Origin of the sequence: Lysinibacillus sp. AR18-8, assembly GCF_001705465.1 — a bacterium.
In the GTDB taxonomy this organism is placed as follows: domain Bacteria; phylum Bacillota; class Bacilli; order Bacillales_A; family Planococcaceae; genus Lysinibacillus; species Lysinibacillus capsici.
In genome coordinates, this window is sequence record NZ_MDGU01000004.1 from 1 (window position 1) to 230,686 (window position 230,686).

The 230,686-nt window shown below is 36.6% G+C and carries 248 protein-coding genes, 3 riboswitches and 2 other annotated features; of the genes, 48 read left to right on the plus strand and 200 right to left on the minus strand.

What is annotated here, in order from left to right; genetic code table 11:
* Positions 1–1,252 precede the first annotated feature (1,252 nt).
* The 3 genes from BFM98_RS01390 to BFM98_RS01400 form a co-directional block, all read right to left on the minus strand.
* On the minus strand, positions 1,253–1,696 hold the full coding sequence (locus BFM98_RS01390) for a hypothetical protein (protein WP_175400693.1): 444 nt from the start codon (positions 1,694–1,696) through the stop codon (positions 1,253–1,255).
* A 151-nt stretch (positions 1,697–1,847) separates the two neighbouring features.
* Entirely contained in the window at positions 1,848–2,582 is a 735-nt protein-coding gene (locus BFM98_RS01395; RefSeq protein ID WP_066036331.1) for a hypothetical protein, read from the minus strand.
* 294 nt (positions 2,583–2,876) lie between these two features.
* Positions 2,877–3,470 carry a recombinase family protein gene (locus BFM98_RS01400; RefSeq protein ID WP_066036332.1) on the minus strand — a complete coding sequence of 198 codons (594 nt, stop codon included), beginning with the start codon at positions 3,468–3,470 and terminating at the stop codon, positions 2,877–2,879.
* 161 nt (positions 3,471–3,631) lie between these two features.
* Between BFM98_RS01400 and BFM98_RS01405 the strand changes: the two genes are divergently transcribed.
* Positions 3,632–4,372: an AbiU2 domain-containing protein gene (locus tag BFM98_RS01405; protein WP_066036333.1), complete on the plus strand. Its 741-nt coding sequence runs from the start codon at positions 3,632–3,634 to the stop codon at positions 4,370–4,372.
* A gap of 365 nt (positions 4,373–4,737) precedes the next feature.
* The gene (locus BFM98_RS01410) at positions 4,738–5,460 is read left to right on the plus strand and encodes a hypothetical protein (protein WP_066036334.1); all 723 of its coding nucleotides are present in this window, start codon (positions 4,738–4,740) and stop codon (positions 5,458–5,460) included.
* A 505-nt stretch (positions 5,461–5,965) separates the two neighbouring features.
* Here the strand turns inward: BFM98_RS01410 and BFM98_RS01415 are convergent.
* The 16 genes from BFM98_RS01415 to BFM98_RS01485 form a co-directional block, all read right to left on the minus strand.
* Positions 5,966–6,931 carry a hypothetical protein gene (locus BFM98_RS01415; protein WP_066036335.1) on the minus strand — a complete coding sequence of 322 codons (966 nt, stop codon included), beginning with the start codon at positions 6,929–6,931 and terminating at the stop codon, positions 5,966–5,968.
* A gap of 521 nt (positions 6,932–7,452) precedes the next feature.
* A complete protein-coding gene (locus tag BFM98_RS01420; protein WP_066036336.1) occupies positions 7,453–8,547 on the minus strand; it encodes a hypothetical protein in 1,095 nt (364 codons plus the stop codon).
* Positions 8,548–8,845: 298 nt separating this feature from the next.
* A complete protein-coding gene (locus BFM98_RS01425) occupies positions 8,846–9,895 on the minus strand; it encodes a tyrosine-type recombinase/integrase (protein ID WP_066036337.1) in 1,050 nt (349 codons plus the stop codon).
* 104 nt (positions 9,896–9,999) lie between these two features.
* A complete protein-coding gene (gene accC, locus BFM98_RS01430; RefSeq protein ID WP_066036338.1) occupies positions 10,000–11,364 on the minus strand; it encodes an acetyl-CoA carboxylase biotin carboxylase subunit in 1,365 nt (454 codons plus the stop codon).
* Between the two features lie 14 nt (positions 11,365–11,378).
* On the minus strand, positions 11,379–11,885 hold the full coding sequence (gene accB / locus BFM98_RS01435; protein WP_004231133.1) for an acetyl-CoA carboxylase biotin carboxyl carrier protein: 507 nt from the start codon (positions 11,883–11,885) through the stop codon (positions 11,379–11,381).
* A gap of 200 nt (positions 11,886–12,085) precedes the next feature.
* Positions 12,086–12,640 carry a SpoIIIAH-like family protein gene (locus tag BFM98_RS01440; RefSeq protein WP_066036339.1) on the minus strand — a complete coding sequence of 185 codons (555 nt, stop codon included), beginning with the start codon at positions 12,638–12,640 and terminating at the stop codon, positions 12,086–12,088.
* On the minus strand, positions 12,641–13,060 hold the full coding sequence (locus BFM98_RS01445) for a hypothetical protein (protein WP_066036340.1): 420 nt from the start codon (positions 13,058–13,060) through the stop codon (positions 12,641–12,643).
* A 62-nt stretch (positions 13,061–13,122) separates the two neighbouring features.
* Positions 13,123–13,266, minus strand: a complete 144-nt coding sequence (locus tag BFM98_RS23760) for a hypothetical protein (protein WP_004231124.1) — start codon at positions 13,264–13,266, stop codon at positions 13,123–13,125.
* 1 nt (position 13,267) lies between these two features.
* Positions 13,268–14,179 (minus strand): stage III sporulation protein AE, encoded by a 912-nt coding sequence (locus BFM98_RS01450; protein ID WP_004231121.1) that lies wholly within the window; start codon positions 14,177–14,179, stop codon positions 13,268–13,270.
* A 12-nt stretch (positions 14,180–14,191) separates the two neighbouring features.
* Entirely contained in the window at positions 14,192–14,569 is a 378-nt protein-coding gene (locus BFM98_RS01455) for a hypothetical protein (protein WP_016994741.1), read from the minus strand.
* A gap of 5 nt (positions 14,570–14,574) precedes the next feature.
* Positions 14,575–14,784: a hypothetical protein gene (locus BFM98_RS01460; protein WP_012295089.1), complete on the minus strand. Its 210-nt coding sequence runs from the start codon at positions 14,782–14,784 to the stop codon at positions 14,575–14,577.
* A gap of 90 nt (positions 14,785–14,874) precedes the next feature.
* Complete coding sequence (locus BFM98_RS01465) at positions 14,875–15,882, minus strand: NAD(P)H-dependent flavin oxidoreductase (RefSeq protein WP_066036341.1); 1,008 nt, start codon at positions 15,880–15,882, stop codon at positions 14,875–14,877.
* 194 nt (positions 15,883–16,076) lie between these two features.
* Entirely contained in the window at positions 16,077–16,634 is a 558-nt protein-coding gene (efp, locus tag BFM98_RS01470; RefSeq protein ID WP_004231115.1) for an elongation factor P, read from the minus strand.
* A gap of 17 nt (positions 16,635–16,651) precedes the next feature.
* On the minus strand, positions 16,652–17,713 hold the full coding sequence (locus BFM98_RS01475; protein ID WP_081010950.1) for a M24 family metallopeptidase: 1,062 nt from the start codon (positions 17,711–17,713) through the stop codon (positions 16,652–16,654).
* Between the two features lie 2 nt (positions 17,714–17,715).
* On the minus strand, positions 17,716–18,150 hold the full coding sequence (aroQ, locus tag BFM98_RS01480) for a type II 3-dehydroquinate dehydratase (RefSeq protein WP_004231111.1): 435 nt from the start codon (positions 18,148–18,150) through the stop codon (positions 17,716–17,718).
* Positions 18,151–18,272: 122 nt separating this feature from the next.
* Positions 18,273–18,698: a hypothetical protein gene (locus BFM98_RS01485; protein ID WP_048392286.1), complete on the minus strand. Its 426-nt coding sequence runs from the start codon at positions 18,696–18,698 to the stop codon at positions 18,273–18,275.
* 112 nt (positions 18,699–18,810) lie between these two features.
* Between BFM98_RS01485 and BFM98_RS01490 the strand changes: the two genes are divergently transcribed.
* Positions 18,811–19,782 (plus strand): DUF1385 domain-containing protein, encoded by a 972-nt coding sequence (locus BFM98_RS01490; protein ID WP_048392285.1) that lies wholly within the window; start codon positions 18,811–18,813, stop codon positions 19,780–19,782.
* A 36-nt stretch (positions 19,783–19,818) separates the two neighbouring features.
* On the opposite strand, the gene BFM98_RS01495 is transcribed toward BFM98_RS01490, so the two are convergent.
* The 11 genes from BFM98_RS01495 to BFM98_RS01535 all read right to left on the minus strand — a co-directional run bounded on the left by BFM98_RS01495 (position 19,819) and on the right by BFM98_RS01535 (position 29,705).
* The gene (locus BFM98_RS01495; RefSeq protein WP_066036342.1) at positions 19,819–20,553 is read right to left on the minus strand and encodes an ABC transporter permease; all 735 of its coding nucleotides are present in this window, start codon (positions 20,551–20,553) and stop codon (positions 19,819–19,821) included.
* Positions 20,550–21,272, minus strand: coding sequence for an ABC transporter ATP-binding protein (locus BFM98_RS01500; protein ID WP_066036343.1), 723 nt, complete (start codon positions 21,270–21,272; stop codon positions 20,550–20,552). Before BFM98_RS01500 ends, BFM98_RS01495 begins: the two co-directional genes overlap by 4 nt.
* On the minus strand, positions 21,265–21,732 hold the full coding sequence (locus BFM98_RS01505; RefSeq protein WP_048392282.1) for a DUF3021 domain-containing protein: 468 nt from the start codon (positions 21,730–21,732) through the stop codon (positions 21,265–21,267). The genes BFM98_RS01500 and BFM98_RS01505 overlap by 8 nt, the downstream gene beginning before the upstream one ends.
* Before the next feature lie 10 nt (positions 21,733–21,742).
* Positions 21,743–22,225, minus strand: a complete 483-nt coding sequence (locus BFM98_RS01510; RefSeq protein ID WP_254659972.1) for a LytTR family DNA-binding domain-containing protein — start codon at positions 22,223–22,225, stop codon at positions 21,743–21,745.
* A gap of 414 nt (positions 22,226–22,639) precedes the next feature.
* Positions 22,640–23,566, minus strand: a complete 927-nt coding sequence (locus BFM98_RS01515) for an alpha/beta hydrolase fold domain-containing protein (protein WP_048392280.1) — start codon at positions 23,564–23,566, stop codon at positions 22,640–22,642.
* A 195-nt stretch (positions 23,567–23,761) separates the two neighbouring features.
* A complete protein-coding gene (locus tag BFM98_RS23235; RefSeq protein ID WP_254659973.1) occupies positions 23,762–24,049 on the minus strand; it encodes a hypothetical protein in 288 nt (95 codons plus the stop codon).
* Between the two features lie 504 nt (positions 24,050–24,553).
* Positions 24,554–24,688 (minus strand): hypothetical protein, encoded by a 135-nt coding sequence (locus BFM98_RS24365; RefSeq protein ID WP_256389902.1) that lies wholly within the window; start codon positions 24,686–24,688, stop codon positions 24,554–24,556.
* 13 nt (positions 24,689–24,701) lie between these two features.
* Positions 24,702–25,178 carry a hypothetical protein gene (locus tag BFM98_RS01520; RefSeq protein WP_066036344.1) on the minus strand — a complete coding sequence of 159 codons (477 nt, stop codon included), beginning with the start codon at positions 25,176–25,178 and terminating at the stop codon, positions 24,702–24,704.
* Complete coding sequence (locus tag BFM98_RS01525) at positions 25,175–25,981, minus strand: Nif3-like dinuclear metal center hexameric protein (RefSeq protein WP_083225193.1); 807 nt, start codon at positions 25,979–25,981, stop codon at positions 25,175–25,177. Before BFM98_RS01525 ends, BFM98_RS01520 begins: the two co-directional genes overlap by 4 nt.
* A gap of 122 nt (positions 25,982–26,103) precedes the next feature.
* On the minus strand, positions 26,104–28,674 hold the full coding sequence (locus BFM98_RS01530) for a vitamin B12-dependent ribonucleotide reductase (RefSeq protein ID WP_066036346.1): 2,571 nt from the start codon (positions 28,672–28,674) through the stop codon (positions 26,104–26,106).
* Between the two features lie 200 nt (positions 28,675–28,874).
* Positions 28,875–29,705 (minus strand): lipoate--protein ligase family protein, encoded by an 831-nt coding sequence (locus BFM98_RS01535; RefSeq protein ID WP_048392686.1) that lies wholly within the window; start codon positions 29,703–29,705, stop codon positions 28,875–28,877.
* Between the two features lie 212 nt (positions 29,706–29,917).
* Between BFM98_RS01535 and BFM98_RS01540 the strand changes: the two genes are divergently transcribed.
* Together BFM98_RS01540 and BFM98_RS01545 are read left to right on the plus strand one after the other, a co-directional pair.
* On the plus strand, positions 29,918–30,304 hold the full coding sequence (locus BFM98_RS01540) for a rhodanese-like domain-containing protein (RefSeq protein ID WP_004231073.1): 387 nt from the start codon (positions 29,918–29,920) through the stop codon (positions 30,302–30,304).
* A 524-nt stretch (positions 30,305–30,828) separates the two neighbouring features.
* A riboswitch (glycine riboswitch) is annotated at positions 30,829–30,905 on the plus strand.
* Between the two features lie 152 nt (positions 30,906–31,057).
* Positions 31,058–32,395 carry an amino acid permease gene (locus BFM98_RS01545; RefSeq protein ID WP_066036347.1) on the plus strand — a complete coding sequence of 446 codons (1,338 nt, stop codon included), beginning with the start codon at positions 31,058–31,060 and terminating at the stop codon, positions 32,393–32,395.
* A 34-nt stretch (positions 32,396–32,429) separates the two neighbouring features.
* Here the strand turns inward: BFM98_RS01545 and BFM98_RS01550 are convergent, their stop codons facing one another.
* The 25 genes from BFM98_RS01550 to BFM98_RS24500 all read right to left on the minus strand — a co-directional run bounded on the left by BFM98_RS01550 (position 32,430) and on the right by BFM98_RS24500 (position 59,356).
* On the minus strand, positions 32,430–33,395 hold the full coding sequence (locus tag BFM98_RS01550; RefSeq protein WP_048392274.1) for a glutaminase: 966 nt from the start codon (positions 33,393–33,395) through the stop codon (positions 32,430–32,432).
* Between the two features lie 69 nt (positions 33,396–33,464).
* Positions 33,465–34,880 carry a M20 family metallopeptidase gene (locus tag BFM98_RS01555; RefSeq protein ID WP_066036348.1) on the minus strand — a complete coding sequence of 472 codons (1,416 nt, stop codon included), beginning with the start codon at positions 34,878–34,880 and terminating at the stop codon, positions 33,465–33,467.
* 19 nt (positions 34,881–34,899) lie between these two features.
* Positions 34,900–36,120: an MFS transporter gene (locus tag BFM98_RS01560; protein WP_054549150.1), complete on the minus strand. Its 1,221-nt coding sequence runs from the start codon at positions 36,118–36,120 to the stop codon at positions 34,900–34,902.
* A gap of 300 nt (positions 36,121–36,420) precedes the next feature.
* Positions 36,421–37,722 carry a hypothetical protein gene (locus BFM98_RS01565; RefSeq protein ID WP_066036349.1) on the minus strand — a complete coding sequence of 434 codons (1,302 nt, stop codon included), beginning with the start codon at positions 37,720–37,722 and terminating at the stop codon, positions 36,421–36,423.
* A 153-nt stretch (positions 37,723–37,875) separates the two neighbouring features.
* Positions 37,876–40,725, minus strand: a complete 2,850-nt coding sequence (locus tag BFM98_RS01570) for a hypothetical protein (RefSeq protein ID WP_066036350.1) — start codon at positions 40,723–40,725, stop codon at positions 37,876–37,878.
* A 264-nt stretch (positions 40,726–40,989) separates the two neighbouring features.
* On the minus strand, positions 40,990–43,326 hold the full coding sequence (locus BFM98_RS01575) for an ATP-binding protein (protein WP_066036351.1): 2,337 nt from the start codon (positions 43,324–43,326) through the stop codon (positions 40,990–40,992).
* On the minus strand, positions 43,317–43,475 hold the full coding sequence (comX, locus tag BFM98_RS01580) for a competence pheromone ComX (protein WP_009370188.1): 159 nt from the start codon (positions 43,473–43,475) through the stop codon (positions 43,317–43,319). Before comX ends, BFM98_RS01575 begins: the two co-directional genes overlap by 10 nt.
* Before the next feature lie 276 nt (positions 43,476–43,751).
* Positions 43,752–44,135 carry an SMI1/KNR4 family protein gene (locus BFM98_RS01585; RefSeq protein ID WP_066036352.1) on the minus strand — a complete coding sequence of 128 codons (384 nt, stop codon included), beginning with the start codon at positions 44,133–44,135 and terminating at the stop codon, positions 43,752–43,754.
* Between the two features lie 29 nt (positions 44,136–44,164).
* A complete protein-coding gene (locus BFM98_RS01590) occupies positions 44,165–45,112 on the minus strand; it encodes an ADP-ribosylglycohydrolase family protein (protein WP_066036353.1) in 948 nt (315 codons plus the stop codon).
* Between the two features lie 32 nt (positions 45,113–45,144).
* Complete coding sequence (locus BFM98_RS01595) at positions 45,145–45,912, minus strand: macro domain-containing protein (RefSeq protein ID WP_066036354.1); 768 nt, start codon at positions 45,910–45,912, stop codon at positions 45,145–45,147.
* 393 nt (positions 45,913–46,305) lie between these two features.
* A complete protein-coding gene (gene gcvPB / locus BFM98_RS01600) occupies positions 46,306–47,769 on the minus strand; it encodes an aminomethyl-transferring glycine dehydrogenase subunit GcvPB (RefSeq protein WP_048392265.1) in 1,464 nt (487 codons plus the stop codon).
* Positions 47,762–49,108 carry an aminomethyl-transferring glycine dehydrogenase subunit GcvPA gene (gene gcvPA / locus BFM98_RS01605; protein WP_004231057.1) on the minus strand — a complete coding sequence of 449 codons (1,347 nt, stop codon included), beginning with the start codon at positions 49,106–49,108 and terminating at the stop codon, positions 47,762–47,764. Before gcvPA ends, gcvPB begins: the two co-directional genes overlap by 8 nt.
* Before the next feature lie 25 nt (positions 49,109–49,133).
* Complete coding sequence (gcvT, locus tag BFM98_RS01610; protein ID WP_066036355.1) at positions 49,134–50,237, minus strand: glycine cleavage system aminomethyltransferase GcvT; 1,104 nt, start codon at positions 50,235–50,237, stop codon at positions 49,134–49,136.
* Between the two features lie 248 nt (positions 50,238–50,485).
* Positions 50,486–50,578: riboswitch (glycine riboswitch) on the minus strand.
* A 144-nt stretch (positions 50,579–50,722) separates the two neighbouring features.
* Positions 50,723–51,238 carry a shikimate kinase gene (locus tag BFM98_RS01615; protein WP_004231053.1) on the minus strand — a complete coding sequence of 172 codons (516 nt, stop codon included), beginning with the start codon at positions 51,236–51,238 and terminating at the stop codon, positions 50,723–50,725.
* 20 nt (positions 51,239–51,258) lie between these two features.
* Complete coding sequence (locus BFM98_RS01620) at positions 51,259–51,420, minus strand: hypothetical protein (RefSeq protein WP_225340350.1); 162 nt, start codon at positions 51,418–51,420, stop codon at positions 51,259–51,261.
* Positions 51,421–51,436: 16 nt separating this feature from the next.
* Positions 51,437–51,862, minus strand: a complete 426-nt coding sequence (gene comGF, locus BFM98_RS01625) for a competence type IV pilus minor pilin ComGF (RefSeq protein ID WP_048392263.1) — start codon at positions 51,860–51,862, stop codon at positions 51,437–51,439.
* Positions 51,855–52,172 carry a hypothetical protein gene (locus BFM98_RS01630; protein WP_054549142.1) on the minus strand — a complete coding sequence of 106 codons (318 nt, stop codon included), beginning with the start codon at positions 52,170–52,172 and terminating at the stop codon, positions 51,855–51,857. Before BFM98_RS01630 ends, comGF begins: the two co-directional genes overlap by 8 nt.
* A complete protein-coding gene (gene comGD / locus BFM98_RS01635) occupies positions 52,165–52,602 on the minus strand; it encodes a competence type IV pilus minor pilin ComGD (RefSeq protein ID WP_066036356.1) in 438 nt (145 codons plus the stop codon). The genes BFM98_RS01630 and comGD overlap by 8 nt, the downstream gene beginning before the upstream one ends.
* Positions 52,602–52,907 (minus strand): competence type IV pilus major pilin ComGC, encoded by a 306-nt coding sequence (locus BFM98_RS01640; protein ID WP_066036357.1) that lies wholly within the window; start codon positions 52,905–52,907, stop codon positions 52,602–52,604. Before BFM98_RS01640 ends, comGD begins: the two co-directional genes overlap by 1 nt.
* A gap of 135 nt (positions 52,908–53,042) precedes the next feature.
* Positions 53,043–53,939, minus strand: a complete 897-nt coding sequence (locus tag BFM98_RS01645; protein WP_066036358.1) for an excalibur calcium-binding domain-containing protein — start codon at positions 53,937–53,939, stop codon at positions 53,043–53,045.
* A 95-nt stretch (positions 53,940–54,034) separates the two neighbouring features.
* Complete coding sequence (locus BFM98_RS01650) at positions 54,035–54,544, minus strand: hypothetical protein (RefSeq protein WP_066036359.1); 510 nt, start codon at positions 54,542–54,544, stop codon at positions 54,035–54,037.
* Entirely contained in the window at positions 54,544–55,959 is a 1,416-nt protein-coding gene (locus BFM98_RS01655) for a hypothetical protein (protein WP_066036360.1), read from the minus strand. Before BFM98_RS01655 ends, BFM98_RS01650 begins: the two co-directional genes overlap by 1 nt.
* Before the next feature lie 584 nt (positions 55,960–56,543).
* Complete coding sequence (locus BFM98_RS01660; RefSeq protein ID WP_066036361.1) at positions 56,544–57,104, minus strand: hypothetical protein; 561 nt, start codon at positions 57,102–57,104, stop codon at positions 56,544–56,546.
* Positions 57,105–57,182: 78 nt separating this feature from the next.
* Complete coding sequence (locus BFM98_RS01665) at positions 57,183–57,704, minus strand: hypothetical protein (RefSeq protein ID WP_066036362.1); 522 nt, start codon at positions 57,702–57,704, stop codon at positions 57,183–57,185.
* Between the two features lie 35 nt (positions 57,705–57,739).
* Complete coding sequence (locus BFM98_RS24500) at positions 57,740–59,356, minus strand: excalibur calcium-binding domain-containing protein (RefSeq protein WP_066036363.1); 1,617 nt, start codon at positions 59,354–59,356, stop codon at positions 57,740–57,742.
* Between the two features lie 103 nt (positions 59,357–59,459).
* Here BFM98_RS24500 and BFM98_RS01675 point away from each other — a divergent pair, with 103 nt between their 5' ends.
* Positions 59,460–60,044, plus strand: a complete 585-nt coding sequence (locus tag BFM98_RS01675; protein WP_066036364.1) for an excalibur calcium-binding domain-containing protein — start codon at positions 59,460–59,462, stop codon at positions 60,042–60,044.
* Between the two features lie 141 nt (positions 60,045–60,185).
* Here BFM98_RS01675 and BFM98_RS01680 read toward each other — a convergent pair whose 3' ends face one another.
* The 5 genes from BFM98_RS01680 to BFM98_RS01700 form a co-directional block, all read right to left on the minus strand.
* Positions 60,186–60,539 carry a YhjD family protein gene (locus BFM98_RS01680; RefSeq protein WP_066036365.1) on the minus strand — a complete coding sequence of 118 codons (354 nt, stop codon included), beginning with the start codon at positions 60,537–60,539 and terminating at the stop codon, positions 60,186–60,188.
* Positions 60,532–60,870, minus strand: a complete 339-nt coding sequence (locus BFM98_RS01685) for a YolD-like family protein (RefSeq protein ID WP_066036366.1) — start codon at positions 60,868–60,870, stop codon at positions 60,532–60,534. The genes BFM98_RS01680 and BFM98_RS01685 overlap by 8 nt, the downstream gene beginning before the upstream one ends.
* Before the next feature lie 10 nt (positions 60,871–60,880).
* Positions 60,881–62,140, minus strand: a complete 1,260-nt coding sequence (locus BFM98_RS01690; RefSeq protein ID WP_066036367.1) for a Y-family DNA polymerase — start codon at positions 62,138–62,140, stop codon at positions 60,881–60,883.
* Positions 62,137–62,358 carry a transcriptional regulator gene (locus BFM98_RS01695; RefSeq protein ID WP_066036368.1) on the minus strand — a complete coding sequence of 74 codons (222 nt, stop codon included), beginning with the start codon at positions 62,356–62,358 and terminating at the stop codon, positions 62,137–62,139. The genes BFM98_RS01690 and BFM98_RS01695 overlap by 4 nt, the downstream gene beginning before the upstream one ends.
* A 141-nt stretch (positions 62,359–62,499) precedes the next feature.
* Positions 62,500–62,721: a hypothetical protein gene (locus BFM98_RS01700; protein WP_066036369.1), complete on the minus strand. Its 222-nt coding sequence runs from the start codon at positions 62,719–62,721 to the stop codon at positions 62,500–62,502.
* A gap of 143 nt (positions 62,722–62,864) precedes the next feature.
* On the opposite strand from BFM98_RS01700, the gene BFM98_RS01705 reads away from it, so the two are divergent.
* Positions 62,865–63,239 carry a hypothetical protein gene (locus BFM98_RS01705; RefSeq protein ID WP_066036370.1) on the plus strand — a complete coding sequence of 125 codons (375 nt, stop codon included), beginning with the start codon at positions 62,865–62,867 and terminating at the stop codon, positions 63,237–63,239.
* Between the two features lie 206 nt (positions 63,240–63,445).
* Here BFM98_RS01705 and BFM98_RS01710 read toward each other — a convergent pair whose 3' ends face one another.
* From BFM98_RS01710 to BFM98_RS01845, 31 genes are all read right to left on the minus strand, one after another.
* Positions 63,446–64,807, minus strand: a complete 1,362-nt coding sequence (locus BFM98_RS01710; protein WP_066036371.1) for an SIR2 family protein — start codon at positions 64,805–64,807, stop codon at positions 63,446–63,448.
* A 199-nt stretch (positions 64,808–65,006) separates the two neighbouring features.
* Complete coding sequence (locus tag BFM98_RS01715; protein WP_066036372.1) at positions 65,007–65,717, minus strand: N-acetylmuramoyl-L-alanine amidase; 711 nt, start codon at positions 65,715–65,717, stop codon at positions 65,007–65,009.
* Positions 65,717–65,974: a phage holin gene (locus BFM98_RS01720; RefSeq protein WP_066036373.1), complete on the minus strand. Its 258-nt coding sequence runs from the start codon at positions 65,972–65,974 to the stop codon at positions 65,717–65,719. The genes BFM98_RS01715 and BFM98_RS01720 overlap by 1 nt, the downstream gene beginning before the upstream one ends.
* 11 nt (positions 65,975–65,985) lie before the next feature.
* Complete coding sequence (locus BFM98_RS01725; RefSeq protein ID WP_066036374.1) at positions 65,986–66,234, minus strand: hypothetical protein; 249 nt, start codon at positions 66,232–66,234, stop codon at positions 65,986–65,988.
* 139 nt (positions 66,235–66,373) lie between these two features.
* Positions 66,374–66,577 (minus strand): hypothetical protein, encoded by a 204-nt coding sequence (locus BFM98_RS01730; RefSeq protein WP_066036375.1) that lies wholly within the window; start codon positions 66,575–66,577, stop codon positions 66,374–66,376.
* Between the two features lie 94 nt (positions 66,578–66,671).
* Positions 66,672–67,061: a GLUG motif-containing protein gene (locus BFM98_RS01735; RefSeq protein WP_066036376.1), complete on the minus strand. Its 390-nt coding sequence runs from the start codon at positions 67,059–67,061 to the stop codon at positions 66,672–66,674.
* An 83-nt stretch (positions 67,062–67,144) separates the two neighbouring features.
* On the minus strand, positions 67,145–67,339 hold the full coding sequence (locus tag BFM98_RS01740; protein WP_066036377.1) for a hypothetical protein: 195 nt from the start codon (positions 67,337–67,339) through the stop codon (positions 67,145–67,147).
* Between the two features lie 25 nt (positions 67,340–67,364).
* A complete protein-coding gene (locus BFM98_RS01745; RefSeq protein WP_139111211.1) occupies positions 67,365–69,194 on the minus strand; it encodes a phage tail protein in 1,830 nt (609 codons plus the stop codon).
* 43 nt (positions 69,195–69,237) lie between these two features.
* On the minus strand, positions 69,238–69,738 hold the full coding sequence (locus tag BFM98_RS01750; protein WP_066036379.1) for a hypothetical protein: 501 nt from the start codon (positions 69,736–69,738) through the stop codon (positions 69,238–69,240).
* 100 nt (positions 69,739–69,838) lie between these two features.
* Positions 69,839–69,997 (minus strand): hypothetical protein, encoded by a 159-nt coding sequence (locus tag BFM98_RS23765; RefSeq protein WP_175400694.1) that lies wholly within the window; start codon positions 69,995–69,997, stop codon positions 69,839–69,841.
* Positions 69,997–70,311, minus strand: a complete 315-nt coding sequence (locus BFM98_RS01755) for a hypothetical protein (protein ID WP_066036380.1) — start codon at positions 70,309–70,311, stop codon at positions 69,997–69,999. The genes BFM98_RS23765 and BFM98_RS01755 overlap by 1 nt, the downstream gene beginning before the upstream one ends.
* Positions 70,312–70,331: 20 nt before the next feature.
* Complete coding sequence (locus BFM98_RS01760) at positions 70,332–72,431, minus strand: collagen-like triple helix repeat-containing protein (RefSeq protein WP_066036381.1); 2,100 nt, start codon at positions 72,429–72,431, stop codon at positions 70,332–70,334.
* An 11-nt stretch (positions 72,432–72,442) separates the two neighbouring features.
* On the minus strand, positions 72,443–73,363 hold the full coding sequence (locus BFM98_RS01765) for a phage tail domain-containing protein (RefSeq protein WP_066036382.1): 921 nt from the start codon (positions 73,361–73,363) through the stop codon (positions 72,443–72,445).
* A gap of 3 nt (positions 73,364–73,366) precedes the next feature.
* On the minus strand, positions 73,367–75,217 hold the full coding sequence (locus BFM98_RS01770) for a hypothetical protein (protein WP_066036383.1): 1,851 nt from the start codon (positions 75,215–75,217) through the stop codon (positions 73,367–73,369).
* Positions 75,218–75,542: 325 nt separating this feature from the next.
* The gene (locus BFM98_RS01775) at positions 75,543–78,251 is read right to left on the minus strand and encodes a phage tail protein (protein WP_066036384.1); all 2,709 of its coding nucleotides are present in this window, start codon (positions 78,249–78,251) and stop codon (positions 75,543–75,545) included.
* Between the two features lie 18 nt (positions 78,252–78,269).
* Positions 78,270–78,491 carry a hypothetical protein gene (locus BFM98_RS01780; RefSeq protein ID WP_066036385.1) on the minus strand — a complete coding sequence of 74 codons (222 nt, stop codon included), beginning with the start codon at positions 78,489–78,491 and terminating at the stop codon, positions 78,270–78,272.
* A 56-nt stretch (positions 78,492–78,547) separates the two neighbouring features.
* Positions 78,548–79,051, minus strand: a complete 504-nt coding sequence (locus BFM98_RS01785; RefSeq protein ID WP_066036386.1) for a tail assembly chaperone — start codon at positions 79,049–79,051, stop codon at positions 78,548–78,550.
* Between the two features lie 65 nt (positions 79,052–79,116).
* Positions 79,117–79,893, minus strand: a complete 777-nt coding sequence (locus tag BFM98_RS23770) for a phage major tail protein, TP901-1 family (protein ID WP_066036387.1) — start codon at positions 79,891–79,893, stop codon at positions 79,117–79,119.
* 10 nt (positions 79,894–79,903) lie between these two features.
* Positions 79,904–80,326: a DUF3168 domain-containing protein gene (locus BFM98_RS01795; protein WP_066036388.1), complete on the minus strand. Its 423-nt coding sequence runs from the start codon at positions 80,324–80,326 to the stop codon at positions 79,904–79,906.
* Positions 80,323–80,748: an HK97-gp10 family putative phage morphogenesis protein gene (locus tag BFM98_RS01800; protein WP_066036389.1), complete on the minus strand. Its 426-nt coding sequence runs from the start codon at positions 80,746–80,748 to the stop codon at positions 80,323–80,325. The genes BFM98_RS01795 and BFM98_RS01800 overlap by 4 nt, the downstream gene beginning before the upstream one ends.
* On the minus strand, positions 80,741–80,878 hold the full coding sequence (locus tag BFM98_RS23775; RefSeq protein ID WP_158651964.1) for a hypothetical protein: 138 nt from the start codon (positions 80,876–80,878) through the stop codon (positions 80,741–80,743). The genes BFM98_RS01800 and BFM98_RS23775 overlap by 8 nt, the downstream gene beginning before the upstream one ends.
* A 15-nt stretch (positions 80,879–80,893) precedes the next feature.
* Positions 80,894–81,214 (minus strand): phage head closure protein, encoded by a 321-nt coding sequence (locus tag BFM98_RS01805; RefSeq protein ID WP_066036390.1) that lies wholly within the window; start codon positions 81,212–81,214, stop codon positions 80,894–80,896.
* Complete coding sequence (locus tag BFM98_RS01810) at positions 81,201–81,527, minus strand: head-tail connector protein (protein ID WP_066036391.1); 327 nt, start codon at positions 81,525–81,527, stop codon at positions 81,201–81,203. Before BFM98_RS01810 ends, BFM98_RS01805 begins: the two co-directional genes overlap by 14 nt.
* A gap of 8 nt (positions 81,528–81,535) precedes the next feature.
* Positions 81,536–81,694 carry a DUF7302 family protein gene (locus tag BFM98_RS23780; protein ID WP_175400695.1) on the minus strand — a complete coding sequence of 53 codons (159 nt, stop codon included), beginning with the start codon at positions 81,692–81,694 and terminating at the stop codon, positions 81,536–81,538.
* A gap of 13 nt (positions 81,695–81,707) precedes the next feature.
* Positions 81,708–82,571, minus strand: coding sequence for a phage major capsid protein (locus tag BFM98_RS01815; protein WP_066036392.1), 864 nt, complete (start codon positions 82,569–82,571; stop codon positions 81,708–81,710).
* A 30-nt stretch (positions 82,572–82,601) separates the two neighbouring features.
* The gene (locus BFM98_RS01820; RefSeq protein ID WP_066036393.1) at positions 82,602–83,279 is read right to left on the minus strand and encodes a DUF4355 domain-containing protein; all 678 of its coding nucleotides are present in this window, start codon (positions 83,277–83,279) and stop codon (positions 82,602–82,604) included.
* 206 nt (positions 83,280–83,485) lie between these two features.
* Complete coding sequence (locus tag BFM98_RS01825) at positions 83,486–83,707, minus strand: hypothetical protein (protein ID WP_066036394.1); 222 nt, start codon at positions 83,705–83,707, stop codon at positions 83,486–83,488.
* A 142-nt stretch (positions 83,708–83,849) separates the two neighbouring features.
* Positions 83,850–84,866: a phage head morphogenesis protein gene (locus tag BFM98_RS01830; protein ID WP_066036395.1), complete on the minus strand. Its 1,017-nt coding sequence runs from the start codon at positions 84,864–84,866 to the stop codon at positions 83,850–83,852.
* The gene (locus tag BFM98_RS01835; protein ID WP_066036396.1) at positions 84,863–86,281 is read right to left on the minus strand and encodes a phage portal protein; all 1,419 of its coding nucleotides are present in this window, start codon (positions 86,279–86,281) and stop codon (positions 84,863–84,865) included. The genes BFM98_RS01830 and BFM98_RS01835 overlap by 4 nt, the downstream gene beginning before the upstream one ends.
* 11 nt (positions 86,282–86,292) lie before the next feature.
* Entirely contained in the window at positions 86,293–87,501 is a 1,209-nt protein-coding gene (locus tag BFM98_RS01840; RefSeq protein WP_066036397.1) for a PBSX family phage terminase large subunit, read from the minus strand.
* The gene (locus BFM98_RS01845) at positions 87,501–88,427 is read right to left on the minus strand and encodes a terminase small subunit (protein ID WP_083225197.1); all 927 of its coding nucleotides are present in this window, start codon (positions 88,425–88,427) and stop codon (positions 87,501–87,503) included. The genes BFM98_RS01840 and BFM98_RS01845 overlap by 1 nt, the downstream gene beginning before the upstream one ends.
* A 242-nt stretch (positions 88,428–88,669) precedes the next feature.
* Here BFM98_RS01845 and BFM98_RS01850 point away from each other — a divergent pair, with 242 nt between their 5' ends.
* On the plus strand, positions 88,670–89,179 hold the full coding sequence (locus BFM98_RS01850; protein ID WP_139111212.1) for a hypothetical protein: 510 nt from the start codon (positions 88,670–88,672) through the stop codon (positions 89,177–89,179).
* Positions 89,180–89,533: 354 nt separating this feature from the next.
* On the opposite strand, the gene BFM98_RS01855 is transcribed toward BFM98_RS01850, so the two are convergent.
* The 17 genes from BFM98_RS01855 to BFM98_RS01940 all read right to left on the minus strand — a co-directional run bounded on the left by BFM98_RS01855 (position 89,534) and on the right by BFM98_RS01940 (position 99,833).
* Positions 89,534–89,761, minus strand: coding sequence for a hypothetical protein (locus BFM98_RS01855; protein ID WP_066036399.1), 228 nt, complete (start codon positions 89,759–89,761; stop codon positions 89,534–89,536).
* 226 nt (positions 89,762–89,987) lie between these two features.
* Positions 89,988–90,191 carry an Acb2/Tad1 domain-containing protein gene (locus BFM98_RS01860; protein WP_066036539.1) on the minus strand — a complete coding sequence of 68 codons (204 nt, stop codon included), beginning with the start codon at positions 90,189–90,191 and terminating at the stop codon, positions 89,988–89,990.
* Positions 90,192–90,528: 337 nt separating this feature from the next.
* Entirely contained in the window at positions 90,529–90,768 is a 240-nt protein-coding gene (locus tag BFM98_RS23240) for a DUF3953 domain-containing protein (RefSeq protein WP_368664801.1), read from the minus strand.
* Positions 90,769–91,369: 601 nt separating this feature from the next.
* Positions 91,370–91,801 (minus strand): helix-turn-helix domain-containing protein, encoded by a 432-nt coding sequence (locus BFM98_RS01865; RefSeq protein WP_066036400.1) that lies wholly within the window; start codon positions 91,799–91,801, stop codon positions 91,370–91,372.
* Between the two features lie 795 nt (positions 91,802–92,596).
* On the minus strand, positions 92,597–93,535 hold the full coding sequence (locus BFM98_RS01875) for a hypothetical protein (RefSeq protein ID WP_066036402.1): 939 nt from the start codon (positions 93,533–93,535) through the stop codon (positions 92,597–92,599).
* A 10-nt stretch (positions 93,536–93,545) separates the two neighbouring features.
* The gene (locus BFM98_RS01880) at positions 93,546–94,175 is read right to left on the minus strand and encodes a hypothetical protein (protein ID WP_066036403.1); all 630 of its coding nucleotides are present in this window, start codon (positions 94,173–94,175) and stop codon (positions 93,546–93,548) included.
* Positions 94,168–94,638 (minus strand): hypothetical protein, encoded by a 471-nt coding sequence (locus BFM98_RS01885; protein ID WP_066036404.1) that lies wholly within the window; start codon positions 94,636–94,638, stop codon positions 94,168–94,170. The genes BFM98_RS01880 and BFM98_RS01885 overlap by 8 nt, the downstream gene beginning before the upstream one ends.
* A gap of 141 nt (positions 94,639–94,779) precedes the next feature.
* Positions 94,780–95,040: a hypothetical protein gene (locus tag BFM98_RS01890; protein ID WP_066036405.1), complete on the minus strand. Its 261-nt coding sequence runs from the start codon at positions 95,038–95,040 to the stop codon at positions 94,780–94,782.
* Between the two features lie 220 nt (positions 95,041–95,260).
* The gene (locus BFM98_RS01895; protein ID WP_066036406.1) at positions 95,261–95,440 is read right to left on the minus strand and encodes a hypothetical protein; all 180 of its coding nucleotides are present in this window, start codon (positions 95,438–95,440) and stop codon (positions 95,261–95,263) included.
* 180 nt (positions 95,441–95,620) lie between these two features.
* Positions 95,621–96,562, minus strand: a complete 942-nt coding sequence (locus BFM98_RS01900) for a DnaD domain-containing protein (protein WP_066036407.1) — start codon at positions 96,560–96,562, stop codon at positions 95,621–95,623.
* Between the two features lie 24 nt (positions 96,563–96,586).
* Positions 96,587–97,324: a PD-(D/E)XK nuclease-like domain-containing protein gene (locus tag BFM98_RS01905; protein ID WP_083225223.1), complete on the minus strand. Its 738-nt coding sequence runs from the start codon at positions 97,322–97,324 to the stop codon at positions 96,587–96,589.
* 16 nt (positions 97,325–97,340) lie between these two features.
* Complete coding sequence (locus BFM98_RS01910; RefSeq protein ID WP_066036408.1) at positions 97,341–98,240, minus strand: hypothetical protein; 900 nt, start codon at positions 98,238–98,240, stop codon at positions 97,341–97,343.
* A 68-nt stretch (positions 98,241–98,308) separates the two neighbouring features.
* Positions 98,309–98,593: a hypothetical protein gene (locus BFM98_RS01915; RefSeq protein ID WP_066036409.1), complete on the minus strand. Its 285-nt coding sequence runs from the start codon at positions 98,591–98,593 to the stop codon at positions 98,309–98,311.
* Positions 98,590–98,874, minus strand: a complete 285-nt coding sequence (locus tag BFM98_RS01920; protein WP_066036410.1) for a hypothetical protein — start codon at positions 98,872–98,874, stop codon at positions 98,590–98,592. The genes BFM98_RS01915 and BFM98_RS01920 overlap by 4 nt, the downstream gene beginning before the upstream one ends.
* Positions 98,875–98,892: 18 nt before the next feature.
* A complete protein-coding gene (locus tag BFM98_RS01925) occupies positions 98,893–99,189 on the minus strand; it encodes a hypothetical protein (protein WP_066036411.1) in 297 nt (98 codons plus the stop codon).
* 243 nt (positions 99,190–99,432) lie between these two features.
* Complete coding sequence (locus BFM98_RS01935; protein WP_066036413.1) at positions 99,433–99,636, minus strand: hypothetical protein; 204 nt, start codon at positions 99,634–99,636, stop codon at positions 99,433–99,435.
* Complete coding sequence (locus BFM98_RS01940; RefSeq protein ID WP_066036414.1) at positions 99,633–99,833, minus strand: helix-turn-helix domain-containing protein; 201 nt, start codon at positions 99,831–99,833, stop codon at positions 99,633–99,635. Before BFM98_RS01940 ends, BFM98_RS01935 begins: the two co-directional genes overlap by 4 nt.
* Positions 99,834–99,932: 99 nt before the next feature.
* Between BFM98_RS01940 and BFM98_RS24370 the strand changes: the two genes are divergently transcribed.
* The gene (locus tag BFM98_RS24370; protein ID WP_256389903.1) at positions 99,933–100,061 is read left to right on the plus strand and encodes a hypothetical protein; all 129 of its coding nucleotides are present in this window, start codon (positions 99,933–99,935) and stop codon (positions 100,059–100,061) included.
* Here BFM98_RS24370 and BFM98_RS01945 read toward each other — a convergent pair.
* The gene (locus BFM98_RS01945) at positions 100,048–100,248 is read right to left on the minus strand and encodes a hypothetical protein (RefSeq protein ID WP_066036415.1); all 201 of its coding nucleotides are present in this window, start codon (positions 100,246–100,248) and stop codon (positions 100,048–100,050) included. The genes BFM98_RS24370 and BFM98_RS01945 overlap by 14 nt on opposite strands.
* Before the next feature lie 143 nt (positions 100,249–100,391).
* Here BFM98_RS01945 and BFM98_RS01950 point away from each other — a divergent pair, with 143 nt between their 5' ends.
* Positions 100,392–100,763 carry a DUF2513 domain-containing protein gene (locus BFM98_RS01950; protein WP_066036416.1) on the plus strand — a complete coding sequence of 124 codons (372 nt, stop codon included), beginning with the start codon at positions 100,392–100,394 and terminating at the stop codon, positions 100,761–100,763.
* On the opposite strand, the gene BFM98_RS01955 is transcribed toward BFM98_RS01950, so the two are convergent.
* Complete coding sequence (locus tag BFM98_RS01955; RefSeq protein WP_139111213.1) at positions 100,749–100,979, minus strand: hypothetical protein; 231 nt, start codon at positions 100,977–100,979, stop codon at positions 100,749–100,751. The two genes, BFM98_RS01950 and BFM98_RS01955, sit on opposite strands and share 15 nt — an antisense overlap.
* 42 nt (positions 100,980–101,021) lie before the next feature.
* A complete protein-coding gene (locus tag BFM98_RS01960) occupies positions 101,022–101,288 on the minus strand; it encodes a helix-turn-helix domain-containing protein (RefSeq protein ID WP_175400696.1) in 267 nt (88 codons plus the stop codon).
* A gap of 166 nt (positions 101,289–101,454) precedes the next feature.
* Here BFM98_RS01960 and BFM98_RS01965 point away from each other — a divergent pair, with 166 nt between their 5' ends.
* Together BFM98_RS01965 and BFM98_RS01970 are read left to right on the plus strand one after the other, a co-directional pair.
* Complete coding sequence (locus BFM98_RS01965; protein ID WP_083225203.1) at positions 101,455–102,111, plus strand: LexA family protein; 657 nt, start codon at positions 101,455–101,457, stop codon at positions 102,109–102,111.
* Positions 102,112–102,199: 88 nt separating this feature from the next.
* Positions 102,200–104,101: a recombinase family protein gene (locus BFM98_RS01970; protein WP_066036418.1), complete on the plus strand. Its 1,902-nt coding sequence runs from the start codon at positions 102,200–102,202 to the stop codon at positions 104,099–104,101.
* A gap of 34 nt (positions 104,102–104,135) precedes the next feature.
* On the opposite strand, the gene BFM98_RS23245 is transcribed toward BFM98_RS01970, so the two are convergent.
* Genes BFM98_RS23245 through comGA form a run of 3 tightly spaced genes read right to left on the minus strand, consistent with a single transcriptional unit; the run spans position 104,136 to position 106,312 of the window.
* Positions 104,136–104,234 carry a prepilin-type N-terminal cleavage/methylation domain-containing protein gene (locus tag BFM98_RS23245; RefSeq protein WP_254659975.1) on the minus strand — a complete coding sequence of 33 codons (99 nt, stop codon included), beginning with the start codon at positions 104,232–104,234 and terminating at the stop codon, positions 104,136–104,138.
* 10 nt (positions 104,235–104,244) lie between these two features.
* Positions 104,245–105,318: a competence type IV pilus assembly protein ComGB gene (gene comGB, locus BFM98_RS01975; RefSeq protein ID WP_048392259.1), complete on the minus strand. Its 1,074-nt coding sequence runs from the start codon at positions 105,316–105,318 to the stop codon at positions 104,245–104,247.
* Positions 105,293–106,312, minus strand: a complete 1,020-nt coding sequence (gene comGA, locus BFM98_RS01980; RefSeq protein ID WP_066036419.1) for a competence type IV pilus ATPase ComGA — start codon at positions 106,310–106,312, stop codon at positions 105,293–105,295. The genes comGB and comGA overlap by 26 nt, the downstream gene beginning before the upstream one ends.
* A 327-nt stretch (positions 106,313–106,639) precedes the next feature.
* Between comGA and BFM98_RS01985 the strand changes: the two genes are divergently transcribed.
* Together BFM98_RS01985 and BFM98_RS01990 are read left to right on the plus strand one after the other, a co-directional pair.
* Complete coding sequence (locus tag BFM98_RS01985; protein ID WP_048392257.1) at positions 106,640–107,350, plus strand: helix-turn-helix transcriptional regulator; 711 nt, start codon at positions 106,640–106,642, stop codon at positions 107,348–107,350.
* 117 nt (positions 107,351–107,467) lie between these two features.
* Positions 107,468–107,710, plus strand: a complete 243-nt coding sequence (locus BFM98_RS01990; RefSeq protein WP_004231035.1) for a DUF2626 family protein — start codon at positions 107,468–107,470, stop codon at positions 107,708–107,710.
* A 75-nt stretch (positions 107,711–107,785) separates the two neighbouring features.
* Here BFM98_RS01990 and BFM98_RS01995 read toward each other — a convergent pair whose 3' ends face one another.
* On the minus strand, positions 107,786–108,430 hold the full coding sequence (locus BFM98_RS01995) for an MBL fold metallo-hydrolase (RefSeq protein ID WP_066036420.1): 645 nt from the start codon (positions 108,428–108,430) through the stop codon (positions 107,786–107,788).
* Positions 108,431–108,599: 169 nt separating this feature from the next.
* Here BFM98_RS01995 and BFM98_RS02000 point away from each other — a divergent pair, with 169 nt between their 5' ends.
* Positions 108,600–108,779: a DUF2759 domain-containing protein gene (locus BFM98_RS02000; RefSeq protein WP_004231029.1), complete on the plus strand. Its 180-nt coding sequence runs from the start codon at positions 108,600–108,602 to the stop codon at positions 108,777–108,779.
* Positions 108,780–108,834: 55 nt separating this feature from the next.
* Here BFM98_RS02000 and tyrS read toward each other — a convergent pair whose 3' ends face one another.
* The 5 genes from tyrS to rpmG all read right to left on the minus strand — a co-directional run bounded on the left by tyrS (position 108,835) and on the right by rpmG (position 113,920).
* Positions 108,835–110,049 (minus strand): tyrosine--tRNA ligase, encoded by a 1,215-nt coding sequence (gene tyrS / locus BFM98_RS02005; RefSeq protein ID WP_066036421.1) that lies wholly within the window; start codon positions 110,047–110,049, stop codon positions 108,835–108,837.
* 140 nt (positions 110,050–110,189) lie between these two features.
* Positions 110,190–110,431, minus strand: a binding site (T-box leader).
* 255 nt (positions 110,432–110,686) lie between these two features.
* Entirely contained in the window at positions 110,687–112,582 is a 1,896-nt protein-coding gene (locus tag BFM98_RS02010) for an LTA synthase family protein (RefSeq protein ID WP_048392681.1), read from the minus strand.
* A gap of 280 nt (positions 112,583–112,862) precedes the next feature.
* Entirely contained in the window at positions 112,863–113,072 is a 210-nt protein-coding gene (locus BFM98_RS02015; RefSeq protein WP_004231021.1) for a YqgQ family protein, read from the minus strand.
* On the minus strand, positions 113,065–113,658 hold the full coding sequence (locus BFM98_RS02020; protein WP_066036422.1) for a 5-formyltetrahydrofolate cyclo-ligase: 594 nt from the start codon (positions 113,656–113,658) through the stop codon (positions 113,065–113,067). Before BFM98_RS02020 ends, BFM98_RS02015 begins: the two co-directional genes overlap by 8 nt.
* A 112-nt stretch (positions 113,659–113,770) precedes the next feature.
* On the minus strand, positions 113,771–113,920 hold the full coding sequence (gene rpmG / locus BFM98_RS23250; RefSeq protein WP_008408521.1) for a 50S ribosomal protein L33: 150 nt from the start codon (positions 113,918–113,920) through the stop codon (positions 113,771–113,773).
* Positions 113,921–114,100: 180 nt separating this feature from the next.
* Here rpmG and BFM98_RS02025 point away from each other — a divergent pair, with 180 nt between their 5' ends.
* Positions 114,101–114,523, plus strand: a complete 423-nt coding sequence (locus BFM98_RS02025; protein ID WP_254659976.1) for a hypothetical protein — start codon at positions 114,101–114,103, stop codon at positions 114,521–114,523.
* 3 nt (positions 114,524–114,526) lie between these two features.
* Entirely contained in the window at positions 114,527–115,009 is a 483-nt protein-coding gene (locus tag BFM98_RS02030) for a hypothetical protein (protein ID WP_048392679.1), read from the plus strand.
* A 46-nt stretch (positions 115,010–115,055) separates the two neighbouring features.
* Here the strand turns inward: BFM98_RS02030 and BFM98_RS02035 are convergent, their stop codons facing one another.
* The 9 genes from BFM98_RS02035 to BFM98_RS02075 all read right to left on the minus strand — a co-directional run bounded on the left by BFM98_RS02035 (position 115,056) and on the right by BFM98_RS02075 (position 123,982).
* On the minus strand, positions 115,056–115,628 hold the full coding sequence (locus BFM98_RS02035) for an anthranilate synthase component II (RefSeq protein ID WP_048392252.1): 573 nt from the start codon (positions 115,626–115,628) through the stop codon (positions 115,056–115,058).
* Positions 115,625–117,010: an anthranilate synthase component I gene (gene trpE / locus BFM98_RS02040; RefSeq protein WP_066036423.1), complete on the minus strand. Its 1,386-nt coding sequence runs from the start codon at positions 117,008–117,010 to the stop codon at positions 115,625–115,627. The genes BFM98_RS02035 and trpE overlap by 4 nt, the downstream gene beginning before the upstream one ends.
* A 138-nt stretch (positions 117,011–117,148) precedes the next feature.
* Positions 117,149–117,359, minus strand: a binding site (T-box leader).
* Between the two features lie 39 nt (positions 117,360–117,398).
* Positions 117,399–118,469: a mechanosensitive ion channel family protein gene (locus BFM98_RS02045; RefSeq protein WP_048392250.1), complete on the minus strand. Its 1,071-nt coding sequence runs from the start codon at positions 118,467–118,469 to the stop codon at positions 117,399–117,401.
* A gap of 77 nt (positions 118,470–118,546) precedes the next feature.
* The gene (locus BFM98_RS02050; protein WP_048392249.1) at positions 118,547–119,419 is read right to left on the minus strand and encodes a vWA domain-containing protein; all 873 of its coding nucleotides are present in this window, start codon (positions 119,417–119,419) and stop codon (positions 118,547–118,549) included.
* Positions 119,420–119,596: 177 nt separating this feature from the next.
* Positions 119,597–120,256 carry a phosphate signaling complex protein PhoU gene (gene phoU, locus BFM98_RS02055; protein WP_048392248.1) on the minus strand — a complete coding sequence of 220 codons (660 nt, stop codon included), beginning with the start codon at positions 120,254–120,256 and terminating at the stop codon, positions 119,597–119,599.
* 13 nt (positions 120,257–120,269) lie between these two features.
* A complete protein-coding gene (pstB, locus tag BFM98_RS02060; RefSeq protein ID WP_048392247.1) occupies positions 120,270–121,103 on the minus strand; it encodes a phosphate ABC transporter ATP-binding protein PstB in 834 nt (277 codons plus the stop codon).
* Positions 121,104–121,115: 12 nt separating this feature from the next.
* The gene (pstA, locus tag BFM98_RS02065) at positions 121,116–121,994 is read right to left on the minus strand and encodes a phosphate ABC transporter permease PstA (RefSeq protein WP_048392246.1); all 879 of its coding nucleotides are present in this window, start codon (positions 121,992–121,994) and stop codon (positions 121,116–121,118) included.
* Between the two features lies 1 nt (position 121,995).
* Positions 121,996–122,943 (minus strand): phosphate ABC transporter permease subunit PstC, encoded by a 948-nt coding sequence (gene pstC / locus BFM98_RS02070; protein WP_066036424.1) that lies wholly within the window; start codon positions 122,941–122,943, stop codon positions 121,996–121,998.
* 64 nt (positions 122,944–123,007) lie between these two features.
* On the minus strand, positions 123,008–123,982 hold the full coding sequence (locus BFM98_RS02075; protein ID WP_004231003.1) for a PstS family phosphate ABC transporter substrate-binding protein: 975 nt from the start codon (positions 123,980–123,982) through the stop codon (positions 123,008–123,010).
* 243 nt (positions 123,983–124,225) lie between these two features.
* Here BFM98_RS02075 and BFM98_RS02080 point away from each other — a divergent pair, with 243 nt between their 5' ends.
* Positions 124,226–124,417 (plus strand): hypothetical protein, encoded by a 192-nt coding sequence (locus tag BFM98_RS02080; protein WP_066036425.1) that lies wholly within the window; start codon positions 124,226–124,228, stop codon positions 124,415–124,417.
* Positions 124,418–124,767: 350 nt separating this feature from the next.
* On the opposite strand, the gene BFM98_RS02085 is transcribed toward BFM98_RS02080, so the two are convergent.
* The 4 genes from BFM98_RS02085 to BFM98_RS02100 form a co-directional block, all read right to left on the minus strand.
* On the minus strand, positions 124,768–126,972 hold the full coding sequence (locus BFM98_RS02085) for a peptidoglycan D,D-transpeptidase FtsI family protein (protein ID WP_048392244.1): 2,205 nt from the start codon (positions 126,970–126,972) through the stop codon (positions 124,768–124,770).
* A gap of 280 nt (positions 126,973–127,252) precedes the next feature.
* The gene (locus BFM98_RS02090; RefSeq protein ID WP_016995356.1) at positions 127,253–127,858 is read right to left on the minus strand and encodes a superoxide dismutase; all 606 of its coding nucleotides are present in this window, start codon (positions 127,856–127,858) and stop codon (positions 127,253–127,255) included.
* Between the two features lie 175 nt (positions 127,859–128,033).
* A complete protein-coding gene (locus tag BFM98_RS02095) occupies positions 128,034–128,513 on the minus strand; it encodes a DUF456 domain-containing protein (protein WP_004230999.1) in 480 nt (159 codons plus the stop codon).
* A gap of 62 nt (positions 128,514–128,575) precedes the next feature.
* A complete protein-coding gene (locus BFM98_RS02100; protein WP_054548525.1) occupies positions 128,576–130,207 on the minus strand; it encodes a Na/Pi cotransporter family protein in 1,632 nt (543 codons plus the stop codon).
* A gap of 194 nt (positions 130,208–130,401) precedes the next feature.
* Between BFM98_RS02100 and BFM98_RS02105 the strand changes: the two genes are divergently transcribed.
* The 4 genes from BFM98_RS02105 to BFM98_RS02120 all read left to right on the plus strand — a co-directional run bounded on the left by BFM98_RS02105 (position 130,402) and on the right by BFM98_RS02120 (position 133,114).
* Positions 130,402–130,920 (plus strand): DUF1189 family protein, encoded by a 519-nt coding sequence (locus BFM98_RS02105; RefSeq protein WP_066036426.1) that lies wholly within the window; start codon positions 130,402–130,404, stop codon positions 130,918–130,920.
* Between the two features lie 52 nt (positions 130,921–130,972).
* Positions 130,973–131,317, plus strand: a complete 345-nt coding sequence (locus BFM98_RS02110; protein ID WP_004230996.1) for a hypothetical protein — start codon at positions 130,973–130,975, stop codon at positions 131,315–131,317.
* 96 nt (positions 131,318–131,413) lie between these two features.
* A complete protein-coding gene (gene ispG, locus BFM98_RS02115) occupies positions 131,414–132,529 on the plus strand; it encodes a flavodoxin-dependent (E)-4-hydroxy-3-methylbut-2-enyl-diphosphate synthase (protein WP_004230987.1) in 1,116 nt (371 codons plus the stop codon).
* Between the two features lie 12 nt (positions 132,530–132,541).
* Positions 132,542–133,114, plus strand: coding sequence for a 5' nucleotidase, NT5C type (locus tag BFM98_RS02120; RefSeq protein ID WP_048392241.1), 573 nt, complete (start codon positions 132,542–132,544; stop codon positions 133,112–133,114).
* Positions 133,115–133,174: 60 nt separating this feature from the next.
* Here BFM98_RS02120 and BFM98_RS02125 read toward each other — a convergent pair whose 3' ends face one another.
* Together BFM98_RS02125 and BFM98_RS24375 are read right to left on the minus strand one after the other, a co-directional pair.
* Positions 133,175–135,262, minus strand: a complete 2,088-nt coding sequence (locus BFM98_RS02125) for a methyl-accepting chemotaxis protein (RefSeq protein WP_066036427.1) — start codon at positions 135,260–135,262, stop codon at positions 133,175–133,177.
* A gap of 756 nt (positions 135,263–136,018) precedes the next feature.
* Entirely contained in the window at positions 136,019–136,150 is a 132-nt protein-coding gene (locus BFM98_RS24375; protein ID WP_256389904.1) for a hypothetical protein, read from the minus strand.
* A gap of 195 nt (positions 136,151–136,345) precedes the next feature.
* On the opposite strand from BFM98_RS24375, the gene BFM98_RS02135 reads away from it, so the two are divergent.
* The 6 genes from BFM98_RS02135 to BFM98_RS02160 all read left to right on the plus strand — a co-directional run bounded on the left by BFM98_RS02135 (position 136,346) and on the right by BFM98_RS02160 (position 140,833).
* Entirely contained in the window at positions 136,346–136,831 is a 486-nt protein-coding gene (locus tag BFM98_RS02135; RefSeq protein ID WP_244205700.1) for a hypothetical protein, read from the plus strand.
* Positions 136,832–137,046: 215 nt separating this feature from the next.
* Entirely contained in the window at positions 137,047–137,388 is a 342-nt protein-coding gene (locus tag BFM98_RS02140) for a MerR family transcriptional regulator (protein ID WP_233732834.1), read from the plus strand.
* Positions 137,389–137,420: 32 nt separating this feature from the next.
* Positions 137,421–138,755 carry a hemolysin family protein gene (locus BFM98_RS02145; RefSeq protein WP_048392236.1) on the plus strand — a complete coding sequence of 445 codons (1,335 nt, stop codon included), beginning with the start codon at positions 137,421–137,423 and terminating at the stop codon, positions 138,753–138,755.
* A gap of 90 nt (positions 138,756–138,845) precedes the next feature.
* The gene (locus BFM98_RS02150) at positions 138,846–139,250 is read left to right on the plus strand and encodes a hypothetical protein (protein WP_004227282.1); all 405 of its coding nucleotides are present in this window, start codon (positions 138,846–138,848) and stop codon (positions 139,248–139,250) included.
* Positions 139,251–139,388: 138 nt separating this feature from the next.
* Positions 139,389–139,838, plus strand: a complete 450-nt coding sequence (locus BFM98_RS02155; protein WP_009370152.1) for a helix-turn-helix transcriptional regulator — start codon at positions 139,389–139,391, stop codon at positions 139,836–139,838.
* Between the two features lie 260 nt (positions 139,839–140,098).
* Positions 140,099–140,833: a metallophosphoesterase gene (locus BFM98_RS02160; protein ID WP_066036430.1), complete on the plus strand. Its 735-nt coding sequence runs from the start codon at positions 140,099–140,101 to the stop codon at positions 140,831–140,833.
* 69 nt (positions 140,834–140,902) lie between these two features.
* Here BFM98_RS02160 and cyoE read toward each other — a convergent pair whose 3' ends face one another.
* The 5 genes from cyoE to BFM98_RS02185 form a co-directional block, all read right to left on the minus strand.
* A complete protein-coding gene (gene cyoE, locus BFM98_RS02165; RefSeq protein WP_066036431.1) occupies positions 140,903–141,853 on the minus strand; it encodes a heme o synthase in 951 nt (316 codons plus the stop codon).
* A 313-nt stretch (positions 141,854–142,166) separates the two neighbouring features.
* On the minus strand, positions 142,167–142,820 hold the full coding sequence (locus BFM98_RS02170; RefSeq protein WP_066036432.1) for an alpha/beta hydrolase: 654 nt from the start codon (positions 142,818–142,820) through the stop codon (positions 142,167–142,169).
* A gap of 37 nt (positions 142,821–142,857) precedes the next feature.
* Positions 142,858–143,415: a hypothetical protein gene (locus tag BFM98_RS02175; RefSeq protein ID WP_066036433.1), complete on the minus strand. Its 558-nt coding sequence runs from the start codon at positions 143,413–143,415 to the stop codon at positions 142,858–142,860.
* Between the two features lie 137 nt (positions 143,416–143,552).
* Complete coding sequence (locus BFM98_RS02180; protein ID WP_054548534.1) at positions 143,553–144,254, minus strand: tetratricopeptide repeat protein; 702 nt, start codon at positions 144,252–144,254, stop codon at positions 143,553–143,555.
* A gap of 104 nt (positions 144,255–144,358) precedes the next feature.
* The gene (locus BFM98_RS02185) at positions 144,359–144,829 is read right to left on the minus strand and encodes a thioredoxin family protein (protein WP_066036434.1); all 471 of its coding nucleotides are present in this window, start codon (positions 144,827–144,829) and stop codon (positions 144,359–144,361) included.
* 195 nt (positions 144,830–145,024) lie between these two features.
* Between BFM98_RS02185 and BFM98_RS02190 the strand changes: the two genes are divergently transcribed.
* Entirely contained in the window at positions 145,025–147,319 is a 2,295-nt protein-coding gene (locus BFM98_RS02190) for a YhgE/Pip domain-containing protein (protein WP_066036435.1), read from the plus strand.
* 79 nt (positions 147,320–147,398) lie between these two features.
* Positions 147,399–147,911: a PCYCGC motif-containing (lipo)protein gene (locus tag BFM98_RS02195; protein ID WP_066036436.1), complete on the plus strand. Its 513-nt coding sequence runs from the start codon at positions 147,399–147,401 to the stop codon at positions 147,909–147,911.
* Positions 147,912–147,943: 32 nt separating this feature from the next.
* Here BFM98_RS02195 and BFM98_RS23255 read toward each other — a convergent pair whose 3' ends face one another.
* The 6 genes from BFM98_RS23255 to BFM98_RS02225 all read right to left on the minus strand — a co-directional run bounded on the left by BFM98_RS23255 (position 147,944) and on the right by BFM98_RS02225 (position 155,396).
* Complete coding sequence (locus BFM98_RS23255; RefSeq protein WP_083225207.1) at positions 147,944–149,986, minus strand: cellulose biosynthesis cyclic di-GMP-binding regulatory protein BcsB; 2,043 nt, start codon at positions 149,984–149,986, stop codon at positions 147,944–147,946.
* Complete coding sequence (locus BFM98_RS02205) at positions 149,986–151,257, minus strand: glycosyltransferase family 2 protein (RefSeq protein WP_048392227.1); 1,272 nt, start codon at positions 151,255–151,257, stop codon at positions 149,986–149,988. The genes BFM98_RS23255 and BFM98_RS02205 overlap by 1 nt, the downstream gene beginning before the upstream one ends.
* On the minus strand, positions 151,250–152,695 hold the full coding sequence (locus BFM98_RS02210; RefSeq protein WP_066036437.1) for a DUF2334 domain-containing protein: 1,446 nt from the start codon (positions 152,693–152,695) through the stop codon (positions 151,250–151,252). The genes BFM98_RS02205 and BFM98_RS02210 overlap by 8 nt, the downstream gene beginning before the upstream one ends.
* Positions 152,685–153,542 (minus strand): diguanylate cyclase domain-containing protein, encoded by an 858-nt coding sequence (locus BFM98_RS02215; RefSeq protein WP_054548536.1) that lies wholly within the window; start codon positions 153,540–153,542, stop codon positions 152,685–152,687. The genes BFM98_RS02210 and BFM98_RS02215 overlap by 11 nt, the downstream gene beginning before the upstream one ends.
* Positions 153,523–154,581 (minus strand): hypothetical protein, encoded by a 1,059-nt coding sequence (locus BFM98_RS02220; protein WP_048392224.1) that lies wholly within the window; start codon positions 154,579–154,581, stop codon positions 153,523–153,525. The genes BFM98_RS02215 and BFM98_RS02220 overlap by 20 nt, the downstream gene beginning before the upstream one ends.
* 275 nt (positions 154,582–154,856) lie before the next feature.
* A complete protein-coding gene (locus tag BFM98_RS02225; RefSeq protein ID WP_066036438.1) occupies positions 154,857–155,396 on the minus strand; it encodes a hydrolase in 540 nt (179 codons plus the stop codon).
* Between the two features lie 390 nt (positions 155,397–155,786).
* On the opposite strand from BFM98_RS02225, the gene serC reads away from it, so the two are divergent.
* Complete coding sequence (gene serC, locus BFM98_RS02230) at positions 155,787–156,875, plus strand: 3-phosphoserine/phosphohydroxythreonine transaminase (protein ID WP_066036439.1); 1,089 nt, start codon at positions 155,787–155,789, stop codon at positions 156,873–156,875.
* A 279-nt stretch (positions 156,876–157,154) separates the two neighbouring features.
* Positions 157,155–157,538 carry a hypothetical protein gene (locus BFM98_RS02235; protein ID WP_048392221.1) on the plus strand — a complete coding sequence of 128 codons (384 nt, stop codon included), beginning with the start codon at positions 157,155–157,157 and terminating at the stop codon, positions 157,536–157,538.
* Positions 157,539–157,601: 63 nt separating this feature from the next.
* Here the strand turns inward: BFM98_RS02235 and BFM98_RS02240 are convergent, their stop codons facing one another.
* Genes BFM98_RS02240 through BFM98_RS02250 form a run of 3 tightly spaced genes read right to left on the minus strand, consistent with a single transcriptional unit; the run spans position 157,602 to position 159,650 of the window.
* Positions 157,602–158,030 (minus strand): Fur family transcriptional regulator, encoded by a 429-nt coding sequence (locus tag BFM98_RS02240; protein WP_048392220.1) that lies wholly within the window; start codon positions 158,028–158,030, stop codon positions 157,602–157,604.
* Positions 158,027–158,890: a metal ABC transporter permease gene (locus BFM98_RS02245; protein ID WP_048392219.1), complete on the minus strand. Its 864-nt coding sequence runs from the start codon at positions 158,888–158,890 to the stop codon at positions 158,027–158,029. Before BFM98_RS02245 ends, BFM98_RS02240 begins: the two co-directional genes overlap by 4 nt.
* A gap of 13 nt (positions 158,891–158,903) precedes the next feature.
* Positions 158,904–159,650 (minus strand): metal ABC transporter ATP-binding protein, encoded by a 747-nt coding sequence (locus BFM98_RS02250; RefSeq protein ID WP_048392218.1) that lies wholly within the window; start codon positions 159,648–159,650, stop codon positions 158,904–158,906.
* 165 nt (positions 159,651–159,815) lie between these two features.
* On the opposite strand from BFM98_RS02250, the gene BFM98_RS02255 reads away from it, so the two are divergent.
* Positions 159,816–160,052 (plus strand): Nif11 family protein, encoded by a 237-nt coding sequence (locus tag BFM98_RS02255; protein ID WP_004227236.1) that lies wholly within the window; start codon positions 159,816–159,818, stop codon positions 160,050–160,052.
* A gap of 44 nt (positions 160,053–160,096) precedes the next feature.
* Here the strand turns inward: BFM98_RS02255 and BFM98_RS02260 are convergent, their stop codons facing one another.
* Positions 160,097–160,990, minus strand: coding sequence for a deoxyribonuclease IV (locus BFM98_RS02260; protein ID WP_048392217.1), 894 nt, complete (start codon positions 160,988–160,990; stop codon positions 160,097–160,099).
* Between the two features lie 12 nt (positions 160,991–161,002).
* A complete protein-coding gene (locus tag BFM98_RS02265) occupies positions 161,003–162,304 on the minus strand; it encodes a DEAD/DEAH box helicase (RefSeq protein ID WP_048392216.1) in 1,302 nt (433 codons plus the stop codon).
* A 293-nt stretch (positions 162,305–162,597) separates the two neighbouring features.
* Here BFM98_RS02265 and BFM98_RS02270 point away from each other — a divergent pair, with 293 nt between their 5' ends.
* Entirely contained in the window at positions 162,598–163,653 is a 1,056-nt protein-coding gene (locus BFM98_RS02270; RefSeq protein WP_048392215.1) for a 2,3-butanediol dehydrogenase, read from the plus strand.
* 50 nt (positions 163,654–163,703) lie between these two features.
* On the opposite strand, the gene kdpC is transcribed toward BFM98_RS02270, so the two are convergent.
* The 3 genes from kdpC to kdpA are packed head-to-tail and all read right to left on the minus strand — an operon-like array spanning position 163,704 to position 168,133.
* Entirely contained in the window at positions 163,704–164,348 is a 645-nt protein-coding gene (gene kdpC, locus BFM98_RS02275) for a potassium-transporting ATPase subunit KdpC (RefSeq protein ID WP_048392214.1), read from the minus strand.
* Positions 164,349–164,359: 11 nt separating this feature from the next.
* A complete protein-coding gene (gene kdpB / locus BFM98_RS02280; RefSeq protein ID WP_054550106.1) occupies positions 164,360–166,423 on the minus strand; it encodes a potassium-transporting ATPase subunit KdpB in 2,064 nt (687 codons plus the stop codon).
* Between the two features lie 15 nt (positions 166,424–166,438).
* Positions 166,439–168,133, minus strand: coding sequence for a potassium-transporting ATPase subunit KdpA (gene kdpA, locus BFM98_RS02285; RefSeq protein ID WP_054550105.1), 1,695 nt, complete (start codon positions 168,131–168,133; stop codon positions 166,439–166,441).
* A 373-nt stretch (positions 168,134–168,506) separates the two neighbouring features.
* Here kdpA and BFM98_RS02290 point away from each other — a divergent pair, with 373 nt between their 5' ends.
* From BFM98_RS02290 to BFM98_RS02305, 4 genes are all read left to right on the plus strand, one after another.
* Positions 168,507–171,212 carry a sensor histidine kinase gene (locus tag BFM98_RS02290; protein WP_066036440.1) on the plus strand — a complete coding sequence of 902 codons (2,706 nt, stop codon included), beginning with the start codon at positions 168,507–168,509 and terminating at the stop codon, positions 171,210–171,212.
* Positions 171,205–171,912, plus strand: a complete 708-nt coding sequence (locus BFM98_RS02295) for a response regulator transcription factor (protein WP_004227221.1) — start codon at positions 171,205–171,207, stop codon at positions 171,910–171,912. The genes BFM98_RS02290 and BFM98_RS02295 overlap by 8 nt, the downstream gene beginning before the upstream one ends.
* Before the next feature lie 161 nt (positions 171,913–172,073).
* On the plus strand, positions 172,074–172,568 hold the full coding sequence (gene vrrA, locus BFM98_RS02300; protein ID WP_004227219.1) for a VrrA/YqfQ family protein: 495 nt from the start codon (positions 172,074–172,076) through the stop codon (positions 172,566–172,568).
* 76 nt (positions 172,569–172,644) lie between these two features.
* The gene (locus BFM98_RS02305; protein WP_048392210.1) at positions 172,645–173,613 is read left to right on the plus strand and encodes a 4-hydroxy-3-methylbut-2-enyl diphosphate reductase; all 969 of its coding nucleotides are present in this window, start codon (positions 172,645–172,647) and stop codon (positions 173,611–173,613) included.
* 47 nt (positions 173,614–173,660) lie between these two features.
* Here the strand turns inward: BFM98_RS02305 and BFM98_RS02310 are convergent, their stop codons facing one another.
* Together BFM98_RS02310 and BFM98_RS02315 are read right to left on the minus strand one after the other, a co-directional pair.
* Positions 173,661–174,362 (minus strand): response regulator, encoded by a 702-nt coding sequence (locus BFM98_RS02310; protein WP_016993520.1) that lies wholly within the window; start codon positions 174,360–174,362, stop codon positions 173,661–173,663.
* 17 nt (positions 174,363–174,379) lie between these two features.
* On the minus strand, positions 174,380–175,960 hold the full coding sequence (locus tag BFM98_RS02315) for an ATP-binding protein (RefSeq protein ID WP_048392208.1): 1,581 nt from the start codon (positions 175,958–175,960) through the stop codon (positions 174,380–174,382).
* A gap of 111 nt (positions 175,961–176,071) precedes the next feature.
* Here BFM98_RS02315 and BFM98_RS02320 point away from each other — a divergent pair, with 111 nt between their 5' ends.
* The 3 genes from BFM98_RS02320 to BFM98_RS02330 all read left to right on the plus strand — a co-directional run bounded on the left by BFM98_RS02320 (position 176,072) and on the right by BFM98_RS02330 (position 179,335).
* Positions 176,072–177,121 carry a TRAP transporter substrate-binding protein gene (locus BFM98_RS02320; RefSeq protein WP_048392207.1) on the plus strand — a complete coding sequence of 350 codons (1,050 nt, stop codon included), beginning with the start codon at positions 176,072–176,074 and terminating at the stop codon, positions 177,119–177,121.
* 263 nt (positions 177,122–177,384) lie between these two features.
* A complete protein-coding gene (locus tag BFM98_RS02325; protein WP_066036441.1) occupies positions 177,385–178,644 on the plus strand; it encodes a dicarboxylate/amino acid:cation symporter in 1,260 nt (419 codons plus the stop codon).
* 154 nt (positions 178,645–178,798) lie between these two features.
* Complete coding sequence (locus BFM98_RS02330; protein ID WP_066036442.1) at positions 178,799–179,335, plus strand: tubby C-terminal domain-like protein; 537 nt, start codon at positions 178,799–178,801, stop codon at positions 179,333–179,335.
* Between the two features lie 73 nt (positions 179,336–179,408).
* Here the strand turns inward: BFM98_RS02330 and BFM98_RS02335 are convergent, their stop codons facing one another.
* Positions 179,409–180,035, minus strand: a complete 627-nt coding sequence (locus tag BFM98_RS02335) for a hypothetical protein (RefSeq protein ID WP_066036443.1) — start codon at positions 180,033–180,035, stop codon at positions 179,409–179,411.
* A gap of 261 nt (positions 180,036–180,296) precedes the next feature.
* Here BFM98_RS02335 and BFM98_RS02340 point away from each other — a divergent pair, with 261 nt between their 5' ends.
* Complete coding sequence (locus tag BFM98_RS02340; RefSeq protein ID WP_054550103.1) at positions 180,297–180,476, plus strand: hypothetical protein; 180 nt, start codon at positions 180,297–180,299, stop codon at positions 180,474–180,476.
* Between the two features lie 65 nt (positions 180,477–180,541).
* Here the strand turns inward: BFM98_RS02340 and BFM98_RS02345 are convergent, their stop codons facing one another.
* The 11 genes from BFM98_RS02345 to ccpN all read right to left on the minus strand — a co-directional run bounded on the left by BFM98_RS02345 (position 180,542) and on the right by ccpN (position 190,172).
* Positions 180,542–181,081 (minus strand): NADPH-dependent FMN reductase, encoded by a 540-nt coding sequence (locus BFM98_RS02345; RefSeq protein ID WP_048392202.1) that lies wholly within the window; start codon positions 181,079–181,081, stop codon positions 180,542–180,544.
* A gap of 214 nt (positions 181,082–181,295) precedes the next feature.
* Positions 181,296–181,544 (minus strand): DUF2164 domain-containing protein, encoded by a 249-nt coding sequence (locus tag BFM98_RS02350; RefSeq protein WP_048392201.1) that lies wholly within the window; start codon positions 181,542–181,544, stop codon positions 181,296–181,298.
* A gap of 112 nt (positions 181,545–181,656) precedes the next feature.
* The gene (locus BFM98_RS02355) at positions 181,657–181,881 is read right to left on the minus strand and encodes a hypothetical protein (RefSeq protein ID WP_048392200.1); all 225 of its coding nucleotides are present in this window, start codon (positions 181,879–181,881) and stop codon (positions 181,657–181,659) included.
* 14 nt (positions 181,882–181,895) lie between these two features.
* Positions 181,896–183,017, minus strand: a complete 1,122-nt coding sequence (locus tag BFM98_RS02360) for a Nif3-like dinuclear metal center hexameric protein (protein WP_048392199.1) — start codon at positions 183,015–183,017, stop codon at positions 181,896–181,898.
* Between the two features lies 1 nt (position 183,018).
* The gene (locus tag BFM98_RS02365) at positions 183,019–183,711 is read right to left on the minus strand and encodes a tRNA (adenine(22)-N(1))-methyltransferase (protein ID WP_048392198.1); all 693 of its coding nucleotides are present in this window, start codon (positions 183,709–183,711) and stop codon (positions 183,019–183,021) included.
* Between the two features lie 164 nt (positions 183,712–183,875).
* A complete protein-coding gene (cccA, locus tag BFM98_RS02370) occupies positions 183,876–184,238 on the minus strand; it encodes a cytochrome c550 (RefSeq protein ID WP_016993532.1) in 363 nt (120 codons plus the stop codon).
* Between the two features lie 462 nt (positions 184,239–184,700).
* A complete protein-coding gene (locus tag BFM98_RS02375; protein ID WP_004227167.1) occupies positions 184,701–185,267 on the minus strand; it encodes a hypothetical protein in 567 nt (188 codons plus the stop codon).
* A gap of 245 nt (positions 185,268–185,512) precedes the next feature.
* Positions 185,513–186,640 carry an RNA polymerase sigma factor RpoD gene (rpoD, locus tag BFM98_RS02380; protein WP_004227165.1) on the minus strand — a complete coding sequence of 376 codons (1,128 nt, stop codon included), beginning with the start codon at positions 186,638–186,640 and terminating at the stop codon, positions 185,513–185,515.
* 32 nt (positions 186,641–186,672) lie between these two features.
* Positions 186,673–188,505 carry a DNA primase gene (dnaG, locus tag BFM98_RS02385; RefSeq protein WP_083225209.1) on the minus strand — a complete coding sequence of 611 codons (1,833 nt, stop codon included), beginning with the start codon at positions 188,503–188,505 and terminating at the stop codon, positions 186,673–186,675.
* Positions 188,506–188,711: 206 nt separating this feature from the next.
* Positions 188,712–189,524 carry a pyruvate, water dikinase regulatory protein gene (locus BFM98_RS02390; RefSeq protein ID WP_066036445.1) on the minus strand — a complete coding sequence of 271 codons (813 nt, stop codon included), beginning with the start codon at positions 189,522–189,524 and terminating at the stop codon, positions 188,712–188,714.
* 15 nt (positions 189,525–189,539) lie between these two features.
* Positions 189,540–190,172, minus strand: coding sequence for a transcriptional regulator CcpN (gene ccpN / locus BFM98_RS02395; protein ID WP_004227151.1), 633 nt, complete (start codon positions 190,170–190,172; stop codon positions 189,540–189,542).
* Positions 190,173–190,599: 427 nt separating this feature from the next.
* Here ccpN and BFM98_RS02400 point away from each other — a divergent pair, with 427 nt between their 5' ends.
* Positions 190,600–191,985, plus strand: coding sequence for a glycine--tRNA ligase (locus tag BFM98_RS02400; RefSeq protein ID WP_004227145.1), 1,386 nt, complete (start codon positions 190,600–190,602; stop codon positions 191,983–191,985).
* A gap of 44 nt (positions 191,986–192,029) precedes the next feature.
* Here BFM98_RS02400 and BFM98_RS02405 read toward each other — a convergent pair whose 3' ends face one another.
* Complete coding sequence (locus BFM98_RS02405; protein ID WP_233732089.1) at positions 192,030–193,760, minus strand: HD-GYP domain-containing protein; 1,731 nt, start codon at positions 193,758–193,760, stop codon at positions 192,030–192,032.
* Positions 193,761–194,586: 826 nt separating this feature from the next.
* On the opposite strand from BFM98_RS02405, the gene BFM98_RS02410 reads away from it, so the two are divergent.
* Positions 194,587–195,987 (plus strand): S-layer homology domain-containing protein, encoded by a 1,401-nt coding sequence (locus BFM98_RS02410; protein ID WP_066036446.1) that lies wholly within the window; start codon positions 194,587–194,589, stop codon positions 195,985–195,987.
* Between the two features lie 24 nt (positions 195,988–196,011).
* On the opposite strand, the gene recO is transcribed toward BFM98_RS02410, so the two are convergent.
* The 13 genes from recO to rpsU form a co-directional block, all read right to left on the minus strand.
* Entirely contained in the window at positions 196,012–196,797 is a 786-nt protein-coding gene (gene recO, locus BFM98_RS02415) for a DNA repair protein RecO (protein WP_048392194.1), read from the minus strand.
* 218 nt (positions 196,798–197,015) lie between these two features.
* Positions 197,016–197,933 carry a GTPase Era gene (gene era, locus BFM98_RS02420; RefSeq protein ID WP_004227129.1) on the minus strand — a complete coding sequence of 306 codons (918 nt, stop codon included), beginning with the start codon at positions 197,931–197,933 and terminating at the stop codon, positions 197,016–197,018.
* Positions 197,920–198,333: a cytidine deaminase gene (locus tag BFM98_RS02425; protein ID WP_081011012.1), complete on the minus strand. Its 414-nt coding sequence runs from the start codon at positions 198,331–198,333 to the stop codon at positions 197,920–197,922. The genes era and BFM98_RS02425 overlap by 14 nt, the downstream gene beginning before the upstream one ends.
* Positions 198,334–198,392: 59 nt before the next feature.
* Positions 198,393–198,743 (minus strand): diacylglycerol kinase family protein, encoded by a 351-nt coding sequence (locus BFM98_RS02430; RefSeq protein ID WP_048392193.1) that lies wholly within the window; start codon positions 198,741–198,743, stop codon positions 198,393–198,395.
* On the minus strand, positions 198,744–199,217 hold the full coding sequence (ybeY, locus tag BFM98_RS02435) for an rRNA maturation RNase YbeY (RefSeq protein ID WP_066036447.1): 474 nt from the start codon (positions 199,215–199,217) through the stop codon (positions 198,744–198,746).
* Between the two features lie 8 nt (positions 199,218–199,225).
* Positions 199,226–201,346 carry an HD family phosphohydrolase gene (locus BFM98_RS02440; protein WP_004227107.1) on the minus strand — a complete coding sequence of 707 codons (2,121 nt, stop codon included), beginning with the start codon at positions 201,344–201,346 and terminating at the stop codon, positions 199,226–199,228.
* 224 nt (positions 201,347–201,570) lie between these two features.
* Positions 201,571–202,527 (minus strand): PhoH family protein, encoded by a 957-nt coding sequence (locus BFM98_RS02445; protein ID WP_016994096.1) that lies wholly within the window; start codon positions 202,525–202,527, stop codon positions 201,571–201,573.
* Positions 202,528–202,529: 2 nt separating this feature from the next.
* The gene (locus BFM98_RS02450) at positions 202,530–203,642 is read right to left on the minus strand and encodes a sporulation protein YqfD (RefSeq protein ID WP_048392191.1); all 1,113 of its coding nucleotides are present in this window, start codon (positions 203,640–203,642) and stop codon (positions 202,530–202,532) included.
* A complete protein-coding gene (locus BFM98_RS02455; RefSeq protein WP_048392190.1) occupies positions 203,632–203,892 on the minus strand; it encodes a hypothetical protein in 261 nt (86 codons plus the stop codon). Before BFM98_RS02455 ends, BFM98_RS02450 begins: the two co-directional genes overlap by 11 nt.
* Positions 203,893–203,946: 54 nt before the next feature.
* On the minus strand, positions 203,947–204,423 hold the full coding sequence (locus BFM98_RS02460; protein ID WP_054550098.1) for a hypothetical protein: 477 nt from the start codon (positions 204,421–204,423) through the stop codon (positions 203,947–203,949).
* A 28-nt stretch (positions 204,424–204,451) separates the two neighbouring features.
* Positions 204,452–205,456 carry a flotillin-like protein FloA gene (gene floA / locus BFM98_RS02465; protein WP_016994103.1) on the minus strand — a complete coding sequence of 335 codons (1,005 nt, stop codon included), beginning with the start codon at positions 205,454–205,456 and terminating at the stop codon, positions 204,452–204,454.
* A gap of 3 nt (positions 205,457–205,459) precedes the next feature.
* Positions 205,460–206,788, minus strand: coding sequence for an NfeD family protein (locus BFM98_RS02470; protein WP_066036448.1), 1,329 nt, complete (start codon positions 206,786–206,788; stop codon positions 205,460–205,462).
* Between the two features lie 312 nt (positions 206,789–207,100).
* Positions 207,101–207,274: a 30S ribosomal protein S21 gene (gene rpsU, locus BFM98_RS02475; RefSeq protein WP_004227078.1), complete on the minus strand. Its 174-nt coding sequence runs from the start codon at positions 207,272–207,274 to the stop codon at positions 207,101–207,103.
* Positions 207,275–207,526: 252 nt separating this feature from the next.
* A riboswitch (cyclic di-AMP (ydaO/yuaA leader) is annotated at positions 207,527–207,668 on the plus strand.
* A 116-nt stretch (positions 207,669–207,784) separates the two neighbouring features.
* On the opposite strand from rpsU, the gene BFM98_RS02480 reads away from it, so the two are divergent.
* Together BFM98_RS02480 and BFM98_RS02485 are read left to right on the plus strand one after the other, a co-directional pair.
* On the plus strand, positions 207,785–209,122 hold the full coding sequence (locus BFM98_RS02480) for a TrkH family potassium uptake protein (protein ID WP_048392187.1): 1,338 nt from the start codon (positions 207,785–207,787) through the stop codon (positions 209,120–209,122).
* 25 nt (positions 209,123–209,147) lie between these two features.
* A complete protein-coding gene (locus BFM98_RS02485) occupies positions 209,148–209,804 on the plus strand; it encodes a potassium channel family protein (RefSeq protein ID WP_004227067.1) in 657 nt (218 codons plus the stop codon).
* 51 nt (positions 209,805–209,855) lie between these two features.
* Here BFM98_RS02485 and BFM98_RS02490 read toward each other — a convergent pair whose 3' ends face one another.
* From BFM98_RS02490 to deoC, 4 genes are all read right to left on the minus strand, one after another.
* On the minus strand, positions 209,856–210,425 hold the full coding sequence (locus BFM98_RS02490) for a manganese catalase family protein (RefSeq protein ID WP_004227065.1): 570 nt from the start codon (positions 210,423–210,425) through the stop codon (positions 209,856–209,858).
* Positions 210,426–210,449: 24 nt separating this feature from the next.
* Entirely contained in the window at positions 210,450–210,713 is a 264-nt protein-coding gene (locus BFM98_RS02495; protein ID WP_016994107.1) for a spore coat protein CotJB, read from the minus strand.
* On the minus strand, positions 210,706–210,933 hold the full coding sequence (locus BFM98_RS02500; protein WP_004227061.1) for a spore coat associated protein CotJA: 228 nt from the start codon (positions 210,931–210,933) through the stop codon (positions 210,706–210,708). The genes BFM98_RS02495 and BFM98_RS02500 overlap by 8 nt, the downstream gene beginning before the upstream one ends.
* Positions 210,934–211,068: 135 nt before the next feature.
* Positions 211,069–211,740, minus strand: a complete 672-nt coding sequence (gene deoC / locus BFM98_RS02505; RefSeq protein ID WP_048392186.1) for a deoxyribose-phosphate aldolase — start codon at positions 211,738–211,740, stop codon at positions 211,069–211,071.
* Between the two features lie 313 nt (positions 211,741–212,053).
* On the opposite strand from deoC, the gene mtaB reads away from it, so the two are divergent.
* Positions 212,054–213,403 carry a tRNA (N(6)-L-threonylcarbamoyladenosine(37)-C(2))-methylthiotransferase MtaB gene (gene mtaB, locus BFM98_RS02510; RefSeq protein ID WP_048392185.1) on the plus strand — a complete coding sequence of 450 codons (1,350 nt, stop codon included), beginning with the start codon at positions 212,054–212,056 and terminating at the stop codon, positions 213,401–213,403.
* A 216-nt stretch (positions 213,404–213,619) separates the two neighbouring features.
* On the opposite strand, the gene BFM98_RS02515 is transcribed toward mtaB, so the two are convergent.
* The 14 genes from BFM98_RS02515 to BFM98_RS02580 form a co-directional block, all read right to left on the minus strand.
* Positions 213,620–214,387, minus strand: coding sequence for a CsxC family protein (locus BFM98_RS02515; protein ID WP_054550096.1), 768 nt, complete (start codon positions 214,385–214,387; stop codon positions 213,620–213,622).
* 129 nt (positions 214,388–214,516) lie between these two features.
* On the minus strand, positions 214,517–215,998 hold the full coding sequence (locus BFM98_RS02520) for a BC_2427 family protein (protein WP_066036449.1): 1,482 nt from the start codon (positions 215,996–215,998) through the stop codon (positions 214,517–214,519).
* Between the two features lie 311 nt (positions 215,999–216,309).
* The gene (locus BFM98_RS02525) at positions 216,310–217,110 is read right to left on the minus strand and encodes a CsxC family protein (protein ID WP_048392182.1); all 801 of its coding nucleotides are present in this window, start codon (positions 217,108–217,110) and stop codon (positions 216,310–216,312) included.
* A 278-nt stretch (positions 217,111–217,388) separates the two neighbouring features.
* Positions 217,389–218,126, minus strand: coding sequence for a 16S rRNA (uracil(1498)-N(3))-methyltransferase (locus BFM98_RS02530; protein WP_066036450.1), 738 nt, complete (start codon positions 218,124–218,126; stop codon positions 217,389–217,391).
* A gap of 81 nt (positions 218,127–218,207) precedes the next feature.
* Positions 218,208–219,149, minus strand: coding sequence for a 50S ribosomal protein L11 methyltransferase (prmA, locus tag BFM98_RS02535; protein WP_004227050.1), 942 nt, complete (start codon positions 219,147–219,149; stop codon positions 218,208–218,210).
* A gap of 21 nt (positions 219,150–219,170) precedes the next feature.
* Entirely contained in the window at positions 219,171–220,289 is a 1,119-nt protein-coding gene (dnaJ, locus tag BFM98_RS02540; RefSeq protein WP_016995416.1) for a molecular chaperone DnaJ, read from the minus strand.
* Between the two features lie 233 nt (positions 220,290–220,522).
* Positions 220,523–222,364: a molecular chaperone DnaK gene (gene dnaK, locus BFM98_RS02545; RefSeq protein WP_048392179.1), complete on the minus strand. Its 1,842-nt coding sequence runs from the start codon at positions 222,362–222,364 to the stop codon at positions 220,523–220,525.
* Positions 222,365–222,439: 75 nt separating this feature from the next.
* Complete coding sequence (gene grpE, locus BFM98_RS02550) at positions 222,440–223,012, minus strand: nucleotide exchange factor GrpE (RefSeq protein ID WP_004227038.1); 573 nt, start codon at positions 223,010–223,012, stop codon at positions 222,440–222,442.
* A gap of 17 nt (positions 223,013–223,029) precedes the next feature.
* A complete protein-coding gene (gene hrcA / locus BFM98_RS02555) occupies positions 223,030–224,058 on the minus strand; it encodes a heat-inducible transcriptional repressor HrcA (RefSeq protein ID WP_004227036.1) in 1,029 nt (342 codons plus the stop codon).
* Between the two features lie 89 nt (positions 224,059–224,147).
* Positions 224,148–225,293, minus strand: coding sequence for a radical SAM family heme chaperone HemW (gene hemW, locus BFM98_RS02560; protein WP_066036451.1), 1,146 nt, complete (start codon positions 225,291–225,293; stop codon positions 224,148–224,150).
* Between the two features lie 172 nt (positions 225,294–225,465).
* Positions 225,466–226,650 (minus strand): chromate efflux transporter, encoded by a 1,185-nt coding sequence (chrA, locus tag BFM98_RS02565; RefSeq protein WP_175400702.1) that lies wholly within the window; start codon positions 226,648–226,650, stop codon positions 225,466–225,468.
* Between the two features lie 64 nt (positions 226,651–226,714).
* Positions 226,715–227,563 carry a DUF4179 domain-containing protein gene (locus BFM98_RS02570; RefSeq protein ID WP_048392177.1) on the minus strand — a complete coding sequence of 283 codons (849 nt, stop codon included), beginning with the start codon at positions 227,561–227,563 and terminating at the stop codon, positions 226,715–226,717.
* A gap of 103 nt (positions 227,564–227,666) precedes the next feature.
* Positions 227,667–228,866 (minus strand): DHH family phosphoesterase, encoded by a 1,200-nt coding sequence (locus tag BFM98_RS02575; protein ID WP_066036452.1) that lies wholly within the window; start codon positions 228,864–228,866, stop codon positions 227,667–227,669.
* A 397-nt stretch (positions 228,867–229,263) separates the two neighbouring features.
* Positions 229,264–229,470, minus strand: a complete 207-nt coding sequence (locus BFM98_RS02580; protein WP_066036453.1) for a helix-turn-helix transcriptional regulator — start codon at positions 229,468–229,470, stop codon at positions 229,264–229,266.
* 424 nt (positions 229,471–229,894) lie between these two features.
* Here BFM98_RS02580 and BFM98_RS24200 point away from each other — a divergent pair, with 424 nt between their 5' ends.
* On the plus strand, positions 229,895–230,647 hold the full coding sequence (locus BFM98_RS24200; protein WP_227744900.1) for a hypothetical protein: 753 nt from the start codon (positions 229,895–229,897) through the stop codon (positions 230,645–230,647).
* Positions 230,648–230,686 lie beyond the last annotated feature (39 nt).

Consider the following 230,686-nt stretch of genomic DNA (forward strand, 5'->3'; position numbering starts at 1 on the left):
GTTTTATGTAGTTCGATTACAATTTTTTTTCACTTTCGTTATCGCCTCATGAGTGTTTTTTTTTTTGGTTTATTGTTTTTTTGTTTTAAATAATCCCGCGACCACCGAGATCTACACGCGTAAGATCGTCGGCAGCGTCAGATGTGTATAAGAGACAGACCTAACTCTTCATTATTGTGAATTATATTACAATTATATTTCTTAAAAAACTCACTCATTTTTTTGCTAAGATATTCATCTGTAATATTTTCTTTAGGATTAACCATTAAAAACTCAATCATAACTTATCTCCTTCAATATAAATTTACTATTAGCACTATCCAATTTATTAATTCTATCCTGTAACATTTCAATAGCACCATGAAATATTTGTAAATAAACTATACCATTTTACATAAAAAAAGGATATAAACATGTAGTTTATATCACTTATTTTTCGGAGGTTACACTAAAGACAATGCAATCTAAAAGGAGAAACTTCGGAAACTATTCTTGATTTATTCACCAATGATTCCAATACTCTTCAAATTCACAAAGTTACTATCGTATCGCTTCATTTCCCTTTTGGTGTGCGTGTAGCAGGTCACTTAGATTCTTCAGTCATCATCATCAAAATATCGGAAAATGCCCCCTACCTGAGCCTCGCCATGTGACACTTGAAACGGCTCTGTGACAAGCTTTCCACCTCCACTAAGCAATATCCAACTCAACCTCTAGGGACAAGATATAAGCTTGCTAGGCTTCTCTCACAAGCCATCCGAAAGCATCAAGACCGCTCAACTAAAAGGTGCAAGCTTATGCCAGCAATTGATTGTTTTAGCTATCATATCGTTTCGTTCGGTAGGTCAATTCGTGTGTGTGGAGCAGGACTGGGTGTGTTGTAATTAATGGAGTGCTGAATATCGCTAATTAGGGGGCTACCTACCGTCACTTGTATATATTTTCCAAATCCTTGTCAGATGCCCTTCCGAGACGTTTTGACGCTCACATGACTTATGTATCGACCTCACCTGTGACTGCTCTGTAACAAACTCCTGCGAGTTCACTTTGTAGCTCGAACACACTCACTGACCTGCAATATCACTTCTAGGTAAAATGTGAATTTTACCTGTAACTTTAAAATTCAACGAGCTGTCATAAACCCCTATGTATTAACTATATTTGATTAATGTTTCTAAAATGGTTGCGGCTAAAAAATCCGATTTCTTAAGATAAAAAAGAAGCACATCTATACGATATGCTCCTATATACACTAATCAATAAAAACAGGTTCTAAATCCACCTTAACTTGATGCTCTGCTAATTTAAAATTATATTGCTCTTTTACAGTTTGAGTAGGTAAAGCTAAAAACTTAAAACTGCAATATTGCTTAATAAATTCTTTAGCATCGCTTTCGGTTGCAACAATACCATTTGAAACTAACGCTATTTTTAAACGTGCTGTTGCTTTCGTCCCCTGTAAATGATTCTGATACAATCGAACACGTTTATTAATAGTACGGCCTACATATAGTAAGCAATCACCATTTGCTCCAATTTCGTATCCAATACTACTAAGATAATCATTTAAAGCATCTAACGCATCATCATTATCATTCAGTATGCTCTGTGTATGAATGAGTATCACATATACACCTGCATCTTCAGTTAAATGTGAGGGTTTAAGCCCTTTGAAACAAACAGAATTGCTATTCACTAAACTTTGAGTAACTTTGTACATTATTATCATCCCCATCCATCATTTAAACAATATTAAGTTAAACAACTATTGTTAAACAAACATTAGCATACTTTAGTATTCAATACAAATAAAAAAGCATATCAATCAAGATACGCTCCTTTTTAATCTATATTTCAGCTATCTTACAATAAAGTCGTTCAGGAAGTTCCCCCCAAAAGCTCTGTAATGCTTCTTTATACTTAATAAGCTCTGAATCGTTAATATTCAATACTTGTTCATTCAATACTGTTCTATGTGATTTCATTAAATTGTAGTCGCTGATTTCCGACTTAAAGAAATCAGGTCTTAACTTTTCTAATGTAGTCGCTGCTCCGCCATCACCATGCTTAATAACATTGGCTAACAACCTCAATTCATTTATATCTGACCAATTCTCTATCTTTTCAATATCATAATCAAAATGTTTAAACCAACTTTTAATATCTCTAATTCCATTTGTACAAAAATCTTTAAACTCAATTTCTTTACCTTTTTCATTACATAGAGTTATTCCTGATTTCTTTATTTCATCATACAAAAATTTTCTAACTTGCTGTTCCCAAAATTGATACATTGTTGAAAACCACATTAATTTACTATTATATCTAACTAATGAAACTGCTTCATAATACTCTAAACCCTTTTCAAATGCAGAATCTACAAAATCAGATTCATCATGTATCTCTGGGTTAAAATACTGTCCTAAATCTTCATAATGACTTCTTGCTATTTTGTCTGCTTCTTCTTCTAGGTTACTAAACACTACAGCAACTTTATTAAAATAAACATCAGCATAATAATCATAAGGTCTTTGAAATCTTTCACGTAGTTGCTTATATAAATACAACTGTGCTGTTGCCATTATTCACACCCACTTTCAAGAAATAAAAAGAGCCGTTCGTAAGTATTAAAATGTAACCCACCACCTGCTCTTTATGGAGAGTTGACCTATTGCTCTCGGACAAGTTCCAAACGTCCCATACGGAAACGCTTATACGGTCTTACCTTGACAGCTTTATGTACCATGCTAACACCTCCCGATTAGTTAAGGTGGTGAGTTGGATATATTTTATAATAATTGGAAATACGAGTATATGATATATTTTTGCTGTAAATAAAACATATTAGCTTTGATACGTCCCTACCTTAATAACTATTAAAATTCCTGTGCCAATTTCTCAGCTTTACGCTTCTTAGATTCACGTTTAAGCGTACTCATACTGATTTTAGTACCTCTGTGGTGCATTTCCTTTTCTACCTGTGCAAATGACATTGTTTCAAGTAGCTTCATTGCTTCATCAAGTTGGTATTGATTGTACTTCTTTGGTCTACCTTCCTTGAAATCCTCCTGTTGTTTTGCGATTGCCTTACCTTCTTGTGTACGCTCAACAATCATGTCACGCTCGAACTCAGCAAAAGCTAAGAAAATATTCTTAATAAGCTTTGAAGCAGGTGTATTGTCCAAAATACCAATGTTTAATATATGTACCTTGATACCACGCTCAACTAATTCATTTACTAGCTTACTACCTTGCCATGCCGAACGGGCAAAACGGTCTAGCTTAGTGACCATTAATGTATCACCTGCTTCAAGAACACTTAGAAGCGCATTGAATTGTGGTCTATCTGTTTTAGTCCCAGTAAATTTTTCTTGATAAATTATACTAGCTCCATTTTGCTCTAGTTGTTGAATTTGAGCTTCAAGGTCTTGACCAATTGTTGATACCCTTGCATATCCATAAACTGTCATTTACACTCCTCATTTCACGTATACTTTTGACCTTTAGTTATGACACCGTTTGATACCTTGATACTACCGCACCGACCTTGCGGTGTCAATACTTAAAAGTTTTGAACCTAAATAACGATTGGTAAAAAATGTTGTATAATGGAATTAGGGAGGAGCGCTATATGTTATCTAATATTAATTATAAAGAAGTTCTTTTAGAAAGTTTCCATGCCGATTATATCCTTAGACACGAAAAAATATTTTATGAAGTAGCACAAATTAATAACGAACTATTACTACTAGAAAAGTTCCATAATATTGAGCCTGTTTTAAAAGAACTTTGGTTGACTGACGAACTAATTGTATTAGCAATAGTATATCGAAGTATGTTCGCACATCTTGCCTTAAAATTTGTAAGAATTACACTTGACCCTAACTCTGAAACATATACCTTATTGAACTTTAAAGATGATGTATTCCGAAGTATAGCCCATAGCGAATATAAGAGCTTTATTAGTCAACAATTAAAGGGGAAACTTGGTAATAAAAATTTAACCGAAAGAGTAATTAAAGCTAGAAACGAATTTTTAGCTCATAAAAACACTGCATTTACGACAACCACCGACTATGATTCTGAGGATTACATTAGTTTCAATGAACTTAAAGATTACATTTTTGAGATGAATGATATTTTTAGTGCATTAACATTCGAAATTAGTAATACTTATGATGAAAACAAATACGCTAAGAACGTTAGGGAATCTTCTATATCTACATACGAAACAAGTATCAATAAGATTTTAAAGAAAGTCCTTAGCAGTTCTGAGGAAATAGTTGATGGGGAGCCTGCTCGCTTTAGTTCACTTAGTCCCACTACAAAAGAACTTCTAAGAGGACTAAAGATTCTCAAACCCTCGACATGATAAACCTACATCTCGTTGTTGATTTCGATAGCGTTTAGAAGTATCGTAAACGCTATCGTCAAGCCTTAATGATTCCCTAACAATCTTCACATTAGTTACATCTGCTAGGGAAAACTACAGATTCCATTACTTGACCTAAAAGTAACGATAACTAGGTCAAAAAGAATGAACAATTCAAGTTGAATAGAAATGGTCAAACATCATCGTATCGTGAAAGATAACAAGGTCACCTTACTGTGGGTATTTCATGTACTCCAACTTTAGCACCCTCTGTTTTACAATATTTGATAAACTATACTTTTTCTTCAAAAATGTTATTATATTAGATAAAGAAATAATATTCACTAAAGGAGTTTGATTGAATTTTGGAAAATCCTGCATTAAAACTTCATTCAATTTTACATGAAATCTGTAGCTATCAGACAAACGCAAACATTCAAGACGCATGTTTTGGGGCATTTAAAATTGAAAATGGCAATTTCATCGAGCTAGCAGTTTGCTTGAACAATCTGCAAAATTTGTTAAATGAGACAAAGATTTTAACTGAGCAACATGAGCAGTTAAATATCTTTACAACTCAGAAATTCTTACAAAGAACTCAAGTAGCTCTTGAGAAAATTAATTTTAAGGACAACTTAGGAACTTTCAAAAGTTATATGAACGATGAGACACTTACCGCACTCTCATATATTGCCCAATCAATTAATTTTAACTATACTTTTTCTAATTCTAATATTAACACTGACACTATCAATGAGTTACAAGTGGATATAGAAGAACTAATAATAAGTATTTCGGAATCAGAACTTCCACCCGAGGCAAAAGCACTCTTGATAAAAAATCTTTACTCTATAAAGTCAGCATTACATCATTACATTCTCTTTGGTGAACAAGAACTTATAAAAACTTTAGAAGAAACCATAGGTTCTATCTTTGTTAATAACGAAACACTTACTGAAGTTAATGGTGACCAAAATGTTTCACGTTTCTTTGGTGTGATTGATAAATTAAACTCTCTATTAGAACTAGGAAGCTCGATTAACGATAAAGTATTACCGTTTGTTAAAGAGTTTATGAAAATTTCATAATTATCATAATCTCAATTCTACAACTAGCTCAATATCAACACTCATTGGTTCTCGTTAAAAGTCTATATGAGTGTTGATATTGTTCTGATACGCTGTATAGTCACCTTCGCTTCACTGAGATTAAATGAGATAGGTAATTGACTACCTTGTCAACGAGCGGTTATGCTAACTGTTGTGATTCCATAGCTAAGCCAACATCAGCACTTACAACCTCGTTAAAAGGTTCTGTAAGTGTTTTTATGTTGTTGCTGTAAGCTAAACAGTAATAAGCCACCTACTTTGTCTAGCACCTCAACACGATGCATGTGTTTAGAACGTAATTTGGGATTTGAGAAAAAGAAAGAACAACAAAAAAGCACACCAATTAATGATGTGCTAATGCAGTATTAATCTACAATTGTAGTTATTCGCACTATATATAATATATGTCTCAATCAATACTATATATATTTTTTTAAGGGTCTGTATAATATATGGTGCAGATAAGTGCAATTGTTGAAAACATCTAAAAAGGAAGTTCAGAAAGAGGTATATCAATTTTAGGGATTTGCGCTTCTCGTTCTTCTCGTTCCCGCTTCTTGATGGCAAGATAATCTTCACGCTTCATGACTTCCATTTTCTTAAATGGTGCAGTTTCATCCAAGAAGAAATGGTATTCATTTGTATAGTAAGTAGTGGCTTTTCTGTCATTATCGTACATACCGACTACAAAATACTCCTGATTAAATTTATGTTCAATCATTCGATAACCTTTTAAGAAGTCCATGTAGTTCACAAGTGTACGTCTAGCAATCCCTGTTTCAGCAGATAACTTAGATAGCGGAACATCATAGCCATCAAACCTGTCATTCTTATGCTTTAGCCAACTGTACAGATAAAACGCTACAACTCCTAAATCTTTGTTTGCCATACAGTACATAAAGACGTTGAAGTCCACTGAATGGGTTTCAGTTACATCATAGAAAGTACCTTCAATTTCTTCTTCCTCTATTTCACCGTCAGCGTTTATGCGCTGTATAACTCGCTTAAATGCTTTGATTGGACGCTTCAAAAAGAACATTTTAGGGATAGGTGGTAGTATATCTTTACCTAATTCAGAGGACATAGAGAATGAAAGTCCTTCATCTGAGCTTTTCTCAAAAGTCCAAGTCACAGGGAAGTCTTTTGTTGATTCAAGGTATCCAATTTCTTCTAGTATACCACCTTTTTTAGTGATGTAGTTCATTGTACGATTACTCTTGTTGTAACCTAAAATCTCCTTGATAACATTCACATCAAGAAGCACCTCAATGTTAAAGTATTTGCAATTACGATACAAGAACTGTGTTAGATAGCAGTAGCTATAAGCAAATGCTACATGTGTGCCATCTGTAATGTTATCCTGTAAGTCACTAAATATTTCATTGGGCAAGAATATATCTGATTCCTTTCCTGTAATGCTTAATACTTTGTTGATTTCTTCAATCTTCATTATAAATCTTCCTTTTCCTAAATTATTATTTAGGTACTCAGAGCCAAAAAAAAAGGTAGACAACACCAATCAGACCTTCTTATTACTAAGAAAAGTCCAAATTAGTATTGTCTACCGCTGCATGTTAGTAGAATGTAATAGGTTTCATATAGTATGAGCTTCAATGGCTCAGTTAATGTTTAAGTTTCATTGTAAATGTAAAGTTTCATATTATAGCTTTAAGTGCCTAGAATCAATATTATACAAGATTAATAACTTTTTGACAACTATTTCCGATAACCTACAACATGGTGATAGATTGGTGCAAAAATGACTGACTATGTTTTAGAAAACTAACTATATAAAAAGCATTACTATTTTTAAAAAGCAATGCTTTTTATACTTAAATTGCAAACTCTTCATTATATTATACTTCTTTTTCTACCTCCTCAACTCATTACCCCATTTATTATCATTACAGTTGTACATTATCATCTTTTAAATATATCACTTAGAAATATTAAATTTTAGTCATATACAAATCATTTTTTTCCCACTGTGAATGTTTTTTCAATTACTTCATATTCTCCATTTTTTAAAATTATATGGTTTACTACTCTATAACTATTATTGAGTATTTCATCTTTAATATCTATATTTATAACTATTTTATTATTTCCTTCTTTTAAATAGTCTTCATATTTAAGTTTATACTTATATTCTGATACCGTTTCTTTTAAAATATAAGCTTCATTAAATTTATTTATTTGATTATCAAGTACTTTCATAAAATTTTTATTTGAACTAGCTCTAGTCTGCTTAACTTCTAAAAACGTAGGAATAAATGCATCTTCATTAAGTATTAAACTATCTGTTAAAACATACTCACCTTTACTATTCTCATGGTAAAAAGCAATATCTATTGCATTTGGAGTATAATATTCACTTTCTATAATCAAAAATTCTTGCTTTTTTATCGATTCAAATTTTACATTTAACTTCACAGGTTGAACATAAAAAAGCACTCCAAAATAGAAAACGAAAAATGAAACGCTTAATAATATACCTAAGTTCTTATTGATATACTTTTTCGCTTTAAAAATATCAATTATTTTAATTCTTTTGGTAAGGATAAAAATAATACAAATCAATAATAGAAATAAAGTCAATGTAATTATAATATAATTTTGTAAATATGCACCTAAAGTTACTACTACTATTAAACCAACTACAGTGGCGTAAATAGCCATTAATTTACAAGTAACAAAAATATTATAATAATATTTATTTGCTTGATTAATCGCTTTCATTTGATGACTTGAATTACTGCCTTCCCCAAAATAATAACTAAAACTGTATAATTCAAAATATACATATTGTAACACTCTAAAGAACACTATTATTAAGTATGAAACAACCAAAACTATTAATATATGCTCCGTTCTAAAGGGAAAGTAAATATATATTTTATCCGAAAAAATGTTTATAAAAATCTCTAGGGTCTTTTTAGCAAAAAAACCAACTGTTCCAAATAAAGTTAAAATTAATACAATTCTCGAAGAGCGTTCAACAATTGTTAAATCATTATGCTCTTTTTTTATATTTCTTATATTTTTTCTTAAGTATTGTTTTCTCAATCCAATTCCCTCCTCTTTAGTTAATTTACGGATATAAACTTAAATAGTTTCTTTTTTGAGTTATATTCTAAAAAAACCTCTCGCATCCCTAACTATTTCTTCAGCATCTATATCCAAATACCTCTTTGTGACAGCTAAGTATCGCTTACAATAAAGGAGAATGATTATTTAGCAAGTTAAGATGACAAGAAAGCTAACTCGAAAAGCATAAGTAAAATCCCAAAGCCTACTGAAATACATTTATTAACACTACTTCTAAATATGGAAATTCACTTGGTATTTGTTCTTAATTTTTGGCTTACAAGTAATCTCTCAACCCTTTCAACACTTCATCTGAACTTAAGCCCAAGTACCTCGTAGTAGTAGAAAGGCTTTTATGGGAAAGTGCCTTGCTAATTAATACTACATCGGCACCCTTTTTTCTCAAATTCGTTGCGAATAGCCTTCTAATAGCGTGGGCGCTTATATTATTCAATTTATACTTTTTAGCATAGTATGAGAGCCTTTTTGTTATTGCACAAGGCTTTGTTTCTACATCAAGCGAATCACCAAACTTGCTTAGGAAAATCACACGATTTCGCTTTTTATAATGATTCCGGATAATATCATTTTGGGCTATTAGGCGCTTTAAATAGATTGCTAAATCATCATCAAAAGGTAACTTCAAAACATCATGATTTTTCATAATATCACCCGTCAATAGCAATGAATTGGTTTTAAAATCTATATGCTTCTCTTCTAATTGGATGAGTGTATTCATACGAATACCTGTTTTGTAAATAGTTAATACAGCTACTGCATCACGAAACTGAATGAAATTAGTCATATCTAGTAACGACAATAAAATTGACAATTGCTTCTCATCAGCAGGAAGTTTGATTTTAGTATCTACTCGTATCCGAACATCTTTCCAAAAGTTTCTCTCTATCCATCCGTTATCGAAAAGTCGATTTAAAACAGCTTTAATGACACGAAGACGGCTTTGTTTCGATACATCTGAAATATCCCCTAAGCTCGCAAGCCAACCAAATATAGACTCCAATTTAATGTCATCTACGTATTCAATTTTCATTGCATCTACTAATCGTTTAAAAGTATAAATATATTCACTGATAGTCGCTTTACGAACGCCCGACAGACGCATTTGCTCTTTCACAATTAACAAAGCACTATTAATTTCTACACCTTTCTTACCTTCATGCAATTCAGCTACATCGATTATTAGCTTTGCTGGAGTAATCAGTATTGTATCTTCCTCTTTAAACGTACCCTCAAAACTTGGTAGCTGTATAGCTTCAGTCACATCCTCTAAATCAAAAATCCCTGTACGCTGACCTTTTCTAGCCAAATTAAAAACCTCCTAACAATTGAATGTTAGAAGGTAATTTTATTGCGATATTTGAAATGCGTTCTATTCCCTATTCTATTCCACAGCGTACTGTTTTCAGCCGATTAAGCTTTGACATTTACACCTAATACGTCGTTCTCTTCCAAGAATTTCGTGTTAAATTGCGCAGATTTGAAAACGTCATTGTTCATTAACGCTTGGTGGAATGGAATCGTTGTATTAATTCCAGGACCAGATACTTCGAATTCACTTAAGGCACGGTTCATTTTCGCAATCGCTTCTTCACGTGTATCCGCATGAACAATTAGTTTTGCTACCATTGAATCGTAATATGGTGGGATTGTATAGCCTGCATAGACAGCAGAATCAATACGTACACCATAGCCACCTGGTGTTATATACGTATCAACAGTTCCTGCTGAAGGCATGAAGTTTTTATAGGCATTTTCTGCGTTAATACGGCATTCAATCGCCCAACCATTTAATTTTATATCATCTTGTGTGAATGGAAGCTTCTCACCAGATGCAATTTTTAATTGTTGTTGTACAAGATCTACACCAGAAATCATTTCTGTTACTGGGTGCTCAACCTGAATACGAGTGTTCATTTCCATGAAGTAGAACTTGTCCTCTTGATAGTCATAGATAAACTCGATTGTGCCAGCACCTTCATAGTTACATGCTTGTGCCGCTTTTACTGCAGCTGCACCCATTTCAGCACGACGCTCAGAGGATAGGGCTGGAGATGGAGCTTCCTCTACTAACTTCTGCATACGACGTTGAACCGTACAGTCACGTTCGCCTAAATGCACCACGTTACCGTAGCCATCTGCTAAAACTTGGATTTCACAGTGACGGAAGTACTCGATAAATTTCTCTAAATATACGCCAGGGTTACCGAATGCTGCAGCAGCCTCTTTTTGCGTAATTTCAATACCTTTTACAAGATCTTCTTCTGTACGTGCTACACGGATTCCTTTACCGCCACCACCAGCAGTTGCTTTGATGATGACAGGGTAACCAATTTTAGCAGCCCATTCTTTACCAGTTTCGATATCTGGTACAATACCAGTACCTGGAACAAGTGGAACGCCTGCTGCTTCCATTGTTGTACGTGCAACGTCCTTGATGCCCATAATTTTAATAGAATCAGATGATGGACCGATAAATTTAATGCCAGCGTTTTCACAAGCTTCAGCAAAATCAGCGTTTTCTGATACGAAGCCATATCCTGGGTGGATGCCATCAGCACCTGTCTTTTCAGCTACGCTAAGTAGCGCTGGGAAGCTAAGATAAGAATCTTTTGATAGCTTCGGTCCGATGCAATAAGCTTCGTCTGCTAACTTCACATGTAATGCGTCAGCATCTGCTTCAGAGTACACAGCAACCGATTGAATGCCTAACTCTTTACAAGCACGAATGATACGCACAGCGATTTCGCCGCGGTTTGCAATTAAAACTTTTTTCATTTGTTTTGCACTCCTTACTCAGCTTTTACAAGGAATAATGGTTGGCCGTACTCTACTAAGTCGCCATCTTTAACTAGAATTTCAACGATTTCCCCTTGCACTTCTGCTTCGATTTCGTTGAATAATTTCATTGCTTCTACGATACATACGATTGTTTCGTCCCCTACTTTGTCACCCACTTTTACGTAAGCAGGAGAATCTGGGTTTGGTGCTTGATAGAAAGTACCGACCATTGGAGATACAATTTTATGTAACGATGGGTCGTTAACTGATGGTGCCGCTGCAGCTGGTGCTGGCGCTTCTTCTTTCGCTGGTGCAGGTGTTACTGCTGGAGCTTCTGCTGGTGCAGATTGTTGTACAACAGGGGCTACTACTTCTTTTTTAGGTGCTACAGTTTCTGTAACAACAACATTATTCTTTTTAAGTTTTACTTTTGCGCCATCTACTTCATACACAAACTCGTCAATAGAAGAAGAATCCACTAATTTGATAATTTCACGAATTTCTTGAATTTTGAACATTTCTAACTCTCCTTATGAATTAAAATCTACTACAATAACTATTCTATATTTTTTCGTATCAATTTGAAATAGTTAAATGAAAATTAAGTAAATATGAACAAAATAAAAGGCTTTCCTTTACTAAGCGAAAGCCTTTTCATGAAGCTGATATATAACAACCTTTTAATAATTAACTAAAAATTTATTTTTTTCTTTATTTTTTAATAATTATTTGCACTGAACTTAACTTGCACATCATTTGCGCCTTCCATCTCTGTTTTTACCAGATAAATAATTTCGTTTGCTTGGGCTTTTGACAATTCCTCTGCCATAACTGTCACCGACACTTTTTCTCCCTCAGCACGAACAAACGCATCAGAGTAGCCTAATGATTTTACGAGCATCTCAAGCATAGCTTCAGCTGATTCACGTTTAATAAGGCCATCCATTTCATTATATGCCTCATTTTTTTCTTCGGCAGAATATTCTTCTGAGGCAATCTTTTGTGTTAACTGTTCACGAAGCTGACTTCTCTCATCACTAACCTGCATACGCATTTCTTCAAATAAGTGACTTGGTGAAGATACTTCTTGTGTTATATCATTTGTTGCCTCCTGACCTGTAACACCTGTGACAGCTGTTTGTTGCAGTGTATCATCTGTAAAAATAGTAAGACCATTGAATTGCTTTGCTGGATCTACCAAATAATACACTGAAATGACTGCTACTAAACTTAATAATGTCATAAACCAAACTGTTCTTCTACGTACGCGCATTTACTTTTCCTCCTTATTTTCCATTGGAACGATAATAATTCGATGAATCGGTAATTGCATCACTTGACTGACGACAGCACGAATTTCATTTTTCACAAAGATATCGGAAGCACCCTCTGACACAACGAGCATTCCCGTCACGTTTTTCGCGCCTTGTTCAGTCCCTCGAAAATATTGGCTGAATAGTTTATTGGCATCCTGATCATCTGTCATCTCTCCATAATAAAAGTAGACTTTAACCTTTCCAACACCTTCCATTGCCTTCAGGGTTTGCTCAAGTTTTTCTTCATTCGTGAGCGGTGAACCTTTGTCGCTTGTTGAATTCGTTTGGTACATAGGTAAAATGATGAAAATTCCCACGGAGGCAGCTATCAAAATTAAAACCATCAATGACGTTGTTTTTTTTCGTGTCTTTTCCACATCACTTGTACATTGCCTCCTTTCATCTTCTCTTTTTCAAGTGTATGTACGCTTGTTTCTTCCTATGAATTGATAAATGGAATCTTTAATAGCAATTGCAAAAATACTAACGTGATGACCAACTTTGTCAGTGAAATTATTTCCTTATCATCCGTTAGAAACACAAAAATCTGACAGACAAACAGCAATGCCAATAAAAGAATCAATCTATCTCCCCCCTGCCATGACTTGTACGAACACAATGAGGAAAAAACAAGAAAACATAAATGAAAAAGCAATTAAAAATGATACAGCACATAAAGTAAATAGTGATTTGCTAACTTGATCTAGTAGTCTACAAATATCATCAAAGGCAATCGGTTCTAAAATAGCAGCGAGCATTTTCAAAGAATAGGCACTAACTACAAGCTGCACAGTTGGGATAAAAGACACCGTAATGACGGCGATAAAGGCGCTAATACTTGTAAGAGAAGATGTAAATTGAGTCATATGCTGAAACATCGAAAAACTATCCACAATAAAAGAACCAACAACTGGAATATTTTCTTCAATTAATTTTTTGACGGGCTCTGCTACAGCCGCATTGACACTAAATGCTGCTACACCGCTTGCGGTCATCAGTAAGACATAGCAAATAACTGAGGCCGACACGATGCTCATAATTGTAAAGCGAATCAATTCAGCTATTCGAGTAAAGGATATTTCCTTTACGATCACACTGCATACATCAAAGACAATGGCCAAAAGCACGCCAGGAATAAGCCACTTACTACTGATAATGGTGAGGACTTGTACAAAAAACAGTAAAAAAGGCTGCCAGGAAGCAATCGCTGTAATACTACTGGATAATAAAAAGCTTGATGTAAGAATCGGATAAAATGCCGTAAATAGATGGGCTAGTCCTTGTGCAATTTCATCAATTAATGTAAAGGAGTTGACAACAACAGGACCGATTGTTGCTAAAACGATAAGAAAAAAAAGTATCCTTGTCCCTTTTTCAAACTCTGGTAATAGCATGTTCACAATCAAAATGATGATGACGTAGCTGCAAAGCATGAGCGTCATCTTGAGCAAGAGAAAGAATGGGTCGATTAAAAACGATAATATTTGCTCCTGCAATGGCTTCGCTCCTTAGTTTAGCCTTTTTAAAATGGCCGACACCTCCTGTAGAACAGCCAGAAATTCTTTAAACCAATACAGCAAAATCACAATTTTCACCGCAGCAAAAACGATGTTCCCGAGCACTTTATAATTATGTTCTGCCAAAAGCAATGCCACCCACTGCCCGACATAGAACATACTTGCACTGATTAAAATAGCCTTCGCATAAGGTAAAAACGCAAGTGTTTCTAATAATTGTTTGGCGAAAGGCAATAAAAGCGTCGAGAACAACATGCCAAAAAGCAAAAAAGAAAACATCACACTGATTAGCGCATGGAGTGGCTGTATAACTTCTTTTATCAGCAATAATAAAAGCAGCATGACAACAGCGACGATGACAATTTCCATTCACATTACCCGGATGAGGTAAGCCATTGGAAGAAGGTTAAAATCTCATTAAAGAATAGACGTAAAAATCGAAGTAATTCTGCTGTCATATATAAGTAAGCAATGAAAAAGAGGAAAAATGAAAACTCCTTCTTCCCTGTTTGATCAAAGAAAACATGAAGAAGCGCAACGACTAGTCCCACTCCAGCAACTCTTAATACGTCTTGTAATTCCATTCCTACGCCCCCTCGTGTACAGCAATATATGTCGCTCTTCAAAAAAAAAGACCTCTATACAGATGTATAGAGATCTTCTACGATAAAAAATTATAATAGTTTGCTCACAATGTTTTTCACCGTATCCGTTTGCTGTATGAGGTGACTATTTTCACCCATCCACATGGATAAATATTCCGCATTACCTTGCTCAGCACTTTCCTTACGAATGGTAGTCGTTAGATAATTTTGTAGTGGATAAGGTGCTACTGTCGCATCCTCCATACGTTTCGTGAATTCATTTGCTAAACCTCTTGCTGGTTTACCAGTAAATGCAAGCGTAATCGTCGTTTGTTGTTCTTTTGATGCCAATACAGCATTTTTATAGAGTGGCGAAATTTCGCATTCATCTGCCACTAGTAAAGCCGTCCCAATTTGAACTGCCTGTGCCCCACTTTCAAGTGCCTTTTGAATATCCTCTTTGGTTACAAGGCCTCCCGCAGCTATAATCGGAATCGCAACTTTTCCCACTACTTGTTGTAGTAAGTCATGCAATGGAATTAATTGCAGAGGGTCAGTAAAAGAGCCTCGATGACCGCCAGCCTCTCCCCCTTGTAATACAACCGCATCCATTCCTGCTTGCTCCACCAGTATGGCTTCCTCTAATGTGGTAGCAGTACCAATCGTATAGACGCCATGATCTTTTAATTGTTTAAGAACAGCTGGAGATGGCAGCCCAAATGTAAATGAACAAACTGCTACCTTTTCTTCAATCACAGCTTGAACCTGTCCTGCAAAAACTTCCTTTGATGTTACGCTCTGTACAGGGGATAATCCTAATTCATCATAAAAAGGTTGCAGTGCCATTCTGGCTTGTTGTAAAACCTCGACATCAATTTTGGGTTCTTCTTGCACAAATAAATTGACCGCAAAGGGCTTTGTCGTTAATTTCTTCACTTCTTGAATAAACTGCTTTGTTTGTTCACCATCTAAGTAACCTGCACCAATTGAACCTAATAGGCCTGCCTCAGCACAAGCCGCCACAAATTTAGGTGATGTCACGCCTGCCATTGGTGCTTGTATAATTGGATATCGCATATCAAATGTTGTTTGTAGCATACCTTTCACTCCTTACTCTGATTGTAAACAATTCTACCAGTAATGACCATCTATCTGATGATAGAAACTTGATAGTACCTCAATAAAAATTAAATAGTGCTTCTATCTATTATCACATTAAATGAACGATTTGACAGTATATGTATAAGAAAAAAATAAAAACCTACTCTTTAATGAAAAGAGTAGGCTGATCATTATGCACGTGAAACGTAAGAACCTTCATCCGTGTTAATGATTAAAACGTCACCTTGGTTAACGAAGAATGGTACTTGTACGATTAGACCTGTTTCAAGAGTAGCAGGTTTTGTACCGCCAGAAGCTGTATCACCTTTGATTCCTGGTTCTGTTTCTGTTACTTCTAATTGAACAGTGTTTGGTAATTCAACACCTAACATTTCACCTTGGTAAGATTGAATATGCACTTCCATGTTTTCTTTTAGGAATTTTAATTCATACTCAATAGCAGATGAAGCTAGTTCAGTTTGCTCATATGATTCCAAGTCCATAAATACATGCTCGTCACCTTGTGCATATAAATATTGCATTTTACGATTATCGATTTGTGCCTTTTCAACTTTTTCACCAGCGCGGAATGTTTTTTCATTCACTGAGCCGTTACGTAGGTTACGTAATTTAGAACGTACGAACGCAGCACCTTTACCTGGTTTTACGTGTTGGAAATCTAACACGCGGTATAATTGGCCATCAACAATAATTGTTAGACCTGTACGGAAATCGTTTACTGAGATCATTTGTGTTCCTCCAAAGTTTATAAAATAATGAGTTCTTTTGACGAATGTGTTAGTAGTTCATTACCCGTTTCTGTGATTAAAATATCATCCTCGATACGGACACCACCGATTCCAGGTAAGTAAACACCTGGTTCAATCGTCACGGCCATACCTGGCTCTAGCACTGTATCAGAACGCATCGATAAGCCAGGGCCTTCATGTACTTCAAGACCAATACCGTGTCCTAAAGAATGACCAAATGCTTCGCCATATCCTTTTTCTTTTAAGTAGTCACGTGCAATCGCGTCCGCTTGAATACCTGTTAATCCAGGACCCACTTTTTCAAGTGCTAACAGTTGAGAAGCAAGGACTGTATTGTACATATCTACCAATTTTTCAGATGGTTCTCCCACAGCCACAGTACGTGTGATATCCGAAATATAGCCATTATAAAGCGCACCAAAGTCTAATGTAACAAAGTCGCCTTTTTCAATCACTTTATTCGTTGCAACGCCGTGTGGTAATGCTGAACGAAGACCAGACGCAACAATCGTGTCAAACGAAGACTGAGTTGCTCCTTGTTTACGCATGAAAAATTCTAATTCATTCGAAACTTCAAGCTCGGTTTTACCAGGCTTGATGAAGCCTAAAATATGTGTAAATGCGTGATCTGCAATTTCACACGCAGCCTTAATAATATTAATCTCTTGTTCCGTCTTAATCAAGCGAATTTTTTCAATTAGCCCAGAAATCGGCACTAAATCTGCTTGAATCTTCGATTTATACAGTTCATAAGTGCCATAGCTTACAGTATCTTTCTCAAAGCCCAATAATTTGATACCCATATTATTTACTTGAGTAGCAATTTCTTCAATAATTGTGGCTTCATGCTTGACAATACGGAAGTCCTGAATTTGTGCAGCAGCCTGCTCTGTATAACGGAAATCTGTAATAAATACAGCATCATTTTGAGACACAATTGCTACGCCTGCTGTCCCTGTAAAACCTGTCATATAGCGACGGTTGTACCCATTCGTAATTAAAATACCATCGATGCTTTGTTCTTGAAGTGCTTTACGTAGCTTTTGTAATTTCAACATAATCAATTCTCCCTCTCGATAAATGTACGTAGTGCCAGTTCATAGCCTTTCGTACCTAGTCCACAAATTTGACCAAGGCAGGCCGGAGCAAGATAGGAATGATGTCGGAAAGCCTCACGTTTGTGGATATTGGAAATATGTACTTCGATAACTGGCACAGAAATACCTGCTATCGCATCATGCAATGCGATGCTTGTATGGGTATATGCACCAGGATTAAAGATAATACCATCATATTTTTCGTCCTCTGCTTCATGCACCCAATCTACTAGTACCCCTTCATGATTGGATTGACGAAATTCAACTGTAGCACCTAAAGAAGCCGCAAGATTTTGAACATTTTCTCGAACATCATCCAATGTTTCATGTCCATAAATATGTGGCTCTCGTTTACCAAGTCGATTTAAGTTCGGTCCATTCAAACATAATAACTTCACGCTTCTATTCGCCTCTTTCTATGTACTTGCCATTTATTTTATCATACACCGTGCATTCAGCAACTAATTTCAACTAGTGGTGCCATAAATATCCCCTAAAACGAAGGGGATATTTTGTACCTTCAACTTTGTTTTTGTGCTGTATGTTCCTTCTGATGGAAATTGGCGGTTTCAAGCAAGAAACGTAATAAACAAATAACGGTCACCATAAAGGGAATCGACAGTTTTTTAAAAGACGTAAGCTGTAATGGTAAATCTAAAGCAATCCATTCCAATGAGATGGTCACCAAAAGACCTAATAAAAGGGAAGAAAAAACAGCTGGGATGATATATACATAGCGCATAGTCATGTATAAAAATAAGCCGATAATAAATAGTAGAAAAATAAAAAAGGTCCATTGAAATAATTTGGAGCTTTCTTCAAACCAATTCCATTTTTTATAAAACCCTATCGGATGCCATTTAATGAGATGGAAATAATGTAAACCTTTTAAGCACAGCGCTAAAACAAGCGCATTGACAAGTGCTGTAATTGTCGCTACTTTCACCCTATACCTCTCCTTTATGCACACTAATTATTTCCTAAAATGTACGATTAGTGTAGCCATATAGAAAATTTACTATGCGTAACGGTAGAGGTTTTTCACTAAATTTAGTACAATGGTACAGTTGAAATATATAAAGAGAGTGGTGTTAGCCTTGAGCAATTCACCTGTATACGGGGGACAAGCACAATTAGAGGGTGTGATGTTCGGAGGAAAGGAACATACTGTTACAGCCATTCGTCGTAACGATGATTCCATTGATTATTATCATTTCAAAAAAGTACAAAAACCTTTGTTACAAAAGCTTAAAAAAATCCCATTTGTACGAGGCGTTGTCGCGCTAATTGAATCCGCTGGCTTAGGTTCTCGTCACATGCAATTTGCTGGGGATCGCTATGATGTGACACCTGGTGAAGAGGAAGATCATAAAGAAGAAGGCTCTAAACTTCAAATGATACTGGGCGTTGCTGTAGTAGGTATTCTTTCCTTTCTATTTGGAAAATTTGCCTTTACATTAATTCCTGTTTTTATAGCTGATTTTTTCTCAAAATGGATTGAAGGAAAAACGGGACAAATTTTACTGGAAAGCGGTATTAAATTATTGTTACTGCTAGCCTATTTATATTTTATCTCGTTAACACCCCTCATTAAACGAGTATTTCAGTACCATGGTGCAGAGCACAAGGTGATAAATTGCTATGAAGCTGGATTAGACATTACCGTAAAAAATGTTCAAGCTCAATCACGCCTACACTATCGTTGCGGCAGTAGCTTCATATTATTCACAGTGTTCGTTGGGATGTTTTTATATTTCTTTGTGCCTACAGATCCACTGTGGCTTCGTATTTTAGATCGTATTCTATTAATTCCTGTTGTTCTGGGGATCTCATTTGAAGTCTTACAAGCGACAAATGCCTGCCGTAATATTCCAGTGTTACGCTTCCTTGGCTACCCTGGCTTATGGCTCCAATTACTAACAACTCGTGAACCGAAGGACGATCAAGTAGAAGTAGCGATTGCTTCCTTTAATATGCTACGCCAAGTAGAGCAGCAACCTGAAATCGCTGCGACATTAAATCATGATTAATAAAAAAGGCAGCCCAACGTCGGAGCTGCCTTTTTTTCATTTTGTACTGCCTTGCATTTTCTGCTTAAACATAAAGATAGCGAGAATTGTCATAATTATTGTATAACCAATGACAACAATAAGTGAATAAAACACATTCGCATACTCTGCATGTAAGATAGCCCTAGCTGCATTGACTGCGTGCATGAAAGGTAAAAGTTGCGCAATCTTTTGAAATGTTCCACCAATCATATCTAATTCGAACCATGTTCCACTTAACCAAGTTGTCACATTAACAAAGATGGCAAATATCCCTCCTACCTGCTTATCTGTAAATAATGTCCCAAATAATAATCCACAACTAATATAGAGTGGTGAAATTATTAGAAGTGCAAGAATCATAAAGTGGATAGACTTATTAAATGGCAACCCTAAAAACATGGCGGTAGCTAAACAAACAAAAATTTGTAGCAGAGCTATTGGTAGTAAAGGTATCATATACCCTAAAATGTAATCAGCGGCAGACAAAGGAGAAACAAAAATCCTCATTAAAAAGGATGAACTTTTATCTTTTCCTAGTAACATTCCTGAAAACAGTGTGAGAAAAGAAAAACTAAATACAATGACGCCCGGTGTTAGGTTATTCATTTCATATAAAGCAAATGGCATATTTTTTTGCATAACAGAAAATAAGCCCAATAAAAGAATTGGTAAGCCTATACCAAATAATAAAGTGATTGGATCACGGACAATCTCTTTATGATTCCTTGTTGCAAACGCAGCTACCCTCACAATAACGCCTCCTCTGTTTTTTCCAAGAATACCTCTTCTAAAGAATGCTTGCCTGTTTCACTGATCAATTGTTGGATCGTGCCTAGTGCACATATTTGCCCATGATGCATAATTCCTACACGATCAGCTAAAGCCTCTATCTCTTCTAAATAATGGGAGGTCAAAATAATCGTGACATGTCCTTTTAAGTGCTTCAATATGTTCCATACATCATTCCTTGCCCGTATGTCCATCCCTAAAGTCGGTTCATCGAGGAACAATACCTTTGGGTTTGACATTAAAGCCATTGCTACACTTAAACGACGCTGGTAGCCGCCAGATAGTGTCTTAGCCTTGTCATGCTGATGTGGTGTCAGTCCGAATAAGGCCATTTTGTCATATACTTGTTGTTGTGCTTTTTCTTTTTCGTAGCCATAAATCTGACTGAATAATAATAGATTTTCATATACCGTTAAATTAGGCGCAACGGCCGTTTCTTGAGGAGAAATATTAATAACTTGTTTTACAGCCTGTGTATTTTGCACAATGCTTTTTCCATCTATTGTGGCATCCCCCTCTGTAGGTGAAAGGAGCCCGCACAACATTTTGATTGTGGTTGTTTTGCCAGCACCATTTTGTCCTAAAAGAGCGAAAAGTTCACCTTGATGGATTTGTAAATTTAATTGATTAACGACTACACGCTCTTTATAAAGCTTTGTTAAATCTCTTATGTTAATCATCCTGCTCTTCACCTCGATTGGTAAGAATCGCATTAATTTTTTCTATGTCACGTTGTGAAAATCTATATTGTAAAACCCATGTCACAATATAAGTTCCGAGAAAGCTGGCTACGAGAGAAAAAATATTAGCCATCGTTTTTGGCATCCATAGTAGCGTTACAATCGGTATCCAAATCATTGCCGTTATGAAAAAGTGGACGAAATATTGCTTCAACATTCCCCAGCTAGCCATTTCAAAAATAAGTGCAGCAAGAGCAAAGGTAATGCCAATAACACCCGTTAATAGAATTTGAGTAATTATTGCACTTATCTCATCTGTAAAGTAAGCTCGAAATTCTGGCACCACCCAAACATATTTTCCTTGCCCTATGCCCATTGATACAAAGAATTGCACAATTTGTCCCATTACTATACCGATTAAAAATCCACCAATAATACGTGTTAAAATGTCTTTTCGCATATTTATCACCTCAGATTCCTAATTGCTTCTTAATTTTGCTTACATAACGCCTTGAAGCGTATGTTTTTGTGCCATTCTTCAATTCAACTCCGATTGTACCTGTTCTACTAATGTCCATATGCTTGATCATGTAGCGATTGACTATTTCAGCATTTGAAATACGGAGAAACATTTGAGGATTGAGCTTTTCCTCCAGCTCATAAAGACGCAAACGTACCGTATAAACACCGTGAATGCTCTGGACACAAACCTTTTTTTGCTCTGTATAAATACGCACGATCTCCTTACTATCGATCAATTCAACACCTTTATGGGAGAAAGCTAATAAAGTGCTTTCTGCTGTCGTAGTAATAATTTGCATAAGATGCTCAATGTCATCAGTCATTTTATCTGTGAGAATGATTACTTTGGGTTCTTTATATGTAGGGTCAATCGATATTTCCACCTTCATATGATCACTGTCCTTTCTACGCCTCACTATAAATTTTTCCATACATGTTGTAAATGGATTATCGACAACTGGTCGTTATCAAGGAATAAGTGGTAATCTATAAGATTCTGGCGAACAATAAAAACACCCTTTAAATAGGCCTATCCAAAGGGGTTAAACGTACAATTTAGCTTACTTAGAATCTTTTTTTACTTACTAGTAGGGCTGTAAAATCACCCACCATATTCGGGAGCTTTTAAAATATTGGGGGTAAGCTCTAATGATTGATTAAATTTTCCCAAATCAATTGCAGTGATTGATTGTTTTGAAACACCAACTAATTTTGACAAATCCTTCTGCGATTTCTGCAATTCACAAATTTTATTTTTCAAACATCTACAGATAAATAAACCTTGCTAAAAATGTACATAGAAAAAAAACGTATTTTGAATGGCTCAAAACACGTTTTTCTGTGAATTATTTACTTAGGATATTGATAATCTTCTGTTGCGCATCCACTGCCTCAGGGATTGGCATCACAACAAACACATGATTCATCTTAGGATAAACAAAGGTATTGATTGCAACGCCTTGTTCTGTTAGCTTTTCATCAAACTGTATTGCATCTGGATATAAGCTTTCGTGGGACCCAATAAAATGAGTTATCTTGCCAACTCCTTGAAAATCGCCATAAATTGGACTAATTATTGGATCCTTTAGAGCTTTATCAGCTGCCCATATTTTTGTTATGACTTCCATTCCTTCACTAGCTAACATGGGATCGTTTTCTTCATATTCCTGAATAAGTGGATTTTCTAAACTCATATCAACACATGCCGACAATAACATAATATCTTGTGGTTGAGGCAGACCGTCTCGCTTCAACAGTTGAATTAGACCAAGTGCTATATTTCCACCTGCTGAATCTCCTATAATGGTTAATTGATTGGAGCTTTCAATAGATACTAGAATCTCTTTATATAAGCTGAGCATCTTTGGGTACGTATCTTGATAGCTAAAATGAGGGACTTTTGGATAGATAGGCGCAATAACTTTTGCATTTAAGGCTTGTGCCATTTTATCCATGAACAACCAGTGTAAATTTAAAGGTTGATTCGTCCAAGCTCCACCATGAATATAAAGAATCACCATTTGTGATGAAGACTTTTGGTCATTTAAAATAAAAACCTGCATATCCTCGAATGTTTGCTCCTTCAAAGCGCTTAAAAGATTGACATCCTCCCCAATCACATAGGGGTGAATATTTTCTGTTCCTCTTTGCTTAATAAATTGTTGAGCATTTTCAATACTAGAAAAGCTCTTTTTATTACTTTGTGAAAACAATAATTTTTCAAATTGCACACTCTCTACAGATCGTTCTCCATTAAAAATTTCTATACTCATGTTTTTCTCTCCTTTTATTGTTCATTCTGTTTCCAAACATGTAATGATTAATAAAGTGATGTGCCAAACCACTAAAACTGAGTATCGACGATGGTAAAATGCATCTTTTTAGCGAACTTTATTTTAATTCCACATTTTGAACAATACTCCTTCCAAAATCTATCATCAAATAAAAAGACCTTCCTGTTGTAATCCCTAAATGTAAAGAGCATTGATTGTGCTGTATATAAAAAGCTGCCATTTTGAAACAAAATGACAGCTTTCATGTTGTTGAAAAAAGATGATGTCAACAACAGAAAAAGTAACTTTGCAAGGTGAGAGGTTGATTTCCGTTCCGCCAGCGTCCTTTCCAGGGGGCGTCCGATGAGCCGCTTCACTCACTTCCGTTCGCTGCAGGGTCTCATCTGTGACGCTAAATCCCCTAGGTGTGACGCTGGCTCCACTCCAATCAACTATTCTGCAAAATGTCTTTACTTTTTTCATAGTAGTAGAGCGATCAAATCGCCCATTATCTATATTCTTAGAGGGTTATTTTCAATGTGGAGATGTGATGCTTGACAACACCACTTCATAAAGAGTAGTGAACACCTTCAATTTACTAAAAAACTTTCGCTAAAAAGGTAACACTTTGGTGGGTTGGAGTGGAAGGCTACTTGACTCCCGTGGGATAGAGAGACAGGCGAGCCACTAAACGGAGCGGTAGCGGAGGAAGCGGCTTGGCGATCGCCCACAGGAAAGCAAGTAGCTTGCAACGGAAATCCATTTCTACCTTTCAATTGACTGTTTTATTTTTCAACACTAAGAAAGCTGCCATTTTGAAACAAAATGACAGCTTTCGATTTGGTATCTATTTCCTCCAATCTACCGCTATATTAATGGAGGTGGATTTGATAATAGCGAGTAACTATACCTATCCCATTTTCTAGCCTCTTCCACTCTATGAATGAGGCTAATCAATTTTGTCTTGCTAAATGTAGATAGTTAAGATTAATCATCCTGAAATAATTCATCTACTTCTTTTGATAAAATTTCTACCTCATCTTCTGAATTTGGAAATAGGGCTTGATTTGCCTTTTCATCTATTGCTTTATGTTTTTGCTTGTCTATTATGTGGAGCTCCATCATACAGAGGTAGCTATACAAAAGCGACACGTATGTATTCCTCGTTCTTTAAACTTTCAAGGTGATGCAATTCAAGGTCATCCATCGTAATACGACGGATTTTTAGTTTTTTATCATAATCCCCTGCCCAGAACCTAATTAATTCAGCACCTTGCTCTGGTTGTATATGTTCCTTCAAATAACTTAAAAAATCTTCTAAAAATTGAGGACCCCAATTTCCCTCGATGCCGTATACAAAGGATTTTTCATTATAAAGCCCTAAGTCATAAGGTGGATTATTCCATTCAAATATATTCAAATTTTCAAAAGCTGATTCATCTGCTGCATGTAAAACTCGTGCATCATCATCCATCAGATGCCACGGCTGTGTTGGTGTACTCTCTGTAATTGGATATAATTTTTTTAATTCTCTTACTGTTATTTCAGCAATTCCTGTACAATCAACTGTTTGTAAAGAACTGTTCGCCACTAGGACAGAATATAACGTCATATGCTTGTCTCCTTAAGCTTTATTCTAATATTCGCTTCATAATGTTCTTCATTTAGTCTCACTACTTCAAGTTCTTTTTTATTGTCATTCAATTTTAATGCTAAACTTTGAATGCCAAAGAATTCTGTGAAGGTATGGCTTCCAATGATAAGATTTATTCCTTTAAACTGAGCATATTGAATTGTATATAAATTACATTCTCCTGTAATGTATACATCACATTTATTTTCAACCGCTTCCTTCAGGCAAGCTGTTGTGCCTCCATTTCCACAGACTAAGCCTACTCGATTCACCATTTTGTCATTGAACTGCCAAAATCTAACGGGTTCGTCAAGTAAAAATTCAAGTTTTGTTACGAAATCTTTAAATTCAATTTCTTTCTCATATTGAGCGATTCTACCGAAGAACAGTCCTTCCCATTCATGGGTTCTTTTAATAATCTCTAAATTCAATTTTTTTAATAAGCTATCATTTGTGCCAAAGTTACAGTCAGCAAGTGGTAAGTGATTATAGTAATGGCTTATACCATACGCTGCTAGTTTTTCAGTGCATGCCTCTTTTAATCCATAGATTTCATCCCATGCATCATGGTGTGTTATCATCATGTCCACTCCATGAATTCTTGCTTCCTCTATCGTTTCAAGCGTTAGGTTAACACAGTATCCTATTTTCTTCACTTCTTTATCTGCATGGTATGTAACCCCAGATTCACTAGCATAGATTTCCTTATTCGTTACATTAAACAGTTCATTAATTCTTTCAACTATTTGTGAAACATCCTTACTTCCATCCTCCCTCAACATCTATTCTCGATTTAACACTTCGTACCCAAATTACTAGGAATTTATTTCCATTTATACAAAAATACCCCTTTAGATTATCTTATCTAAAGGGGTAAAAAGTTACAACTGTTATTAAATTTAATTTATAGACCGCATTTCAACTGTGCGCCACAGTTTGTACATGTATTACAGCCGCCCATTTCTTCGACTGTGCCTTTACGGCATACTGGGCATGTATTCCCAACGTCTGAGCCAATAACAGTTGTTGACTCTAACGCTTGAATCGTATCTACTAATACGACTGGACGTTTTGTATGTTCTTCAACCAATTCCTCTTCAAATGAAAGTTGATCCATATCATTTTCTTCTGCTTTTAGTGTAAGTACTTGTGAATCACGGCTACCGTCAACATAGACCGTACCACCTTTAGCGCCACCTTTATATAGTCGCTCGTACACTTTTTCAACTTGCTGTACTGTATAGCCTTTTGGTGCGTTTACAGTTTTAGAAATAGATGAATCGATCCATTTTTGAATAATACATTGCACATCCGCATGCGCTTCTGGTTTTAGCTCCATTGCTGTAACGAACCATTCTGGAAGCTCTTGCTCATTTACTTCTGGATGATGGTTCAGATATTCTTGGACAATTTCAGCTTTTACTTCAATGAATTTACCTAGACGACCAGAACGATAGTACGTGAAGGAGAAGTATGGCTCAAGACCTGTTGCTACCCCTACCATTGTTCCTGTTGACCCTGTTGGTGCAACCGTTAATAAATGTGAGTTACGGATTCCAGTCGCTAAGATTTGCTCTTTGATATGAGCAGGCATTTTTCGCATAAAGCCTGTCTCTGTAAAGGCTTTACGTAAACGAGCTGTTTCTTCGTCTGTAGCACCTACTAAGAATGGGAAGCTACCACGCTCTTTCGCAAGCTCTGTAGACGCCTCATACGCAGTTTCAGCGATTGTTTTAAAGATTTCATCGACTAACGCATTACCTGCTTCTGAACCGTATTCTTTTTCACAGTAAATCAGCAAATCGGCTAAGCCCATAACGCCTAATCCAACACGACGTTCACCAAGAGCTTGTACACGGTTTTCTTCTAAGAAGTAAGGTGTCGCATCAATCACATTATCCTGCATACGAACACCAACACGAACTGTTTCACGTAGTGCTTCGTAATCAACTGATTGATTTTCTTTATTCGCAAACTGTGCTAAATTCACAGCAGCTAAGTTACACACAGAGTATGGTGCAAGTGGTTGCTCGCCACATGGGTTCGTCGCTACAACACTTTGACCGTATGCCTTTGCATTTGTCATGTCATTGGCGTTGTCAATGAAGAAAATACCTGGCTCTGCCGAGTATGTTGCACATACATTAATTAAATTCCATAACTCTTTTGCTTTAATTGTACGGTATGTGCGGACTTTATAGCCCATTTTCTCCCATTCACGAACATCACCAACTTCATGCCATTTCGTGTTGTAAACGCTCATTTCTTCCTTTGTATATTCTTCAACAGCTGGGAAACGAAGCTCGAAGTCAGCATCTTTTTCAACTGCTTCCATAAATTCTTTTGTTAATGTCACAGAAATGTTGGCACCTGTTAAAAACTCTGGGTTATGAACAGTGTACGTGCCACCATCACGTAATTTATTTTCAGCCTCACGAATGATAGCTGTATCAAATCCACCTAAGCCTTCAATGTTTTTATAATTCACGATGCCTTGATACATCGCTTCTTCTTGCATAGAAAGTGGCTTGAAGTTTAATTTTTCTTTGGCTAGACGGATGATTGTTTCATCCGTTGTATTTTCGATCAGGTAACGCAGAATACGTGGATTTTGCATTTTGGAAATAATAAACTCCACAATATCTGGATGCCAATCTGCTAGCATAATCATTTGTGCGCCACGACGTGATCCACCTTGCTCCACAAGATGTGTCAATTTAGCAATGTCATCTAACCAGGAAACAGAACCAGATGATTTACCGTTTACACCACGAGCTAATGTGTTGCGTGGACGTAATGTTGAACCATTTGTTCCTACACCGCCACCACGGCTCATAATCTCCATTACTTGCTTACGATGATCACTGATACCTTCACGAGAGTCAGCGACAAATGGCATCACGTAACAGTTAAAGAAAGTTACATCTGTTTCAGAACCAGCTCCATAAATCACTCGTCCAGCTGGAATGAATTTCAAGGATACTAATTGCTCATAAAATTTTTCAAACCATTCTTGACGTTTTTCTGGTGTTTTTTCAACAGCGGCAAGGCCCGTTGCATTTCGTTTTGCAATTTGTTCATAAAATATCTCAAGAGGCTTTTCTAACACGTCAATTGAACGCGTAATCACACCCGTTTCTTGCTCTTGCGGATCGTCTAATGCGCTACGATAATCCTCTTCAATCAAAATCTCTGCTGTTTTTGTAGACATGTCCAATTTTTGAATTGTCCCTAAACCACGTGCAGGAAATTTCGGATCAGCTTTTACCGTTAATACAACAAAGTCGCCGGCTTTCAATGTTTTCTTTTCTGTGTCTTTAAACGAATAGCGATCGATCATGACAAGTCTTGATACACCTTTGTGTGTAATATGCATATCAGATGTTACGGGGTGTACCTGCGGGAATTGTTCAATATCTTTGTTTAACTGTTCAAATTGATTGTTTACTTCGGGTTGATGATTTGTGAGTACCATCGTTTAGCCTCCCTTGTTTTCTTCATTACAAAATAAATACACAATATCTTGTGTCGTTAAACACTACATATTGTGTATATGTCTTTAAAAAAGATACTATATATAGTTTTTTAATTCAACTCTTGCTTTTTTTAATAGATTCAGAACTACTTGTTATGACTAGGATTGAACGTTAAAAAATATTTTTTTCATACCATTTTTTACTTTTTAAAGTTCCACTCATCTGAAGCATATTTTTTTTCTTCTAAAGCTTGGACATATTCTAATTGCTCCTCAGAAAGTGTAAATGGTTTTAATTCAATTTGCAACGATTTTGCAAAGCCATCTCTAAAAGCTGTCACACATTGTTCAACTGTCACTGGCTCTTTTACAAGACTGTTGATGGCAACAGCCTTTTCTGGTAGCTTTCTACGCATACGATTCTTCGCTTCTTCACTGGAGAAATTAAATACGGATAATAATTTCTCTTGATCCAAATCTAATAAAATGGCGCCATGCTGTAAAATGACACCCTTTTGACGTGTTTGAGCACTTCCAGCTATTTTTTTCCCTTCTACGACAAGTTCATACCAACTTGGTGCATCAAAGCAAACAGCACTTTTTGGACTCTTCAGGTCCGCTCTTTTCTCCTCTGTATCAGGTACACTAAAATAGGCATCCATACCTAGGTTATGGAAACCTTGCAAAATTCCCTCACTTAACACACGATATGCCTCTGTCACAGATTCTGGCATATTCGGATAGCTTTCCGTCACAATGACACTATAAGTTAGCTCATGTTCATGTAGGACAGCTCGTCCACCAGTTGGTCGACGTACAAAACCTAAGCCTTGTTCACGCACAGCATCTAAATTAATATCTCTCTTAGCTTGTTGAAAATAACCAATGGATAATGTCGCAGGCTCCCACTCGTAGAAACGAATTACTGGTGGAATTAACCCCTCACTATGCCAATCAAGTAAGGCTTCATCTAGTGCCATATTAAAAGAAGGACTACATTTCCCTGAATTTAAAAAATACCAAGTTGTCATATGCTCATCTCCTACAAATATAAAATGATCCATCAGGCCCCACCTGTGGGTCAACTTTAACGAATATTATACTACAGTTCAAATTGCGAACGATTGCTTGTGTAACGAAAAAAGCGAATTCGCTACAACCTAGTTAATTTTATCAAACTCATTGGACTATCGCTAGCGCATCTTTTATAATAATAGAGAAGATAGAAAGGGGTAAGAAAATCTTGGACATACTTATCACAATCGGTGTCGTTTTAGTAGTCACAATTGCATATATCGGAATTAATGCACTACGACTCAAAAAAGCCGTAACCAACCTAACACAAGAGCAATTCATAGAAGGCTATCGTAAAGCCCAGCTGATCGATGTTCGTGAGCAAAAAGAATTTGATGCTGGTCACATTCTTGGTGCACGAAATGTGCCTTCGACAACACTACGTCAACGTTATAAAGAAATCCGCCCAGATTTACCAGTATATCTATACTGTCAAAATACAGGCCGTAGCTCACGTGCTGCACTATTTCTTAAAAAACGTGGGTACAACCAAATTTACCAACTTCAAGGTGGTTTCAAAACTTGGACAGGTAAAATAAAAGCAAAAAAATATTAATGCTCTCATCAAAAAAAGTCGTCTCAAAGTACTATGAGACGGCTTCTTTTTTAAAAAATTCAGAGTTTCTACTATATTATATCTATTTCAAATGATGCTGTACGAGCTTCATGTCATTAAAATAAAAAAGTAAAGCAACAAAACGCATTATAGTCCCCTTTTTTGATACAAAATCTACTTTGAACGAGTTCGCTACTTGAGTCGGGTCCTCATAAAAATGAGCGCTTTGATGTCTTTTTGGAGCGGTTTTCACTTATGTTTGAGCACTTCGAAAGCTACGTTGAGCAATCTTCCAATAAACCACCTCATATTTAAAAACTCCTTCACGAAACACTTTGTATGACCAAAAATACTATTTTTCGTTAGAGATATGCCAGTTACGAACCCTATTCTTCTATTTTTCTGAAAATAGTTAAAATTTATTGTTGAATAATTTTAGAAGCACTGTTAGGATGTATAATATCTTACAATAATAATTGATTATCAAGTTAATAAGCTATGAATGCTATGGATCAAACTATAGCAGGAGCAGTTCTGGAGAGAGCGCACATTGCGTCGCCGAAGGGTTCACTATCTCAGGCAAAAGGACAGAGGAGTAATACAGCTTTTATAAGCGATGCTACACTATTTCATGTAGACATCTGCGAATAAATGGTATTTGTTATTCTGACGTTTTTCCGAGACTAGTGTCACAACTAGTCTCTTTTTATTTTTCCAGTCATAGTTTTTTATGCATCTTTGAGGGGGATTAACGTGGAACAGCAACAATTAAAACGAGATTTAAAAAATCGCCATGTACAGCTTATTGCCATTGGTGGAACAATTGGGACTGGTTTATTTTTAGGCTCTGGAAAAGCTATTGCCTTAGCAGGGCCTTCGATCATCCTAGCCTACTTAATTGTAGGGACAGCGCTATTTTTTGTGATGCGTGCCTTAGGTGAATTGTTACTATCCAATGCAGGCTACACTTCATTTACGGATTTCGCATCCGAATACATAGGGCCTTGGGCAGGTTATATCACAGGTTGGACATACTGGTTCTGTTGGATTATGACGGCGATGGCAGACATTATTGCGGTGGGGGTTTATACACAATATTGGTTTGATATCCCACAATGGGTGCCAGCCATTGGTTGCCTCGTATTGTTATTACTACTAAATCTATTAACTGTTAAGCTTTTTGGTGAGCTAGAATTTTGGTTCGCTATTATTAAAGTTATTACAATTGTAGCACTTATTATTATTGGTCTTATTATGCTAGTAACTGGCTTCCAAACTAGCTCAGGAGCAGTATCAGTTGAAAATCTATGGGCACATGGAGGCATGTTCCCAAATGGTATATACGGCTTTTTAATGGCCTTCCAAATGGTTGTCTTTGCATTTGTTGGTGTGGAATTAGTAGGGGTTTCAGCAGCTGAAACAGCAGATCCTCAAAAAAATATTCCTTCTGCCATTAATAAAATTCCATTTCGCATTTTACTTTTCTATGTAGGGGCATTATTTGTTATTTTATGTATTAACCCATGGTATGAGATGTCTGCTTCAAGCAGCCCCTTTGTCCAAGTGTTTACATTAGCAGGTATACCGATTGCTGCTGGTATTATAAATTTTGTTGTGCTTACTTCAGCGGCTTCAGCAGGTAACAGTGGGTTATTCTCCACAAGTCGGATGCTCTATAATCTTGGTAACAATAAACAGGCATCTCCAGCATTCGCCAAACTCAACAAAAACAGTGTACCAAGTAATGCACTCGTTATTTCTACTATTGTTGTATCAGCTGGTGCTCTGTTAAGTAAGTTGATGCCAGAGAACGCCTTTAGTGTTGTGACGACGATTAGTGCAATTTGTTTTATATGGGTGTGGAGCATTATCATCATTTCGCACATTATCTACAAACGAAAAAAACGTGCTTTACATGAAGCTTCAATCTTCAAAGCACCACTGACACCTTTTATCAACTACGTCGTGCTTGCGTTTTTCGCCTTTTTATTAATGGTGATGTTTATTTCTGAGGCTACGCGTACGGCACTGCTGTTAACACCAATTTGGTTTATCGTTTTATTTATTATTTATAAAATGAAAAAAAGATGACTTCAGACTAAGCGCTGAAATCATCTTCCACTTATTAAAAAATAGTCATATCCCATTCTGTTGCTAGCTGTTTCAGCAACTGTACACCTGCCACACTGTTTCCTATTGGATCAATCGCTGGTCCGTAAATTCCGATACCACAGCCAGTAGGAAACGGCGAGTGTAGGCCTGCATGTCCTGGAACAGCCGCAAGAATCGCACCTGATACACCACTTTTGGCAGGGAGACCAATAAATGCCGCAAACTTCCCTGAGGCATTGTACATACCACACGTTACCATCAAAGCCTTCGCTAATTTTGCCACTTGTTTTGGGAATAGCTGTTTCTTTAACAGTGGGTGATAGCCATCATTCGCAATAACTAGGCCAATCATGGCTAAATCTGATACATTGACTTCAATTGCACATTGCTTCAAATAAACCTCAAGTGCCGCCTCTACTGGACAATCTAAAAACCCTGAATCCATTAAGTAATAGGCCAATGCTCGATTACGATTAGCCGTTTGCCACTCTGACTGGAATACTTCTTCATTGATACTCAATTGCTTGCCTATGATTTGTTCTAAAAATTGTAGAATCTTTGTGACCTTCTCTTGTGGAGAATGACCAGCCAACATGGAGGATACCGTAATAGCCCCAGCATTAATCATCGGGTTAAAGGGTTTACCTGGCTGATGACTTTCTAAGCGAATAATTGAGTTAAAGGTATCTCCTGTTGGCTCAACATCTACTCTTTCTAAAACATATGGTAAGCCTCGATCCATACAGGCTAAAATAAAGGTAATAACCTTGGAAACGCTTTGAAGGGTAAATAGTTCTTCGGTATCTCCCGCTTTGATTTCGTGGCCTTCAGTCCCAACAATCGCAACAGCTAATTGATTAGGATCTTTTTTGGCTAAAGCAGGGATATAATTAGCACATTGCCCTTCTTTGGTAGCTGCACGATACTGTGATACCCACTGTGCTAGAAGATGATGCTGATGATTGGGTTGTGTTGACATGTCGCGTTCTCCTTTCAAAATGAGGCAAAAACAGAGCCTTCATAGTTCTCCTATGAAGACTCTATCCTGTTAGCGCTTAGGTGGCTGTGTTCCCTCTGGAATTAAAGATTGATATGTTTCACCATCTAGACGTTCTTGCCATTCCTTTTTCGCTTTTTCAATGTATAGAGGATTATCCAGCAACGCTAAGGCTGTACAAGCCATAATTTTAGCAGCCTGTAGCATCCCTTTATGCGCTATTGGGGTCACTCCCTGAGACACTACCTGCCATGTATGTAATGGTGTCCCTAATGCCATGCATACAGTTGTACACTGTACGGTTGGTACGTTCCAGCTAACATCTCCAACATCTGTAGAGCCACCCATAATAAATTCAGGTAGCATGCCTGGAACATGATCAGCAATCACTTTTCCTTGTAATAGCTTGGCATCTTCTTTACGCAAGCCCACTAATGAAGCTGCTTGTACTTCTGGTGTAAACGTATTGAAAATAGCCTGCGCATACTGTTCATCCTCTATTGTATAGTCTGGCATACCAATTTCAAGTATTTGTTGATACATCACATCATAAAGTGTTTTATTTGTAATAAGATTCGAAGCAGCACCTTCAAACTCGATGTCCACTGACGTCCCTGTCATCATTGTGGCACCCTTTGCAATGTTCTCAACGCGTTGATAAATTTCCTGTACTTGCTGCTTTTTAGGTGCCCTAACTAGATACGTTACCTCTGCATATGGTTGAACTACATTTGGCGAAGTTCCACCAGAATTAGTAATGGCATAATGCACACGCGCTTCTGGAATGATGTGTTCTCGTAAGTAGTTTACCCCAACATTCATAAGCTCAACAGCATCTAAAGCACTTCGTCCAAGATGTGGTGCAGCTGCGGCATGAGCACTTTTGCCCGTAAACTTAAACGTTGCGGCATAGTTTGCTAGAGAACTACACGTCATCACAGTCGAAAACGTACCTGGATGCCAAGAGATCGCGATATCAACATCATCAAAAAGGCCAGCCTTTGCCATATAAGCTTTACCAGATCCATTCTCCTCTGCAGGGCAACCGTAAAAACGAATTGTTGCTGACTGATGATTTTGCTCTAAATAATCCTTTACAGCAACAGCAGCTGCGAATGCGCCAGTACCTAATAAGTTATGACCACAGCCATGTCCGCTTCCACCATCCACAAGAGGCTCATGTTGTGTCACCCCACCTTTTTGACTCAAGCCTGGAAGCGCATCATATTCACCTAAAAAGGCAATTACAGGCTTGCCAGAACCATAAGTTCCAACAAGCGCTGTTTCAAGACCCGCAACACCGACTTCTGTTTGAAAACCCTCTTTTTCTAGTGCCTGTTTCATATATTCCATCGATTTCTTTTCTTGAAAATGAAGCTCGGGTACAGCCCAAATCGCATCGCTTAATGCTACTGTAGCTTGCTGTTTTGCTTCAATTAACATTGAAATTTTCTCATGATAACTCATATTTGTCCCTCCAATTTCATTATGCTTTTAACAATGTTCCTTTTTGGTCGTTTAGTGTGACAAGCGACACAATACAGATAAGCGCAAAGCCAATTAACATCCAAAAGGCTGCATCAAAGGAGCCATTAAAGGCATCCACCATAAATCCAATTGCCATCGGTGTAACAAACCCTGCTAATTGTCCCCCTGTATTGGCAATTCCCATTGCAGAACCTGTAATAGAAGAAGGTAATTTCTTGAGTACAATAACAGGTAGTAATGTAATGACAAACGCAATAAATATCGAAACGACTGTTTGGTAACCAATAAATAACGTCACTGTTTTGGCAGTAAACATTAAATACAATAAAAGACCAATGACTGCGCAGGAGATGGAGCCTAACACTTTCTCCATACCTTTTGGTAGCTTATCAATGATATAGCCACTACCATATACACCAATTATCGTTGTAATGGCAGGTATTGTTTGCGCCCAACCAATGGACATTAAATCCAAGCCTCGATTTTTTTGAAGATATGTTGGAATCCAAGAAACTAATCCCCAGTTCACTGCATAAATACAAAAATAAGCAATGATTAAATTCCACATTAGGGGTGTTTTCAGTAACTCTTTAAAATTCACTTTGTTCGTAGTATTTTCTGTTCCAGCAGTAGCTGCCTCATCTTGCGGGAGTTGAATGTATTTCCAATATAAAAAGGCAATTATTGCCCCAATTGCCCCAATGATGATAAACATCATGCGCCAGCCAATCGTTCCTAATAAATAAGCAGCTAGCAAAGGGACGATGAGTGAAACAATGCCACCAGAAGTAAGCATGATGGACATCGCTCTACCTCTTTCCTCTTTTGGGAAAATCGTAGCAATAATTTTAGAGCTTGATGGCTGAAAACCACCCTCGCCAATGCCAAATAAAAAACGAATCACAATCATCGCTGTTAAAGACCAAGCAATGGCTGTTAGGCCAGTAAAAATAGACCACGTGATAACAGCCATCAATAAAACTCGTTTTGCGCCAAACTTATCGGCAAGCCAGCCACCCGGTATTTGCATAATGGCATAGCCTAAAAAGAAAGCGCTTAAAATAATACCCGTTGAAGATGCATCCAGTTGCAAATCCCCTGTAATCGAAACTACTGCGTAGTTCATAATATAGCGATCTAAATTCCCTAAAGACCAGCCTAAAAATAAAAGTGCAAGGATGACATTTCTAGATTTCTTCGTTATTTCATTTGTTGTCATTCATATCCCTCCCATATATAGAAATCCTCTCTTTATTGCCACGACTATTCTTGAATATGCTTGCCCCCTTGTCCGTAAATCCCCTTTTATATACCGACATTTTCGTTATATATTCGTATAATAATCAAAGTTCAATAAAAAGACAATATTTTTTTGAAAATTTCTAATAGATAATCGTCTTCGTAAATCCATATTATTTACCTAAATAACCGCTAAATTCATTAATTTATCAGTATTTAAGGCTTCAAAAAGCATAAAAAAATGTCCCACACCATTTATTGGTTTGGGACATTTTTGTTTTTAGACAAGTTGATACATTTTAATAGGTCTGCCTCGAGTATGCTGTAATTCTTCCCCACAAATTCTCGCTAAATCTACATTACATAAATCTGCTACGATTCGTTGGGCATTTCTCTCGCTCATTTGCAGTTGTGTCGCTAAATCCTTTGTCGTAAAATGCTTCCAATGCATTTTTTGTACAAGTGCATGGATTTTCATATAGGTTTTAATACTAATATTCCCTTTTTTTAGTTTTTCTAAGATATAAGGGTCTTCTGCTCGGTAGGAATAGGATAGCTCTTCTACATTCCCTACCGATTCAATAATGGTGCCATCATCCTGTATCATCACGATGTCAATAGCCTCGTTTTCCTTCGTCTGTCTTAGTCCTCGGTGAGCATGTAACTCAGCATTGAACACTGTTTGAGCAAAGCCAATGCCTGCTGTCACCTTCGTCTCCATTTCAATCGACAACTGATACATTTTTTCCTGTAAAAATCGTATTTGCCCTTCAATCGCACCTCTTGTACTAAAGATCGTATATTTACCATTCCCCTCTTCAATAAGAGAGCCATCAATCTGTTCACAGAGCTGTAGTAGATTTTCCTTCGTACGCAATTCTAAATATTGAATACGATAGCCTTGCTTCATGCGCTCTTTTAATGAATCAAAGTCCTTAATTTCAAGCATGACTGCACCAATTTGTGTCTCTTTATAGTAGGACGTTTTGATCTTCTCTGTAAAAAGCTGAACTGTATGATAAATTTCTGTTTTTGTCGGGGAAACCCAATAAGATGGAACGCCTCGTTTCTTCAGCTCTTCATCAACAGAGGGATAACAAGTAATCGCAAAATCAATTTTGCTCGCCTGCCAAAGACTATAATGGAAATCAAATAGCTCTTGTGGATCAATAGCGACATCAAATTCCTTTAAATACATATGATGGACATTATGCTGAATCTCTGCAAGACTTTCTGAAGCCATTTGAGAAGGCGAAGGAATAATATCGATACTAACATTTTCTATAAACTTTTTTTGCTGATAGGATTGCTCTAAAAAACCCCGATAAATAGCCGCTTCGGAAAAAATAATATGGGTCAATTTATCTTTGGATACATTCGTTTGACTGGCAAGCTTATAAGGGATGTAACCAGAAAACAACCAGAAATCGACAGCCTGATTATGTGTCTCCACAAGATGCTTTGTTTCCGTCGCCACTTCATATATATACGGAATAAATTCCATATCCTGTTCGATTTCTCGTGCTAAGGCAATAATTCTTTCAACGGATTGAATGGGACCAACAACACCTATTTTATACATCTTTTGTTCCTACCTTCTTTGTGAAACTACAATCTTTATGTAAAAAATTTCTTCCTTTGTTGTACATAGTATAGCGGACAATCAAATTACTAGACAAATCTTATGTATAAAGAAAAGCCTCGAAAACTATTCGAGGCCATCTGGAAGTAACAATTATTGCTCGGTTGGATACATGTTTGTATAGAGTAACTCTAATCTTTTAGAGAGCTTTCCATAGGCTGTTTGCCATGCTTTACGTGCAACATCATTACTGCTCCCTGTTGGTTCGTATATAGCATGCACCTCTTCAACCTTCTTCAAATCACCCTCTGCTTGCGTGAGCTTCGAATAATTTTTAACAACCTTCTTATCAGCATCACTCAGAGCATCATAGGCTTTACGGATTTCACTTACTTTCTCCTGTAAACCGTTGATATATTCACCTTTTACAAGAAGTGAATTGATGGATTCAATTAATGACAATGCATTTTCATTCGTTTGCTGTTGTCCTTTTTGCTTATCAATGATCAATTGTCTAGTTCCTGCATCAATCAGGCTCACTTGTTTAGATGTAAGCTTTTCATATGCCTTGATCACAGTGCTTGGATTTGAAGCAAAGGATTTCTCATAGGTCTTCATAAAGCTTTCCACTTTTTTCACGTCTGCAAGCGCAGTTTTTAAAATATCATAGTTCGTAATCAGTTTTTTCTCACTTGAACTAAGGCTACTATATTGTGTAGAAAGATTTTTAATACGTTCAATCGTTACGACATAGAGATTATTGGAAACAATTGTGGCAATATCATTATTTAGCTGTGTAATTTTCGATGCATTTTCATCTATATTTTGATTTTTTAATAAAGCTTCATATTGTTCTTTTGCTAAATGCTGCTGATTCGCAGGTAATTTCGCATAAGCTTTTTGCACTGTTTCAATTTTTTTAGCCTTTTTCGCAGCATCTGTTTCTTCTCTAGCAGTCTGTATTTTTTTATAGAATGATTTTACTCCTGTAATATCCTTATTTGCTGCTGTTAATAAATAATAATTTGTCACGTATTTTCTTGCAGCTGAAGACAATTTTTTATAGGATTCAGAAGCTGTATTAACAGCGGTTTCTAATTGATTGAATGAATATTTCATAACATCCGCAAATTTGGCTATATCCGCCTTTAACGCCTCTGCTGCTGCTTTATCAGTAGGCACTTTACCATTGCCATCAACTGAAATCTTTGGCGTGTTTAGTAAAAATTCTTCAGCATTATATACAAGTGATTGCTGTAAATTTGTAAGATTATTATAAGCTTTTAAAGTACTTGTATAGCTTGAATTAAGTTTACTTTCCGTTACACCAGTTGTTGCAGATAATTTTTGATAGGCATCCATATCTTTAATTACTTTCTCAGCTGCTTTTAAATCTTTCTGTAAGGTAACAAGACTATCGTAGCCATTAATTTGTGCTGCGGAGGCTTTTGTTAAGCTCTTATATTCCTTGATCATTTGATTAACATTATTGACATGACTTTGCCATGAACCAGCAGACGGATTGAACGGATAAACATCATCACTAATATAGCTATCTATAACATTATTTAAATTTATAATTTGGCTTTCTTCTGCACGTTCTGCTGTAGTCAAACGCTGCACATACACATCTGGCACTAATTTTAATTGTTTATACGTTAATTTTTCATAGGCTGTACGTATTGATTTAGCAGTCGTCACTTGTTTATTAGGCGTACTATTTGTAGCTAATTTATCAAATGATTTAATGAATTGCTCGACCTTTTTAATATCCGATTTAGCCTCAGACAAAATTGCTTGGTTTTGAACAGCGGCTCGGTAGCTTTGTGATAATTTCTCAATATCTGCTTCGATTGTCTTTACGCTCGCTTGTAAGGAATCAACATCCGAAGCTACATATTTCACAAGTGAATTTTCATAAGATAATAAATTAATAATAGCTTGATTGAGTTTTCTGACTTCTTTTATCTCTTCAAGATCATTTGGCTCGTTTAATAGATTTTTAATGCTCGTATATAGGGTCTCATCTACATCTAAGCTACGCTGTAACAGATCTAGCTTATTATAAGCCTCTTCTAGTTCCTTTATTTCTTTTTCATTACTAGTCTCTATTTTACTCCATTTTTCATTTAACTTAGTTATTAATTCAACATCAGCAAGTGCTCGCTTTAAGACATCATAATTAGACACATTACCTTTAGCTGCCGCTGATAAGGATTGATAGTTTTTTTCTAGTTCCGCAACTTTAGCACTAAATTCTGCTAAACTTGATACATTGTATTTATTATCATTGACCAGTAAAGCTTTAATCTCTTTCGTTAAAGTATCAGTGGGTTGTTTAGAGACTGTGATGGTATCAGATAGTTTAGATTCCGCAAAAGAAAGACCCACTTTTGCTTTGACAGTGACAGCAATATTTTTAATATCCTTTTCAATGGCATCCTTCGGAATCGTATATGTACTACCTGCAGCTCCCTCTATGATAGTAAAGGAGTTATCGCCTAATTTATAAAACCATTGATAACTATATGTAATTTGATCACTTTGCAATTTTGCACCATTCTTATCAGTTACAGTAATACCAGCTACTTTCACTGTTTCTCCAGGTGCTACAAAACCAGCGGATTGACCTTCTAACGTTGGAATGGTGATATCGAGCTCTAATGGCTGAATAGTGCGCGGTGCACTTTTAAATTTTTTACCGTCTGTCGTAGTTGCTTCCACAAAAATGCTTTTTCCAGCTGCTTCAACAGGCACTTTTAAGGAAATAGATGTTGCTCCCGAGATGGGCTTATTTGTTGAACCCTCTTCACCAGTAATTTCCTCTAGATAATACCATTGATAGGCATTGACGATTGAATCATTTGGTAATTTTTCTACTTTTAATGTTGCATTGACAATATTTTCTCCAGTGACTGAAACTGTTTCGGCCGCACCTGCTACAGTGGGAACGATAAGTGCAACAGGAATAGCTGCTGCTGTTAAAAATAATTTTTTATTCAAATCTATTGACCTCCTCAATCCTTCTCCTGAATTATATCGGTCATATGGCCATAATTTCCTTGAATATTAGGTAAATACTCTAAAAAGTGTATTTTTTCCTGATTTACTATTTAACAAATAATATTTTTTTGATAACGTTTTATCATTTTTGATTATAAATAAATACTTTTCAAACAAAAGCCTTCTAACCCACATTCGTAGCCTCTACGAAGAGATTAAAAGGTATTAAAAAAATATATGCACTTATGCTTCCGCTTCATCTGGTTATCCTCGTATCATATAAGTTGGTCGGGTCAGGGTCTTATAGGTATAGGGATTCGTATGTTGGGTTTCACTTACTTGGATACGAATCGTCATCCCTTCTCCTACTTTGCTATCTAATGCGAATTTCCCATTAAAAGCTTGAACGCGCTCCTGCATGCCTTGTATGCCCATAGAATCGGCAAGTAGAATATCATCTATATTACAACCAACACCATCATCGCTATACAAAATTTGGAATCCCTCTTCGGTGCCCAATAAATGTATTTCAACTGTATTAGCATAGGAATGTTTTAACGCATTGTTTAATAATTCTTGGAACAGTCGATAAATCATTAAATTTAAACGCTCATCCTCTAAATAGAGGCGGTCAATCGTATATATCAAAACAAAATTAGCCCGTTTATGAATTTTCTGTATTAGTTTTTCAAGGGCTGCATTTAAGCCCAATGTATCTAATAGAGGTGGCTTTAAGTTTTCGCAATAGCCCCTCAAATCATTCAGAGAGATAATCATATGTTCATGAAGCTTTATAAGTTTAGATGGGATCTCCTCTTTATCTTTGGTATGCATGAGGACATCCATTTCCCTTGCAATGTGCAGTTGTTCTTGTAAAATCGTATCATGAAGTTCCTGTGCTAACTGATATTTTTCTTCCTCGAACCTTAGCCAGAGTAATTTATTGAGCCATGGTAGCTGTCGATTATCAGCTTCTTTCATATGCTTTAACTGATTTAAAAGCTCCTCAACCATTTTTGTGTTTTCGATAAAATTATTTAAATAGAGCAGCAATAATTCTAGCCAGAGCAGTTCCTCGTCCTTGAGATAAATCGTTTTATTATGATCCACAACAAGGATTCGTTTATAGTTCACATCCTGATGAATAAAGGCGATATAGAAATGATCTGTCTTTTTAATATCTCCCAAGCCTAATCGTTCGACTAGTACCTCATCTATTTGATGCTGCGTGTATTCTTTGGATTTATTTGTTAAGGTAACTTGATGTGTTTGAAAATCATATGTGAGCACATACACACTTTCCATTTCAAGCTGAACCACAACCTCCTGTACAAATTTCTCCAATAAGTCCTCAATTTTCACCACTCTACCAATACTCTCAACGGTCGTATACAAGCGGTGGATGTAGTCGCCTTTTGTAGAAAATAAAATTTTCCGCTTACGATAATCAATCCGCTCTTTAATGTAGAACAACGCCATTAACGATAGAAAGGCAAAAAAGAAAATCTCCGTCATGCGCGTAATTGAAAGATCAGTGAGTAAATATAGTCCTATTAACAACCACATAGTAAATCCAAATGAGAAATTGAAGTAATATCGTAATCGTGAAATAAAATACTCCATATCAAATATACGTTCAGTAAGTTGTGTAAAGATAAAACTAAAAGGAATAAGCATTAAGAATAGAGAACAAATTTCTGCAGAAAGTATATACCTATTAAATACTATTACAGGTAAAGCGTACATAAAAAGAAAAGGTAAAAATGGTATAAAAACACTACTCAACAGAACTTTTAGTTGAGGTACTTTATATTTTAGATACCCGACTATCATAATGGTTAATAAGGTCACCAAGAGTAGAAAGAAAATACCAAGTACAATATAAGAATGGTGGTAATGTGTATATGGAATTATTATACTAAAAAAACTAAGTATAACAGCAGATATAGGAATTAAATAAAGTATTTTTACATTTTCAAAAAATATCCATTTGAGATTCAGAAAATAAAAGTACTCTTTTAAAAAATGTATTAAAATTACTAAACATAACAACATACTGCTTCTATTTACTATTATTCCAATAGGATCTAGTCGGCTTGAAGCACCGCTACTAACATATGCCAGAGAAACAGTAAGGATAAATAAAATAAGTAATTTAATTAAGTTAGAATTTTTTTGTTTGTATTTAATATATAAAGTAATAAATAAAGTGAGTAGAAAATAACAAGAAGGAATAACTAACACATAATAGAATTGTTGAGGAATATCTAAATGCCTTATTTTCACCACTAATATCTGGCCATCTGGCTTTTTTATTACTAATTCATTTGCTGCTCTAATCACAGAATCATATTCTAGATTAGAAACATTTTCTGTGTGCGTACCATTAACTTCTAAAACAATATCCCCTAGCATTATTTGATGATTATCTGCCCATTTTTTAAAATATGGCTTCTTTACGAACCATTGGCCGTCTTCTTCTTGAATTTCAATATTTATTGAAGGAGAGCTATAAGTTACATTAATTAAATATAAACCAATAAATAAATAAAAACTTATAGCTATCCATATAGGTTTATTTATAAAATATTTTAGTACCAAATTAAACTTTGAGAACAGAAATCTTCATCAAACGAATCCAATATTGCCTTTTGTTCTAATGCTGTTACACCAATGAGAGAAGCTTTTTTTTCTTTTAACAATGTCACTAACGTCGGATTTTGCTCTAAATACTGAATCATGTTAATCATTAAAATCGCCTCATTTCTTCATTTTTTTAGTTTATAGTCACTATTTTTTGCCAATAATTCCTCTTAATAAGGAATTATTAACCATTTATGTAACTATATTTTCATTATACTACCTCTCTCCAATAATTCAACATAATTTTCTAAAAAATTCAAAAAATAATAGATTACGTAATAATTTTGCTTTATTTTCAATTATTTTTCTCCATTAATAGACATAAAAACAAATGAAAAGCTCCTTCCTTCTAGTAGGAAGAAGCTTTTCATTTTTCTCTTTTGCTAATACCGACACCCTTCTTGTAGCCACTTGTAGAAATCACAAGTAATCAATGTTGCATGCTTTGGGTTCATATCACCACTATCTACTGCTAAAACACGATAATCCTCTGCCTTTATGTCCATTAAAAAGACCATTCCTCCACTATCATCACCAATTGCAATATAGCCTTTTGCATATTCCTCCACTTCCCAAGTCTGGTTTCTTTCTATTACTTCCTCTGTACCATAAATGAACACGCCATTCGTAAACGATAAACCGTTACTTTCCTTTAATACAAGTGTATACGCACTCGGAAGTTGGCAATTCAGCCTATGTTCTATGTGCACAATTTGGTGATCTGTTGCTGGTGGATTTGCTGTATAGCTATTATGTATAGGTAACATGTCGTCACCGTCCTTTCCAATAAACTTTTTTACGTCTGCGCTGCACAAAATTCATAAAACGCCAGGATTAAGGCATCAACCTTTTGTTTACTGACAATTTTACCTAACCATTCTTCTGGAATATTGTCCAACTGTTTATACATTCCCGCGATCGATCCTGTAATTGCTGCAACGGTGTCCGTATCTTCTCCTAAATTAACTGCCATCAGAATCGCTTCTTTAAATGTTGTAGAATTACCTACACACCAAATAGCCGCTTCTAACGAATGAACAATATAGCCACTCGATTGAATCTCGTCTTCAGGCGTATTTAAAAAGTTTTCATGAAAAATCCTTGCATAAGCATTTAACTCTGCTTTCATTTCATTTTGTAAATTATTTTGAAGTAGTTCAAAGACCTCTTTTAAGGCCACTTCTAGTGAATTATTTCGGTATAAGCTTAATAATAGTTCAATGTAAATGATGGACCCTACTATGGAACGTGGGTGACCATGAGTAATCTCTGTATACTGATGAACTAATTCTTTTCTTTTAGTAAAATCTACCTCATGCATGACAACGAATACTAAAGGAGCAATTCTCATTAACGTACCATTGCCATTATCAAACTCGCCCGTTTTACCACATTTTGCTGGCGGAACACCTTTTTTATAGTTCGAAACGGCTTCAGCTGTAGTAATTCCAATATCAAACATTTCGCCAAATGGTGTGAGATAGCCCTGCTCCATGTATTGTACAAATTTATTCATTAATGTTTTGGTATCCCCATTTTCAATAATGTTCTCGACCAGGCAGAGTGTTAAAGAAGTATCATCAGACCAAGTACCAGGTGGCTGATTGTAAGTACCGTACCCCATCACATCTTGCATATGGAAAGTCCCTCTTTGTTTAAACTCAACAGGTACGCCCATTAGATCACCGATAATCCCACCGTATAAAGTGTCAAACACCCGCTCCCTCAATTTTGTATCTACCATAGATGCCACCCCTAACTTTAATATTTAATTTATCACAATTCAAAAACAGTACATTTAATTTTATAATAAATCAATTCCTCATTTATTATTTTTTCGATCTCTCTCCAATCTCCTCCAGCTAAACCTGAACCAATTTTAGGCATCTGTATCGATAATCTATTTTTTAAGGCAAACCTCGCAACTTTTCTTAAACATAAACGAAGCACATCATAATCAATATAGGTTGTACGATCTTTATCATTTTTCCTCACACCATGCTGTGCAAGCATATTGGCAACAAAAGTAGCTTTCTGCTGGTCTACACATACAAACTGAACCTCTCCTAACCCAAAAGTTTTTTTATCCTTCGACCATTTTACATAATCATTTTTAGCAATAGGGAATTGCTTTGATAAAGATAAAACAAAGCCTTTTCCCCATTTTCCTAAAATATTGACAACATGAATAATGAGTGTATGTTCTTTTAAAGGAAGAGATGCATCGCCCTTTAAGTAGTTTATTGGAGATTTGTTAGCTATAATTCCCTCCTGCCATTTATTCTCAAAGTCTAATCTTGTAATAGGTACACTATCGCTTACATCTAAACTATCGATATGTCCGTCATACAATAAAAATCCAATATCTTCGTTCCAATCGTGCAATGATGAAGAACAGTACATATCGTTTTTTATTATATTGATCTGCCTAGTTGCAACACCATCATCAAATTCTGTATATAATTGACCATAACCTTTTAAAAATTCAATATTATCACATTTATAGTATAATAGACTATTACCAAACTTGATATCTTCTTCCATCACTTTCCCCCCTTAATAGAACCAACCTAACCCTATCTTGTGCTTAATAAGGTGGATTTTATTAATTATACTTTCGATTGTAGATAGTTAGGCACTAACTCTAAGTCCTTAAATTGAATCCCTTTAAGATGGAATTTTTCACAGATTTAAATTTTTCTGAACAAAACAGGTATCTACCAAGTTTAAATCGTTTAATAGAAATAAATCAAGATCAGAGTCTTTTAACACCAATCTTATATACTTATCAACGAAACTCCCATCAACTTTTAATTTTTCATTACTTGGCACTTCTCTTGTAAGATACTCAGATTTTCATAATCAATTGAAGATTCGTTTAGCCTGTAATTTAAGATGCAAAAAAACCGCTCACATGAACGTGAACGGTTTTGTAGACTATGCTTTTTGATAACGAAGCACTGGTGTACGAGCAGCACGAGTTTCGTCTAGACGAGATACGACTGTTGTATGAGGTGCTTCTTGAACAATTGATGGATTTTCTTCTGCTTCTTTCGCAATTTGAATCATTACATCACAGAATGCATCTAATGTTTCTTTAGATTCTGTTTCAGTTGGCTCAATCATCAATGCCTCTTCCACATTTAATGGGAAGTATGTTGTTGGTGGATGGTAGCCAAAGTCTAACAGACGTTTTGCGATGTCTAATGTACGAACGCCTAGTTTCTTCTGACGACGACCTGATAAGACAAATTCATGTTTACAGTGACGGTTATATGGTAGATCGTAGAATGGCTCTAAGCGACGCATCATGTAGTTGGCGTTTAATACAGCATATTCTGTAACAGCTTTTAAACCATCAGGACCCATTGTACGAATGTACGTATAAGCACGAACATTGATACCAAAGTTACCATAGTAAGGTTTTACGCGTCCGATTGATTGTGGACGATCGTAGTCAAAGTGGTATGTGCCTTCTTCAGTTCTTACTAATACTGGTTTTGGTAGGAATGGAATTAAATCTGCTTTTACACCTACTGGACCAGAACCTGGACCACCGCCACCATGTGGGCCTGTAAATGTTTTGTGTAGATTTAAATGCACACAGTCAAAGCCCATATCGCCAGGACGTGCTTTACTCATTACAGCATTGAGGTTCGCACCATCATAGTACACTTTACCGCCTACAGAGTGAATTAGCTCTGCCATTTCGATAATGTTTTCTTCAAACAACCCTAGTGTATTCGGATTCGTTAACATTAGTGCTGCTGTATCAGAACCTACTACTTTGCGAAGGTCTTCGATATCAACTAAGCCATTTTCATCTGATTTAACAGTGATTGTTTCAAAGCCTGCTACTGTCGCAGATGCTGGGTTTGTACCGTGAGCTGAATCAGGAACGATTACCTTGTTACGGTGTCCTTCACCATTTGCTTCATGGAAGGCACGAATCATCATTAACGCTGTCCATTCACCATGAGCACCTGCTGCTGGTTGTAATGTAACTTCATCCATCCCTGTAATTTCTACTAAAGAAGTTTGAAGATCATAAAGAAGCTCCATTGCCCCTTGTGCTGTTGATTCATCCTGTAATGGGTGAACATTTGCAAAGCCCGAAAGACGTGCAACTGTTTCGTTAATTTTCGGATTATATTTCATCGTACAAGAGCCAAGCGGATAGAAGCCAGAGTCTACTCCATGGTTTCTACGAGAAAGTGCTGTATAATGACGCATAATATCAAGCTCAGACACTTCAGGTAGTTCTGCTGCCTCTGAACGTACTAAGTTTGCAGGTAATAAATCTGCTAGGTCTACCTCAGGCACATCTAGTGCTTCTAAACTATAGCCAACGCGACCTTCTTTTGAAATTTCAAAAATGAGTGATTGATTTTCGTTATGCATTAAGAGCCCCCATTTCTGCAACAAGTGCATCAATTTCTTCTTTCGTGCGTAATTCAGTTACTGCGATTAGCACATGATTTTTAAGAGAGTCATAATTTTGACCTAAAGGATAGCCACCGATAATACCCTTTTCGATTAAGCCTTTATTGATTTCCTTCACACATTTATTCGTTTTCACAACGATTTCATTGAAGTGTGCACCTTGGAATGCTACTGTAAAGCCTGCTGCTTCAAAGGCATTTTTTGCATAACGTGTTTTCGCGATATTTTGAGTAGCCATTTCACGAATTCCTTGTTTTCCTAGAGCTGTCATCGCTACAGAAGCCGCAAGTGCAAGTAGTGCTTGGTTCGAGCAAATATTCGAAGTTGCTTTATCACGACGGATATGTTGTTCACGTGCTTGTAGTGTTAATACGTATCCACGACGGCCTTCACCATCCACTGTTTCACCAACAAGACGTCCTGGTACCTTACGCATCAATTTTGTTGTCACTGCAAAGAAACCACAGTGTGGGCCGCCGAAAGCTTCAGAAATACCAAATACTTGCGCATCACCTACACAAATATCAGCACCAAGCTTGCCAGGAGGCGTTAAAATTCCTAATGCCAATGGGTTAGAAGATACAACGAGTAAGCTTTTTGCAGCATGTGCAATATCCCCGATCACTTGGATATCTTCCACTTGGCCAAAGAAGTTTGGATATTGTGCAATAACAGCTGCTGTGTTGTCATCGATTAACTCTTTTAATGCATCCACATCTGTCACACCATCTTTTTGCGGGATAGTCACGATATCAATGGATTGACCATAGGCATATGTAGCAACAACATCGCGATATTCTGGGTGCACTGCTTCTGACACTAAAATTTTCTTGCGACGCGTATGACCAGCTGCCAACATACCCGCTTCTGCCAAGGCTGTACCACCGTCATACATAGAAGAGTTAGCAAGATCCATTCCCGTTAGCTCAGCAATCATCGTTTGGAATTCAAAGATGGCTTGTAGCTCACCTTGTGAAATCTCTGGCTGATATGGTGTATAAGCTGTATAGAATTCTGAACGAGAAATAACATGGTCTACGATCACTGGTTTATAGTGGTTATAAACACCTGCACCTAAAAATGATACGTTGGCATTTGTGTCCTTATTTTTAGCAGCAAGTGCCGTTAACTCTTTTAATAAAGCAGATTCTGATTTTGCTTCTTTAATATCATAAAGGCCTTTAAAACGGACTTTCTCAGGAATATCCTCAAATAACTCATCGACTGAGGATACACCGATTACGTCTAACATTTCTTTTTGATCTTGCTCCGTCATAGGTAAATAACGATGTTTCATAAATGTAGGTCCCTCTTTTCAACTATTATTTTGAACGCTTGTAAAACGGTGTTTCTACTGTTATTACCTTTAAGTGTTTACCGCGAATTTCAATTTCTAGCTCAGTTCCGACTGTTGCGAATTGACTGTCAATTAAAGCGTGACCAACATTACGTTTAGATGAAGGAAGCTGTGTACCAGTTGTCACTTCACCGATTTCTTGACCATCCTTAAACACTTTGTAGCCATGGCGTGGAATGCCTTTATCAATCATTTCAATGCCTACAAGTTTGCGTGGTAGACCATTTTCCTTTTGAGCTACTAATGCTTCATGACCAATGAAGCCTTCTTTATTTAATTTCACAGCGAAGCCAATACCAGCCTCTAGAGGAGAAATTGTTGCTGATAGCTCTTGACCATATAGTGGTAGCCCCGCTTCAAAACGAAGTGTATCACGACATCCTAGTCCAGCTGGAACAACACCTTTTTCATGACCTGCCTCTAAAATTTTACCCCAAAGCGCTTTGATGTCTTCTGGAGCGCCATATAATTCAAAGCCATCTTCACCTGTGTAGCCACTGCGAGAAACTAATACTTTATGTCCTGCAACCTCCACATTCTCTTGGAAGCGGAAAAATTTAATGGCACTTACATCAGTCGAAGTAAGGGATTGAAGAACTTCTTCTGCTAGTGGTCCTTGAAGAGCAATTTGTGCGTAGGCATCTGATTGGTTATCAATCGTCACATCATATTGATGTTGATTTTCCATCATCCAATCATAGTCTTTTTCAATGTTAGCTGCGTTGACACATAATAAATAGTGATTGTCAGCTAATTTATATGTTAATAAATCATCAACAACGCCACCATCTTCGTAGCACATTGCCGTGTACTGCGCTTGACCGTCAACAATTTTTGATACATCATTTGATAAAAGATTTTGTAAAAAACCTAATGCATCAGGACCAGTTACTAAAATCTCTCCCATATGTGATACATCAAATAAGCCTGCACGATTACGCACTGCATCATGTTCTTCTTTAATAGAAGAGAATTGAACAGGTAATTCCCATCCACCGAAGTCAACTGTTTTTGCACCATATTTCGCGTATTCTTCAAATAGAGGTGTACGTTTTAATTCATTCGCCATTCTTTTTTGCCCCCTTATTGTTAGTTACATTTTTACTGGTAGTAGTTCGTCTGCTTTTTGTATTCCTACAGTCAATTAAGTAAAACGGGCTATAGACATAAAAAAAGACAGACGAACCCCTTTTCGGGATTCTCTGTCCTTGCACCTGAAAGTTACACCAGACTGGCTCGCAAGCTTTACCGTTGCCAATCAGTCGGCTTTCCCCTTTGGTGGCTGTTATTGTTATACTACAGCTCTCTCCAGAGTTGCGTCTTGTACGAGTCCTTTTACCTGAGAGATTCATAGCCCATTGCTACTTGCTCCTTCGGTGGCGTCTACACGCTCTCTCCCCGTACAATCATCCGCCCAAGATAAATCTTGGTACTATTTAGTATTCAATGAACATTTAGTTACTTATTTGTCTATATCCTAACATTAAATGCATTGGAAAGGCAATCATTTTTTAAAAGATAATAAAAGACGAACATTAAATAAATATATGCTGTTCATCGTTCGTTTTTCAATCTTTTCACTTGAAATACTAAATACTCTAGAATTTGGCGAATCGTCCTACCTTCTGTCAGTACCTGAATATGACCTGCATCACGGTAAAACTTCCTTCTGTAGTGATACAGACTTTCTAGCTCCTCCTTTGTAGAGCTCTGTACAATGGGTCTATTTGGATCATGCTGAACTCGTTTATAAATATCCTCAAACGACGCATCTAAAAAAAACACCAGTCCACTGCGTCTCATAATTTTTCGATTTTCAGCATTGATGGCAACGCCACCACCAGTCGAAATAATACAGGCCTCGTCCCTAAAATTTTTCAAAAATTCTGTTTCTATTTCTCGAAAGTGGGCCTCACCGTATTTTTCAAAAATCTGTGGAATTGTCATCCCCTGCTGACGCACAATCTCATGATCCATATCATAATATGGCATCTTCAATAAATAGCTTAAACGTCTTCCTAATGCACTTTTTCCACTACCCATAAAACCAACTAAATATATTTTTCGCAATTCGATTCACCTTCTTATAACTACGATTCTACACTGTCTGACAAAATTTGTCCCAATAAATTTATCGTAGCTCGAACATTCAATTTTTCTAGCCCATCATATGTTCGATACTGCATTTCATAAGACATATAATACGCAAGAACAAAAGTAGTTACAAAAAATAATAATGCAATTGCGATCAAAAAAATAGCCCCTCTGTCATTTTTCAATAATTGGCACATAAAAGGTTCGCTCCTTTTGAATACCACTAGCCATTTCAACAGCTACCGTCAGCTTATTTTCGGAATAGCTAAATTGACATTTATTGATTCCTATTAGCATAGGAACATGTCCACCCTTTACCTGCTCACGAATAATATTCGAGTAGCAATCAATATGATGGAGCGTATTAGCTGTTTGGAAAGTTATTCTTTTTTGATCTTCACGAATGGAAAAGGTGGAAATATCTTTTAGAGAGAGGTTCAAGTCAGAAACAAATAGTTCCCACTTTGTTTGTTCATCTATTAGCATAGTTGATTTCATTTCAGCAAACCAAAGTATAATAAGGACAAAAAAATGAGAAATAAGCACAAAAACGACTAATTGAAACATAGCTTCTATTAATGTATAGCCTTTTTCATTCATGCACTTCACCTGTCACTTGGATACATTTTTGGCGTGACTCTTGTAAATTTTGAAATTGGACACAGACTTGTTGTTCGTCAACTATCCAATGATAAGCAACCTGTTCAATGGTCCGAGAGCCCTCTGTTACTTGAATCGCATGGTACTGTTTTAAACCTTCGTATGCTGTTTCAGCTGCAATTAGCTCCATTTTTTTATTAGCAAGATTTGTTTTCATCGTATAGGTAATGGGAATTAACGAGGTACAAAGCAGCATCAAAATACCCACACCTAAAATAGTTTCTATAAAAGAATAGCCTGACTCATTCAATCCTAGCTCTCCCTCGCCCTAATGTTATGATTACTTTTTTCTTGCCCTGTGGTGTTTTAAATGCCATGGTGCCTGCTGTCATCACATTGCCGCTATAGTTATAGACAAGTGTTTGAATTGAACTCTCCGCTGGCAAAAATTCAACCCCCTTTGGAAAAGAGTGTTCATATAAATGAGTATAAATATCTTTTTGAATAGTATAACGATTTGTTGAACCTTCCATTTTCAGGGCTATATATTGTCGTTGGCTCATACTATAGGTTTGAATATATTGAATATCCAGTTGTAATTGCGTAAAAAATCGTTCTAATTCCTTGGTTTCTGCTATTTTCAATGAGAATTTACTAACAATCGCTGTTAAACTCATAACAAGAAATAAGACAACCAGCATTTCAAGAATTGTAAAACCACCGTTTTTATGAACATTCATTAGCTATCCGTACCTGTTTCCAAGTTGACATTGGCTGGACGTACCTCTCCCTCATTAGTAATCACTATTTCTTCTTTATTTGGGCAGGTTGTTTCATTTTCCTTTAAATAGCCCTTCGCCACTAAATCCTCTAAGGTAGGATAAGCCATATAATCTACACGATACGCCTCTACTTGACCTTGTACCATGCTTATATAAGCCGTACAGCCTTTCTTATCTATTGTGGCGAAATGCTTTGTAACATTTGGGATTGTAATTAAAATAAGAATAGAAATTTTATAAGTTTTTCTTCTAAAATGTCTCAAAAGATGTTTATGTAATTAGTTATTTACCAATGGAGTATTTTGATTTTTTATAGAATAGTTTGTAAAAAAAGCTAAGCGTTTTATTTACGCCTAGCTTTTTAAGTTAATTATTGTGCTTTATTTCCCTGTCAAGTACTACCTTTCGCATGCCCAGCCATCTTTGTCACGGTCATGTTTTGAAGCATAAGCTGGGTGGGTAGCACTTACACCACTTGGATAGACTTTACGCAATTCTGTGCAATTTTTGTAGTATTCTTTTTGTGGGGTACTTTGAGCTGTATATTGTTTCTGTTCCTCTTGACTCCTAGCTTCTTGTTCCTTTAGAGCTTCTTCCTCTTTCCTTTTTAGCTCTTCTTGTTTTTTCAATTCTTCTTGTTTCTTTAACTCCTCTTGTTTTTGAAGCTCTGTCTCTTTTTCGTTTAGTTGCTTCTCTAGATTTTCCAACTCTTTATCTTTATCAGCTAATTGATTCCTTAGTTTCTCAACTTTTTGTTCTGCTGTAGCTAATAACTGCTCTTTTTTATGCAATTCTTCTTTTGAGATAAAGGTTGAATCTGTAATGCCACTTACCATTCCCATTACAAACGGAATTATGAAAAGTAAATAAATAAACAATGCTACAGCCATTTTCCAAACTTTTTTAGATCTAAACCCTAAAATTTTTCTATAAAATGGTCTTGATTTTTGGGCAAAGGAGTCTTTCTTTTGCTCTTCTAAAAATAATTGGAGATCTTTACCTTTATTAGCGATAGTTAGATTGATTCCGTCAATTGTAAAATGTGACTTAATTGCAAAATGATCTACGTGACCGTTTTTTCCTTCTGGCCAATCCAATGTATTGATAAGAATTAATTTCTTTTCTGGAGATAGTTTATAAATGAAAAGTTTATCTTGGGTGAAAGCACCATACCCATCAACTTTTAATTCTCTTTGTATACTCACACTTTCAATGAGCCATGCATCTGGATGCTTTTCTCGTATTAACTCTTTGATTCCTGTTGTACTTGATTTCTTGTTTTGATTTTCACTCATTTAATTACCCACTTTTCAATAATTTGGTACTTTAATTTCTATATTTCTCAGACGTGAATTTCTATTGATATTTCAATTTAAATACAAATTAACTATTAAATAACACTACCATTTTTCAATAAAAGAGAGTATTCCTCTTCATCCGTAAACAATTTTAGTGTGTTCTCCTCTATTTCATAATCCGTGATTACTTCACTTGTATGCTCCCACAGTTTTTCTCCGTAATAAGTAAGACATACAACCCCTAATTCACATAAAATAAGAATAGAGGTGTCAGGTAACTTAATAATTTCAAAGACAAGAGAATTAAATTCCTTCATCCATATCAACTTATAATTTTCTAATCCCACACAATAAATTTTCACATCAATACTTATCAAAACACAATTTTCTCTTTCAACTACCTGTAATGATGGGTCAATTCCATGTTGCTCACCAACAATACCAATGAAAATCGAGTCTCTTGTACCAGAACTTACTCCATAAAATTTCTTTTGATCTACACAATCTTTATTAAGAAGAGTAATTTTATTAACTTTGATATATTTTTCAAATTCTGATTTTGATTCAAATTCGTAAAGATTATAACCATTGATTACTTTCATTATTTCCCTCCGTAAAGTTTAACTGTTATTAATTTCTCCCTATCCCATACGGATTCAACTTTTAATACTCCATTAGGTCCCGAAAGTAATGATTCTCTCACTATTCTTCCATTTTCTTGTGTTTTTAGAATACTAGATGGGTTATCGAAAGCATCTGATAAGTTATCCAGAACAAGTTTTCTACCAAATGCATCATCAAAAACCCCAATACTATTTAACTGCCTTTCCATTGCAATAGATCGATCAATATTATGTTTGTTTCCAGTTGCATTTCCAAAAATGTACTCTAATTTTTTGCCGAAGTAAGGAATCCCTTCACATTGGTCTGAATCTACTTCCATCTCTTCATTAGACTCATCACAGCTAGTCTCATTTGGTTCTGTCGGCTCTTCACCATCAGAATCAGGATCCTCCGGATCTTGCCCTCCAGTGGTTGGATCTTCACTTGGTGTTTCATAAGATAGATTGTGAGGATTATCTCTAAATGGATCATCAAGTGGTATAATGATAGGCACATTCTCTATTGATGGCATTGCACTCGGTATCCCGCCAACGTCAGGCACTTCTATAACCGGCTGCAATATATCTGGTATATTACGAGTTGGTATATCTGTAGGTTTAGGCACATATTCATATTTTTCTAAAGGAGGTAGATTTTTTGCTGAAGTTTTCCGAATATCCTCAGAAGGTCCATTAATCTCTCCCGAATACCAACGATTCTGCTGAGCAATCACTATTTCTACCTGACCTGTACCTTCAATAGGTTTTATTTGTGAAATGTAAAAATATTTAGCTGGATCATCTTTGTATGGACTAACTAAATAAGTCCATCGGTCAGTACTTTCCTTCCCCCACAAGGCTTTAGTTAGACCAGGTGCATAAACATCGGTCTTCCAAAAACCATTATCAGCATATTCCTTACTAAAACGAATATCAAAACTGGAATTATATGAAATACCCTCATATTCCTTGAAACCATCAGCCCAATACTTCATCCTTGTTTTATCTAAAGAGTGTTGTTGTATATCAAGACCAATCTCAGCACCAATCCATACAGCCATACCAAAAAAAGTAGAATTAATTAATACCTCTCCATAACCTGGTACACTATCAAGTGGCGTGGGTGTCTGGGCAGATGCTTTCGCTGTTTCAAATGCCTCCCATAAATCCTGATTACGACCTGCAGCTTCATCTGCTTTCCATTTTTCATAAGCTTTCATGTTCCAAGCATCAAAAGCTCGTTCTCTAGCTTCACGATTTTCAAACTTAATTCCTGCACGTTCCAGAGACCCTATCACAGCCCCTTTAAGAGCATTACTTCCTACAACACCAAAAGCATGCGATTTAGTAGGATACATAAAGGTAACACTTATTACTAAAATTAAACTAAGTAAACAAAGAGCTATCTTTTTCAATTTCATCTCTCCTTATATATAAAATATATGTACATTCCAAAGTTACCATATTAATACTAATTAAGAAATACATTCTAACTACAAAAAAACATTCTATTTAATTCAAATTACTTACTAGATTAATCGAGAAAGACTCCTACACTCTTCAACTAGTTTTAGAAAGTTACGCTATGCTGTATTTTCTGTTTCTCCTACTTTAAATAACAAAAGACCACTCATAACAGAGTGGCCTTGCTCTAAGAATATCATTCTATTTCTCATACTTTTATATTATTTGTCTTCTATATTTTAATAATTCGTCATCTTCTAGGCTCTAACTGATTAATAATTTTCTTGTTCTTGATATAAAATAACTTTATTTGAACCAATAAAAATATGTCAAAGCCACCCTCAACTCTAAAGCAACACAAGATGGACATTTTTCATCTTTTCTATTTTAGTACATATCATTTAATTTGTTTTAACCAATACAAAATTTTAACTCTCTCCTTTTAATTTGATTAACAATTTTTAGTCATTTACTTTTATAGTCATTTATTTGTTTCTATAAACTAGACCTCTTTTAGGTGTGAAGTGGTCTTCAATTATTGTGTATTAACACAATACCCCTTGTATTTATCACAAAAAACACTAGCTGAATCATTATCAAAATGTTGATTTGTTATACAGTTTATAATTTCCTTTGTAAAGTCATCCGCGCCTTTTAATAAATATCCGATAGCAAAACCATTTGCTTCATGTTCCTCTGGTCGTTTTGAATAATCACTTATACTGAAATAATCCTCTATTGAATATCCTAATTTCATAAACTGTTTTACATGGTAGAATTCATGAGCAATAATAAATTTCAAAAAAAGCTCTGAAGCAATATCTACAAGATGTTGATCAAAGATTCTTCCAAACAATCGCTCACTTTCCTTAGTTAAAGGTTCAACTAGAAATTCCACTCTTATAAGACTTGTCTTATTTTTATTTGGAATACAAGACGCTGGTGAACCAAAAATATTGGCGTCTATCTTAATAGGTAAATTAACATCCTCAATATTTAAAGCGTGCCTAAGTTCTATTAGAAAGTCCCCTTCTAATAATTTCTTTAGAACGGTTTTTAACTGTGTAGAATCAATACATCCCCCAAAAAACGCCATATAAATCTCCATTCCCTAATATATTAAATAACAAATTATATCAATTAATATTTTGAAATCATTAAATTTACAATAAAACTAATTATCTTTTCTTCTATTTTCATCTGCTTGATTAAATTGCAATAAAGCAATAACAAATGCCATTGCCAAAGCACATACTGATATAAAATGACTAGCTTTAGAAACATGATCGTTTTCAATTATAGATATACAATAACAATACATAGCAATAGTGAAACAAAAGATTGCTACGAATGCCATTAAACTTAAAATAATTTTAAATGAAATATTTAATAAAAAATTTCTGTACCAACGTTGTTTAAATAAATAAAAACAAAATAAAGGTAATAAAACAAATAATATTTTAACGTTGATATGGATACTTATTACATGCTCATTAATAATATATAACAAGAAATAATTTAAGACATACAACAAGATTATTAAAATAACATTTACTAATTTATTTATTAAATTCTCATATTTATTTATATTTTTTTTATAAAAAGAATGAGATGTAAAGAAGCTTAGTAAGCTGGCCCCAATTGGAACACCTACAAGTATTCCTAAAATCAAGACAAAATAATAAACACTATTCATTTAAACTATCATTCCTATAATATTTATTCTTTTATTTATCTCTCACAAGCCAAACCGTCTCCATCTCGATCATGTTTCTTATCGTATGCTGGATGCGATGAATTAACTCCGTCAGGATACACTTTCCTTAGTTCTGTACAATTTTTAAAACTCTCTCTTGAAGGTTCACTTGGTGTTGTTATAGGAGTTGTAGTTGGTTTTTCTGTGTAGCTATCCTCCACTGGTTCACATGCCCATCCATCATTATCTGCATCATGTTGTAATTCATAAGCTGGGTGACCACTCATTACGCCTCCCGGATAAACAGCTCGTAATTCTGTACAGTTTTTATAGGATTCTTTGACTGGTTCTGTAGGTTTTGTTTCAGGCTTCTGCTGAGAGGGTTTTGACTCTGGTACGTTGAACTCCTCAGCAGCAACATTATATGTCTTACCATTAGTTGTAATTACGATTGTACCGTCGTGAGCTGTTGAATACACTTTACTTCCCACGCTCTTTAGATTAGTTAAAACCTCATTATGTGGATGACCATAGCTATTATCCTTACCATAGCTTAATATTGTTACTTCAGGTTTAACTGCTTTTAAAAATTTTGATGATGTACTTGTATTAGAACCGTGATGCCCAGCTTTCAAAATCTGTACATTTAAAGAATCAAAAGAATTGGTAAGTAATTCTTCCAAGTCTTTACTTGCATCTGCCATTAGCAAAAATTCAACGTTTTTATATCCTGTTTTTAATACAATTGAAGCATCATTTGTATCTACTGCTTTGGCATCAGAATATAACGATTGTAAGTAAAAATCAGAAGTCCAATCACCTATTAAAATTTCACCTATTTTAGGTTCTATATACTTAATATTTTTTTGCTCTACAAGTTTTAAAAGTTGAGTGTATGTTTCTGTAGTATGAGATTTACCACTATTCACAAACTTACCAACAGAAATTGAGTTTAATACCGATATTAATCCACCAACATGATCAGCATCAGGATGGGTTGCTACTACATAGTCTAGCTTCTTAACACCTTTTAATTTTAGGTAATTGACAACAGTCTTTCCTGCTGATTTTGGTCCTCCATCTACTAAAATATTCTTTCCATCGTGAGATTGAATAAGTATAGAATCGCCCTGACCTACATCAATAAAATGAACCTTCAATTCACCTTTTTTAGTTGGTGCTTCTGGAGATGTTTTATTGGCATTTTTCCCTGACACTACAGCATCGATTGAATCAGCGTACTTTTTAAAGTCAACATCGCTCATATCGCCATTCATTTGTAATAAAATTAATCCATTTTGATGTGTGTGTGAATAGAATAACGGACCCATATCACTTAATCCATCGTAGTATCCTTTAGCTTGTGTTAGACTTTTAGTGTCCTTAAAAATAAACAACCTTCCACCAGCATCCTCACCAAGCGAAGGAATTAATATTCGTTTACCTTCTTTGCGACCATTTCCAAATTCCTTATTAGGTAAATCTGAAACAGCACCTACTTCTAATCCATCAGTTTTAAATTGATTAATGATATATTCTGTTGTGATTGGCGAACTATTATCTGTGCTTTTTTGAGCAGCTTCTGTATTGATTGGTAGCGCCAAAGCAATTACTAGAATAAAAGTTAAAAATGATAATAATACTTTTTTCATAAATCTCCCTCCTTCAAAATAATTATACATATTTGGTTACAAATTGGTATAATAGTATTAAAAGATTTTTATTTATACATAATTACGCAGGAGGAATCTTGTAATGCATAGTAGGTTTTGGACTATTTTCTTTTTAATCATCTTCTTTCCATTAGGTTTATTTTTAATGTGGAAGTACGGTCATTTTACTAAACAACTACGTGTCATTATTACTTTATTTTTTGTCATTATTGTATTACTATCTTCATGTTTTGGTGGAACAAACAGGGCAAAAGAAGAAGAGTTACTTAAGAAGGAACAGGAGTTAGAAGAAAAAGAAAGTAAACTGATTAAATTAGAAAATGATTTAAAAGTAAGAGAAAAGGATATTGATCAGAAAATTAAAGATTACGAGCAAAAAATTGAAGAACAAAAGAAGTTGGAAGAACAAAGAAAATTAGAAGAACAAGAAGATGAACGTAAAAAACAAGAAGAGATAAAGCAACAAGAAGAGCAAAAAAAGCTTGAAGAAGCACAAAAACAAGAAGCTGCTCAACAAACTACTACAACAGCCACACCTCAACAAAATTTAAACTTCAGAAATTGCAAAGAAGCTAAAGCAGCAGGTTACTCGAACATTAGAAGAGGTGAACCTGGTTATTCATCAAGACTCGATAGAGATGGTGATGGATTAGCTTGTGATAAATAATTTCAAGTAAAAAAACCAGGTACTCATTCGAGCGCCTGGTTTTTAGTATATTTCTTCAGGTACTTTATCAAAATTAAATCCTTTAAAGGATGTGATTCGTATAGATTCTGTACTTGTATTTTCAAGATAGATTGATGGCAATTACAATTTCATTTTGTCATTAATATGATTAATCAATAATTTTTCTACTTGAGTCTTTAGTGCTTGGTTGGCATATCTAAGCATGACATCATTTCCAGCAGTTGCTATTTGTACATCGCTGAAATATTCATCTACATTAGTCCATCCCATAATTCGTATCTTTTGTTGCGCAAGTTCCCTTTTGAGATCAAAATATTCTTGGCGCAACTCTTTTAAAAGGGCATCCATAAGGGGAAGAAATACAACTTTCATTTTAAATTGTTCCGTTTTTTGATAATCAATCTGCAATGATTTAATTGCTAGTTCTATCAGTAAATATTTGTGTAAAAGCTGGCGTTGGTCAGGTTTAATCATAATAATCAGCTTCTAATTGAGCTGACTGTATGTTTTGAATTGGAATTCGTTTTGTTTTAAGTAGTGTATCAAGTATGAGTTCATTAGTATTAAAATTAATTGTTTTGATAGTTCCAGTCCATTGTATGATTTTGTTGTCCTGCCACGCTTCTAATTTAATGTCTAGATGCTGACTAAACGCTTGATCAATTGTTTGTTGTATTTCTTCTAGTTCCCATTCAGCTAGTTCTCTCGGCTGCTCTGTGAAGCCTTTTTTGTATTCCCTAAGTCCATCCAAATGTTCAGGCATCATCATGGATGCCCATTTAATGTTTCCACGGTCTTTTATCATCCAATCACTCCTATGCTAAATGCCCACCAACTAAACGATCACGGTTTATAGCTGTCCCTGCTCCGGTAAATGACACAGCACGTAATATTGCAGTTGATCCAAATTTATTTCTAATGGCGTCCATGGTAGGGCCAATCAGCTGCCTTTGTGGCTTTCGTTCATCAAACAAATCTAATTGGATACTGTGCTCGCGATCTAAATTGGAAATACGGACAGAAAGCTGTCGGGCTGGCTCCCCTGCAAAATGTTCATCGAGTAATTCAATACAGACTTTATACATTTCAAGTGTTTCATTAGTAGGCACCCTTATTGTTTTAGAACGATGAAATCCTTTCGTCATAGCATTGCGGCTATACGATAGACCTAAGCTAATGGTGCGGCCAACAAAGCCTGCATCCCGTGCTCGTTTCATCACATCCTCGCACATTTCAAGGAGTACTACTGATATTTCTTTTCGTGTGTGATAATCTCTCATCAACATTTGACCTTTACCAAAGCTTAGTGATGGATTCTTGACTAAAGGTTCACCTAGTTTAGATAGGTCAATGCCCCATGCATGGTGATACAATTGATTGCCCATAACACCAAACTGTTTTTCTAATTCATCTAAATCAGCATTTGCCAATCCACCAACCGTTTGAATGCCCAGTTTATTAAGGTTAGCCTCCATCTGCTTGCCAATACCCCACATTTCAGATAGTGGTCGTACAGGCCACAATTTTGTTGGTACATCCTCATAAGTCCATTTAGCGAAGCCTGTTTTTTTAGCATCCATGTCTAAGGCTAATTTAGCCATTAGCATATTTGGTCCCATGCCTACAGCACTTGGCACATTAAATTGATCAAGTATCGCTCGCTGGATTTCTTTTGCGGTTTCCTCTGCTGAACCCCACAATTTTTCAGTGCCAGTCAGATCAACGAAGCTTTCGTCCACACTATAAACATGTATAGCATCCACAGGTACATAATTAGCGATAAGTTTTGTGATGGTCATAGACATTTGAAGAAAGAAGCTCATCTTTGGCTCAAACAATTTTATATCAGGATGTTTAGGAATTTCATAACGACGATTCCCTGTCTTAATTTTAAATCGTTCTTTCATGACTGGAGATGCAGCCAACACCACACTACCTGGTTGACTAAAATTGCCGACAACTGCAATTGGGTCCTTTAGTATATCCAACCCCTCTAACATGGCGATACAGCTGGCATAGAAGCTTTTCATATCGATACAAATGATTGGTCGATTCGGCATATTCTCGTAGTTCATACAACATCACGCTCTTTTCGAATAACAGGAGTAACAGCGAGTATATTTCTGATTAAAAATGTACGCTTTGTTTGTCTCATAAAACAGAATGCCTGAAATGAATCACCAACGATTTTAATAATTTTTACTCGCCTTTTTGTTACAGACCCATTTTTAGATACATACATCATGTTTACTAATTGATTACGCTGCATAGCTTTAACAAGTTGTTCTCTCATCAATGTTTCCTCCTAATACGTGAAATGTTCCCCATTTATAATTTATACAAGAACACTTGTTTGTATACATAATAGAACAGATGTTTGTATTTTGACAAGATAAAATTTCTGGAAATAAAAAAGGCTATCGTATGATAACCTTTAAAAACTTTCTTTGAAATTGACAGCTATAATATTCTCATCTCTATGGACCATTCTGATTACGTTGTAACCCTGTGCTCGTAAAAGATTTAGAGCAACATCGTCTGTTAGTGCTTCGTGTTCTTCGTGTGTTAAATGCAAGCTTGATAAACCTATAATTGGTAGATTGTCAGGCTTGCGTTTGAATAAAAATTTTACTGGTACTATTATATCGTAATTCATAATCCACACCCCTTTTTACAGATATTTCTACATATTAAGTTAAATCCCTTCCAATATTCGATTATCAACTTTTATTCTATATACAAAACATCTCATTTTTCCTAAAATGGTATTGAAAGGGAGTGGGTGAAATAAAAAAAATAGTGGCAGTAATTGCAATTGTACTAGTAGCACTTATAGGAATATCTTACTTTTTGCTAGATTCAAAATATGAAGAAGGAGTCATAGTAAACGGGTTTCCAGTACCTAAAAATGCTGAAGTAATTGGGGAAGATGAGCTTATAGATATTGAATCAAATATATCTAACTCGCTATATTTGGATTGGCCAAAAGTGACGAATGGGATTCCGTTTGACTATAAGCTTTTAATTATGTTAAAAGGCTGGAAAGAGGTCGACAGTGAAACATTTGAAGACGGGGACACATTAAGGGTATATACAAAAGATGATGCTGAAATTAAGCTTACAACTACGGAAAGTTCTATAGGTATACTGTTATCTATGCCTAATAAAAAATAATTAATATTTAAGTTAAACCAAAAAAACCCAGGTACTCACTTCTAATTGAGCACCTGGTTTATTTGTTTGAATGATTATTTTAATAATCTTTCAACTTTTATAACTCCTAGCATAACGGATTCGTACGCAAAAAAAGTAGCAATTTTCACATACTGAAATGCAATGCTAATTCTTAGCCTTCAAACTTAATCACAAAATTTGACTGTTTAACTGATTAAAGGTTTTAACTTCCGATTTAATGTACCTAAGCCACTGTGCTTTGCGAATGATAATAATTCATGAACCATTTCCATAGGTATTTGTGAATAATTATCATGCCAAGTTTTTGTTGCCTCCCAAGCTTCTCCTATTACAAGGGATCTAGTGTCACTTACATATCCCAAAACTTTATCTAAAGATTCCGCAACTATTTGGAATAATCTAGGGGGCATCCTTTTGAAGTCATAATGAATAATGATATCTAAAATAATATTAAGATATTTATCATACATTTCAAAAGCACCATTCCGAGAGGATTTATTCCAAATTTCACCAATACATTCAGATAAAAATTGAATATATGGAGATATCATGTGATATTCAAAATCTGATAATACCTTAAGTAAGGATACTCTAAAACCTTGTTGAGTTACAAACCTTTGTTTTAAATCAGCATTATTCGTTTCTAATAATCTTATGATTCTTTCTAATTTTTTCATCTGAATATCATGTTCATATTGCTTTTCTATAATTTTTGAACACAATTCATTCAAAAAAGCTTCAATATCGTTAGTTTCGATTACAATATTTTCATTTACATCATAATATGGTTCATCTTTTGGAGAACTAGTCCAAAGAACTTGAATTATTTCATAAGGAAATTCATCTTCGACATTGTAAATATTTTTCGACCAATCTAGCGAAGATAATACATTCATATCACCTAAACTGTATCCTAAAACAAGAGTTGTTGATTCGCGAATTGTCATAGCTAACTTTGACTGTCTATATTCGTTCGGCCTAAATAAAGGTATGTAGTCATCTTGAGTAATAATAATTGATTCAGGATCAATTCGGGTACCATGAAGGTGATATATCGGCGTTATTCCTTTAGGTGCTGATAAATAATTCAATGGATTCAAACTTTTACATTTTCCTGTGAGAATTGATTCAATTACTAAATCATAATTAGTAGTAATTATCCAAGCAGGATTTAATATATCAAATATTTCCCTAAATGATTTTATTTTTGCCTCTTGAGGAAGCCAAGTCGACAATTTACAAATCTCTTGTTTGAATAAAAACTTCGCATCTTTATAACTTATACCATTTCTAAGAGATAAATCTTTACACATTTTTGTTGCAAGTTCTGGAAGAGATACCCCAACTAATTTATCATTACTTGGGAAATCTAAGCCAAAAGAGTTACTTACTTTTTGTATTAATTCAAACCATCCCATTGCACTATAAACTCCGTCATCAATTACAGCTTTAGAGAAACCAGCTCCTATAAACATACCTAAATTACCATAACTAAATGATGTAAATAATTTTTCAAATACAACATCTCTAGTAATTTCATTAGACAAAACATCCACATCCTTACATTTTTATGTTATTATCTCACATTTATACCAAAAGGCAAGATAGGATTTAAGGCTTATGAGTTTTAATGATAATTACTAAACTTAGCCCAATAACAAATTAAACTTATCGGACTAAGTTTTAACTTCTCTTTCTCCAACCTGAATTATTAAACGTGCTAAAAGTTAATAACCACATTTTAAATTATCTTTGTGAAATAATAATTTTCAATCCTTCAAAATCTCCACCAGTTAATGTACCAGCATCAAATTTATCAAGCCATGATTTATTTATCTTCCCTTTATCTACAGCCTGTTTAATGTAATCACGTACTGCTGCTTTAGTTGTTGGGTTTGTAAATATCATTGTATCATCATCCTTTTCTGTTGGTTTTTGTGATTCTTTTGGTTTCATAGCTTCCTCTATGCGTTTCAAAAAGCTATTCCAACGATCTTCTGCCAATATTCGGTGAGGACAGTATTTACCGTTCCAGTCCTGATGTTTCTTCACTCTCTCAATGCCCCAGCCATATTGTTTCAATAATTTAGCAATGTACTGAACAGCATTTTCCTCAGCTACTCCGTATCGAACACCACCACTTTTGCTGTAGCAAATTTCTACCCCGATAGATATACGGTTACCCTTCTTGTGTAAGTTAGGATCTGTACTACCTCCCCCATCACCACAATGCCAAGCGTTACGGTTAAAAGGAATTGCTTGAATAACCTCTTTATCATCTACAGCAACATGATAAGATACCTGAATGTTATTATTTATCATATAAGCAATTTCGTTAGCAGCTGGTGCGTCATTCGCTGTGTTGTGTACTGTGATATATTGAGGCACCATTGAGTATGGCGCTTTGATTGAATATTTGCTTGCAGGTAGAAAGGTTTGTTTGAAAGTATAAACCATCATTTATCATCCTTTGGTTTTTCATATTTTAAAGCTTGTTCGCTATCACTCGTACCTTCTGTAGTCGGATCAACAACCACGCCAATTAGCACTAAAAAAGCGAGCACAGTGTTAAATAACTCTGTAACTCGCTCATTATAAATTGTTGTGTCGTAACCGAATAGCGCACCGATTTGTTGCACTAACAGTAATAGTAAAGCAAATGCTGCCACTAAGAATGGTTTGTGTTTTAAACGTACTTTCCAGTTGATTTTCATGTAAGTTCCTCCTAAAAGATGTGTTTTTCCATACGGTCCATACGGCCTTCAAGTGACGTTAAGCTTTTACTAATTTCTCTCATCGCATTAGCTTGTTCACCTTGTGCTTCTGTTAACGTCTCTAAATTTTTAAGTAGTCGTTCTTCGCGCTTATTGGAATTCCAAAATACATAAACGACTAAGCAAATACACAAGATTGACCACACAACCTGTGAGTTTGCTATATGACTTGCTGCTGTTACTGCTGATACAATATCCATTCAATCACCTAACCTTGCCCTTTTTGTGTAAATAAAAGCCATGAGAAGCATCGAGATTCAGTAACATGTACCGTTGCCCTCTCGATTGTTCTTACAGCGCATAATAAAAAGCACCCTCAGTCGAGAGTGCTTCATCAAGTTATCTGAAATACCATTCTTTTCTTAATTCAATTTGTTTTTGAATTCCACCAATTGTTCTTTGAAATCCAGCAGCAATATATGGAGATATTTGCTCCATTTCTTCACGATCTGATATTGATTTTGATAAATTATCTAGAAATGCTATTTCCTCATCAGTGTATGGTAATCCACTGCGTGATGTGTTTGAATATGTTGTAGACATTCTACCACTCCTTTCGCCCTTTATTAATTTCGGCAAAAGTTAGTTATTTCCTTCTTTGCTAGGTAACATTGTGAGATCTTTATTTATACTTATTTTACATTAAAAATTCTGCTAATTTAGTTACAATCGGTGTTGCCACAGTAATATGATCTGCAGCGTTTGACATAAAATTTTTATACTTTTCAGTAAAAGTAGTTTTACCTACAGATTTTTCCATATCATTTACTAATTGTATTAAATTTTGCTTCACATCTGATTTCTCAAGCTGTTCCAAAGCTATTCTTAATTCGCTGAAAACATTAACTTCAGTTGAGATGATTCTCATATTAGCGGTTGAATTCTCTATTTCTCCATCATCCATACTTCCTACTAAACCTCCAACATTAGTAGCAGAACCGTTAATAAAAATTGTCCCTTCAGCATGAGAGTTTACTATTTTACCACCATTCATATTCCCAACCAAACCACCGATATTTGTTTTCATAGTCTATCACCAATCCTTTCATTATTAATATCTCATACGAAAGGGAATGGAAAAAGTTTCATATAATAAAAATAACGATAAGCCTATGCTTGCGTTTCTGTTTGTGTAGCTGATACTGGCAACACACTAATTATAATGTGTTTATTAATGATAGCCCCACCAATATTCACAAAGTTAATCTTCTGGTCATTGAGTGTTGCTGTAAACGCAGATGTATCAAACTCAGCATTCGTTAAGTTAATTGCTTGGCCGTTGTTTAGTTGTACTTGATAATCCATTATACCAATCTCCTTTAAATTTGAATTATATTAAATCGACATACCCTTGGGTCGTGCCGTTGACTTGCACATATAACCTTTTATTCGAATACGAGATACCTATACCTGATGAATTAGCACGAGCTAGCCCTGACACTGATGTTGTTTGTGGTACATGTAGGGAACCGTAAATCGTATTCTGACCATTCATTTCATTGTTAGTGCCATTCAGTCTGACGTTTGATGATGATAATTCGAGGTAACTACCTGTGTACTGGATAACGGAACCTGAACCGAATACAACCGATTTAGAACCACCACCATATTTTCCTAGATATAAATTATTCCCTACTGTAGCATCAGTGCTAATGTCAATTGTGGCACCTTCTATCCTTCCGGCATAAATCGTCCCTAAGTTACCACTTATATCAGAAAGAACACTGACAGCACCAACTAAATTGATTTTTGAAGCCTGAATAGTGACTGACGTTGATGTTTGGTTAATCAACGATGCTATTGTATTACCGTTGTAATCTGTTTGAGAAACCTTACTAATGATTTGACCAGCTTGTTGAATGATCGAACTTTCAGCAGTCCCCAGTCGATTGTCTACACTCGATACACGGGTTGATATCTGCCCAACCTCAATAGATAAAGAAGACACTTGTGTTTGAGTGCTATCAGCTTTACGTTCTACCCTTGTAACCTCTGCTGTTATGCTATCAGCTCGGATGTTGAGTTGAGCCACCTCGTTAGTAATACGGTTGTTCACGCTTAAATTAATGTTATCAGCTTTAATATCAATAGCTGCAATACTATGGTTGATACGTTCAACTTCTAAACGAATATTCGAGTCTGTTTGCGTAAAGGATGACCGATATTCCTTAATGGACTCTTTCAAGATCTCTTGTGTTTCAGTTAATTCATCTGATAATGTTTGAGGTAGTGCATTCCCGATAACTACGGCCACTGTCTTGAATTCATCTGTTTCTTCATCAATAACTTGAGTGACCTCTAAAATACGAGTCTGCATTTCATAATCCCAAGGCTCATAGATTAGCCAGATACGCTCCCCGAGCTGTTTATCCAAAAGTTCAACGGAATTCAACTCGATCGATAATTCCGGCTGATCTTTCAATGATTTTCGAGCCTTATCCATTAAATTCTCTGAATCTGAAAACCGTTCATCACTTATATCATCAGCGTCTCGAATACCCCATTTAGCAGCCTGTGGTGACGTGTATCTGATGATAAGATTGTCTTTACCCTTGGCACTAATGCGCGTCCTTAGGTTATCAGTATTTACTGATTTCGATAACTCAATGATGTTGTCCCCATATTGGTATACAAAATCATTGTCAGGACCAAGCATCTTGCTGAAATGGATGTTACTGTTTGAAGTAATCTCGTACTCACACTCAAATGCCTCACATATTTGATTCACCAATTTAACGATATTGCCATTGCCAAAAGCCTCTATATAGCCATCCTCGTTAAAATCACTTGTGAAGGTCCAGTTTGTATTACGCAATGCAAAAGTAGCAAATTCATTTAAGGTTTTATGTCCTCCGTTGGTACCTTCTTGCCTGCGCCAAATGTTATCAAAGAAGATATGTTGAGCCTTTACAGATTTTACATTTCCTCTTGATTTTCGTTGTAGCTGTTTAATCCGAAATTGAAAACCAACAGCTTCAATAACCCCTTCTTCTGTGATCAAATGAAAGGAATGAGGGTTATCATGTTCGCTTGCATCTAAGGTTAGTTCAAAAACGCCATCGATGTTTTTCCTCACGACCGGCTTGTCTCTGCATACTAAAGCCTCTGTTAAGGTTCCTTCATAGTTAGTGATTGATAGCATCGCATCACCTTCTTTCACAATAAAAATACGCTACTCGGTGTGAGTAGCGCTTACGTTGAATTTATTTTTGTAAATTATTAATTTGTTCAATCAGAAAATTTTTTGCAATATTAAGAGTTCCTATAATCAAATCTCCTTGAATTGACTTAATATATGCATCATAAAATTTCTTCTGTTTAGGATTAGGATTGTAAAGAGAAAAATCAGCCCACAACCACTCATTGAAAGTTAATGTTCCAAATTTCCTGATATTTTCATAAGATAAACTAAAAATATTCATATTATGTTTATTTGCATTGAATGCAAATCTCAAACCTAATAATATTTCCTCGATGTTATTTTTTTGTTCTTTTATTTTTTCTTTATATTCTTTTTTAAACTTTGCAAATAATAGATCGTTGGTGTTAATTATCCAATATAAAAGTTCGCTAGTACTTCTATAAACTTTTTCTATATCATTTTTCTCAACAGCCTTTAATAATGATTTATATCTTTTAATTAAGCAAGACTTATTCGCATTCATTCTTGCATAAGATGTTACATTTAGCAAATCTGATCCCATAACTATATTTCATCTCCTTTAACTATTAAATTCAACAAAAGAAAATTATTGCCTCTTAAAATGACACTAAAAATAAAATATACACTAATACCAACTACACTTAAACACCTTCTGTAGCTGTTAAAATGTAATCCTCAACAGCAACACGGTAATCTTCATTTGTTATGTCATCAAGGACATAAACAGCATTTGTCTTTGGATTTAGACCACCCGACATAATACGCTCTGCTGCAATACGTACAACAATTTGATTAATCATTATAAAATACCTCCTTCTTTTGCATCGGTTTGTAATAAAAGAATATCTTCTTGTAATTGAGTAATTTGCTTTTGTTCTTCTGTTGGTTCAGGTTCAGGATAATACTCAAATATAGGTTCTTTTGTTTGAGGATTAATTGAAGCAATGTAATGTTTCAACGAATCATAAGAATTGACTTCTAAGTCCACGTATCGAATTTCTCCTTCTATTTCTTCATGTTGCACAAGTATCGGAGATTCCCATATCTCTCCTGTTTGCCATAGAATTTTACCTGTAGAATCAAAGAAAACTCTGTTTCCTCTTGAGAAGTTCATTTTAATACCACCTTTCTTATCTAACCAACAATGGTATATTTATAATTCCTAGACGCTATTGGAACTGGCATAATAACTGTCCACTTACCGTTCAAACTCGTTACACTAGCTACCATCAAGTATGTCGACTGTCCAGTCGCAGTCGCCCCTCCAAAGAACCCACTTACATGTCTAGATAAGTTAACTCCTAAACCTTCATCCTCACCTATATACAGTGACGAGTATTCTTCTCCATTTCCAGTTAACGTCATTGAAGAAGCACGTATGATTTTGGGTTCAAACGGAATACCTTCGATGGATATATAAGGTTGATATATAGTGTTTGTACCTTTAGCAAACTTAAAGCTATACGTATTTGATGGTGATAATTTCGTACCTGTCATTGTTAGCTTGGCAGGAATAGCATCAATGTTAGCAATCATCGTACTAAATGGTGCATCTTTGTCAGTCGGAACACCCTTACCAGTAATAGCGACTGACAATCCGTCTTTACTATTACCTACATGTGTAAAAATCGACTGTTGTGCAGGGGTGTTATCAGGTATTGTTGCGGTAGAGTCCAACTCAAGAACTGCAGCATCTAAAATGTCGAAGGCGTTACCGTCTTTTGTGATAAATTCAACCTCATAGTAAATAGGGATATTTCTTGAACGTTTAATAATTGTTAGGTAAGGTTGACTATTTTTAATGGCAATAGTTTGATATTTAAAGAATAAAGCATGTTGCGAATGCATTGCTAAAAAATCCATCGTACCATTAACAGATTCATCTTTAGGTCTGTGTACAGAATACAATATTTCAGCAACTCCACCACCCGCAACAGATGGGACATATTTATTAGCTACACGAAGCTTGATGCTTCCACTAAGTGTTATGTTAGGGAATAGTAAACGGAGGTATTCTACATTCACATCATTCCCCCATAAATCCAAATTAAAATACCTAATGGCATGATTATCGTTGATTTTAACAGTGCCATTAGCATTAGGTTTACCTGACTGAATTTCTGACCAATCTGCACCATTTTTAATCTCTAATTTTTCATCAACGTAACGAATACCATGCACACCATCCTCAGACAATATCTCATGATCCAAATGTTCAGTAACTACTTGCTGATTGTTTGTTACAGTTTGCTGTAAATTTGCTATTTCTTGATTCACTTCTGTGAGATCAGCATCCTGTCCAGGAGGGCCTTGCTCACCTTGTGGGCCTTGAGGTCCTGTATCACCTTTCGGACCTTTAATCGTACCAACATTTGTCCAGTCATTTGTAGTATCTGACCACACATATAAATCACCGTTAATTAAGTAGGCATCCCCTGGTTCCCCAAGTGGTGGTAAAGCATTCTCATCTGGCAGTGTTCCTAAAATCCTTACCCCTGTACCTTGTTCACCTTTCTCTCCTTTTTGAACAAACATCGCCCAATCAGCATTCGATAGTACAGGGAATGACGGTGGCTTTACACCTTTATTGTCACGTAAAGCCATATAGCCGTTACCTTCTAAAGTAACAAAGTTGTTCTTTTTATACTGGGTTTCGGTGTTCCATTCTTTTAAATTTACTAACCCTTCTACATTCGGCAAAACTACATTAATTGCATCAGTAGCTGTTTGCGCTGCTTGCGTCGCTTGATTTGCGTTACCTGTTGCTGTATTTGCATCTTGAGTAGCTTGTACAACATTAACCTTTAATTGAGATAAATTGGACGCTTCTAAATTGGCGTTATTGGCTGCTTCTTGAGCGAGTACAGCTTTTTCGTTAGCGTAATTAGCTTTTTCTTCAGCAAGCAAAGCACTAGCATTCGCTAATTCTGTGGCTGTTGTAGCTAACGCTGTAGCTTCTTCCGTTGCTGTTTTAGCTGTTCTAGCATCTTGTGCAGCTGTTAATGCTTGTTGAATGGAATCATTTAGGCGGTCTAGTAATTCCCCAATGTTTTCACCAGTCAGCATATCGATTTGTTGTTGTAAATTATTAATATAATTCAGCATTTCTTGACGTAAAGCATCAGTCAAACCATTGGCTTCACCGATTAAGGCTTCTAACAGCCCGAAATTATAGTTTAAATCGTCACGGTATCCTTTATCAAAGGAAGCACCGATTTCACGCATACGCGCCATTGTAGCCCTCCTCACTTGTAATAAAATTTGAATTTAAACGATATTAGAAACTGAGTTGCACCACTAATTTGAATGGTGTTCCAGCCAGGATTCAATACCAAGACTTTACGGTTTGTATCTTTGAAAATACTGCTACCGTTTTTAGTAAATCTAGTAGGTGTTTCAAGTTTAATAACATCATTAGCACCACTAGAACCGTTGTATTGCCATTGTGTACCGTTCGTGGTATTTCTGATATTTAGATTGGTACTAGCACCCCGAAACTCTATTTCAAAAAGCATGTCTCGTAAGTTAGTTTTTAGTTGCACATCACCAGCATTGTAAACTCGAAAAGACGTTTCGTTTTGGAATACATATTTTAACGTTGTTGGATCCACTGCAATTAACCCCTGCCCTGTTTGCCATACCTCTTTATCAAAGGTACGCGCATCTAGAGTGGTACCAGAGGACTCAGCATAAGGTAGTTGATATGTCTCGAACTCAACATCAACCTTCCCTAGCAACCCTCTTTGTTCTACTTCATTCATGTTTGTGCGAATCACTTTGTATCGTTTACCTTTTAATATCTCGATATTGGTTGGTAGTTGTGAATTCTCGCCCCATATTTGCCCTGGCAATTCGAACTCATAAGTACTAGTCTTATAGGTTGGCCGTCCTTCGTAGATATAAAAAGGCTCCAAGTCGCTAAAAATTGAAAACAATTTGTCGCGTCTTAGAGCAAAATCTAGTTCGTCAGTTGCTATATACATAACAGACAAGATGATTACCCTTGAACCATGATTGACTGATTCTCGTACTACCCCTGGTCGTCCCTCTACATCAACACTAGATGCTTTCTGGTCAATCGGTCTAATTAACATGTCTTGTGTGATATAGCCCTCTTGTACAAGGGAAAGTGTAGCCCCTGTACTGTATTCGATTAATGTGTCCATTGACTACACCCCTTTACCTATAGTTGTTCGTCTAGATGAAACCCTGTTACTTTGGTTTCTATCAACATATTCACTAATCACGTCACCATCTAATTCCACAACAAAATCCAGTTTGCTAATTAATGCAGCAATCTGTTTTAAGACTCCAATTTGATCTTGACTTGAAGTTAATTCGTAGCTGTTTAATAAATGCGAATCCATACCACCGTTTAGAGCTGTAGACAGCCCGATAGATGCTGCTGAAATATCAGTCTGCATTATATCCGTTAGGCTTCTAACAGTGTTTTCTAACATACCTTTTGTGCTTGCTAGGCCTTGAATAATGCCCTGTCCAGAAAATACTCCTGATTTTTCGAGGACCCTTGATGGCGATTTTATTTGTAACGCTTTACGAATCGTTTTATCGATTGTATTTGCTATCTCATTAGCTTGAGCTTGTAAAGCAGGCACTTGACTAGCTAGTCCATTACGTAAGCCTTCAATAGCATTGATACCAATCTCTTTCATGCTACTAATCATAGGATTAAACTCGTTTTTTGTACCTTCACGAATTTGCTTGACTTGTTCAACCCATTCGTTTTGGTATTGCGTTAGCTTAGATTTCGTTTCTGTTTGTAACTTTTCGATTTGATCTGTCATGTCTTTTCGTTGACCAGTTAATTCAAACTGAGCTTGTTGTCTAGCAATCTGCGTTTTTTCTTTCCAAAGATTTTCGTACTCATTTAGTTCACCTGTGGAAAGTTTATTTAATGCAGAAATCTCTGCTTGTGCATTAGGACCAAGAGCTTGTAACTCAGCGAGTAAGCCTTTATCAATACCTTTAGAGGCTAACATTTGAAGATCAGTTGCCCAATCACGCATTGCATCTACTTGACCACGTAAATTTTCAATAAGTTTGGAACCAAACACATCTGTTTTACGCTCAAATTCATCAAAGATACTGATCGCACTAGTAATCTCTTTAGTACGTGCATCTTCAGCATCTTGGTAAGCTTTTTGAAGTTCTTTTACGCCATCTATTTCAGCCTGTTGGACATCTTTAATCTTGCCAATGTATTCTTCGTTTAATGCAATCAGTCGGTCGTGAATTGCCTGCTTTGTCTCTGCTATTTTGTCCTCATAGTAGATACGTTCCTCTGTACCTACTTTATACGCTTTGACATACTTTTCGTATGCAGCGAGCTCTTGCGTCAATGACATTAAGTTGTACTTCTTACGACGTTCAACGTAATCCTTTTCTTTGTTGAATTGTTCTGTCGTTAACTCGGCCATCGATTTGTTGTACTCGATCTGTGCTTTGATACGTTCCTCTGTACCTTCTTTAAACAAGCTAGTCGCATACTGCCAATAAGCAGCTTGTTCTTTTGTAGACCACTTCTCTAACCCTACCTGATGTTCTGCATACTCTTTTAATTTGTCGTACTGTTCTTTTGCAGATTTGGAACGAATAGCATCAATTTTCTTAGCTTTTTCTTTCTCAATCTTTTCTAACGCTGATTTTTCATCATCATGCAATTTCAAGATTTGGCGTTGTTGAGCAGCTGTTAGCTTTTTCTTTTTGTCACTAGCTTTAGCGTTGATCTCAGCTATCTTATTGTTCGACTTCTTAGTGGCCTCTGCTTTTTTCTTTGCGTACTCTGCTTCAACTGTCTTGATTTCTTTTTCAATTTCACTTGTCTTGGATGCAATAATCTTCTTAGCACTATCCATCATATTTGTTGTGGCTTTTACTGTTTGTTGGAAGTTCGGGATAGCTGCTTTTGACATAGCTTCAGCAGATTTTTTAATATAATCCAGACTGTTGTAGATACCAGTAGCAACTCCTGCAGGAATCCACTTAGCAATCGCGGCCATAACTCTTGACCTTTATACCCTCGGTTTCCCGATATTTAAGTATAGGGAGTAGACTGTCCAATATGGTTACAATGTAACGCACCGAGTATTACAGTCGTTGAACCTTATCCTACACGGATATTTGGCTGCTGATTATCAATTTATTCGACACTTAGGACGCTATTTGCGCTTTTATTTCACCTTATGTCATCTAGTGTATTTTTTCTGTCTTTCGACCACATTCACGCCCACTGTTTCCAGTCACGTTGTAGTTACACCAGCTTTACGATTTCCCAGCAATTTAACTCGTTTTGACACTACCTCACAGTAATGAAAGCCCTAAAAGTTAAGGCGAATGAATGCCTAGCTTTTTACGTAACCATGCTGGCAATAGTTCTGCAAGTTCTGCAATTTTCGCTTTTACTTTTCCGAACCAGTTGTTTATCCCAGTAACCAATCCAGCTACGATATTTTGACCAATACTTACTAGACTGATATTTTCTAAAAACGATTTAGCTGTATTCCAACCGTTAGCGACAGCAGTTTTAACATTATTCATTGCTGTTGTAACAATATTTTTAAAGCCATTCCAAATGGTTTCTATTGTTGATTTAATACCGTTAAGAATAGACGTAATTGAATTCTTTATTCCATTCCAAATGCTTTTAACGACATTAGCTATGGCATTTAAAACACTTGAAATTACGCTCTTAATACCATTCCAAACAGCACGTACAAGACCTGAAATACTTGAAAATAAATTATCTAGGAAGGATGCAATGCTTTGCCATACACTTGTAAAAACTGTTTTGATACCGTTTAAAACCGATGTAAAGAATGACTTAATTCCATTCCAAATCGATGTAATGGTAGTTTTGATTCCATTAAACGTGGATGTGACAATGCTTTTTATAGCATTTAATGTATTAGTGAAGATTCCTTTTATCGCAGTCCAAATACCTTGTAAAAACGTCTTTGCAGTAGAACCAAATGCCTTTAATGGGCCAAGTAATTTACCTATAAAGTAAAGGTTAACAATACCCCAAACTGCTTGTAATGCTCCACCTAATATTTGCTTAATGCCATCCCAAACGCCTTGCCAATCAGCTTTAAATAAGGCACTAAAAGTTTTAATAATGCCTAAGATAATATTAATGGCACCTTGGATAACGTTTTTTATAGCCTCCCAAGTTGATACGATTAAAGCTTTAACGACAGGCCAAATAAACTGCATGATAGCTCCAATGGCTGACATAACAGTAGTAACTACGGTACCAATAGCATTCCAAATAGTAGATGCTGTTGACTTTATGCTTTCTTGATTTTCATTCCAGAATGTAGTTATCTGTGACCATACTGACATTACTAAATCTTTGATCGCTGTTACAGCAATAGAAATGCCTGTTTTAATAGCTGCCCAGGCTGTTTGAACTTGAGACCTAAATTTTTCATTTGTTTGATATAGGCGTACCAAAATCGCGATAAAACCTACGATAGCTAAAATAACCAAGCCAACTGGGCTAGTCATCATGCCAAATGCTTTAACAATAGGCTTTCCGAAATTTTTAATGGCACCTCCTATTTTCGCCATAGTTCCACTGAAATTAGTAAATAATCCTGTAACAAATGGTATTGCCTTACCTATGCCACCAGTAATAGCTGGGCCTAACCCTTTGAAAAGTTCTCTAAAAGCAATTATGTTAGGTACGACAGCTAGCAATACACCACCAATTGAAATAAAACTAGCTAAAAGCACACCGATCACTCGGTTGCCTTCCATCCCTCCATTAATAAACTCTAAGATGTTATTGACGATGTTCATTAGACCAGCACCAACAGGAGCCATACCAATACCTAAATTCATTAGAAACTTAGTTAGGTTTCCTATTAACTGTAGAACGCTAGGTGCAGTTTGCTGTACATAGGATAAGAATGTTTGGAATCCTTGGTTTTGAGATAAACTTGCTGACCACTCTTTAAATCGAGCCATCATATTAGCAAGACCTGACATCATGTCGCTTGATGAACTACCAAATGCACTGAAGAAATAAACAATACCTGCAGTCGCATCTCGGAAGATTGCTCGTATCTTCGGCATGTTCGTATTCACATAGTCCATGAAGGATTGGAATTTAGAACTTCCAGATAATCCGTTTGACCAGTCAGCAAAGCGTGCTGTCATTTCTTCGAAGCCTTTGGCTGTTGATGCTGTTAATGGTGCAAATGCCGTTAACATTGAAAATACACCTTGAAGGAGATTCCCCATTGATCTTGTCAAAATCTTTAACATTGGTGCCCCTGTTGTATTCAAATAGTCTAAGAACTTTTGAATTGGAGGTGTACCAATAGCTTCGTTAAGTTGTGTCATCAAGCTAGATACTGCTTGAGCGCTGGATACAAACAATGGTCTTAACTTTGTAAGTAATGTATTTGTGGCCTGCATTGCACTTGTAAAAGCATTTAACACTGGCTTTTCAGTTTCTTTTACAAGTCCCTGGTAAGTTGATTTCATGTTGTCAAAAGAGGCTTTAGCAGTCTTTTGAGCTGAATTTAACTGTGCGTTTTCCTCAAATAACTTTTTAATCGTGGGTATTGCGACTGCTGCAAAGGCTCCTGCTGCGACACCAGCACTTGCAAACGCCCCTGCTAAAGCAAAAGTGGAACCAGCTAATGTACCGATCATTGGACCAAGATTTGCGATAGCTACACCTACGTTAGCTAGTAGTGGTGCAATCATCGGTAGAACGGCAATTATTGAACCCTGTAACGTGTGTTGCATGAGCTCGCCAAAGGCACGAATATCTGTTGCAATACGTTGTATTTTCCTTTGGAAGTTTTCTATTCGTGCCTCAATTTTGACGACTACTTTATCTCGTACAAGCGCTGCTATACGAGCTCGAATTTCAGCCATTCGACGGTTAAATTCGGATATATCTGCACCAATTTCTACACGTACATCATTTGCCGAAGTGCGAATGGCCTCGCGAACTTGCCTCATACGTGCCATAAACTGCGTTATACGAGCCCCTATTTGAGCAGTGAAGTTTCCGTTCATAGCATTCTCCTCTCCCTTCTATGGCTTCCAGTCTTTCAATGCAGCCATTGCTTTTGCATGTTTCCGTTTCTTAACTTCTGGATCTACTTCTTTTTGATTCATGGATTTTCTTACTTTATCCGCATCAAACAAGTCGCTCTTAGGATTGATACGTTGCTTATTAGTCGCCACTCGATTGAACATTGCTGCGTCTGCTAATGTTTGATAATGGTCGATACGTGCATCTTGAGCCCCTTCCAAGAAAGCTCTAAACTCACTGGGACGCCAAGATAGAATTAACTCTGGATCATAGACCTTTAGATATCTTGCTGCGTCTCGGTAGATTTGTCGGATTTCACTAACTCGATCTGTTTGTTCTCTAATAATTCGGCTCGCGCCGATTTCATCATTTCGATTCCAGCTGCTGCCTGTTCTTTTTCTTCCTCGGATGCTACTGATTCGAATAGCTCTAAGTTCTCCCAGAATGTCTTGACAGCTTTTTTGAAAAAACCCGATTCATCTATTTCGCGGAAAGCTTCTTGGAATAATGGTTCTACATCGCCATCCTCTTCGATTCGCTTTTCTAGAGCTGCTTCAATTTCTGCTTTGCTAGGCTGTTTAGATAAATGAGCAAGTCCACACATCCAAAATGCGCGTAAAGCATCTAAATCAAATTGCAATAAGCCTTGATAGATCTGATTAAATCCACCTGGACGGTTGCCATGTGCATCTAAATCATTGAATTCTTTATCCGCCTTATTTTTAAAAGCAAAAGTAAACTTCGCTGTAAGAGTGTTTTCACCAATTAATAATTGAGCCATTTATAATCATCCTTTTCTGTTTTGTTTTCAATAAAAAAGAGAGCTAATTAGCCTCTCTCGTTCGTTTATACAGTTACTGTCACTGCTGTTGTCGCTGTAAATCCACCATCTACTGTTGTTGCTGTAATTGTAGCTGAACCATCTGCTACACCTGTTACAACCCCTTGTGCATTCACAGTAGCAATTGCTTCATCGCTCGATGAAAATGTCGCTAATCTATTTGTCGCGTTCACTGGTACTACATTAGCGACGATACTACCTGTATCACCTACACCAACTGTCAGTGTTGTCGGATTCACTGATAAACCAGTAACTGCAACTGGAGTTGTTGTTTCTTCACCATTAAACTCACCAGTTTTTTCACCAGGAGCCTCGAAATCATAATCACCGAAGTTAAGTACATCATCTGGTAATGGTTTTAATTCACCTTTCTTAGTTGTATTCAGAACCTGTAAAGTTGCTGAAATCTCCAAGAAATTATCTGTGGGCGCTGATTTTTCTAATGATTCTACGTATGTGTACGCAAATAAAGAATTGTGCTTTCCATTCTTATTGAGATGCTTTTGAACTTCCCAAATTTTTAATTGTGTGCCCTTTTGAATTGATTCTAATACTGCTGTTTGTCCAGGATCATCAGGATTTCCATAAAAGGTAACATCTAGTGATTCTGATAATTGTCCCGGTCCTAATATACGTCCGAATTTCGTTTGTTCATCCGTTAATTCACGCTCATAAGAATGTGTATGTTCGGTTTGATCTCCAATTAAAAAACCCCCTGCGCCTAATGCGTTATCAGTAGGTTGTACTAACAATAAGCTATCTTTACCATTTAAACGTGCCATTGTATCACTCCTAATTAATTTGTACTTTGTAGCGCACTGTTAACACGCCATGTTTAAGCCCTACTTCTACATCATCAAACACTTGCGCCCCGTTCCTAGTAACATCTAATACTGTAAAACCATTTATAGAATACCTTCGTGTAATTAAAGCCTGCTGACAAGCGCTAAGAATTTCATATAGGATTCGTTTCCCTGTTGATTCATCATTGTCTTTTCGCCATGCATGAATCGTGAAGCTAACTTGCTCGCAATTATTTGTCTTTGTATCAAGTGGATTGCTGTATGGCTCTCCAATCGTTACGTAAGGATAAGGTGTGTTTTCATCAGGTGTATCATAGACCTCTACTCCAAGCGCCTGTAAATGTGGGCTCGCTTTTAACTTTTGATAAATAGCTGTCTGTATTTCATAAAACGGAAGTATAAAATAACTCATAGTCCCAACCTCCGCATTTCTGTTTTAAAGTATTCACCACCAGCATCAACAGCAGGGCCCCAAAAAGGTTGAGCTCTGTTACCACTACTAGTAACCCAATGTCCTAACTTTTCGCTGTAATATACCCAAGGGATTTTCTTAGCACGACTTCCTCCTGGACCCTGAGCATAGATACCAGTACCGAATTCAACCCAAATTGCATAGTTTGCGCCAACAGTAACCTCAGCGTTGTACTTTCCTAGCATTTTCATTTCAATAGAATCTTTAAGGCCACTATCATCCACTGGAGCAAGCGCCTGAGCTTGAGATTTTATTAATCTAGCTGTCTCATATACGATGTCAGATACTTTATCCAACAGTCCTTCTTCAAACCTTTGTGCAGCCCTCATTAATTGGCGACCTGAGTAAGTAATCCTAACCATCTTTCTTCATCTCAATGACTTTAGCTTGAATGGTAACTTTATTTTTAAAAATCTCAACTTCACTTTTATGTGTTCCAGATTCAACAACCATTTTTACAGATACAGCGGTATTAAAGATACTGCTAGCCATTTGTCCATCCCCTTTCTATGTCACTAATTTCAAAGCAACACGCATAATTTCATGTTGACCACCTTGATCTTCAGGATGTCCAGCAAAGGCATACATTTCACCTTCAAAGCTTAATCGCATATCCGACTTTAAGTCAGTGCGATAAGGGTAATACATAAAGCGATCTAGAGGATTTTGTACTTGATGCGCCAATAATCTCTCTTTTGATGTTGGTGTATCCACAAATACCTCCATAGTATCTACTGGAGACCATTCTGTTTTAAAGCCACCAGCACCATCGGATACCTTACGTTTCTGAACTACTTCAACCTCATGAGGAAATTCATCGTAATGCATGGAATCTCACCCTCTTATATGGCCTTAGATATGTCCAAATGGCTTTTGGGAACTCGGTGTCGTAACTATACGAGACAGTCCCCATTGTACGTCCTTTAAGACCAGTTGTTTGAGTATTAAACTGAATTGCTTTAGCAATGAACAACCTAACACCCTGTGGCATTTCTGACGGTTCCCACTTTCCATTACAATGGTCTTTTGCAACATCAAATAAAATAGGAGCCATTGCACGATAAAATCCATCATGCTTAGCTCCTGTTACGTTATTCATTTGCTTTAACTGATCTATTTCTTCTTGTGTTGGTTCCCACATAAGACCACCTACTTTTCTACTTCATCTTCTGACTCTGGTTTCTTAGACGGAACACGTTTAGGCTTTGGTGCTTCTACCTCTTCAAATTCATCAGTACGTAAAAGACGTGCACCGTGTTCCTCAGTGACCGCCCATGTGATATCTGTTTTCAAGTTTTTAACAAACACTTAAAACCCCTCCTTATTGTGGACGTTTAGCTGATAACACTGCTAGAGCTTCAGGACGTGTCACTTTGGCACCGTACAAGTGAAGTCCTTTCACAGCATCTGCAAAACGTTTCTCTGGGCGGTATCCTTCAACTTGAGCTGCTTGTTCAGCATACGTCCAAGCCATATTGTGACCTGCGATGATTTTTGAGTTCGCAACCACTCCAGTGTCTGCTGCAACAGTAGGAGCATTGTTAGATTTCATTAATAAGAAACCTGCTGCACGACCTACAACGCCATTTAATAAACGCTCATCAGCTGGTAAAGAACCTGAACCAACGAAACGATCATCCTTTAACAATAAACCTTCAAACCAAGGTGGTAGAACAGCAAAACGACCTTGAGTTGGCACATTTGATTCATCAAGCTTAGTTGAAAGGTCTACTAGGTATTCATAAGCATTATCCTTTGTCACTTCAATTGGTGTTGCATCAGTACCAATAGTATTCGTAGCATGTACATAATGTGATGCAATAAATTGATCAGCAACATTCGATAGTGCATAAGCAGCTTCAGCCATTGCAGCATCCATTAATTTTGGGTTTTGTTGAATTTTATCAAGATCATCAATCTGGAAATTGAAGAATTTTGATTCAGTGATTTGTAGTGAACGAGTATGATCTGTTAGCTCTTCAGGATCACCCATATTTGAGTTTTTAGTATAGTCACCGATTGTTACAGCACCAATACCATTGATTTTTACAGTGTCACCATAAGCCTTAATTTCACCTTCATAATCACGATTGATTACACCAGCTTGTCCGAATACTAAAGATTTTTGTAAGTTGTGTAATAGTCGAGCTGACCAAATTGTTGGAATAAAGTTTGTAATTGCCATATTATTATTTCCTCCTTACCGATAATCGGTTTATAGTAATTTGTTTTTAACGATTTCATCCCAGTTTGCATTGATTTCTTCAGGAGTCATTTTCAGTACTGCCTCTTTCGTCAATGCTGTAGGATTACCGCCTTTTGGTGGTGGTGGCGTTCCTCCATCTTTGAAGCGTTTATCAACTTCTGCTTGTACAGCCGCATTAAATTCAGCTTCTAAGATGCCTAAATTAGCAGTTGTCTTTTCTGCATCCTCACCTACAAAGAACTCTACTAATTTAGCTGGTAAACTCTTTTCTGTTGCAGTAGACAACGCTTGATTAACCAACTTTTCGCGCGCAGCTTCTTTTTGAGACTGCTCAAATTGTGCTTTTAAGTCGCGTAACTGTTTTGCTTCCTCCGATTCAGGTGGGTAACGCTTGGAAATCTCATCTTCTAATTTCTTTGGAAGAGTTTTAGTTTCGTACGTTTTAATTGCATCAGTTACTCGAGTATCAGCAAATGATTGAAGCCATTTCTTACCCTCATCATTGTCGTTTAGAAATGATTGAACTGATTCAAGTGTCAATGTAGCCCCTTGACCGTTTCCTCCTGATGCTGGCTCCGGTGTAGGTTCAGGCGTTGGCTCGGGATTAGGATCTCCTTCTCCCGCAAGCATTTGAATATCTAAAGGTAATAGAGTTCTTAAATTGAATGGATTTTGATAATATTTCATGTTTTCCTCCTTGCCCAATTTAGTTATCCGTAAGAATCCCTAAACTGTTCAATAGTGTATTTGTTCTCGTTCTTTATAGCGTCTGCGAGAGGAAAGACAAAAATAAAAAGCCATTCAAAGTGAATGACTTGTGTAGGTTTATAACAATTTTTGATTAATATCATGAGAAAAAACCAAGTTTTGAACAAGCATAATAAGAAGTTTAATTACCATTTCTCGTTATTTTTATAATTTTTCAAATGAATATACTCATCATTTTTCATTTTCTTCCAACTACTAATACCGTTCAAAATAAGCATAAAAATTACAAATAAAGCTGAACCCACCATGTAATGACCTAAGTAAAAAATAACAAATGCACCAACCAATAATGATATCATCAGCAATATCGCTAAAATTTGTAATTTATTATTCTTCTTATCATTCATAAAATCCACCTCCTAATTAAATGTTTTTTTGTTATTTCTATACGTTATTATGGTTTATTTTACCACACGATTAAAATTCTTATATAACTTTCCTTACTTAATTACAAAATAATTTTGATTACCCTTGAGAAACTTTCAAACTTCAATTTGCGCTAAATTTTTTCTTCCACTCTTCATAACTCATAAATGGCACCGTTACACTGGGCGGTTTAACCTGTTGATACGCTTTGTTAAAAGCTTGTCTATAAGTTAGACCTTGATCAGACATATAAGCATCAATACGTGCGGCCAATTGCTTTTGGTAAGTATCATCCATGTAGTCTCTGCCTCGCCTGTATTCCGGTAACTTGCCATTCACCATGTAAATCGTATGGCAACGGCACTGAATATCCATCGATGCAATCCCCCATAACCTTGGAGCTTTTGATTTCCACTTACCGTAGTGAAAATAACCATCTTTATCAGCTTTCTGCCCGTCTAGCTTTCTATGAGACTTCCTTACCCTGGTATCAAGTGAGGACATCCAAACCTTAGTTAGCCGTGCTGTCTTGCTCGCCTGTTCCTCAATAGCTAAATCAACCTGTGATCTCACACGGCCACCTTCAGTACGAGCTACTAGAATGGCTTTCTTCCTCGTCCATCCCATAGCATTTTCAATCCTGATAGCCATATCTGTGTAGCTTTCACCAGCCTGTAAACTCTGAGCAATCTCGATGTTTAATCGCCTGATAATGTCGTTCCTATGAGCCTCAAATATCTTTGGTAACGTCAAAAACTCAACAGGATTAGTTAACGCTGCTTGAATCACCTCAGCAGATGGTATTTTAAAGCCCATTTCCTCGCCTGTAGACTGTTGTAAGAGATAAGCCATCAATAAATATCTCTCGATGTAAAGTCGTTCCTCTGACGCTTGTATGAGCTTTATAATCTCTTTGTAGTCAGCGTTTAACTGTTGAGCAATTAACTTCATCTCTTGGTTAAAGCGATTGTACTTATTAACGTCAGTCCAAGTAGCTTGGCTGTTCTTTCCAAACTTACGATGCATCTCCAACATTTGAGCAAGTATCGTCTTTAAACGTCTTACAAAAACAACCTCAATGTCTCTTTCAGCTTTAGCTTCTAAATCATCTAAGATACGATTGATTTCCTGTTGATTCATGACTCTTCAACTTCTTTCGGATCTTCGTTATCCTCATTCAAAGGTTCAAGCTCATTGCCAAACAATTGTGCATCTTTCTGTATCTCTTCAAGTTCATACTCCACATCATCAACAATTGATAACTTAGAAAGTCGTGTACGCTCTGACACTAACCCTTTTAAAGCTTGTGAGGCCTGTGCTTCTGAAAGTAAATCAACCGGTATATTTCGTTTGTACTCATACCAAACTTTCAAATAATCGTCCTTAGAGCAAATACCCTTTTTGGCCCATGCACTACACAAGACTTTGAATTGGTAACGTAAAGCTGTCGTAAACTTTCTCTCCATCGTTTTGCATTTGTTCTCAAGTGCCATTAGTTTATACTTCATAGCTACACCACTTGCATTTCCTGCAAATGATTCATCACTGAAATTTACACTCTTAGCTAAGCGCATGATGTTCTCTTCAAGACGGTTTAAATGATTCTCAATCATTTGATCATTAACATCTTTAGTTAGATATTTAATGTCGTCATTCTCACCCATCAGTTCAAAGATACCTGTCCGTGCCAGTTTGTTTGCATCTTCGTCATCCATCCCCATTCCTTTAAGAACCAGATAGGCCAATCGGAACTGTTCAATTTCATTTGATGCATCAGATAGCGTTCGGTCATAAGCATCGATGAGGTTGTACACCTTGTCTGCATCACCCTGTAGCTCTTCGTTATTAGGAACACCGAACAATGGGCAATAGTCGAATAAGTGCTTCCGTTCATCTTTTAAAACAAAAGGTGAATCAGCATCAGCACGGGTGTAGAGCCTTTCAGTTGCTGCATCGTAAAACACCAGCTGCTCAATCTCTACTTTTTCACCATCAGCATCTAGTTCAGCGCTTTTGAAATATCGTATAGCGTATTTAGGTTCGCTAACATCTGCTGTTTCAGAAAGGATGACCGTTTCCCACGGATCAATGACAGTTACTCTTTCATTGCCATCAGTATCAATGTAAAGCAGTCGTGCTGAATAACCACAAATAGCTGTTTTCTTGCCTGACTCACTATCAAGATCATCAACAGAATTACGCAAATTAAAAAGCTCAATCGCCTCGGATAATTTATCAAGGCCTTGAGCTTGTTTGTCTACTACGTATGAAATTGGATTACCGAACATGTAGCCAACCTTTGTATCTACTATTTCAGCATCTAGTGGATTATTTAAAGTGTTATTCACCTTATCGTCAACACGAACAACATGGTCATTACCTTGAGCGTAATCAGTTGGTTTACGTGTTAAAATTGGTACTGCTGATAGTTCAGCTTTATAGCGATTGTAATTGAGTAATCGTTTGTTCCGTTCAGCCTTGGTTTCTTCTACCAGCTTATTAAGTAATAGAGGCGTAACGCCTTTCTCATCGATATAAGCAATGTATTCGTTCACTGGACCACTCCTTATCGGTTCTTTCCTGTGATGATTTCTTTGTAATAATGCGTATAAATCGCATAGCGTAGAGCATCCAGTACGTCATCCCACAATTTAACTGGTTCTCCTGTACTCGAATTCCACACGTATTGAAAAATTTCATCTTCAAAACGTTTTACTTTATCACGAACAATAAATAATCTTTCCAATTTGAATCGTCTAGCTACTTCTTCAATCCCTGCAACAACTGCTTTCTTTGCATTGAATGCTCGTATTTTTTCGCGTTTGAAACGTGCAACATGTTCTGGTCGAGCTGTATCACAATAAAAGTTGATATTGCCATAACGCTCTTTAATATCTTTCGCTATCTTTACCCAATCATCAATCTCATAATATTGATGAGCATGCTCTTCACACAAATATACATCGCCTTGGTCGTCTTCTGCCAGTACAACAATAGATCCGAAGTGCTCATATCCCCAGTCAACGCCAGCAAAATATTTTACGATATTCTTTTTGGCAAATTCCTCTAAAGAAACATAATGTACTTTCTCTTTAAAATCTTTATATACTATACCTTCTGCAGCTACCCAGCGTCCGTGAATATCACGTTCAGTAAACATACCTGAAGGTGTACTTGCTACAATTGATTCGATATATTCCTCATCTAATTTATCGTTATCAAATAAAGAAAAATTGAATACGCGTATGTTCAAACGACCACTTTCTAAAGTTTGACCATCTTTATCAATGTAGTCTTTCTTGATACTGTGTGCTGGATTCTCCGGGTTTGTATCAATTAATATTCGAGCTCCTGGGTAAGAACAACGTGAAATAACTTCTTTTACAAATGTGTCATGTAATGCGGTTCCTTCATTGACGAAAGCCCCTGCTGCAGTAAAACCACGTGCCTTTTTCCATGAATCTGCTTTTGCCCCATCAAATACATATACTTTATTACCGAAAATCGTAACAGCATTGGCCTTATTGAGCTTTAATTCTTTGCCCAATATCATTTCCATATCATCTAGTACGTTGCGTCGTATACTCGCTTGTGTAGCGCCACCGATGATAAAAGATAACCCTTGTCCTTCATACTTTGAAATATGCATTAAATAAAGCAAGATAAACACAAATGTTTTTCCTGCTCGCTTTGCGCCACTCGCGACTATGATTTTTGGTTTTTCTTTTACGTACGAATCCATAACGGTCTGTTGCTTTTTTGTTAATTCAGCCATTACTCTTCACCAGCCATGCGACGTAACATTTTCGCAATCTCCGATTCTTGCTTATTACTATCAGGTTTTTCCAGTTTATCAATTTCAACTTTTGTTTTATCAATGTTCAACTTGGCTTGCTCATTCTGCAACTGCTTACGTTCATTTTCATTGAGTAAATCCGTATACTTTGCAAGAAATGCAAGTGCTGCCATCTTATCAGCAAGTTTAACTTTGAACATGCCGTCTTTACCTTTCGACAATTCAGTTATGAGCATGCCGTCAATCTCTTCTGAATGATGCATAGAGAATTTTGTATACGTATATGGTACTACTTCTGTTTTCTCAGACTTCTTCGAGCCATCAGGATTATATTCAACTGTTGTCTCTGTTGCTTCCGAATCAACTTGAGTAAAATCAATGAAGTCCGTTATGTCCGCAAAGGCGATAGCTTTATACTTCTCTAACACATCAAATTTATCTAAATCAAGACTCTCAAGCCTTTGCTTTTTCAATTCAGCAATAGTTTCTTTCACCTTAGCATTACTTAGCAATCTACTTCCGTTCGCCATCGCTGCTTGATAGCTGCAATCATACACTTTTTTGTATGCACTTGTAGCATTCAGTGACCGAACATAGTACATACAAAAAAGCCGTTGTTTATCAGTTAATCCGTCCTCTGTTACCAAAGTGGAAATGTCATCTGATTCGGCGACTTTTTCTTTACTTTTTTTCGATTGTATTTTTATCGGAGTACTCCGTTCGCTTGATTGGAGTACTCCGTTTAATTTTCCTTTCCAATTATCCTTTGATTTAGATTTCCATGAACCAATGGTTTTTTCTGATACACCCAAGATTTCCGCGATGGCACGGTTAGTTATTTTACCGTCATGTTGCATATAAATCTCTAGTGCTTTATCGCGATTGGGATCACGAACCCGCGCCATAATATCACCTCTTTAAAAATAAAATCTAAAAATGTATAATTTATATAAAAATTCGTTGGAGGTTTTAGTATGTTTAAACGAACTATAGATAAAGAGCCATATAGTGTATTTCTTTTTTTTTGATATTAAGTTCTTCCTATTTTACAATTTTTTCTATAACTTTTCTTATATGCTATAATACTTACCCTTTGTTTAATCAATCATTAGAATCAATTTTTTACAGTAATATATTGCTTATTGGAATGCCACCAACAGTATCTATCGTTTTATCATATTTAATTATTATTTTTATCCTTTATCGAACTAATAGTTTTATAAATAAAAATTTGGTTTCAAAGGTTAAAGATCTTCTTGCACAAATAAGTGTTTTTCTATTGATATTGGTTAATGCCATTAATTTAATTAATAAAGAATCAAAACTTAATTTAATTCCTGTAGTAGAAGAAAAGTCCGATTTTATCAGTAAAAATATTTTGGAAACTTTAACATTAATGTTTGAACAGATAAATTTAACTTACACAATCCCTATACTATTTAGCATACCCACCATTATATTGTTAGCTATAGAACATACTAGTTTTGCAAGCCAAACTTATAAACATATAAAAGGTTCACATAAGAAAAGCACACGCCTTCCTCTAGCAAAAAGCGAAAGAGTTATTGAAGGTGAGAGAATTGTTTTTGAAATAAAATTAAATATTGCTGAATCCAGGAGACTATTAAATAAATTACATAATAGAGTTAATCAATGATACACTTCCCACCACCTATACCTGAGCTTTAATAGCCTCTAGCTGTCCCTTCCTTAAATCTTTAAAAAACTAAGACAACCGTAACTTTGATTAGTTACCCCATGTAGCAGTTGTCTTAGTTTCGACTCTTATCACTCTCATTATTATTAATACATCTGTTTTTTACGAAATTCGCTTTGTACCAATGTTTAGTTTTTAAGTTTATCTGGATAGTTGTCAGAATTGTTCATAAACAGTTGTTTCTCTATTATCATTCTTAGAAATTGTAACTACGATGTCCAATGGCATTACCCCAATATGCTAGTTACTTTGTAAAATAAAAAGCACCCTAATCGGATGCCTACACTGGATTTCTTAAGTATTTAGTTTTCTCTTCATTTCTTCGTTGAAGTCTACTTTTACTGCAAATATTTCTGCACTCATTTCCATTGATAATGGCGTATGAACAACTAATTCAATTTTATACCAATCAACATCAGTTGATAAATATTCACCTTCAACTGGTATCCTGTCAAAATCAAAATATCTGTTATCCCAATTTACATCACCAGCATCATGAAGATGTACAAATACACTTTTCATCATAACCACCTCCCACCCAATCATAAACCAGAAGATGAAATATATGTAATAACTATCTGCTCTCAAAACCACACCAAACTCCGCCCTATCGGTTACTAGTACATGCCTGCGCTCCTCGGTATCTAATGTTCCTGATAAACCTGGTCACCCGTAAACCAATCCTTTTTATTTGTATGGCTGTTTGATGCAGTTTTCAAAGCAAAAGAAAAAGCCCTTTGAAGGGCTCTTAATTACGTGCAATTGAAGCGTTAGCCCACATTACAGCAGTTTCGAGGTTAGTGATAGCTACTGATCTTTCACGACTGTTTGGACACACTTCATCGATTAAATAAGCAAGCTCCTTCGCTTTTTTGCGAATAGCCTCATACTTTGCTGGTTGCCCCTCTTTCGGACTGTGATACTTAAAGTTGTTTTCGATTTGTGGATTCACTGGACGAGGCTTAAAACCTCCATTTGCTAAACATTCTGGACAAAATTCTGTTTCTGCCTGATTATTGCATTCAATTGAAAAGCATTTGTTTTTGTTACCCATTAATTACATTCCTCCTTTTCTTTAGCAAAAGAAAAAGCCTCCATCCTAAGATGAAAGCTTTGCTATTGTGGTAAATTGCCGAGTGCTCTTTTCCGACTCGTGGTAGAGCCACACCACGTTATTTTGTAACGAATTGTGTTCTAATTTTTAGAGTGCATTTCTGTGCACTTTGTTGATGTAGTAAGTTTGACTGAAATTATGGAAAGTGGACGAAGTTCGCATATAAACCACTCCTTTATTTAAAGAAGATTTGAATTGAAACAAATATTGAAAATAAAAATACCCCAATATGGAACCAACCAGAAACTTTTCTCTCTCTTTGAAATTCTTTTATTCCAAGAACTAAAATCAATAATCCTAAGAAGAATAACACTAGGAAACTCAACTGGTAATCACTTGTTATCATTGAGTAAGTTGAGAGTGATACTACTATGATTGAAAAAATAATTTGTAATATTGTTAGCAAATTTACCATCACCTTTTAAATATTGTAGTTTGATTATACAATACAAAAGACGATATGGATATAATTACCATCTTTTTATAGGCCGGCCATGTATGTCTTGCTCCGAACGAATTTGCTCGGCGCAGGTCGGTCGTCGGTCTGTCTTTCCCTAATATTTAGGTTTTGGAAAATACCAAGAGAGGAAAACCTTACCGCGCCGACCTACCTCCGAGTTTACAATGGATTTTTTGTTTCTCAAACTATTAAACTTCTCCGTCATTTGATACACATGCAACAAATGATACATTTGCATCATGAGTACAATCCATGATACAAAATAAGACAGAATAATACCCCAATTACACTTGGCAATTGGGGTATTGATTATTTGCGGTTAGCTAAAAAAATTAAAAGTAATATCCAACCATATGGGATAATTATATGAATAAATAAAATACTAATTATATTACTCATTTTTAACCCCTCCTCTCATTTAAATTAAATTCGAGGAATAAGATTGAACTTAGTGTCTGGGCATTTGTGAAATACCCATGTTGAATTGAGTTTTATATTTCTGAATTATAAATTATTCTAAATTATAATCATTAAAAGATAAAGTAAAATCTGTTGATTAAACCATCTGATTTAAAATATTATTTCTCACCCTAGCAATAGTTGTGCCAGATAACCTCATGAGCTTTCCAATAGCTCGCATGCTATCCCCATCAAGCAGTCTATGCAAGACTTCAATCTCTCTATCACCTTGCACCAATGGAATACGCTTTTGCACTTCTGCAATCTTTTGCTCATATTCCTTAATACGATAATTTAACGAATATACACGACGTTGTACTTCTGTAAACACTGGATCACTTGTACCTCCGCTTGCCTTTGGTAGAGTTGCTTCAATACCATACATAGCTGTTTTCGCCCCAATGTAACTATTGTTATTTACCTTTGCTACTGGCTGCCGTGCTTCCTCAATCGTTTCAACCATCCATCGATAATTTCCAATCCACTGTAACAAATTCTCTTTCGTAACTTTAATTTGCCCTTGATTCATAGGTTTGCCCTCCTATACCAGCTATTAGTAGTTGTGCTATAATGACTCTGTCAAGCCATCAAAGGGCATAAACCAATTAGAGCTGTAGCGTGTGACGACGCTACGGCTTTTTCGTGCTTTCAAACTAATAATTTGTTATAATTTTCTAAAATTGAAAGAAGGTGAAATATGGATAAGTTATTTTCTTTAATAGATACAAACCCCTTCCAATTCTATTTAGCATGTATAATCATTGCGGGGTTTGTGGGTCTGGCTATACGGTTTATTCGTAACTCTTTTGAAGCCTTACTAGAGTTCGCACTGTCATTCAGTGTCGTTCGGTATACCGTTCTCGCATGTCTATTAATCTTTGTTGTTAAAACGTTAGTCTGGTAGAAGATTTCTATCAGACTAACTATTTTTATCATATTGCGCAGTAACTACACAACTGCACTGGCATAAGCGATTTCGCACAATATGCCACACTCGCCCATGACTTCAACTTCAATTCTTCCTCGTTCTGGGTCTAACTCGTCTAAGTAAAACCCTTTAATGCAAATGTCCGTAAGGAGACATTCTACCAATTCAAGAGTTCATCCGTGTCCAGAATCCAAACAAAATGATATAATAGAAATTTCTTAATACTTCAACATGCTCTAGTTAAATCTGTTTTAAAATAATGTACCAATATCAAATAAAGAAAAGGAGGCACCAACAGAACAGGTTTTTACCCGTTTGTTAGTGCCTCCGGTATTTTCCGTAAAAGCATAATTTTCCATTATTATTATTAAACATGATTACATAAATCTTAAAAGTTTATAATATACTCTCTTTGATTTTATCTATAATTGATTTTCCTATTTTTTCAAAGAATTCATTCTCTATTTTTTTACTCCATTCTCCATTTTCTTTATCCAGATGGTAGCTTTCAATAATTTTAGGTAATATTTCTAAATAAAGTCTTAATAATATGTTACTTTCTCTCTCATTTAAGGGTTGGAACATAAAATCACCTGTATATGTATCTATATCGATCTCTAAATTACCCTTTAAGTTTATAGAAAAATCTAGTACATCTTTATAATAATCAACTTGTGCTTTTATATAATTTATTTCATTTTCATTTTCAACCTTTGCCTTATTTTCAAATAAGAATGCTAAGGTGCTCAACTGATTCATAATTAGATTTCCTGTACCAATTATTTCAGCAAGCCTATCTTTGCGAGCACCTTTAAAACCAATTATTTTAGTCAATATTAGTTTATAGTTTTTTGAAATTGAGTTTGTTCCTTTGTCATTCATTACTCTATAAATCATCCAAGTAAATAGGTCTTCTTCAAAATCAATTTTTGACTCAGTTATCTGCAAGTTCTTAGTACAATTATTTAATTTTCTTAGAATAGTTTTAGTATTGCTATTGTATGATCTATTAATAATAAATTGCGTTCTATGCCCATCTGAAAATATTAAAACTTTTACTTCTATTTCCTGAATACGATTGGTCTCTATATCATCTGTTTCAGAACCAGATTTAATTTTTTCAAAAATAAACTTCATTACATTATAAATTATCGGAGTATTATTAATCGAAATTTCTAGATTTTCTTCAAATTCTTTACTAATCTCAAATTTAAGAGGTTTATTAGGATTTAATGGATCATACTCAACACTATGCCATAGCTTGTAGTTCAACATATTTTGAATGATACTATCCATATCGTTGATCTCTTGATCATTATTCCATCTTGAATACATCGTTTTCCCCCTAACTTAATTTAATTTTTATAGTTTTGCTATTATGTTTAATAAATGCTTTTTGAATATAATTTAATTTTAGTTCTTGATATACTTCTTCTTCATTTTTTTTCACACTACTTGTTCTAATTAAATCAATAAATATAACCCTCTTAAATTTAATTTTTTCTCGGTTCTTAGTAATTTCATCTATCGAAATCAACAATACATTATTTTCTACTTCCTTAATATAATGTAAATTTTCAGGCTGAACATCTAGCCATTCTGGAAAAACTATTTTCAACTCTTGTTGAAGTTCTCTTCTTTTCCCTTCTATTTCTATATTTAAAAAAGCTCTAACTGGATCATCGGTGTTTAATACAATAGTATCTGATTCATCTCTCATACTAACAATTTTAGTATCTATGAATAATCTATTAGAGTGAAATAAATATAGAATAATTGAAATAAAAATACTTACCAATATTTGCAACAAACTAAAATCTATTAACCAATGAATTCTTGAATATTCTTTAATAGACCCAAATAAATTTGTAATATTTAAATTAATTGATAATAAGCCAATAACAATTAGAAGTATAACTATATTTCTTATATTTCTGTAAATTTCTTTTTTAGTTTCTTTTTTTAGTTCATTCATAAAAATATGATATGAGCACCGGTTTAATTATTTTACTAAAGAAATTATTAATTTCACTGCGACCATACAATACACCATTAGACATTAGTGTAAATTTATTACCATCACAGTATAAAGTTATAGAATTTATATCTATACAAGAGGTATCATTTGTCCACTCTAATTGTTCTTTTAGTCTTATAAATAAAAGCGGATTCTCACGTATTTCTCTCACTAATTTTTCTACATTATCACTTAGATCTTCATCTGTACTCTCAGACATTTCTACATTCATTAAAATACCTTTTTTTAACAAAACTGATTCAATTATTTGTAGCATTATCTCAGAATTTACTATCAATTGTTTATAACCAGCTTTTCGTGCTTCATTTATTATTTCATAGTATCTTTGTTCACTAGGTTTATACTTCTTAATTATAAATTCATCATGTTTCTTCCTAAACATCTTTCCATATGTATCCATTATGTGCTCCCTCCTTTCCATTTATAATATATATTACCTATTTAATTTTGTCACTACACATAAAATAAGTTAAAAGAGTTCTTTTTTGGAAAATAAATTTATTCAAAAGTAATGTTATTTATAAAATCCATTTAGTCAACGTCAATTTTCAAATTTAATTTCTGTATTAAATTCTTTTCTACAGGAAGCGCATTTACATTCATATATTTGAATTAAATTATTCCCTTCTTCTATTTCTATAACTGGCTCGTAAAAGCGATATAAGTTTGATTCACTACAATAAGGACACTTTTCAGAAGTTGTTAAACTCCCTCCTTGTTTATTTGGTTCGTCGCTATTCACAGAATAGATAGTTCTAATTTCACCTGCAAATTTATCGTTAAATGGTACTAAATAAGTCATTTTATGTTCTCCTTTCTTTTATACACATTTCCCTATACCACTAAATCCCATACATCTCTTATGAATAAATATATTATTCAAAGTTTCTTTCGATATTCCCACAATCACAAAAAAGAACATACGTTCTTATTTCATTATACAAACACACGTTCTTATCCGCAACATGAATTTCCTTTTCATACTTCGATGTTGATGAATTTTACTTATCCACAAAATCTTTTTATTTCTTAAGTACCCCAACACGTCTACGCTTGCTTTCGCTCACTTCAAACACTTTGCCATGTTGCCACTGGATAGAGTCTTGTCCATACTCTTTAGGCTCTAAAACCTCTACAATTGCCCCTTGTTGAACGATGTAAACACCATCGCCTAATGCCCCTAAATTAACTGTATTGCCCATATTAGCCCCTCCCTGCTATAATTTCCGTACTGTAAATTGTTAGAACGTTTAAATGTAAAATACTATTCAACCATACCCAACGCTATCCACTCCAAATTCCCCAATAAATTGTTCACCACAAATCACTCTAATAACACCAATGCCTACCATAATAAAATTTCAATTCACTTGGCATTTATTCTATCCTCCCAACATTTCAAGTATTTTTTGTCTTTCAGCCTCAAAGTCTAACGTAGAATTTTTAGGTTCGGAGAGGTGTTCTTTTTCATTACGATTATCGAACCATTCAGGAACTACTTCAGTTCGTCTATTTTGCTTATTGTTTTGTTGAGGTCTAGCTCGTTGTTGAGCTTTTACCTGCTGACTCTTCCAACGCAAATCTTCGGCCTCAACTGCTTCAAGTGTTAAGAGCTTTTTATTACGCCAATCTTTTAAGATAGTTTCAACGTAACCCCAGTTAGTTTTTCCGTTCAAAATTGCTTTCTCCATAGCTTTTATTACTAAGGGCTCTGAGAGATCTTTAATCCATGAGTCGATTTTGTACACGATTAGAGAACCTAATGCTCCAAAGTGATTTTGTTCGTAAAAGGCAAATGCATTTTGTGGAGTTGTAGTTGAAGACTTTGAAGCTGCGTATGCAGGCTCCTTATCATCATCATTATTATTTAATGTATTAGTATTTAGTGAATCAGTACTTAGTGTATTAGTACTTAGTAGTTGCGGATTTTCCGTGAACGGTTTATCCGTCGACGGTTTTTCCGTTAGTGGTTTTCCCGTATACGGTTCATCCGATGATGGATTATCCGTAAGTGGTAAATCCATGTACGGAACTTCATACACAATGGTAACGTAATCAAACTTCCCACCTTCAACACGTCGTCGTTCTTTTTTTACATATCCAAATTTCTGTAGCTCTCTTAATCCAGCAGTAAACGAGTCCTTGCCATCTTTTGCCCATTGCTGCATTTCCTCGTTATAAAATGTCCAATCATCAGGCTTAGATAGCATGAATACATGTATTGCTTTAGCTTTCCAACTCAATCTTGTATCCTGGATGGAAGTATTGTTAATGATTGTATAATCTTTATTTTTTTCTACTCTTACGATGCTTCTACTTTCCATCGTTGTCCCTCCTATATGCTTTCATCATTCTAATAAATAGCCAACTTTAATTGTTTTAGTAAGTTGTTTAGTCATACGACAATATTCGCATTTTTCACATCGTACTGGCTCTTTTCTAGAGCTTTTAGCTTCAATAATGCTAGGTAACATGGTTTTTACATACTCAAATTCAAAATCAAAATCAGGTATTTCAAACTCCAATATTTCCTTATCCGGAGGTGTTTCCTTAGTTACCACAACGAGATAGGGATCATAATACTGTCCTGTGTTTTGATAGATTATTTCGCGATAAATTGCCATTTGTAGTACATAATCATAAGCCTCAACGAACGAAACATACTTATTGTACTTTTCACTCCAATACCGTTTATAAAGGCTCTGAGTGGTCTTTAAATCACTGAATGATTTACGGTCATGGTGTATAGAGTCAACTTTGACTTTCCAAGGTACTCCAAAAAGCTCACCTGTAAAAATAACTTCTTTTTCACCTTCAAGAGCAAACATTGCAAATCGGTCATTTTTTAAAGTTTCTATCATACTTTCTGCTTGCTCAAAGTCAGCGTATTTTCCTCCACGACTTTTAAAAATGCTGTCATGATGTTTCTCACAAAACTGGGTAAAAGCTTGGTCACTTTCGAAAGCTGCGTGTGTGTAGGAACCAACAATTAGGGCTGTTGATGAAGGACGAATAAACTCGCCCTTCAACTCAGCCACAAAGCTTGCTTCACATTTCACAGCACTTTTAAACTGAGATACTGACATATAGTATTGATTAGCCTCATTTGAGTGGTAATTCTGTCTGTTCAATTGGAATGACTGTATCATCTTGCTTCACCTCAGATTTTGGTTGTTCTTGTGATTTTTCAAACTCAGCAACTAAGGAACTTTGCTTCTGTTTAGCTGTATCTTTGTCAAACCAATCTTCTACCTTTGTCATACCATCACATAGAGAATTGTAGATTTTGCCCAAATCAATATAATCTCTTTCTGTAAATTCACTAGTTTTATAACCAAACTTTTCTTCAACCATTTCTTGTGTGACTTTGAAATATTCTTTTAGCATTTTTAAAGCATTTGCTAGTCGATCTTTTAGTGGCTCAGTGTTATTCCCTTGTAATGTCAACTCACATTCTTTTAAAGCTCTTTCAACGATGTCACCTGGAATGATGCCAAGAATACATGCTCTTAGTCTACGAGAACCATCATTTGCAACCTTTTCATAAATATCACGTGGATCAGAGAATGTTTTTAACCCATTTTTTGTTTTTATTGAGTGTTTAACTGTAAAAGTTTTTTCTTGTCTTGTATTTGTTTCTAGATCCCAACAAAATGCCATAGCTGTTGATTCACCATTTCGTTGTTCTAATTCTTTAACACCAAAAGAAATATTCCCCCAATTTTGCGCTAAAACCTCTGCAAGCCGAATTGAAGGTCCAGTAACATTTGTACCTGCTCTTGGATACGAATACATTGCTGACTCTGCAAGTGAGAAGCGTTTGCAAGCATCTAGGATTCTTCTCTCAGCTTCGTAATAATTTCTTGGATAAGACTTTGCCATAAATATTTGTCCTTTCACTTCCTCCATTTCACGAGAGAAACTAACTTGTGTTAGTACCCCTCCCCCTTGCGATGATTGATAGGAAGTAGGGTTGTGAAATTGATCAGTTAAGTTACTCATTGAAATTCCTCCTATAGTGCGCTATAATGACGCTAATAATGTTTGTTTAGACCACTCTGCCAAGTGGTTTATTTTTTTGTATGAGCAAAGCCATAATGCTTTTCCACATACTCAATAACCTTTGAATCACTCATGTCGTAAGTTGTATAGTCCTTATATCCAGCAGCCAAATAATCACTGATATTGTCAATGTGAATCAATGCATCACCTATCTCAAAATACACATCACCACAAGCTATAAAACTACCAAAATCATCGTGCATTTCAAAAGATACAGCTGGCTCATAAGGTGCATCTGGATAATCAATACGCCCTAGTACCATTGGATTTTCTATTTCCATAAGTGTTCTCATGCAATCGCCTCGTCCTCTCTTTCCCAGCAGATAAATGCAATACCTTCCTTAATAATTCGGAATTGTTTCCAATGTGCATCGTCATAACCTAACGTGCTCTCAATTTCACAGACACCAAGTTTTTGAATAGCTTCTTTTGTGTGCAATTGAACAAGAACATTAATATGATGTGTGGTACTAGCACAGTATTCTAAATTAAGAACATTCTCAGGAGCTACACCGTATTGCTCCAAAATCTTTGGCAATTTAGCAATCTTAGATAATGCATTAACTAATTTCATACATATCAACCCTTTCGTCTATTTGATGGAAAAGCCTGTCGCCATACGCAAACTTTGATTCTCGAGTTTTTTCACCGCCTTCAGTGAAATACCACGTTTGGTTAAATCATTTATTAACCCTCCAAAACTTCTGTTGTCCTGCAGTTGGACCTCTAGGCGTCTAATAGTATATTGTGCCTGTGTTATCCGCCATGCACATTCTGCAGCCAGGTGGTATGTTCCTTGTTGCTCATGAAATTTTATAGCAGCTCGTAAATCCTCTATACATGCTTTCTTTGCAGCAATTTCTAGTTCCAGCTTCGTTACAATGTTCATAGAATAAATGCCTCCTACCAATGCTTATTAAGATTTTTATAATAATCAAAGAGCCCTTTTTTTCTTAGAGAAGTTACTTTAGTTTGAACAGTATGTTCTGTTCGCCCAATAGCAAATGCTATAGTCCTCGTATGGTCGACCTCATAAAATTTACATATATATTCGAGTTCACTTTCTGAAAAAGGTTTTCCATGCGAAAAATGAAACTCTGGGTGATACCGCATACGCCCAAAATTGTCATAGCTAATTGCTGTGTTCTCCATTGTGCTCCCCTCTTTCTAAACCTTGATGAACTAAAGTCCAAAGATCGCGAAGGGGCTTATCACCATTGCCCCACATCCGCAATATTTCGAGCGCTAAAGCCTCATTCTTGTTTGATAACTCAGTTAGCTTTTCAGGTAAAAATGCGCGAATTTTAACTAACTCCATATTTATAGTGTTTTTCATTGTTCTGACTCCTTTCTTAAATCATCCAAACTCACTTCTAGAGCATCTGCAATTTTACACATTACTCGAAATGTGGGATTAGGATTATCACTGTTTTCTATCATTTGGAGAGTAGATTCATTTATCCCTGATAGTTTTGCAAGTCGATATCTTGATAGATTGCGATACTCTCTTAGCTCTTTCAAACGAATACCCAATATATAGTTCACCTCCCATTTGATTACAACAATATAATGTGATATATTAATAAAACAGAACAAATGTTCTTTTCTAAATAGAAAGGAAGTGAATTACTTATGGCTAATAAGAAACAAACATCTAAAAGTATTGCTAGTAAGGCTAGTAAAATTTTAAAAGACGGTCGATACAGCAAAACTGCTAAATCTGTTGCTGGCTCGGCATTAGCTCAAACTAAGAAGAAATAACCTTGAAAGTTTGAGTTACCTGTATGGAAATAATCATTTCTCTTTGTAGAAAAACAGTGTAGTTGCTTGCATTTACTCCAATAAATTGACCAGGAGCTACACTGTCTACCTCTTGCGGTATGTTATTAAAAAGCTCCACATCCTCATACTCATCGCCATTTACAAGAATCAAACGCTTGACTTTCACTTATACAAGTCCCCCCTTCTCCTGATTAACGTTTCCACCGTTATTTATTAGCTACAAGTCCAATGCTAGTTCATCGGCTTCCAGCTCAGCACATGTGTTACTAGTTTGGTATAATTCACCTGTAGAAGGCGAGGTGAATATATATGAAATTAAATTTTGATGCTATTCGAGAACTACTACTTGTAATTGAAGAACAGCCAAGGAACATTAATCTTAACCAAGTTATTTCTGACACAAGACTTAAAGAGTTTGAACCAAATGATCTAGGTTATGCGCTTGAAAAAATGATTGAGTCTCGTTTGTTAATTGGACAAGTAGCAAAATCTAAAATGGGTATCAACTTCTATATTGATTCCATAAGTCTTGAAGGGCATCGCTTTATTGATACAATCCGTAATGATACTCTATGGAATAAAACCAAAGCAGTTATGACACGAACAGGAGCAACAGCTATCAGCATACTTATGTCTACTGCATCGGATATTTTCAATAAATACATTTCAGATATCATCTAGTCCAGCAACGTCAGCATAAAAAGTTAAAGTCACTGTAGAAAATTTAGAAACACCGGAATTCAGTGTGACATCTAATAGCCTGTGAATAAGAACTCCGTCTATTTGAATACCTTTGCCAATAGATACTTTATTGAGTTTTGAATCGAAATCATAAATAGCTTTACCTACCTTACTCGTTGCACCAACAACCTGTGAGGATTTTTTATTTTCTTCCACCATCTCACCCCCTCTTAAATCAAATTTTGTTGCAATTAATGACTAGCTCGTACAAGATAATTCACGATTCATTAAATTACCGCTAAAAGCGTTATGTGGTCCAAAAAAAATATAATCTAATGGACAAACATATAGTTCTGATACTTTTTTCATCATATCGAAAGTGATTTCGCTAGAATCAACTTCTAACTTTCTCAATGTCATAACGCTAATACCAAGATGCTTAGCAGCTTCATCTTGGCTCAGATTAAGACGTACACGTAAACTTTTTAATGTTTGTTTTACATAAATGGGTACAATTTTTTCCACTGTTGCCACCTCCTATTAGTTTTGTTGAATTCAATATATCACGCTAAAAGCGGTAAATCAACTTATTTTTTTCTAAAAGCGGTATATTTTTTCTAAAAAACACATATTATTGTGTACTTTATATGCTAAAAGCGTTATCATTAAAAATATAAGGAGGTGAAAACAATTGAAAGATACTACGAAACTAGTTTTTTCTAAGAATTTAGAATCTCTACTATCTAAAACAGGTAAAACGGTGAGTGATTTATCTAACGATATAGGTATCTCTTATTCCACTGTTTCTGATTGGAAGAATGGAAAAAAGATGCCTAGAGGTGGATCCTTACAAACGTTAGCTGATTATTTCAACGTAAATCTATCTTCATTGCTAGAAGAAAAGAAGACTAATTTAATAGAACTTTCACAACCATCGTCAGAATATACTTATTTCCCTGTGCACGCTTCAGCAGGTGTCCCAATACGAATTGATAGTTTAACGGATGCAGAGACTATTACAATTCCAGACGCAGTTTTAGGTAGACATGCTGGAGATGATGAACTATTTTTTATGCGTGTAAATGGAGATTCGATGAATAAAGTAATACCTCATCAATCTCTTATTGGTGTGAAACCTATTCAAATTAATGAACTAAAAGATGAAGATATCATTGTGTATAGTGATGGATATAACTACTCAGTCAAAAGGTTTTATCGAGATGGAAATCGGTTAATTTTTAGACCTGAGTCATATGATGCTAGCTTTACTGATTACACGGTTAGCGAACCATACGAGGACTTGAGATTACATGGCAAAGTTGTTATTTATATTGTTAACTTAGATTAATACTTAACGTTAAGCATTAAACCAAGAAAAGAGCAGACTCATTTGTCTAGCTCTTTTCTTATAAACTTCGAAAGGAGATTAAACTGAAATGACCGTAAAAGAAACTGCAGCCAAAAATATTTTACGTGTAGCTATATACGTTCGTGTATCTACCCGCAATCAAGAAGACAAATATAGTTTAGCTGCCCAAGAACATGATTTAGTAGAATATGCCTACAAACAAAACTGGCATATCGTTGAAGTTTTTAAAGATGTAGAAAGTGGCGCAAAGTTCGATAAAAAAGGATTAACAGCTTTAATGGATTGTGTAGATGATGGCCTAGTAGATATTGTACTAGTAGCTGATCAAGACAGGTTATCACGCTTAGATACATTGAATTGGGAAGAATTAAAATTAGTGTTGCGTGAAAATAATGTAAAAATTGCAGAACCAGGCTTAGTTATTGACTTAGAAAATGAAGATGATGAATTTCGTTCTGATTTATACAACATCATTGCGAGACGAGAGCGTCGTTTATTTCGTAGGAGATCCCAACGAGGATTACGCCAATATGTACGCGAGGGCGGAATATACGGACGTGTGCCATTTGAATATATTTATAACAAGGAAACAAAAGAAGTATCCCTTAATGAGGAATTTTCTTGGGTTATATCATTCATCGATGAATTATTTTTACAAGGATATGGCCCCTCAAGTATTGCTAGACGCTTGAATAAAATATCACGAACACCAAACGGTGCTAAATGGCATGCCAACACAGTGTACCAAAGATTATTAAACCCAGCTTACTGTGGTGAGTACAGCGTAACATTTATGAATGGTGAAACGATTACCATTAAGAAGAAATATCCCATATTGCGAACAGTAGAAACTTTTGAGCGCATACAACGCATCATCGAAACAAATGCTAAGCCATTCTCTACAACCCGAAAACATCATCATCCATTAGCTAAGCTGCATATCTCATGCTCTGAATGTGGACGTAAAATATCTTTACAGCAAGGCGATAAATCACAATACGGTGGATATAGATGGTATTTAGCACATAATAATGGATTAGCTGAGCCTTGCCCCTACGATCCGAAATATAACGCTGTTCGCATTACTAGACCCCTTGTATTGGCAGTTAAAAATATTTTGCTGAGCGAAGAAACTGCGAAAAGATATCTAGATATTGAATTCAAAGACGAATCTCAAATTACCCAGCTGGAGCAACAAGCATCCAATATACAAAAAATGATGAGCGATAATAATGGGAAAATTGATAAGTTGCTTGATTTGTATTTAGATAGCAAGCTGACAAAGGAAAAATATGAGGAAAAAACAAAGTCAATCGAAACAGAAAATGCGAATTTAAAAGCGAGCTTTGATGAATTGAACATGAAAATAGATTTGATGAAGGATGAGAAATATAGTTATAATGTGTTGCTTGATAATTTAGCAGTAGTAGAAGAACATTTGTCGACTATCTATCGCATTGACACAGAATACAGCGAGAAAGATAAAGAGGATTTAATATCAGCACTGTTTGAATATGCACTACTCTCACCAGCTGATAACACCATCACGTTTAAATTTACTACAATCAATGATTTCCCTATTGATTTAAAGATTAATATTGATGAAACAAATCTGGAATATGAAGAACGGTTATTACAACAACAAAGAGAACGTTACGAAGCTACACAAGCTATTTTGGATGCACAGCCTTCTCCAATATCATTTATGGAGTTAAAACGACTGTCTGGACTGAATGCACAAACTTTGCGACTAGATGAAGAACGCTTCGGACCCTATTCAAATTTAAAACTAGGTAAAGGCAGCCCTGAACGAAAAGCAGAAATTATTGAAGGTATTAAAAGGTTAATTACTTTCAATCCAAACATGACTAGTATAGAGATTGCTAAAGAATTGGGTAGTTCACAGGGCACCATACTAAAATATATAAGAGAAAATAACTTGCGTGAAGGTAGACAGCACAAGGGTTGAGGAGGTGATATGTACATAAACACTTATTAATATGTTAAACATTTTGAAATTGTATAATTAGGATGGATATAATTAACAAAACTATAAGCATCTCAATTAAAGTAAAACCAGCTTGTTGGTTAAGACGTTTCATCATCTTCCTCCTAAACTAATTCAATCATGTGATAGATGGGTAATAATAAACTGATATAAGCCGCTATTATACAAGCAGCTATAAGGATAAAGAAACTTGGCTGCACAAAAGCTAATATTTTTTGCAAAAGCTGTTCCTGCTTTTCCATTAATAAATCGCTATACAATACTAACTCTTTTCCTAAATATCCGCTGTGCTCGCCATGCTCAACGAACATCGGAAAATCCTTTTGAAAAACGGCCATGATCGTTACCGCGTGTGTGAGTGATTCCCCAAAGATGACTCTATCTTTTATACGCTGTGAAAGAACTTGAAGAAATGGTTGTAGTTGCTGTTCCTCTAATAGCTGTAGGCTTGCTTGTAATGAAAATCCACTTTGTAGTAAGCTTCCTAAATAAGCAGCAAATTGCCTTGTCAAAGTCAACCTAAAATAGCGTTGTATAAAGGGGATTTTTAATAAGACTGTAAGTTGATGAGCAACAGCTTGTCGTTTAAGATAGAATCGAAAAAGGAATACGCTACCTATTACTATGAACATGGTCGAGATAACTACATCTGGAACATGCAATAACAGATTGGACAATGCAATGCTTGTCTCTTCTGTTTCAGAGGTACGACTGCCGACCATTCTTTCAATGTTCGGCAAAAAAAATGTACGAAACACAAAAAATAATAACAATAAAAAGATAATCAGTGTGACAGGATAGATCAGCAGCTTGATTAACTTTTTTTTAGTCTTTTCACTTACTGTTATCTGTTTAGCTACACCTTTAAATGCTTCTATCATGTGGCCATTGTTTTCCGCCACCTTAATTGCCATTAAATAATGATTCCCTAGCTGTAATGTTTCAAATATCCCTGCAACGCCTACTCCTTGTCTGAGCTTTTCATCAATTTGCTGCTGTATGTCCTCATGTGCTTCAATATGATGAGGTAGTAGCATGGAAATAGCTTGGGGAAATAAATATCCTTCCTGCATTAATACACATAAACGATTGAAAAGCTGAGCTTGCTCCTTTACCCGCCATTTCGTAGCCCGATTATAAAAAAGAACAATTTTATCGATGTATGTTTGTAACTGCATATAGGCTCTCCACTAATTCTTTTTGTCCCATTAATGTTAAATCATAAGGAAGTTTGTAATTGCCCTTATCTTTGATGGCGGTGATGGCTCTTGATAGATGGTCATCATGTAATATCTCATAGACAGCTCGACGTTCTTCATGTATAGCTGAGGTTTGAACAAGCATTTGGGCAACTATACCGATAACCGTTTGACGAAGCTCCTCTATCGACACACCTAAATCCATTAAACGGTAGAGACAATTAATGGAGTCTTTTGCATGAATAGTGGAGACAACTAAATGCCCTGTTAGAGAAGCTTGGATGGCAATATTTGCTGTTTCTCTATCGCGAATTTCACCAATCATAATGACATCAGGTGAATGGCGCAAAATGGCTTTTAATCCTGCAGCATATGTAACGCCTGCTCGCTCGTTGACTTGAATTTGAAGTAAATTGGCTTGGCTGTTTTCTACAGGATCTTCTAAAGAAATCACATGTCGATTCAATTCTGTGGAACAGTAGTGGATGAGGGAATAAAGTGAAGTAGACTTGCCAGAGCCGGTTGCTCCCGTAAAAAACAGAAGACCTTGTCGGTTTTGTACCAGCTCCATGAGTTGGTAAGCTGCGCTTTTGGAAAAGCTTAGGGAAGTTAGTGGAAATGCATGATTTTGGAGAAGTAAACGAATAATTAAGCTTTCTTTTAAAAATACAGAAGGCAGTGTGGATACACGAAACGAATAAGAATTTTGCTCCATTGCCTTTTGAAAGGCACCGCTTTGAGGTTTACGACGCTCACTAATATCTAATTCTGCAAGAAATTTATAGTAAGAGATCATTCTTTCTGCAAGTTCATGAGGTAGCTCACCAGCGTGGAGAAGTTTATCATATTTTCGAAAATAGATCCGATATTTTATGTTTCCTGGAACTAGCAATAAATCGGATGCTCCAAAATGATAGGCCTTTAGTAAAAGTTGCTCACATTTTTGTTCGACAACTGTTTCAAAATTCTGCATATATGCACCTCTCTTTTAGTTCATTCGAATATGACCGCTCTATTCGTTATTTCCTAGTATAAGGAGGAACTCGCCACGAGAAAAGCCCTTTTCAGAAAATAAAAATTTATAAGTTAATTTTCTGCCAATAATGTTTTTTGCTATAAAAATGTGGATAAAGTGCAATTTTCCACTAAAAAAGAATATAAATACATGAAAAAATTAATATTTATGCCGAAATGAACTGTATCTTTTTCAATAATACAATATAATAGTATCAACATGATTATTTTCCTAACACTTGGTAGACGAACATAATTTTTATAATTAATTAAAGAGGTGAAGCTCATGATCCATCCATTAAAAATTACTAGTACACTAGCGGATGAAACAAGATACTCTATTTATGAGTACATATTGCAAGAGAAAAAAACAGTTACTGTACAACATATTGCTGATAAATTCGGTATCCATCCAAACGTTGCTCGACTTCATTTAACGAAGCTTTCAGAAATAAATATTATTACAGCTGACTATGTAAAAACAGGTAAAGGTGGCAGACCTGGACGTGTTTATAAAGCTTCAGAAAAAGGCGTATCTCTTACTTTTCCAAGACGTGATGAAGATCGTTTATTAAAATGGACGATACAATTAATTGAAGACTTTGGTCCATCTGCATTAACAAAGTGCCAGGAAATTAGCTACCAAGACGGCTACCAGCAAATGAAAAATTATATGAGTGCTGAATTGACATTAAGTAATTCTCTTTCCTTCGATGAAAAACTTCAGCTATTAACGGACAATGCCGCTTTAATTGGCTATATTCCACAGATTCAACAAACTGAGCAAGGAAAAAAAGTTATCTTCTCCATCTTCAATTGTCCATTCCAGGAGCAACTGACAGCCTATTCTGAAATTGTTTGTTCATTACATGAATCCTATTTAAAAGGGCAATTAGATGCATTGTTTACGAACAATGAATTTGTGCAAATGGAAAGTATGATACATAATTGCGATTTATGTAAATATGAAATAAACGTGACAGAAATCGATAGCTAGATTAAAAATCCATTTGTTTGTCACAAACATGGAGAAGTTCCAGTTTACAGACACCTTTCATATCATTTATAATGAGTAAGAGATTATTGTGTCGTGGGCAAAAGGAGGGGAAATTTCATGGATAATATGTATAAAGTTATGGCATTCTGGACAGGTATTTTTGCCGTTATGTTCTACCTTGGAGGTATGAACGAGGTATCGCTATTATTCTTAGGTAATACAGGTTTATTCTTATTATTAGGCTTCTTAAACCTTTCAGAACGTATGTACATGTACATTTTCGGAGCATATTTAACTGTATTCTTCGCTGGCTTCACGTACTATACAACATTCATTCACGTACCTGGTGGCGGTCATTAATACAAACAAAATCGCGTATCTCACTTTCGGTGAGATACGCTTTTTTATGTGCTAAAACAGTTTACTGTCCATGTTTTAAAATCCATTTAAAAAAGGATTTGTCTCCATTTCTGCACCTACCGTTGTATAATTACCGTGTCCAGGATAGATAATAGTATCCTCAGGTAATGTCAACAGTTTATTATGGATAGATTCCAATAAAATTTTGGTTGATCCCCTTAATAGATCTGTACGTCCTACACCTTGTTCAAATAACGTATCTCCCACGATGGCAAAACCGTCATTTTCAAAGATATAAGAAATACTCCCCGGTGAATGCCCAGGTGTAAAAACAGCTTGAAACACAAAATTACTTATTTCAATTTGCTGTTCTTTTTTGATGATTGTATCTTGCGCTGGTGCGGCTACCCTATAATCTGGTAATGCAGGATATTTACTAGAGCCATTCTTCGTTGGATCTGCTAGCCAACTAACTTCCTTTTCATGAATCCATACAGGAACGTCAAATACCTCACGCACTGCATCTACTGCCCCTATATGATCAAAATGGGCATGTGTTAAAAAGATAGCAAGAGGTTTTAAGCCGTTGCTACGGATTGTTTTAATTAGACGCTCCGCCTCTTCACCTGGATCAAATACGATACATTCTTTTTCTTTATTCGATACGATATAGCAATTCGTTTGGACGGGACCAAGAGAATAACTTCGTACGTTCATCATAGTTATCACCTCAACTTCCTATTATACAGGCTTTGCCACAATTTGACGATAAATGTTCATAGTTTACAGTATTTTAGTCCTCGACAAAAACAAGTAGAACGTTTACAATTAAGGAGGAATATTGTTTGCGACATTCATTTTCTGATGTCGAAAGGAGTGTCTATTTTTAATGAACTTATTAATGGTTATTTTTGGTCTAGTAGCGATTTTAGCTGTATTTGGTACATTCCAAGCAATTAAAGAAAAGAACCTATTAAGCGTTGTTTTCAACTTATTAAGTGCTGCTGTATTCGGATGGTTCGTCATCATGACGATTGTTCACAGCGGTTACCCACCAAAATTACACTAAAATTCAGACAAAAAAAGAGCAGTCTCTTCGGAGATTGCTCTTTTTTTGTCTATTATTACTTATTGAATTGAAGAAACCGCTTCTTGCCGATTTGTAGTACATCATTATTCATTAATACTTGTGATATGTCATCCATCGCCATTTTTTCTCCATTCAAGGATACTCCTTTTTGCTTGATTAACCGCAAAAACTCACTCTTACTTTGAATAAAACCAATTGCCACTAGTTGTGGAATGATATCCACGATTCTTTCCTTATCAATTTCTAAGAGCAGTATAGGAATGTTTTTTGGTATTTCCTTTTTTTGAAATGCTGCTTCAAAATAAGCTCTTGCTTCCTCCACTGCTGTAGATCCATGGTATAAAGCCGTTATAATTTCTGCTAATAGGAATTTCAAATCGCGGGGATTCTCTCCCTTTTGTAGTCTATCTTGAATAGCCTGCACTTGTAGTGGATGCTCATCTGTTGCTAATTCGAAATATTTGATAATTAAAGTATCTGGTACTTCCATCACCTTTTTAAACATAATCTCAGGTGCTTCATTGATGCCAATATAATTACCTAAACTCTTACTCATTTTTTCAATACCATCTAACCCCTCTAGTAAGGGCATAAAAATAGCAATTTGTTTTTCTAATCCTCGATGCTTTTGTAAGGTGCGTCCCATTAAAATATTGAACGTCTGATCCGTTCCACCTAACTCTATATCTGCCTCAAGTTCTACTGAATCATATGCTTGCATAAGTGGGTAGAAAAACTCATGTATACCAATTGGGATGTGCTGCTGGTAACGTTTCTGAAAATCCTCGCGCTCTAGAAGTCGAGCAACAGATGTTGTGGCTGCTAGCTTGATGACTTCTTCAAAGGACAGCTTCGCTAACCATTCACTATTAAAACGAACCGTTGTCTTGTTCGGATCTAGTACTTTAAAAATTTGCTCACAATAAGTTTGGGCGTTTTTCTTCACTATATCGTCATTTAAGGCTGTTCGCCCCTTAGCTTTACCTGTAGGATCGCCAATTCGTCCTGTAAAATCACCGATAACAATAACTGCATGATGGCCTAAATCTTGCATTTGCTTGATTTTCCGTAGAACAACCGCATGACCTAAATGAATATCTGGTGCGGACGGATCGAGCCCTAGCTTAATCGTTAAAGGTCGCTGTTCTTTATACGATCGCTCTAATTTTTCAAATAAATCCTGTTCATCAACGATCTTGTTAGCACCCTTCTTGATAATCGCTATTTGCTCCTTTGGTGTTAAAAACATACGAAACATCTCCTTGTAATATTAAATATTAATATTGCAAGTTCTATAAGAGTAAATGGGGTACCGATTTTGTTTACAAGGCTTTAATAGCTTTACACGTTTTGGCTTAGAAGGCATAAAAAAACGCCTTTAGGAAATTCCTAAAGGACGTAGATAAACGTGTTACCACCTTTTTTCGAGAGCTATTCACATAGCTCTCCTCAACAAGTACAGCCATAGCGATACTTTTGCAATGATTACGGATGCAACCCCGTCGTAGCCTACTATAGTTTCGGTACGCAGCTCCAAGATGTATTCACTTTAATATCCCCTTGCGCCTCTCAACAACCGGCTACTCTCTGTCAGTTCCATTAAAGTTACTCGTTCTTTTCGATGCCTTTCACTCTTATACTCCGAAATGCGAAAAACAAATCTTCGTTATGCAGATATTTACACTTATTATAATCGTATCTTGCTATTTGTCAATAAAAAGAAATGTTCAATAAAGTGTATTCACGTTGCATAGTGTTGTAAAACATTGCGAAAGGTGTTTTCTTTAGCATAGGATTCACAAAAAAATTTTATGAATAGTGCTTGAGACTAATTCTTTTTTATCAGCAATAAAAAAGAGAGATCCCTATACGAGATCTCTCTTTGATTATTTAACTGAATCCTGCTTTAAATTACCTGTTTTTTCGTCATAGAAGCGAAGTAAGTCTCCATTAATGATGGCATCAGAATTTTCTAACTCCATTGTAGCACGATCAGCATAAGACTGACATGGCTCACCATCTATTTCTTCGCCAGTTGCTTTGTCATAGCAAGCTTCACCAGCATAGACGTATTTATCTGTAATAAAACGTCCATCACGGAAGACTACAAAGTCCTCATGCTCTGGAGAGAATAAATCTGCACCCATTTGCATATCTTTTGACGTTTCAACGCCAAGAAGGTGTAAGATCGTTGGACGTAAATCCATTTGTCCTGAAATCTCAGTCATTTCTTTTCCATCGCCAGCTCCTGGGATGTGGATGAATAAAGGTACTTCTTGAAGCATTGCATTATCCATTGGTGTAATTTGATCTTTTCCTAAATATTGTGCCATTGCTTTATTATGGTTCTCAGAAATACCATAGTGATCCCCATACATCACAATAATAGAATTATCATAGACACCTTGATCTTTTAACTGTTGGAAGAAGTCTTTTAAAGCCTCATCCATGTAACGTACTGTTTGGAAGTAACGATTTAATGTACCTGAATTTGAATCATATTCAGGAATCATAATATCTTCTGGGTCCAATGTAAATGGATAATGGTTCGTTAAAGTAATAAGTCTAGAGTAGAATGGCTGTGGCATATCTTTCATTAAAGCAGCTGATTGCTCTAAGAATGGAACATCTTTCATTCCCCAGTTTACAGCTTGCCCCTCTTCCACAGTATATGAATCTATATCGTAGAATTTATTAATTTTTAACGATTGGTACATCATGTCACGATTCCAGAATGATTTATTATTAGGGTGCATGACATTTGTAAAGTATCCATTTTCTCCAAGGCGTTCAGCCATTGAATTATACGTATTTCCACCATGCGTGAAGAATACAGCACCTCGACCTAAACCAAACAATGAGTTTTCAACAATAAACTCCGAGTCAGATGTTTTTCCTAAACCTGTTTGGTGATAGAAGTTACTGAAATAATACGTATCTTTATCTTTTGTTAAAGAGTTTAAGAATGGCGTAATTTCATGACCATTCATGTCATTATTAATGACAAAGTTTTGTAATGACTCCATCGATACCACAATCAGGTTACGACCTTTATATTTCCCAAACATTTCTGGATTTACAGCAGCCTGATTAGAGCGTATATAGTTGTTCACTTCTACTAGTTCACTACCATCGGCTAACGCACGTTGGGCAGATGATTTAGATTGAATATAAATGTCATACAAGTGGTAATTGTACGTACCAATGTTTTTTACTAATAATTCGCGGTCAAAACTACGTGTTAGTAATTGTGGACGCTCAGTTTCTGCTAATCCTAAATTTAAGAATGTCATTGCTATTGCAAGCACGAAGAATGCACGACGGAATTCAATATTCACTTTAAATGCATCTTTCATTTTTGGTAAAAATTTATTCGCTAAGATTAAGATAACAACATCAACGAAATATAATACATCCCAAGGCTCAACAATGGCTGCTACTGATGTTCCTAAGTCACTAAAGTTACTTGTTTGGAATAATACTGGTAGCGTAATAAAATCATTGTAGAATCGATAGAACGCTACATTTCCGTATAAAACAATGGACAAAATAACGCTGACCGTAATCAAATAACGATTTCTAGCTTTTGCTGATTTAAAGAATAGTGATAAACCATACGTAAATAGCAAGAAGCTTAATGGATTAATAAATAAAATAAACTGTTGCATTGCATTTTCAATTTTCATTTCAAAGCTTGTGTGGTAAACAATGACCGTTTTGATCCAAGTTGCTATAATTGCTAGTATCATAAATGAATGTTTAGGCCACTTTATTGATTTCATTCCTAACATCCTCCCTACTTCCTTACAAAAAAATAATAATTTTTTACATTTTGTTACGGAAACAAAATATATCTTAATCCTTTTTTAACAGATAATCAACACATATCTTATGGAAAATTTTTTCTCCCTGCTCTTTCTATGCACCAGATATCTATATATACGTTTTGCATTGTAAAAAGTTTCGTAAAAACATAAAAACAGCGGAAACCCACTGTTTTTAAGAATATTACATACATGTTACATTAATTTTACAATACCCAATTACATTATATTTCAAACATTACTTTTTATGCTCTTCCATACGAAGTCTTGTTGTTTCTTGTCGAATAAGCAGTAGGGCCATTTGATAATCTTTTATATCTAGTACATTCGCTTTATAGAGCTCACGTATTTCATCCTCCATCAACATCAAATCGCCAATAGGATCACGTGTATAAATATAAGTACCATATGTTTTCAAGAGTTCATAAATATCTAGCATTTTATCCATTTTCGTTCGCTCCTCGTTGTGCAACACAGTCAATACGTTTTGTGGGCGTCACAATGATATCTACTGGGCAATCATGTGCTTCAGTAGGAACACAATCAATAATTTGCTCATCAAAGAGCAGCGACATCAGCTTACCCTTATTATAGTTTAATACATAGCGGTCATAATAACCACCGCCATAGCCGATTCGATAACCGTATGGATCAAAAACAACGCCTGGTACAACAATGATATCCATTTCATTTGCGTCAACAAACTCACTTTTTGCTGGAATGGGCTCACGCAAATGCATATATACAGTTTCAAGCTGTGCAAATGATTCAATGGCATAAAATGACATTTCTCTTGTTTTCGGGTGACATTTAGGAACTGCGACCTTTTTACCTAGTTTCCATAATTCCTCAATTATAAGAATTGTGTCGACTTCTGGCTTATTTGAAATGGTCATGCCAATTGTATTTGCTTCTATTATATATGGTTCCTGTAGCACCTTGTTTAACACAGCTAATGATTGACGATGATAGTCTTCATCCTTCATAGTTGCAAGGGCTTGGCGTACCGTGTTTCGTAAAGTTGTTTTATCCATCTAGGCTACCTCCTATATCGTAAAACTTCATATCCTCCCGGAATTGTTACATTAAATGAGTTGATAAAATGTAGAAAGCCAAAACCACTTGTGGTTTTGGCTTAATGAGCGATTACTTAGTTTCACGGTGAAGAGTGTATTTCTTCTCGCGAGAGCAATATTTTTTAAGTTCAAGACGCTCTGGATTGTTACGCTTGTTCTTTTTAGAAATGTAGTTACGTTCGCCGCAATCTGTGCAAGCTAAAGTAATATTTACGCGCATCATTAACCCTCCCACTCTATATCAAGAATTTAAATTTGAGCATGATTTATACGACTAACCTATTATAACATAAACTGAAAAAAAATCTACCTTCATTTCATATTAAGTTTGCATATGGTAAAATATCTTATAATTACATACTACATTGAGGTGAAACTATTGGATTTATCCATCGTATTAATGAGTATCGGCATTTTTCTGATCATCGTTTCGTTCTTTTTCAAAAATAGCTCGAAAAAAATCGAACAAGATGTCGAAGAATTATCTATCTCCATCTTCCAAGAAACGAATAATTTAAAACGTCGCCTTAAGATTGTGGAGGAAGAACTTTTACTAGAGCCTGAGTTCCAAGTGAAATCAAAATCAAGTATCCCTCCAAAAGGTCAAGATCCTAAAGTGCACCAAGTCATGCAGGCCGTTCAACAGGCTGCACAGAGTTCAAAAGTTGGACAAACAACAGCACCAGCAAAACCGATTCATCAAATTATTATTAGTCAGGTACTTGAATTAAATAAACAGGGTCTTTCTGTAGCAGATATTAGTATTCGCTCAAATTTAACAGAAGAGCAAGTTCGGCAAGTGATTGCAAACGGGGGGCGTTGATTGATGAATAAGTCTGCCATTCGTGCATTTGGTATAGCCATTTTTCTTGTTGGGGCATTGCTTGCACTCGCAAACCGCTTCGATGTAAATATTGGTCTTCCTACTAAGGAATTTTCCAATCAACAACAGGTAAAAGAACTACAAAACAAATTAAGTAAGGCCAATCAGGAAATTGCCTCGTTAAAGGATCAATTAAAGCAGGTACATACGACTGAAAAAACTTCTACAACAGATGCATCTGAACAAGCTGATGAAGAAGCAGATACAGATGTAACAACGATGTCTCTGCAAATCTATAGTGGTATCACACCCTATAGTGTGGCCCAAAAACTTGAAGACGGTGGCATTATTACCAATAGTGTTGAAATGGAGTTACTACTCGCTAACCCTAAATATGCTAGAAGCTTACAAATCGGCTCCTATGAAGTCAATTCTGCCATGACTTTAGAAGAAATAGCTAATTTAATTACAGGTAAGAAACAATAACATAAAAAGCTGTCGCCCATTCATATATGAGGCGACAGCTTTTTTATTACGCTATACTTTCTAGAAAGGCTTGCATCATCATACTACCTTCTTTTGTGCCGATTGATTCAGGATGAAACTGCAGCCCATAAAGTGGATATTCTTTATGTTGAATGGCCATGATTTCTCCGTCATCACCCGCTGTGGCGAGTATTTTAAAATCCTTGTGTAAAGTTTGTTCTTCAATAATAAGTGAATGATATCGCATAACCTCGATATCCCCATCTAATTGGGCAAATAAACCTGTTTGCTCGTATTGTAATGGGGACAGCTTTCCATGCATAATATTTTTTGCCTGCACAATATTTGCGCCAAAAGCCTGACCTATCGATTGGTGCCCTAGACAAATACCTAAAATAGGGAATTTTTGGTAGAGTTCCTTGATGACCTCTATCGTTATCCCTGCTTCATTTGGCGTTCCTGGTCCTGGTGATAAAATGATGGCTTCTGGCGACAGTTTTTGAATTTCTTCTATAGTAATGGTATCATTCCGTACGACCTTGACGCTTTTTCCAAGCATACTGATTTGCTGAAATAAATTATAGGTAAAAGAATCGTAGTTATCTATGATTAAAATCATTTTTTTACCTCCAATAGGGCACGTGCCTTAATCAGTGTTTCTTCATATTCTGACAATGGAATCGAATCATAAACAATACCTGCTCCTGCCTGTACATGTGCCTTCTGATCCTTAATGAGCATCGTGCGAATCGCAAGGGCTAAGTCCATATCACCAGTTGTCGAAATATAGCCTACTGCTCCCGCATACACCCCACGTTTTACTGGTTCTAATTCATTAATCAATTGCATGGCCCGAATTTTTGGAGCCCCTGACACTGTACCAGCAGGTAAACAAGCACGAAGTACATCCAGTACATGGAGGTCATCTCGCAATTCGGCAATAACCTCAGATACCATATGCATCACATATTTATAGCGCTCAATTTTCATGTATTTGGTTAGCTTGACAGAACCCACTTTTGCAATACGTCCAAGATCATTGCGCCCTAAATCCACTAACATACGGTGTTCAGCTATTTCCTTGCTATCCACTAATAGCGCATTTGCGATGGCTTCATCCTGTTCTATTGTCGTGCCACGCGGCTTTGTACCTGCTATTGGATTGGTTGTCACTTTTCGATTTTTTACTTTTACAAGACTTTCAGGAGATGTTCCTAAAATAATATAGTCACCATAATCCATATAAAACATATAGGGTGATGGGTTAGACGTGCGCAATTGACGATAGAGCGAGAACGGCGAACCTGTAAACGGCGCAGAAAAACGTTGCGATAACACAATTTGGAAAATATCACCTCTCAAAATATGCTGCTTAGCACGTTCCACCAAAGCAACAAATCGTTCATTTGAAATCATAGGCTTAAACTGTAGCTCATCCACCTTTAATACCTCAAAGGTCGTACCTGCACAAAGCTGTTGCTCCATCCTTGTAATAGCAGCTTCCATCTCCTCTAATGAACGCCCATCCTGAAATAGATCAATCGAAGCTAGTGTAATTTCTTGTGTTAGATGATCAAAAACAATAAATGTATCATAGAAAAAAACATGAACATCAGGCATAGCTAAATCATCCTGTAAATAGTCACCTATTTTTTCTGTGTAAAATGCTGTTTCATAGCCAAAGAAACCTATAGCTCCTCCAAAGAAAGCAAAAGGATAGCTTTCTTTATGAAAGGGTATTAGTTCTTTTAATCGATCAAGCACATTGCCCCTAGCCTTGTCATTTTCTGCTCCTTTTGAAAACACGAATTCTTCATTGTTTCCTTTTAGTTCAGCCACTGGATTGATGGCGATAAAGGAATATCGCCCACTTTCCTCATGTTTCGCTGAGGATTCGAACAACATTTTATGCTGCCCTTTCAGTGATTGATACACAGAGATCGGGGTCATCATATCCCCATGTAATACTTTCATAGCATACTTTCTAAGCTCAACTGTCATACTCTTCTCTCCTTCTCTAAGCTCTGCTCATCTACACCTCATCTATCTTTAGCAGCAGAAATCTGCTAAAGGCTTTCTCTTCTTTCAGCTAAAACATTTGCCGTCTAAAGAAAAAAATATAAAAAGGCCTTTCCATCACAAAAGGACGGAAAAGCCGTGGTGCCACCTTCATTGGTCTCCTGATAGGAAAACCCTCTCTAAGCCTTGTAACGTAGGCATCCGCTAATCCGTACTTTTTTCAGGATTAGAGCTCCGAAGTCCATTCACTAAACATTTGTACTAGTTTTCACCAACCACTAGCTCTCTATAACAAATTGTACTAGCTACTACTCTTCATCAAAGCTGATTTCTTGGTAATATTGTAAAGCAAACTATCTTACAATTCAATTTATTTTTTATTTCGCAGACTTTCTTCTTCAGGATGGCTAGCTAATGTAATCGATAGCTCCTCCATTATTTGACGAATGGCAAATAAAATATCCTGCCGCACTTCCAGCATAACAGCGGTATCATTTGTGGCAACAAAGAATCGAACAAGCACGCGATACGAATCATGATGAAATTCATCTATAAATACATGAATCATGTCTTTCTCTGTTTTAGCATGTAAATAAATTTCCTTATGAATGGCCGTTAAAGCGCTACGTATGTCTTCCTCATTATTAGCAGCAGCGATATATAAAAATTGCTCACATTTCCGTTTTTCTCGTTTAGATAAATTATAAAGTGGGCGATTCACTAAATAGGAGTTCGGCACATACACAAGTCCTTTGTCTCCTGTTTGAATTAACGTACTTCTTAAATTAATATCCTCAATCGTTCCTTCAATTTTTTGATCCTCTGTCGCAATCCAATCTCCTATTTGGAATGGATTATCTAAAGCTACGGACATGCCACCAAATACATGCGCTAGTGTATCGCGAATCCCAAAGGCAATCGCCACACCCGTTAAGCCGATTCCAGTTAAAAAGCCATTCAGATTAAAATCCCAAAAGGAAGCAATCGTAAACATAGCAAAAATCATAATAAGTACTTTACCGATTCGTAGAAAAAACGGTAGTAAAACATTTTGATCCTCTTCGCTTGTTAATTCAAATGGTTGTTTCGTATAAAAATTCAAAACATCATAAATCCCTTTAAAAGCAAAAAACACCATAATAGACAATACAAAATTCTTTGTTGATGGATGTGTAAATAAAGGGACTTTTATTAGATAAGATAAGCTTAGCACAATGACAGTCGTCATAAAGGCATAGCCAATTGCTTTACTAAATTGAGCCAGTACATTTGCTTGGAAATTGCGCTGACGATCTTTTAAAAATAGCACAACACGATGAATAATTTTTTTGATGATGAATCGTTGAATAAGCCACCCGACTAAACAAATAATGACAGCAATTAAGCCATCTAGCCAGGTTGGGACTGTAAATTTAGGTAATAACCAATGTAATGAATCCATGTATTTCTCCTTTATAACTACCTATGTATCGCCAGCAAAAAGGAGCCGACCTTCAGTAATGGTTAGCCCCGTTCTTGTTATTGTATGGCATCATCTGCAAAAAAAGCCTTACTAGCAAACCAAAATTGCTGTTTATTAAAGTTATGTTCATGCATGGCAATTACCGAAAATTCAGCATGATATTTTTGCTTCATTTCCTTTAGCATCATTTTTGCTTGCTTGCCAACGAGATGCTGCCCATCAATAGGTGCTCCTTCTGTAAAAATAATGACATCTGCTTCTGTACCTAATTGATTTTCCTGTAGCAATGCTTTCACAAATTGTAAAACAGGTAAAATGGCTGCCTCTCCCTTTGCCTTATATTCGATAAAACTTTTAAAATCAGCTAAATTTAAATGACCATTTTCAAAGCGGTAGTGGACATGAATTTGCCGATCATACGGTACAATGTATAAATCACGGCCTTCTCGATGTGCACTCATAAATAACGCTAAAATCATACTTTTACAAATCTCAGAATAAGCGGCCATTCCTGTCGTTTGTTCTAAACAAATAATCATCGGGCCAGGGTCTTGTTGATAATCATGAAAGGGTACATAGTAAATATTGCCGCTTTTCGTTGTCTGTTGCTTAAGCTTTTGACGTCTAAGCTCTGACCATTTTCGTTCATAATACTGGCGTTGCTCTTTGCCATTTGCTAAGCGTTCTGCCTTCTCAATAGCAGGAATATTCTCTTGGATTTCATGCATGATATCCGTCAATTCCAGAGCAAATGCTGCCATATTTCGTAATGGCTCACTCTTGAAAAAATAATCGATAAAATAATGTTGTTCCCCTTCACTTAACTCCTCTATATGTAGGTTTTCATAGAGAAAACGTAAATAGTCAAGTTGTTCTATTGTCAACTGCTTGTCAAATTGCTTGATGAGGGATTCAATCGCATCTTTCATGTAGCAGCACCTCCTAAGCACCACATTTTTTGGATAATGTCTATAGTATAACCAAAAAAATTTTTTGACAATACAAAAACGCTTGCTATAAAGACGCTACAGCCAAAGACAATGTTGCTGCTTCAGGAGATTTTTTTCTACAAATGAAAAAAAGAGCTAAAACGCAGCTCTTCTTTCTTAATTATTTAATTCATAATGTTTGCCTTTTACTAAGTAAAATAGATGTTCAGCAATATTTGTAGCATGGTCAGCAGAACGCTCTAAATAGCGGCAAATAAATGTTAGGTGCGTAATCTGTGAAATATGGGAGGGGTTTTCTACCCCAGCACGGAGTAAAAGGGTGATCGTTGCCCCGTATAAATCGTCCACGTAATCATCTAACTCTGCAATCTCTTTAGCGCGTACCGTATCTTCCTCAGTAAAGGCCTTCATGATGCTCTCTAGCATTTCTACTGTTTTATTGCACATGGTTTGGAGATTTGTTATTGGAAATATCATCGGCTCCTTACCAATTCGAATTGCTTCTTTAGCTATATTAACCGCATAGTCCCCTACTCTTTCCATATCTGAAGCTGCCTTTACGAGAACCATGAGACGGCGTAAATCTGTTGCTACTGGTTGTTGCTTGGCAATCATTAGGATCACATGGTCATTAATTTCTTCTTCAAGGCGATTAATGATTAAATCGTCCTCCAAAATTTTCAAAGACTTTTCTAAATCCTGCTCTACCAATGCTTCAAAAGCTGTTTTTAATGCAAGGATACTGCTATTAGCAATTGCAAGAAATTGTCCCTGTACCTCTTTTAACTCTTGTTCAAAACGTTCACGTACGATCATTCATTGCTCCTCCTTAGCCGAAACGTCCCGAAATATAGTCTTCTGTACGTTGATCTGCTGGTGTTTGGAAAATAACATCCGTTTTATCGTATTCGACAACCTCTCCACTTAGGAAGAATGCTGTACGATCAGAAATACGTGCCGCTTGCTGCATATTATGTGTCACGATGACAATGGAATAATCCTTTTTCAATTCTTGAACCAGCTCTTCCACTTTCAACGTAGAAATCGGATCTAAGGCAGATGTTGGCTCATCCATTAAGATGACATCAGGCTCAATCGCTAAGCAACGTGCAATACAAATACGTTGTTGCTGACCACCTGATAATCCGTAAGCATTTTGATTCAAACGGTCTTTTACCTCGTCCCAAATGGCTGCCCCTCTTAATGATTTCTCCACAATTTCATCGAGAATTTTTTTATTTTTAATGCCATGAATTCTTGGTCCATAGGCAATGTTATCATAAATGGATTTTGGAAACGGGTTTGGCTTTTGGAATACCATACCTACACGTGTTCTTAATTCCTCTACCGTATAGTTTTTATCTAAAATATTTCGCTCACGATATAAAATTTCTCCTGATGTACGTACGATTGGTACAAGTTCAACCATGCGGTTTAATGTTTTTAGATACGTAGATTTCCCACAGCCAGATGGTCCAATAATAGCCGTTACTTCATTTTCATAGATGCTTAAATTAACATCTTTTAAACCATGATGATCACCATACCATAAGTTTAAATTGCGTGTATCATAGACAATATTTTTCGCCACATCTGCTATAGGCTTAGTCGTTGCCTGATTCCGTTTGACAATTGTTTTTTCCTCTTTAAAATCTAATACCATAAGGTCACCTCATTAATAACGTTTTTGGAATTTATTTCGGATATAGATGGCAATCGAATTCATTAATAGCAGCACTGTCATAAGCACTAAAATACCTGCGGCTGCTACGTACTGAAAGGCTTCTTGTGGTCGTTTTGCCCAATCATAGATTTGCATTGGTAATGCTGTAAATTGACTCAGTAAACCATTCGGTAAAAACTGGAGGATAACTGGAATTCCAATTACAACTAGTGGAGCTGTTTCTCCAATGGCACGAGACAAGGCTAAAATACTTCCTGTTAAAATACCTGGAATGGCAGCTGGCAATACAACACGCAAAATCGTTTGCCATTTCGTTGCACCCATGCCATATGAAGCTTCACGTTGTTCGTTTGGCACTGCACGAATAGCCTCTTGAGCCGCTACAATGATAACAGGTAAAATTAACAAACTCATTGTAAAGCCAGCAGCTAAAATACTTTTTCCTAGACCCATCATACGTACAAAAATAGTTAATCCAAGTAATCCAAAAACAATGGAAGGAACACCTGCTAGATTCGATATATTCATGCGAATAAAGTCATTAATTTTATTTTTCTTGGCATACTCCTCTAAATAAATCGCAGTACCAACTCCTAAAATAATCGATACTGGTGCTACAACTGCCATTAACCAAAGCGAACCGATTAAAGCAGCTTTGATACCTGCCTTATCCGCAAATCGTGATGCAAAATTCGTCAAGAAATCGATATTTAAGTAATCAATCCCCTGTGTCACAATGCGGTACAGTAAAATAGCTAAAGCAACAAGTGCAAACGTAGTAGCTAAGAAAAAGAGAGTTTTCCAAACTTTATTTGCTGTAATACGCTTTGTCATTCGTTTCATGACGACTGTATCATCCATATAGCGCATGCTAGTAAACCTCCCTGAAGCGTTTCGAAATATAGTGAGCAAGTAAATTCGTTACTAGAGTAAAGATAAATAGTGTAAATCCTACTGAATAAATTGAGTAATAAATAGTTGTACCATAACCCGCATCACCAGTTGAAACCTGTACAATGTATGCAGTCATTGTTTGAATAGAGTCTGTCACATTGAGGTCAAATTTCGGTGTTGAACCACCTGCAAGCGATACAATCATTGTTTCTCCAATTGCCCGGGAAATAGCTAACACAACAGAAGCGACAATCCCTGAAAGCGCAGCGGGTAATACTACTTTGATTGCTACTTCAAATTTCGTCGCACCTAGAGCTAAGGCTCCTTCACGCATACTATTTGGTACAGATGACATGGCATCTTCTGAAAGAGATGTAATCATTGGTAAAATCATAATCCCTACAACAATACCAGGACTTAATGCATTAAATAGTTTGAGTCCAGGTACAATTTCTTGTAAAACTGGTGTGACAAATGTTAAAGCGAAGAAGCCATAAACAATTGTTGGCACACCTGCTAATACCTCTAAAATAGGTTTCACTGTACGTCGTGTTTTCTCACTTGCATATTCACTTAAATAGATAGCTGAAGCAATTCCAAATGGTACAGCTACTACAACTGCAATAAGTGTCACTTTTAATGTACCAGCGATTAATGGCAGTATCCCAAATAACGGTTCGTTACCTGAAAACGGTAACCATTTAGTACCGAAAAGGAAATCCGTAATCGACACACGTTTAAAGAATTCAAACGTTTCAAAAATAAGGGTGAAAACAATGCCAAATGTTGTTAATATCGAAATAATAGCTGCAGAAAATAATAGAGCTGGCATGGCTTTTTCCACTATTTTCTTTGTTTTTTGGTTGCGCGAATTTGCAATTAATTGCTGCACAGATGATGTCTTATCTTCCTTTTGAGAAACCATTGGGAGCTCCTTTCAAATAAGTGAGGGAAAGAGCATACATCTCTTCCCCTCTATGCATGTCTTCTTATTTTAAGCCTTCTAAAGTTTTTAAGCCTTCAGTATATTTTTCTTCAGGTAAACGAACATAGCCCACTGCTTCAGCCATATCGCCTGCGTTTTCAAGTGTAAATTTAATGAAGTCGTATGCTGCTTCATTGTCCTTCATTGCACTATTTTTTACGTATGTGAATAATGGACGTGAAAGTGGTGTATATTCGCCACCTTCAATTGTTTCATTTGTTGGCTCTACGCCATTTACTTTGACAATGTTTAATTTATCTTTATTTTCAAGGTAGTAAGCATAACCGAAGAAGCCAATCGCATTTTTATCACCAGCTACACCTTGCACTAGCATATTATCATCCTCTGATAATGTTGCTGAGCTTACTAGATCTGCTCCATCTAAAATCACTTCATCAAAGTAGTCGTATGTGCCTGAATCAGTACCTGGTGAATAGTAAACGATTTTTTCATCTGGCCATGATGGATCAATATCAGACCACTTTTTCTCTGTCCCATCTTCAATCCAAATTTTTTGTAGTTGTTCTACCGTTAAGTCCTTCGCCCAATCATTTTCTGGGTTCACGACTACTGATAAACCGTCATATGCTAAAGCTAGCTCTGTAAAATCAATGCCCGCTTCTTCTAATTTCGCTTTCTCTTCATCTTTTATATTACGAGATGCATTTGAAAAGTCTGTTTCACCTGCGATGAATTTTTCAAAACCACCACCAGTACCAGAAACCCCCACTGATACTTTGACATCTGGTTGTGTACCTGCATACTCTTCAACAACTGCCTCAATGATTGGTGCTACTGTTGATGAGCCATCTCCAGCTACAGACCCTTGTAGCTTTTCATCAGCAGCTTCTTGTCCTGAGCTTGCTGGTGCGTTCGTTTCTGTATTGTTTCCGTTTTGTGCAGAATCGCTACCACATGCACCTAGCATTAATGCAGAACCCATTACCGCTGTCATCGTTAAGTACTTCCACTTTTTCATCTCATTTGCCTCCGTCATGAACTGTTTTATAGTTATTTGTCTTACAATCTTTACTATAATGACTGATTGTTGAAGTCGTATAAACGGTTCGTAAAAGAGATGTAAAGGAATGTAATGCTTTGTAAACGTTTGTAAAGATGAATTTACAATAGGGGAAACTTGCTTCCTATAGGAAAGGTGTTATAATAAGCAATTGTGTCAGGAAATATTTATTTTAATGATAAGGAGAGTTTGACCTTTGTCATGAAACATACAAAAGTACAAAATGTCGATTATTTTAAAACATATTTATCATTAGTAATGGAACATCGGGACTACACACTTCAAGAGGCGATTGATTTTATGCTTGCTTCTTATTTCTATAACAATATAGAACTTTATGGGGTAAAACCAAGAGAGCAATTTGAATTAGCCATTCAGCAATTATCCGCATAAAGGCACTAAATATTTGAAAGGGGCGTTTTGCTATGCAAACGCCCCTTTCACTACTTAGTTAAGTTTAAATTTCACAACATATTCAGTTCATCAGCAATTTTGACAAGTACCTCTGAATTGCGCACAATGTCAACAATCGCTATAGTGGACTTTTGAAAATGAATAGAAATCACCCAGCTAGTATTTCAATACCTTATTATTGCCAAAACAAGCTATACATTCCTATACATTCCATATTTACTTAAGGATTAGCGTAACATCATTCAAAATTCATAAAAAAGTAAAAATAAAACGGATTTGGAAAATAATTTTTCCAAATCCGTTTTGTATTAGCGCATATCCAATACCCTTTATTCCTGCTCATTCTCTCCAATTTTTTCTTCCGTAATCGCTGGTAAAATTGGCTGTTTTACATTGCTATCAGTTACTTTTTCAGCTTGATATTTTGCTTTTAATTCAAAATACTTATCTAAAGAACGTCTAGCAATGACATTATTTTGATAGTAGTGTGGCGCTAAATTTGTATTAACCCATGGGATCACAACTGCATAGGCAATTTCAGGATTTTCATATGGGGCAAAGCCAACATGCGTTAAATTAATGGTATTTGTGCCGTAGTGCTCACGTAACGGACCATAATACACTACCTCTGCTGTCCCTGTTTTCCCTGCAGCTGTATATGGAGTATCGGCAAATTGTGCTCGTGCTGTACCATGTGAACCAGTATATACACGACGTAGCCCTTGCTTTACATAATCGATCTCTTCTTTAGGATTATCAATTTGATTCAAAATAGTTGGACCTACTTCTGTTACTAACTGCCCTAATTGCTTCCCATCCTGTGATGGGTCTCGAACCTCTTTCACAACATGTGGCTGAATACGATAGCCACCATTGGCAACTGTTGAAATATATTGTGCAAGTTGAAGTGGTGTATACGTATCATACTGACCAATCGCCAAGTCAAGAGTTTTACCACCCATTGTTGGACCTGATGGACCACGCACTCCGCTAAATTCATTTGGTAAATCAATGCCTGTTTTCACACCTAAACCAAATTGCGCATAATTATTACGCATTTTTGAGAACGTATCGTCCTTTAAGCGTAATGGCATACCATAACTATAAGGGGTTCCATTAAGCAGCATCGCAATTTTAAACATATAGGAGTTGGAAGAACGTTCTAATGCTAACAAGTCATTCATCGGGATATATCCAGCCCTGTTAAAAATAGACGTTTTCGGGTCCGTGCCAGCTAATATAATCGGCTCGTCTCCCATTGAAGTACCCATCGAAATAACATCCTGATTGTAGCCAGTGAGAACTGTTGCTGCTTTAACAGATGAACCTGCCTCATAAGCTGTTGTAAACGATCCATATGCATAGTCAATGACTTCATTTTGCCCTGTTTCGGGATTTTTTTCTATTTTCTTACCTACCATCGATAAAATGTCGCCAGTATTTGGATCCATCATAATAAGAAAGGCACGGTCTAATAAATAGGAGCCGGGAAGTGCCTTTAAGTTAAGCAGTTCTTCTTCTACAATCTTATCCGTTTCAGCCTGCAGCTCACTATCCAATGAAAGGATTAAGTCTTTACCTGGCTCCCCTTCATAGGTTGTGACTGTATCGACTACTTGACCTTTTTTATTGGTAATATTTTTGACGACTGTTTTTTGACCTTGTAGTAATTCTTCATATTGTGCTTCAATGTAACTTTCTCCCACACGGTCATTACGTGAGTAGTCACGTGCTAAATAGTAATTGAGCTTCTCTTTTGGTATCCCTTTTGTTGGGACCGTTGTACGTCCAAGAATAGATAAAGATGATAATTTGACACGTTTCCAGTCTGTTGTTGTATTAACACCTGGTAGTTCAGTTAAACGCTCAGATACACGAGCAAATTCATCAGCTGATACATTTTCACTTTTAATAATTTGAGGAGATAGATTATAGCCAGATACCATTTCACGATAAATCGCTAATACCTCTAAATCAGCCTCTGTTAATTGTAAAAGTTCTTCGTTTGTGATACGTTCCCGTACCAGTTTATCAATCTCTGCATTAATTTGACTTGTTGTAATATTTTCTTGTGCATTAATTTTTGTTTTTTCTGCCTCTGTGACTTTTTCATAGGCAGCATCGTGATTTTGTAATATCCAAAAATCCTGTTTATCACGCAATGTGACACGCTTTGTTGGCTGTTCAATTAACTGTGCCAGCTTTTTCGCGATATCAAGCATCTCCTCTGTTGTGGTCGTTTGCATTTTCGTATACGTAATGGCATTTTCCGGGTGATTATCCACTAAAATACGACCGTAACGATCATACATGCGTCCCCTTGGTACACTTGTGTTGACAGGAACTTCTTCTGTACGCTCTAAAATACGTACATAATCTTCCCCTTTGACGATTTGCATATAGCCAAGTCTAAAAATTAACATTGAAAATACGATAAATATTGCAAAGAAAAGGATATTCATACGAAATGTTAAGTTAGAATGATGTTTTGCTTTAACACTCGCCGCGCGATTTTTTCCAGGTGCTTTGCGCATATGTATTCCCCTCCTCATCTTCTGATCATTTCAATACACGATACCTAGTATACCATTCGAAGGTATGACAGAAAAGCACGCACTTTCGATTTCTTATGTAAAACATCATTTATTTGACGGTACTTTATGGAGAAAGGTTGCCCTATTTCACGCTCTCCTTATATTTCGTCTTCATTATCCTGATATTTTCAGATTCTATCCCTTAATTTGCTGTTTTATCCAACAAAAAAAGGCTATGCCTCCGTGATTGCTCACTTTAGGCACAGCCAATTATTCGTTATTATTTTGCAGCTTGGAATTTAGCTTCTACTACATCCCAGTTTACTACGTTCCAGAAAGCACCGATGTAATCTGGACGACGGTTTTGGTAGTTTAGGTAGTATGCATGTTCCCATACATCTAAGCCTAAAACTGGTGTTTTCCCTTCCATTACTGGAGAGTCTTGGTTTGGAGTAGACGTAACAGCAACTGAGTCACCATCAACGATTAACCAAGCCCAACCTGAACCAAAGCGAGTTGTAGCAGCTTTAGCAAATTCTTCTTTGAAAGCATCGAAAGAACCGAATTTAGCATCGATTGCTTTTGCTACTTCACCAACTGGTGTATTTGAACCGCCTGGAGCGATTACTTCCCAGAATAATGTATGGTTAGCATGTCCGCCACCGTTGTTGCGTACAGCAGTTTGTTTGTCAGCTGGAAGAGCATCTAGGTTTGCGATTAAGTCGTTAATGTCTTTTTCTGCAAATTCAGTACCTTCTACTGCTGCGTTTAAGTTTGTTACATAAGTATTGTGGTGTTTAGAATGGTGAATTTCCATTGTTTTTGCATCGATATGTGGTTCTAATGCGTCATAAGCGTAAGTTAATTGTGGTAATTCGTAAGCCATTGTTAAGTTCCTCCCTAAAATAAGAAATAATTAGTACATCCTTAGATTATCAAAATTGGTCAAACCATTCAACGAAAAATACTTCAATTTGAAGATTTCAGCCTTTTGACCGAAATACCGATATGTTTACTATCTTACCCTTTTCTCTCACACACTAAACCTTAAAAGAAAGGCATTAAATGGCGATAAAAAATACAATAATCATAACAATTTGAATAACAGCCTTGACAACAGTAGATGTCAAAAAGCCAATTAAAGAACCTACACCACTTTTCACTGCCTCACTAAATGTACGTTTCTCAACGATTAGTTCCGCAATCACAGCCCCTAAAAATGGTCCAATTAAAATCCCTGCCACAGGGATCACAAATGGACCAATTAATAACCCAATGGTGCTCCCCCACATACCAGCATTGGAACCACCAAACTTTTTGATACCAAACGCATTTGCCACAGTATCTGCCCCAAATAACAACACGACAAATAGTATTTCAATGACCCAAAACCACCAGCTTAGCTCTGCGAATGAGAAAAATAAGCCATAGAGCAAAAACCCACCGACTAAAAACAGTACTCCGGGAATAATAGGATATACTAAACCAATAAATGAAATAATAAAGCAGGCAATCACTAAGATCCAGCCAACAACTTCCATAAAGATTCTCTCCTTTTAACGTGCATTGCCTTTCATACGAAATAACAAAGTGAAAAGTTTCATTAATGACGAATGCCTAAAATAGAATCTGCAATATTTACTGCATGGTCTCCTATACGCTCTAGGTTGCTAACGATATCCATATAAACAATTCCTGCAGCCCCACTACACTCATTTGTGTTTAATCGGGCAATATGCTTTTGACGTAGTTTATCTTCCATATCATCAATCAGGCTTTCTAGCTCTGTTACTTCTTGAGCTAAACTTAAGCTAGCGGTATCTAATGCTTCTATACTTTTGCGCACTGCCTCTATGGCTAAACTAAACATACCTATTAAGTCCTGTCGCGCTGATTTACTTAAGCTTACCTCGTGGTGATCTTTGTACTGTAAAAGCTCTAATATATTTTCAAAATGATCCCCAATTCGTTCAAAATCCCTTACATTTGTCAATAAAGTATGATGTCTTACAGAGTCTGCACGGGAAAGAGGCTGCTTAGACACCATTACTAAATAATCAGTAATTTCATTGTCTAGATGATTAAGCCCGACTTCTAGCTGTAGCACCGTCGGAATATGCTCTGTCTCTCCAGATTTCATATATAAAAACGTTTCTTCTAACCCACGCAATGCATGTTCACCCATGCGTAATACCTCTTCTTTAGCTTGACCTAGCGCAATAGCAGGAGAGGAATCAATGAATGAAGGATCTAAATGCTTAGTTGTTACATTGATATGGCCATCATGTCCCGGCAATAGCTTTGTAACTAAGGCTGCGAGTCCAGCAATAAATGGTAGTTGGATCATCATATTAAAGACATTGAATGAGCCATGAGCAATGGCAATCTGCATGCGAGGCTCTAAATGAAATACGCCACTGATCCACTGTACATATTGCATAAACGGTGTGAACAATAACATGAAAATAATCGTCCCAATCACATTAAATAATACATGAGCCGCTGCTGCACGCTTAGCGTAAATAGAAGCACCAAGAGAAGCTAAAACAGCTGTAATGGTCGTGCCAATATTTTCCCCAAACAATATCGGTAAGGCACTATTTAAACCAATTAATTGTTCTGCATATAAACCTTGCAATACCCCCACCGTTGCGGTAGAGCTTTGCACAAGTAATGTGAAAATGGTTCCTAAAAATATGCCTAATATCGGTTGATTGCTTAAATGAAGCGTTAACGATGCAAAATCTGCAAGCTGATGTAACGCCTGCATACTAGCACTCATCAACTCTAGCCCTAAAAATAAACCGCCAAAGCCAAATAGAATCTGACCAATATGTTGATACGTTGCTTTCTTTAAGAAAAATAAACAGGCTGCCCCAATTGCCAATAAGGGATAAAAATAGAGTCCAATATTAATACCAATAATAAATGCTGTAATAGTTGTACCAATATTTGCCCCCATGATGACGCCGATTGCTTGACGCAATGTTAAAAAACCAGCACTCACTAATCCTACAGTGATGACTGTTGTGGCAGAACTTGATTGTATGCAAATTGTTACAAATATACCAACCAGGACACCCATAATAGGGTTTGTGGTAAAGCGATTTAACCATTCACGTAACCGATCATCCGCTGATTTTTGAAGCCCATCCCCCATGAATTTAATGGAAAATAAAAAGACCCCTAGCCCGCCTAAAAACTGAAAGAGAATGCTTTGCCAATCTATTGTCAATTGTTTTCGCTCCAATTCCTACATCTCTACTACCCTCGTTCTAATCATTAAATGATTCCAAACAAAAAGTAAAGAAATCCTTTAACTTCTTTACATAATGTTAACATTTTAACATCAAGACCCTCCTCATTTATACTTCTTTCATATCTTGTCCTCTTTGAACATGTTAAAATATCGATTGGAGGAGATATAGCATGAAACACTCACAGCTTTTTATTGATAGTCTTATACATCCTAAAAAACTAGCAGCCTATCGTTTATTACCTATTGGAAAGGTTATTCAATATACTTTTCTACTGATTACCATTGTGTCCGTATTCTCTTTAGGTCGTTTTGCAGCAGGTATGTCCGTTGATACATTCGATATGGATAGTTTAACTGGTTTAACAGATTACATAGAGGGCATTAAATGGCTCTTATATCCATTCACCTTCCTAATGCTTTTCGTCGTGACAACAATGCTTATTTTTGCACAAATTGCCCTTTATGCTTTAGCAGGTTTATTTATCTTGAAAGCGATGAAGCGTCGGGGAGAGTATCGCCATATCTGGAGAACAACTACCTTTGCGATCACTTGGGCTACGTTACTTTCGATGTTAGCAGACTATCTGCCCGTTAGCAGTACTGTTATCACTGTACTATCTTTATTTTTAACCATTTCTCTATTAATTGTGGCCTTTACAAAATATCCAAAACAACCAAATATAAAATAATGTGCATGAATCCCCTCTCTTCTCAATATAGTGTAGAAAAGGAGGGGATTTTTTGCGAGCATTCATCTTAACAACTATCATCATCGTAATTGCCTTTGTCGTCAAAGTAGATTTAACAGAAGGGTCCATCCCACTTGCGGCTTTATCCACAAAGAGCTCAGAAAACGGACTTTGTGAACAACAACGTGAGCCAAATTATATTACTGTACAAACGATTGAAGGAGATACCATTCATAGTTTATTTGCTCTACACCCTGCTAAAGTTCCCATGACCTTTCCAGAACGCTTACAACTTTTTTACAACTTAAACCCACACTTACAATTACAAGCACTAGTTCCAGGTGAAAATATCAAGCTTCCTCTCTCATTTGAGCTTGAAAACAAATGCGGAAAATGAAAAGTTAGCGTTTCTTCCTTGTCCTTATTTTCTTACACTGCTAAAATAAATGACAGTGACGGCTGAAAATAGTGGCCCGAAAAGGAGAGAAAGTTAATGAGTGAAATTTGTCACCGTTCAAATACACGTCCTGTGCGTGTCGGTAACTTAACAATTGGTGGTAGTAATGAATTATTCATTCAAAGTATGTGTACAACCAAAACACATGATGTAGAAGCAACAGTTGCAGAAATTCTTCGTCTTGAGGAAGCAGGCTGTCAAGTTGTTCGTGTTGCTGTACCAGATGAACGTGCAGCTGACGCGATTGCCGAAATCAAAAAACGTATTCATATTCCATTAGTAGCTGATATTCATTTTGATTATAGATTAGCATTAAAAGCCATTGAAAATGGTATTGATAAAGTACGTATTAATCCAGGTAATATTGGTCGTAAAGAAAAAGTGGAAGCTGTTGTTAATGCAGCCAAAGCAAAAGGTATACCAATTCGTATTGGTGTAAATGCCGGTTCATTAGAGCGTCATATTTTAGAAAAATATGGCTATCCTACAGCTGATGGTATGGTAGAATCTGCTCTACACCATATTAAAATTTTGGAAGACTTGGACTTCCACGATATTATCGTATCAATGAAAGCATCTGACGTTAATCTTGCCATTGAAGCCTATGAAAAGGCGTCTAAAGCCTTTAATTATCCGCTACATTTAGGGATTACAGAATCAGGAACATTATTTGCTGGTACTGTAAAATCAGCAGCAGGTCTTGGAGCCATCCTATCAAAAGGTATAGGAAACACATTACGTATCTCCCTTTCCGCTGACCCTGTAGAAGAGGTTAAAGTAGCACGGGAACTATTAAAATCCTTTGGCCTCGCTTCTAATATGGCAACTTTGATTTCTTGCCCAACATGTGGACGCATTGAAATTGATTTAATTTCTATTGCAAATGAAGTAGAAGAATATATTTCAAAATTAAATGTACCGTTAAAAGTGGCTGTTCTAGGCTGTGCGGTAAACGGTCCTGGAGAAGCGCGTGAGGCAGATATCGGTATTGCTGGTGCCCGTGGTGAAGGCTTGTTATTCATGAAGGGGAAAACAGTCCGTAAAGTGCCAGAAGAAACAATGGTGGAAGAACTGAAGAAAGAAATTGATAAATTAGCAGCAGAAATGGAAGAAAAACGTGCAGCGGAAGAAGCTCAAAAAGCGAATGCCTAAGGAGGTGCTAGCATGAAAAAGCCCCGCTTTGGTATTGATATTGATGGGACTGTGACATGTCCAAGTACACTCATTCCACATATTAATAAACAGTACAATGTAAATATTACGCTAGATGATGTTTGTGAATATGATTTTTTATCTGCCTTCCCACACCCTATTGACCGAAGTGCCTTTAATACTTGGTTTAAGGAAAATGAACCTTATATGTACGAAGTCTCTGAGGTGGCAAAAGATGCAAAAAATATTCTAAGCGCTTGGAAAAATAATTTTGAGCTGTATTATATTTCTGCACGTGGTGAAAATGTAGCAGACATCACTGTCAATTGGTTTAAATCGCAAGCTATACCTTACGACCATATCGAGCTTCTCGGCAGCCATGATAAACTAGCTGCTGCAAAAAAACATCGTGTAGAAGCTTTCTTTGAGGATAAGCATGATAATGCGGTGATGCTGGCAGAGGAATTAAAAATACCTGTTGTGTTATTTGATACACCTTATAATCGTCTTGCCGTTCCTAATAATGTTGTAAGGGTTTATAACTGGCAGGAAGCGAATCAATTTATTACACAATTTTTCAAATAAGTATTAAGAGCTGTAGGCAAGGTTGGATGAAAATTTCACCTTGCCTACAGCTCTTTTAATTTAATATTGAAATTTAGCTAGTGCTGCCTGTAAAGAGTCCGTCATAGCTGTTAATTGTTGGGCTTTGCTATTGATGTCATGAACCGCTAAATTCTGCTGTTCCATCGTTGCCAATAACTCCTCTGTTCCTGCTGAGGATTGCTGGCTAACAGCTGTCATATTTTCCACTGCACGTACAACCTCCTGCGTCTCCCTTTGAATGACACTGGAGGCAGCTGTCACATTATCGATTTGCGCTACTGTATCGACAATATGGCGTAAAATCGCATCAAGTGCCTGCTTATTGGCATCAATATATTGCGTATTGTTTTCCACAGCTAAGACAACACTTTGCATAGCATCACTAGCCTTTGCTGCTTCCCTAACAACCATATCAATAATGGAGGCGATTTGGCTTGTTGATTTGGCTGATTCTTCTGCAAGCTTTCGTACTTCCTCTGCCACAATCGAAAAGCCCTTGCCGTGCTCACCTGCACGAGCAGCTTCTATCGCCGCATTTAATGCTAATAAATTTGTTTGACCTGCAATAGCATTAATGACTTGTAAAATACGATTAATTTCTGTTGATTGGTCGCTGAGCTGTTGGACGACCATAGCTGTCAGTGACACTTTTTCAGACATCACTTCCATCCCTTGAATAGACTGCTCTGCATGAATTAAACCTTGTTTAGAAGACGCTGTTGTAAGCTGAGATTCCTGAAGCATTTCTTCAATTGCCATTTGAATTGCTTGCAATTTATGCTCAACCTCTTGTGTAACGCCTAAAGTAGTAGAGGCCTGTTCGGCTTGTACGGTAGCACCTGTCGCCAACTCACTTGTTGTTGTTAGCACCTGTTCGATACTGATGCTCATATCATTGGTAGAAGCACGTAATTCTCCGCTGTATACATTCACCTGATTGGAAATATGTGTAGCCGCTTGTAACAGCTCACGCATATTGTCTGTCATATGATTCATTGCATGTGCAAGCTCGCCAATTTCATCCTTCGAACGAACCTGTAACGGCTCCACTGCTAAATTTCCACCAGCAATGGTTTTGACCTGTTCCACTGTCTGAACTACTGGTTTGACGATCCGTTGAGCTATCCAAGTAATGGCACCAACTAATACAATAATACCAATAATAGCTAGTAGTATTGATAACCACATTGCCTCACTTGCGGCTGCCATTACCTCATCAGATGGAATAATTACCTGCAATGCCCACGGTGTCGACGTTTGACCAATTTGGATAGGTGAGACAGCAATAAAAGAAGCTTCCTGTAAATAGGATGAATAATCCTCTACTAGATAGGGTTTGCCCTGTTCAACAGCAGACAGAATTTTATCCGTATTTTTATATTTTTCCATTTCAGTCACTGGTATATTGACATAATCAGGAGATGGGTGGGAAACAAATGTCCCCTTATGAGACACAATGGCACTATACCCTGTATCATAGAGTACAATTTCATTATTAATGGCAACCAATGTCTCTAAGCTTATATCAATGCCAACAAGACCAACGACTTTTCCATCTATTTGAATAGGTATAGCTGTGGAAGTCATCAATACATCCTGACCGTCAACTGGGTAAGTTAACGGCTCTAAAATAACCTCTTGTTTCAACGTTTTAGGTAATACATAATAATCACTAGTTTCATAGTCTTCTAGAGGAGCAAGCGTCACATCGTTGTTGCTGCGTGCCCAATATGGAAGGAAACGACCTGATGCATCATGCCCTTTCAAATTGGCAAAATGAGCATCTTGTCCATCAAAGGCATTTGGCTCCCAAATCGTCCAAACCCCTAGAAAGGTGTCATTGTGTTCGAGTAATTGTTTGAGCATCTCGTTTGCTAAATCACGATCTCCCTTATGATTGGCTACCATTGCTTGGAGATTAGAGGCTACTGTCCTTGCTGTATCCATCGCATAATCAAGTTCCATTTGCATTTTATTTGCACTTTCGGACGCCCGCGATTGAGCAAGCTGTCGTGCATCCTCCACTGCTAATGAATTAGTTTTTACAATATTGACACTTAAAATAATGATGAACACAATCATCATTGTAGATAACGTTGTCAGTAATATTTTATGTAGTAATTTCATATGTACCAGCTCCTGCCTATAGCAACTAAATAAATAATAGCATTTATGCGTCAATAAATAACTAAATATTCAGAAAAATATTTTTGGTGGTAATTAACTTACAAATAGCCGTATGTCATCCCGTTGTACAGAAGATGACATGCAGTCTTAGTTCTCTACTAAAAATGGAATTTTGCTAGTGTTTGTTGTAAGGAGTTCGTCATACCTGATAAGCTTTCTGCCATATTTTTTGAACCGCGGGATTTTGCTGCTCCATCGTTGCTAATAGCTCCCTTGTTTCTGCTGAGGATTGCTGGCTGACAGCCGTCATATTTTTCCACTGCCCGCACTACCTCTACCATTTCCTTTTAAATTAAAAGAGAGGCAGTTGTCACTTCCTCAATTTGCGCCACAGTAATAACGATATGTTGTAAGAAGACATCAAGTGCTTGTTTATTAAATTTTGAATCTGGTACGCGATATTAGATGTTTCTGCTTGTGCCATTTTTTGAGCTGTTTCTATCGTTAAATTTTTTGTTTGATAAATATTCACAGCTGTTAGAATTACGAATACCTACTGTTCAAATGACAGTTGTGAGAATTTTCCCCAATAAATTCATATGCATCATCCCCTTTAGATAGAAAGTAATAGATACGTAACCAATTAAGCTAATTATAGCATCATTAGACATGAGTAAAGTATCTCATTTAAGAGTAAATATGTATTTTTTATAGATAAAAACTCCTGTTTCCAGGAGTTTTTTAAAGTACAGCTCATTATATGTCAAGTATGCCTCGTAGCCAACGCTCCACAAAGTTTTCAAACGTAATTCCATAAGTATCATAAACAGCATGATAAACAAAATATGTTCCTAATCGATCAAGCATTTCATCATTAATTTTCATCACAAACCGCTCCCATTCTTTTGTTTTTTTACTAAATATTCAGACTTATATAATTCTCAAATGCCGAACAATCAAGTGGAGGTCGCATCGTTGCAAAACCGTCACAAACTACCGCCTTCATGCCCTTTCTTCATATTTTTCTTTTCGTTAAGATAGTTATAACAACTTACTAGACTGGAGGGACTACTTGTGAAATGGATGACAAAAGTTGCTTGTATCACATGCATCTGCGCACTACTTTCTGGATGTGGTGGTCGATTTTCAGAAATTAAAGATGCTGCCTCAGGCATCAATTCAGCTGCTAATTCCGCAGCTAGTGCAGTTAGCCGAGATGTCCATGCAATACGTGCTCTAGACATTAACTATAAAGATACATCGTTTACGGTTAATGACCTATTTAAAACTATTTTACGTGACATACGCTGGGATTATGACCTTGAAAAAAATGAGCTACATGTGAGAGGTACTTGGCAGCCTCCACTATTTTCTGATCAGGCGTGGAGTGACGATATGAAAGAAAAGCTTACTGAATCAGGCTTTGTGACTGTTACCTGTCAAATAATTGACGACAAAATTGATAGCCAACAAACGAGCATAACACTTACATATAATGATGAAATTCTCTTACAAAAAAATGGTGAGGAAGCACTCCATCACCTATACGATATTTATTTACTTCCTTAAACCTAGGAACGTCTCTACCATTTAATCATGGTAGAAACGTTCTTTTTTTGTAAAAAATCTTATAATTTCGAAATATCAAAGGCTATCATTTGAATAAACTAAAACCATCACGTTATAATCAAAGTATCACGTGATGGTTCGGAGGTGTTTGCATTGGGACAGAAAAATTAAAGATTGGCGAGCTTGCAGAAAAAACAGGCATTACTAAACGAACAATTGATTACTATACAAATATTGGTTTGCTAGATGCAGAACGTTCTGCAGCAAATTATCGCTACTATGACCAAGCCATGATTAAACGGCTTCAATTTATTGAACAGCGCAAACAACAGGGGCTTTCACTTGTACAAATCCAACATGAGTTAAACATCACACCCTATGAAGAAATCGATGTACAGGTGCTTCGTTTAAAAATGCAAGATTTAGAGCATGATGTTACATCTCTGCTCGCACAAATGAACAAGCAAGATGATAAAAAAATTGAAACGATTAAGAAAAATGTTTCACCCGAAAGTATTGCATTAATGCAATCTTTATTATTACTCATTCATAATTAGGAGGTGACGTTCTGTTTTTACAGAACGACTATTTGGAGACCATAATAAACCTATCGATTTTTACCATTCTATTAGCTTTAACAGGCTTTTTCGTGGCAACAGAATTTGCCATTGTAAAAGTACGTTCCTCAAGACTCGATCAGCTGGTTGCAGAAGGCAATAAAAAAGCAGTTGCTGCTAAACATGTTGTTCAACACTTAGATGAATACTTATCGGCGTGTCAATTAGGGATTACTGTAACCGCTCTTGGTATCGGGATGGTTGGTGAAAAAACTTTTGAATTTATGCTTCACCCGCTATTTGAAATAATCGGTATTTCTGATAAATATATGACGATCTTTACAATTGGAACAGCCTTTGCCATTGCTACATTTTTACATGTAGTGGTCGGCGAATTAGCCCCAAAAACAGCTGCCATTCAAAAAGCTGAATCCATTACACTTCTTTTCGCAAAACCCATTATGTTTTTCTATAAGATCATGTATCCATTTATTTGGTTCTTGAACGGTTCTGCACGCGTGTTAGTTGGCTTATTCGGAATGAAACCTGCTAGCGAACATGAGCTATCTCATACAGAGGAAGAATTGCGATTATTACTGTCTGAAAGCTTTAAGAGTGGTGAAATCAATAAATCTGAGCTCAAATATGTCAATAACGTCTTTGAATTTGATGAACGTATTGCTCGTGAAATCATGGTTCCCCGAACAGAAATTATTGGAATTGAACAAAATGAATCTTTTACAAACATTATTCATTACATCGCTTCTGAAAAATATACGCGTTACCCGATCTATGATGGGGACCGAGATAACATATTAGGTTTCATCAATGCGAAAGAACTATTAACGCAGGGTCTACTTGAACAACTTACAGACGACTCCTTAGTTCTAGAAGATTTCATAAATCCTGTCATTCGCGTAATTGAAACAATGCCCATTCAAGAATTACTTGTACGTATGCAAAAGGAACGAATCCATATGGCTATCCTAATGGATGAATATGGTGGTACATCTGGTCTTGTAACGGTTGAAGATATTTTAGAAGAAATTGTTGGTGAAATTCGAGATGAGTTTGATGATGATGAAATTGCGGATATTCGAAAAATTACAGATCATCACTATTTATTAAATGCAAAAATGCTTGTGGAAGATGTAGAAAATCTATTAAACATTACCCTGGATGCTGAAGAAGTGGAAACATTAGGTGGTTGGTTCTTAACTGTGAATAACGGCATTAAAGCATCAAAAAATATTGAGCTAGGCTCCTATATTTTTAGCATCTATGAGCAACAAGGTCATCAAATTCATTATATAGAGGTTCGTCCTCTTCGAAAAAGTCTACCTCTTAAAACAGAGGTTCAATCGTAACAGTAGGAAACAGTATTCCTTATTCCATTATTAGCCATTTCACTATATAATGAATAGAGAAAATGATTTTAGTTGCAGGGGGCCATACACATGACATTATTTAAGCTATATCATTCAGATGGTATTCACATTATTACTGATGTAAAAAAACACAAAACAAATATTGAGTTAAAAACAATCACGGGAGAAGTTCTATTTATTATCGTGGTAACAGATGAAAATTACACAGTCTACGATGATCGGTTTGCAGGAGCTTCCAAGCAATTAAATTCAGTTGAAGCTTTCGATATTGATGGGAGTTTTCGTAGTTTAGATTTCGATAATATGCGCTCTCTATTTAAAGAATCTTTTACAAAGCTTTTACAAGAGATTGCTGTGTGTGTCAAAAATAAAGAGGAGCTTGTGGATATTGATACACTCCGCCATAAAGTCAGCGCACAGATTAAAGGCATCCACTTCAGGGTGATCTCGGATACGAAAAAATATGAAATCTAACATCCAACAGACTGTCCATTAGGGGCAGTCTGTTTTAATTTTACGCGACCTCTGCCACTTCCCAAGGTGAAAGAAAAACACGCTTCTTTACTTTCATGTATAATGGAACTTAACAATCTGAAAATAAGGGGTGTTAGGATGAATCGTGAACAATTAATCACACTCGTTTCAGAAAAACTGAAATTAATCCGTACAGAAAAAGCTTTCACACAGGATCAAATGAGTGATTTACTAGGATTATCAAAAAAAACACTTGTCCAAATTGAAAAGGGCCGTATACTAGCTGGTTGGACAACTACTGTTACAGTTTGCACATTGTGTAGAGACAGTACGATTTTACAGCATGAGCTTGGTGGTGATCCATTAGAGGTTGTAGATTTAATCGCAAATAATGGAACATTGCAGCCAAAAGAGAAAACAATGGGTGGATACATATGGTGGAAAAACATTCAGGAGTATGGTGGTTTTCGACTACAGCAAAACGTCATCAGTCAGCATTATCGCATTTTAGACAGCAATAATTTTCGCCTCATTTCAACATTTGATGAACAAATAGCTAAGCAAGCATGGGAAAAACTACAGATATAATTTTTAAGTCAAACAGTAGGAGCATTGCAATTTGCTTCTGCTGTTACGTTTCAAGCATTTCCCTCCTCTCATCACCCATCTTCTCTAGACAAATGAATAAAGCTATAAAAACATCCTTCATATGATAAACATAGTAGTAAGAGAATTGTTTCTTTAAAAATTCTATGAAAAAAGCTAGGAGAAGCTAGAAAAGTCGAAACTTGTAGAATAATTCTCTATACTTAAGGGTAAAGCTGTACTATTAGAAAGGATGCTCGTAAATGAACCGTATACTAGCAATTAGTGACATACATGGAGAATTAGGGCTACTGGAAGAATTATTATTAAAAGCAAACTATGACCCAATGAACGACCAGCTTTTTCTTCTTGGTGATTATATTGATAGAGGGCCCTCTTCTAGTGGTGTGTTAAATTTAGTGAGTGAATTACAGACAAAAGGTGCACGAGTTTTACTAGGCAATCATGAGGCGATCATGCTCAATGCATGCCGTTCAGGTCTTGCTAAGCCATGGAACCATTGGGTAGGGCTTTGTGGTGGTGAGGCAACATTAGCAAGCTATGGCTATCAGTTGGCAGACTTTGAGGAAGCCATCCAAAGTAATACTCTGCCTAGCTTTATTAAAACGCTCCCTAAGCTTGAAGAACATTTACAGTTAATCGAGACATTTGAAATATATATTGAGTTAGAAGATGCTATTTTCGTCCACGGTGGCGTTGTGCCAGGTGCTGCAATAGCCGAAACTGACCCCATGCGCTTACTTTGGATTCGTGAGGAATTCCACGCAGGCTATCAAGGGGAAAAAACAGTAATCTTTGGCCATACCCCTACGTATAACCTGCATCATGATCCAACTGATTATCGTGTTTATTTCGGAGAAAATAATATTATTGGCATTGATGGTGGAGCTGTGTTTGGCGGACAGTTACATGCATTCGAGTGGCCTAGCCGCCAAATCATTTCTGTCGACAATAAAAAACCAACAAGTGACGAGTAAACTTGTTGGTTTTTATTTTCGTAATTGTTTTCGCACAACTTTATTTTTTTCAGGGCAATTTTTGAAAAATTAATATAACTTAAAAATAACTCCTACTAGCGAGTACACAATAACAGTTGTGAATAGTATAGTCATATGGAATAGGGAAAAAACAAACATTTTGGTAGCCCATTTCACTTGATCTGTATTACTATGATAACCGTAAATACTCATCACTAGCCAAGCAACACTTAAGATCAATGCCACAAGCATGATGCCTACACTTAGCGAGCCAAATAAAAAGCTTGATAGAATCAATAGTATTAAATAGAAATTGGTTTGATAATACGTTCGACGCATCCCTTTGATAACTGGTAGCATGGGTACACTGGCTGCTTCATAGTCTACACGTTTGCGAATGGCAATAGCATAAAAGTGAGGCATTTGCCAAATGACCATAACAAAAAATAAACCAAGTATCGCTGGGTGTGTAATATCTGTAGATACAGCAGACCAACCTATTAATGGTGGCACCGCACCACCAATACTACCGATTTCTGTATTATATATCGTACGACGCTTTGTCCACATTGTATAAGGGACTACATATAGGAATACACCTAATAATCCAAATGCCGCTGCTAAAGGTGAAGCAAGTGCCAGCACAGCTACGCCAATAATTAACATTACAACAGCTAATGATAAAGTAGATTTTGCTGACATTTCACCTGTTACAGTTGGTCTGCTTTGTGTACGAGGCATAATTGCATCAATATCACGATCATAGACATTATTAAAGGCCCCCGCAGCTCCAATGACAAGGGCGGAACCGATTGTTGAAAAAATAATTTCTGGTATATTGTCTACAAATGTCATTTTATTTTTGTACATGCCTAGCGTTAAACCAGCCCACATAGGTATTAAATTGGATTTGATAATCCCTGTCTTGACGGTTTGCGCTAAAATAGAAGAACGTGATGACTTCCCTCTTGTTTTTTCGGAGGATAGTGGTTTATGCTCCGTTTTCAGATTTTGTTCCATTCAGCTTAATTCCTTTTCTCCATAATTTCTACACGCTTTCATCGATAGAAAGCGACAAAATTTGCATCTAGCACATCAAATTATTATTTTACCCCTTTTAGTTCTGTTCTGTCTCTCTTTTCACATAAAGTACATGTTTTTCATCTAACAAAGCACGTTCATTCACAACATCTACTATGATACCACCGACTGACGTGAATTTGAACCTTCTTGCCTCGATTCTTCCAAACACTATTGGAGAAAAATAATTTGAGAATAGGTCATATTACGATAGCCAAAAAAACCGAGACAAATTTTTGCCTCGGTTTTCCTTTTATTGAATTTCTTCCTGTAGTTGCTGCGCTAAAAATGCTACTAGATCACGTAGATTATCAGGTGTTACACCATGTCCATCTGGGTATTGTTTAAATGTCACCGTGGCACCAAATTGTTCAAAGATCTCCTTGCTTTCCATTCCCCATTGAGAAGGTATTACATAATCATAATCACCGTGCGAAATAAAAGCATGTAAATGTTCTACAGAACGAATAGCGTATTCCTCCGTCACAAACTTTGGCGTATAGCCACTTAATGCAACAATACCCGTCACTAAATTCCCCATCACAAAGGCAAGTGATTGTGCTAAAACCGCACCTTGGCTAAAGCCTAAAACAAATACTTTATGAGGATCGATTTGATATTCTTCGATAGCCTCTAATATAAATCGTTGCAATGCAATCAACACTTTATCGAAGATTGCACGATCCGGTTGCCCCACCTCTTGAATGGTAAAAAAAGCATAGCCGGGATGTTGCGTAATTGGCCCTCGTAAGCTAAATATATGACATTGCTCTTGAAAATCCTGCACTAATTGGGGTAAATCATCTTCATGGCTGCCCATGCCATGAAGCAAAAAAATAGCAGGGTATTTCTTCGTAGGGTCCATATTTGTTGGTTGTGTATGGTTAAAAGTAAATGGTGTATTCATTTAATTAAATTCCTTTCGCGTGAAGCTTTGTAACAAATTAGTGTAATTTTGTTTTATTAATTAATCCATCTGTATGGTAGGCAATATAGCCATTGACAATTCGTATCGTTTCTTGTGGATCTGCATCAAAGAGTATTTTTGATTGCTCTGGCGTGGATACAAGCACGGTTAATAAATCCATACGCATGGAATGCCCAGCAGAGCTATATGCATAGTCATAAATAATCGCTTCCTCTGTCATGCCTTCTGTCTCATATTGCTTATGGAATAAATTCTTTGCAGCATCCAATTGCTCTGCCACTTGTTGACGAATTCGCATCTGATGCATTAATAATTCCTCTTCAAGAGCTGATGGCTTTAGCCACTCCTTAGCTTGAAGCATATTTAGAAATTCCTGCTCCCAAGCCTGTTCATTCTCAGTAAAATAAAGCATATTAATCATCAACATGTCCCAAAAGTCCATAGATGTTGCGGCTGATTGTCGCTGCATAGTAATTGTTTCTTTAAAATGCTCTTCCACTTTTGTAATATTCATATTGCGAACTAAATGATTACATACGTTTTCTATAAACTTATTTGCCGCTTCTTGTGCCATAAAAAATCCGTCCTTTATATCTACAAATCATTTTCTTTCTTATCATACCATGATTGTGAAATATGGCAACGAACCCCGCTCACTTGATTTTTAAGTAAAAAGGATGACTCCATATACTTTGGAGACATCCAATTATCTTATGAGAAAACATAGCTATCCATATTGTCGATTGTATTTTGAATAGCAGCTTTCAACGATTTTTGCTCTTCACCACAAGAAGCTAGCGCATCCTCCAATGTCAGTGCAGCATTCGCTATAAATGGAGCCATTTGCAAATCTTTTGCCAATTGAATAAGTACGAGGGCTCTATTCCATTTCCATCGAGGATTTGTTGGATCTAGCTGAATCGCTTGCTCCAAATAACCGAGGGCATCAAATGGCATCCAGCCAAAGCGGTGCATCGTCTGCCCTGTGATCCCCCAGTAGACAGCCTTATTTGGGTTTTCCTTTACTGCTTGCTGAAAACAGTGAACACTTTCATTGTAATGATGTGCGAATAAGAACAGCTCTCCTTGTGTAAAAAAGGATTGCGCTTTGTCAGCTGATGTTCCAGTTTTTGCGACTTCCTCCAATTGCTGAATACGCTTCGCAAATGCCTCTTCATCTTTTATTGCTCGTATTTCTACAACTAGATCTGATTCTGGATAGCTTTCATCAGCTCGTTCCACATGCTGTACTTCGATATGAGCAGTTGGCTTTGGATAACGATCATATTCATATTCTTCTAATAATCGAATATATTTTTGTGCCAATACTTTGTCCTCTTCGTTTGTCACCTGCTTCGCTAATTCATAGCATTTCATCAGTTCACCATTATAAAAATAATCATCCATTGACATTCATCATACCTCCAGTGTACAACTATTCAGTATTTTTAGTATACACTACAAAAACAAAAGAGACCGTATCTAAATAATTATGATACAGTCTCTTCCTTTTCTATTTATTTAACCGTATTTAAGAACGTTCGTAAATCTTCTTCTTTAAGAGCTCCTACAAAGCGATTTACTTCTTTACCATCTTCGAAACGAATAAATGTTGGTGTTGCTTCAATATTATACTTGTCTGTTAGATCATCGTATTCATAGACATTTAATTGTGCAATATCAACACCTAGCTCTTCTGCAATTGGCATTAACACTGGCGTGAAAGCTTGACAGTGTATACAAATCGGGCTGAAGAAATAAGCATTGACAGGCTCACCAGCTTTTATTTTTTCCTCTAACTTGTCTGGCAACATAATGTTTTGATAGTTTTTGTCATCTACTTGATCGATTGTTTCTTGTTTAAGCTCTTTATCGCCATAAAGTTTTTTTGCGATTTCTAACTTACTTTGATTTGAGACATTGGTAAGGACAATAATTGCTGCAAATAAAACAACAATCACTGAACCAATAATTAATAATTTTTTCACTAAAGTAGTGACCTCCTTTTTTACACTAAAAGCCCTACTTTTAGTGCATTCGCGATTGATTATAAATTGTTTTGAAAACCTAGTAAACTAATTCGCCTTTAAATGAAGATATTTCACATTTATAACATAATTTCAAGTATATTTGGGAACATACATAGTGAGAGTTCATGCAAATTTGAATGTGGGGTGATCATGATGAAAAACTCGTTCCAGCATGTTTTTCAAATTTATACAAAAGATATCCGTAATATTGTCACAAACTGGGTCGTAGCTGTCATTATAGGTGGACTAATTTTTCTTCCATCCCTTTATGCCTGGCTAAATATTTATGCCTCCATGGACCCTTACGCTCACACCTCTAATATGAAAATCGCGATTGTCAATGAAGATACGGGAACCACGGTAAGAGATGAAGCAATTAATGTCGGGAATGAAGTAATTGAGACTTTACGTACGAATAAAAGCTTTACTTGGAAGCTCGAAACAGAGAAAAAAGCTAAGGAACAATTAAAAAATGGTGATTACTTTGCAGTCATAATCATTCCAAATGATTTTTCGCAAAAACTAACCTCTATTTTAACCGACCAACCAACGAAGGCCCATATTGATTATTATGTAAATGAAAAAAAGAATCCTATTGCCCCTAAAATTACAAGTAAAGGAGCGAGCGTACTTACACAGCAGGTTTCGAATGAATTTGTATCCACCGTCAATGGGACACTTTTTTCTATTTTTAATACAATTGGAATTGAAATGGAACGTGACATCCCTGATTTCCGCAAATTCGAAAATTATGTTTTTACTATCGAACAGCATTTACCTGATATTAATTCATTTTTAACGCAAGCCTCTACTCAAGGAAAGGAGGCAAATCAATTACTTAATCAGGCGCTGACACAAGTTCCACAGGTGGAACAACTAACGACAGATGGTTTAACTACCATTCAAAGGGGTTTACATTTAGTGAATGAAGCAGATACTTTATTTAATGAACTATCCCCTATCATCAAAAAGGATGTCACAACTGTTCAAAATATTGCCCAACATTTTACAGAGATCATCAATAAACTCAATCGTATAAATTTTGACCCTGCCTCCATTACGCAAACGAAAGAGGCACTTAAAAATCAATTGTCAACTTCTAAAGACAACATAAACAAGAGTATTCAAACGCTTGAGGCACTGCAAAAATTAATTCAGGCAGATGCTACGACTCGTAAGCAATTAGAAGACTCTTTAACAACCATTATTGGTTCTTTACAGGAAAGTAATGCAGAAGCGAATCAACCAATCATCGAACAGCTTACAGCCATTCGCGAAGCTTTGGAACATCCTCCAAACTTCATTGATTCTACGTCAAATGCGCTTAACTCATTACAACAATTACAGACTCTACATGACGATTTACTAAATAAAGTGGATCAATTAAAGCCAATTGATAAAGATGTTATCAAGCAAGACATTACAGCTATTCAGCAAATCGCACAAAATGCTACAGCTAATTTACAAAAATTCTTATCCTATTATAACGAAAGTCTAGAGCCACAAATTCGATCTACCCTTACCAGTGCGAAGCAAACTTTAACTAACGCTTCTACCATGCTGACAAATGTAAAACAATTCATACCTCAGGCAACAGATAAATTGACACAGGCCAAAAACACGCTAGGAACAGCAAATCAAGCTATTCAAAAAATACAAACTGAATTTCCAACTTTAAGTGCTAAAATTAAAGAATTAGCGAATAAGCTACGAACTTTAGAAGAAGAAGCGGATCTAGCAGAGATTGTGCAATTACTAAAAAATGATGTCAACGCCGAACGTGATTTCTTTGAGGAGCCTATTATATTAAAGGAACATCGCGTATTCCCTATTGCGAACTATGGAACAGCCATGACACCGTTTTACACAGTACTATCTATTTGGGTAGGCTGTTTACTGTTAATTTCATTATTGTCTGTGAATCTCCATGGAGATACATCTTATAGTATTCGAGAAATTTACTTTGGTCGACTCTTAACTTTTGCAACTTTCTCGTTTATTCAAACTCTCATTATTACAATTGGAGATATTTTCTTAGTAGACGGCTCCATTCAAGCACCTGCCTACTTTATCTTATTTGGACTTTTTATTAGTCTCGTATTTGTAACGGTTGTCTATACACTCGTATCCGTCTTCGGTAATGTAGGAAAAGCATTAGCAATTGTGATGCTTGTGTTACAAATTGCAGGCTCTGGTGGAACCTATCCAGTCGAGTTATTGCCGAGGTTCTTCCAAATAATCAACCCTTTTTTACCATTTACGTATGCGATTGAAATGATGCGTGAAGCTGTCGGCGGAATTATTTGGTCAACAGTCTGGATGGACCTCATCTTCCTATTTGGTTTCTGGTTCATTTTTATCCTGTTCGGATTCTTCTTAAAAAAATTATTGAGCGAGAAAATGGAACATTTCATGAACAAAACACGTGGATTAGATATATTTCACTGATTTTCAACGAGGCGTCTGTAAATGTTTATGAAAACGATGTTATAATGGAAGTATTGTAAACATGTAGGAGGCGCTATTTTTGAAGAAATCGATTACTATTTTTGTTGTATTGGCGTTACTGTTATTAAGTGCTTGTGGAGAAAATAAAAACAGTGCTGAAACCTCTCCTAAAGCAAATGACGCTTCACATGAAGGTCATGACCATGCAGAGGCATCTGGTGATATCCAAGAAGAAACAGCTTCTGCAGACGTCCTACCAACCTTTTTAGAGGGCAAGCAAGAAAATATACGCTTAGTCTATCAAATCGCTGGACAATCAACAGAGATTCTCGAATGGATGCCATGCTATTGCGGCTGTGGGGAATCTGCTGGCCATAAAAGTAATTTAAATTGCTTTATTCAGGAAAAACGTGAGGATGGTTCGATTGTTTGGGATGATCATGGGACGCGTTGTTTAGTGTGCTTAGAGATTGCTGTCCAATCAGCACAACTGCACAAAGAAGGCAAGAGCTTAAAAGAAATTCGTCAGTTCATTGATGACACGTATAAAGAGGGCTATGCAAAACCAACACCAACGGACATGCCTGCATAAAAAAGCAAAGTCGCACATTCGCGACTTTGCTTTTATTGTTTCAGTTGATTTTTCTTTCGTTTACGAAGGATGATATACAGGATAACTGCAATGACAAGGATGAGCCCAACAAATTCTGCAATTAAAACATAGGATATTTCACCTTTTTTAGCTACTTTCCCGTCTTCCTTATCAGCATTTTGATTTATGGCTACAACAAATTGCCCTTCTTTTGTTTCAATCGCAGCGTCTGTCTGTGAATTCGTCTCTTTCAAGTGAGCATAAAAGTTACCTTTTACAGAGGCATTTTCTAATGAATGAATCCATAATAAAGGCTCTTTAAGCTGCCAGAAATTTTTCGTTATGAACACATATTGGCCAATTGCCTCAGGTAAAAACCCTTGTGAGATAAGCTGCTCAGATGTGTGAGGGATTTTTGAGGATTGCTTGGCAAGCCATGTTAGCTGTTCCATTTCTCCCATAAAAATGACTGCATGCCCTTGTAAAGCTTCCTCTGTCACATTTTTATCCTTCATCAGCGAGGTTTTTGCCATGTTACCATTCGTCATTAACGATTTATAAAGTGATACCATAGTTGTATCGTCAATTCCTCCATTATCAGGTATAACGATTAACGTATTTTCATGAAAAGCATTAGGAAAATCACGTAAGGTAAACGTTGGTTCAGCATCATCTTTTGTAATCGATAATGTGCTATCACTATCAATGTAAATCCAATAGCGTTCATTGGTTGTTTCGCAAGGATCCTCTAGTTGAAAGCCTGTCACTTCAAACTGAATATCGGTCATTGAAAGTTTGTTGAGCACATTTGTTTGGATCGGTATAATGGCCTCATACATATCTGTTGTAGTCTGTTCTAATTTTCGTAAATCTACTGCATGTGGAACATTATTGATATACGCGATCAATTCTAATTTTCGATCCTCATCCTCTTTACTGTCAGGTATTGTTGCTGATTTTTTAACGATCAAGCGCATAAAAGATTCCTTGTTTGCCTCTAACTTTGGCAACGACACATAATAATGAGGTGTCATTGTCGCTTGGCTGGATAAAAGTCGATCCTCAAAGCCAAATTGCTTAAATGAAATCGTCGTATCAGATGACTCTTCTATTTTAGGAACATCGTTAATCGCTAATGTATCACCAATTAATTGCTCGAATAAGGTTGCTTCGGTTAAAAAAGATAATCGTTCCTCAATAGCTTGGCCATTTGAAGAAGTTACAGCTAAAAGAGGTACTTTTCGATTCGAATTTGTATTCAGTAGCTCCTGCATCGTAAGTGTCATAGTATCTTGCTCAACGCTTATGTTTGCTAACATCTTTTTTAATAGGCTTGTACTAAATTCCTTTTTTGCCCCTACAATGATAATAGGACCTCTTATCTTATTAATAGCATCTTCACGCTCAATCTGTACATCTGTGTCACCATGTTCGGATAAAAAGGCAGCGAGCTGATATGCACTGTTTAAAGTGGCCTCAGAGGTCTGCTTTGGTACAATAACCGTCGTAGCATATCCCTCATAGCCTAAAAACGCAGCAGGATAGCTATTTAATGACCAAGCATCACTTTCCTCACTAAATGCTGATATAGACGATAGTATTTCAATACGTAGCCAATTACCTGCGTTGCCAGGAGGCACACAAATTCCTTCCTTAAGAATTCCATAAAAACTAGCTGTGATTTTATGAGAACCCTTTAGTAGTGCTTCTTTTGGAAGGTTAACGGTAACAGTCTGTTTTAATGAATCTGCTTTCAATGGAACTGTTTTAATTGCTACATCATCCACTTTCACTGTGAAGGAGGATGGTGCTATAAGTAGCTCAGAATGCTGGATTTGAAATGTCACTTGCTGGTTATTGGATGGGACATCCTCGTTTAGATTGTAATAAAAATCTCTTGACGAAGAGGGTCCCAGTAATTCGATTGGCTGTGCTAGTAAGGGCTTTTTCTGCTGTTGATTGCCTTCTATTACAATTGTGTTGTCATCTACGGTAATGGTAGCTGCAACTGCATTGTTAGCAAAACTAAAAAAACCAATACAAAATAAGCACAAATAGAAGAATTTGGTTCTCATTATTCTGCTCCTTTATCTGATTGCTTGGAAAAACGCTCTGTTTTATACCATTGAACTTCTTGACCAGTAAACATGCGCTTTATTTCTAATAGTAATGACCAAACGACTAGCACAATCCACATTTGAGAATAGGTAAAATACATAAGTATGACATAAAAGAAATTTTTCCGATTCATTTCTGTTTTTTCAATACTTAAGGTTATCATTACTTCACCTAGAAACAGTAAGAAGGCTAAAACCCATAAAACAAGGGCAATGTCGCCAACGGTCAATCCAATATCATAAAATAAATTAATAATAAATAGGGCATTGGATAAAATGACACCAAAGAAAAATAAAAAATACGTAAAAAAGAAATAAAATAAATCAAACATGATACTTTTTCTTTTTAGTGTGAAGAATTGACTTAAAAATTTCAGCACTACATATTGATTACCTCTTGCCCATCTAGTGCGCTGTTTCCACCAGACTTTTAAGGTTTCTGGCTCTTGCTCCCACGTAATGGCTTTTGGGAAAAAACGAATATGGTAGCCTAAATTGTAAACACGGATGGTTAGCTCTGTATCCTCAGCCAATGCTTTTACATCCCAACCGCCTAATTGCTCCAAAACTGTCCGTCGGATTGCAAAATTGGTACCAGGTATAGTTGCCACCTTAAACCATTTCCAACGCCCGCCTTGGGCCATCCACTGGAAACAAATCGTTTCGATATTAATAAAACGAGTTAACCATGTTTCTGCCGCATTAATAACGCGAAATTTCCCCACAGTGGCAGCCGCTTTTGAATCATTCATGAGACCCATCACTAAATACCAAACGGCCATCCGTTCAGGTGTATTATCAGCATCATAAACAACAACGATATCCCCTGTGGAATCAGCTAGTGCCGAATTGAGGGCAGAGGATTTCCCCTTCCCTTTGTTTGGCTCTACTGTTTCAATGACACGAATAAATGGGAACTTTTCTGCGTACCGCGCTGCAATAGCACCAGTTTCATCTGAAGAATTATCATTAATGACAATTACCTCTAGTTGATCTTTCGGATAATATAGTCGTGACATGGCTCGTAGTGTTTGTTCAATCACAAGTGCTTCATTGTGCGCTGGTATAAAGACACTGACTGAGGGAACCTTGTCCATTTTTTTAGCCCAGTCATCAATTGGCTTTTCAAAAGTACGAAAGTGTAAGTAACCACCCTCCATTAAAAACATATGATATAGCAGCATGATCCAAATGAGGAAAAGTGATATAAAAAATAAGGTATTAGCCATTTGTTTTCCTCTCCTCAAATAATCTCTTACGTAAGGTAATACGTAAACGCAAGGTACTAATAAAAAATAATGTGACAAACAGCGAAACAATCAAGACAAGCGCCCATAAAATTAATTCAAATGGTCGTTCATCAAATAATATTTTTAAACGTTCGATTTTTGTAAATGCTAATTGTATTGTTTGTTCACCATTTTCATGTTGCTTAATCGAAACATTTTTGGATATTACTTGTTGCTTCGTCTGTCTGAGATTAAGTAGTTCAATTTGTGGATGTTCGCTTAAATAAGCGGCAAGCTCCTGAACATAGGAAGCATTAAAATAAGCAGGATATTGAATACCGATGATAGAACTAGGAACTTTTAATAAAAGGTTTATCTTTTGTTTTACTGGATAGAAAGAATATGTTTCTGTATCTGCCATAGATCCCGCTGTAATCGGATAAATTGTATGGTTATCTTCGCTTTGTGTTATAAATAATTGCTGACTGTCCTGATGGATACTACTGGTAAAAAGGGAGCTATCCCCCTGACTTATAGTAGGATAGATTTTACGTAGCACTAAATACTCAAGGTTTTTTTCAGTTGAATTAGAAGAAGAAAGGATAAATACATAACCTTCCTTTTGTAATTTTTGTAGGTAACTTAATAGTTTTTTATTTTCGTGTAAATAGTAGGATCTTTTATCGCTTTCATTTACTACAATAGGTGTCACTTCAAGTGCAATCGGTAATTTTTTTGCTGAAAACTCCAGCACGAGCTTTTTTAACTTTTGCATATCTGTCTTCATATTAATATCTGATAAAACAATAAAAGCGGGATGTGTCTGAGGCTTTGCTATTTGCAAAAGCTCCCCCATGATCGCTGGCCACTGATATTGCATTGTATCTTTATTAATAAAATCACCTATAAAAGACCAATTATTTTTTTTGACGATAAAAGGGTATGTCTTATTTAAAGAGGTAGCTCTCTCTACTATGTCAAAATCCCCTGATGGTATTACACTTTTCCATTTTATAGGATTATTTAATACTTCTCCCCCAATAGCTCGAAGTTCCACTATGGGGCCCTCCTTCCATTTTGAAAAAGGAGCAAACTGAAATGCATTTTCACCAATCAAAATGGCTGATCCTGAGAATTGATTTATTGCAGACAAGGCATTTGGAGGAATTCTAGTTGGATAGTTATTCATAACAACAAGGCGTTTATAAGTTTGAAGCATCTGTTCGTTTACATCTTCTATGGATAAAACATCTACTGACGTAAAATTTCCAAGCATGTCTTGTAATGCCAATACATCGATAGTAGGCTGGTTGGAACTTGTGACATAAATCAATGCAGTGTCCCTATTTTTTTCGGCTGCTAGTACAGAGTCACATATAGTGAACGTATAAAAACAAAGCAATCCAATGGCGATCCAAAAGCTATAATTAGAGCGCATTTGTTTTCATCTCTCTTTCCAGATCCGATAAAATTTCATCGAACGTCGACTCCGTTAGTGGAAGATACGTATAGAAACTAGTTTTATAATTTAGCGTTACCCATTTTCCGTTTAACAATTGATGGTTTTTTAAGGCTTGGTCTAGTTTATTATAAATAACTTCCATATACTGGTCTGTTGTATCAATTAATAATAACCCAATATGATTTTCGCGAAACCGAAATTTTTTATCTGTTTGTCTAACCGTTTGATGTATCCTTTGAGAAAGTTGTTGCCATAAGTGTTGTACTTCTTTAGCCCCGTAAAGCCTTTGAAATTGATCATAATTCTCAAGTTTTAAAATGATAAAGACAAAAGTGTGCTTATGCCTATCTGCTCTACGCATCTCTTCATTCACAGTTATTCGCATACGTGTTTCATTATCAAACCCTGTTTCCACATCAATTGCTACATAGTTTCTAACATCTTCTTGTAATTTTTTTATGTAGCTTGCCTGTTCAGTCATTAATTCATGCACTTTTCCTGCACAAAGTATGAGTAGTAATAGTACGATGCCATAAAGGAAAAAAAACTGCATGGAAAATGAAGGGTTTAGAAATGTCATTGTTCCCGTTATTCCCGTATAGAGCAATGTTGAACCTGTAATAAAAATAAAGATGAGACTGCTAATAAGCCCAAATACCATGCCTCTCCAAAGAGTAAGCACTATTAAAAGCATTAAAAACAAGTAAAGTAAATAACCTTCTGCATCCTGACGCAATAAAAAATAGGCAGGTATTTGTAATAGTAAGATTAAAATTGACCCATATATCAAAATTGCTCTATTTCTATTCATTGTTAATCGCATTTTCTACCTCCCTTTCTGCTAATAGTGGTAGTAAATTATCAAAACTATGCGTTGATTGTGTATTTTTTTCAACATAACCTGTAGTAGGATCTTTTAGCGATAACATTTTCTCAATGAACATCTGTGCTTTTTGCTGCTCTTCTAAAACGAGCATATATCGAGCTGCCATTGCATACACAGCAGGAGACTCATAGCTCACGGTTGGTTGATTCGTTTGTGCATTATAACGCCCATATAATTTCCCGTCTCTTTTCAACAGATTTAACAGCCAGCGTTTAAAAGGTTCAGTATCTCCATCAATAGAAGCCATATGATAGGCTACATATAATTGATCAATCATGTGCAGTTCTTCATCAAATCTATAACTTTTAGAGGGAATATCATAATACTTTGGATAGAATCCTTCTTCAGCGAGAGGGGCATTTTGTAAAATAGCTAACTGATCTTGGACTTGCTGTTGAGACAATAATCCATGTTTTTCCATTGTATAAAAAGCGGAAGGCATTAGATAACTCATTGTCAATGTGTTGGCTTGTGCATGGCTTGAAACATCTACATAATCCACAAATAACCCTTCATTCATTCCATGTAGGATCAAATTTTCGCCAATTTTTTTTCCTAGTTGGACATACGTTGATTCATGCCACTTTTCACCTGCTTCTAGTAAAACACGGATGATTCGCAAATCATCAATGAGGGCATTAACTGTGGCTTTTTTTGTGCCTTCTAGTCGCCATACAATAAAGTCGCTTTTTAAAAAGTAGGATTTCAGAACATTGACCTGGGCATCGAAACGAGCACGATCGCCTTTTTCTAATAAGTAAGCAAGCCATAGTCCTACTGATTCCGATAAAAATAAATCTTTCTGGCTTGTTAAATCCGTGCTTATTAACCCTTCATCATTCAGTAAATTTTGAATAACAAATTGTTCTGTTGGTGAAAGGGGTTCTTTTTGTAGAGCTACTTCTTTACCTGTACAACTTATTGAAATAAGAACGACACTAACTATTAACAGTAACCATCTCACATTTTTTTTCATAGTCATCATCCTAATTAAAAGTTATTTACCCATAACGAATTCCCGATTTTTAATTATAGTATACAACAAATGGAATGGCTAAGTTTTTATATGAGTAATGTCACACATAATATAGCCCTAAAATAAAAAAGATGCCCAATAAAGGCCTATAGACCCATTAGACATCTACATTTATTCAATCTAACCCAATTTCTTTGTATATATTTCTCTTGAAAGCAAAATTGTTATTACAATGAATGGAATAAACATACCAATTGTTTCAATTTTAATTTGCGTTATTTAACAAGCTTCAAAATGGTTTTAAAATGTTCATGATCTGCACGTTGTAGTAGCTCATACAAGATCATTTCGGTGCTAGTTGGGTAAATACCCAGCGCATGCATCTTTGTAAGCCCAATTTCTTTATTTGCCTTTGTTCGAGAAGATACTGCATCTACAACAACCTCTACTTCAAATCCTTGTTCTTTCAGGTGTCTAGCCGATTGGTACACACAAATATGTGTTTCAATACCTGTCACAATGAATTGAGTACGTCCATTTTCCTTCATAGCCTCTACAAATGCCTCTTCTTGGCACGCACTAAAGGCCATTTTAGGAATCGGTTGCCCTTCTTCTAAATGCTGAGCAATCTCAAGAGCAGTTCCGCCTAAACGACTTGGATTTTGTTCTAGCCATAAAATAGGTACTTCCAGTGCCTGCATTGCTTGTACGAGCTTTGCCACATTTTCAATTACCATTTCACTGTCATCAACAATTGTTGCTAACTTTCCTTGCACATCTACAACTACTAAACAAGCTTTCTCTACTGTAAACATCCTGAACACCTCTTTTTCTTTATAATACTATACAAAAACCTGCTTATCTCTCGTAAAGTAATAAGGAGTTTTCTCTAACAATCGATTTTAATGGTTTTGCTTTAGCCTGTAGGTTTCACACTCCCAATAAGGAAATACTTGTAAATTAAAACACGAACATTATCGTTTTTATGGTAATAAAAAATATTTAATATACGGAAAATATCACTTAATTTAAAAAATAACTTTCTATTTGTTCGTTTTTAATGAAAAATACCTGCTTAAATGTGTACATTTTGTTGCGAGTCTGTCTCCATTCTGCTCAAATATTAAGAATTTTATTTTTTCTCTTGAAAATTAGGTTATAATCCAGTAAAGTTCTGTTATTAACCAAACAAGGAGTGTACCACTTTGACACAACGTGCATACAATTTCAACGCAGGTCCATCTGCTCTACCACAAGAAGTATTAGAAAATGCTCAACAGCAATTAGTAAACTTCCGTGATTCAGGTATGTCCATTATGGAAATGAGTCACCGTAGTGCCATTTTTGATGAAGTACATAACGAAGCCATTACTTTATTAAAAAAACTTTATGCTATTCCTGAAAACTATGAGGTACTATTCTTACAGGGTGGAGCAAGCCTTCAGTTTACAATGGTGCCTATGAACTTCTTAACAACTGAGCAAAAAGCTAGCTATGTATTATCAGGCTCATGGTCTGAGAAAGCTTTTAAGGAAGCTAAATTATTTGGGACACCTGTTGAAGCTGCAAGCACAAAAGAAAACCAATACCGCAATATTCCTGCTTTAGAAGATATTCAATTCAATGAAGATGATGCATATGTTCACATCACATCCAATAATACGATATATGGTACGCAATGGAAAAACTACCCTGATACAGGAAATGTTCCATTAGTGGCAGATATGTCAAGTGACATCCTATCAAAACCAGTTGATATTGAAAAGTTCGGAATCATCTATGCTGGTGCTCAAAAAAACCTTGGTCCTTCAGGTGTAACGGTCGTAATTATTCGCAAAGATTTACTTGAAAAAGCCAATAAAAATATTCCAACGATGCTAAAGTATACAACACATGCTGATAGTAATTCACTTTATAATACACCTCCAACATTTGGGATCTATATGCTAGGCGAGGTGTTAAAATGGGTTGAAGCTAAAGGCGGCGTAGCAGAAATTGAGAAACATAATGAATTAAAGGCCAAAGTCATTTATGATGCCATTGACAATAGTAATGGTTTCTACAAAGGCCATGCCACACCAGATAGCCGTTCTTTAATGAACATTACATTCCGTGTTGCAGATGAGGAGCTGGAAAAACTATTCCTTGTAGAGGCAAAGGCAGCAGGTTTTGTTGGGCTAAATGGACATCGTTCTGTAGGTGGTTGTCGTGCTTCCACTTATAATGCAGTGCCCCTTGAGGCATGTGAAGCTTTACGAGATTTCATGGTAGATTTCCAACAAAAACATCAATAAACTTCTATTTAAAAGATGAATCTTTACAGAAATGTAAAGACTCATCTTTTTTTCGCGCTTGTAGAAGGAAATAAGAAATCTATCCCCATACCATTAGCTTGATTAGATGTTTATAGCAATATCTCAGCTTAGGGCTTTACACATTGCAAAAGTTTTTGAGAAAAATATAGATTTTTAAGCAGCCTATCGGACATATCGCCAGCCTCTAGCTATGCACCAAACATAGATTATTACTGTAAGGGTTACCCTTACGAAACTAGAGGAAGGGAGGTCTAGACAATGGAAGATAAAAGATATATGTCACATATGAACTGGCAAGGCTGTAAATGTCCTAAAAAAGAGGAAAAATGCTGTCAACGTAAAGTTGAAAAATGTCATTGCCAAAAAGAGGAAAAATGTCATTGTAAAAAAGAAGAAAAATGTACACCAAGAATGAGCAGCAACTGTAGAGGCTGTATTTGTCACCAATTAAGAAAATTAGAGCTAGCTACTACACTAGATATCTTCTTATCTGGAGGTATTAGCTTCTTAGGTGTGACTTTCATTTCCTTCGATCCAAGAAATTGCTGTGCATACTTCCTTGAGCCAGGTGCAGCAGCTGCTTCTCCTTTAATCGTAGATTGCAATAAAATTGTTGCGATTCGTCGAGTGGCAGTAGCTTAATCCTTTTAGAGGGTAGCCTTCTATAGGCACCCTCTTATTACATAGAAAAAACTCTGTCAACATTTAATGTGACAGAGTGTCATGCTTACAATCAGGGCACTTACCATATATTTCAAACTTATGATTTTCAATTTCATAATCAGGCAATTTTTCACCTAACATTTCCATTGGACAAAGATTAAGCTCTTTGACGTTGCCACAGTCCATACAGATAAAATGATGGTGATGATGCGCAGATTCACAGTGCATACGGAAATTACGTTCCCCGGATAGCTCTGTTTCTTCTAATATCCCAAGTTTCACAAAAGTAGCAAGGTTACGATAAATAGTATCAAAACTCATTCCCGGAAAATCTTTTTTTAAAACATCCAATAAATCACGGGCTGTTAGATATTTATCTGTTGCTGCAAACATATCTAATATTAACTCCCGTTTATCTGTTTTTTTATAGCCATTTTCCTTTAATATTTCCCACGCTCTTGAAATATTCATTGCGCTACCTCCCCCTGCTTTGCAGCCATTTTAAGTGCTACTTTCTTCCCTAGGATTACAAGTAACAAAATCAGAATAGAAGTGACAACAATCGTGCCTCCTGGCGCTAAATCCATATAAAATGCGCTAATTAGACCAATTAGTACAGCTGTTTCTCCAAAAACAATGGCAAAAATGATGGTTTGTTTAAAGCCCTTTGCCAAGCGCATTGCTGCTGCAACAGGCAATGTCATCAGAGATGATACAAGTAAAATACCAACTATGCGCATACTTGCCGCAATGACAAGCGCTGTCACAATCATAAATAAAAGATGAACCCAACGAGCCGGAAGTCCACTAGCTTTTGCATATTCCTCATCAAAAGACAAAACAAATAATTCTTTAAAAAATAAAAACAAAAAGATAATCACAATGGCAGCAATGCCAATCACTACCCATAAGTCTTGACGAGATACAGCAGAAACCGAGCCGAATAAATAACTCATTAAATCTGTGCTAAAACCACTGGCAAGTGAAATAAAGATGGCGCTAATCCCAATACCACCTGACATGATAATTGGAATGGCAAGCTCCTCATAGTGCTTATACAAACGTCTTAAACGCTCAATCAAGACAGAGCCACTCACAGAGGCTAGTATTCCTAGATAAATAGGATTGAGCATTGCTAAGGCTGTTACTGATTGACTAATGTATAAGCTCCCAGCAATTCCTGCAAGTGTTACATGCGACAAAGCATCCGCAATCAAGGATAGCCTACGTACAACAATAAACACACCCAGCAGGGGCGCAAGTATGCCAATTAATAATCCAGAGAAAAAGGCATTTTGTAAAAATTCATAATGTAAAATTGCTTCAATCATATGCCTGCTCCTTCTAATGAATCTTTCTCACGGAATGGCCATACCAAGCGTCTAGCGCATCCTGAGAAATATTATCAAATTCATTTTTATAGCCGTGGAAGTGAATCGTTTGATTCAAACATGCCACATGGCTGATACGATTCGATACCGTATCGACATCGTGTGTGACAAGAATCATCGTAATTCCTTGTTCCCGATTTAATTTCGCCAGCATATCATAAAATGACTGCACATTCTCGTGATCAATGCCGACAGTTGGCTCATCTAAAATGAGCAATTTGGGATTACTGACTAAAGCTCTTGCAATAAAAACACGTTGTTGTTGTCCACCAGATAGTTCTCCAATGTTGCGATTCATATAAGCATCCATGCCAACTGCCTTTAAAGCTTCTTGAACTTTGTCTTTGGCATCTCGGCCAGGTCTTTTAAAAAGCCCTAATTTTTTCGTTAATCCACTTTTCACGACCTCTTGCACGGTTGCCGGGAACCCAGAATTAAAGGCATTGGATTTTTGCGAGACATAGCCAATCCATTCACGGTGCTTAAAATTTGCACTTGGTTCACCAAATAATTTTATTTCTCCGGATAAAGGTTTCAGCAAACCTAAAATAATTTTTAATAATGTTGATTTTCCCGAACCATTTGGGCCGAGAAGTGCTAAAAAATCTCCCTCTTCTACACGAAAAGAAATGTTTTTTAAAACTTGCGTATAGTCATATTGAAATGACACATTTTCAATGTCAATAAGTGTTGTTTTCATGCATGATCGCTTCTTTCTAATTCAAAATCATTACGATTTACAAATTGTAAGTATAAAGGAAAGTGCAGTTTTTGTAAAGAAAAGAAGATGGATGCTTTTTCGAATAGCTGATTGCAAGTGTATAAATGATTTCGTGAAAATTAATGAGATAAAGGAGGATTGACTTTGAGTATTCAATTTTTACAGCAATTAGCACAAAGCACGGATAAGGAAATTGTCGCGATTGCTCGTGAAGAAGGCTTTAGCATTACGACTTCTGAAGTAAAAAAACTTCGACCTTATTTGGAGCAATTCTCATTTTCTTGGCTATTTTTAGGTATTCCTAAAGATATTCTTGTTGAAGTGGAGGCCGTTTTAGGAAGAAAGCGCTCTCGTCAACTTATCGCCTTGTTTACAAAATAAAAAAAGCCCGAAATCAGAACTAGCCTGATTTCGGGTTATTTCTGTTAGCCTTTTAAAGCTTCAATATGCTCAGGTTTAAAAGTACCGCTTCGTAACATATCGATTTCCACTTTATACGGAGCTACCTTAGATTTAGCGTCACTCTTGAGAGGGACAAAGGGTGTTTCTAAAATTTTAGGAACATCCATTAATTGTGGATGGTGTACTACATAGTTAAGGGCATCAAAGCCAATATGACCAAAGCCAATATTTTCGTGACGATCCTTACCTGCACCGCGCACATTTTTGGAGTCATTGATATGCAATACTTTAATGCGTTCCACGCCTATAATTTTATCAAATTCGTTTAATACACCATCAAAATCTTCCACGATATTATAGCCAGCATCATGTGTATGACAGGTATCAAAGCATATAGAAAGTCGCTCGTTATTCGTTACACCATCAATAATTTTAGCAAGTTCTTCAAAGGAACGTCCACATTCTGTCCCCTTCCCTGCCATGGTTTCTAATGCAATTTGAACGGGATAGTCCTGAGACAATACCTCATTTAAACCTTCAATAATTTTAGCAATACCAGCATCAGCACCAGCTCCTACATGGGCACCAGGGTGTAAAACAATTTGCGTTGCCTCCAGTGCAGCAGTACGTTCAATTTCCGATTGTAGAAAATCTACACCGAGACGGAATGTTTCTGGTTTTTCCGTATTGCCAATATTAATAATGTAAGGTGCATGTACAACAATATTGGTCATCCCATGCTCTTTCATATGCAGGAGTCCATTCATAATGTTTAAGTCAGCAATGGCTTTGCGACGTGTATTTTGCGGTGCTCCAGTATAAATCATAAATGTATTGGCTCCGTATGACAGTGCCTCTTTACTAGAGCCAAGTAGCATTTCTTTCCCGCTCATCGAAACATGTGAGCCAAGTAACATGGAAAAGCCCCCTTATTTTTTACCGCGTGCCTTTAAGCGACGTTCACGTTTTTTAATTTTTTCCATTTCCCATTTCATATTACGTTTATAGCCAGGTTTTACCTTTTTAGGCTTACGTACCAACGCTTTTGCTTTCACATCAATTTCATTCTCTTGCTTCACACGATTTTTACGGGCATGACGCTCTTTTAACTCTGACCATTCGCCATCTTTTACATCTTTTTGTACAAAAGGAATGCCCATTTTTTCTACGCGAACTACTGCATCCTCATCTGATGGCTCAAATAAAGTAATGGCTGTCCCTTTATTGCCTGCACGCGCTGTTCGACCAACGCGGTGAATAAAGAATTCTAAGTCTTCTGGAATCTCGTAGTTAATAACATGAGAAATGCCTTGGATATCAATACCACGAGCAGCTAAGTCAGTTGCTACAATGTATTGGTAGTCAAGATCACGGATTTGCTTCATCATTTTTTTACGATCACGTGGACTTAAATCACCGTGAATTTGGCCACAACGGATACCATGCTCATTTAAATAGCCAGCAACGTGTTCTGCTGTCTTACGTGTGTTGGTAAAGATAACAGCTAAAAAGGGATTAATGCCCTCAATGACTTCTAATAAACGTTTATTACGAGATTTTGAGCGCACTGGTACAAGTACAAAATCGATACCTTCTGCCACTGGTCGTTTATCATTCATATGGACATGCACTGGTGCTTCCATGTATTTCTTTAAAAACGGCTGAAGTTTTTCTGGTATTGTTGCAGAGAAAACATACATTTCAAGCTTTTCGGGCATCTGTGAAGCAAATCCATCAATCTCTTCAATGAAGCCCATATCAAAAGCTAGATCCGCTTCATCGACAACTAAAATTGGTGCTGTATGCACAAATAGCGCTTGTGCTGAAACAAGGTCACGAATACGTCCTGGTGTTCCAACAACAATTTGTGGCTGTGTTTTTAATTTATCAATGGAGCGTTGTTTGTCCGTACCCCCAATAAATAGTTTTGCTTGAATAGCTGTTCCTTCTATTAATTGATTTAATGCATCAAAAATTTGCTGTGCTAACTCTCGTGTAGGAGAAGTAATAACGGCCTGTACTTCCTGTTTTTCTACATCAATACGTTGAACAATTGGAATTAAAAAACTATGTGTTTTCCCTGTTCCTGTATGTGCCTGTCCAATAGCACTTTTCCCTTTTAATAAAAGCGGAATAATTTCTTTTTGAATTGGTGTCGGTTCTGTAAAGCCAAGATTTGCAATGGCGTCCTGCAAAAATGGCTGAAAATTATAATCAGTATATTTTGACATCATTCGTTCCTCCTAACATCTTTTTCATTGTACCATGATTCGAACTTTAAGGTATATTTACGTCCTATTTCTTACTAGCATAAACATATTTTTAATGTTTTATTATCACCGTAACAAAGCCCTTATCAAAGGTACTTGAAATACGCAGAATATGCAATCAAAAAAGCGCTGTAACAATGTTCGAAAACGCTTGTAATATGTAATTTTTATGTCAATTTATAGGGAACTAATGATTAGCAGATTCCCCACATGTTATGATAGAGCTGTAAGATATTATGGGAGGTTGGTAGATTATGAAAGCAGCAAGATGGTATAAAGCAAAAGACATCCGTGTAGAAAACATTGAAGAACCAGTCATCGCACCTGGAAAAGTAAAAATCAAAGTACATTGGACAGGGATTTGTGGCAGTGATTTACATGAATACGCAGCTGGGCCAATCTTTATTCCAGTGGAGCAACCTCACTATGTAAGTAAAGACATAGCACCTATTGTAATGGGACATGAATTTTCAGGTGAAGTAGTTGAAATTGGCGATGGTGTTACATCTGTTAAAATCGGTGATCCTGTAGTAGTAGAACCAATCCTTGCATGTGGCGAATGTGCTGCCTGTAAAAAAGGTAAATATAATATTTGTAAACATTTAGGTTTTCACGGTCTTTCAGGCGGTGGCGGTGGATTCTCCGAATATACAATGGTAGATGAAAAAATGGTTCACAAAATGCCAGAAGGGCTTTCTTATGAGCAAGGAGCACTTGTTGAACCAGCAGCAGTCGCTTTACATGCCGTGCGTCAAAGTAAATTAAAAGCCGGTGACAAAGCTGCCGTCTTTGGAACAGGACCAATCGGGCTACTTGTCATTGAAGCATTACGTGCAGCGGGCGCATCAGAAATCTATGCTGTAGAGCTTTCAGCAGAGCGTGCCGCAAAAGCTTTAGAACTTGGTGCAACAGCCGTCATTAATCCTAAAGAGGAAGATGCCGTTGCGCGTCTACATGAATTAACAAATGGTGGTGTAGATGTTGCCTTTGAAGTAACGGGCGTTCCTGTGGTATTACAACAAGCTATTGACTCAACAACTTTTGAAGGTGAAACAATCATCGTGTCGATTTGGGAGTCTACAGCTGCTATCCAACCGAACAATATCGTTCTATCAGAGCGAACAGTCAAAGGAATTATTGCCTACCGCGATATTTTCCCAGCCGTAATGGAGCTGATGACCCAAGGTTACTTCCCTGCAGACAAGCTTGTTACGAAACGAATTGCTCTTGATGAAGTGGTAACAGAAGGCTTTGAGGCATTAATGAAGGAACGTAATCATATTAAAATTCTTGTAAATTCTCAAGCATAAAATACGATCAGGTAGAGAATAAAGCATTTCTCTACCTGATTTTATAGTTATTATTCTTGTCTATTATCCATTTTTTTCATGATAGTTAAATTCGCCATTAGAACGTTCACTTTATTTTCTCCAAAGATTCCTAGTGTTCGTTTCTCCGTATTTTCTTCAATGATTTTTTCAATCTCTTCTTCTGAAAGACCGCTTGCTAGGGCAATGCGCTTCACTTGAATGTTTGCAGCCTTCACACTAATATGTGGATCCAGCCCTGAGCCAGAAGCTGTCATTAAATCTGCAGGTATATCTTGGCGTTTTACTGTTGGGTTTGCATGTAGAAACTTCTTGATATCTGCTTCAATTCGCTTCTTCAATTCTGGATTAGATGGTGCATAGTTAAAAGTTCCAGAAGTCACACCACTATAATTTAACTGACCATTTTTGTCTGGTACCGTATCATCCTCAGTATAAACATTATAATGAATGGCTGAAACACGTCCCCAGAAATATGATGGTGCTGAAAAGGATTGACCGATCAGTTCTGAACCAACAGCTTTACCATTGATTTCTAGTAAACTACCATTTGCTTGATGATGGAGTAATCCTTGAGCTAAAGCAGTCACCGCAAAAGGGTAGATTAGCCCACACAGTATAAACATTGTTATTGTAATCAGAATTGCTTGCTTTAAGTTCATAAATAGTTTTCGCATGTACCTTCCTCCTATAGCCCAAAACTACGGCATAGTGGACCAACTAGTATGTCAATTAACTTAATCCCAATAAAAGGAGCTATAATACCACCTATACCATAGACTAATAAATTTTTATTCAAAAGTTTTGTAGCACTCATTGGTTTATACGTTACTCCCTTTATTGCAATTGGAATTAACAAGGGAATAATGACTGCATTAAAAATTAAGGCAGAAATAATCGCACTTGTTGAAGAATTAAGTTTCATTATGTTTAATGCGCTCATCTCAGGTACAGCCACCATCAACATAGCAGGTATGATGGCAAAATATTTTGCTATATCGTTAGCGATACTAAATGTTGTTAAAGCGCCACGTGTCATCAGAAGCTGCTTCCCTATCTCTACAATTTCAATAATTTTAGTTGGATTTGAATCTAAATCAACCATATTAGCTGCTTCTTTTGCTGCATTTGTACCTGAATTCATTGCAAGACCAACATTGGCCTGCGCTAACGCTGGTGCATCATTTGTACCATCACCAGTCATTGCTACTACCTTCCCTTGTGCCTGTTCATCCTTAATGACTTGAATCTTATCCTCAGGTTTGCTTTCTGCGATAAAGCTATCTACTCCAGCTTCCTTTGCAATGGCTGCTGCTGTAAGTGGATTATCTCCTGTACACATAATGGTTTTAATCCCCATTTCACGAAGCTGTTCAAAACGTTCCTTTAGTCCAGCCTTGACAATATCCTTTAGATAAATAACGCCTAAAATTTTATCATTCAGTGCTACGACCAGAGGCGTCCCCCCTACTGTAGATACTTGTTGAACCAGCAACTCTAGATTTGAAGGAATACTGTACCCTGCCTTCAAACTCTCTCTTTTTATCGTATCATAGGCACCTTTTCGAATTTTTGTGCCATCCACCCTATCCAAGCCACTCATTCGTGTTTGTGCAGTGAAGGGAATATGTTTACTTGTCTGGATAATGCTTTTTTCACCGTCCGTATTCACCCCTAATTCGCAAGCAAGCGATAAGATAGATTTTCCCTCAGGTGTATCATCTGTTAGAGAACTAAGCCATGCAGCTTGCATTAACTCTTCCCTGGCAATTCCTTTTACTGGTAGAAACTCAGCTGCCATTCGATTGCCATATGTTATCGTGCCAGTCTTATCTAAGATTAATGTATCCACATCTCCACAGGCTTCCACCGCTCTCCCAGACATTGCGATGACGTTAAATTGTGTTACCCTATCCATACCTGCAATACCAATTGCGGATAATAATCCACCAATCGTTGTAGGAATTAAACAAACTGTAAGTGCTATTAATGTTGCGATAGAAATTGGCACATTCAAATACATAGTCATTGGATAGAGGGACACTACCACTAACAGAAAGATAATTGTTAAACTTACTAGAAGTGTATTAAGGGCTATTTCATTTGGTGTTTTCTTACGGCTAGCCCCTTCAATTAGCGTAATCATTTTATCCAGAAATGATTCGCCAGGCAATGAAGTAATTTCAATCATCAACCAATCACTCGTAACCGTCGTACCACCCGTAACGGATGAAAAATCGCCACCTCGTTCTTTTACAACAGGGGCAGATTCACCTGTTATTGCCGATTCATCCACAGTAGCAATGCCATCAATGACTTCCCCATCATTTGGAATTACCTCTCCAGCTTGAACTAATACAATATCTCCTTTTTTAAGGTCATTGGCCTGTTTAAGGATTTCCGTACCATCATGAAGCAACACACGAGCCTGTGTCACTGTCTTTGTTTTTTTTAAAGTTTGAACTTGTGCTTTACCTCTTCCTTCTGCAATTGACTCTGCAAAATTAGCAAATAGAATTGTAACAAAAAGTAGGATAGCAACTATTCCATTGTATAATCGAGCATGTTCTTCTACTACACTCCCAAACATATTTGGAAAAAGAACTAATAGCACCACAAACAAAAATCCTACTTCTACAACAAACATAACAGGATTTTTTAGCATATAAGTGGGACTAAACTTTTTTAAAGCGTCTATCATTGCATTTTTCAGCATCTTACTTGTCAAAAAACTCTTTCTTACTGTTTCCATATGCTCACTCCTCCATTAAGAATAAAGTTGTAAATGCTCTGTAATTGGACCAAGTGCTAAAGCTGGTAAAAATGTTAATGCACCAATCATTAAAACGATAGCCACTAGTAAAAAAGTAAAAGTAGTATTATCCGTTTTTAATGTTCCTATTGAATCACTGTGCCAAAATTTTTTGGCAAGTAGTGACGCAATCGCAAGTTGAATGATAATGGTTAAATATCGTCCAAAGAACATTGCAAGTCCTGTTGTCACGTTCCAAAATGTGGAATTATCTGCTAACCCTTCGAACCCTGAGCCGTTGTTGGCAGAGGCTGAAGCAAATTCATATAAAACCTGTGATAATCCGTGAGCACCTGGATTCGTTATGCCTGCTATTCCTGTTGGTGTTACAACTGCTAGTGCTGAAAATAGCAAAATAATAGCCGGATGAATCAAAATGCATAGAGCAATTAATTTCATTTCTTTCTCTTCAATCTTTTTACCTAAAAACTGAGGAGATCGCCCAATCATTAAACAGGCAATAAAAATTGTTAGTAGAACATACATCATCATGTTCATCAGGCCGACCCCTTTACCACCAAACACAACATTTAGCATCATATTAAACATCGGTACTAGACCCCCAAGAGGCGTCAATGTATCGTGCATATTGTTAACAGATCCTGTTGTAAACGCAGTAGTGACAGTGGTAAATAATGCTGATTGTACTACTCCAAAACGCATTTCTTTTCCTTCCATGCTCCCTAGCTCCTGTGTTATACCGAGTTCACTTATAATTGGATTACCAGCCTTCTCTGCTATGTACACAGTCACTAATCCGAGTAGAAACAATATACTCATTGCTGCAAAAATAGCTAAACCTTGTTTTCCAAAAATAGTTTTCTTTTTTCTATAAGCAATCATCAAACTAAAGGCAACTACACAAGCGCCCGGCAATAGCATCATCGATAACATCTCCACTATATTTGAGAGAACGGTTGGATTTTCAAAAGGTGTTGTTGAATTGGCTCCGTTAAAGCCCCCACCATTCGTACCTATATGCTTAATCGATTCTAGAGAAGCAACAGGTCCAAGTGCAATATCTTGTAATTTTCCTTCGATCGTTTGTACTGTTTTATTTGCACTTAAGGTTTGTGGTGTCCCTTGAGATACTAAAATAATGGCAACAATGATGGAGATAGGCATTAAAATACGCGTAATAACACGAACAAAATCAATAAAGAAATTCCCAATAGTATCTGTTTTCGCAACAAGGCGACGACAAAACGCCATACAAGCTGCATAACCAGTAGCTGCAGATGTAAACATCATGAAGATAATGACTAGCATCTGTGATAAATAACTGAGTCCAGATTCACCGCTATAATGTTGAAGATTTGTATTGGTTATAAAAGAAATAATCGTGTTAAATGAAAGTGTAGCTTCCATATTGCTAATATTATTTGGATTTAAAAACAGGAATGATTGAATGCGCAACAAAAAATATCCAATAAAAACCATAATTGCATTTGTAAGTATTAATGAAAGTACATATTCTTTACCATTCATATCTACTTGTTTAATGCCACACAATTTATAAATTACTGCATCAACTTTGTCTAAAATAGGATCAAGCCATGTTTTTTGATGTAATGTTACCCGATATAGATAATGCCCAGTTAAGATAACGAGCGGTAAATAAATAATTAATACTATGGCTATTTGCCACATAGTGCATTACCTCCTAACAGCCTTTAATAATTTTCAGGACAAAGTAATGCATGCCCTAGATAACCAAACAAGAATACAAGTACAATCCCGATAAAAATCCACATTCCTATCTCCTCCTTATTGCTCATCCACTAGTTTGAAGCACCATGTAGTTAATGACAAAAGACTTCCGAAGCTTATCAGTAACAATACAACCATATAAAAGTCCATCAATAAAATACCCCTCCTTCATTTAGGTTGTTCTCATCATACTGACTTTCAAATTAATGTAGTGTTAGGAAATCTACTTTTCTATTAAGAAAGCATAAAGAGGCAAAATCTTTATACTTTCTTAATGGGAGTTAACGCTATAATACAAATGAGGTGAACGAGGATGGAAAATACACGTCCAACTCCTGAGATGTTTTTAGCAAGACTTCAACAGGAGCAACAAATTTTAGGGAATTTAAAAATCTTTCTCGGTTATGCTGCTGGAGTAGGTAAAACTTACGCAATGTTAGATGCAGCACATCAAGCTCAAAAATTAGGTAAAGATGTGGTGATTGGCTATGTAGAACAACATCCTCGTCCAGATACGTTAGCTTTACTAGAAGGGCTAGAGCAAATTCCGACGAAAAAAATAACCTATAGAGGAAAAGCTTTTTATGAATTAGATATTGATGCCGTATTGCAGCGCAAGCCAGAAATTGTTCTTATCGATGAATTGGCACATTCCAATGTTCCAACAATGCGGCACAAGAAGCGTTTTGGAGATGTTGAAGAACTACTGTCAAAGGGGATTCATGTTTATACAACTGTAAATATTCAACATATTGAAAGCCTTCATGACTTAGTAGAAGAAATTACTGACATTAAAGTACGAGAGCGTATCCCTGATTACTTAATTGATCAAGCATCTCAAATAAAAGTTGTAGATATTGAACCAGATGAACTAATACAACGCCTACAAGAAGGTAAAGTTTATGCAAAACAACAAGCGGAAAAAGCACTGCATTCTTTTTTCCGCAAACAAAATTTAGTATCATTACGAGAAATTGCATTACGTAGAGCAGCGGATACAATCAACTATAAACAAATAAACAACCATGAATCTGTCAAACACTCTGTACAAATTGAAGAACACCTACTAGTTGGTATCAGTAGTTCTCCTACAAATGCAAAAGTTATTAGAACCACTGCAAGACTTGCACAAGCATTACACGGTAAATTTACTGCTCTTTATGTACAAAACCTGCAGGAGCAAGAAGGAAGTAGTGCAAATTCAGAACGATTACAACAACACATTAAACTTGTGGAACAGCTTGGCGGCCATGTCGTCATCGTTCAAGAAGACGACGTAGCAGCAGCCCTTGCTAATTATGCTCAAATTAGTGGGGTCACGAAACTTGTTATCGGACGAACAAGTATGAGGAAAAAATGGTGGCGACCAAGCACAAAAATAAGTGACCGCCTGAATGAATTTGTTCCGAACTTAGCCTTACACATAGTACCAGATCAAGAAAATGAACCATTTTATTTTCCTAGTATAAGTAATAAATTATCATTTGAATGGCTTGATTTGTTCAAAATGTTTATCGTATTTTGCTTCATATCAATTGTCGGCTTATATCTATATACAATTGGTATAAGCGAGTCAAACATCATTACAATTTACATTTTAGGGGTCCTCATCCTTGCTATTTGGTCAACTGGATCGATGATGAGTATTATTAACTCCATTATTGCTGTCTTACTTTTTAATTACTTTTTTACAGAGCCTCGATTTTCATTTGATGCTTATCATCGTGACTATCCAATGACATTTTTTATCATGTTTATCTCTGGCGTAATTACGAGTAGCTTAACAAAGAAGATAAAGGAGCAAACCATTATAGCCATTCGTAAATCTTATCGAATGGAGGTGCTCCTTGAAACAAATCGTAGGCTTCAACATGCTAAGTCTATTGAAGAAATAATAGTTGAAGGCATGTCTCAAATTGTTAAATTAGTAGAAAAGCCTGTACAATTTTTCGAAATAAATAACCAGGTAATTGAGAAATCATCTTTCTTTCGTACTGAAACAATGTCTAGTAGTGAAAATCAAAAAATAGCTGTACTTTTCGATAATCCAAATGAATGTGGTGTTGTTAGTTGGGTTACAAATAATAGGCATGTAGCAGGTGTATCTACAGACATCTTTCCTGAAGTGAACGCTTATTATATACCTGTTATTTCTAATGGAGATGTGAAGGGTGTTATAGGTATTGCCCTATCTAAAGTTTCCCCATTGCCTGCATTTGAGCGCAATATTTTGCACGCCATTATTAATGATTTTTCATTCGCTTTGGATAAATGGTATTTACAGAAACTTAATGAGGAAGTAGCGCGAGAAGCTGAAATGGAACAGATGCGAGCTAACCTTTTACGTGCAATCTCTCATGACCTTAGGACACCACTCACTGCTATCTCTGGAAATGCAGATATCTTACTCAACAATGCAGCATTAATACCAGAGATTGAAAAAAATAAATTGTATGAAGATATTTATAAAAATTCAAAATGGCTTGTACAAATGGTTGAAAATTTACTAGCTGTATCTAAGTTAGAGGATGGGCAATTTGCGTTAGAAATGCAAATTGAACTAGTAGAAGATATTATTCAAGAGGCACTTTCCCATGTTATTCGTCAAAACAATACACATAAAATATCTTATGAAATTAAACCTGAGTTTTTATTTGCTTTAATGGATGCTCGACTCATCATACAAGTTTTCATTAATATCATCGATAATGCATTGACTTACACCCCACCAGGTAGTGCCATTACGATCATAGTGAAAGAATCAGATGGATTCGTAAGTTTTAGTATTTCTGACAATGGGCCTGGAATCGATGACGCTTTAAAAAGTAGCTTGTTTGAGCCATTTACAACTGGAAAAGTACAACGCAGTGATAGTAGACGTGGTCTTGGTTTAGGCTTAGCACTCTGTCAAACAATTTTAAAATTACATGGTAGCAGCATAAACGTTTCAGATAATAAACCACAAGGAACGATTTTTAACTTTTCGCTGAAAAAAGGAGTAATGAAATTTGATGAGTAAAAGAATTCTAGTAGTTGAGGACGATGTAGCAATTGCCAATTTAATTAAAATGACATTAGCGACAAACCATTATGAATTCGACATTGCACGTGATGGTAATAGTGCCCTTCAAAAGGCTCTTACCATAAAACCTGACGTTTTTATTTTAGATTTAGGTCTACCAGATATAGATGGCGTAGAACTAATCACAAAAATTAGAAGTTGGAATCAAACACCAATTATCGTCGTAAGTGCTCGTGGAGAAGAACATGATAAAATTAATGCTTTGGATGCAGGTGCAGATGATTATGTAACAAAGCCATTTAGTGTGGAAGAATTATTAGCAAGAATTCGGGTTGCCTTAAGAAGAATGGCCTATGAACAACCACTTGAAAAAGAGAATCCCATTTTCACAAATGGTTATCTTCAAATTAATTATGTTGATCATACAGTATTTGTAAATGGAAAAGAAATACATGTGACGCCGATTGAATATAAGCTTTTAATTGTTTTATCCAAAAATGTTGGGAAAGTTCTAACACATAATTATATTTTAAAGGAAATCTGGCAAAACGCTCTTCAATCAGATGTTCCAAGTTTACGAGTATTTATGGCTACACTTCGAAAAAAAATAGAAGTTAATCCAGCACAGCCCAAACTTATTCAGACACATGTACGGGTAGGCTATCGAATGCTTCGCTATCATGAAGAGGATGAATGAATATGGAGCCTAAGGTCTAGCTGTATTTGGACTTCTACTTTACAAATTCCAGATTACATTTTGCTTTTATGTAGCTTTATTGAACCCTCCTATTAGCCTTTGCATATCATAGCTATAGTCAGGTATGTCATCAATGAAAAACAAGTAGAAAGGAGATCATTATGGTATTTCGACCACCTTATCCATACCCAATGTATCCGGGTGGCATGAGAATGCCCATGCCCATGCAAACACCTCCACAGATGTCGCCACAGTCCTTTTTCCCGCCTGGAGGCTTCCCTGTTCAACCACGAATTCCAGGCGGCTTTCCAATGGCTAATGGAATAGGTTCATTTGGAGGGCAAATGCCGATGCCACCTGTGCAAGAAGCTTCGAAAGTCGGTTCATTTTTACAGCAAGCCAACAGTTTATTTAATACAGCCAAAACCTATACCCCTTATATCCAACAAGCTATGCCGATGGTGAAAAATATTCCATCACTTTTAAAATTGTATAAAGGATTCCAAGGACTTCCTTCCGCTGGTGGTGGAGCAACAGAAGCAGCAGGAAGCGATAGTAAGGCTGCTGGAAGTAGACGGTCATCTAGGCAAAGTGCATCATTTACGCCTCCCGAGCCACTTCCATCTAAACCACGTATTTTCCAACCACCAATGTAAATGAACGTTTCTTTGTATTCACTGTCACTGTCCGTTATAATGTAGATAGGTAAGCTTGAAAGGAGTCACAACCACCATGCAAGTATTAAAAATTAATCCACGTGGCTATTGCTACGGTGTTGTGGATGCGATGGTGATCGCTCGTAACGCCGCACTTGATAAAACATTACCAAGACCTATCTACATCTTAGGGATGATTGTGCATAATAAACACGTCACAGATGCGTTTGAAGAGGATGGGATCATCACGTTAGATGGTGATAACCGCCTAGAAATTATTGAACAAGTTGAAACAGGTACTGTCATTTTTACAGCACATGGTGTTTCACCGGAAATTCGTGAGATTGCGAAGCGAAAAGGCTTAGTGTCCATTGATGCTACATGTCCTGATGTAACAGTTACCCACGATTTAATTCGTGAAAAATCAGCAGAAGGCTATGACATTATTTATATTGGTAAAAAAGGACATCCCGAACCAGAGGGTGCTATTGGCGTTGCCCCGGATCATGTCCACTTAGTACAGTCTTCTAACGATATTGATGCTTTACAATTAACGAATGATAAATTACTTGTCACAAATCAAACGACAATGAGCCAATGGGATGTCGCCCATTTAATGGATAGTTTAAAAGAAAAATTCCCACATATTGAGGTACACAAAGAGATCTGTTTAGCTACACAAGTACGTCAAGAGGCTGTTGCACAGCAAGCAGGTGAAGCGGATTTACTTATTGTTGTAGGTGATCCTAAATCCAATAACTCGAACCGCTTAACACAAGTTTCTGTAGAAATTGCAGGAACACCATCCTATCGAATTGCAGATGTTTCAGAGCTAAAAGTAGAATGGTTAAAAGGTATCAACATCGTTGCTGTAACAGCAGGTGCTTCTACGCCAACACCAATTGTAAAAGAGGTTATTAACTTCCTTGATCAATTTGATGAAAATGATCCATCTACACACGAGATTAAGCGTACAGTAACACTAGATAAAATTCTGCCAAAGATTAAGACACCAACACCTGTTGATAAAATCATGCCCTATTAGTTAATCACAAAAAATCCTGATTGTTATTATGACAATCAGGATTTTCTTTATTTACTAAAGTAATAGTTTATAGGACGACCAATGCCACCATAATGGACATCCATTGTGATTTCCTCTTGTTTTTCAAGGTAATCTAAATATCTTCTAGCTGTTACGCGGGCAATGCCAATTCCACTGGCTACTTCTTCCGCTGAGGCACCATCCACCGATTGTAAAAAGTGCACAACCTTTTCAAGTGTTGTACGATTAAAACCTTTTGGGAGATTTTTTTCGGATTTCAATGTAACAGATTGATCCAACATAGTTTGTCCATCACGATAATGAAATAACTGATCTAATTCTCCCTGTGTGAGCTCTCGTTCTGTTTGAGTTTGCTTGTTAAAGCGTAAATAATTGTCAAGTGTCCCTTTAACACGTTCAAAAGAAAAGGGCTTCATAATATAATCAAAAACACCTAGATGCAGTATCTGTTTCACTGTCTCCATATCATTTGCGGCTGTCACGGTAATAACATCTACTGGTAGATCGAGCTCACGTATTTTGCGTAAGCTTGTAATACCATCTTGCTCTGGCATAAAAATATCCATAAAAACTAAATCAGGCTTCAGTTGGCAAATTTGCGTAATGCCTTCTAACCCATTAGGTGCCTGTCCAACCACTTGAAAATGCTCTACCTTTTCAATAAATTGGCGATTTACCTCTCGTACCATTGGATCATCCTCAATTAATAATACTCTAATCTGTGCCACTGCTAGCCCTCCATCCATTATGAATAATAAAAGGTGATTAAAAAACTTGTTCCTTTGTTAGGCTCACTGATGACTTCGATGTCACCCTGCCCTTTTTCGACAATTTCCTTTATTAAAAATAACCCTATTCCACGGTAGTTTTTCTCTTTTGTAGAATAACCATTATCAAAAATGTGCTGCTTGACCTCTTCCGTCATGCCAACACCATTATCGGTTACTAATATGGCTAATACGTCATCATCTTCATCCACAGAAACATGAATCACCTTCTCCTCGACCTGTACATCCTTTAATGCATCAAACGCATTTTCTATCAAATTACCAAAGAGAATGACGAAATCATGATGATCCAAATTAGCTGGAAATGATGTAAATCGGCTTTCACGGTCAATTTCCAATCGAATTCCTTGTTCCTTCGCATAGGAAATTTTACTGAGCAATAGCCCAGAAATATTTTCATTTTTTATTCGTTCGTTTAAAAAGTTAGTGATTTCATCATGCTCTTCCTTCACTTGTGTTAAGTAAGAAAGTGCCTGTTCATGATGACCTAGCTGTAAAAGACCCGCTATCGTATGCAGTTTATTTTTATGTTCATGTGTTTGTACACGAAGGGCTTGGACAAATGCTCTAACGCCTGTTAATTCTTCGGCAAGCTTTTTCACTTCCGTACGGTCTTTAAACATGGCCACTGCCCCAACAGTTTCGCCATTAACCTGTATCGGAATTCGATTACTCATAATACTATGATTATTAATATACAGCTCACGATTAAATAACGGCTGATCCAGCTCTAAAATTTCAGGAAGTCGTGTATCTGGCAAGACATGAAAGATTTTCTGTCCAATCAATGTAGAGGGTTTTTCATAAACGCCTAAGATATCACAGGCTTTTTCATTAAAAATCGTAATGGTCAAATCATTATCGATAGCAATGATGCCTTCGTGCATGGCATTAAACGTTTCTGTACGTTCTACATACATTTTGGCAATTTCATGCGGCTCTAACCCAAACATTTGCTTTTTCATATGAAGCCCCAATGTTCGTGCTCCCCATACACTAAATAGTAACGATAATAGTACAGTAACCATTAGTTCGGTTTGCATTGTTTGCAGTAACTCCACTACCGTAAGAACACTGTACCCTACTACTGTAACACCTATTTGTTGTCCTTCATGGTTCATAATCGGAACAAACGCACGAACCATATTACCGTGTTCTCCACGTGCAATCGACGTATAGTAATGCTCTGAAAAAGCGGCGTTTAAATCTCCAGATTGAGATATTCGACCAAGTTCCTGGCTATTAGGATGGGAATATTTTCGTCGTTGCATATCAAGAACAACAATATATTTTGCCCCATTGATATCACGGATTTCCTCTACAACAGGATTAATATGCTGTACGGCATCATAGTAATTTTCACTAGCAATATATGTTTTTATTTCAGGAAGCTGAGAGACGGTTTTTGCTACAAGGAGTGCTTGATCACTTAGTTTGGTCTTTTGCTCATTCATGACAAAACCTAACAAAAAAGTACCGCCAATGCTAAAGGAAAGCATGAGAATAAAAAAAGTCAGAGACATAATTTTTCTTTGCATGGATAACTTCTGAAATTTCAACTGACCGCCTCCCTCCTACTATATTTTAGCTTACTCCATATGTTAGAATAACAAAAACATCAGAAAATACGAATTAATTGGGTGTATACAATGAAAAAATTTATTATTGGTACGATTATAACTGTGCTTGTGTTAATCCTCACTATCAGTGTTCAACAAGGATTACTATTCGCCAAGCCACTTCCCTATGATGATGAGCAAAAGGGTTTAGACACACAGATAACAATTCATTTAAGTCATGTCGTCGCTGAAAATACCCCTAAAGGCCAAGCTGCCAACAAATTTGCTGAGCTAGTAGAAGAAAAAACAAACGGGAAGGTCAAAGTACATGTCTACTCCAACTCCTCTTTATTTAATGATGAAAATGAATTTCAGGCATTGCAAAAGGGAGAAGTGGAAATGATCATCCCTACTTTTTCTAAAATGACAGCTTATGTTCCTAATTGGCAGGTGCTTGATTTACCCTTTCTGTTTAATACAAATGAGGAAGTAAAGGAAGTCCTAACGGGTTCTATTGGTGAACAATTGGTTAATGAGCTAGAGCCGTTCCATATTAAAGGGCTTGGCTTTTGGTACAATGGGTTTAAGCATCTAACCTCTGTTGAGCAGCCTATTCATAACTTTGAAGATTTACAGGGCTTACGAGTGCGTACGATGCCAAGTAAAACATTAGAAAAGCAATTTGAAGTGGTCAAAGCAACACCTATACCTATTTCTTTTAGTGAGGTCTTTTCGGATTTAGAGAAGCATGCAATAGACGCACAAGAAAATACCGCTTCTAATATCTATTCAAAGGGTTTTTACAAAGTACAAAAGCATATGACTATCACTCAGCATGGGATTTTAGGCTATGCTGTGTTAATGAATGAAACCTTTTGGAATTCTCTACCTATCAAAATTCAGCATCAGTTGTTGGATGCTATGAAAGAAACAACCGATTGGCAATTTGAGCAGGCTGAACTTATGAATGAACAAGATATGGACAAGCTGAAACAGCTAGATGATTTTGATGTGTATACAATGAGTCCCCAAGAAAGACAACGCTTTAAGGAACAACTTGCACCTGTTTATGATTTTTATAGAGCCCATATTCAAAACGATCAAATCTTAGCAGAGATTGAAAAAATCGTTGATCCCTAATACTTTTGTTCATTAATGAAAAATCCTTACAAAACGTAAGGATTTTTTCTATTGTATTATAATAGATTCGCGAATCTCACAACTACTATAAAACAGCTTAAAACCCTTGATATTACTAGCCTTAATACCCCTTTCTCTCAGAATGAACAAAATGAACAATACAACCATTACGGTCATAAACACTATTGTCGGAAAATTTCAGCTATGATAACCACATGAAAGCGTTCACACAATATTCATAGATGTTGTAGGGGGAGAACTATATGCGGATAAATTTTAAAAACTTAACAGTACAAGTATTGATTGCCATTGTACTAGGGATTATCGTCGGAGCAACATTCCCAGAATTCGGAGCAAAGCTCAAAATCTTGGCGGATATATTTATTAAACTTATTAAAATGTTAATAGCACCAATTATCTTCTTAACAGTCGTAATCGGCATTGGTAGCATGGGGGATGTCAAAAAGGTTGGTAAAATTGGTGGAAAAGCTTTAATTTATTTTGAAATTGTTTCAACTTTTGCCCTTGCAATTGGCTTAATCGTTGTCAATATTGTTCAACCAGGTAAAGGTTTTAATACAGATGCAGCAAGCGGTGCTGATGTTTCACAATATACAGAAGCAGCGGCGGCAGAGCATGGTTTAGGTGCATTTGTTATGCAAATTATTCCTGAAAATGTAGTTGGTGCTTTAGCAAATGGTGAATTATTACCAGTCTTGTTCTCAGCTGTTTTATTTGGACTAGCTGCGGCGGCGATTGGAGAACCAGCTAAACCTGTTATTAAATTTTTCGAGCAAGTTGCAGATATTTTCTTTAAAATCGTTAACATGGTGATGAAAATTTCTCCTATTGGTGCGTTTGGTGCCATGAGTTATACAATCGGAAATTTTGGACTTAAATCATTAGGAAACTTAGGATTTTTAATGCTATCTGTTTACATTACAATGTTCATTTTTATTGTTGTGATCATTGGATTGATTACCCATTACTTTGGCTTTAGTATTTTTAAATTTATCAAGTACATTAAAGATGAAATCTTTATCGTTATCGGAACATCTTCATCTGAATCTGCATTACCTTCCATGATGCGCAAGCTTGAAAACTATGGTTGTTCAAAGCAAGTGGTTGGGCTGGTGATTCCTACAGGCTATTCATTTAACTTAGATGGAACATCCATTTACTTATCAATGGCTGCTATCTTTATTGCGCAAGCCTATGGTGTGGATTTAGATGTTTGGCATCAAATTACGCTATTAGCCATCTTAATGCTTACTTCTAAAGGGGCAGCTGGTGTAACAGGCTCTGGCTTTATTACACTTGCAGCAACATTAGCAGCCTTCCCGATGATCCCAGTAGAGGGGATTGCCCTTTTAATCGGCGTAGATCGTTTCATGTCAGAAGCACGTGCAGTTACAAATCTAATTGGTAATGGTGTAGCAACAGTGGTCGTGTCAAAAATGGAAAAAGAATTTGATACAGAGCAGGAAAAGCGTGCTCTATCCGGTCATACCCAAATGTCATAAAATGAACAGGCTGCTGAAAGCGGAAATAATTTGCTACTTCAGCAGCCTGTTCTTTTATTTATAAAGAGGCAAGTAGATAAAAAACACCGTAGAGCTAGTTTCTTGAAACCTCATCGACTACCTACTCGTATAAATAATGACTGGAGGTTTCTTTATGACAACTTTTACACTTACCTATCCGAAGGGCTTTAAAAGCTTCACTGGTATTCCAATCGTGAATGAACAGAACGAAACAGTATGTGTACTTCAAAAAATGGAGCGTACCTCTGCTGGTAAAGTACTGAATGCTGTCTTGCTGGTAGCTGCACAGCAAACATTACCGTACCGTTATGAGACACGAACTACTTTAGGTGCACCCCTTTTTCAAGTACAATCTACCCTGTTAACAAAAGGAGTCAGCCATCAAATTGTTATGCCTGATGGCAGCTTGATACCCATTCAACGGAAAACAGTGCAATTATTAGAATCCTCTTATTCATTTACAATGGACGATTTAGAATTTCGTTTTGAAAAGGATTTTACCTCTACTGCTTATTTATATTGCAATGATGAAAAGATTGCGAGTGCAAGCTCTATTGAGACTGAGCTAGTACAGATAGGTATACAGTTTAAGCTTTTCCATGCGGATGATATGCGCTTTGTTGCACTCCTAGCAACTCTTTATCAAGCTCTCTTTGCAACAACTACATAGCTGCTTTAAACATGTCAAAGGCATCGAGCATTAAAATCTCGATGCCTTAATCCTATGTTATTTTTCTACACAGCTAATTTATTTTTTCTCGTTGGGCATTTAATATGTTAATAACATAGGAAGCATTTTGTGATGCTTTTGCTTGTACAATCTTCTTGATGGCTTCTTCCATCCTTAAAGCTAACTCAAGTGCCTCATGCGTAGCGCCCTTTATCGTTGTTTGTATGGTAATGGTTGTTCGATTTTCAATAACTAAATATTCATATACGTCAAAAGCTTCTAAGCCCGCAATTAAATCTTCCATCAAAAGGTTCATATCATCCCCCATTATCTTGTTGTTATCAAGCAAGGAGGTAAACTCCCATCTTTCAAAAACTATGGGATAGTCCTTTAAGGGAGACGTTTTTAAAGCATTTTTTGCTATGGATTCCATATCTTTTTTAATTGACTGGAAATAGTCTTCTCCGCCTACAACTTGGATTACTAATTCCTTTTCTTCCGTCGTTTTAACGTCAATGCCGACATACTTTTCAAGTAGCTTATCCTTCAATCGAACCAGACTCAACTCTTCATTTGTTATAAGCGATTGAGCCTCTTTATTTGCTTCTGACCTTTTCTCTCCTGCAAATCTATCAAATAGGACCAACATAGATATAATGACTACCAACAGTCCGATGACAAGCCCAAACCGTTTACCCATTGAATCCCTCCTGATAGGAAGGTATGTCCCCTTTTACTACAATATTCGCTTTTCTAGCTTGAAACAGCACATACTTTTCATACTAAAATGCAGTTTCCATACAGTATCTCCACTCTTCATAAGGGAAATTGTATCGCTTATTTTTCCCTATATATTCCGGGACGCGAAATAAATTTGCTTTGTTTTGTCCTTTCTGTGTCATGCTTCTCAAAAAGGAGTACACTTAAGAAGTAGTAATTCTATCATTATGGAGGGTTTTATATGGCATCAAAAGCAGCGGATATTAAAAATATACTAACATTAAATCTGCTTGTACAAATCTTAGAGGAACGTGGCATTATGACAGATAAAGAACTAAAAGAGCGTCTCACCAATACAGTAAAACTATCTTCGATGGAGAATGATTTAAAGGAAAAAGTCCTTGAAGAAATCAAACATTAATGGATTTTACCTCATCAAAAAACGACCGCTTTCTGAAAGCGGCCGTCTGAATCAAAGCTTTAAGTTTAGGATCGAATTGTTTTCAAAGCAGTTGACCATGGCACAAGCTGATCTAACATTTGATGAACTGAATCTGCTTGCACCTCTTTTGGTTTAAAGACAGAGCCGTTTTCAAAATCAGTAAATAATGATAATGCTGGATGTACTCGAACATCTGCAACTAGCAATTCTCCGAGAATTCCTCGTAGATGCTCTGCTGCACGCGCACCTCCAACAGAACCATAAGAGACAATACCAGCAGCTTTATTGTTCCATTCAACTCGTAAATAATCTAATGCATTTTTTAATGCACCTGTAATGGAGTGATTGTACTCCGCAACAATAAAGACAAAGCCGTCACAAGCTGCTACTTTTTCTGACCATGCAGCTACCCCAGAAGTATCTCCACCTGGTTCCCCTAAAAATGGTAATTTAAATTCAGCGATATCAATTATTTCATATTCCGCATCACGACGTTTTTCCGCAACTTCCTTTACCCAAGCTCCAACTTGTGGGCTTACACGACCTTCTCGCGTACTTCCTAAAATAATACCGATTTTTAACATATGACGCCTCCTCTTATCATCCATTCTTGTGACTCCATCACGGTTTATCGTACGTGTTCGCCACTCGTAACCATTTTGGTCAGAAAAATATCCCTTTATTCATCACCCGTTAATTAGCTCTGAATAGTTAGAATTGAATTATCTCTAATTCAAGATTAAGGTATCATCAACCATTCTTTCCTGTCAAATATTTAATCTAGAGGGATAAAGAGGATTATTTTGTTTTAATGGGCTGCTCCAATGCCTCTAATTCCTCTTCAATAGAGGCGTATTGTCTTTCCACAACATACTTGGCATCTGACAAGGCAGCATTATAAATATAGGGGGCAATATGCTCTTTGATAAAATCTAACATACGTTCAGCTTCAAATTCACTAATGTCTTCATCACGCTGATTATAAAAAAAACGTTGAATATCAGCAAGAATCATTTCCTGCTGATCTTTAGATAAACGAATAAACAAGACAACTCTCTCCACTTCTGTTAATCAATTTTCTCTACATCTTATCACTGTTCATAGATTCCTTGCATTCAAAAAGGCTGAAACACTAGTACTGCTAGCGTTCAGCCCCATCTCATTGTTTACATTCAAATGAGTAGCTAGTGGATAAAAAGTTTTTCTCCTTTGCTACAATTGCTTGTCCACCATCATCTTCACATTGCTGTGTCATTGCATCGATTTTCTTATCATTGACCATATTGGTCATCACCGTCATACCAATACCAAAAACAACGATGAATAAACCAATCATGATCCATAGCTTGCCTGCTTTATTACCAGCTGGTCTTTCATTAGCCATATTAGTTCCCTCACTTATACAAATAAAAATGGTTCTGTATGGATCGTTGATTGGATGAATTCAACCAAATATTTTTTATCCTCACATAGTTCAGCCATTTTTTTTGCTACTCCTGCAATCATTACCTTTTCTACATGATGACCAGGATCTACTATTTGCAGATCAATGGCTTGTGCGTCCTGAGCTGTATGGAAGTACATATCGCCTGTTAAGAAAACATCAGCTCCTGCACGTTTTGCCGCATAGATATATTTATTACCATCTCCACCAACAAGCGCAACCTTGCTGACCTTCGATTGTAAATCACCCACTACACGCACAGCTGGCACATCTAGTTGCTGTTTAACGAATTCAGCAAATTGTTGTAACGTCATGTCCTTTGTTAAGTAACCTACACGCCCTAATCCCATCACATTTGTTTGCTGCTCAAGACGTATCACATCATAGGCAGGCTCCTCATAAGGATGACTAGTAAGCATGGCCTTTAACACGCGGCCTTTAATAGATTCAGGAAAAACAACTTCTACCTTTACTTCTTCCTCCACATGTAATTCACCAACAGAGCCAACGAACGGATTAGCTCCTGCTAATGCACGGAACCGACCTTCTCCAGTCGTTGTATAACTACATGCTTCATAGTCGCCAATACGACCCGCCCCAGCTTTTGCAAGCGCCTCACGTAATGCTTGGGCATTAGCAGTTGGTATAAAGACTGCCAGCTTCAACAAATTCTCAGCATACGTTTCTTCTAATATTGACCGGTTTTTTAGCTGTAGGGCATCTGCTAATAAATCATTTACCCCACCTTCGGCTACATCTAAATTTGTATGAGCGGCATATACAGCAATATCGTGTTTAATGAGCTTTTCATATAAGCGCCCTGCTGGATGATCTGTGCGGATATTCGCTAGGCGTCTAAAGATTGGTGGATGATGTGCGATAATCAGCTCACAGCCTTTTTCTATTGCCTCATTTGCCACGGCTTCATTGACATCTAACGTCACCAAAACTTTACTTACAGGTTTGTTGAGGGTCCCTATCGCTAGTCCAATTGGATCATTGTCCATACAAGCTAGTTTTTTGGGCGACCATGCTTCGAACACTTGAATAACTTCTTGGCCATTTACCGTTTTCATCTTACAAAACTCCTTCTACTAAATGTATCAGAGCCGTTAACTCTGCACGCTTTTCTTCAATTTCAGGTGTTTGTTCTGCTCCTTCAATGGATTGTAGTACACGTTGCCAATTGTCTTTTTCACGCAACCATTTTTTCGTAAATGCTGGCGATTTACGCAGGCTTAGCTTAGGTCCAAACAAAATCTCTGCTGTAGAGAGCTCCATTTGCCCTCTTTGTAACACAAGGATTTCATAGATTTTATCATCTTCCTCTAAAATCTCTTCATCAAGAATCGCCCATTGATGTGCTAAAGCCCACTCACGGATAACCTTGGCGTGAATATTTGGCTGTAGGATTAGACGTGTGACACCTTGAAGCTTTTCTGGATGCTTCTCTAGAATGGAAACAATTAATGGTCCACCCATGCCTGCTATTGTCACCGTATCCACATGGTCAGCTTCTTCTATCGCTGCTAAACCGTCTGCAAGGCGTACTGTAATTTTTTCAGTTAAGTTTTCCTTCTGTACTTGTCCTACCGCCGATTCATAGGGTCCTTTTACAACTTCCCCTGCTATGGCATATGAGGCAGTCCCTTTGTGAATTAAATAGCATGGTAGATAGGCATGGTCACTACCAATATCCGCCATGACTGCTCCTGTAGGAACAAATTTCGCTACTGCTTCTAATCGCTTTGAAAGTTTTTGTGCGTTCATTTTTATACCGCCTATCTTCAATAGAGTCCATTAATAGTATGGATGATGTCGTGAAAAAAAACAAATGGAGTTGTCTCACATTTCTATGTGGACAACCCCATCTTCATGATGCTTAAATCTAAAAAGTAGCTGTACTATTTCAGTACAGCTACTTGTCAGTTTTACTATTCTAAAGTAGAAATGTATTCAGCGATTGCTTTTGCTTCCTCTTCAGTTTTCATGTTTGGTTGCATTGGAGTACCTTCGATACCCTTTGTTAAAACTTCTACGATATGTGCTTCATCTAAGCCATGTAGATTTGGACCCATACTACCAGTTAAGTCACCACCATGACAACCGATACAAGATTGTACTAGTGCTGAACCATCAGCTTCTGCATCTGTTGTTTCTGTAGTAGTTTCGCCACCACCCTCATGTTCAGCAGCAATTTCTTTCTTGTTATCTGCACCTTGTAAAGACATGAAGAAAATAAGACCAATACCAAATGCCAGAATTAAGATGTAAGGAACGACTGGATTGTTTTTCATAAGTTTCCCCTCCTCATTTTAAGTCTACTTCTATTATAATATAGAATCAGTCAACATCTAATATTGTACTTCATTAACAAAGAAACGAAAAGCCCTATTCGCTAAGTTTTCCTTTGTTTGTAACAAATTCGACATTTCTGTATCTATTGGATAAAATATGTCTTGCCAACATCCAAAATTGGTCAAATTTATCCTTTTATACAATTTCTTTTTCATTATATTTATGCTGTTATCATACCCTTTTCACTCATTGATATACCCAAAATTAAAAAATCTGTACGTTTTTAATTAGCGTACAGATTTTGAATCTTCTGAGGTAAAAACTTTAACATGATACTGACCCTATTATAGATAAATTGTCACAAATTATGGTTTTATATAAACACTAAAGATCAATTAAGTTTCTAACCTGATTTAGTAGATGGAGTTCCTTGTACATCGATAGAAATACCATTTGCTAAATCAGGATAAATTTATGATATAGTACCCAACTAGTGCTATTAATCCTAAAGCACCTGAGACTGTGAAATATAGAAGTTTCATTTTAATACCTGACAAAAGCCAAATGACACAATTTGCTGCAATCAAGCAAAATAAAACCGTATTATTTCCACTAAAATATGTAGTACAAATGCGGATCGACATACTAAATAACAGGATGGCCGCTAGTACATGAAAAATGGGAGCTAGTAGATGTTTTTTTCGAGCCATTTGCCACGCAGCAATAAATAAGATGCATGCACCTACTCCCACGATTACTGTAAAAATCAATGTTAAAGATTGCATTGTAAAATAGAGTGCCAAAACAGCCATTATGGCGATACATAGACCCACTACCAATAGGATCATTTTTCTTTTTTCTGATGGCAAGACCGCTTGTTTAGGATGTTGCACTGGTTCTAACTCCTCTATGTCAGCCCCCTCCGTATAAAGAGCTGCTAAAAAGTCACAATAGTGCTCAGGTAAAAGTTTATTTTGCTTCCAAAACAAAATTTCATTAAGGATTATTTTTTTGCGAGGATTTGTCATAGTGTTAGCTCCAAACATTGCTTAATAATGGTTGTATTACAATTTTATCTCACACTATTTGAAAACACATCTGTATAAAGTCGCAAATCTAGCATTTCCCTCATTCTAATTATCTATGATTGCATAGCATCGATAGGTGAATAGCAGGGCTAATTTCTTTTTGTTGACTTTTCAATTCTATAAAAAAGGAGCTATACCAATTAGTCATTTTCTCACTACTTGGATAGCTCCAGCTATTTTAAATTTTATTCTAAGAAGTCTTTTAAACGTTTACTACGAGAAGGATGGCGTAATTTTCTTAGTGCTTTCGCCTCGATTTGACGAATACGTTCACGCGTTACGCCAAAGACTTTCCCAACCTCTTCTAATGTACGTGTGCGACCATCGTCTAACCCAAAACGTAAACGAAGTACGTTTTCCTCACGGTCTGTTAACGTATCTAGTACATCTTCTAATTGTTCTTTTAACAGTTCATAGGCTGCATGGTCGGAAGGAGATTGTGCTTCTGAATCCTCGATAAAGTCTCCTAAATGGGAATCATCTTCTTCTCCAATTGGTGTTTCAAGAGATACTGGTTCTTGTGCAATTTTTAAAATTTCACGTACTTTTTCAGGTGTTAAATCCATTTCTTCTCCAATTTCCTCTGGAGAAGGCTCACGACCTAAATCTTGTAAAAGTTGACGTTGTACACGTATTAATTTATTAATGGTTTCGACCATATGAACAGGAATACGAATCGTACGCGCTTGGTCAGCGATTGCGCGTGTAATCGCCTGACGAATCCACCATGTAGCGTAAGTCGAGAACTTAAATCCTTTACGATAATCGAATTTTTCAACAGCCTTAATAAGACCCATATTTCCTTCTTGAATTAAATCAAGGAATAGCATTCCACGACCAACATAGCGTTTTGCAATCGATACAACTAGACGTAAGTTCGCTTCCGCAAGGCGTTTACGCGCTTCCTCGTCCCCTTGCTCAATACGTTCAGCAAGTGCAATTTCTTGCTCAGCAGATAATAAATCTACTCGGCCGATTTCTTTTAAATACATACGTACAGGGTCATTGATTTTAACACCTGGTGGCACACTCAAATCATTTAAGTCGAAAGTTTCTTCGTTCGCTTCTTCTTTCATTAGACTTTCTTCTTCAAATTCTTCTTTTCCAATGATTTGAATATCTTTATGCTTTTCAAGATCCTCAGCAAAATGGAAAATTTCTTCGTTTTCCAATTCATAAGGTGTTAGTTTCTCTGAAATTTCTTTCATTGAAATTTCACCCTCTGTTTTTGCTTTTTCTTGTAGGAATTTTTTTGCATCATCTAATGTAATTTCTACTTCTATCTCTTTTGAACGTTCTGACTTGTCCGCCATAAACCTTCCTCCTTCTAAACAACCGAATCGGGTTAAATCGCCGATAACGATTTTCTTAAATGAATAATCTGTTGGGCGATTTCAAGTGCACGTGCATACTCATGCATCTTCTCCGCTTCCTTTGACTCATGCATCTTTTGATAAATTTCTTGCTCAATTCTATATTTTTGAAGCTGACGGATAGAGTCCATAACCTCTGCCTCTGCTTGATCTGGATCTCGCTCAACTAAAGCCGCTTCCATGACAATTTTTCGTAATTCAGCGTCATCCAAAATTTCCACAAAACGTTGATAATCAGGATGACCATACTCCTCATAAAATCCAACTAAGCGAACAAAAACTGCCATATAGGCATCTCGTACAAATGGCTCTTTTTGCTCACTACGTAATACCCTGTCCACTACATCTATATTATGAAGCATATGAGCCAGTAATAAACGTTCGGCACGTTCGGCTGCGTCCATAGGCTTTTGTTGTTGCGTGACTGGCATTGAAGGTATCTGTGTAGGCATTTCTACTTTAGCAGAACGTACCTGATTAGCCTCCAGTTTTCGGAATTGGGCATAAATGGCTTCTTCCGAGATGTTTGTTTCATTTGATAGCTGTCGTATATACAAATCTCGTTCAACTGGTGAAGATCTTCCCACTAGCTGCTCAAGAACTTCTTGAATATATTGAAGCGTATCATTTTCAAATTGAAAGTTCTTATTGCGTCTAGCATGCATCATCATAAAAGCAATATACGCATGAGGTTTTTCCAAAATTTGTTCCTTAAATGCTTGTCCACCTAAAGTGTGAATGTATTCATCAGGATCTAATTTTTCTGGCAACACGGCAATATCGACTTTCAATCGCTCTGTATGCAGTAGCTGCGCCGCTCGTTTCGCTGCATCAAATCCAGCATTATCACCATCATAGCAAATCGTAATTTGCTCTACTAAGCGCTTTAGCTTTGTGATATGCTGATTTGTTAACGAAGTACCCATTGTCGCAACAACATTCATGACACCTACAGAGTTGGCTGCTAAAACGTCCATAAATCCTTCCATCAATACTACTTGACGATTTTTTCTGATAGAAGTTCGTGCTTTATCTAGGTTATACAGCACTTCACTTTTTTGGAAAATTGGTGATTCTGGACTATTTAAATATTTTGCTTCCTCACCATTGGATGAAAGGATACGTCCTGAGAAGGCAATAATTTTACCATTCTCATCTCGAATAGGAAACATGATACGTCCTCTAAAACGATCAAAATAACGCTCTTCTCCCTCTCTTTTGATGATTAAGCCACTTTCGGCAATTTCTTGTAAGTTATAACCTTTTCTTTCAAGCAATATTGTTAATGCATCAAAGCTTGGGAGAGACCAACCAATGTTATTAGATTCGATAAGTTCCCTTGTAAATCCTCTTTCTAGCAAATAATTTAAAGGTTCTTCACCATCTTCTGTATTCAACAGTAAATGATGAAAAAAATCTGCTGCAAAAGCGTGTGCTTCTTTCATCCTTTCTTCCGCTTTAGATATCTTTTTCGTTCCTCCAGGGAAACTTGGCTCAACATCTAAGTGTATGCCAACACGTTCCCCAAGTTTCACAACTGCATCAGGAAAAGAAATGCCTTCAATATCCATTACAAAAGTAATGGCATTGCCCCCTGCACCACAACCAAAGCAATGAAAAATTTGCTTGTCTGTAGATACAGAAAAAGACGGTGTTTGCTCTCCATGAAATGGACAGAGACCAAACCAATTTCGCCCACGCTTAGTAAGCTGCATGTATTCACTAATAACATCAACGATATCTGATTGTGTGCGAATCTGCTCAATTACTTCTTCTGGAATCTTCCCTGCCAAATCCATCACCATCTTTAATATTTGCGTTCTAGAAACACAATTCGCTATTCGTTTTAAAATTCCTTTATTTCTCGACAAAAAATTAGGATTTTTCTCTTATAAATATTTTTACCACAATTTTATTATTATAAAACAAAAATTAGTTTTTATCTATACCATTTTCAAAATCCACTCAAAAAAACCGCCTCTGCTAACCGAGGTGGTTTAAAATTCTATCCTTATTTACAGGTCAAAATATGTTCGATAATCGTATTTGCTGTCTCTTCAACAGCTTTATTTGTCACATCGATAACTTTACAACCTATTCTACCGACAATTTTTTCAAAATGCTGAATCTCATCAAGAATTCTTTCATGCTGTGCATAGATAGCATCATCATTCAAGCCGAGAGACATTAATCTTTCTTTCCGAATTGAGTTTAACTTCTCAGGGGAAATAATCAATCCAAAGCATTTTTTAGGGTCTATCTGTAATAGCTCTTCTGGTGGTTCTACCTCTGGCACTAAAGGTACATTCGCCACTTTATATTTTTTATGGGCTAAATATTGTGATAGTGGTGTTTTAGAAGTTCGTGATACACCAACTAGTACAATATCAGCCTGTAATAATCCTCTTGGATCTCTACCATCATCATATTTTACCGCAAATTCAATCGCTTCAATTTTTTTGAAATAATCATCATCCAGCAGATGAACAATACCAGGCGTTTCCAATGGATTTTCTTCCATAAAAGCTGCCATTGATTGTAAGGCTGGCCCTAAAATATCAACAGCCTGAATTTTTTCTTGTTCACATAAATCATGTAATAATTTACGCATTTCTTGGCGAACAAGTGTATAAACAATGAATGCTCGCTGTTGCGAAGCAAGAAAAACAATTTTACGGATAAGCTCCTCTGATTGAATATGTGGAAATCGACGAATCACAGTATTTTCAAGACCCGGTCGGAACTGGCTAATAACCGCTTTTGCAACTTGATCACCAGTTTCACCGACAGAATCAGATACAACAAATACGCGTAGTCTTTTCATGCAGCTCTCCTTCATTTAGACATTTTGTGCAAGAGATAAGAAAGCCCGTGTAATCGTTGTTTTTGTAAGACGACCAACAATCGTTAAACCACCCTCTTGCGGTTCAACTACTGGTAGTGAATCAACCTCACGTTCAATAAGTTTGTTCGCTGCAACAATTAAAGAATCTGATCTTTCACAGTACGAAATATTTGGCATACGCGTCATAATAATATGTACTGGAATTTTATTTAAATCCTGCGTGCCAATACTTGTACGCAGTAAATCTTTGCGAGATAGTACGCCTGTCAAAAACTCATTCTTATCTACGACAAAGAGTGTACCAACATCTTCTGAAAACATAAAGCAAATTGCATCATAAACCGTCATTGTTTCAGGGACAACTACTGGCCCTGAATGAAAATCCTTCACTTTTAAATTGTGAATACTATCTATTAATGTAACAGATGCCTTCTTACCTGAATAAAAATAACCAACCCTTGGTCTTGCATCCAGAAATCCTGCCATTGTTAGGATTGCTAAATCCGGTCTTAGAGTTGCTCTTGTCAGATTGAGACGTTCGGCAATATGTTCCCCCGTAATAGGGCCATTTTCTTTCACAATTTGTAATATGTCTTCCTGACGTTTATTGAGTTCGATTGGACTCACCGCCTCAAATCTAATAGTGTTATACTTATGCTCAATTATTATATACTATTTTAATAATTATTGCGAATTAAAGAACTACATGCTACAATATTGACACATACGCTTGCTCTATCAGTATTTTCGAGCAAATTGCGTTATACAGGCGATGATGGGAAAAAAGTATCTGTTCCATTCTATAGCGAGTAGAAGATGGTGAAAGTCTACACAGCAACAGAGAAAAGGCACTCCCTGAGCTAACTTTTTGAAAAGAGGTTTTAAACTACTCGTTTAAAACAATCAGGGTGGAACCGCGGGTATTAGCACTCGTCCCTGGGCATACAATGTGCCCGGAGACGGGTGCTATTTTCATTTAGTTGCAACTGAATGAAAAAACTATGGCGTTTTTACCGCTAAAACAACGTATTAAAAATTTAAAGGAGGCTATTTTATGGCTAACAAATCAATGGAAACCATCGTATCTTTAGCGAAGCATCGAGGCTTTGTCTTCCCTGGTTCTGAAATCTACGGAGGTTTAGCAAACACGTGGGATTATGGTCCACTAGGTGTCGAATTAAAAAATAATATTAAAAAAGCATGGTGGCAAAAGTTTGTTCAGGAATCTGAATACAATGTAGGTATTGATGCTGCTATTTTGATGAATCCAAAAGCTTGGGTTGCTTCTGGTCACGTAGGAAACTTCAATGACCCAATGATCGACTGTAAATCATGTAAGGCCCGCCACCGTGCAGATAAAATTATCGAAGACGCTGCATTAGCGAAAGGCGATGAAATCATTGTTGATGGTATGACATTCGACCAAATGAAAGAAACAATGATTAAATATGACGTAGTATGCCCTGATTGCGGAAAGGCTGATTTCACAGATATTCGCCAATTCAACCTCATGTTTAAAACATTCCAAGGTGTAACGGAATCCTCTACAAATGAAATTTATTTACGCCCAGAAACGGCACAAGGTATTTTCGTGAACTTTAAAAACGTTCAACGTTCTATGCGTAAACGTACACCATTTGGTATCGCACAAATCGGTAAATCTTTCCGTAACGAAATTACACCGGGTAACTTCACATTCCGTACACGTGAATTCGAACAAATGGAGCTTGAATTCTTCTGTAAACCTGGTGAAGACCTTGAATGGCATGCATATTGGAAAGAATTCTGTAAAAATTGGTTACTAAACCTAGGCATGAAAGAAGATTCGATGCGCCTTCGTGACCATGAGGATGATGAGCTATCTCACTACTCTAACGCTACAACAGATATCGAATTCAAATTCCCATTTGGCTGGGGAGAGCTTTGGGGTGTAGCAGATCGTACAGATTACGACTTAAAACAACATATGGAGCACTCTGGTGAAGATTTCACTTACATTGATCCTGTATCAAATGAACGTTATGTTCCTTATTGTATTGAACCATCATTAGGCGCTGATCGTGTAACATTAGCTTTCTTGTGTGATGCCTATGATGAAGAGGAACTAGAAGGTGATGATAAACGTACGGTTTTACGTTTCCACCCTGCTCTGGCTCCATTTAAAGCTGCTGTGCTACCACTTTCTAAAAAATTATCTGATGAAGCTACAGATGTTTGGGCTGAACTGCGTAAAGCCTTCCCTGTTGATTTTGATGAATCACAATCAATTGGTAAACGTTACCGTCGTCAAGATGAAATTGGTACACCATTCTGTATCACATATGATTTTGATTCAAAAGAGGATGGCCAAGTAACAGTACGTCATCGTGACTCTATGACACAAGTTCGTATGCCTATTGCTGAAGTAAAAGCATATATTGAAAAACACCTACAATTCTAATCACTTAAAAAAGAGGGGGTAGCCAGCAGGCAACTCCCTCTTTCTTATGCTTTAAATGTTGAAAATAAACGCTCTTGCATTTTTTCCTCGAATGAAAACTTTTTCATGCTCAAACCTATTAAGCTTACTAATAGCTCCTCAATATCCGCTAGTGAGTAATAAAGGAATGTACCTTCTCGCATTGGACGAACCCGTTTGTCAAAAGTTAGTTCATCTTCAATAAAGTAAGCGACATTAACATCACAATGTTCCATCAATTGTGTAATACGTTGATCATCACCTGGGTTTATAAAGAATGGCACAATTTTATCAATATACAAAATACTTTGAACAAGCTTAATGAAGAAATTTTCACGCAACGATGTCTCCACAACTAATATGGTCGTTTGCTCATGTTGATAATCCATATATAAAACGTTTAATTGCTCCTCTAGGAGCGTTTTTAAAATACCAATAGAATTGCGATACTTTGTCATATCCGTTTGGATTTCCCTTGTTAGTAAACGTAAAATACGAAAGGCTGGCAGAAAAATTTTTAAGACAATTTCTTTAGGATGTAAATGGTCAATTAATTTATTAAAATGAATTCTCAGATTATTTTCGTCACAGCGGATTAATTGCTCTACAAATAAGTTGAAAATCTCTTCAAAGCTATTCGCTCGATAGTCGATCATTTTCGTAATTCTCACACTATAGTTCAAAGGAAGATTCATTGATTTTTGCTCATCTAACAATCTTACTTTTGGTAATGTTGGAAATAAATCATAAACAAGTTCTACTTGTGCACTGCGATTATCGGATAACATAACAACAGAGTTTACTGGGTAAATCCCTAAACATTCTACAAATTTATGCATAAAGCTCTCATTATATAAATGTCGATCTCTGTATAAGACAGCTAAAGCATCTGTAGCACCATAGCCAACATGATAGACTCTCTTGGATGTCATCGCTGAATATACATCAACAATTTGTAATAATTGTACACCCTCACTCATATCATCCGCACAAAGTTGATTTGGATAGCCCTTTCCCGCAAAACGTTCATGATGATCTCTTGCCAAATAGGCAATGTCTTCCTCGTTATGTTCCATGAGTAGCTCGTAGCCTTTTGTTGTGTGCGTCTTTACAATATCGAACTCATCTTCAGAGAGTTTACGTTTCAGATTTAATATTTCTTGGGGTATAAAAACCTTCCCGATATCATGGAACAGGTAGCCCCTAGCTAATGTTTCAATATCTGTTAAACCTAGGTATCTAGCAAAAATTGTACCTAATACAAACACATCAAATGAATGGACAAATGAATACTCGTCCCATTCCTTTAAACGCATAAGTAGCTCATAGCGATGTTTTTTTTCCAAAATCTTTTCAAAAACACCTCTTACATAAGCCGTATCCTGTATGCTTTTAAGAATTTGTCCATAGCGTAATTCGTGCACGACATTCTCCAACGTTGTCATAAAAAGCTGACTAACTGTCTCTTTATAATCATCCACAGGATCTCTTTTTTCAATTAATGGGGCAAATAGATCTTCATATTCTCTTGTTCGTTGAGCACTTAAATCATGTACAACTCGAACTGAATTAGATGGCAAATAGACAGATAATTCATCTACTTTACGAAGTTTAAGTAAGGCAATAATTCGCTCCGTTAAAACTAAATCCTTTTTAGCCAATAAACGATACTCTGAAAAAATATCTTCTGCTAATATATCATTTGCTTCAACTTCATGAATACTTAAGGTTACTTTTCGTAGCATATATTTTGCCACATACGCAATGTACTAAGCACTATGTGACTCCCTCCTTCTTCCATAGGACTGCGCTATTCTGATAAACGTATAACAATACGTTTTGCTGATAGAGGCTTTTATATTTCATAGGCATGTCTAAAGTGATCTAGCGTACATCAGTTTCGATGGAGATTAAACGACTTAATTATATTTAAAAAATATAATTACCATTATCTATACCATTTACAATATCATAGGTTAAAATGCCTTTTCAACTAGTATATGGGTCTCGAATGAACAGTTTCTACCACTTATATAATGAAAACTAAACAAAAATACAAATCTTTTTACCTATTAAAATACTTATAAATATATAAATAAATAAAAATATAGATAAATAAGACTTCATATTATTCATTTAAAGACGGAAAAATAACAAATAAAATTAAATTTACGCAATAATTTTATTTTGTAAAAATTGAAATTTATTCATTAAAAAGAAAGGTAATCTAGTTGCATCCTCCTATAAAATCAAAGGTATTTCTTTTTATTTAAAAGATAAAATGAAGCGAGTTCTGTGCTATGCAAGTTAATTAGTTTTAGCTCCCCCTTTTTACATAAGGTATAATCGATTACCGAACAGTCATGATATGGATGAAATTCCCTCTATGCGTTGTTCCATCTTTTTGGTATAAATAAGTTATTATAGTTAGTATTAGCTGTTAAATAATGAATAATTGACAGGCTAAAGACACATCACCTTTTAACATTCATTCGTCCGGAAGTTTGAACTGATACATAGGAAGGTCTGACCAGAAATATATATACTATAAAATTTTCTATTGTACTTTTTGGAGGAATTTAATTGCAGTCTCAACGTTTATTTCAACTAGCTATGGCTTCTGCTTTAGCAACAAGTGCGATTATTATCGCACCACCCGCACACGCAGCATCATTTTTTCCTGATATCAACCCAACCAATGAAGAAGGTAAGGCTATTATTCAATTAGCAGAGCGTGGCATTATTTCAGGCTATATGGATGGGACATTTAAACCCGCTAATCCTATTACACGTACACAGGCTGCGAAGATTTTAGCAGGTATTTTAAAGTTAGATACAGTTCACGTAAAAAATCCCCAATTCAAAGACATCAAACCTGGCGATGAAAACTACGGAGCCATTGCAGCATTAGCAAATGCTGGCATTATTAATGGTGCAAATGGTTATTTCTACCCTACTCAAAATATAACTCGCGAGCAAATGTCTAAAATGATTGCGAAAGGCTTTGGATTAACAAGTACGAGTAACACACAATTACCATTTACAGACGTTAAAAAGGGGAATGAATTTGAGCCTCATATTAAAGCATTGTTTGCAAATGGGATTACCAAAGGAACATCTGCAACCACTTTCGGCCCAAAAAGCAATGTAAAGCGCTCTCAGCTGGCTGCTTTTGTTGTACGAGCTGAAAAGTTGCTAGGCAATGCAACCGTCTATGCAAGTCAATTTAAACAGGACTATATTTTTGCTTCTTATGGTGGTCTTGAGCCAGCAGAGGATATTTTCACATGGAATGAAGAGGAAGATATGACAGAGTCTATCACAATTACCCCTATAAAAGAAGGTACGGGTAAATTAGTGATTACTGGATTGACTGATGATTCAGAGGACTTTATTGACATTTTTTATTTAGTACATGTCAAAAATGTAAATGGTAAGCTGAAGGTAACACTTGAAGAAGTAGAAGAAGATGATTATATCGAAAATTTACCACTCGATTTGTCTGAGAGCAAATTACCATTCATACCAACAGAGGTGACGGTTCAAAACGCGAATGGACAGCCACTCGCTTCAAATTTCTATAACTTTAATCAACAAGATCAAACACTGTCCATTTCGCAAAATGGACAATACATTGTTACATTTTCAGATGGGACGCAACAACAAAAGATGGCCGCAGATGTGTATTCCTATGATTTTGTTCGCAGCATTGATTTATATCATTTGACAGATGAATTAATACTGACAGCGCAAGAATTACCTTTCGAACCAACACATGTAGCACTCGAAAGCTTTGGTTTTGAGCCAGTGCCTGTAAAAGCGACAATTCTTGACGGGCAACTACATATTACGCCAAAAGCTGAAGGTCTAGCGATTCTCCATTTAACAGGTAAAAACAATGAAACATCATACCTTTATATTGAAAGTAAAAAAATTGCTGGACAGTGGGCCTTTTTAGTGACAGAGGATGAGGATGAATTTTAAATAACGTGAAATGCCAGATGAACATTATGATTCATCTGGCATTTTGTCTTTCGAGCGTATTTGCAGTTCAGGGGTACGTTCTAGTTGCTCTATAAATTTTCTCGTCTTAAACCGAATACCGGTTTGTTCTTCATAGATGGTTGTTATAATTTTTTTAATGAAATATTTTGTTTCTTTTTTTAGTTCTATTTTTCCAATTTGGTCGATAGGAACAGTGTAGAACATCCTGATAAGTTTCAGCTGTGTTGGCGTTAAGCGAATGATATAGGGGTCATGCTGATAACAGCGATGGCATAAGAATCCTCCTTGAGCAAAGGAAAAAGCGAATTCCCCATCTACTGCGCCACACGCAGCACAGGCATGTAAAATAGGTTGTACACCTGTATAGGGCAACATTTTCCATTCAACAAATAGCGTAATAGCTTCAGGATCGTAGCCATCCTCAATTGCTTGTAGTGCATGTAGTAAAACATCGAACGCAAATGGCTCTGGCTTTCCTTCTTCCACAACTCGCTCCACTAATTCCATAATATAGCTAGCATAAGCAGTAGCCATAATATCCTCACGAATATGGCGCATTGAATTTAAATGTTCTCCCTGTTGCAAAGTTCCCATGCCTGTATGATGTTGTACCATAAACATCCCATAGGTAAAGGGTTGCGTGATGGAAGCCAATCTACTAGAAGGTTTTTTTGCCCCTCTAGCCATCGTAGCCACTTTACCAGCTTCCCGAGTTAGCAAAATAACAATCTTATTAGATTCCCCATAAGCGCGAACCTTTAATACAATCCCCTCCCATTTATGAAGCATAATCCCCCTCCTTTCATAAAAGAACTATCCATGCAAAGAGAGCTGCCCAAAATAATTTTGGACAGCTCAAAAATAAAAATGATCAAATACTTCTAGATCCTTTTGTGCCTACAAGAAGAAGTTAACCTAAAACCGTCACGTCAAAATTTGGCGTCTATTCCTGATTCAACGGGCCATGTTCGTCAACGTTACAATTCATTGGCTAAGCCAGTAAAAACTTAATATTCATCATCACGGAATCCAAAATCACGTAAATGTGTAGCTTTATTACGCCAATCTTTTTGCACCTTTACCCATAGCTCTAAATAAACTTTAGACCCTAGAAGCATTTCGATATCCTTTCGCGCACGTGTCCCTACTTCTTTTAGCAAGGCTCCACGTTTTCCAATAACTATCCCTTTTTGAGAATCACGCTCCACAATAATTGTAGCCGCTACATGAATTTTATCCTCATTTTCTTCATCACGACGAATTTTATCAATTACCACCGCGATAGAATGGGGAATTTCTTCACGCGTTAAATGTAGGACTTTTTCACGAATAAGTTCAGATATGATAAATCGTTCAGGATGATCTGTCACTTGATCGGCTGGGTAATACTGAGGTCCTTCTGGTAAATACTTCGCCAATGTCACTAATAAATTTTCAACATTATTGCCTTGTAGCGCAGAAATCGGTACAATCTCCGCAAAGTCATAGCGCTCTTTATAGCTCTCAATAATTCCCATTAGTTCATCTGGATGAATGGCATCAATTTTATTGATGACCAAAAAGACAGGTGTTGGGTTTCCTGCTAGCATTTCTAGAATAAATTCATCACCTTTACCGAGTTTTTGCTCAGCATTAACCATAAACATAATAACGTCTACTTCACGCAATGTGTTTTTAGAAACCTTCAGCATGAAATCGCCTAGTTTATGTTTTGGCTTGTGAATACCTGGTGTATCAATAAAAATCATTTGGCTATCATCTGTTGTTAGTACGCCTTGTACTTTATTTCGTGTTGTTTGTGGCTTATCACTCATGATCGCAATTTTTTGGCCAATGACACGATTTAAAAATGTCGATTTGCCAACATTTGGACGACCAATGATGGAGATAAAGCCTGATTTATAGCCATTTTTAGTTTCCTGCATTCTCTAAATCCTCCGTCGTAAATGCAAACGGTAGTAATTCGCCCACTGACGTTACCGTCACATCACCTTTTAAATTCGTTAAATAAACAGGCATAGTTGGAGCACAAAACTCCATCATGACCTGGCGACATGCTCCACATGGGGCGCATGGTCCGTCTGTATCAGCTACAATGGCAATGGCCTCGAATTCGTAAATCCCCTCCGATACTGCCTTAAAAAACGCTGTACGTTCAGCACAATTTGTCATACTATAGCCTGCATTTTCAATATTACAACCGTGAATAACCTCTCCATCTTTAGTTAGTAGAGCTGCCCCTACTTTAAATTTTGAATAAGGAACATAGGCTTTTTCACGTGCCTTTTTTGATTCTTCTAATAATGCATGCATATCCATTGTCATCTATACTAATTCTCCCTCACATTTATGGTTTATTTTCAATTAGAAGACACTCATTTCCATTAAAACCATTTTGGCAGAAAGATGAGTAATCCGATTATAGCACTGAATAGCGCAAATACAAGCACTGCACCTGCTGCAATATCTTTTGCTTGCTTAGCAAGCGGATGTATCTCTGGGGAAGCTAAATCGACTACCCGTTCGATAGCTGTATTCATCATTTCCAGCGCAAACATTAGTGCTATTAATAGTAGCACAATATACCACTCCATACGAGATAAACCTGTCAAATAACTAGCCAGTATAACAATGATTGCACTTACTATATGTGATTTCAAATTTTGTTCTTTACTTGCAGTTATGATGCCTTCAAAAGCATAGCCAAAAGATCGCAAGTATTTTCGCAAATTCATCTAATCTCGACCTAAGCCAAAAGTTTGGAGAATCTCATCTTGCTTTGCAAACATCACTTTCTCTTCTTCTGGCTCCATATGGTCATAACCAAGTAAATGTAAAAAACCATGTACAGCTAAAAAGCCTAATTCTCGCTCAAAGGAATGATTATATTCCTCTGCTTGCTCTTTTGCACGATCAGTCGAAATAATGATATCACCTAATACACGTGGCATACCTTCAAAAGTTACTTCAATTTCCCCTTCACCTAGCTCCTCTAGTGCAAAGGAAATGACATCTGTTGGTTGATCTTTGCCACGATATTCACGATTAATATCTTGAATTGCCTTGTTCGTTACAAACGTCACCGAAACCTCTGTTTCTGGCTCAATATTTTCTACACTTGCAGCATGATGTAATAGCTTTTCAACAAGTTCGATATGTTGTGCTCCCACTTCATTTGTTTCATCCGTAAAATCAATTGTTAAAATCATAGATCCTCCTACTTATCTGCCTTTGGATATTCAATACGTGAATGGAATATCCCATTCAACGTTTCACAAAGTACTCTCTCTATACATTTTAACTCTTTTATTGAAATATCGCATTCATCAAACTGATTATCTTGGACGCGATCATCGATAATCGCTCGTACTAGCTTCTGAATTTTCTCTGCATTTGGCTCTTTCATAGAACGTACTGCTGCCTCGACACTATCCGCAACACTTATAACAGCTGCTTCTTTTGTTTGTGGTTTGGGCCCTGGGTATCGGAACTTTGCCTCATCAATATTTTTTCCTTCTTCCTTTGCTTTAAACAAGAAGAATTTTAACAAACTTGTGCCATGATGTTGTAAAGCGATATCAATAATTTCTTGGGGCATTTTATAACGTTTTAACATATTGGCACCATCTGTCGTATGGGCGATAATAATCTCTGCACTTGTTTCAGGTGGTAACGAATCATGCGGATTGATGCCCGACATCTGATTTTCGATGAAAAAGGAAGGTCGTTTGGTTTTACCAATATCATGATAATAACAACCTACACGCGCTAATAAACCGTCAGCACCAATCTCTTCACACGCAGCTTCCGCTAAGTTCGCTACCATCACACTATGATGATATGTCCCTGGAGTTTCCATTAATAATTTTTTTAATAATGGATGGTTGGGATTGGATAGCTCAATTAAGCGTAAAGACGAAAGCAAGCTAAACGCCGATTCAAAGAATGGTAAAAGTCCCATCGTTAATGCCCCTGAAAGCAAGGCTGATAACATCGCCGCTATTAAGTAAAATGCTAATTCTGGTAAGCCATAGGATGATTGTGTCATTAACAAATAAAACGCAATAAATGCCATGTTTACAAGGGAAATCACACCAACCGCATGTAAAATATGTGAGCGTTTTTCCACACTACGCAAAAAGAATAGGCTTGCAAACCCTCCGAATATGATATACAGCGTAATTTCCATTTGCATAACTGAGGAATAGCCTTCTTGAAAAATTACCCCTGCTGAAGCAGCCGTCATAACTGTAATTAATACGGCTGCTCGCTCATCTGCTAGCAATCGTACAAGCATCGTCGCTAGTGCTGTCGGAAATAAAAAGGCAATCGTCACATCAAAGCCACTAGAAACTAAGCTAATAAATTTCATTAGCAAAATAGACAAGCTATAAACAATCACTGTGACTAACAGTGCATTACGTTTTTTTCGTTCGTTCGTCTCCCAACGCTCAAATAAAATATACATAAACATCATTTGTAGTAGCGTTAAAATAATAAGCCCTGCTATCGGCTTAAAGGAGGCTTTATTACTAACCATCCCTAATAGCTCTAATTGTCTAAAAGCCTCATTGTCAATAATTTGGCCTTCTTGAACAATAATCTGACCTTGTAAAATTCGTGTCGGCTCTACACTTTCTTTGGCCTGCTGTTTTCGAATCTTTGTTTGTTCTTCGTTAATTGTTTCATTTTCAATAATGCTTGTACGTCCTATTAACACGACTGTATTGAATATTTTATCAGGATATCCTCGTTGTCCACGAATCTTTGTTTCAAAATCATTTTGTGCAACAAAGACGTTCTCTGGTCGGATGGATTTTTGTAAATATTCCTCTACAAATTTAGATAATTGCGTACTTGTTCTAGTTAAATCATCTTCACTTTGTACTAATAGACCTTCCAGCTGAGAATCTGTAAAAATTAACGGCATCTGGTCTTCGTCAATGGATTCAAATTTTTTTCGAAGCTGTGTAACCTGGTCTGCAATAGGAATAGGTTCCTTACTATTTGCAACATCTTTTTTCACTTCCAAAACATAATCAAATAATGATGTTACAATCGCTGCTCTTTGCTTGGCGACATCCTCCGAAAATTGATAGACTGAATCCACTGCATTGGCAGCTTTTTCTCGCTCTAGCTGTGTTTTATAAGTGTCTTCAATCGTTTTAGTAGATCGTACGGTTTCAGGCGCAAGCTGTAATGGTTTGAAATCATATGTAACTCCTTTAACATTGCCATACATGAACCCAAATTGTAGGCCACCTGTTAAAATGAGAATGATGATAAGAAAGTAGCGAAAACCGATAAGCTCTGTAAATTTTCGAAGTTGTTTCTCCATCTGGCACCTCCTCTATCTACCTACTATCATACCAATTCAACATACATTTTTCTCGAAAAATGTATAAGAAAGCAAAAAACAGCTATGCATCTTCGCATAGCTGTCACATTTTTTTCCATATTTTGATTAAATTCGTGGTTTAGGTTTTAACTATATGGATGTTTTAAACCTCGTTGCCCCTGTCGCTTCGCTTTCGGGGCAGACTTTAGAATTGCTACGCAATTCTAAAGTTGCTGTTCTTCGTAGGCTTGAATGATTTTGGCTACGATTGGGTGACGTACGACATCGCCTTGTTCTAGTACTTGGAAATGAATAGATTTAACATACTTTAATGTACGTTCTGCTACAATCAAGCCAGATTCTGTATTTTTGGGTAAGTCGATTTGCGTTTTATCACCTGTGATGACCATTTTAGAGCCGAAGCCTAGACGAGTTAGGAACATTTTCATTTGTTGATGTGTTGTATTTTGTGCTTCATCTAAAATAACAAAGGCATCATCTAATGTACGGCCACGCATATAGGCTAAAGGGGCGATTTCAATCGTTCCGCGTTCAATTAGCCGCTGTGTTTGTTCTGAGCCGTAGATGTCGTTTAAAGCGTCGTAGAGAGGTCGTAGATATGGATCGACCTTTTCCTTTAAATCTCCTGGAAGAAAGCCTAGAGACTCTCCAGCTTCAACAGCAGGGCGAGTTAAAATAATTCTCTTAACATGGCCGTTTTTAAGTGCCTGTGTTGCCATGACTACCGCTAAATACGTTTTCCCAGTACCGGCTGGACCAATACCGAAAACAACGTCTTTATGACGGATTGCTTGTATGTATTCTCGTTGACCAATTGTTTTTGCACGAATTGACTTACCTTTCGTCGTGCGTGCTATTTCTTCATCATATAGTTCTGCAAAATACTCGATTGTTCCTTTTTGTGTCATTTCAATAGCTGTTGTGACATCACGTTGATCAATATTAATTCCTTTGCGAATGACCTTCAATAAAGCATGCAGAAGAAATGTTGCCTGTTCCTTAGCATTTTCTTCACCCGCAAGTTGAATTTGTTCACCACGCGTAATGATATGAACATTAAGTGCTTCTTCAACTAATTTCATATTTGCATCGGAAATACCTAGTAGCATAACCGCTTCATTTGGATTATCCACCTGTAATACAGTTAACTGTTCTGACATAATCATTCTCCTTGTAGGCCTTGTATTGGACTTGCAATGTTTTCATTGACTAAAAATAGAACTTTCCCTTCAACTGTACCATTCCCCCACTTTGCCTGTAAAAGGTTTTCTTTCTTGATGATTGTTTTTGCAGGTAACGAACGTAATACTTTTTCATGCAATAAAGGAATCAGCAATGACTCAATTTTCGATTCATCCAACTCTACTTGCATCGTTTTCGTCTGTTGCTCCTCTACAATTGAAACATAGGGAGATAGCCAATTCGGTAAATCCTTTCTTTGTACATAATCCACCTTTTCCTCATGTATACCCTTTATCAACACTCGCCATTGCTTTTGCTGCAAGGTTTCCACGGTAATTTTTGTTGGAATTTTAAATGAACATTCAAGCCAATAGTCTGCATAAACCTCTCCCTTCGCCCCTACAAAAACTTGATCTGTGCCACTTTCTAATACACCACTTACGAGGACGTCACCCTCGTAGGCTGTATCATTTACTGAAATTTTTCGCTCGCCATGCTGTATATTAAAGTGTGTAATGACACCACTTTTCGTTGCTACTATATGGGAGGCTAATTTATCAGTTGTTTGCTCTGTTTGTTTAGGTGATTCTTGTGGTCTCAAAATTACTCGTCCGCCATGTTTATCAATATGAACCCATGATAGCTCTCGGTGTTGCTCTAACAGCTTTTGTCGTATAACCGTATTGGAAGGTAACTTTTTTTGAGATAAAGGGGTTTCTAATTGAAAGGTTTCATGAAAGGTCTTACCTAAACGCTGCTCTAGTTCTGGTGTTGCGGCTTCTATGTCCACTCGCCATATGACTTGTGCACAAAGAATTGGAATAGCAATCATAAAGGCTAAGCCCAATAAAGTCCAAATTTGCGCTCGAAAAACTTGAAGCTCATCTGCATAAAATACAGCCATTTTTAAGCGAAAACGTCTTCGTACACGGCGAATTTTTGGTAGATAATGCATCGTCGTTTCAAAGGAAACTTCCTGCTCACGAAAGACAACACGCTTTAATGGGACATGTTGAGCGTGCAATGCTTGAATAAAAGGATGAACATTTTCATGGCGCTTTATACGTATAATAATTGGCCGATTATTCCACATTTTTGCTCACACCCATATTCTTTGTCATTTTCATATGAAGCTCCTGTAGATTGTCAACAGTGAGATGTAGCATTTCTTCTTTGAGCGCATTGATTGTCACTGAATCCGCATTGACAGTAATATGATAATCTGCATAGACAAACGAACAGGTCGTCGCATCTGCATGAATAAAACGGTAGGGTCCAATAATTTTTAATGATTCGTATTCTAACAACTCAAGTAGTGGCGTTAATTGAAATAATTTTTTCATAAAAAATGCCTCCTTCTTCGGCAATATATGCATCGAAAAAGGAGGACATGCTAGTTATTTTCTTTTTGATTTCGGTGGCCCTAATATTTCAGCCATCACGATTGCTTGCATAAGATCATTTTTAGATTGAGGTAGTTGTAAAGTCGAATTTGTGCCAACTGATTGCACTTCTTTTTTTCCAGCAGCTAATCGTCCTCGACCTTCTCGATTAGAAGAACGGCTAGGGATATCTGCTGGAATGACAGCTGGAGCAACATAGCTTGGTATTTCCCTTTTCACTTGTTCTTCAACAAATTTTTTAGGCTCCTCGACTTTCTCATTTTCTGGAATCCAATCTCCTATAAATTCTCGTGCAAAATCTTCAAAACTCTGTGCTTTCCCAGTACGATGTGGTGCTTTCTCCGTAACTGGAGGCTCCACCACGGTGTCTTTATTAAAAGGAGGCATCTGCTTCTGAGGCTTTTTATTTTTTGATTTTCCGAAAATAGAGCTGACTATGGCAATTATGGCGAAGATTATTAACTGTTCCATATGTTAGTTTCGCTCCTTTCCGTTATTATTAAGCATTGGGTTCATTTTTTTCTGGTTTATCATTGCTTACTTTTGAGATAGAGTCGCGCATCGCTGTATCTGCTTGGATATTGCGATAGTTCATATAATCCATAATGCCAAGATTACCAGAACGTAAGGCTTCAGCCATCGCTTGTGGTACTTCCGCTTCTGCTTCTACTACTTTTGCCTTCATCTCTTGAACACGTGCAATCATTTCTTGCTCGTTTGCTACAGCCATTGCACGACGTTCCTCAGCTTTTGCTTGCGCAATGTTTTTATCAGCTTGTGCTTGTTCAATTTGTAATTCAGCCCCGATGTTTTTACCGATATCTACATCCGCAATATCAATGGATAAGATTTCAAAGGCTGTTCCTGAATCCAAACCTTTAGATAAAACCGTTTGTGAAATCATATCTGGATTTTCTAATACTTCTGTATGACTAGTAGCCGAACCAATTGTAGAAACGATCCCTTCCCCTACACGGGCAATAACTGTTTCTTCACCAGCACCACCGACTAAACGCTCGATGTTGGCACGCACGGTAATACGAGCCTTTGCTTTTACCTCAATCCCGTTCATTGCTACACCTGAAATGAAAGGTGTTTCAATAACTTTTGGATTAACAGACATTTGAACAGCTTCTAATACATCACGCCCAGCTAAATCAATTGCTGCACAACGTTCAAATGACAGCTCAATATTGGCACGGTGAGCCGCAATTAAGGCATTCACTACACGGTCAACATTACCACCTGCTAAATAGTGACTCTCTAACTGATTAATCGTTACAGGTAAACCTGCTTTATGTGCTTTAATCAACGGATTAACAATTCGAGAAGGGATTACACGACGCAATCGCATCCCAATTAATGTAAAAATGCTCACACGTACACCTGCTGCTAATGCAGAAATCCACAATGCAACGGGTACAAAGGTAAAGAATACCGCAAGCACAATGAATAAAATAACTAGTCCAGCAATAGGACCAATCAAAGCTAAATCAAAACCCATTTTCTATTCCTCCATCTCTTTATCTGTTTGTCTCACAACAATGCGTGAGCCTTCAACTTTAATAATTTCTACATGTTGATTGGCATCGATATAGCCACCTTCTGATACAATATCAATGCGTTCACTACCAAGTACCATTGTTCCAGATGGACGAAGTGGTGTAAGCGTTTTCCCAATTTTTCCTAACAGTTCTGTGCGATTCACATTGGATACATACCCTTCTTCTGTCGTGGTTGCATCCATTAACACAAGCCTGTTTAAGACATGCAGTTTTTTTCCGAAAAATTTCATCAGAATCACCATTCCTATCATCGCTATCACAAGCGCAATGAGAATTGCTACTATCATTTGCATCATATTTGCACCTGCCAGTATCAGACTTAGTACTATTAAGACACCACCTAAAATACCAACAATTCCACCAGGGACAAAAAACTCTGCAATTAAAAGGGCTAAGCCAACAATAAATAACAATAATGTTTCATATCCCGCAAAGCCGGCCACCATATGTCCAAAGAAAAATAAACCAAGTGCTGATAAGCCCATTATACCTGGAACACCAAATCCTGGCGAATAAAGCTCCATCACAAGTCCTAAGCTAGCGATAGACAATAGAATAGGTACAATGATGGGATTTGTAATAAAACGAGCTAACTTTTCAGAAAAGGTTGGTTCAATGGGAACAACATCACTACCATTCAAGTTGGTTACTTCTAAAAGCTCCTGAAAATCGTTAACCGTCCCTTCAGAATATTTAACCTTTGCTGCCTCTGAGGCTGATAGGGTTAACAAATTCTTTCCGCCAGCACGGTATTCTGGTAGTTCATAGTTGGTATCTGCCATTGCTAATGCATACTTAGGGTCGCGCCCTGACGTTTCTGCTGCTGCTTTCATTTGAGCAAGCCAAGCGCTATTGGCCTTTAGGTCGGCTGCATTACCTGCTGAATCGATAACTGCCGCTGCACCGATTGTTCCATTTGGAACCATGTAGATCTCATCCGCATGTAAGGCTAAAAACGCTCCTGCTGAGTGCGCATCCTTATTAATATAAGCAATCGTTTTTATTTGCGTTGCATCCATAAGCATGGCGATATCGCTTGCTGCATTCACAAAACCGCCAGGCGTATGTATTTCTAAGATAATCGCCTCTGCATTGTTTTCTTCAGCCTCTTTAAAAGCTCGTTCTAAAAATGCATGAAGTCCTCGCTCTACTTCATTATGAATCGGAACATGATAAACCTTATTACTGGCTAAAGCCGAAGTTAATGGAAACGCTAACAAAAGAGTCATCCATATCACTAGTAAATAGCTGAGGATTCTCCGTTTTCGCATCTTTTTCCCTCCCTTCTAACATGCCTCTCCTCTGTATATACGGTCAATCATGCGAAAAGTTTCACAAATCTTAAAAAATTTATTAATTATTTATCATTCGATCTAATGCCAATTACTAACACTTAGTATGTGCAAAAAAGCCGAATGAATCAAAGTGATTTCATTCGGCTTTTTCATATGTACGTAAAGTTGAGCAATGTAAAATACCTGAAATTAATCAAAAATGTGATTAATTTCAGGTATAACTTTGTCTGCTCAGTGAATCATACAATTGCGTGTTATGAACGTAGGGATTTTTAATGGGAAATTAAATTACCACTTACGTTTACGTGCAGCTTCTGATTTCTTTTTACGTTTTACGCTAGGTTTTTCGTAGAACTCGCGCTTTCTAACTTCTTGAATTGTACCACTTTTTGATACAGTACGTTTGAAGCGGCGAAGAGCATCTTCAAGCGATTCGTTTTTGCGAACGACAGTTTTTGACATCTCTCTTTCCCTCCCTCCGAACACACGTCAATACACAATTAGGCAAATCACCTTCTGTTGTGTACTAAAAAATTATATCGTATTGTCTAATAATGGTCAATAGAAAGTATGCGAAATTATCAAGTGAATTTTTGGTTTTATTTTTGCTCGAATTATTCATACACAATTCGCCCACAATAAAAATAATTACATTTTCCTAACAATTAAGGGGTTTACAAAAAATAGAATAAGGGCGTAGAATAATCACATTCAATTTCATATCGGCCAAATCTCAACTATTTGAGAACGGAGGAACCAATCTTTTGGGGTTAATTCTGCTTTAGCAGAAGGGATGAGAAAGCTCTTTCGCCATCCTACCCGTCAGCTAACTTCGTCGGCTAAAGCGAAGGAGGTCGTTATTGACCACCATTATTAGCATGCTTTCTACCCTTTTCATGCTCTAATCGTAGGTCTTTTTATTATGCCATCTAACAAACAGTTGTTTACTATTCAGAATTGAGGGAAAATTAAATGAACAATTTTAAAAGAGCATTAAATCCTCCCAAAGTTCTTGTATTGGGCTTTGCCCTTATCATTGCCATAGGTACGTTTCTTTTAACAATGCCATTTTCTACTGAGGATGGGAAGGGTTTGCCCTTTTTAGATGCTTTATTCACTGCTACATCAGCTACTTGTGTCACAGGTTTAATTGTAGTTGATACAGGTGATACCTTCTCTATTTTTGGCGAAGTGGTCCTTTTATTCTTAATCCAAATTGGCGGTTTAGGATTTATGACATTTGCCACATTATTATTTTTACTGCTTGGAAAGAAAATTTCATTAAAAGAAAGACTGCTGCTTAAAGAAGCATTTAATAATATCTCCATTGCTGGTCTTGTTCGATTAGTGAAAAGAATATTGCTCTTTACAGCATGTATTGAAATAATCGGTGGTCTAATTCTATCGATTCGTTTTTCTTTTGATATGCCTATTGGAAAGGCCCTTTATTTTGGATTTTTTCATGCCATATCCAACTTCAACAACGCGGGCTTCGATTTAATGGGTGGCTTTAACGGAATGACTGCCTATGTTGATGACCCCTTTGTTGTTTTCACCATCTGTGCTCTTATTACAATCGGTGGATTAGGCTTTATTGTGATGAATGAATTGTATGAATATCGTGTAACTAAAAGGCTTTCTGTCCATTCAAAAATAGTCTTAGTAACGACACTTTTGCTCACTGTTAGCGGAACCATTTTGATATTTTTGTTTGAGTATGGCAACCAAAAAACTCTTGGACCATTATCCGAATGGGGTAAAGTATTAGGTTCCCTTTACCAAGCGGTTACACCACGAACTGCTGGCTCCAATACACTGGCTATTGGGGACTTAACGCATTCTACATTATTTTTAATGATTCTTTTCATGTTTATTGGGGCAGGCTCTGGGTCGACTGCTGGAGGTATTAAAATCACAACCTTTGCTGTTTTAGTAGCTACTATGTGGTCACAAATTCGAGGAAAAGAAGATGTCGTTCTCTTTAAACGTAGAATTGTTACTGAAACTATCTTAAAGGCTTTGACGGTTACAATGTGTGGAGGATTAATTGTTGTAGTCGTGACGATTATTCTCAGTATCACGGAACAGCATCATAGCTTTATGATGTACTTATTTGAGGCTACCTCTGCGTTTGGTACTGTTGGTCTTTCGATGGGCCTAACTCCAGAGCTAACACCTGCTGGTCGTCTTCTTCTGATTATTACAATGTTCGCAGGAAGAGTAGGACCATTAACCATTGCTTTTGCCATTGCAAAACGAAGAAAAAAAGAGAGTTTCCGCCACCCAAAAGGAAATATTATGATTGGATAACCAAATGAGAGGAAGACAGAACGCTATGACCATTAAACAATACGCTGTGATTGGCTTAGGTAGATTCGGAACAAGCGTCGCTCGCAGATTGCATGAAGCTGGACAGGAAATATTAGGAATTGATATAAATGAAGAAAGAGTAGAGGATGCCGAACCCTATGTGACTCACGCTGTGGTTGCAGATACAACAGAAGAAAAAGCCTTAAAATCGATTGGTATTGGTAACTTCGATTGTGTTATCGTAGCGATCGGTAATGATATGCAATCTAGTATTTTAACCGTCTCTTTATTAAAAGAGCTAGGGATCAAAAAAGTGATCGCAAAGGCACTTGGTAAAAGACATGGACAAGTGTTAGATAAAGTAGGAGCTGATTGGATTATTTACCCAGAAAGAGATATGGGTGAACGTGTAGCTAATCAACTCCTATCCCCAAATATGTTGAATTATATCGAATTATCAAAGGAATACAGCATTGAAGAAATTATGATTCCTTCCAAAATGGCTGGACAAAACCTTCGGGATTTAGACTTGCGCGCAAAATATAACGTCAGTGTAATTGCGATTGTGCGCGAAGGTGAAATTATTATCTCCCCTTCTCCTGAGCAAATTATTGAAAAGGAAGATTTATTAGTAATGATTGGTCATCGAAAAGATCTTAGCTTATTCTCAAATATTCAGTAACCGCAAAAAGGCTGTGTCAAGTTCACCTTGATACAGCCTGCCATTTTTGTCTTAGAAAACTTTCTTTTGATCTCTATCATCTTTTAAAATTTCAACAGCCTCTCTAAAGCGCTGGGAATGAACAATTTCCCGTTCACGTAAAAACTTCAAGCTATCATTTAAATCCGTGTCATCTGATAAGTCAATAATCCATTGATATGTGGCACGTGCCTTTTCTTCGGCTGCTATATCCTCATACAAATCCGCGATAGGGTCACCCTTTGCTTGAATATAGGTTGCTGTGAATGGTACCCCCGAGGCGTTTTGATAAAATAGAGCCCGATCGTGATTTACATAATGATCACCCAATCCAGCTTCTTTCAGCATTTCTGGTGTTGCATCTTTTGTTAGCTTATAAATCATCGTGGCAATCATTTCTAAATGTGAAAATTCCTCTGTTGCTATATCGGTCAATAACCCTACTACTTTGTCAGGAATCGTATAGCGCTGATTCATATAGCGTAGAGCTGCTGCCAGTTCCCCATCCGCTCCTCCATATTGTTCAATTAAAAACTTTGCAAGCATTGGGTTACATGTACTAACTTTTACCGGATACTGGAGTTTCTTTTCATAATACCACAAAGATTTTTCCTCCTAGTCTTTTGTTTAGACTTGCCATGGCCATGGTGTATCAATCCAGTTAAAAGGATAATTCGAATAGCTTCTCCCAAAATTCATGAGTGGTCCATATTTTTGCTCAAAATCAATTTTAAGTTTCATACTTTTCTCTGTATTTTCATTAAATTGCTGAATGGCGTCATAATCGTGTGGATGAGTGTCTAAATAGAGGTTTAATTCAACAATGACGAAATCAATTGCTTGTATTTCTTCTAATTGCTTATAAAATTCGGGCGGCATCTTTTTAGTCATGCTTCCTCCCTCCTTTTAGGGGAAATGGGTATGGGCTAAACAACTGTGGCCATAGTGTTCCTGCCATTAGCGCTTCTCTGGCGGTTGGAAATTGTGGAAGTCCAGGTGGTTGAAAACCCATATATAGTTGTGGGGGTGTTGCATAATACTTAACTTCTATAGGCTTACAAGGATCAAAGGGGCTAATATAGGGCCTCCAAGACTTATACTGTGTAAACATGACATCCTCCTTTCTGTATTTACATTCATCAGTGGAGTATATGTGTATAGAAAATTATTATGCTGATTAAACACAAAGAAGCCATAAGCTCATGTCAATGTACACATGAGCTTATGGCTCTATAAAAAGATAATATTAATAGTTGGAGTCTGCAATTAAACCATTCATAATAGCTACACCAGAGCTAGCCCCAATACGAGTCGCACCTGCTTCTACCATTTTTTTCATGTCCTCTAAGCTACGAACACCACCTGATGCTTTTACACCAAGTTCTGGACCTACAGTTTTACGCATAAGCGCGATATCCTCTGCTGTTGCTCCACCAGTAGAAAAACCTGTAGATGTTTTCACATAGTCAGCACCCGCTGCTACAGCTAACTCACATGCCTTCACTTTTTCTTCGTCTGTTAGTAAGCATGATTCAATAATGACTTTTACAAGTGCGCTATCTTTAGCTGCTTCTACCACTGCTGCGATATCTGCTTGTACAAGGTCATAGTTTTTATCTTTTAACGCACCGATATTAATAACCATATCTACTTCTTTTGCACCGTTAGCAATGGCGTCTTTTGCTTCAAATGCTTTGACTGCTGGTGTATTGGCACCAAGTGGGAAGCCGATAACCGTACAAACTAACACGTCTGTACCCTGTAATAATTCACTGCTTCGCTTTACCCAAGTTGGATTTACACAAACAGAAGCAAAGTTAAATTGTTTAGCTTCAGCACATAATTTTTCAATTTGTTCTTTTGTTGCCTCAGCCTTTAATAATGTATGATCAATCATACGTGCAAAATTTTTTTCCATTGTTGAACGCTCCTTCATTAAACAAGATGTACGTACCTCTTCGAATCATATCATTTTTTCGCGATGGCGTCTAATTTCTTTCTATATAATGAACACCCAAATATAAACATTCCAGAACGAGTCATGTTTATCTGAAGTCCTCAAAAGATTATATAGAAAGTGATAACTTAATTATTTCACAAAAAAATCTTATATGTACTGATTTTATAAGGATTATGTTATCATAAATCACGTATCTAAAATATGTACAACGAAAAACTTATTAAATGTTTGGAAACACAAGGTAATGTGAATTGAAAGGATGATATATATCATGAGTAACGAGCGATCAAAAATCGTGAGTTTTCATACTCTAGGTTGTAAAGTAAATCATTACGAAACAGAAGCAATTTGGCAGCTGTTTAAAGAAGAAGGCTATGATCGAACAGAATTTGATCAACAAGCAGACGTTTACGTCATTAATACATGCACAGTTACGAATACTGGAGATAAAAAATCACGTCAGGTTATTCGTCGAGCAATTCGCCAAAATCCGGATGCAGTTATTTGTGTAACAGGATGCTATGCACAAACATCCCCTGCAGAAATTATGGCAATCCCTGGTGTTGATATTGTTGTTGGAACACAAGATCGTACGAAATTACTTGGTTATATTGAACAATATCGTGCGGAACGACAACCGATTAATGCTGTACGTAATATTATGAAAAACCGAGTATACGAAGAATTAGATGTACCAGCATTTACAGACCGTACACGTGCTTCGTTAAAAATCCAAGAAGGCTGTAACAATTTCTGTACATTTTGTATTATTCCATGGGCACGTGGTTTAATGCGTTCTCGTGACCCACAAGAGGTATTACATCAAGCACAGCAATTAGTAGATGCTGGTTATCTTGAAATTGTCTTAACTGGTATTCATACAGGTGGCTATGGTCAGGATTTAAAAGATTATAATCTTGCTCAATTACTACGTGATTTAGAGGCCAATGTAACAGGCTTAAAGCGTCTTCGTATTTCATCTATTGAGGCTAGTCAATTAACAGATGAAGTAATTGAAGTACTACGTGAATCAAAGATTGTCGTGAATCATTTACACATCCCTATTCAATCTGGTTCTGATACGGTATTAAAACGTATGCGTCGTAAATATACAATGGAGTTCTTCGGTGAACGTTTAACAAAATTACATGAGGCTTTACCTGATTTAGCTGTTACTTCTGATGTAATCGTTGGTTTTCCAGGTGAGACAGAGGAAGAGTTTATGGACACATATAACTTTATTCGCGATCATAAATTTTCTGAGCTACACGTTTTCCCATTCTCTCCTCGTACAGGAACCCCTGCTGCACGTATGGAAGATCAAATTGATGAAGACATTAAAAATGAGCGTGTGCATCGACTCATCTCTTTAAACGATCAGCTAGCAAAAGAGTATGCTTCTCGTTTTGAAGATCAAGTGCTAGAAGTTATCCCTGAAGAATTTGTGCATGATGACAGTGAAGAAGAAGGCCTTCTAACAGGCTATACAGACAATTACTTAAAAGTAGTTTTTGAGGGTCCAGAAAGTCTAATCGGACAACTTGTAAAAGTAAAAATTACACAAGCAGGCTACCCTCACTCAAAAGGACAATTTGTACGCGTTTTAGAAACAGTGAAATAAATAGTGAAAAAAGGGTTGCCAATTTTATATGGCAACCCTTTTTCCTTTTAATGAAGCTAATCATTCACTTGTATTTGATTTTTCATAATATTGATAAATGCTTTTAAAGATTGACAGCTCCTATAAGAAAATTAGTAGTACAAACAAAATATCCATCTGTACTACCAGCTTTCTTAATATATTATAATATTCTACTGTCCTCTAAACTAGCATTTATCAAGGACTAGGAGGAGGTGTAAGTCCTAAAAGAACAGGCGTTATTACGCTACTGCCAGCACCAAGGCGGATTTGTTGCACTTGCAATACTTTTACAGTAAGTTCTAAGACAATTTTTTCACGTAATGTGCTGAATGTCCCTTCAGGAGCCGCCATAATCGGTGAAAAATCAAGTTCAAAGAAGTTGGCAGCTACTAATTCACCAAATGGTTGTTCATTGTATTTAACAAGATTTTGGAAGAAAGCCTTATCTAATCGAGCATCCATTTGTGTTCTTTCGTTAAGGAAGTTCGCTTCAGCAAACTCGGAAATGCCTAAGATTGGTGTTGCGCCTCCAGGTGTTTGTGGGAAAATAAGATCTGTAAAACCAGAAAACGGAACGTCAGCAATTCTATCTCGAAGTGCCCCATTACATGCTGATGAAGCATATTCAATATTTTTCCGAATATGTCCTGCTACAAATAATTTAGCTCTTGTTACTCTAAAGAAATCAGTGCCACCAATACGTGCAAAGCTAACTGGTACAAGTTTCACTTGATTTAGGAAGACATTCTTTTTCACTCGTTTGATTTCTGTAGCAGCAGGGCTAAGTGTAATATCCGACTCAACAACGATTTGCAGTGTTGGTTCTGCCAATACAACTGGAACTTTGATAGTTGGCGTTGTAACTGGAGTAGTGACTACTGGTGTAATCTCATTCGTTAATGGAATTTGTTCAGTTGATGTTACAGGACAAGGTTGAAATTGGCTTTCTAATTGATCGCTCAAAAAATTCCCTCATTTCATTTTTTTAGTATTAGAGAGCTCTCCTATCGCTAGAATATGTAGCATTTAAATCTATACATGGACGTATATATTAGTTTTATATTCATTTTATTTGAATTAAGGGATAAATTTCTATAACCCTCCATTACCTTGCCAGTCAAACAGTACTTTAATTTTTTGTACTTGTAACATTTGGATAATTAATTCTAATACTATATTTTGACACAATCGATTGGGATGAATGGCTGACTTATTTTGCGTATTAGATACCCTATACTCAATATTATGCTGTATGTAGCCTTCTATAAATAAATTCCCCTTTAATACAGTTCTTGTTCCATTTCCCAATGACTGGGATCTATGAATAGGTACAAATCTACAATCGGATAGTACTACCTCATTTGTGATCTCTTTAACCTCTTCAATTCCTTTATCAAAAGCAATTTTTTCCTCCATACATATTTCTATTTTGTATTCCCCTAGCACAACAGGAACTCGTATATGTATAAAAGGCTCAGAGGAATTAATTTCTCCTTTTTTAATTGCTTGTGAGTTATGTAAGGGAACTACTACTGATTTAAACGGATGCTGCTCACTACCATTTTTTTTATTAGTATCCGTGCTCATTAAAGAAATCATTTGATTAATGTTGGAGCTAACCAAACGACAATCTGGTTGTTCAGGGTAAATCGAAATCGTTTGGAGTAGCTTCGTCTGAAGTTGGGGAGATAGGTTATCATTTAAATCAAGAAAATCAAATATTGTATTTTGAACATTTTCACCATAAATAGGAGCATGAAGAAAATCGTTAATTTCTACATAAGTAGAAAAGGGACTTTTTTGGATAATGGTGCATACTTCTCCTTGTAAAGACTTTGCAATCTCTTTATTACGATTTGGAGGATTGTTTTTCTCCTTTTCTTCTATATCATCCAAATGCATATTATTTTCAGCCTCTGACAGAGCTCTATTGAAAGATTTTGGATTATTGTCTGATTGGGCTGTTGAATTTTGTTCTTCAAGGGAGTTCTCATCACTATCTAGTAGATGGTCAATTTCTACCTTTGTTGGACTGGGTACACTTTGATTGCATGCTATCTGGTCTAAAGTTAATTCCTCTACATGGTTCTCATCCATATGTCGGAAATTTTCTTCGTTCTCCTTAACATTCGCTTCTATAGGTATGGGTATGGACGCTAATTGCTCTATTAAGGTCACTTTTGTGTGACTCTCATCGATATCTAGAGGATGTTCGTTTTCTTGCTCAACATTTGTTTCTTTAGATATAGGTAGATCTTCATTAGATGCTAATAGCTCTGCTAAGCTAGCATCCTCCCTGAAGTTCTCAAAATTTGGGTGATGTTCGTTTTCTTCCTCAATAATCGGCTCCATAGGTTCGGGGAGCTCTTCATTAGAGATTATATGGTCTGTTAAAGTTGATTCCTCTGTAATTGGTTTATCTTCTATTTCATCAAGCAGATTATTATTTCCATTAAAAGTCTGTTCAAATGGAGATTCGTCATCTATTTTAGTTTGATACCTCCACTCAGTGTATTTATTTTGTTTAGAGGATATTTTTTTCATCTCTCTAAAATTAATCCATGGAGTTGCCATTCATTCACTCCCAAATAATGATTTGACAAAAAAAGCATAACAATCAATTTTTAATCCATTAGCTAATTCTTCTGATGCGATTATGTTAGGACAATTGAAAATCTACAATACTAATTACAATCCATATTATGCAATATTTTTACTTTTGTCACAGTCCCCACCAAGAGATACAATTGGAAAGCGCATGTCCTTATCTTGCCAAAAAAAAGCAGTTAAAAGTTCGAGTAAAAGTGAACTTTCAACTGCCCAACAACATATTTGATTTTATATCAGTATTATTGTTACAATTTTTGCTCCACTACATAAAAAAATTAACAAGGCTCAGTAGGCGGAATCATATCAGGAACAATTGGTGTTGCTGGTGGAGTAAGCCCTGGTAGAACAGGTGTTACTACACTACTTCCAGCGCCCAAACGGATTTGTTGAACTTGCAATACTTTTACAGTAAGTTCTAATACAATTTTTTCACGTAATGTGCTGAATGCTTCTTCAGGAGCTGCCATAATCGGTGAAAAATCAAGTTCAAAGAAATTGGCTGCTACTAATTCACCAAATGGTTGTTCATTGTATTTAACGAGATTTTGGAAGAAAGCCTTATCTAATCGAGCATCCATTTGTGTTCTTTCGTTAAGGAAGTTCGCTTCGGCAAACTCAGAAATGCCTAAAATTGGTGTAGCGCCTCCTGCTGTTTGCGGAAATATAAGATCTGTAAAACCTGAAAACGGAACATCAGCAATTCTATCCTGAAGGGCCCCATTACATGCTGATGAAGCATATTCGATATTTTTCCGAATATGTCCTGCTACAAATAATTTAGCTCGTGTTACTCTAAAGAAATCAGTGTTAGCAATACGTGCAAAGCTAACTGGTACCAATTTCACTTGATTTAGAAAGACATTCTTTTTCACTCGTTTAATCTCTGTCGCTGCAGGACTAAGTGTAATATCGGACTCGACAACGATTTGCAGTGTTGGTTCTGCCAGTACAACTGGAATCTTAATAGTTGGCGTCGTAAGTGGTGTAGTAACTAGTGGTGTAATCTCATTCGTTAAGGGTATTTGTTCAGTTGATGTTACTGGACAAGGTTGAATCTGATTAAATTGTTCACTCAAAAAATTCCCTCATTTCAATATAGTATTAGTGAGCTCTCCTATCGCTAGAGTATGTCGCAATTAAATCTATGTATGGACATTGAACTTGTTCTTTTACATATTTTATTTGGAATGTTTGAGGTTGTGATTTTCCCGGTTGATCTTACACAATGGGCTAAAACTCCATTTAAGCAGGGATTTAACGCAGACCCCCTTCAAATATGATTTACGTAAAAAACCACTTAATAATATTAAGTGGCTTTCTCTAAGTTATGTTGATAATAAATTATACATAGCTGTTATTCAAATTCATAGGATATGGCAGACAGTGCGTATAATGGCGCTGTTTCTGCTCGTAAAATTCTCGGTCCTAATGACATCGTTTGAGCGCCTGCTTGTAATAGCGCTTCTGATTCTTGACGAGAAATGCCCCCCTCAGGACCAAAGATAATAAGCATTGATTTCGATTTTTTATCATACACGTTTTTTAGCTTCTCCGCAAACCTTGTGCGCTTTTCAGCCTTTGCATCCTCTTCATCAGCAATAAAAACGGCATCGAAATGATCTATTTGTTGTACTAGCTGTTTAAATGATATAGGTTCAAAAACTGTTGGAATATGCGTACGGTGAGCTTGTTCCGCAGCTTCCTTAGCAATTTTCTGTAATCTTTCTTGCTTTTTTGCTCCTTTTTTCTTGTCCCATTTCACAATGGAGCGCTCAGCTTCAAAGGGTAATAAAGCAAACATTCCTAGCTCTGTGGCTTTTTGGGTAATAAGCTCCAGCTTATCACCCTTCGGTAAACCACATGCTACTGTTACTTGAATGGGTAACTCTGGGGAAGGGATTGTTTGTCCAGTCGCTTCAATGACAACCTCATCCCCTTCAAATCCTTCAATTGTGCATATATACGCAGTGTTTTGTGCAACAACTACAATGTTGTCGCCTTGCTTCATACGCATCACTCGTTCAATATGCCGTGCATCTTCTCCACTAATACGTGCATTTTCGATAGCTGTCTCAATAAAATAACGTTGCATGCCACACAGTCCTTTCTAGCAAGAAAGGAAAACGCCAAATCACAAGCACACGGCTCACGATTTGGCGCTTCCTCAGTCATGTTATAGTGGACGACGGGCAATAATGGCTACCCAATCTTCCATTAATAATACTTCTTCAATCACAAAGCCTGAAGCTTCTAGTGCTACTTTCACATCATCTCGTTTTGCACCGATGATGCCCGAAGTGACATATAATCCACCTGGTTTTACAATTGTATACGCGTCATCTGTGAAGGACATGATGATTTCAGCCAAAATATTAGCGACTACTACATCTGCTGGTTCTTTTACAGTATCCAATAAGTTACCATGGAACACTGCCACCTTATCTTCCACTTTATTTAATGCTACATTTTCTCGCGCTGAACGTACAGCTACCTCATCTAAATCAAGCGCATGCACACTTTTGGCACCAAGTAATGCTGCACCAATAGACAATACACCCGATCCTGTACCGATATCAACAACTGTATCCCCTTCTTTAATGACCTTTTCAAGTCCTTGTAAACACATTACCGTTGTTGGGTGGGTACCTGTACCAAATGCCATACCAGGGTCTAATTCAATAATTAGTTCATCTGTTGAAACAGGTGTGTATTCCTCCCATGTCGGTACGATAGTAAAGCGTTCAGAAATCTTAACAGGATGGTAGTATTGCTTCCAGGCCGTTGCCCAATCTTCTTCATTGACTTCCACAATGGATACCACATTTTCACCGATATCAATGTTAAAGTTCGTTAAATTTGTGATAGCTGCTTTTATTTCTTCGACTGTTTCATTTAAAAAACTAGACTCTGATAAATAAGCTTTAACAATCACGCCATCTTTCGGAAAATCATCTTCATTTAGCGCATAAATTTCACCATATTGATCTTCACGTGGCTTCGCAAACTCTGCAGAATCTTCGATGACAACACCACTTGCACCTGCTTCATGCAAAATATTCGAAATTGCTTCTACCGCATCATTTTTTGTATGAATGGATAATTCTGACCACTTCACGTAGCTCTTCAGCTCCTCTAATTATTCACCTTGGAATTTTTTCTTAATTTTATCGAATAGTGAACTACCTTGTTCTTCAGGGATATCGCCACTAATTTCTGCAAATTCTCGTAGTAATTGTTTTTGTCTTTCCGTTAATTTTTCTGGTGTCATCACTTTTACTGTCACATATTGATTACCCATACCATAACCATGAACATTTTTAACACCTTTATCTTTTAGACGGAATTGAGCACCTGACTGTGTTCCAGCTGGAATACGTAATTTTACTTTCCCATGGACTGTTGGTACTTCAATTTCATCCCCAAGTGCTGCTTGAGGGAATGTTAATTTCAACTCGAAGTAAATATCGTCTCCATCTCGTTCAAAATCCTTGTGACCTTGAACGCGGAACATAATATATAAATCCCCTGCAGGTCCACCGTTTATACCTGGTTCACCTTGACCAGATACACGAATTTGTTGTCCATCATCCACACCTGCTGGAATCGTCACTTTAATTTTCTTACGTTTTTGGACTTTTCCTTCTCCACGACAAGTCGTACATTTTTCTTTAATAATTTTACCTGTTCCATGACATGTTGAGCATGTACGACGATTCATCATACGACCAAATGGTGTATCCACTGCTTGATTGATTTGACCTGCACCTTTACATGTCGAACATGTTTCTGGTTGCGTGCCTGGTTTTGCTCCTGAACCGTGACATGTTTCACACGTTTCATCTTTCGGGATTTCTATTTCTGTTTCTTTTCCAAAAATTGCTTCCTCAAATTGGATGTTCATACGATATTGCAGATCATCCCCTTTACGTGGAGCATTTGGATCTTGACGGCGACCACCTCCGCCAAAGAATGAACTGAAAATATCCTCGAAGCCGCCAAAGCCGCCCCCTCCAAAGCCACCACCAAAACCAGCATTCGGATCCTCATGACCAAATTGGTCGTAGCGTGCTTTTTTCTGGTCGTCACTTAATACTTCATATGCTTCAGCGATTTCTTTGAATTTTTCATCTGCACCTGGCTCTTTATTAAGGTCAGGGTGATATTGTTTTGATAATTTACGGTATGCTTTTTTAATCTCATCTTTTGTAGCCGATTTTGTTAAACCAAGCACCTCGTAATAATCGCGTTTCTCCATGATTCACACTCCGCTCTGTTTGCATAAAATCTATTGTAACATGCAGTTGAAAAAACTGCCTCATTTTTTCGATTAAAGGTTCTATAAGTTCCAAAAATGAAGATACTCACTTCCTAGCAGCTAACGTATGCAACTATCCCATAAATGGTGCATTTACGTGAAGTGACCTCACATCATGACAAAAGCCAAAGCCGCAAGCGGTCTTTGGCTTTTTCACTTTACTGTGTTACTTCTTATTTATCATCTTTTACTTCTTCGAATTCAGCGTCTACAACACCGTCATCTTTTTTACCAGCGCCAGTGTCTGCACCTGCATCGCCGCCTTGAGCTGCTTGAGCAGCTGCTGCCGCTTGTTCGTAAACTTTCATCACTAGTGGCTGTAATACGCCTTCTAGTTTTTCTTTAGCTGCTTTAATACCTTCTAATTCACCAGCTTCAAGCGCTTTTTTCAATTCGTCACGAGCATCTTCCACAGATTTTTTCTCGTCTTCTGTAATTTGCTCACCAAGGTCAGCAATTGTTTTATCCACTTGGAATACTAATTGGTCTGCTTCGTTACGAAGATCTGCTTCTTCTTTACGTTTAGCATCTGCTTCAGCATTAGCTTCAGCGTCTTTTACCATGCGTTCAATTTCTTCCTCTGATAAACCAGAATCAGATTGAATCACAATTGTTTGCTCTTTGTTCGTACCAAGATCTTTTGCTTTTACAGATACGATACCGTTTTTATCAATATCGAATGTTACTTCGATTTGAGGTACACCACGAGGTGCTGGTGGAATATCTGCTAATTGGAAGCGACCTAATGTTTTATTGTCAGCTGCCATTGAACGCTCACCTTGTAGAACATGAATATCTACTGCTGGTTGGTTATCAGCTGCTGTAGAGAAAACTTGAGATTTTGAAGTAGGAATAGTTGTGTTACGGTCGATTAATTTTGTGAACACGCCACCCATTGTTTCAATACCAAGTGAAAGAGGTGTTACGTCAAGTAATACAACGTCTTTCACATCACCTGTTAATACGCCACCTTGTACTGCAGCACCCATTGCAACAACTTCGTCAGGGTTAACACCACGGTGAGGCTCTTTCCCTGTTTCTTTACGTACCGCTTCTTGTACTGCTGGAATACGTGTAGAACCACCCACTAAAATAACTTGGTCAATTTCAGAAGTTGACAAACCTGCATCAGATAATGCTTGACGCACTGGTCCTACTGTACGGTTTACTAATGGTAAAGTAATTTCGTCAAATTTCGCACGCGTTAAAGAAATTTCTAAGTGTAATGGACCTGCTTCTCCAGCTGTAATGAATGGTAGAGAGATTTGAGTTGATGTTACACCAGATAAATCTTTTTTCGCTTTTTCAGCAGCATCTTTTAATCGTTGCATCGCCATTTTATCTTTTGATAAGTCAATGCCATTTTCTTTTTTGAATTCAGCTACTAGATATTCGATAATTGCGTCATCGAAATCATCTCCACCTAGTTTGTTATCACCAGCTGTAGCTAGTACTTCAAAGACACCGTCACCTAACTCAAGGATAGACACGTCAAACGTACCGCCTCCAAGGTCAAATACTAATACTTTTTGATCTTGATCTTGTTTATCTAATCCATAAGCAAGAGCTGCAGCAGTTGGTTCGTTGATGATACGCTCTACTTCTAGACCTGCGATTTTACCAGCATCTTTAGTTGCTTGACGCTGTGCATCGTTAAAGTAAGCAGGAACTGTAATAACTGCTTTTGTCACTTTTTCCCCTAAGTAGTCTTCAGCATAGCCTTTTAAATATTGAAGAATCATTGCAGATACTTCTTGTGGCGTGTAGTCTTTATCTTCTACTGTTACTTTTTCAGCCGTACCCATTTTTGATTTAATAGAAATGATTGTGTTAGGATTTGTTACTGATTGACGTTTCGCCACTTCACCAACTTGACGTTCACCATTTTTAAAGGCAACAACAGATGGCGTTGTACGGTTTCCTTCTGGGTTTGGAATTACTTTTGGTTCTCCACCTTCAAGTACAGAAACGCAAGAGTTTGTTGTTCCTAAGTCAATACCAATAATTTTGCTCATTAAAATTTCCTCCTATTATGTCAACGCAAGGGATGCGTTTTCTAACTAATTTTAATTGACTAAATAGTGCAAAGACTATTCGTTCACAGATACCATTGTTGGGCGTAATACACGATCCTTTAAGATATACCCTTTTTGTAGTTCGCGTAAGACGATACCCGTTTCTTTTTCACTATCTTGTTCTTGCATAACAGCTTGGTGAATCGTTGGATCAAATTGCTCACCTTCAGCTTTAATCACTTGCAGACCTTCTTTTTCTGTTGCTTCAATTAAAGAGCGATACACCATTTCAATTCCTTTAATGATCGATGCAGTCTCTTCAGAAGTTGTCTCTACTTGTAAAGCACGTTCAAAATTATCAAGGACTGGTAATAGATCAGATAGTAAGCTTTGGGCGCGATACTTTTCAGCTGCCTCACGGTCTAACTGATTACGACGACGCATATTATCGAAGTCAGCACGTAAACGTAGGTGACGATTTTCTTCGTCAGCCAGCTTTGCTTGTAGTTCAGCCAGCTTAGCCTCATACTGTTCTTCAATTGATAACTCTACTTCTTCCTGAACTTCTGTTTGCTCTACTTCCTCAGTTGTCGTTTCAGCTTGTACATCTTCTTGTACTAAATCTTTGTTTTCCGTTGTTTCCGTCACTTGAATCCTCCTCATTATCATTCACTACGATTCTTCATAAAGGCTTGTGTTAAATCCAAGCGCATTACGTCTAATAAAGCCACAACACGCTTATAATCCATACGTGTAGGGCCAATAATAGCAATGGCTCCCTGTTGATCATCACCAATAGAATAGGTAGTGGTAATGACACTGCAATTTTCCATTTCTAGTTGTTTATTTTCTGAGCCTATCCGAATATGAATACCTGATTCATTCGGATGGAAAAGTGACTGCACTTGGCTAGTCGTCTCCATTAAGTCCAAAATCATTCGGACTTTATTTAAGTCATGGAATTCTGGTTGGTTGAACATATTCGTTTTCCCACCATAGAAAATTTTACTTTCTGAATTATGCATTGTTGCTGTGATAAGTGCGCGAATAAAATCATCCGCTGATCGAACATGTTGCTGTAACACTGCTAGCACTTCAGCCTCAAGGCTTTTATGGAGATCTTCTAATGAAACTCCAATAAGGCGATCATTTAAGATATTTACCATTTTCTCTAAATCAGAAGCGGTAAAGTCAGGTGGTAGATTGAACATGCGGTTTTCTACATGCCCATTATTCGTCACGATAATCGCTACTGCTGTGTCGCTAGAAAGAGGGACAATTGAAAATCGTTTAACACGATGCCTTTGGACATCAGGTCCTAAAAGTATGGAAGTATACGATGTCAGCTCTGATAAAATGTTGGCTGACTTTCGGATAATATGCTCTACTTCTACTAGTCGATCATTAAAAATTGATTGAATTTGTTGAATGTCCTTGGAATTGATACCTTGAGGACTCAACAAATGATCTACATAAAATCTGTAACCCTTTTCCGAAGGCACTCGACCAGAGGAGGTATGCGTTTTTTCTAAAAAGCCTAATTCCTCTAAATCCGCCATTTCGTTTCGAATAGTGGCTGGACTAAATGTAATCCCTTGTTTTTTGGAGATTTGGCGAGAACCTACCGGCTGCGCAGACACAATAAAGTCGTCTACAATGACTTGCAATATCTGTAACTGCCGATTTGTTAGCATGATTATCACCTCTGTTAGCACTCAACTAAGAGGAGTGCTAATACTATTATTAAGTTATCAAATCCCACATTTTATGTCAACGATATCGCTCAATCTTCTAGCAAAAATTGTTGAAATACTTCATTGCCCACAAAACGCCCTTTTCTTGTCAGGCGAACACCAAGCTCATCCTGTTCTAAAAGCCCCTTTGACACTAGATCTTTTATTACCACATCATAATGCGCAGTCATAGGTGTTTTAAATTTCTCTTCATATATAGAGTGCATAACACCCTCTGTTTTTCTTAGCCCTAAAAACATTTGTTCTTCTCTTTTTTCCACTTGTGATACTTCATGTGCGTGGACAATTGGTAGCTCATTTGCCTCAACAGCTTCCATATACTTTTTTAATGGACCGTGATTAGAATAGCGTATACCTGCTAAATACCCATGAGCTCCTGCGCCAAACCCTGCATATTCATCATTATCCCAATAAATCTTGTTATGCTCTGAATGATATCCTGGTTTTGCAAAATTACTGATTTCGTATTGTTGAAGCCCATGTAAGGCCATTTGTTGCATCAGCACATCATACATATCCGCTTCTAAATCTTCTGTCGGTAAATACAGTTTCCCTTTAGCGTACTGATTATAAAAAATCGTTTTGGGTTCCACAATAAGAGAATAGGCAGAGAAATGTGGCAAATCAAGAGTAAAAGCTTTGGCTAATGAATCCTTCCATTGCGCCATCGTTTGCCCAGGTAAACCATACATTAAATCAATGCTGATATTACGGAAGCCAATTTTTCTAGCCAGGGCAATTGTTTCATAGACATGATCATTACTATGAGTGCGTCCAATCTTCTGTAGCAATCCCTGGTCAAAAGATTGTACACCCATGCTTAAACGATTAACACCACCGTCGAACAACACCTGCAATTTGGCTGCAGACAATTCATCTGGATTTGCCTCTGATGTAAATTCTGTCACACTATTCATTGGAATATACGTATGAATAGACGTTAGTAGTTTGTCCAATTGCTCAGGAGATAAAGCTGTCGGTGTTCCGCCACCAAGAAAAATCGTCTCGATGTTACGGAATGTTTCAGGATGTTTTTCGGTTGTCAGGGCCATTTCTTTTCCAAGTGCTTCGATATATTCATCCACTGGTTGATTTTTAAAATAAAATTTATTGAAATCACAATAATTACAGATTTGATGACAGAAAGGAATATGAATGTAAACACCTCGTGCCATAGCAATCCCTTCTTTCGCGTTAAGTCTTTTCCATTTCTACATTATAACGAATCGATAGAAGGAACGCTATGAAACCTCACAGGTACTTTTAATGAATATTGATTCTGTAATGACAAAACAAACTGCACCTCCGATTATTAGTTAGAATCTAACAATCGAAAGTGCAGATTTTTCATGTATAAAAAATGACGCCCACAACAATTCCTAACAGCACCAATAAATAAGGCTGTATTTTCCATCGAATTAAACACCATAAAAAGACAGCTACTATGAAAATATCTAACGTGCTGATGATGGTTTGTGTCACAATGGGATGTACAAAAGCAGCAGCTAGAATGCCAACGACTGCCGCATTTGCGCCTGCCATCGCACCTCTAAGTCGTGCAATTCGACTTAGGCTAATCCAAAATGGTAGCGCTCCAACCACTAGCAAAAACGCCGGTAAAAATATTGCGAAAGTAGCAATAATAGCTCCCGGAACGCCAGCAATAACCATACCGATATATGCAGCAAATGTAAATAAAGGTCCTGGAACTGCCTGTGTCATACCATAGCCAGCTAAAAAATCTGAGGTACTTATTTGACCACTTTGAACAAATTGTGTTTCCAGTAAAGGTAAAACAACGTGTCCGCCACCAAATACTAAGGCACCTGCAAGATAAAACTTCTCTATCATAGAAATCCACTCAAGATGCCATAAAGCGGCTAATATAGGTAAACCTAGGAGTAGCACGAAAAAAAGTACTAGTAAAACAATGCCCGTGGTTTTTGAGATGGGTATATGAACTAATTTTGAGGTATTACCCTCATCACTTTTTTTCAGTAGTTGAAAGCCTAAACAAGCAGCGATCAATATTGCTACGATTTGTGCCAATGGATTTAGCCATGTCAATACTGTTATCAATGTCAATAAAGCAATCAACCAATGCCATTTTGTCGAGAGTAGTTTTTTACCCATATCAAAAATAGCATGAGCGACAATCGCCACTGCTACTAACTTCAAACCATGAATCCAATCCATCTTAAACTCTGTATACTTGGAGAAATAGGCAAAAAGTATAAGTATCAGAACTGATGGTAAGGTAAAACCAAGAAATGATAGAAAGCTTCCTAGTACTCCTCCTCTAAGTAAACCAACCCCCATCCCCACCTGACTAGATGCAGGACCAGGCAAAAATTGACTTAACATAACGAGTTGACCATAATCATGTGCAGAAAGCCATTTACGTTTCTGTACATATTCCTGTTGAAAATAACCTAGATGAGCTGTTGGGCCTCCGAATGAGGTACAGCCCAATTTTAAAGCAACAAAAAAAATCTCCCAAAGCCTTCGCAAACTCTCAACTACTTTCCATATCTTTTATTTCATCTTACACGGAAAGCAGTTTTTTTTAGATTAAGAGTTTGTAAAATTTACTTCATTATTCATCTCTCTTTATTTTAATTGCAGAACCTACTTTACTACCCTCTTTATTGATTGGAATTAAAGTGTATTTTTTTTCTGTTAGATAGAGTGCATCTACACGACTTCCCCACCTTGTACCTTCTTTATTTAATGGATAGGGTGCTGCAAAATCCCATGATTGTCCAGATTTTGATTGGATTTTAAAGTGTAACGCATCATTGACAACACTTTCCTCAGCATGAAAATAAATCGTTGTGGAAATAGGTGTGGAGACAACTTTGTCGATGGTTATTTCCTGCTGATCAACATGCTTCACTTTTTTATCAATGGAAAAGATTTCACGATCTTGTTGTAATTGCTCTTGTGAAGCATCTACCTGAAATTCCCAAGGCTTCTCAATTGGTGTTTCAACATTCCAATCTTTATAACGAATAACTAATTCTAATTGTTCATCAGCCGGAAAATCATCCATTTTAATACTATTGTATATCGTATAGACGTTGGCAGACTTTGCTATGGACTGTCCTCCATTACGAACCATATAATCTTGCCCATTGACAAGAATTTGCGGAAAGAAAAATACTTGATGGTCTGGCTTAAACTCTTTTCCAGGTTCGAAAGTTGCATTCAGTAAAATTTGATTGTCATCTATAATCACTTCATTTAATGTTAACCGTCCTAAGCTATTGCTAGCTGTTTTCCCTACATCCGTTTTATAGGCTTCAAAATTCACATCCTGATCCCACCACAAATACAGCGTCGATCCACTAGCAATCATTAATAAAAGGATCACAACAATAAGCCACTTCTTACTTCTCCGATTTTCCTTATCCAAATCCACAACTCGAATCATATCATTGGACAACCGTACACCTCATTTTTATAAAAATCATTATGATTCATTGTAGTGCTCAATCATGCATTATATAACCTTCTATGTTGAAGATTCATTTATGTATAAAAGGATATTACATCCCTTTATGTAGATGACGACCTTTATTGACTTCACGCATTAAATAGTCCACAAAGAGATCATCTCTTACTAGCCATGCTTGTTTATTTCGCTTTAAAAACCACTCCGCTTCATTAAAGCTCGCAAAGGATTGTGTCAGTAGCATGTTATTTTTTTCAATTATCCAATCAACCTCATCGTTTGAATAGAGCATAAACATTTCATCTTGCTGATTTTTATAGAAAGTTCCAAACGTAGACCCTTTTACATTATAACGATTTCTTCTTGCATCCTCTGGAATAGGCTCTATATGGAATGTTGCCACTACATACTGCTTGTAAGCTTCCTCTGTTAATGAGCAGCCAGCAGCCTTTTGATGTCCACCTCCACCATATTTGGCAGCAATAGCTGACACATCAATATGATCATGGATTGTTCGAAAGGATATCTTCTTACTGCCCATATTAATCATCGCAATATAATCAAGATGCGGATTTTCCTTTCCCAATTCATTACCAAGTTCAGAAAGATAGGATTCTGCATAGACAACCCCAGCATAGTATTCTCCCAAAGTAGTTTGAATAAGCTCCCGTTTCTTACGCCGAATGTAACGCTCTGTTTTTTCTTCTTCCATGCTTAAAATTTTCTTTTCAAAATCATCGAAGTCAAAGTGATCACTTGTTTTTAAACGCTCAAGCATTTTCTCTTCAAATTCTTCAATAGACACTAGAAAAAAGAGTGCATTTAATCTTTGCGCTTGTAAATTGCCGTTCTTTTCCCATTCCCATGTATCGTATTGTCTTACTAACTCTACAAATTCAGAAACGGCTTCTGTTTTTTCTAATAGTCCATGGATAACCAGGTATTGATAATATAAAGATGTAGCTGACGTTAAAAAGCCTTGCTCATCCTCAATTAATACCTTTCCCCATTCATATTGATTGAAATGGAGTGCTGTCTTATGATGGTCCAACAATTGCACATTACCAGTCGCCTGATAATAATCATGAATCCTTTTTTCATTCTCTTCATTTGGAGAAAGATCTGTAATAAACAAAAATGTTTTCTGTTGATCATTCTCCAAAAAGAATTCGATTTCGCGATCAAGTGCTGTAATGGAATTGTAGCGTATCTTCACCTTATCGTTAAAAGCAAGCTTGGCTAAAATCCCACACCCTACTCCGTCTAAATCGTTATGTGATAATAATTTATACATGTTCTCACCTCGATTGTAGTATGGGTATTTTTTTGGTATTCAAACAGCTAATGACGTTCAATACGTAACAACATTGATATTGTTTTTCAGATAACATACATTAAAACCATACATCTTTAGGGTGAAAGGGAGGACACAGTGAATGAAAAGGAAACTAGCTTATAGTGGAATCGGATTTATTTTGTCTTTGTTTTAAACCTTTGTAATTGTAATTAAATTCTTTTATTCTTGCGAAATTTTCTCCAATTGGGCGATCACTTTATCGTATGTTGCCAATTTAATTTGTTCTAGCACTTTAATCTGAGCCTGTTATCTTTCAGCTTCCATCATTATCAAAGTTGTTTCTACATTCATTTCCCTCTGCTCCTTCTACATTAAAATAGGTTATTTAGAATCTCTATTCAAAATCTCCTTGATTAACCCAAAATATTTCATCCAATGTCGCATTCACTATATAGCAAATCAGTAAACAAAGCTTCAAGGATGGATTAAAACTCCCCTTCTCTATCCGTAGTACAGTCTGTCTTGATATTCCTACTGCATCGGCTAATTGTTGTTGTGTCAAATCTGCTTTGACACGTGCAATTTTTACATGATTTTTCATATATTAACCTCCATATATATGGAGTAAAATATAGTTTACTTTATGTAAATTATATATCACATATATTTTAAAAATAATATCTAATGTTACACCTATTTAGTAGAACAGAATATACTTCGTAGTATAAAAGAAAATAAAATAATTGGTATATTTATGGTAATTAAATATTTTTTATGTTAGAATTTTCCATGAATGGTTTTTGTATATCAACCGTTCCCGAAATATCAGAAAAGAATGGGGGTCTTAAATGAAAAAATCAGTCCTACTTAGAGTATTGGCATTTATAGCCGTATTGCTTATCCTTTTTTCAGATGGGATACAAACCTATGATTTTCTTATCCTATTGTTTGCTGTTTTCTTTATAGGTACCCCGTGGTACAAATTTTTCAAAAAAAAGTAAATTTAAATTTAGGAGGAATAGTAAATGAAGAAAAAATTGATCTTTTTTGTAATGGTTATGTTTTTAGCATTTCAACCCCTATCTGTAAATTTAGGTGCTTTAGCTAAAGAAAAAAATGAAACTACTGACACTACTGATTGTAATAGTTGCTCACAACAAGCACCTTTGCAAATTGAAAAGAATGGTTTCCTTAATGACTCAGTAGTTGTAAATGAAGTGAAACAGGATTTAGATATTGCAGAGAATTTCACACATAGTGAATACAGTAGAGAAGACTTTGATTGGCAAAATACTGAGTATATGGATTACGGTAAGAATAAAGATGGTTTGATGATTCCTTATAAAAAGAACAATGAAAGTTTTGATATTCGATTATTGACTACTTATGATAAAACCACTGGTGAAGTTGGCGAATTTATCATTATGAAATCAACTTTAGATATAGAGAATAATGAAATCAATGTTACTTATGCAACATTAAACAATGAAGACATGCTTGGTATGACTCTTGAAGTAGGTACAAATAAAGTAATTGATAAACAAGTTTATTTCGATGAAAATTCAGAAGTTTCCCTTTTATCAACTAATAGTGCTAAAGCAGGTTATTGGAGTGATTCATGGGAATGCTTAAAAAACTATTGGTATGATGCCCCTGAACTAACAAAACAAATTTGTAGTGCCGCATGTGCGTCAGTAATATTTGGTGGCAATGTTGTAGGTGCTGTTGCGTGTGCTAGTTGTTTAGGTTCTCATGTTATGGTATGTCTAATCCATTAATAGTTAATTAAAAATCCCCTTCTATGGACGTTTAAAAGG

Excerpts from the sequence above, each read along its gene's own strand:
- dnaG (WP_083225209.1), bottom strand. The coding sequence starts at position 188,505 with ATGGTGATGGATTTGGCAGGGAAGATTCCAGAAGAAGTAATTGAGCAG.
- BFM98_RS01785 (WP_066036386.1), bottom strand. The coding sequence starts at position 79,051 with ATGGCTCAATTATTAATTGGTGAAAACACTCTTACAGCGAAGTTTACT.
- BFM98_RS02035 (WP_048392252.1), bottom strand. The coding sequence starts at position 115,628 with ATGATTTTAATCATAGATAACTACGATTCTTTTACCTATAATTTATTT.
- BFM98_RS01645 (WP_066036358.1), bottom strand. The coding sequence starts at position 53,939 with ATGAGTGAAAATCAAAACAAGAAATCAAGTACAACAGGAATCAAAGAG.
- hrcA (WP_004227036.1), bottom strand. The coding sequence starts at position 224,058 with ATGCTAACAAATCGGCAGTTACAGATATTGCAAGTCATTGTAGACGAC.
- BFM98_RS01875 (WP_066036402.1), bottom strand. The coding sequence starts at position 93,535 with ATGTATTCAAGATGGAATAATGATCAAGAGATCAACGATATGGATAGT.
- BFM98_RS23255 (WP_083225207.1), bottom strand. The coding sequence starts at position 149,986 with ATGAGAACCAAATTCTTCTATTTGTGCTTATTTTGTATTGGTTTTTTT.
- BFM98_RS02210 (WP_066036437.1), bottom strand. The coding sequence starts at position 152,695 with ATGCGCTCTAATTATAGCTTTTGGATCGCCATTGGATTGCTTTGTTTT.
- BFM98_RS01995 (WP_066036420.1), bottom strand. The coding sequence starts at position 108,430 with ATGATGAACGTACGAAGTTATTCTCTTGGTCCCGTCCAAACGAATTGC.
- BFM98_RS01405 (WP_066036333.1), top strand. The coding sequence starts at position 3,632 with ATGTTATCTAATATTAATTATAAAGAAGTTCTTTTAGAAAGTTTCCAT.
- BFM98_RS01845 (WP_083225197.1), bottom strand. The coding sequence starts at position 88,427 with ATGGCGCGGGTTCGTGATCCCAATCGCGATAAAGCACTAGAGATTTAT.
- comGD (WP_066036356.1), bottom strand. The coding sequence starts at position 52,602 with ATGAATGTTCATAAAAACGGTGGTTTTACAATTCTTGAAATGCTGGTT.
- BFM98_RS01990 (WP_004231035.1), top strand. The coding sequence starts at position 107,468 with ATGGATAATATGTATAAAGTTATGGCATTCTGGACAGGTATTTTTGCC.
- era (WP_004227129.1), bottom strand. The coding sequence starts at position 197,933 with ATGCAGGAAACTAAAAATGGCTATAAATCAGGCTTTATCTCCATCATT.
- BFM98_RS02170 (WP_066036432.1), bottom strand. The coding sequence starts at position 142,820 with ATGAATACACCATTTACTTTTAACCATACACAACCAACAAATATGGAC.
- BFM98_RS01910 (WP_066036408.1), bottom strand. The coding sequence starts at position 98,240 with ATGAGTAACTTAACTGATCAATTTCACAACCCTACTTCCTATCAATCA.
- BFM98_RS02190 (WP_066036435.1), top strand. The coding sequence starts at position 145,025 with ATGAAAAACTCGTTCCAGCATGTTTTTCAAATTTATACAAAAGATATC.
- BFM98_RS01805 (WP_066036390.1), bottom strand. The coding sequence starts at position 81,214 with ATGCATTACGATGAATTTCCTCATGAGGTTGAAGTAGTTCAGAAACGT.
- BFM98_RS02315 (WP_048392208.1), bottom strand. The coding sequence starts at position 175,960 with ATGCAAAGAAAAATTATGTCTCTGACTTTTTTTATTCTCATGCTTTCC.
- BFM98_RS01455 (WP_016994741.1), bottom strand. The coding sequence starts at position 14,569 with ATGGAAATTGTCATCGTCGCTGTTGTCATGCTGCTTTTATTATTGCTG.
- BFM98_RS23235 (WP_254659973.1), bottom strand. The coding sequence starts at position 24,049 with ATGAAAAAAGTAAAGACATTTTGCAGAATAGTTGATTGGAGTGGAGCC.
- BFM98_RS02345 (WP_048392202.1), bottom strand. The coding sequence starts at position 181,081 with ATGTTAAAAATCGGTATTATTTTAGGAAGTACGCGAGAAGGTCGTGTA.
- BFM98_RS02265 (WP_048392216.1), bottom strand. The coding sequence starts at position 162,304 with ATGTCAAAATATACTGATTATAATTTTCAGCCATTTTTGCAGGACGCC.
- BFM98_RS01895 (WP_066036406.1), bottom strand. The coding sequence starts at position 95,440 with ATGGGCAATACAGTTAATTTAGGGGCATTAGGCGATGGTGTTTACATC.
- BFM98_RS01520 (WP_066036344.1), bottom strand. The coding sequence starts at position 25,178 with ATGACGTTATATTCTGTCCTAGTGGCGAACAGTTCTTTACAAACAGTT.
- BFM98_RS02235 (WP_048392221.1), top strand. The coding sequence starts at position 157,155 with ATGGAAGATAAAAGATATATGTCACATATGAACTGGCAAGGCTGTAAA.
- pstA (WP_048392246.1), bottom strand. The coding sequence starts at position 121,994 with ATGCGCTATATGGATGATACAGTCGTCATGAAACGAATGACAAAGCGT.
- BFM98_RS02575 (WP_066036452.1), bottom strand. The coding sequence starts at position 228,866 with ATGTATAAATTATTATCACATAACGATTTAGACGGAGTAGGGTGTGGG.
- BFM98_RS01680 (WP_066036365.1), bottom strand. The coding sequence starts at position 60,539 with ATGATTAAACCTGACCAACGCCAGCTTTTACACAAATATTTACTGATA.
- rpmG (WP_008408521.1), bottom strand. The coding sequence starts at position 113,920 with ATGCGCGTAAATATTACTTTAGCTTGCACAGATTGCGGCGAACGTAAC.
- BFM98_RS02225 (WP_066036438.1), bottom strand. The coding sequence starts at position 155,396 with ATGTTTACAGTAGAGAAAGCTTGTTTAGTAGTTGTAGATGTGCAAGGA.
- comX (WP_009370188.1), bottom strand. The coding sequence starts at position 43,475 with ATGATTAACATGATTCAGTATTTAGAGCAAAATCCGACGTTAGTGACA.
- BFM98_RS02240 (WP_048392220.1), bottom strand. The coding sequence starts at position 158,030 with ATGAATATTTCAAGAGCGTGGGAAATATTAAAGGAAAATGGCTATAAA.
- BFM98_RS23245 (WP_254659975.1), bottom strand. The coding sequence starts at position 104,234 with ATGAAACGTCTTAACCAACAAGCTGGTTTTACTTTAATTGAGATGCTT.
- BFM98_RS02580 (WP_066036453.1), bottom strand. The coding sequence starts at position 229,470 with ATGAAAAATCATGTAAAAATTGCACGTGTCAAAGCAGATTTGACACAA.
- BFM98_RS02125 (WP_066036427.1), bottom strand. The coding sequence starts at position 135,262 with ATGAAATTACTACATAAAATATTACTGACAACGTTATCTACAATGATG.
- BFM98_RS01950 (WP_066036416.1), top strand. The coding sequence starts at position 100,392 with ATGAAATTAAATTTTGATGCTATTCGAGAACTACTACTTGTAATTGAA.
- BFM98_RS01755 (WP_066036380.1), bottom strand. The coding sequence starts at position 70,311 with ATGAACTTCTCAAGAGGAAACAGAGTTTTCTTTGATTCTACAGGTAAA.
- BFM98_RS01815 (WP_066036392.1), bottom strand. The coding sequence starts at position 82,571 with ATGGCAATTACAAACTTTATTCCAACAATTTGGTCAGCTCGACTATTA.
- BFM98_RS02105 (WP_066036426.1), top strand. The coding sequence starts at position 130,402 with ATGAAACACTCACAGCTTTTTATTGATAGTCTTATACATCCTAAAAAA.
- floA (WP_016994103.1), bottom strand. The coding sequence starts at position 205,456 with ATGGGTTTTGATTTAGCTTTGATTGGTCCTATTGCTGGACTAGTTATT.
- kdpA (WP_054550105.1), bottom strand. The coding sequence starts at position 168,133 with ATGTGGCAAATAGCCATAGTATTAATTATTTATTTACCGCTCGTTATC.
- BFM98_RS01510 (WP_254659972.1), bottom strand. The coding sequence starts at position 22,225 with ATGGAAAAATTTATAGTGAGGCGTAGAAAGGACAGTGATCATATGAAG.
- BFM98_RS02390 (WP_066036445.1), bottom strand. The coding sequence starts at position 189,524 with ATGAAAAGACTACGCGTATTTGTTGTATCTGATTCTGTCGGTGAAACT.
- BFM98_RS02010 (WP_048392681.1), bottom strand. The coding sequence starts at position 112,582 with ATGAAATCAATAAAGTGGCCTAAACATTCATTTATGATACTAGCAATT.
- BFM98_RS01690 (WP_066036367.1), bottom strand. The coding sequence starts at position 62,140 with ATGAACTACGAGAATATGCCGAATCGACCAATCATTTGTATCGATATG.
- BFM98_RS02400 (WP_004227145.1), top strand. The coding sequence starts at position 190,600 with ATGGCTAACAAATCAATGGAAACCATCGTATCTTTAGCGAAGCATCGA.
- BFM98_RS02430 (WP_048392193.1), bottom strand. The coding sequence starts at position 198,743 with ATGAATTTGCGAAAATACTTGCGATCTTTTGGCTATGCTTTTGAAGGC.
- BFM98_RS01920 (WP_066036410.1), bottom strand. The coding sequence starts at position 98,874 with ATGAAATTAGTTAATGCATTATCTAAGATTGCTAAATTGCCAAAGATT.
- BFM98_RS01885 (WP_066036404.1), bottom strand. The coding sequence starts at position 94,638 with ATGGATACATATGGAAAGATGTTTAGGAAGAAACATGATGAATTTATA.
- BFM98_RS02480 (WP_048392187.1), top strand. The coding sequence starts at position 207,785 with ATGAACAATTTTAAAAGAGCATTAAATCCTCCCAAAGTTCTTGTATTG.
- BFM98_RS01715 (WP_066036372.1), bottom strand. The coding sequence starts at position 65,717 with ATGGTTTATACTTTCAAACAAACCTTTCTACCTGCAAGCAAATATTCA.
- rpoD (WP_004227165.1), bottom strand. The coding sequence starts at position 186,640 with ATGGCGGACAAGTCAGAACGTTCAAAAGAGATAGAAGTAGAAATTACA.
- BFM98_RS02250 (WP_048392218.1), bottom strand. The coding sequence starts at position 159,650 with ATGAAAACAACACTTATTGACATTGAAAATGTGTCATTTCAATATGAC.
- BFM98_RS02530 (WP_066036450.1), bottom strand. The coding sequence starts at position 218,126 with ATGCAACGTTATTTTATTGAGACAGCTATCGAAAATGCACGTATTAGT.
- comGA (WP_066036419.1), bottom strand. The coding sequence starts at position 106,312 with ATGCAGAATTTTGAAACAGTTGTCGAACAAAAATGTGAGCAACTTTTA.
- BFM98_RS01665 (WP_066036362.1), bottom strand. The coding sequence starts at position 57,704 with ATGAATAGTGTTTATTATTTTGTCTTGATTTTAGGAATACTTGTAGGT.
- BFM98_RS02450 (WP_048392191.1), bottom strand. The coding sequence starts at position 203,642 with ATGTGGAATAATCGGCCAATTATTATACGTATAAAGCGCCATGAAAAT.
- BFM98_RS02025 (WP_254659976.1), top strand. The coding sequence starts at position 114,101 with ATGAGTATCGGCATTTTTCTGATCATCGTTTCGTTCTTTTTCAAAAAT.
- BFM98_RS01725 (WP_066036374.1), bottom strand. The coding sequence starts at position 66,234 with ATGGATATTGTATCAGCAGTAACAGCAGCAAGTCATATAGCAAACTCA.
- BFM98_RS02330 (WP_066036442.1), top strand. The coding sequence starts at position 178,799 with ATGACAACTTTTACACTTACCTATCCGAAGGGCTTTAAAAGCTTCACT.
- BFM98_RS02340 (WP_054550103.1), top strand. The coding sequence starts at position 180,297 with ATGGCATCAAAAGCAGCGGATATTAAAAATATACTAACATTAAATCTG.
- rpsU (WP_004227078.1), bottom strand. The coding sequence starts at position 207,274 with ATGTCAAAAACTGTCGTTCGCAAAAACGAATCGCTTGAAGATGCTCTT.
- BFM98_RS02080 (WP_066036425.1), top strand. The coding sequence starts at position 124,226 with ATGAAACATACAAAAGTACAAAATGTCGATTATTTTAAAACATATTTA.
- BFM98_RS02485 (WP_004227067.1), top strand. The coding sequence starts at position 209,148 with ATGACCATTAAACAATACGCTGTGATTGGCTTAGGTAGATTCGGAACA.
- BFM98_RS02205 (WP_048392227.1), bottom strand. The coding sequence starts at position 151,257 with ATGGCTAATACCTTATTTTTTATATCACTTTTCCTCATTTGGATCATG.
- BFM98_RS02375 (WP_004227167.1), bottom strand. The coding sequence starts at position 185,267 with ATGACAAATCCTCGCAAAAAAATAATCCTTAATGAAATTTTGTTTTGG.
- gcvT (WP_066036355.1), bottom strand. The coding sequence starts at position 50,237 with ATGGCGAATGAATTAAAACGTACACCTCTATTTGAAGAATACGCGAAA.
- BFM98_RS01830 (WP_066036395.1), bottom strand. The coding sequence starts at position 84,866 with ATGAATCAACAGGAAATCAATCGTATCTTAGATGATTTAGAAGCTAAA.
- BFM98_RS01855 (WP_066036399.1), bottom strand. The coding sequence starts at position 89,761 with ATGAAAAGTGTATTTGTACATCTTCATGATGCTGGTGATGTAAATTGG.
- accC (WP_066036338.1), bottom strand. The coding sequence starts at position 11,364 with ATGAAAAAAGTTTTAATTGCAAACCGCGGCGAAATCGCTGTGCGTATC.
- BFM98_RS01810 (WP_066036391.1), bottom strand. The coding sequence starts at position 81,527 with ATGTGGGAACCAACACAAGAAGAAATAGATCAGTTAAAGCAAATGAAT.
- BFM98_RS01465 (WP_066036341.1), bottom strand. The coding sequence starts at position 15,882 with ATGCTACAAACAACATTTGATATGCGATATCCAATTATACAAGCACCA.
- BFM98_RS02180 (WP_054548534.1), bottom strand. The coding sequence starts at position 144,254 with ATGTCAATGGATGATTATTTTTATAATGGTGAACTGATGAAATGCTAT.
- accB (WP_004231133.1), bottom strand. The coding sequence starts at position 11,885 with ATGTTCAAAATTCAAGAAATTCGTGAAATTATCAAATTAGTGGATTCT.
- BFM98_RS01535 (WP_048392686.1), bottom strand. The coding sequence starts at position 29,705 with ATGACAACTTGGTATTTTTTAAATTCAGGGAAATGTAGTCCTTCTTTT.
- BFM98_RS01560 (WP_054549150.1), bottom strand. The coding sequence starts at position 36,120 with ATGACAACAAATGAAATAACGAAGAAATCTAGAAATGTCATCCTTGCA.
- BFM98_RS02320 (WP_048392207.1), top strand. The coding sequence starts at position 176,072 with ATGAAAAAATTTATTATTGGTACGATTATAACTGTGCTTGTGTTAATC.
- BFM98_RS02355 (WP_048392200.1), bottom strand. The coding sequence starts at position 181,881 with ATGGCTAATGAAAGACCAGCTGGTAATAAAGCAGGCAAGCTATGGATC.
- BFM98_RS02020 (WP_066036422.1), bottom strand. The coding sequence starts at position 113,658 with ATGGATAAAACAACTTTACGAAACACGGTACGCCAAGCCCTTGCAACT.
- BFM98_RS23765 (WP_175400694.1), bottom strand. The coding sequence starts at position 69,997 with ATGATTAATCAAATTGTTGTACGTATTGCAGCAGAGCGTATTATGTCG.
- BFM98_RS02500 (WP_004227061.1), bottom strand. The coding sequence starts at position 210,933 with ATGTTTACACAGTATAAGTCTTGGAGGCCCTATATTAGCCCCTTTGAT.
- BFM98_RS02135 (WP_244205700.1), top strand. The coding sequence starts at position 136,346 with ATGACAAAAGTTGCTTGTATCACATGCATCTGCGCACTACTTTCTGGA.
- mtaB (WP_048392185.1), top strand. The coding sequence starts at position 212,054 with ATGAGTAACGAGCGATCAAAAATCGTGAGTTTTCATACTCTAGGTTGT.
- BFM98_RS01415 (WP_066036335.1), bottom strand. The coding sequence starts at position 6,931 with ATGAAGATTGAAGAAATCAACAAAGTATTAAGCATTACAGGAAAGGAA.
- BFM98_RS01515 (WP_048392280.1), bottom strand. The coding sequence starts at position 23,566 with ATGAGTATAGAAATTTTTAATGGAGAACGATCTGTAGAGAGTGTGCAA.
- BFM98_RS02215 (WP_054548536.1), bottom strand. The coding sequence starts at position 153,542 with ATGCGATTAACAATGAATAGAAATAGAGCAATTTTGATATATGGGTCA.
- comGB (WP_048392259.1), bottom strand. The coding sequence starts at position 105,318 with ATGCAGTTACAAACATACATCGATAAAATTGTTCTTTTTTATAATCGG.
- BFM98_RS02455 (WP_048392190.1), bottom strand. The coding sequence starts at position 203,892 with ATGAAAAAATTATTTCAATTAACGCCACTACTTGAGTTGTTAGAATAC.
- hemW (WP_066036451.1), bottom strand. The coding sequence starts at position 225,293 with ATGGCACGAGGTGTTTACATTCATATTCCTTTCTGTCATCAAATCTGT.
- BFM98_RS01905 (WP_083225223.1), bottom strand. The coding sequence starts at position 97,324 with ATGTCAGTATCTCAGTTTAAAAGTGCTGTGAAATGTGAAGCAAGCTTT.
- BFM98_RS01525 (WP_083225193.1), bottom strand. The coding sequence starts at position 25,981 with ATGTTGAGGGAGGATGGAAGTAAGGATGTTTCACAAATAGTTGAAAGA.
- cyoE (WP_066036431.1), bottom strand. The coding sequence starts at position 141,853 with ATGGAACAAAATCTGAAAACGGAGCATAAACCACTATCCTCCGAAAAA.
- trpE (WP_066036423.1), bottom strand. The coding sequence starts at position 117,010 with ATGACAGTTGAGCTTAGAAAGTATGCTATGAAAGTATTACATGGGGAT.
- BFM98_RS01500 (WP_066036343.1), bottom strand. The coding sequence starts at position 21,272 with ATGATTAACATAAGAGATTTAACAAAGCTTTATAAAGAGCGTGTAGTC.
- gcvPA (WP_004231057.1), bottom strand. The coding sequence starts at position 49,108 with ATGAAACATCGTTATTTACCTATGACGGAGCAAGATCAAAAAGAAATG.
- BFM98_RS01740 (WP_066036377.1), bottom strand. The coding sequence starts at position 67,339 with ATGGATTATCAAGTACAACTAAACAACGGCCAAGCAATTAACTTAACG.
- BFM98_RS01765 (WP_066036382.1), bottom strand. The coding sequence starts at position 73,363 with ATGGACACATTAATCGAATACAGTACAGGGGCTACACTTTCCCTTGTA.
- BFM98_RS01820 (WP_066036393.1), bottom strand. The coding sequence starts at position 83,279 with ATGAAATATTATCAAAATCCATTCAATTTAAGAACTCTATTACCTTTA.
- kdpC (WP_048392214.1), bottom strand. The coding sequence starts at position 164,348 with ATGCGAAAACTATTTATGAACTTAAAGCAAGCAATTCTGATTACAATA.
- BFM98_RS01890 (WP_066036405.1), bottom strand. The coding sequence starts at position 95,040 with ATGACTTATTTAGTACCATTTAACGATAAATTTGCAGGTGAAATTAGA.
- BFM98_RS02150 (WP_004227282.1), top strand. The coding sequence starts at position 138,846 with ATGACATTATTTAAGCTATATCATTCAGATGGTATTCACATTATTACT.
- BFM98_RS02050 (WP_048392249.1), bottom strand. The coding sequence starts at position 119,419 with ATGAAAGATGCGATTGAATCCCTCATCAAGCAATTTGACAAGCAGTTG.
- BFM98_RS02220 (WP_048392224.1), bottom strand. The coding sequence starts at position 154,581 with ATGAAAAAAAATGTGAGATGGTTACTGTTAATAGTTAGTGTCGTTCTT.
- BFM98_RS01935 (WP_066036413.1), bottom strand. The coding sequence starts at position 99,636 with ATGAAAAACACTATAAATATGGAGTTAGTTAAAATTCGCGCATTTTTA.
- BFM98_RS01925 (WP_066036411.1), bottom strand. The coding sequence starts at position 99,189 with ATGAACATTGTAACGAAGCTGGAACTAGAAATTGCTGCAAAGAAAGCA.
- BFM98_RS02470 (WP_066036448.1), bottom strand. The coding sequence starts at position 206,788 with ATGCGAAAACGGAGAATCCTCAGCTATTTACTAGTGATATGGATGACT.
- BFM98_RS01400 (WP_066036332.1), bottom strand. The coding sequence starts at position 3,470 with ATGACAGTTTATGGATATGCAAGGGTATCAACAATTGGTCAAGACCTT.
- BFM98_RS01395 (WP_066036331.1), bottom strand. The coding sequence starts at position 2,582 with ATGGCAACAGCACAGTTGTATTTATATAAGCAACTACGTGAAAGATTT.
- BFM98_RS01970 (WP_066036418.1), top strand. The coding sequence starts at position 102,200 with ATGACCGTAAAAGAAACTGCAGCCAAAAATATTTTACGTGTAGCTATA.
- recO (WP_048392194.1), bottom strand. The coding sequence starts at position 196,797 with ATGCTTCATAAATGGGAGGGGATTGTATTAAAGGTTCGCGCTTATGGG.
- BFM98_RS02175 (WP_066036433.1), bottom strand. The coding sequence starts at position 143,415 with ATGGCACAAGAAGCGGCAAATAAGTTTATAGAAAACGTATGTAATCAT.
- BFM98_RS01720 (WP_066036373.1), bottom strand. The coding sequence starts at position 65,974 with ATGAAAATCAACTGGAAAGTACGTTTAAAACACAAACCATTCTTAGTG.
- ispG (WP_004230987.1), top strand. The coding sequence starts at position 131,414 with ATGAGTGAAATTTGTCACCGTTCAAATACACGTCCTGTGCGTGTCGGT.
- BFM98_RS02460 (WP_054550098.1), bottom strand. The coding sequence starts at position 204,423 with ATGGAACAGTTAATAATCTTCGCCATAATTGCCATAGTCAGCTCTATT.
- tyrS (WP_066036421.1), bottom strand. The coding sequence starts at position 110,049 with ATGTTTTTAACACCAAAGGAGCAAATAGCGATTATCAAGAAGGGTGCT.
- BFM98_RS02295 (WP_004227221.1), top strand. The coding sequence starts at position 171,205 with ATGAGTAAAAGAATTCTAGTAGTTGAGGACGATGTAGCAATTGCCAAT.
- BFM98_RS02015 (WP_004231021.1), bottom strand. The coding sequence starts at position 113,072 with ATGGATAAAATGCTAGATATTTATGAACTCTTGAAAACATATGGTACT.
- BFM98_RS01475 (WP_081010950.1), bottom strand. The coding sequence starts at position 17,713 with ATGTTGAAATTACAAAAGCTACGTAAAGCACTTCAAGAACAAAGCATC.
- BFM98_RS01730 (WP_066036375.1), bottom strand. The coding sequence starts at position 66,577 with ATGTCTACAACATATTCAAACACATCACGCAGTGGATTACCATACACT.
- BFM98_RS02360 (WP_048392199.1), bottom strand. The coding sequence starts at position 183,017 with ATGAAAACGGTAAATGGCCAAGAAGTTATTCAAGTGTTCGAAGCATGG.
- BFM98_RS02160 (WP_066036430.1), top strand. The coding sequence starts at position 140,099 with ATGAACCGTATACTAGCAATTAGTGACATACATGGAGAATTAGGGCTA.
- BFM98_RS01850 (WP_139111212.1), top strand. The coding sequence starts at position 88,670 with ATGCCACCAACAGTATCTATCGTTTTATCATATTTAATTATTATTTTT.
- BFM98_RS01795 (WP_066036388.1), bottom strand. The coding sequence starts at position 80,326 with ATGAGTTATTTTATACTTCCGTTTTATGAAATACAGACAGCTATTTAT.
- BFM98_RS02030 (WP_048392679.1), top strand. The coding sequence starts at position 114,527 with ATGAATAAGTCTGCCATTCGTGCATTTGGTATAGCCATTTTTCTTGTT.
- BFM98_RS02445 (WP_016994096.1), bottom strand. The coding sequence starts at position 202,527 with ATGTCAGAACAGTTAACTGTATTACAGGTGGATAATCCAAATGAAGCG.
- BFM98_RS02245 (WP_048392219.1), bottom strand. The coding sequence starts at position 158,890 with ATGATTGAAGCAATTTTACATTATGAATTTTTACAAAATGCCTTTTTC.
- ybeY (WP_066036447.1), bottom strand. The coding sequence starts at position 199,217 with ATGATTTTAACAATTGATTTTACGGATGAAACAAATGAAGTGGGAGCA.
- BFM98_RS01660 (WP_066036361.1), bottom strand. The coding sequence starts at position 57,104 with ATGGCGTTTTTTGGGGGATGTATTGATTCTACACAGTTAAAAACCGTT.
- BFM98_RS02290 (WP_066036440.1), top strand. The coding sequence starts at position 168,507 with ATGGAAAATACACGTCCAACTCCTGAGATGTTTTTAGCAAGACTTCAA.
- BFM98_RS01565 (WP_066036349.1), bottom strand. The coding sequence starts at position 37,722 with ATGTATAAAATAGGTGTTGTTGGTCCCATTCAATCCGTTGAAAGAATT.
- gcvPB (WP_048392265.1), bottom strand. The coding sequence starts at position 47,769 with ATGCATAACGAAAATCAATCACTCATTTTTGAAATTTCAAAAGAAGGT.
- BFM98_RS02155 (WP_009370152.1), top strand. The coding sequence starts at position 139,389 with ATGAATCGTGAACAATTAATCACACTCGTTTCAGAAAAACTGAAATTA.
- BFM98_RS01700 (WP_066036369.1), bottom strand. The coding sequence starts at position 62,721 with ATGAATTACGATATAATAGTACCAGTAAAATTTTTATTCAAACGCAAG.
- BFM98_RS24370 (WP_256389903.1), top strand. The coding sequence starts at position 99,933 with ATGGCTAATAAGAAACAAACATCTAAAAGTATTGCTAGTAAGGCTAGT.
- BFM98_RS01505 (WP_048392282.1), bottom strand. The coding sequence starts at position 21,732 with ATGCGAAAAGACATTTTAACACGTATTATTGGTGGATTTTTAATCGGT.
- BFM98_RS01900 (WP_066036407.1), bottom strand. The coding sequence starts at position 96,562 with ATGGAAAGTAGAAGCATCGTAAGAGTAGAAAAAAATAAAGATTATACA.
- dnaJ (WP_016995416.1), bottom strand. The coding sequence starts at position 220,289 with ATGGAGAAACGCGATTATTACGAGGTGCTTGGTTTAACAAAATCGGCT.
- BFM98_RS02440 (WP_004227107.1), bottom strand. The coding sequence starts at position 201,346 with ATGGAGAAACAACTTCGAAAATTTACAGAGCTTATCGGTTTTCGCTAC.
- BFM98_RS02000 (WP_004231029.1), top strand. The coding sequence starts at position 108,600 with ATGAACTTATTAATGGTTATTTTTGGTCTAGTAGCGATTTTAGCTGTA.
- BFM98_RS01775 (WP_066036384.1), bottom strand. The coding sequence starts at position 78,251 with ATGAACGGAAACTTCACTGCTCAAATAGGGGCTCGTATAACGCAGTTT.
- BFM98_RS01460 (WP_012295089.1), bottom strand. The coding sequence starts at position 14,784 with ATGGAATTACAAGACGTATTAAGAGTTGCTGGAGTGGGACTAGTCGTT.
- BFM98_RS02090 (WP_016995356.1), bottom strand. The coding sequence starts at position 127,858 with ATGGCTTACGAATTACCACAATTAACTTACGCTTATGACGCATTAGAA.
- BFM98_RS02260 (WP_048392217.1), bottom strand. The coding sequence starts at position 160,990 with ATGTTACTTGGCTCACATGTTTCGATGAGCGGGAAAGAAATGCTACTT.
- BFM98_RS01685 (WP_066036366.1), bottom strand. The coding sequence starts at position 60,870 with ATGATAAAAGACCGTGGAAACATTAAATGGGCATCCATGATGATGCCT.
- pstC (WP_066036424.1), bottom strand. The coding sequence starts at position 122,943 with ATGGTTTCTCAAAAGGAAGATAAGACATCATCTGTGCAGCAATTAATT.
- BFM98_RS01770 (WP_066036383.1), bottom strand. The coding sequence starts at position 75,217 with ATGGCCGCGATTGCTAAGTGGATTCCTGCAGGAGTTGCTACTGGTATC.
- cccA (WP_016993532.1), bottom strand. The coding sequence starts at position 184,238 with ATGAAAAACAATCCAGTCGTTCCTTACATCTTAATTCTGGCATTTGGT.
- BFM98_RS01985 (WP_048392257.1), top strand. The coding sequence starts at position 106,640 with ATGATCCATCCATTAAAAATTACTAGTACACTAGCGGATGAAACAAGA.
- vrrA (WP_004227219.1), top strand. The coding sequence starts at position 172,074 with ATGGTATTTCGACCACCTTATCCATACCCAATGTATCCGGGTGGCATG.
- BFM98_RS02085 (WP_048392244.1), bottom strand. The coding sequence starts at position 126,972 with ATGCGCAAAGCACCTGGAAAAAATCGCGCGGCGAGTGTTAAAGCAAAA.
- BFM98_RS02095 (WP_004230999.1), bottom strand. The coding sequence starts at position 128,513 with ATGGAAGTTGTTGGCTGGATCTTAGTGATTGCCTGCTTTATTATTTCA.
- BFM98_RS01440 (WP_066036339.1), bottom strand. The coding sequence starts at position 12,640 with ATGCGCGTACGTAGAAGAACAGTTTGGTTTATGACATTATTAAGTTTA.
- deoC (WP_048392186.1), bottom strand. The coding sequence starts at position 211,740 with ATGGAAAAAAATTTTGCACGTATGATTGATCATACATTATTAAAGGCT.
- BFM98_RS01530 (WP_066036346.1), bottom strand. The coding sequence starts at position 28,674 with ATGGTACTCACAAATCATCAACCCGAAGTAAACAATCAATTTGAACAG.
- BFM98_RS01595 (WP_066036354.1), bottom strand. The coding sequence starts at position 45,912 with ATGGAAGAAGATATCAAGTTTGGTAATAGTCTATTATACTATAAATGT.
- BFM98_RS01555 (WP_066036348.1), bottom strand. The coding sequence starts at position 34,880 with ATGAGTTATCATGAGAAAATTTCAATGTTAATTGAAGCAAAACAGCAA.
- BFM98_RS01585 (WP_066036352.1), bottom strand. The coding sequence starts at position 44,135 with ATGTTACCTATACATAATAGCTATACAGCAAATCCACCAGCAACAGAT.
- BFM98_RS24500 (WP_066036363.1), bottom strand. The coding sequence starts at position 59,356 with ATGAAAAAAGTATTATTATCATTTTTAACTTTTATTCTAGTAATTGCT.
- BFM98_RS02495 (WP_016994107.1), bottom strand. The coding sequence starts at position 210,713 with ATGACTAAAAAGATGCCGCCCGAATTTTATAAGCAATTAGAAGAAATA.
- BFM98_RS01735 (WP_066036376.1), bottom strand. The coding sequence starts at position 67,061 with ATGAAAACAAATATCGGTGGTTTGGTTGGGAATATGAATGGTGGTAAA.
- BFM98_RS02270 (WP_048392215.1), top strand. The coding sequence starts at position 162,598 with ATGAAAGCAGCAAGATGGTATAAAGCAAAAGACATCCGTGTAGAAAAC.
- BFM98_RS02365 (WP_048392198.1), bottom strand. The coding sequence starts at position 183,711 with ATGAACGCACAAAAACTTTCAAAGCGATTAGAAGCAGTAGCGAAATTT.
- BFM98_RS01800 (WP_066036389.1), bottom strand. The coding sequence starts at position 80,748 with ATGGTTAGGATTACTTACTCAGGTCGCCAATTAATGAGGGCTGCACAA.
- BFM98_RS01750 (WP_066036379.1), bottom strand. The coding sequence starts at position 69,738 with ATGGGATCAGATTTGCTAAATGTAACATCTTATGCAAGAATGAATGCG.
- kdpB (WP_054550106.1), bottom strand. The coding sequence starts at position 166,423 with ATGGAAACAGTAAGAAAGAGTTTTTTGACAAGTAAGATGCTGAAAAAT.
- BFM98_RS02120 (WP_048392241.1), top strand. The coding sequence starts at position 132,542 with ATGAAAAAGCCCCGCTTTGGTATTGATATTGATGGGACTGTGACATGT.
- BFM98_RS02425 (WP_081011012.1), bottom strand. The coding sequence starts at position 198,333 with ATGACAATGGATATGCATGCATTATTAGAAGAATCAAAAAAGGCACGT.
- BFM98_RS01550 (WP_048392274.1), bottom strand. The coding sequence starts at position 33,395 with ATGTCAACACAACCCAATCATCAGCATCATCTTCTAGCACAGTGGGTA.
- BFM98_RS01915 (WP_066036409.1), bottom strand. The coding sequence starts at position 98,593 with ATGAGAACACTTATGGAAATAGAAAATCCAATGGTACTAGGGCGTATT.
- BFM98_RS23775 (WP_158651964.1), bottom strand. The coding sequence starts at position 80,878 with ATGGCTAGCAGTATCTTTAATACCGCTGTATCTGTAAAAATGGTTGTT.
- comGF (WP_048392263.1), bottom strand. The coding sequence starts at position 51,862 with ATGAATGAAAAAGGCTATACATTAATAGAAGCTATGTTTCAATTAGTC.
- BFM98_RS02335 (WP_066036443.1), bottom strand. The coding sequence starts at position 180,035 with ATGGGTAAACGGTTTGGGCTTGTCATCGGACTGTTGGTAGTCATTATA.
- BFM98_RS01675 (WP_066036364.1), top strand. The coding sequence starts at position 59,460 with ATGCATAGTAGGTTTTGGACTATTTTCTTTTTAATCATCTTCTTTCCA.
- BFM98_RS01490 (WP_048392285.1), top strand. The coding sequence starts at position 18,811 with ATGGTACAGTTGAAATATATAAAGAGAGTGGTGTTAGCCTTGAGCAAT.
- BFM98_RS02045 (WP_048392250.1), bottom strand. The coding sequence starts at position 118,469 with ATGGATTCATTACATTGGTTATTACCTAAATTTACAGTCCCAACCTGG.
- BFM98_RS01650 (WP_066036359.1), bottom strand. The coding sequence starts at position 54,544 with ATGAAAGTAATCAATGGTTATAATCTTTACGAATTTGAATCAAAATCA.
- BFM98_RS23770 (WP_066036387.1), bottom strand. The coding sequence starts at position 79,893 with ATGGCACGTTTAAATGGTAAAGATAGCTTATTGTTAGTACAACCTACT.
- BFM98_RS01590 (WP_066036353.1), bottom strand. The coding sequence starts at position 45,112 with ATGGTAGATACAAAATTGAGGGAGCGGGTGTTTGACACTTTATACGGT.
- BFM98_RS01695 (WP_066036368.1), bottom strand. The coding sequence starts at position 62,358 with ATGAGAGAACAACTTGTTAAAGCTATGCAGCGTAATCAATTAGTAAAC.
- BFM98_RS02520 (WP_066036449.1), bottom strand. The coding sequence starts at position 215,998 with ATGGCAACTCCATGGATTAATTTTAGAGAGATGAAAAAAATATCCTCT.
- pstB (WP_048392247.1), bottom strand. The coding sequence starts at position 121,103 with ATGGTATTAGATTTTAAAGAGGAAAAAACAATTGTCAAACGGAATCAG.
- BFM98_RS24365 (WP_256389902.1), bottom strand. The coding sequence starts at position 24,688 with ATGGAGCTCCACATAATAGACAAGCAAAAACATAAAGCAATAGATGAA.
- BFM98_RS01865 (WP_066036400.1), bottom strand. The coding sequence starts at position 91,801 with ATGAATCAAGGGCAAATTAAAGTTACGAAAGAGAATTTGTTACAGTGG.
- BFM98_RS01880 (WP_066036403.1), bottom strand. The coding sequence starts at position 94,175 with ATGAATGAACTAAAAAAAGAAACTAAAAAAGAAATTTACAGAAATATA.
- BFM98_RS02075 (WP_004231003.1), bottom strand. The coding sequence starts at position 123,982 with ATGAAAAAGTGGAAGTACTTAACGATGACAGCGGTAATGGGTTCTGCA.
- BFM98_RS01760 (WP_066036381.1), bottom strand. The coding sequence starts at position 72,431 with ATGGCGCGTATGCGTGAAATCGGTGCTTCCTTTGATAAAGGATACCGT.
- dnaK (WP_048392179.1), bottom strand. The coding sequence starts at position 222,364 with ATGAGCAAAATTATTGGTATTGACTTAGGAACAACAAACTCTTGCGTT.
- BFM98_RS24200 (WP_227744900.1), top strand. The coding sequence starts at position 229,895 with ATGAAGAAAAAATTGATCTTTTTTGTAATGGTTATGTTTTTAGCATTT.
- BFM98_RS02305 (WP_048392210.1), top strand. The coding sequence starts at position 172,645 with ATGCAAGTATTAAAAATTAATCCACGTGGCTATTGCTACGGTGTTGTG.
- phoU (WP_048392248.1), bottom strand. The coding sequence starts at position 120,256 with ATGATCGTACGTGAACGTTTTGAACAAGAGTTAAAAGAGGTACAGGGA.
- BFM98_RS01840 (WP_066036397.1), bottom strand. The coding sequence starts at position 87,501 with ATGGCTGAATTAACAAAAAAGCAACAGACCGTTATGGATTCGTACGTA.
- efp (WP_004231115.1), bottom strand. The coding sequence starts at position 16,634 with ATGATCTCAGTAAACGATTTCCGTACAGGTCTAACAATTATTGTTGAT.
- BFM98_RS23240 (WP_368664801.1), bottom strand. The coding sequence starts at position 90,768 with ATGGTAAATTTGCTAACAATATTACAAATTATTTTTTCAATCATAGTA.
- BFM98_RS01825 (WP_066036394.1), bottom strand. The coding sequence starts at position 83,707 with ATGAATGATAAGAAGAATAATAAATTACAAATTTTAGCGATATTGCTG.
- BFM98_RS02325 (WP_066036441.1), top strand. The coding sequence starts at position 177,385 with ATGCGGATAAATTTTAAAAACTTAACAGTACAAGTATTGATTGCCATT.